The sequence below is a fragment of the Vibrio lentus genome (assembly GCF_030409755.1).
In the GTDB taxonomy this organism is placed as follows: Bacteria; Pseudomonadota; Gammaproteobacteria; order Enterobacterales; family Vibrionaceae; genus Vibrio; species Vibrio lentus.
The window spans coordinates 115344-346029 of record NZ_JAUFQE010000001.1 but is presented as its reverse complement, the minus strand read 5'-3'; the positions used below and the strand labels follow the sequence as shown (position 1 = coordinate 346029).

189 protein-coding genes, 4 pseudogenes and 1 riboswitch (2 of these 194 only partly in view) are annotated in these 230686 nt (G+C 43.8%); of the genes and pseudogenes, 103 read left to right on the top strand and 90 right to left on the bottom strand.

The features are described from left to right. Nucleotides 1-949 carry the 5' end (the start) of a tandem-95 repeat protein gene (locus QWZ07_RS01485; RefSeq protein WP_192852579.1) on the bottom strand. The gene continues 19994 nt to the left of window position 1, outside the view, so the window shows 949 of its 20943 coding nt (coding positions 1-949); it begins with the start codon at nt 947-949; its stop codon lies beyond the left edge, outside the window. 186 nt (nt 950-1135) lie between these two features. On the opposite strand from QWZ07_RS01485, the gene QWZ07_RS01480 reads away from it, so the two are divergent. From QWZ07_RS01480 to ggt, 11 genes are all read left to right on the top strand, one after another. After that, nucleotides 1136-1498, top strand: coding sequence for a hypothetical protein (locus QWZ07_RS01480; protein ID WP_192852578.1), 363 nt, complete (start codon nt 1136-1138; stop codon nt 1496-1498). Between the two features lie 3 nt (nt 1499-1501). Next, nucleotides 1502-2851 carry an HlyD family type I secretion periplasmic adaptor subunit gene (locus tag QWZ07_RS01475; RefSeq protein WP_009844977.1) on the top strand — a complete coding sequence of 450 codons (1350 nt, stop codon included), beginning with the start codon at nt 1502-1504 and terminating at the stop codon, nt 2849-2851. A gap of 3 nt (nt 2852-2854) precedes the next feature. Next, complete coding sequence (locus QWZ07_RS01470) at nt 2855-5086, top strand: ATP-binding response regulator (RefSeq protein WP_192852577.1); 2232 nt, start codon at nt 2855-2857, stop codon at nt 5084-5086. Next, the gene (locus QWZ07_RS01465; protein ID WP_099166688.1) at nt 5061-6485 is read left to right on the top strand and encodes a TolC family protein; all 1425 of its coding nucleotides are present in this window, start codon (nt 5061-5063) and stop codon (nt 6483-6485) included. Before QWZ07_RS01470 ends, QWZ07_RS01465 begins: the two co-directional genes overlap by 26 nt. Further along, nucleotides 6475-8061 carry an ABC transporter transmembrane domain-containing protein gene (locus tag QWZ07_RS01460; RefSeq protein WP_009844974.1) on the top strand — a complete coding sequence of 529 codons (1587 nt, stop codon included), beginning with the start codon at nt 6475-6477 and terminating at the stop codon, nt 8059-8061. Before QWZ07_RS01465 ends, QWZ07_RS01460 begins: the two co-directional genes overlap by 11 nt. Further along, a complete protein-coding gene (locus tag QWZ07_RS01455; protein ID WP_192852576.1) occupies nt 8058-10196 on the top strand; it encodes an ATP-binding cassette domain-containing protein in 2139 nt (712 codons plus the stop codon). Before QWZ07_RS01460 ends, QWZ07_RS01455 begins: the two co-directional genes overlap by 4 nt. A gap of 109 nt (nt 10197-10305) precedes the next feature. Continuing rightward, nucleotides 10306-10680: a hypothetical protein gene (locus QWZ07_RS01450; protein ID WP_102313969.1), complete on the top strand. Its 375-nt coding sequence runs from the start codon at nt 10306-10308 to the stop codon at nt 10678-10680. Between the two features lie 215 nt (nt 10681-10895). Next, nucleotides 10896-14078: a response regulator gene (locus QWZ07_RS01445; protein ID WP_192852575.1), complete on the top strand. Its 3183-nt coding sequence runs from the start codon at nt 10896-10898 to the stop codon at nt 14076-14078. A 9-nt stretch (nt 14079-14087) separates the two neighbouring features. Beyond that, nucleotides 14088-14564, top strand: a complete 477-nt coding sequence (locus tag QWZ07_RS01440; protein WP_192852574.1) for a hypothetical protein — start codon at nt 14088-14090, stop codon at nt 14562-14564. Between the two features lies 1 nt (nt 14565). Continuing rightward, complete coding sequence (locus tag QWZ07_RS01435) at nt 14566-15633, top strand: porin (protein ID WP_192852573.1); 1068 nt, start codon at nt 14566-14568, stop codon at nt 15631-15633. A gap of 253 nt (nt 15634-15886) precedes the next feature. Beyond that, on the top strand, nt 15887-17617 hold the full coding sequence (gene ggt / locus QWZ07_RS01430; RefSeq protein WP_192852572.1) for a gamma-glutamyltransferase: 1731 nt from the start codon (nt 15887-15889) through the stop codon (nt 17615-17617). A 189-nt stretch (nt 17618-17806) separates the two neighbouring features. Here ggt and QWZ07_RS01425 read toward each other — a convergent pair whose 3' ends face one another. Together QWZ07_RS01425 and QWZ07_RS01420 are read right to left on the bottom strand one after the other, a co-directional pair. Beyond that, nucleotides 17807-18865 (bottom strand): tetratricopeptide repeat protein, encoded by a 1059-nt coding sequence (locus QWZ07_RS01425; RefSeq protein ID WP_192852571.1) that lies wholly within the window; start codon nt 18863-18865, stop codon nt 17807-17809. A gap of 88 nt (nt 18866-18953) precedes the next feature. Then, entirely contained in the window at nt 18954-20285 is a 1332-nt protein-coding gene (locus QWZ07_RS01420; RefSeq protein WP_102559497.1) for an anaerobic sulfatase maturase, read from the bottom strand. Between the two features lie 137 nt (nt 20286-20422). Between QWZ07_RS01420 and QWZ07_RS01415 the strand changes: the two genes are divergently transcribed. Both QWZ07_RS01415 and QWZ07_RS01410 read left to right on the top strand, forming a co-directional pair. Then, entirely contained in the window at nt 20423-21211 is a 789-nt protein-coding gene (locus QWZ07_RS01415) for a formylglycine-generating enzyme family protein (protein WP_192852570.1), read from the top strand. Nucleotides 21212-21308: 97 nt separating this feature from the next. After that, nucleotides 21309-22991 carry an alkaline phosphatase family protein gene (locus tag QWZ07_RS01410; protein WP_192852569.1) on the top strand — a complete coding sequence of 561 codons (1683 nt, stop codon included), beginning with the start codon at nt 21309-21311 and terminating at the stop codon, nt 22989-22991. Nucleotides 22992-23127: 136 nt separating this feature from the next. Here the strand turns inward: QWZ07_RS01410 and QWZ07_RS01405 are convergent, their stop codons facing one another. Then, nucleotides 23128-24222 carry a substrate-binding domain-containing protein gene (locus tag QWZ07_RS01405; RefSeq protein WP_192852568.1) on the bottom strand — a complete coding sequence of 365 codons (1095 nt, stop codon included), beginning with the start codon at nt 24220-24222 and terminating at the stop codon, nt 23128-23130. Nucleotides 24223-24303: 81 nt separating this feature from the next. On the opposite strand from QWZ07_RS01405, the gene QWZ07_RS01400 reads away from it, so the two are divergent. After that, nucleotides 24304-25422, top strand: a complete 1119-nt coding sequence (locus QWZ07_RS01400) for a substrate-binding domain-containing protein (protein WP_192852567.1) — start codon at nt 24304-24306, stop codon at nt 25420-25422. After that, nucleotides 25419-27893 carry an EAL domain-containing protein gene (locus QWZ07_RS01395; protein WP_192852566.1) on the top strand — a complete coding sequence of 825 codons (2475 nt, stop codon included), beginning with the start codon at nt 25419-25421 and terminating at the stop codon, nt 27891-27893. Before QWZ07_RS01400 ends, QWZ07_RS01395 begins: the two co-directional genes overlap by 4 nt. Before the next feature lie 463 nt (nt 27894-28356). Here the strand turns inward: QWZ07_RS01395 and QWZ07_RS01390 are convergent, their stop codons facing one another. From QWZ07_RS01390 to QWZ07_RS01325, 15 genes and pseudogenes are all read right to left on the bottom strand, one after another. Beyond that, the gene (locus QWZ07_RS01390; protein ID WP_192852565.1) at nt 28357-30354 is read right to left on the bottom strand and encodes a response regulator; all 1998 of its coding nucleotides are present in this window, start codon (nt 30352-30354) and stop codon (nt 28357-28359) included. Beyond that, nucleotides 30351-31067, bottom strand: a complete 717-nt coding sequence (locus tag QWZ07_RS01385) for a response regulator transcription factor (RefSeq protein WP_192852564.1) — start codon at nt 31065-31067, stop codon at nt 30351-30353. Before QWZ07_RS01385 ends, QWZ07_RS01390 begins: the two co-directional genes overlap by 4 nt. 24 nt (nt 31068-31091) lie before the next feature. Then, entirely contained in the window at nt 31092-31436 is a 345-nt protein-coding gene (locus QWZ07_RS01380; RefSeq protein WP_192852563.1) for a hypothetical protein, read from the bottom strand. A 300-nt stretch (nt 31437-31736) separates the two neighbouring features. Further along, nucleotides 31737-32471: an EAL domain-containing protein gene (locus QWZ07_RS01375; protein WP_192852562.1), complete on the bottom strand. Its 735-nt coding sequence runs from the start codon at nt 32469-32471 to the stop codon at nt 31737-31739. Between the two features lie 244 nt (nt 32472-32715). Beyond that, nucleotides 32716-35151 (bottom strand): Ig-like domain-containing protein, encoded by a 2436-nt coding sequence (locus tag QWZ07_RS01370; RefSeq protein ID WP_192852561.1) that lies wholly within the window; start codon nt 35149-35151, stop codon nt 32716-32718. 574 nt (nt 35152-35725) lie between these two features. Next, nucleotides 35726-35857 (bottom strand): annotated as a pseudogene (locus QWZ07_RS26375) (YegS/Rv2252/BmrU family lipid kinase); the annotation flags it as partial. Between the two features lie 29 nt (nt 35858-35886). Next, the gene (locus tag QWZ07_RS01365) at nt 35887-36798 is read right to left on the bottom strand and encodes a LysR family transcriptional regulator (protein ID WP_065112921.1); all 912 of its coding nucleotides are present in this window, start codon (nt 36796-36798) and stop codon (nt 35887-35889) included. A gap of 208 nt (nt 36799-37006) precedes the next feature. Beyond that, a complete protein-coding gene (locus QWZ07_RS01360) occupies nt 37007-38368 on the bottom strand; it encodes a BatD family protein (RefSeq protein WP_192852560.1) in 1362 nt (453 codons plus the stop codon). After that, entirely contained in the window at nt 38365-40089 is a 1725-nt protein-coding gene (locus QWZ07_RS01355) for a vWA domain-containing protein (protein ID WP_192852559.1), read from the bottom strand. Before QWZ07_RS01355 ends, QWZ07_RS01360 begins: the two co-directional genes overlap by 4 nt. After that, entirely contained in the window at nt 40082-41161 is a 1080-nt protein-coding gene (locus QWZ07_RS01350) for a vWA domain-containing protein (RefSeq protein WP_192852558.1), read from the bottom strand. The genes QWZ07_RS01355 and QWZ07_RS01350 overlap by 8 nt, the downstream gene beginning before the upstream one ends. Continuing rightward, entirely contained in the window at nt 41154-41714 is a 561-nt protein-coding gene (locus tag QWZ07_RS01345) for a DUF4381 domain-containing protein (protein WP_192852557.1), read from the bottom strand. The genes QWZ07_RS01350 and QWZ07_RS01345 overlap by 8 nt, the downstream gene beginning before the upstream one ends. After that, nucleotides 41715-42677, bottom strand: a complete 963-nt coding sequence (locus QWZ07_RS01340; RefSeq protein ID WP_192852556.1) for a DUF58 domain-containing protein — start codon at nt 42675-42677, stop codon at nt 41715-41717. Nucleotides 42678-42689: 12 nt separating this feature from the next. Further along, nucleotides 42690-43673 carry an AAA family ATPase gene (locus tag QWZ07_RS01335; protein ID WP_192852555.1) on the bottom strand — a complete coding sequence of 328 codons (984 nt, stop codon included), beginning with the start codon at nt 43671-43673 and terminating at the stop codon, nt 42690-42692. 176 nt (nt 43674-43849) lie between these two features. Then, nucleotides 43850-46267 (bottom strand): tetratricopeptide repeat protein, encoded by a 2418-nt coding sequence (locus QWZ07_RS01330; protein WP_192852554.1) that lies wholly within the window; start codon nt 46265-46267, stop codon nt 43850-43852. Between the two features lie 208 nt (nt 46268-46475). Beyond that, nucleotides 46476-48023: an arylsulfatase gene (locus QWZ07_RS01325; RefSeq protein WP_192852553.1), complete on the bottom strand. Its 1548-nt coding sequence runs from the start codon at nt 48021-48023 to the stop codon at nt 46476-46478. A gap of 346 nt (nt 48024-48369) precedes the next feature. Between QWZ07_RS01325 and QWZ07_RS01320 the strand changes: the two genes are divergently transcribed. The 4 genes from QWZ07_RS01320 to QWZ07_RS01305 all read left to right on the top strand — a co-directional run bounded on the left by QWZ07_RS01320 (nt 48370) and on the right by QWZ07_RS01305 (nt 54590). Then, nucleotides 48370-49932, top strand: coding sequence for an arylsulfatase (locus QWZ07_RS01320; RefSeq protein WP_065104773.1), 1563 nt, complete (start codon nt 48370-48372; stop codon nt 49930-49932). 307 nt (nt 49933-50239) lie between these two features. After that, nucleotides 50240-51334, top strand: coding sequence for a cytochrome-c peroxidase (locus QWZ07_RS01315; protein WP_192852552.1), 1095 nt, complete (start codon nt 50240-50242; stop codon nt 51332-51334). After that, nucleotides 51327-53747, top strand: coding sequence for an ATP-binding protein (locus QWZ07_RS01310; protein ID WP_192852551.1), 2421 nt, complete (start codon nt 51327-51329; stop codon nt 53745-53747). The genes QWZ07_RS01315 and QWZ07_RS01310 overlap by 8 nt, the downstream gene beginning before the upstream one ends. Nucleotides 53748-53924: 177 nt before the next feature. Further along, nucleotides 53925-54590 (top strand): DUF2057 family protein, encoded by a 666-nt coding sequence (locus QWZ07_RS01305; protein ID WP_102361068.1) that lies wholly within the window; start codon nt 53925-53927, stop codon nt 54588-54590. A gap of 110 nt (nt 54591-54700) precedes the next feature. On the opposite strand, the gene QWZ07_RS01300 is transcribed toward QWZ07_RS01305, so the two are convergent. The 3 genes from QWZ07_RS01300 to QWZ07_RS01290 form a co-directional block, all read right to left on the bottom strand. Further along, nucleotides 54701-54853 carry a hypothetical protein gene (locus QWZ07_RS01300; protein WP_165689592.1) on the bottom strand — a complete coding sequence of 51 codons (153 nt, stop codon included), beginning with the start codon at nt 54851-54853 and terminating at the stop codon, nt 54701-54703. Nucleotides 54854-55026: 173 nt separating this feature from the next. Beyond that, nucleotides 55027-55746: a Crp/Fnr family transcriptional regulator gene (locus QWZ07_RS01295; protein WP_017111941.1), complete on the bottom strand. Its 720-nt coding sequence runs from the start codon at nt 55744-55746 to the stop codon at nt 55027-55029. Nucleotides 55747-56048: 302 nt separating this feature from the next. Beyond that, entirely contained in the window at nt 56049-57068 is a 1020-nt protein-coding gene (locus tag QWZ07_RS01290; protein ID WP_192852550.1) for an adenosine deaminase, read from the bottom strand. Between the two features lie 87 nt (nt 57069-57155). Then, nucleotides 57156-57255: riboswitch (purine riboswitch) on the bottom strand. Between the two features lie 146 nt (nt 57256-57401). Here QWZ07_RS01290 and QWZ07_RS01285 point away from each other — a divergent pair. Continuing rightward, nucleotides 57402-58184 (top strand): response regulator transcription factor, encoded by a 783-nt coding sequence (locus QWZ07_RS01285; protein ID WP_192852549.1) that lies wholly within the window; start codon nt 57402-57404, stop codon nt 58182-58184. A gap of 105 nt (nt 58185-58289) precedes the next feature. On the opposite strand, the gene QWZ07_RS01280 is transcribed toward QWZ07_RS01285, so the two are convergent. Together QWZ07_RS01280 and QWZ07_RS01275 are read right to left on the bottom strand one after the other, a co-directional pair. After that, on the bottom strand, nt 58290-58784 hold the full coding sequence (locus QWZ07_RS01280) for a GNAT family N-acetyltransferase (RefSeq protein WP_192852548.1): 495 nt from the start codon (nt 58782-58784) through the stop codon (nt 58290-58292). A 163-nt stretch (nt 58785-58947) separates the two neighbouring features. Next, nucleotides 58948-59931, bottom strand: a complete 984-nt coding sequence (locus QWZ07_RS01275) for a DUF2860 family protein (RefSeq protein ID WP_192852547.1) — start codon at nt 59929-59931, stop codon at nt 58948-58950. Between the two features lie 204 nt (nt 59932-60135). Here QWZ07_RS01275 and QWZ07_RS01270 point away from each other — a divergent pair, with 204 nt between their 5' ends. Further along, nucleotides 60136-60633, top strand: coding sequence for a fasciclin domain-containing protein (locus QWZ07_RS01270; RefSeq protein WP_192852546.1), 498 nt, complete (start codon nt 60136-60138; stop codon nt 60631-60633). A gap of 125 nt (nt 60634-60758) precedes the next feature. Here QWZ07_RS01270 and QWZ07_RS01265 read toward each other — a convergent pair whose 3' ends face one another. The 7 genes from QWZ07_RS01265 to QWZ07_RS01235 all read right to left on the bottom strand — a co-directional run bounded on the left by QWZ07_RS01265 (nt 60759) and on the right by QWZ07_RS01235 (nt 64924). Further along, on the bottom strand, nt 60759-61055 hold the full coding sequence (locus tag QWZ07_RS01265; RefSeq protein WP_099166723.1) for a hypothetical protein: 297 nt from the start codon (nt 61053-61055) through the stop codon (nt 60759-60761). A gap of 127 nt (nt 61056-61182) precedes the next feature. Next, nucleotides 61183-61440 carry a hypothetical protein gene (locus QWZ07_RS01260; protein WP_065112907.1) on the bottom strand — a complete coding sequence of 86 codons (258 nt, stop codon included), beginning with the start codon at nt 61438-61440 and terminating at the stop codon, nt 61183-61185. A gap of 161 nt (nt 61441-61601) precedes the next feature. Further along, entirely contained in the window at nt 61602-62069 is a 468-nt protein-coding gene (locus QWZ07_RS01255) for a GNAT family N-acetyltransferase (protein ID WP_065104764.1), read from the bottom strand. Between the two features lie 53 nt (nt 62070-62122). Further along, the gene (locus QWZ07_RS01250; RefSeq protein WP_192852545.1) at nt 62123-62437 is read right to left on the bottom strand and encodes a cupin domain-containing protein; all 315 of its coding nucleotides are present in this window, start codon (nt 62435-62437) and stop codon (nt 62123-62125) included. Between the two features lie 99 nt (nt 62438-62536). Beyond that, a complete protein-coding gene (locus tag QWZ07_RS01245; protein ID WP_065112904.1) occupies nt 62537-63040 on the bottom strand; it encodes a YgjV family protein in 504 nt (167 codons plus the stop codon). A 91-nt stretch (nt 63041-63131) separates the two neighbouring features. Continuing rightward, nucleotides 63132-63932, bottom strand: a complete 801-nt coding sequence (locus tag QWZ07_RS01240; RefSeq protein WP_192852544.1) for a PhzF family phenazine biosynthesis protein — start codon at nt 63930-63932, stop codon at nt 63132-63134. A 341-nt stretch (nt 63933-64273) separates the two neighbouring features. Continuing rightward, complete coding sequence (locus QWZ07_RS01235) at nt 64274-64924, bottom strand: LysE family translocator (RefSeq protein WP_102311909.1); 651 nt, start codon at nt 64922-64924, stop codon at nt 64274-64276. Between the two features lie 383 nt (nt 64925-65307). On the opposite strand from QWZ07_RS01235, the gene QWZ07_RS01230 reads away from it, so the two are divergent. After that, the gene (locus tag QWZ07_RS01230) at nt 65308-66339 is read left to right on the top strand and encodes an ABC transporter substrate-binding protein (RefSeq protein WP_192852543.1); all 1032 of its coding nucleotides are present in this window, start codon (nt 65308-65310) and stop codon (nt 66337-66339) included. Between the two features lie 3 nt (nt 66340-66342). Then, nucleotides 66343-68775, top strand: a complete 2433-nt coding sequence (locus QWZ07_RS01225; protein WP_102282246.1) for a putative bifunctional diguanylate cyclase/phosphodiesterase — start codon at nt 66343-66345, stop codon at nt 68773-68775. A gap of 341 nt (nt 68776-69116) precedes the next feature. Here the strand turns inward: QWZ07_RS01225 and QWZ07_RS01220 are convergent, their stop codons facing one another. Together QWZ07_RS01220 and QWZ07_RS01215 are read right to left on the bottom strand one after the other, a co-directional pair. Further along, nucleotides 69117-70142, bottom strand: coding sequence for a diguanylate cyclase domain-containing protein (locus QWZ07_RS01220; protein WP_102282245.1), 1026 nt, complete (start codon nt 70140-70142; stop codon nt 69117-69119). 9 nt (nt 70143-70151) lie between these two features. After that, nucleotides 70152-70607: a putative pterin-binding protein gene (locus QWZ07_RS01215; protein ID WP_032501250.1), complete on the bottom strand. Its 456-nt coding sequence runs from the start codon at nt 70605-70607 to the stop codon at nt 70152-70154. A 356-nt stretch (nt 70608-70963) separates the two neighbouring features. On the opposite strand from QWZ07_RS01215, the gene QWZ07_RS01210 reads away from it, so the two are divergent. The 6 genes from QWZ07_RS01210 (at nt 70964) to QWZ07_RS01185 (ending at nt 76568) form a co-directional block, all read left to right on the top strand. Continuing rightward, the gene (locus QWZ07_RS01210; protein ID WP_065104758.1) at nt 70964-71359 is read left to right on the top strand and encodes a c-type cytochrome; all 396 of its coding nucleotides are present in this window, start codon (nt 70964-70966) and stop codon (nt 71357-71359) included. A gap of 15 nt (nt 71360-71374) precedes the next feature. Further along, nucleotides 71375-72799 (top strand): cytochrome-c oxidase, cbb3-type subunit I, encoded by a 1425-nt coding sequence (gene ccoN / locus QWZ07_RS01205; protein ID WP_099166663.1) that lies wholly within the window; start codon nt 71375-71377, stop codon nt 72797-72799. Next, nucleotides 72800-73414: a cbb3-type cytochrome c oxidase subunit II gene (locus tag QWZ07_RS01200; protein WP_017098968.1), complete on the top strand. Its 615-nt coding sequence runs from the start codon at nt 72800-72802 to the stop codon at nt 73412-73414. Beyond that, complete coding sequence (locus tag QWZ07_RS01195; RefSeq protein ID WP_192852542.1) at nt 73411-75567, top strand: cytochrome c; 2157 nt, start codon at nt 73411-73413, stop codon at nt 75565-75567. The genes QWZ07_RS01200 and QWZ07_RS01195 overlap by 4 nt, the downstream gene beginning before the upstream one ends. A gap of 296 nt (nt 75568-75863) precedes the next feature. After that, entirely contained in the window at nt 75864-76088 is a 225-nt protein-coding gene (locus tag QWZ07_RS01190) for a PAS factor family protein (RefSeq protein WP_192852541.1), read from the top strand. A gap of 297 nt (nt 76089-76385) precedes the next feature. Further along, nucleotides 76386-76568, top strand: a complete 183-nt coding sequence (locus QWZ07_RS01185; RefSeq protein WP_004730424.1) for a hypothetical protein — start codon at nt 76386-76388, stop codon at nt 76566-76568. A gap of 197 nt (nt 76569-76765) precedes the next feature. Here QWZ07_RS01185 and QWZ07_RS01180 read toward each other — a convergent pair whose 3' ends face one another. From QWZ07_RS01180 to QWZ07_RS01150, 7 genes are all read right to left on the bottom strand, one after another. After that, nucleotides 76766-78058, bottom strand: coding sequence for an alpha/beta fold hydrolase (locus tag QWZ07_RS01180; protein ID WP_192852540.1), 1293 nt, complete (start codon nt 78056-78058; stop codon nt 76766-76768). Between the two features lie 387 nt (nt 78059-78445). After that, a complete protein-coding gene (locus tag QWZ07_RS01175; RefSeq protein ID WP_065105497.1) occupies nt 78446-79183 on the bottom strand; it encodes a DUF3726 domain-containing protein in 738 nt (245 codons plus the stop codon). Next, nucleotides 79180-80982, bottom strand: a complete 1803-nt coding sequence (locus QWZ07_RS01170; RefSeq protein ID WP_192852539.1) for a hypothetical protein — start codon at nt 80980-80982, stop codon at nt 79180-79182. Before QWZ07_RS01170 ends, QWZ07_RS01175 begins: the two co-directional genes overlap by 4 nt. A gap of 272 nt (nt 80983-81254) precedes the next feature. Next, the gene (locus tag QWZ07_RS01165; protein ID WP_017111918.1) at nt 81255-82850 is read right to left on the bottom strand and encodes a BCCT family transporter; all 1596 of its coding nucleotides are present in this window, start codon (nt 82848-82850) and stop codon (nt 81255-81257) included. A 231-nt stretch (nt 82851-83081) separates the two neighbouring features. After that, nucleotides 83082-84077, bottom strand: a complete 996-nt coding sequence (locus tag QWZ07_RS01160; RefSeq protein ID WP_029222845.1) for a membrane dipeptidase — start codon at nt 84075-84077, stop codon at nt 83082-83084. Between the two features lie 210 nt (nt 84078-84287). Beyond that, the gene (locus tag QWZ07_RS01155) at nt 84288-85748 is read right to left on the bottom strand and encodes an aldehyde dehydrogenase family protein (RefSeq protein ID WP_004730413.1); all 1461 of its coding nucleotides are present in this window, start codon (nt 85746-85748) and stop codon (nt 84288-84290) included. A gap of 199 nt (nt 85749-85947) precedes the next feature. Next, complete coding sequence (locus QWZ07_RS01150; protein WP_004730412.1) at nt 85948-86346, bottom strand: RidA family protein; 399 nt, start codon at nt 86344-86346, stop codon at nt 85948-85950. A gap of 157 nt (nt 86347-86503) precedes the next feature. On the opposite strand from QWZ07_RS01150, the gene QWZ07_RS01145 reads away from it, so the two are divergent. From QWZ07_RS01145 to QWZ07_RS01100, 10 genes are all read left to right on the top strand, one after another. Continuing rightward, nucleotides 86504-87385 carry a LysR family transcriptional regulator gene (locus QWZ07_RS01145; RefSeq protein WP_017099346.1) on the top strand — a complete coding sequence of 294 codons (882 nt, stop codon included), beginning with the start codon at nt 86504-86506 and terminating at the stop codon, nt 87383-87385. Between the two features lie 811 nt (nt 87386-88196). Continuing rightward, nucleotides 88197-88598 (top strand): hypothetical protein, encoded by a 402-nt coding sequence (locus tag QWZ07_RS01140; RefSeq protein ID WP_004730409.1) that lies wholly within the window; start codon nt 88197-88199, stop codon nt 88596-88598. Between the two features lies 1 nt (nt 88599). Next, a complete protein-coding gene (gene atpB / locus QWZ07_RS01135) occupies nt 88600-89370 on the top strand; it encodes a F0F1 ATP synthase subunit A (RefSeq protein ID WP_017632742.1) in 771 nt (256 codons plus the stop codon). Nucleotides 89371-89415: 45 nt separating this feature from the next. Beyond that, entirely contained in the window at nt 89416-89652 is a 237-nt protein-coding gene (gene atpE, locus QWZ07_RS01130; RefSeq protein ID WP_004730405.1) for a F0F1 ATP synthase subunit C, read from the top strand. Nucleotides 89653-89706: 54 nt separating this feature from the next. Further along, on the top strand, nt 89707-90177 hold the full coding sequence (locus QWZ07_RS01125; RefSeq protein ID WP_192852538.1) for a F0F1 ATP synthase subunit B: 471 nt from the start codon (nt 89707-89709) through the stop codon (nt 90175-90177). 11 nt (nt 90178-90188) lie between these two features. After that, entirely contained in the window at nt 90189-90740 is a 552-nt protein-coding gene (locus QWZ07_RS01120) for a F0F1 ATP synthase subunit delta (RefSeq protein WP_009844933.1), read from the top strand. Between the two features lie 9 nt (nt 90741-90749). After that, nucleotides 90750-92291 carry a F0F1 ATP synthase subunit alpha gene (gene atpA / locus QWZ07_RS01115; protein ID WP_009844932.1) on the top strand — a complete coding sequence of 514 codons (1542 nt, stop codon included), beginning with the start codon at nt 90750-90752 and terminating at the stop codon, nt 92289-92291. Between the two features lie 47 nt (nt 92292-92338). Beyond that, the gene (atpG, locus tag QWZ07_RS01110; protein ID WP_192852537.1) at nt 92339-93208 is read left to right on the top strand and encodes a F0F1 ATP synthase subunit gamma; all 870 of its coding nucleotides are present in this window, start codon (nt 92339-92341) and stop codon (nt 93206-93208) included. A gap of 44 nt (nt 93209-93252) precedes the next feature. Then, entirely contained in the window at nt 93253-94638 is a 1386-nt protein-coding gene (gene atpD / locus QWZ07_RS01105; RefSeq protein ID WP_192852536.1) for a F0F1 ATP synthase subunit beta, read from the top strand. Nucleotides 94639-94652: 14 nt separating this feature from the next. Then, complete coding sequence (locus QWZ07_RS01100) at nt 94653-95096, top strand: F0F1 ATP synthase subunit epsilon (protein WP_004730391.1); 444 nt, start codon at nt 94653-94655, stop codon at nt 95094-95096. A gap of 153 nt (nt 95097-95249) precedes the next feature. On the opposite strand, the gene QWZ07_RS01095 is transcribed toward QWZ07_RS01100, so the two are convergent. After that, a complete protein-coding gene (locus QWZ07_RS01095; protein WP_017111914.1) occupies nt 95250-96212 on the bottom strand; it encodes a nitrilase family protein in 963 nt (320 codons plus the stop codon). Between the two features lie 105 nt (nt 96213-96317). Here QWZ07_RS01095 and QWZ07_RS01090 point away from each other — a divergent pair, with 105 nt between their 5' ends. Continuing rightward, entirely contained in the window at nt 96318-97205 is an 888-nt protein-coding gene (locus QWZ07_RS01090; RefSeq protein ID WP_192852535.1) for a LysR family transcriptional regulator, read from the top strand. Between the two features lie 74 nt (nt 97206-97279). Here the strand turns inward: QWZ07_RS01090 and QWZ07_RS01085 are convergent, their stop codons facing one another. The 4 genes from QWZ07_RS01085 to hisD all read right to left on the bottom strand — a co-directional run bounded on the left by QWZ07_RS01085 (nt 97280) and on the right by hisD (nt 101128). Beyond that, a complete protein-coding gene (locus QWZ07_RS01085) occupies nt 97280-98002 on the bottom strand; it encodes an alpha/beta fold hydrolase (protein WP_390226461.1) in 723 nt (240 codons plus the stop codon). Nucleotides 98003-98013: 11 nt separating this feature from the next. Then, entirely contained in the window at nt 98014-99009 is a 996-nt protein-coding gene (locus QWZ07_RS01080; RefSeq protein ID WP_192852533.1) for a cupin domain-containing protein, read from the bottom strand. A 90-nt stretch (nt 99010-99099) separates the two neighbouring features. Further along, nucleotides 99100-99834, bottom strand: a complete 735-nt coding sequence (locus QWZ07_RS01075) for an SDR family NAD(P)-dependent oxidoreductase (protein WP_102486199.1) — start codon at nt 99832-99834, stop codon at nt 99100-99102. A 1-nt stretch (nt 99835) separates the two neighbouring features. Then, on the bottom strand, nt 99836-101128 hold the full coding sequence (hisD, locus tag QWZ07_RS01070) for a histidinol dehydrogenase (protein WP_017111909.1): 1293 nt from the start codon (nt 101126-101128) through the stop codon (nt 99836-99838). A gap of 324 nt (nt 101129-101452) precedes the next feature. Between hisD and QWZ07_RS01065 the strand changes: the two genes are divergently transcribed. The 12 genes from QWZ07_RS01065 to QWZ07_RS01010 all read left to right on the top strand — a co-directional run bounded on the left by QWZ07_RS01065 (nt 101453) and on the right by QWZ07_RS01010 (nt 113765). Beyond that, nucleotides 101453-102202, top strand: coding sequence for an HpcH/HpaI aldolase family protein (locus QWZ07_RS01065; protein WP_192852532.1), 750 nt, complete (start codon nt 101453-101455; stop codon nt 102200-102202). Nucleotides 102203-102341: 139 nt separating this feature from the next. After that, complete coding sequence (locus QWZ07_RS01060) at nt 102342-103298, top strand: LacI family DNA-binding transcriptional regulator (RefSeq protein ID WP_192852531.1); 957 nt, start codon at nt 102342-102344, stop codon at nt 103296-103298. Nucleotides 103299-103617: 319 nt separating this feature from the next. Beyond that, nucleotides 103618-104613, top strand: coding sequence for a TRAP transporter substrate-binding protein (locus QWZ07_RS01055; RefSeq protein ID WP_065205991.1), 996 nt, complete (start codon nt 103618-103620; stop codon nt 104611-104613). Nucleotides 104614-104784: 171 nt separating this feature from the next. Beyond that, nucleotides 104785-105348, top strand: coding sequence for a TRAP transporter small permease (locus QWZ07_RS01050; RefSeq protein ID WP_102579643.1), 564 nt, complete (start codon nt 104785-104787; stop codon nt 105346-105348). Then, a complete protein-coding gene (locus tag QWZ07_RS01045; protein ID WP_102579623.1) occupies nt 105345-106625 on the top strand; it encodes a TRAP transporter large permease in 1281 nt (426 codons plus the stop codon). The genes QWZ07_RS01050 and QWZ07_RS01045 overlap by 4 nt, the downstream gene beginning before the upstream one ends. A gap of 297 nt (nt 106626-106922) precedes the next feature. Continuing rightward, a complete protein-coding gene (locus QWZ07_RS01040) occupies nt 106923-108008 on the top strand; it encodes an ABC transporter ATP-binding protein (protein ID WP_065112883.1) in 1086 nt (361 codons plus the stop codon). A gap of 147 nt (nt 108009-108155) precedes the next feature. Beyond that, nucleotides 108156-109439, top strand: a complete 1284-nt coding sequence (locus QWZ07_RS01035) for an ABC transporter substrate-binding protein (RefSeq protein WP_065112882.1) — start codon at nt 108156-108158, stop codon at nt 109437-109439. A gap of 9 nt (nt 109440-109448) precedes the next feature. Beyond that, nucleotides 109449-110306, top strand: coding sequence for a carbohydrate ABC transporter permease (locus tag QWZ07_RS01030; protein WP_065112881.1), 858 nt, complete (start codon nt 109449-109451; stop codon nt 110304-110306). After that, nucleotides 110303-111133 (top strand): carbohydrate ABC transporter permease, encoded by an 831-nt coding sequence (locus QWZ07_RS01025; protein WP_065112880.1) that lies wholly within the window; start codon nt 110303-110305, stop codon nt 111131-111133. Before QWZ07_RS01030 ends, QWZ07_RS01025 begins: the two co-directional genes overlap by 4 nt. 13 nt (nt 111134-111146) lie before the next feature. Beyond that, nucleotides 111147-111716 carry an ester cyclase gene (locus tag QWZ07_RS01020; RefSeq protein ID WP_225998381.1) on the top strand — a complete coding sequence of 190 codons (570 nt, stop codon included), beginning with the start codon at nt 111147-111149 and terminating at the stop codon, nt 111714-111716. A 9-nt stretch (nt 111717-111725) separates the two neighbouring features. Next, nucleotides 111726-112739: an ester cyclase gene (locus QWZ07_RS01015; RefSeq protein ID WP_192852530.1), complete on the top strand. Its 1014-nt coding sequence runs from the start codon at nt 111726-111728 to the stop codon at nt 112737-112739. A gap of 72 nt (nt 112740-112811) precedes the next feature. Then, nucleotides 112812-113765, top strand: a complete 954-nt coding sequence (locus tag QWZ07_RS01010; RefSeq protein ID WP_170961309.1) for a nuclear transport factor 2 family protein — start codon at nt 112812-112814, stop codon at nt 113763-113765. Between the two features lie 197 nt (nt 113766-113962). Here QWZ07_RS01010 and QWZ07_RS01005 read toward each other — a convergent pair whose 3' ends face one another. The 4 genes from QWZ07_RS01005 to QWZ07_RS00990 all read right to left on the bottom strand — a co-directional run bounded on the left by QWZ07_RS01005 (nt 113963) and on the right by QWZ07_RS00990 (nt 117453). Further along, nucleotides 113963-114511: an RNA-binding S4 domain-containing protein gene (locus tag QWZ07_RS01005; RefSeq protein ID WP_102315037.1), complete on the bottom strand. Its 549-nt coding sequence runs from the start codon at nt 114509-114511 to the stop codon at nt 113963-113965. A 213-nt stretch (nt 114512-114724) separates the two neighbouring features. Further along, entirely contained in the window at nt 114725-115399 is a 675-nt protein-coding gene (locus QWZ07_RS01000; protein ID WP_192852529.1) for a DUF1868 domain-containing protein, read from the bottom strand. 21 nt (nt 115400-115420) lie between these two features. After that, nucleotides 115421-116545 (bottom strand): ROK family protein, encoded by a 1125-nt coding sequence (locus tag QWZ07_RS00995; RefSeq protein ID WP_192852528.1) that lies wholly within the window; start codon nt 116543-116545, stop codon nt 115421-115423. An 80-nt stretch (nt 116546-116625) separates the two neighbouring features. Then, entirely contained in the window at nt 116626-117453 is an 828-nt protein-coding gene (locus QWZ07_RS00990; protein ID WP_192852527.1) for a glycerophosphodiester phosphodiesterase, read from the bottom strand. Nucleotides 117454-117693: 240 nt separating this feature from the next. On the opposite strand from QWZ07_RS00990, the gene QWZ07_RS00985 reads away from it, so the two are divergent. Genes QWZ07_RS00985 through QWZ07_RS00970 form a run of 4 tightly spaced genes read left to right on the top strand, consistent with a single transcriptional unit; the run spans nt 117694 to nt 121585 of the window. Beyond that, the gene (locus QWZ07_RS00985) at nt 117694-118764 is read left to right on the top strand and encodes an ABC transporter ATP-binding protein (RefSeq protein ID WP_017111898.1); all 1071 of its coding nucleotides are present in this window, start codon (nt 117694-117696) and stop codon (nt 118762-118764) included. Then, the gene (locus QWZ07_RS00980) at nt 118761-119630 is read left to right on the top strand and encodes an ABC transporter permease (protein WP_054546998.1); all 870 of its coding nucleotides are present in this window, start codon (nt 118761-118763) and stop codon (nt 119628-119630) included. The genes QWZ07_RS00985 and QWZ07_RS00980 overlap by 4 nt, the downstream gene beginning before the upstream one ends. Further along, nucleotides 119627-120472 carry an ABC transporter permease gene (locus QWZ07_RS00975; RefSeq protein ID WP_017111896.1) on the top strand — a complete coding sequence of 282 codons (846 nt, stop codon included), beginning with the start codon at nt 119627-119629 and terminating at the stop codon, nt 120470-120472. The genes QWZ07_RS00980 and QWZ07_RS00975 overlap by 4 nt, the downstream gene beginning before the upstream one ends. Nucleotides 120473-120487: 15 nt before the next feature. After that, nucleotides 120488-121585 (top strand): ABC transporter substrate-binding protein, encoded by a 1098-nt coding sequence (locus QWZ07_RS00970; RefSeq protein WP_192852526.1) that lies wholly within the window; start codon nt 120488-120490, stop codon nt 121583-121585. 112 nt (nt 121586-121697) lie between these two features. Here QWZ07_RS00970 and yejF read toward each other — a convergent pair whose 3' ends face one another. From yejF to QWZ07_RS00950, 4 genes are read right to left on the bottom strand one after another with little or no spacing between them, the layout of a single operon-like run. Then, nucleotides 121698-123341: a microcin C ABC transporter ATP-binding protein YejF gene (gene yejF / locus QWZ07_RS00965; RefSeq protein WP_192852525.1), complete on the bottom strand. Its 1644-nt coding sequence runs from the start codon at nt 123339-123341 to the stop codon at nt 121698-121700. A 9-nt stretch (nt 123342-123350) separates the two neighbouring features. Further along, nucleotides 123351-124373 (bottom strand): ABC transporter permease, encoded by a 1023-nt coding sequence (locus QWZ07_RS00960; protein WP_192852524.1) that lies wholly within the window; start codon nt 124371-124373, stop codon nt 123351-123353. 31 nt (nt 124374-124404) lie between these two features. Next, on the bottom strand, nt 124405-125493 hold the full coding sequence (locus QWZ07_RS00955) for a microcin C ABC transporter permease YejB (protein WP_004730359.1): 1089 nt from the start codon (nt 125491-125493) through the stop codon (nt 124405-124407). A 12-nt stretch (nt 125494-125505) separates the two neighbouring features. Continuing rightward, on the bottom strand, nt 125506-127401 hold the full coding sequence (locus QWZ07_RS00950) for an extracellular solute-binding protein (RefSeq protein WP_192852523.1): 1896 nt from the start codon (nt 127399-127401) through the stop codon (nt 125506-125508). A gap of 337 nt (nt 127402-127738) precedes the next feature. Here QWZ07_RS00950 and QWZ07_RS00945 point away from each other — a divergent pair, with 337 nt between their 5' ends. Further along, nucleotides 127739-128782, top strand: a complete 1044-nt coding sequence (locus tag QWZ07_RS00945) for an endonuclease/exonuclease/phosphatase family protein (protein WP_192852522.1) — start codon at nt 127739-127741, stop codon at nt 128780-128782. Nucleotides 128783-128932: 150 nt separating this feature from the next. Here the strand turns inward: QWZ07_RS00945 and QWZ07_RS00940 are convergent, their stop codons facing one another. After that, complete coding sequence (locus QWZ07_RS00940; RefSeq protein ID WP_017111889.1) at nt 128933-129556, bottom strand: porin family protein; 624 nt, start codon at nt 129554-129556, stop codon at nt 128933-128935. A 409-nt stretch (nt 129557-129965) separates the two neighbouring features. Between QWZ07_RS00940 and QWZ07_RS00935 the strand changes: the two genes are divergently transcribed. From QWZ07_RS00935 to QWZ07_RS00905, 7 genes are all read left to right on the top strand, one after another. Beyond that, nucleotides 129966-130280 (top strand): winged helix-turn-helix domain-containing protein, encoded by a 315-nt coding sequence (locus QWZ07_RS00935; RefSeq protein ID WP_017111888.1) that lies wholly within the window; start codon nt 129966-129968, stop codon nt 130278-130280. 315 nt (nt 130281-130595) lie between these two features. After that, a complete protein-coding gene (gene rbsD, locus QWZ07_RS00930) occupies nt 130596-131015 on the top strand; it encodes a D-ribose pyranase (RefSeq protein ID WP_029222043.1) in 420 nt (139 codons plus the stop codon). Nucleotides 131016-131115: 100 nt separating this feature from the next. Next, on the top strand, nt 131116-132621 hold the full coding sequence (gene rbsA / locus QWZ07_RS00925) for a ribose ABC transporter ATP-binding protein RbsA (RefSeq protein WP_192852521.1): 1506 nt from the start codon (nt 131116-131118) through the stop codon (nt 132619-132621). Then, nucleotides 132618-133610 (top strand): ribose ABC transporter permease, encoded by a 993-nt coding sequence (gene rbsC, locus QWZ07_RS00920; RefSeq protein WP_009844905.1) that lies wholly within the window; start codon nt 132618-132620, stop codon nt 133608-133610. Before rbsA ends, rbsC begins: the two co-directional genes overlap by 4 nt. A 127-nt stretch (nt 133611-133737) precedes the next feature. Next, nucleotides 133738-134616, top strand: a complete 879-nt coding sequence (rbsB, locus tag QWZ07_RS00915; RefSeq protein ID WP_017082396.1) for a ribose ABC transporter substrate-binding protein RbsB — start codon at nt 133738-133740, stop codon at nt 134614-134616. A gap of 199 nt (nt 134617-134815) precedes the next feature. Further along, a complete protein-coding gene (rbsK, locus tag QWZ07_RS00910; RefSeq protein WP_192852520.1) occupies nt 134816-135742 on the top strand; it encodes a ribokinase in 927 nt (308 codons plus the stop codon). Nucleotides 135743-135894: 152 nt separating this feature from the next. Continuing rightward, nucleotides 135895-136896 carry a substrate-binding domain-containing protein gene (locus QWZ07_RS00905; RefSeq protein WP_065105474.1) on the top strand — a complete coding sequence of 334 codons (1002 nt, stop codon included), beginning with the start codon at nt 135895-135897 and terminating at the stop codon, nt 136894-136896. Between the two features lie 122 nt (nt 136897-137018). On the opposite strand, the gene QWZ07_RS00900 is transcribed toward QWZ07_RS00905, so the two are convergent. From QWZ07_RS00900 to QWZ07_RS00890, 3 genes are all read right to left on the bottom strand, one after another. Next, entirely contained in the window at nt 137019-137810 is a 792-nt protein-coding gene (locus tag QWZ07_RS00900; protein WP_192852634.1) for a carbon-nitrogen hydrolase family protein, read from the bottom strand. Between the two features lie 131 nt (nt 137811-137941). After that, nucleotides 137942-138364, bottom strand: a complete 423-nt coding sequence (locus tag QWZ07_RS00895; RefSeq protein ID WP_192852519.1) for a lysozyme inhibitor LprI family protein — start codon at nt 138362-138364, stop codon at nt 137942-137944. A 38-nt stretch (nt 138365-138402) separates the two neighbouring features. Continuing rightward, nucleotides 138403-139065, bottom strand: coding sequence for a hypothetical protein (locus tag QWZ07_RS00890; RefSeq protein ID WP_192852518.1), 663 nt, complete (start codon nt 139063-139065; stop codon nt 138403-138405). A gap of 291 nt (nt 139066-139356) precedes the next feature. On the opposite strand from QWZ07_RS00890, the gene QWZ07_RS00885 reads away from it, so the two are divergent. The 3 genes from QWZ07_RS00885 (at nt 139357) to QWZ07_RS00875 (ending at nt 144182) form a co-directional block, all read left to right on the top strand. After that, the gene (locus QWZ07_RS00885; RefSeq protein ID WP_192852517.1) at nt 139357-140934 is read left to right on the top strand and encodes an EAL domain-containing protein; all 1578 of its coding nucleotides are present in this window, start codon (nt 139357-139359) and stop codon (nt 140932-140934) included. 192 nt (nt 140935-141126) lie between these two features. Next, complete coding sequence (locus tag QWZ07_RS00880) at nt 141127-143580, top strand: CHASE3 domain-containing protein (protein WP_192852516.1); 2454 nt, start codon at nt 141127-141129, stop codon at nt 143578-143580. 203 nt (nt 143581-143783) lie between these two features. After that, a complete protein-coding gene (locus QWZ07_RS00875) occupies nt 143784-144182 on the top strand; it encodes a hypothetical protein (RefSeq protein WP_192852515.1) in 399 nt (132 codons plus the stop codon). A 67-nt stretch (nt 144183-144249) separates the two neighbouring features. Here QWZ07_RS00875 and QWZ07_RS00870 read toward each other — a convergent pair whose 3' ends face one another. Next, on the bottom strand, nt 144250-144762 hold the full coding sequence (locus QWZ07_RS00870) for a hypothetical protein (protein WP_192852514.1): 513 nt from the start codon (nt 144760-144762) through the stop codon (nt 144250-144252). Between the two features lie 91 nt (nt 144763-144853). Here QWZ07_RS00870 and QWZ07_RS00865 point away from each other — a divergent pair, with 91 nt between their 5' ends. After that, nucleotides 144854-145879 (top strand): IS110 family RNA-guided transposase, encoded by a 1026-nt coding sequence (locus QWZ07_RS00865; protein ID WP_102353495.1) that lies wholly within the window; start codon nt 144854-144856, stop codon nt 145877-145879. Nucleotides 145880-146467: 588 nt separating this feature from the next. Further along, entirely contained in the window at nt 146468-147424 is a 957-nt protein-coding gene (locus QWZ07_RS00860; RefSeq protein ID WP_192854760.1) for an IS110 family RNA-guided transposase, read from the top strand. A gap of 22 nt (nt 147425-147446) precedes the next feature. Here the strand turns inward: QWZ07_RS00860 and QWZ07_RS00855 are convergent, their stop codons facing one another. From QWZ07_RS00855 to QWZ07_RS00845, 3 genes are all read right to left on the bottom strand, one after another. Next, nucleotides 147447-148904: a hypothetical protein gene (locus QWZ07_RS00855; RefSeq protein ID WP_192853880.1), complete on the bottom strand. Its 1458-nt coding sequence runs from the start codon at nt 148902-148904 to the stop codon at nt 147447-147449. A 127-nt stretch (nt 148905-149031) separates the two neighbouring features. Next, complete coding sequence (locus QWZ07_RS00850) at nt 149032-149523, bottom strand: DUF6530 family protein (RefSeq protein WP_050567771.1); 492 nt, start codon at nt 149521-149523, stop codon at nt 149032-149034. Nucleotides 149524-150102: 579 nt separating this feature from the next. After that, a complete protein-coding gene (locus QWZ07_RS00845; RefSeq protein WP_192853881.1) occupies nt 150103-152685 on the bottom strand; it encodes a molybdopterin oxidoreductase family protein in 2583 nt (860 codons plus the stop codon). Nucleotides 152686-153158: 473 nt separating this feature from the next. On the opposite strand from QWZ07_RS00845, the gene nirB reads away from it, so the two are divergent. From nirB to QWZ07_RS00825, 4 genes are all read left to right on the top strand, one after another. Beyond that, entirely contained in the window at nt 153159-155741 is a 2583-nt protein-coding gene (nirB, locus tag QWZ07_RS00840) for a nitrite reductase large subunit NirB (protein WP_192853884.1), read from the top strand. 139 nt (nt 155742-155880) lie between these two features. Continuing rightward, nucleotides 155881-156225, top strand: coding sequence for a nitrite reductase small subunit NirD (gene nirD, locus QWZ07_RS00835; RefSeq protein WP_192853886.1), 345 nt, complete (start codon nt 155881-155883; stop codon nt 156223-156225). Nucleotides 156226-156367: 142 nt separating this feature from the next. Further along, nucleotides 156368-157837 (top strand): NarK family nitrate/nitrite MFS transporter, encoded by a 1470-nt coding sequence (locus QWZ07_RS00830; protein ID WP_192853888.1) that lies wholly within the window; start codon nt 156368-156370, stop codon nt 157835-157837. Between the two features lie 164 nt (nt 157838-158001). Beyond that, nucleotides 158002-159792, top strand: a complete 1791-nt coding sequence (locus tag QWZ07_RS00825) for a bifunctional protein-serine/threonine kinase/phosphatase (RefSeq protein WP_192853890.1) — start codon at nt 158002-158004, stop codon at nt 159790-159792. 37 nt (nt 159793-159829) lie between these two features. Here QWZ07_RS00825 and cra read toward each other — a convergent pair whose 3' ends face one another. Beyond that, nucleotides 159830-160834 (bottom strand): catabolite repressor/activator, encoded by a 1005-nt coding sequence (gene cra, locus QWZ07_RS00820; RefSeq protein WP_192853891.1) that lies wholly within the window; start codon nt 160832-160834, stop codon nt 159830-159832. Between the two features lie 373 nt (nt 160835-161207). On the opposite strand from cra, the gene fruB reads away from it, so the two are divergent. The 3 genes from fruB to fruA are packed head-to-tail and all read left to right on the top strand — an operon-like array spanning nt 161208 to nt 165104. Further along, nucleotides 161208-162341, top strand: coding sequence for a fused PTS fructose transporter subunit IIA/HPr protein (fruB, locus tag QWZ07_RS00815; RefSeq protein ID WP_004730295.1), 1134 nt, complete (start codon nt 161208-161210; stop codon nt 162339-162341). 9 nt (nt 162342-162350) lie between these two features. Beyond that, entirely contained in the window at nt 162351-163328 is a 978-nt protein-coding gene (gene pfkB, locus QWZ07_RS00810) for a 1-phosphofructokinase (protein ID WP_004730293.1), read from the top strand. 15 nt (nt 163329-163343) lie between these two features. Further along, nucleotides 163344-165104, top strand: a complete 1761-nt coding sequence (fruA, locus tag QWZ07_RS00805) for a PTS fructose transporter subunit IIBC (RefSeq protein WP_192853893.1) — start codon at nt 163344-163346, stop codon at nt 165102-165104. A 153-nt stretch (nt 165105-165257) separates the two neighbouring features. On the opposite strand, the gene QWZ07_RS00800 is transcribed toward fruA, so the two are convergent. The 4 genes from QWZ07_RS00800 to QWZ07_RS00785 are packed head-to-tail and all read right to left on the bottom strand — an operon-like array spanning nt 165258 to nt 171517. Continuing rightward, complete coding sequence (locus tag QWZ07_RS00800) at nt 165258-166289, bottom strand: helix-turn-helix domain-containing protein (RefSeq protein ID WP_192853894.1); 1032 nt, start codon at nt 166287-166289, stop codon at nt 165258-165260. Further along, nucleotides 166286-169465: an efflux RND transporter permease subunit gene (locus QWZ07_RS00795; RefSeq protein ID WP_192853896.1), complete on the bottom strand. Its 3180-nt coding sequence runs from the start codon at nt 169463-169465 to the stop codon at nt 166286-166288. Before QWZ07_RS00795 ends, QWZ07_RS00800 begins: the two co-directional genes overlap by 4 nt. Further along, the gene (locus QWZ07_RS00790; protein WP_192853898.1) at nt 169462-170640 is read right to left on the bottom strand and encodes an efflux RND transporter periplasmic adaptor subunit; all 1179 of its coding nucleotides are present in this window, start codon (nt 170638-170640) and stop codon (nt 169462-169464) included. The genes QWZ07_RS00795 and QWZ07_RS00790 overlap by 4 nt, the downstream gene beginning before the upstream one ends. Then, nucleotides 170630-171517, bottom strand: coding sequence for an ABC transporter six-transmembrane domain-containing protein (locus QWZ07_RS00785; RefSeq protein ID WP_032545844.1), 888 nt, complete (start codon nt 171515-171517; stop codon nt 170630-170632). Before QWZ07_RS00785 ends, QWZ07_RS00790 begins: the two co-directional genes overlap by 11 nt. A 180-nt stretch (nt 171518-171697) precedes the next feature. Between QWZ07_RS00785 and QWZ07_RS00780 the strand changes: the two genes are divergently transcribed. The 5 genes from QWZ07_RS00780 to QWZ07_RS00760 all read left to right on the top strand — a co-directional run bounded on the left by QWZ07_RS00780 (nt 171698) and on the right by QWZ07_RS00760 (nt 175424). After that, nucleotides 171698-172288, top strand: a complete 591-nt coding sequence (locus QWZ07_RS00780) for a hypothetical protein (RefSeq protein ID WP_192853899.1) — start codon at nt 171698-171700, stop codon at nt 172286-172288. Nucleotides 172289-172299: 11 nt separating this feature from the next. After that, nucleotides 172300-173211 carry a sterol desaturase family protein gene (locus QWZ07_RS00775; RefSeq protein WP_192853901.1) on the top strand — a complete coding sequence of 304 codons (912 nt, stop codon included), beginning with the start codon at nt 172300-172302 and terminating at the stop codon, nt 173209-173211. A gap of 8 nt (nt 173212-173219) precedes the next feature. After that, complete coding sequence (locus tag QWZ07_RS00770) at nt 173220-173894, top strand: response regulator transcription factor (RefSeq protein WP_192853902.1); 675 nt, start codon at nt 173220-173222, stop codon at nt 173892-173894. Continuing rightward, on the top strand, nt 173891-175183 hold the full coding sequence (locus tag QWZ07_RS00765; RefSeq protein ID WP_192853903.1) for a sensor histidine kinase: 1293 nt from the start codon (nt 173891-173893) through the stop codon (nt 175181-175183). Before QWZ07_RS00770 ends, QWZ07_RS00765 begins: the two co-directional genes overlap by 4 nt. Nucleotides 175184-175271: 88 nt before the next feature. Continuing rightward, nucleotides 175272-175424, top strand: a complete 153-nt coding sequence (locus QWZ07_RS00760; protein ID WP_192853904.1) for a hypothetical protein — start codon at nt 175272-175274, stop codon at nt 175422-175424. Between the two features lie 110 nt (nt 175425-175534). On the opposite strand, the gene QWZ07_RS00755 is transcribed toward QWZ07_RS00760, so the two are convergent. Further along, a complete protein-coding gene (locus QWZ07_RS00755) occupies nt 175535-175858 on the bottom strand; it encodes a DOPA 4,5-dioxygenase family protein (protein ID WP_065112839.1) in 324 nt (107 codons plus the stop codon). Nucleotides 175859-176040: 182 nt separating this feature from the next. Further along, nucleotides 176041-176898 carry a glutathione-dependent disulfide-bond oxidoreductase gene (gene yghU, locus QWZ07_RS00750; RefSeq protein ID WP_192853905.1) on the bottom strand — a complete coding sequence of 286 codons (858 nt, stop codon included), beginning with the start codon at nt 176896-176898 and terminating at the stop codon, nt 176041-176043. Between the two features lie 275 nt (nt 176899-177173). Between yghU and QWZ07_RS00745 the strand changes: the two genes are divergently transcribed. Then, the gene (locus QWZ07_RS00745; RefSeq protein WP_004730279.1) at nt 177174-177518 is read left to right on the top strand and encodes a YajD family HNH nuclease; all 345 of its coding nucleotides are present in this window, start codon (nt 177174-177176) and stop codon (nt 177516-177518) included. Nucleotides 177519-177691: 173 nt separating this feature from the next. On the opposite strand, the gene QWZ07_RS00740 is transcribed toward QWZ07_RS00745, so the two are convergent. After that, nucleotides 177692-178072 (bottom strand): hypothetical protein, encoded by a 381-nt coding sequence (locus QWZ07_RS00740; RefSeq protein WP_017105054.1) that lies wholly within the window; start codon nt 178070-178072, stop codon nt 177692-177694. Nucleotides 178073-178666: 594 nt separating this feature from the next. Between QWZ07_RS00740 and QWZ07_RS00735 the strand changes: the two genes are divergently transcribed. The 3 genes from QWZ07_RS00735 (at nt 178667) to QWZ07_RS00725 (ending at nt 184125) form a co-directional block, all read left to right on the top strand. After that, nucleotides 178667-179905 carry an L-lactate MFS transporter gene (locus QWZ07_RS00735; RefSeq protein WP_065105442.1) on the top strand — a complete coding sequence of 413 codons (1239 nt, stop codon included), beginning with the start codon at nt 178667-178669 and terminating at the stop codon, nt 179903-179905. Between the two features lie 57 nt (nt 179906-179962). After that, the gene (locus tag QWZ07_RS00730) at nt 179963-181627 is read left to right on the top strand and encodes a VRR-NUC domain-containing protein (RefSeq protein ID WP_102282186.1); all 1665 of its coding nucleotides are present in this window, start codon (nt 179963-179965) and stop codon (nt 181625-181627) included. Nucleotides 181628-181770: 143 nt separating this feature from the next. Further along, the gene (locus QWZ07_RS00725) at nt 181771-184125 is read left to right on the top strand and encodes a fatty acid cis/trans isomerase (protein WP_102282185.1); all 2355 of its coding nucleotides are present in this window, start codon (nt 181771-181773) and stop codon (nt 184123-184125) included. A 176-nt stretch (nt 184126-184301) separates the two neighbouring features. Here the strand turns inward: QWZ07_RS00725 and torS are convergent, their stop codons facing one another. Next, complete coding sequence (torS, locus tag QWZ07_RS00720; RefSeq protein WP_102282184.1) at nt 184302-187307, bottom strand: TMAO reductase system sensor histidine kinase/response regulator TorS; 3006 nt, start codon at nt 187305-187307, stop codon at nt 184302-184304. Between the two features lie 93 nt (nt 187308-187400). Here torS and torT point away from each other — a divergent pair, with 93 nt between their 5' ends. Next, a complete protein-coding gene (torT, locus tag QWZ07_RS00715; protein WP_102282183.1) occupies nt 187401-188429 on the top strand; it encodes a TMAO reductase system periplasmic protein TorT in 1029 nt (342 codons plus the stop codon). A 60-nt stretch (nt 188430-188489) separates the two neighbouring features. Next, nucleotides 188490-188945 carry a methylglyoxal synthase gene (locus QWZ07_RS00710; protein ID WP_017105060.1) on the top strand — a complete coding sequence of 152 codons (456 nt, stop codon included), beginning with the start codon at nt 188490-188492 and terminating at the stop codon, nt 188943-188945. 120 nt (nt 188946-189065) lie between these two features. Here QWZ07_RS00710 and QWZ07_RS00705 read toward each other — a convergent pair whose 3' ends face one another. Together QWZ07_RS00705 and helD are read right to left on the bottom strand one after the other, a co-directional pair. Continuing rightward, entirely contained in the window at nt 189066-189416 is a 351-nt protein-coding gene (locus QWZ07_RS00705; protein WP_102282182.1) for a VOC family protein, read from the bottom strand. A gap of 110 nt (nt 189417-189526) precedes the next feature. Beyond that, nucleotides 189527-191602, bottom strand: coding sequence for a DNA helicase IV (gene helD, locus QWZ07_RS00700; protein WP_017111856.1), 2076 nt, complete (start codon nt 191600-191602; stop codon nt 189527-189529). Between the two features lie 177 nt (nt 191603-191779). On the opposite strand from helD, the gene yccS reads away from it, so the two are divergent. The 5 genes from yccS to QWZ07_RS00675 all read left to right on the top strand — a co-directional run bounded on the left by yccS (nt 191780) and on the right by QWZ07_RS00675 (nt 197333). Further along, complete coding sequence (yccS, locus tag QWZ07_RS00695; protein ID WP_192853906.1) at nt 191780-193984, top strand: YccS family putative transporter; 2205 nt, start codon at nt 191780-191782, stop codon at nt 193982-193984. Nucleotides 193985-194318: 334 nt separating this feature from the next. Then, nucleotides 194319-194480, top strand: coding sequence for a hypothetical protein (locus QWZ07_RS00690; protein WP_017111854.1), 162 nt, complete (start codon nt 194319-194321; stop codon nt 194478-194480). Nucleotides 194481-194601: 121 nt separating this feature from the next. After that, nucleotides 194602-194922: a hypothetical protein gene (locus QWZ07_RS00685; protein WP_065112830.1), complete on the top strand. Its 321-nt coding sequence runs from the start codon at nt 194602-194604 to the stop codon at nt 194920-194922. A gap of 186 nt (nt 194923-195108) precedes the next feature. Further along, entirely contained in the window at nt 195109-196368 is a 1260-nt protein-coding gene (locus QWZ07_RS00680) for a hydroxymethylglutaryl-CoA reductase (protein ID WP_029223667.1), read from the top strand. Between the two features lie 53 nt (nt 196369-196421). Next, nucleotides 196422-197333, top strand: coding sequence for a LysR family transcriptional regulator (locus tag QWZ07_RS00675; protein ID WP_192853907.1), 912 nt, complete (start codon nt 196422-196424; stop codon nt 197331-197333). A gap of 27 nt (nt 197334-197360) precedes the next feature. Here QWZ07_RS00675 and QWZ07_RS00670 read toward each other — a convergent pair whose 3' ends face one another. From QWZ07_RS00670 to QWZ07_RS00660, 3 genes are all read right to left on the bottom strand, one after another. Continuing rightward, the gene (locus tag QWZ07_RS00670; protein ID WP_192853908.1) at nt 197361-198275 is read right to left on the bottom strand and encodes a YjjW family glycine radical enzyme activase; all 915 of its coding nucleotides are present in this window, start codon (nt 198273-198275) and stop codon (nt 197361-197363) included. Between the two features lie 43 nt (nt 198276-198318). After that, nucleotides 198319-199884 (bottom strand): YjjI family glycine radical enzyme, encoded by a 1566-nt coding sequence (locus tag QWZ07_RS00665; RefSeq protein WP_192853909.1) that lies wholly within the window; start codon nt 199882-199884, stop codon nt 198319-198321. Between the two features lie 424 nt (nt 199885-200308). After that, complete coding sequence (locus QWZ07_RS00660) at nt 200309-200908, bottom strand: class I SAM-dependent DNA methyltransferase (protein ID WP_009845582.1); 600 nt, start codon at nt 200906-200908, stop codon at nt 200309-200311. A 161-nt stretch (nt 200909-201069) separates the two neighbouring features. On the opposite strand from QWZ07_RS00660, the gene QWZ07_RS00655 reads away from it, so the two are divergent. Further along, complete coding sequence (locus QWZ07_RS00655; protein ID WP_009845583.1) at nt 201070-201948, top strand: LysR family transcriptional regulator; 879 nt, start codon at nt 201070-201072, stop codon at nt 201946-201948. Nucleotides 201949-202009: 61 nt separating this feature from the next. Here the strand turns inward: QWZ07_RS00655 and QWZ07_RS00650 are convergent, their stop codons facing one another. Further along, nucleotides 202010-202360: a hypothetical protein gene (locus QWZ07_RS00650; protein ID WP_192853910.1), complete on the bottom strand. Its 351-nt coding sequence runs from the start codon at nt 202358-202360 to the stop codon at nt 202010-202012. Between the two features lie 361 nt (nt 202361-202721). Between QWZ07_RS00650 and QWZ07_RS00645 the strand changes: the two genes are divergently transcribed. Next, a complete protein-coding gene (locus QWZ07_RS00645) occupies nt 202722-203618 on the top strand; it encodes a cation diffusion facilitator family transporter (protein WP_065105429.1) in 897 nt (298 codons plus the stop codon). Nucleotides 203619-203643: 25 nt separating this feature from the next. On the opposite strand, the gene yddG is transcribed toward QWZ07_RS00645, so the two are convergent. Together yddG and yjjG are read right to left on the bottom strand one after the other, a co-directional pair. After that, complete coding sequence (gene yddG, locus QWZ07_RS00640) at nt 203644-204570, bottom strand: aromatic amino acid DMT transporter YddG (protein ID WP_192853911.1); 927 nt, start codon at nt 204568-204570, stop codon at nt 203644-203646. Nucleotides 204571-204749: 179 nt separating this feature from the next. Then, entirely contained in the window at nt 204750-205424 is a 675-nt protein-coding gene (yjjG, locus tag QWZ07_RS00635) for a pyrimidine 5'-nucleotidase (RefSeq protein WP_017098476.1), read from the bottom strand. 213 nt (nt 205425-205637) lie between these two features. On the opposite strand from yjjG, the gene QWZ07_RS00630 reads away from it, so the two are divergent. The 3 genes from QWZ07_RS00630 (at nt 205638) to QWZ07_RS00620 (ending at nt 208370) form a co-directional block, all read left to right on the top strand. Next, complete coding sequence (locus tag QWZ07_RS00630) at nt 205638-205823, top strand: hypothetical protein (RefSeq protein WP_192853912.1); 186 nt, start codon at nt 205638-205640, stop codon at nt 205821-205823. Between the two features lie 239 nt (nt 205824-206062). Further along, nucleotides 206063-207211 (top strand): L-threonine dehydrogenase, encoded by a 1149-nt coding sequence (gene yiaY, locus QWZ07_RS00625; protein ID WP_009845589.1) that lies wholly within the window; start codon nt 206063-206065, stop codon nt 207209-207211. Nucleotides 207212-207446: 235 nt separating this feature from the next. After that, nucleotides 207447-208370 carry a hypothetical protein gene (locus QWZ07_RS00620; protein WP_192853913.1) on the top strand — a complete coding sequence of 308 codons (924 nt, stop codon included), beginning with the start codon at nt 207447-207449 and terminating at the stop codon, nt 208368-208370. A gap of 119 nt (nt 208371-208489) precedes the next feature. Here QWZ07_RS00620 and QWZ07_RS00615 read toward each other — a convergent pair whose 3' ends face one another. Then, entirely contained in the window at nt 208490-208924 is a 435-nt protein-coding gene (locus QWZ07_RS00615) for a YccF domain-containing protein (protein WP_017111843.1), read from the bottom strand. A gap of 247 nt (nt 208925-209171) precedes the next feature. Between QWZ07_RS00615 and QWZ07_RS00610 the strand changes: the two genes are divergently transcribed. After that, complete coding sequence (locus tag QWZ07_RS00610) at nt 209172-209297, top strand: hypothetical protein (RefSeq protein WP_017060906.1); 126 nt, start codon at nt 209172-209174, stop codon at nt 209295-209297. A 124-nt stretch (nt 209298-209421) separates the two neighbouring features. On the opposite strand, the gene QWZ07_RS00605 is transcribed toward QWZ07_RS00610, so the two are convergent. After that, nucleotides 209422-210498, bottom strand: coding sequence for a threonine aldolase family protein (locus tag QWZ07_RS00605; RefSeq protein ID WP_192853914.1), 1077 nt, complete (start codon nt 210496-210498; stop codon nt 209422-209424). A gap of 303 nt (nt 210499-210801) precedes the next feature. Between QWZ07_RS00605 and QWZ07_RS00600 the strand changes: the two genes are divergently transcribed. From QWZ07_RS00600 to QWZ07_RS00590, 3 genes are all read left to right on the top strand, one after another. After that, nucleotides 210802-211416, top strand: coding sequence for an NAD(P)H-dependent oxidoreductase (locus QWZ07_RS00600; RefSeq protein ID WP_009845593.1), 615 nt, complete (start codon nt 210802-210804; stop codon nt 211414-211416). Nucleotides 211417-211419: 3 nt separating this feature from the next. Next, entirely contained in the window at nt 211420-213345 is a 1926-nt protein-coding gene (locus QWZ07_RS00595) for a monovalent cation:proton antiporter-2 (CPA2) family protein (RefSeq protein WP_065105423.1), read from the top strand. 526 nt (nt 213346-213871) lie between these two features. After that, the gene (locus tag QWZ07_RS00590; protein ID WP_017111839.1) at nt 213872-215095 is read left to right on the top strand and encodes a DUF819 family protein; all 1224 of its coding nucleotides are present in this window, start codon (nt 213872-213874) and stop codon (nt 215093-215095) included. 81 nt (nt 215096-215176) lie between these two features. Here QWZ07_RS00590 and QWZ07_RS00585 read toward each other — a convergent pair whose 3' ends face one another. After that, nucleotides 215177-216037: a transporter gene (locus QWZ07_RS00585; RefSeq protein ID WP_192853915.1), complete on the bottom strand. Its 861-nt coding sequence runs from the start codon at nt 216035-216037 to the stop codon at nt 215177-215179. 196 nt (nt 216038-216233) lie between these two features. After that, a pseudogene (locus QWZ07_RS00580) lies at nt 216234-216374 on the bottom strand (L-threonine 3-dehydrogenase); the annotation flags it as partial. A gap of 66 nt (nt 216375-216440) precedes the next feature. Here QWZ07_RS00580 and QWZ07_RS00575 point away from each other — a divergent pair. Next, nucleotides 216441-216614 carry a hypothetical protein gene (locus tag QWZ07_RS00575; RefSeq protein ID WP_192853916.1) on the top strand — a complete coding sequence of 58 codons (174 nt, stop codon included), beginning with the start codon at nt 216441-216443 and terminating at the stop codon, nt 216612-216614. Between the two features lie 60 nt (nt 216615-216674). Here QWZ07_RS00575 and QWZ07_RS00570 read toward each other — a convergent pair. The 5 genes and pseudogenes from QWZ07_RS00570 to QWZ07_RS00550 all read right to left on the bottom strand — a co-directional run. After that, nucleotides 216675-216803: pseudogene (locus QWZ07_RS00570) on the bottom strand (IS5/IS1182 family transposase); the annotation flags it as partial. Nucleotides 216804-217127: 324 nt separating this feature from the next. Further along, nucleotides 217128-218162, bottom strand: a complete 1035-nt coding sequence (locus QWZ07_RS00565; RefSeq protein WP_290253212.1) for an IS110 family RNA-guided transposase — start codon at nt 218160-218162, stop codon at nt 217128-217130. Nucleotides 218163-218555: 393 nt separating this feature from the next. After that, nucleotides 218556-219617 (bottom strand): hypothetical protein, encoded by a 1062-nt coding sequence (locus QWZ07_RS00560; RefSeq protein ID WP_192854276.1) that lies wholly within the window; start codon nt 219615-219617, stop codon nt 218556-218558. A gap of 113 nt (nt 219618-219730) precedes the next feature. Further along, a complete protein-coding gene (locus QWZ07_RS00555) occupies nt 219731-220966 on the bottom strand; it encodes an RHS repeat-associated core domain-containing protein (protein WP_192854277.1) in 1236 nt (411 codons plus the stop codon). A gap of 10 nt (nt 220967-220976) precedes the next feature. Continuing rightward, a complete protein-coding gene (locus QWZ07_RS00550; protein WP_192854278.1) occupies nt 220977-224759 on the bottom strand; it encodes an RHS repeat domain-containing protein in 3783 nt (1260 codons plus the stop codon). Nucleotides 224760-225040: 281 nt separating this feature from the next. On the opposite strand from QWZ07_RS00550, the pseudogene QWZ07_RS00545 reads away from it, so the two are divergent. Beyond that, nucleotides 225041-226191: pseudogene (locus QWZ07_RS00545) on the top strand (IS3 family transposase). Between the two features lie 190 nt (nt 226192-226381). Here QWZ07_RS00545 and QWZ07_RS00540 read toward each other — a convergent pair. The 3 genes from QWZ07_RS00540 to QWZ07_RS00530 all read right to left on the bottom strand — a co-directional run. Continuing rightward, nucleotides 226382-227578, bottom strand: coding sequence for an EAL domain-containing response regulator (locus QWZ07_RS00540; protein WP_192854279.1), 1197 nt, complete (start codon nt 227576-227578; stop codon nt 226382-226384). After that, nucleotides 227571-228431, bottom strand: a complete 861-nt coding sequence (locus QWZ07_RS00535) for a helix-turn-helix transcriptional regulator (protein WP_192854280.1) — start codon at nt 228429-228431, stop codon at nt 227571-227573. Before QWZ07_RS00535 ends, QWZ07_RS00540 begins: the two co-directional genes overlap by 8 nt. A gap of 255 nt (nt 228432-228686) precedes the next feature. Beyond that, nucleotides 228687-230686 carry the 3' portion of an ATP-binding protein gene (locus QWZ07_RS00530; RefSeq protein ID WP_192854281.1) on the bottom strand. It continues 319 nt past the right edge of the window, so the window shows 2000 of its 2319 coding nt (coding positions 320-2319); the start codon falls outside the window, past its right edge — the gene reads right to left on this strand; it ends in the stop codon at nt 228687-228689.

Genomic DNA, 230686 nt, shown 5'->3' with positions numbered 1-230686 from the left:
GTGCGTCATTAATAGGACGAACCGTTAAATCAATTGCGCTACTTATGGTTTCTTGGCCGTCACTGATATCGAAAGTTAGGTCTAGCTCGCCATTAAAGTCAGCGGAAGGTACGACTGTGAACGTACCGTCACCATTATCTTGAACCGTTGCATCTGCGCCGACTTGAACGTTTGATGCAACAAGCTCATCACCATCAACATCACTTGCGTATTCGAGTAATTGTTCTTGAGTAAATGTTATGGAGCCATCTTCATCCATGATGTAAGCCAGATCTTGTTCAGCTTCCGGAGCATCATTTTCACTTTCTACTTTGATTTTGAACGTTTCACTTGTTGTCTCAGAGTCAAAGTCGTCTTCTACTTCACTGATGGTCTCTTCGTCAGAAGCTTGAACATCAACGGCGAATGTCTCTTCTACCGTCTGTGAATCTAAATCATCGTCTACTTGTTGGTTATCCGATTCAGAAGACGAAGAATTCGATTCAGCAGCAGTTCTCGCTGCCTCACCTTGTTCGTTATTACCCTCAGCGTTTGAAGAACCGCCCGAACCCGCAGCATTTTCGCCACCGACAGATTGAGCGCCCGCGCCAGAATTACTGGCACCACCGCCAGCACCTTCTCCGCCACCAGAGGCAACACTGTCGACTACATTCGATTGTTCAGCGTCTGAACCTTCACTGCTTTCTGGAGAGTCTTCTTGTACCGCTCCGCCAGAAGCCGAAGCTTCTTCTGTATTACCAGCACCACTTGGATTGTCTTCCAACGCTTGGTTCACTTCGTCTGCCGCGTCGGTATTTTCAGCACCCGTCGCTACCGTCGACGCAATCGTGTTCTGTTGATTTTGTTGATTCTGCTGTTGGGAGGGCGTACCCGCGTCGTTCGTGTCCGTCTGTTCTACCGCGTCATTGAGATCTTCATTTTGGTTGTTTTGGTTATTTTCGCCTGCCATTACAGCCTCCGTTGCTACTAGCTAACTGATCGTATTTAGAGGCATTAAAGGACACCATTTTGGAAAACCAAGTTTTTATACAACTTTTTTCATATTTTTCTTTTTATACATAAAGAAGTAAAAAAAATTTGAAAACTGCCTTTAAAGATCCTTAGTTATTGTGATTAAAGCAATTAAGGCAGTGGAATGATGATAGACATGACGAATTTGTTGCGTTCAATCGACAACAACCACAAAGGGCTGCAATTGCTGCTAGGCGACTTTTATAAGGACTTTTCGGACGCACCGATGAACATAGAGATGCTTCATAAAGGTAATCGTTTTGAGGAACTCAACAACTACTCTAAAAAATTGAAAACCATCTTAACTTTGTTATGCGACCAAGACCTGCCGCCCAAAATGGCCAAGTTGGAACATTTGAGTAAACACGAATTCCCTGCGCCGGAAGCGCTATTAGAAGATGTGAAAACTGAACTACAAAACGTCAATAGACAAATCAATCACTTGCTGGATATTAAGGAAGTTGTAGATGACGAGTCATCGAGGTAGGTCATGAGCAATAACCAAATAGAGCATCACCTCAGAAAAGCGCTCGTTTCTAACAACGAGGCTTCCAAGGTCACAGCAGATGACACCATCGTGCTTGCAAGTGCGATGACCAGCGTTCACAAGACGTTGCTCATCATTTTTCTACTTGCTTTGGTGGCTATCGCCGTGGCGTCACAAGCACGCATCGACATTGTCGTTTCTGTACGTGGCGAGCTGTTACTAGAGTCTGATGTTGAGAAAGTTCAACACCTAGAAGGCGGTATTCTGGAAGAGCTGTTAGTGAGAAAAGGGGAAGTTGTGTATGAAGGCCAGCCTATTGCTCGAATCCGCTCACTCGACCGTAACACCCAACTCGATACAGTGAACACCGAAATCATTCAGCTGGAACTCGATAAAATTCGTTATGAAAGCTTGCGTGACATGGTCGAACCAAACTTTGCTTCTTACATCGAAAAGTACCCAGAACAAGTTCAAGTCAACATGAATACGTGGCAGCAAGAGTTCTCGAAGAACCGCTCCAACGAAGAGCTGATCACTCACGATATTAAACACAAAAACTCTCTGATTGGATCAATGCTAAAGCGTCGCAAAAGCTCAGAGAACCAACTCTCGCTCATTCGCAAACAACTCAACATCAAAAACACGCTTTATAAAGAAGAGATGGCGTCCTATGTCGACGTTCTAAATATGAAAGTACAAGAATCCAATATGGTTCGTGAGATTGAAAACCTTGATGAGTCCGTCATGAACGAACGTTTCCAGCTCGACAAACTCGAAAAACAACATCGAGACTTGGTAGAGAACCGCAACTCTGAGTACCAAGCACAAATCATTCAGGCCAATAAAGACCTCAAACTGAAACGGATCTTACAACCACAACATTCCGATAAGGTAGATCGCTTAATCGTCTACTCACCAGTGGATGGTGTGGTCGACAAATTACACTTCAACTTCCGTTCTGCGGTAATACCACCCGGCGAGAGTATCGCTGATATTGCACCAATCAATAACTCCCTACACGGTGAAGCGAAAATTCCGCGTAAAGACATGGGGTTTGTCGAAATTGGCCAAGCGGTAAAAGTAAAAATGGATACTTACAACTTCGCAAAATATGGATTTGTTGAGGGAACCATCGCCTCAATTAGCCGTTCATCATACGAAGAAGAAGATGCCGAATTCTATTTGGCAGAAATTGAGATTGATCGAAATTTTCTTGAGCGAGGAGGCACTCAATACAAATTATCACCTTATATGGAATTTACCGCCGACGTAAAAACAGGCTCGCGTCGCGTGATCGAATACGCAGCAAAACCGGTGATGTCAGCCATCGAAGATGCATTCGATGAGAGGTAATCAATGAGCGGAAAACCTTCTTATAACATTTCCGTACCAGCTCTACGTCTGAGCATATTGTTCAGCGTCGTACTGGCGGCGCTCGCTTTCTATTTATACTTTTCTTGGTCAAAAGTAGATTCGGTCGCTCAAGTGCAAAGCGCCCCACTTCTAATACAAGCCCAGAAGCTTAATCAGACCATCGAACAAGATATTCAAACTCTACAGCAGTGCTTAAGTACCGACACTTGTGGTATTAACGAATTCAATCTAGTTAACTTGAAGCGTGAAATAGATGAATTTAGATCGCTAGCCTCTTTGAACAAAACTGAGTTCAGCTTGGTTGGCGCGACTGAATACACCCAACTTGAATTAGCTATCAATCGCTTTTCCGACAGCACTAAAACACGCAACGACGTACTCGACTTATACCTGTCACTGACGAACAACTACCTACAAATGGACGACAACTACCGCACCATGTTCAACAACCATGCGAGCGACTTGATGTCAGAGAAAAACGAGTTCTTTATCTGGTTGTTTATGGTGGTCGTGATACTGGCAGTAATCACGGTCCTATCGAATTCAGTTGCTATGTTGAAGCTGAAGAAATCCAGCTCTAATGAACGAGAAATCGACTATGAGTTCGATGCTCTCTATCAAGAGCTGAAACAACTCGACTTGCAAAGACTCGAAGAGCTTCTGAATGAAGTGAGCATCAATCCGAAGCAACGCCAGATCTACTCTCACCTCAAACTGATCTTCAGTAAATTAGAAGACCAAAAGCGTAATAACGACCTCTACAAACAACTGTATGCACTAATCGGCTATGAGATTCGCGGAATCACCAACACCATCAATGGTGGTGTCCAATATCTGGTGCAAGAAACCGATGAAAACGGCGTATTGATGGCGAAGGATATTACCTCAGCATGTAGTACCTTATCTGAGTTAGCAGAAAACTATAACCGTTTGATTTCACAGGGTACGGAAAGCAAGTCGAAGGAATTCTCGCTACTAAGCGTGTTGTCTGAATTGATGATTCATATCAGCGCCAAAGTTCAGAGGAACGAAAGTCAACTCGACTGCTTTATCTCTGATAATTTGCCGAATCGAGTGGAGGGCCAATCCACCAGCTTGTTCTGGATATTGTTCCTGCAGCTCTCTAACGCCATCCAACTTAAATCAAACAAGAAGTTGTTCGTGACAATAGAGTCTGGCGCAGCTTCGGATATGGAAAATACACGTGTCACCATCAACCTTAATTTCCTTTCAACGTTAGATGTCTCTGTTGCCAAGCTCAATAAGCTCCATTGGAGCGATCATAAACACCATACCGCTAACACAGACGACTTAGCGAAAAGCGTATTAAAAGATTACGGGTATTACGAAAGTCACTGGTTCCAATCAGGTACACAGGAACGTTTTCAGATCGAGCTTGATCTCAAGGCGAAGAATTTCCATACAGAGAAAACACGCTTTGACGGCAAGCGTTTACTGCTTTGCGCCAATACACAAGTCCGTATCGATGTAATGAAGAAAATGCTCAGTAACTTGGGGCTTGATATCACTGAAATCCGCACTGCAAATGAGTTATTTTCAGCGGCGAAGACCTTTGGTGAGTACGATGCCATCATGCTGACCGATACATTTGAACCCAACAAGCTGCCATCACTGAGCAAAACGGTGAAATCCCAACTTAAGAATCATCCAAATACCAAGCTGTTGCTGTCTGTAACCAATACTCAGCATGCACAAGAGTGTCACAGCTTCGTCGATAAGATCATCAACTCCCCTGCGATTCCTTATGAGTTTATTCCGAACTTACTCACCATTATGGAAGCAGAAGCATCAGAAGAGCAGATGGAAAACAGTTCATTCCTTATCGTGGAGGATGACCGAGTTCAACAGATCTTACTTAAACGAATTTTGACCAAACAAGAGTATGAACCAGACACGGTTGGTGATGGTGCCGACGCAGTTGAGCACTTCATGAATAAACGTTCTGACATCATCTTCATGGACTGCATTATGCCGGGTATGGGCGGCATTGAAGCGACCAAACGCATTCGCCAGTTTGAACAAGAGAACGAGAAAAACCCTTGTACCATCATAGGGGCAACCGCATTGACCAGCAGTAACGAACACCAGGCTTGTATTGAAGCCGGAATGGATTACGTGATCAGCAAACCTTACAAAAGCGACCAAATCATCAAGGTGATCAACAAGTATGTGGCGGTACAGAAACTTAACTAGCAGCATTATGGCTGCGCTTGCATTCAGCACGATACCTTCTGCATCGGCGACGACCCTGCTTGAGGCGGTAGAACTCGGCCTGCAAAACAGCCTATCCCTTCGCGCCAGTGATAAAGGTGTGGAAGAGAACGAATACAACATTGGGATCAGCCGATCTAAGTTTCTTCCTTCACTCAATGGTGCAGCTGATACTACATGGAATGAGAATGAAACCTTGTTATCGAGCGTGCCCGATGAAACCTCCAGCTATAACTCAAACAGCTACAGCCTTTCCCTTTCCCAGTCGATATTCAATCTTGGTGATATTTTTAAATATGGCACGGCAAAACTCGACTTCAATATTGAAGAAATTAAACACGAGAACAAAATCCAAAGCACCATCTCTGAAATCGGCTCTCAATACTTCGAGTATTTGAAAAACAATGCGCAAATAAAAGCGACAAAGGTCGAGCTTAAATCGTCTGAGACTCGTGAGCATCAGATGCGACGCAATGTGGAGCTCGGCAATACAGCCGCCAGCGAGCTTTATGAAGTTATCGCTCAGAAAGAAGGTGTGTCGAATCGATTAAGAACCTTGCAGAAAGATCGCCGTGTCATTCTCAACGGACTATCCATTCAGATTCAGTACCCTATTACGCCATCACAAGATATATACGAAAGTGTGCCTTTAAAAGAGATAAACGAAAGCGAACAACACTCAATCATGGATCAAGCATTAAAGCTCAACAACGACTTGTTAGTGGCGAAGAAAAACGTCGAGAGAAGCCGTCGAAGCTTAAAAGAGAGCGGTACAAACTTCTTACCTACCGTGTCGCTTTCAGCCAGTTATCGTCACGATGACGCCAATAACTACGATAAAACCGATATCACTGCGACAGGCGAAAGCAACTCAACTAGCGTTGGCTTAAATCTAGCCTTGCCTATTTTGTCGGGTGGCTCTGATTACTACGGATATCAAAAATCATCGACGGCAATTGAACGTACCGAGCTGCTTTATCAAGATTCGCTTTACACCACCCGTAACAGCGTGAACACCTCTGTGCTCAACATTAACGATTTTTCGCAATCTATAAGCAGTTACGAGAACATCATTCGCGCCAACTATGCCTCTTACAAAGGCATTCAAAGGGCATACCAGTTAGGCACCCGTACGATCACCGATTTGCTTGCCGCAGAAAGTAAGCTCTTCAGCGCCTTAAGAGATTATGAAAGCGCACGATACGACTACATCATCGAAACCATCAAGCTTGAGCAAGTTAAGGGCGTGCTCTCGATTCAATCGATAGAAAGCATCATGCAATTGATGAGTGATATCGAAGGGCGAAACAATCAAGAATTAGTGCCTAAACACCTTCTCTCAACGGAGTCGTTGAAAACAGGAGGTCGTAATGCAAACTGAGCAGTTTTCTCAAAAGATCAATATGGCAGATAAGTGTTATCTGACTTTCTCTACGATAATTTCCACTCTATTTGGCTTGGTGCTGCCCTTCTCTATTCTGATCATTTTCGACCGAGTATTGCCCAACCAAGCACAAGATACCTTGTTCTTGCTGTTCGCGATTATCCTGATTTCTATCTTCCTCGACTACCACCTGAAAAATCAGGAAGAGAAGATATCTTCCGTCATCATGAGGCAGTTTGAGACCAACTTAACCAACAAGGTATTCCAATCCATCTGTTTGGCTGAGATCTCTAAATTTCGCCGCTTAGAACCGGGCGAATACCTCGAACGAATCTCAACCATTCCTGAACTGAAAACCTTCTTTGGTGGAGAATCGGTTCGAGCTCTGATAAACCTTGCCGTCAGCGTCATAACCATCCTCATCATCGGTCTCATCAACATATGGGCTGGCGTGACGCTTCTGATTGCCTCTCTGATCTTGGCCATTTTCGCTTGGAGCCTTTCTAAGCAAAAGATTGGCAGCTTACAGAACAAATCCGATATAGAGGGCTTAACGACGTCCAAGATCATTGAAATCATTTCTAGCCCGCTGGATATCAAAGCGCGAAACATGGAATACCGCGTTGAAAGCCTGATGACACAAATGGTCGAGGAACGTGAAGTTGAAAACATCAAATACGAACAGATTGAATCGAATTTTGGCTTGATCTTAGCGCTCATCCAACAACTCTCGATTGCTTGTGTTGTTGTGGTATTGGCGACAGCCGTGATCAATATGGAGTCAAGCCAAGGCATCATGGCCGCAATAATCATGCTGACCAACCGTTACTTTGCGCCCTACCAACAAGTGATGCGTACCGCGAGCCGTTGGGAGCTAAACAAACTCCATATACAGCGCATCGCCGAGCTTCTTGAACTGGCCGCGTCGGTTGAACATCAACATGAGACGACCGAAGTAGAACGTATTTCTGTTAAATATTCTGAAAAGCAGCGTATCGAATTCGAACTCGGACAAACCTATTTACTTACTGGGAAAAGTGGCTCCGGAAAGACCCACCTTGCTAACTGTATTACACGTCAGAACAATGATAACAAACTGGACATCATGATTAATGACACGCCTTTGAGTGACGTAAACTACAATGTTTGGCGTAACAGCGTACTGATGGTCGATAAAACAAGTTCATTCGTTGAAGGGACCATTATTGATAACCTGACGTGTTTCCGTCCAAGCTTGAATAACACGGCTTTCGCCTTATGTGAAACCATGAACATCAAGGCGCAAATTGACGGACTTCCTGCTGGTTTTTATACGGAACTCAAAGGGCACATGCGCAATCCATTCTCTCGCCAAGTTGGATATGCTCTGTTATTAGTCCGAGCCCTGCTCGCCAGTAAACGGGTATTGATATTCGACGATATAGATTGTGTCTTTGATGAGGAATTTGCGCGCGTCGTACTGACCAGTACCGCCTATCGTGCTAATGACAAAATCTTAATCATCGCCAGCAATAAGATGGACAAACTTAACCACCGCCTCAAACGCGTAAAACTTACCGGAGGTGACCAATGAGTATCCTTGTAGACTTCAATAACGTCTCGCAACGTGTTTCGGATTTTGAAGCAAGCGGTTATGACGAGCGTTACAGTCATTCGCCTCTGATTCGCGGCTTAGCTTATACCTTGATTGCTCTTGAATGGGAAGGTACGCCCTCTATACTCAGTGACGCCTTTATTCCCAAGCCAAAAGACAGCGATAGCTTTACTGCAACCATAGAACGTCTTGGATACCGTTGTGATGTGACCAAACTAAAGACACTCGAGAATATCGATAAGTACCCTCACCCGTGCTTTATTGAGATAGAAAATCTTAGCGCCATCTTTTTAGGTACCAAAGATGGAAAGCTGATGTTGTTTGATTACACGAACAACAACACCATTGAGTATCCAATGTGCAAGAAGCCCTGCTTGTTGATTGCAATTAGTGAATATTCTCGCCTGTTCCGTGAACCACCACCGGAATCTCAGGACAGAAGCAATTGGATAAAGTACGCTTTCTATCGTTATAACAATGAACTTAAAAGCCTGATCATTCTCAGCTTCGTGATCAGTATTCTGGGCGCATTACAGCCATTCTTTATTATGAGTGTGTATAACTTCGCGCTTACTTCGAGTTCTCAAGCGACACTCTATTGGTTGACCTTATTTGCCATTATTGTGGGTTTTTCGGAATACTTTTTTAAGAAGATGCGAGTCAACATCATCGCTACCTCCGGTAAAGATCTCGCGGTTCACATATCTCAAGCCGTAATATCGAAACTGCTTTGGCTACCTTACGCAATGACATCAACTGCTGGGGTTTCATCTCAACTGGCGCGATTGAAAGATATCGATACCTTCCGTCGCTTAGTGACCGCTGAATCAACTCTCAGCTACTTTGATATGCCGTTTGTGATTGTTTTTATCATCGCGATTGCCCTAATGTCTGGCACGGCAGCGCTTGTGGTGATGGGCGGCTTAATCTTGATGTTGGTGTTCTGTGTATACTCACGTTATATCTATTCTCAAGCCACATCCAAAAGCTCTCGCGCCAATGCGATGGTCTCTTATCAATGGAATGAAATCCTTCGTGGTATCAAGACCATTCAGGGGTTGCCTTTACTGCGCGTGGTTCAATCTCGTTTTAGTGCCTCCCATATGCAAAGCACCAGTGATGCGGAGAACGTTGCTGTAACCAACAGTAAAATTCAGGCGGCTGGCGGTAGTTTGATTCAGGTGATTGGTACGGCAAGTATCGTGACTGCTGTAATCGGCGTAATGGAAGGCACTTCTGATGCGGGTGCGATGCTTGCGACCGTTATTCTCGTTTGGAAAGCACTAGGCCCGATAATGGGCATCTATAACTCAATTTCTAAGTTTCAATCCATCAAGGCTTCGTCAGCACAGATCAACAACTTGATGTCGATGAATGACGATAAACTGACTTTGGAGAAGAGCCCGCCTATTCGCTTGTTCCAAGGCAGCATTGTGGGCAGTGGTGTGAGTCACCGTTACACAGGAGCAGCAACAGGATTAACCAACCTTGGCTTTAAGATACCGCCCAGTGCAAAAGTCGTCATATGTGGACCGACAGGCAGCGGAAAGACTACGCTCATTTCAATCATGGCTGGCTTAGAAGATCGTTATCAGGGCGCGGTGTCTGTCGATGGCTATAACATTAAACAATTCAACAGTTATCGCTATCGCACGTCGATTAACTACATCCCTTTCAATTTGCACATTTTCGAAGGTTCTTTGGAGACCAATTTCATTTTACACAATGGATTAATTCCGACAGAGAAAATGCAGGAGATGGTGAGCTTCTTCGAGCTAGACGAATGGCTGCCAGAAGGCTTGGCGACTCAATTGAGTGTCGATAAGTGCAAAGGTCTTCCCAATGGCATTCAACAAAAGCTGCGTTTGGCGCTTGGTTTAGGTAACTGTGAACAATCTCTGATAATCATTGATGAACCCTTCAACGGGGCTGAAAATGAAAACGCGCAGTATTTTAACCGCCTGTTCAGCGATAAGCTGCTGAATAAAACCGTCATTTTTTCGACCAATGATCCCGGTTTGATCGCTACTTCCAATATGAGTTTGGTTCTAGAACCTGATGGCAACTTGAAATATTTTGGCTTAACAGACAAATACTTAAACAGTTTAAGTTAAACACGACGATGCTTACTCACAGATTACTCGTTCAATAAATGGATGTAATTGACAAAAACATAAGTGAGAGAGATGATTCGCTCTAAAATCACATGTAGCAAGGAAGCAAATGTACACATTCGTTGCAGACAAGCTTGATGTCGCTTACTTATCCGCAATTCCTGAAAACCATCAACTTCAGGGCTGCGATGTGCCTGAAGAGGAGATCGAACTTCGAGAGATCGTTGAGGTTTGGTATGAGTGTGCCTTTCTACCCGCTTTCAACCTTCAGAAAGTCGATATCGAGAACAAAGCTGAGCTAACCGTCATACAAACACATGTTTTGAACAACGATACGAGTACGCTCGCTTTCCTACTCAAAAACAGAGTGTATCGTGCCGCGCTAAACAGAATGCTAGGGGTTTGGACATTAGAACCCTCTGCAAAAACGGTGTTAGAGCAACTTCTGTTTGAACTAAGTCTCGATAAAAAGCGCCCTCATTAACTCGCTTTATAAGCTATTCATCAATAAGCATAAAAAATTAAACCGACTGACAATCGCTATAAGTTGCTAGTAAGAGAAGATATTTCAAAATAAGCTCTGGAATCACAATAACTTATACCCCTCCCACACTTCCATTAAATTTACCGTTTCAAGGTTTCCATATCCGCATTTTTATTCTACTGTTTTTATATAAAAACAGTTGGATGGATCCTTATATGGCGATTACGGTCTGGAATAACCTTTCAGTCAAACATAAACTCTTTGGCTTAGTTCTACTTCCCATTTCACTACTGCTCTTTCTAGCAGGCAGACAAGCGTATATTTTAACGACTCAGTTAACCGATTTTGAACGAACCAATCAGTTATCTGTGTATCTTCAAGATATTTCGGTCTTATATCGGAGCACTCTGGCTTCTAGCCCTCAAGAATTCGCGACGCAAAGCAGCCAAGTAAAGGCAGAACTAAAAACACTTTCTCCAGCTATATTTTTAAACACTTCTGATGAAATGAACCAACTGGTTGCAGACTTCAGCGAAGCAACCCTATCAACGATGGAAGCGACGGATAGTTACGATAAATTGGATGCACTTGAATGGCAGAGTGATTTGTACAAACAGTTGCTCCTTGAGATAGAAAAAGTCCCTTTCGAAAACACCAAGCGTGAAATTCAACAACACCTCACCGCGTTACAACAGCTTGAATGGCTGATGTTTTGGTCAAATGAAGAATTTAAACTGGGTACCTCATTGATTGAGATATTCCAAAGTAGCCAAGAATACGACCCAGAACTCGCTGAACAGATCGAAACTCTGAGTGAAAGACAACAACTGTTCCTAGAACGCTTTGTGTCATTGAATGCCAACGAACATCAAGTGTCATTGATGGTTGAAGTGTTTAGAAACGACGTGTTTGCTCAAAGCCAAGAGATCCGCAGCGCACTACTCGACCTAAACGCAATCAGCCAACTGACGCCACAAGAGATTTCTGTCGGATTAGAGGCAATGAGCGCTCGCCTCAGCTTATTGCAAAGCCTCGGTAATGTTATCAAGCAAGAGTTCCAGCAGGAAGTTGAGCAAGCCATCTATGAAGCGCAAATCCAGCGAACACTGTTTATCTCGATCGTTGCTTTGCTCGCGACCATTGTGATGGGATTAACCCTAAGCTTGGCACGACAAGTCACCAACAACCTGAATTTGGTGTTAGCTTTCTTGAAAAGCGAAAATGATGAAACTCGACCTTCTTTGGATAAACTGATTCAAGGCAAAGATGAACTCAGCCTATTTGCTCAGCAAGTTGAACGATTGACCATCGAGCGAGAACACGCAAAAGAGAAGCTAACCTTAGCCGTAGAAGACGCAGAGAGAGCCAAAGATCACGCAATACAAGCGAGTAAAGCGAAAAGTAGCTTCTTGGCTAACATGTCACATGAAATTCGCACTCCGTTAAACGGGGTTATCGGTATCTCAGAGATCCTATCGGATACTCCACTTACACCAACACAACGTGATTATGTAGATACAATCGAGACCTCATCTCAATTACTACTAAGCCTGATCAACGACATCTTAGACTTCTCTAAGATTGAATCTGGCATGCTATTAATCAGCCCGCACTCGGCATCGATTAGAGAATCCATTTACGACATCGCTTCGATTGTTGCGCCTAAAGCCAAGGAGCAGAAAATATCAGTCAACGTCGATATCAGCCCCGACACACCTGCACGCGTGATGATCGATGACCACCGACTAAGACAGATTTTGATGAACTTTATGTCGAACGCAGTGAAGTTCACAGCCGAAGGTGGTGTAACACTATCAATCAAGACACTCGAGCAGTCTAACGACAATGTCACCATTCGATTCGCAGTGCGCGACACAGGTATTGGTATCGATAAACAGCAACAGAAACAGATATTCGAACCGTTCGCTCAAGAAGACGATTCAACGACCAGACAATTCGGTGGTACTGGTCTTGGTCTTGCGATCAGTACTCAGCTTGTTGAGCTTATGGGTGGTCAGATCCAACTCGACTCAGTCAAAGGTGAAGGCAGTTGTTTCTACTTCGATTTAGCACTGCCCGTTGATCTGATGCTTCCTAAACAAAGCACAGCATCAGCAAACATCTACATTCTGGGCAATGAAAACATGCTTTCTGAGCGCATAGAAAGAGACCTTAACCTTTATGGTTTAAAGGTCACTCAGCAAACCAATAGCGCAGACACCATCAATGAGCAAATCTCTGTAAAACAGCACAATAAACCAATCACGGTCATTTTTGCTGAAGACGATTCACTCCAAGCGAGTGACTATTCAGACAGCCTAAATAAACTCCATCAAAGTGGCGCGACTATTTGTTTGATTCGTTCATTCCTAAGTGACCCGGCAGATATTGGCAACTGTATTACGGCTCAGGTATCACAACCCCTACTCGGCTTGCGCTTAATAAAAGCCATTGAACTTTGTGACACACAAGGCTTAGCTGAACTATCAGAAGCCAACCAACAAGCCCTGACGATTCAACAAAAAATCCTTATCGTCGAAGACAACAAAATCAACCAGAAGATTGCCGGACTTCACGTAGGAAAAAGTGGCTTCGAGTTCGAGTTTGCGAATAACGGCCAAGAAGCCGTCGACATGTTTACGGCAAACCCTAACTACGCCGTAATACTGATGGATTGTATGATGCCCGTGATGGACGGCTTTGAAGCGACAGGTAATATTCGTCGCGTTGAAAAAGAGACCAATGCGACGCGCCGTATCCCTATCATCGCCCTCACAGCGAGTGTTATTGATGACGATATCCAAAAGTGTTTCAATGTAGGCATGGACGACTACGTGCCAAAACCATTCAAATTCGAGATGTTGAAAGAAAAAGTTCTCGCAGCGGTAGAAGCAATGCCATTGCCTGCCGCCCATAAAACACCTTCAGTATCCACCACCTCAACGGTCACCCCTATTCATAACGCAAAAACAGCCAAGAAAACGCTACCTGAGCAAGCCGAATTGAACGTGATACCGAGCAAATCAGAGAAAATCCTGTTGGTAGAAGACAATCGCGTGAACCAGAAGGTTGCTTCAGTCATGCTAACAAAAGCTGGCTATGCCTTTGAAATTGCAGACAACGGACAAATAGCCGTTGATATGTATCAGAACGACAGTAGCTTCGACATTATTTTAATGGATTGCATGATGCCGGTGATGGACGGCTTCACCGCAACTAAGGAGATTCGTGAACATGAGAAAAACCTAGGCTTAAGCAAAACTCCTATTATCGCGTTAACCGCCAGTGTTATCGATGATGATATTCAAAAGTGCTTTGATTCCGGAATGGATGGGTACGTAGCGAAGCCCGTAAGAAAAGAAAAGCTATTCCACCAAATAGAAAGTGCGACTTGTTAGGAGAAACCAATGGATTGGATTAAAACAATTAAAACGCTCTCGAGCAGAGCGCTGCTATCCGCGGCTATAGGGTTGTTAGGAAGCTTGCTTCTTCTCAATCCGGCTCATGCCGCAGAAGATTATGCAATATTCTCTCTAGACTCAGGGTTTGAAGAGATATCAATAAACAAAGCGAGAAAGCTATACAGAGGAAAAACGAAACGCCTCAACGGCAAACGTGTAGAACTGTCTGACTGGCCTGAAAACAGCACCGAGAGAGAAAAATTTTATCAACTTTTACTGGGGAAAAATGCAGCCCAAATGAATGCACACTGGGCTGGCTTATCTTTTTCAGGAAAAGCTCGTTATCCAAGAGAAATCAAAACGGCTTCGACAGACAGTTTAGTCGACTGGCTAGACGACAAACCAAACCGTATTGGTTACTCCCCACTCTCTTCGGTTCCTCAAAATGCCAACGTTCTCTACGTTATAAGTTCGGAGAAATAATATGAAAAAAATAATTACGTCAGTGCTATGTGCTTCGATTGCCTCTCCGGCTTTTGCGATTATTGAACTTACCGATAATTTTTCGTTAAGCGGATTCGGTTCTACTTCTTGGGCAACCTCAGATAACGACAATCCACTCATCATCAACCGCGGTTTTACTGATGAAAATTGTTACGACTGCGATACCACATTTGGAGTTCAGTTAGACTACTTCTACAACTCATTCAAAGCTTCTGTGCAAGTTGTCAAACCACCTCAGTATGATTGGAGTGATCCTCAATTAGAGTGGGCTTACGTCGGTTACGAGTTTAATGACTTCGATGTAAGTATTGGACGCTTAAGGCTGCCACTGTTCCTTGCCTCTGAATACTACTATGTCGGCCAAGCCTATATGACAGCAAGACCACCAACAGAGGTATACAATTCCGTATTAGGTATTACTGCCTTCAATGGTATCAAAGTGAGCTGGACTCATGATGTAAGCGATGAAGCTACCCTACTACTCTCTCCGTTTTTCGGAATTAAAGATAACAATGAAGTCGACTTCAATTCGACAACTGAGCTTGAATTTGAAACCAATCGAATGTTTGGTGCCAACTTGCAATTAAGTGGAGAGGATTATCGTTGGAACTTATCCTTCTTAGATTCAAATTTCGATCAAACGGTTAAGATTAAAAACGTTGGATCTCTTCCAAAACAAGACAACCAACACATCCAACTTTGGTCGTTAGGTGCCGAGTACGAATTTGGTCAAGCAATACTGGCCAGTGAAGGACAAACCAGTGACTTCTCCTCTTCGATGTACGCAAGTTTGGGTTACAGACTCAATTCGTTCACTCCTTACGTCGTTTATGGCGCCGAGTTTGATTCACACGAACACCTAACAGGAAACAGCTACCTAATTGGTGTGGATTACGATGTGTTACCAAACGTCTCTATCAATGGTGAAGTGCAATATTTTGAAGCTCGTAAAGCAAACGGGGCGTTTGTCGAAGATTTTAACACCCTGACTGGCTTTGATGACAAAGATGCCGTGCTTTACACCATCATGCTGAGTTTTGTTTTCTAACCTAGAATTAAACAATAACCATAAAAAGCCCAAGCTAATCACTCAACCTTGGGCTTTTTTATCGCTGTAACTGTTCAGTCAAACTTGCCGAAACATAAATCATAACTATCGTTTCGACGGCGAATATAGGGATGGTTTTAATCCAATGTCAGAGCCGTCAGCATTGTGTAAAAAGGCTGCAAACTCACGAACTTCATCAACCTTGCTCGGTCAATCTTAGAGTAAATAAACAGATACCTTAAACGGAGAACGCATGCGAATAGCTACTTTATCTTTAAGTTTGGTTTCAGCGGTCGGTTTCGCGGCTGAGCCAAATCCTTTTCCAATTACGCCCGATGAAAGTGGCGAAGAGTTTATGGTAAGTGCAACTAACCCATACGTAAGCAGCACAGGGTATTCGATACTCAAAAAAGGCGGTAACGCAGTCGATGCCATAGTTGCGATGCAGATGACCATGTCGGTGGTAGAACCGGATATGACAGGGATCGGCGGTGGTACTTTTGCGCTGTTTTATCAAAAAGACAAAGACCAATTCCTCGCACTCGATGGACGCGACGAAGCGCCCTCAAGTGCGACTCCAGATATGTTCATGGAAGGTGGTAAGGCACTCAGTCGAAATGAGATTTTAGGGCCAAGATCTGTCGCAGTTCCCGGCACGCTCCGTTTGCTCTATAGCACTCATCAAGAATACGGAAAACTGCCATGGTCAGAGCTTGTTCAGCCTGCCATTGAGCTTGCCAGTAAAGGTTATGCAATGAACAGCTACACCTACGACATCGTGGTTCGTGAGCAAGAACGATTGATTGAAGATCCAGAAATCAAAGCACTCTATTGGAATAACGGCGAGATTAAACCAACAGGCACTTTGATGACCAATTCAGAGCTTGCCAACACACTGACCAATATTGCTCAACAAGGCGATAAGTACCTTTATGGTGGCGAGTTTGGTAAGCACATCGTAGAAACGGTCAACAGCCGTATCGACTCAGACCACGCTAAGCTCTCTATCGAAGATTTTAAACAGTACCAAGTCAAACAACGTGAGGTTATCGAAAGCGACTATCGAGGCAATAAAATTGTCTCGTTTGGCTACCCTGCCTCTGGTGGCGTGATGGTTGCTCAAAGTCTTGAAATGCTAGAGGCCTACGACTTGGCAGACATGTCCAAAACCAATGTGGAACCTTGGCGCTTAATGACGGAAGCAATGCGAATCGCCAAAGCCGATCGAATCGCTTATGCGGGCGATCCTGATTACGTTGAAGCCCCTGTGAATGCCCTGCTCGACAAATCCTACATCGATGAACGACGCAAACTGATCCCTGAAAGTGGCATTGCTCAAAACAACCCTAAAGCGGGGAAAGTCACCGATACCGAATACGCACAGTATCAAGGCTTTGAGAGTCAAGATACCGGACACATTTCCATTATCGACAAAGACGGAAACGCGATTGCAATGACAAGTACTGTCGGCACAGGCATGGGTTCAGGTGTAATGGTCGATGGTGTGATTCTTAATGCCCAAATGGCCAACTTCTCCACCAAGCCCACCATAAACGGTAAACCGACACAAAACGCTATCGAAGCAGGCAAACGTCCTCGCTCAGCGATTACGCCGTTAATGGTGATCGACAAAAAAGACGACCTGCGCTTAGTGGTCGGGTCTCCGGGTAGTTCGCAAATCCCAGGTTACGTGTTGAAAACCGTGGTTGGCGTTCTCGATTGGGATCTCTCCGCACAAGAAGCAATTGACCTGCCGAACATTCAGTACGGCACTAAAATTGATCGAACCAAACCTTATGACCCAACAGGTTTGTTGGTCGAGAAGAAGACTTACGCTGAAATGCTTGTCCCTGAATTTATGCAGCTCGGTTACCCTGTACATGTCATTCCAGTAGTCAGCGGTTTGAACGCCATTGAAATCAAAGATGGCAAGATCCATGGCGCAACAGACAGACGTCGCGCATCTACCTCAATGGGCGAATGATTTAACTAAATGGGTGAGTGAATAAGCTCACCCACTTTAGACGCCTCCAACTTGCTTCTTATTCTAAAACACACTCCAAACAGAACTATATGACCCGTCTTGATATGAGTTGACACTAAATGTAAAAAAGCCAGTCGAACATTTCGACTGGCTTTTCATTAGCGGCTTCTCTAATTACTCATACAAGGATTATGAGCTTGGCGCTACTCGCTTCTCTTTCAGCTGATCAATTACGTAACCCGGTGCCACTTTTGAAAGCTCTGCCAAGCATTCATCCGTTTTTTCATTACCGTAACGTACGTAGATGTCACATACTGCGTATAGCTGCTCTGGTGAACCAGAGATCAAATACGCTTTCTCGAAAGATTTAGTCGACTTATCGATATTCAACTCTTCTTGCAATACTCCATTTAAGTACCAGTAGTAGCTGTTATCTTTCGCAAGTTCTGCTGCTACTTCAATCTCATTTGCCGCAGCACTCTTGTCTTCAAGACGAACCAGTGTCAAAGATTTAGAATAATGCATCGCTGCATTGTCTGGTACGTTCTTCAAACCGCGATCTAGCACTTCAACCGCTTGTTGGTCTTTGCTCTGTGATCGGAAGTTATCAGCATAGCTCAGCCAAACTTGTGGCTCTTTGGGATGAGTTTTGATGAGCTCTAGATAAACCGTTTCCGCCTTATCCCACTCGTTGTGCCAGCGAAGCACATCAGCAAACAACAGTTGAAATTTTTCAGATTCTTGCGTTTCCAAGAAACTAATCAACTCTTGTACTGGCGGTTCAATTTGTGCTTTTTGTTGATCATCTAGAACATTAAAGTCACGAATCAGATTTGACGTTGCCGTGTGACGAACCATGGTATCCGTGTCTTTTAACAGTGGCGACACCAATGCCCAGCGATGCTCAAGTTGGTAAGGTTCAGAACCGATCACTGCCGCTTCACGAACTTCAGGGTTTTGATCTTTTAAGCCCCTAGCAACCGCCACCAGCGCATTCTGGCTTGGGTATTTCGCAAGTTCTTGCAATGCACCAGTACGGTTTTCGATCAATTGATTCTGATCTTGTGCCATGTAAGACAATTGTTGAATACGGGATTGAGTGTCCGTCATTTCAAGCACTTGATTGATATTTTGCACTGGTGCATCAACGGTTTGTTGAACGCTATTGGCTGCCATCGCCGACGTTGAAATCAATGCGGACGTTGAAACCAATAAAGCAACCGCAGTCGCTAAACTCTTCTTCATCATAGTATTACCTTAAACTAGAGAAACTTAGCCTGTCCTTAGACACGTATTTAATTAAAATTCGTTAGGCTCTATAAACCTAGACACTGAGTTAAAACTTGGTCTCGAACGTAGCTTGTTGCGTCCGTTTTGCACGATGCGCCATCAATACTGAGTCACTGAATTTGCCATGAGCCACAGGGTGCCCCATTGCACGTGCAACATAAGCCATCGACTTATCAACGTGGGAAAAGAATTTGTGCCAACCTGCACACAAATAGTTCAGACCCGGCTCACCAGAACGAGTTTTGATAAAGCGGTTCTTAGGACACTCGCCATGACACGCAAACTTGTAGTCACACTGCTGACATTGACTGGTCAGCGTGCGTGATTTAGCGAAACCAAATTTCTGTTGTGGTGCGCTGTATGCAAGGTCATCAAGCTTCTCGTGGTGGATGTTGCCTATTTTATATTCAGGGTAAACGTAGTGGTCACAAGAAAATACGTCGCCGTTTGGCTCCATCGCTAAGCCTTTACCGCAGATTTCATTCAGGGTACAAAGCGGGTTCGGACGACCAATCCACGTTTCTAAACTCGCTTCAAAATACTGAACGAACACTTTACCGATGTCATTCTTTGCCCACTCGTCAAACACAGCAATCAGGAAGTTACCCCAAGCCAAATCAGACACACACCAAGATTCCATGATCGAATCTTTATGGCCAGGGATCAAACGCTTGTCACCTTGCTTAAGTTGCTCACTCACTTGAGACGTTTGTGGCGCAACGGTTCTAAAGGTTTTCTGCTCAACGATAGGAATAAACTGCATTTGTGGAGACTTCACCACATCACGCAAGAAGCGATACACTTCCAATGCATTTTGGCTAGTGAGGTTATTCACGCATGTCAGGGTGGCAAATTTCACTTGGTGTTTGTGCAGCAACTCAACAGCCGCCATTACTTGTTTGAAGGTGCCACGCCCGGCTCTGTTGACACGATACGCATTGTGCAGCATTTCAGGGCCATCAATACTCAAACCAATCAGGAAGTTATTCTTTGCTAAGAAGCGACCCCAATCGTCATTGAGCAGTGTGCCGTTGGTTTGTAGGTCGTTTGAAATCAATACACCCTCAGGTTGATACTTTTTCTGTAGCTCAACCACACGTTCGAAATACGCTAACCCCAGCATGGTCGGTTCACCGCCCTGCCATGAGAAGATGATTTCAGGGGTATTTTGACCTTCGATGTATTGTCGGATGTAAGTCTCTAACGTCTCATCATCCATTCTTGGAGAACTGCCTTTCTTGTACTCCAACAAATCTTGCTTACTTAGGTAATAACAATATTTACAGTCAATGTTACACGCTGCGCCAATCGGTTTAGCCATAACATGCAAGCGCTTAGACGCTTTACCGTTATATTGTGGACCTTGAGTAATGTGCATGATTTACCTACCTATCTTATTATCTTGTTCCCATCATAATTCCTAATAAAGTCAGTGGCATGTTATACCCTTTATAACCAATAGGAATGACCTTAAACGTTAGAATCACAGCCTATTTCGAACATTTGAGGCACGTGATGAAATTTTTCAATTACAAACATTTAGCAGCAGTTAGCAGCGTCACCATGACTATTTTCCTGAGCGGCTGTGCAAGCGTGCCTACACACCCTATTGCCCAACAAATCGACCAAGAGATGGTGTTGGTTGAAGGCGGTACATTCACCATGGGTTCAAACCTCCCTGAAGCAAGCAAAGCCGAGCGACCTGCACGAGATATAACTGTAGATAGTTTCTACATCGCGAAGTTTGAGGTGACTCAAGAATTGTTCGAATCGGTGATGGGTTCATCTCTCAGTTATTTCCAAAACCCGCAAGTTCCGGTCAATAACCTAAGCTGGCAACAAGCGAACTATTTCGTTGAACAGCTGAATGAACTAACAGGCGAAGAATACCGCCTGCCGACTGAAGCTGAATGGGAATTTGCAGCGAAGGGTGGCAACAAAAGCAAAGGCTATACTTACAGTGGTTCCAACAACTTAGATGATGTTGCGTGGTACTCAGCAAATTCAAAAAATAGCGCGCATCCTGTCGGGCTAAAGAAGCCAAATGAACTAGGCTTATATGACGTGACAGGAAACGTTGGTGAGTTTGTCATTGATGCTTTCGATGACACCTTCTACAGATTCGGTCCAACAGACAATCCAAACAATGCTAAACACAGTGACGTTGGTTTATCACACAAATCAGTGCGCGGTGGCAGCTTTGCTTATGACGAAGATGAATCTGAAAGTTACCGTCGTGATTTCGCAAGCCAATCGATCACTATGTCAGACATGGGTCTGCGCCTAGTAAAAGATGCAGACTAACAAAATACCCCATGGTAGCTGAACAACAGACAACCTCTGTTCAGTGGTTAACCCATGACATTTTGAATAACGAAATTACATTGAATAAGGATACTCTATGCAATACACCAAGCTTTCAGGGCTTACACTTGCGTTACTCTGCGCCTTTCCAACCTCAGCCGCAGAGAAGCCAGACCTAGTCTTACAAATCACGGTAGATGGCCTACGAGCAGATCTTATCGAGCGATATAAGCACAACTTCGGTGAAGGTGGTTTTCGCTACTTAATGGATGACGGTACCTACTACACCAATGCGAACTACCAGCACGGCAACACAGAAACCATTGTCGGTCACGTATCGCTTGCAACAGGTGCTCCACCGAGTGTTCATGGCATGGTAGGGAATGTTTGGTATGACCGCAGTGAAGAACGTTTGGTCTATAACGTAGAAGACGGCAACTACAAAATGCTGACTTCAGGCGCGGGTGTCGACAAAGCAACCGAGATCGATCCAACCCAAAAGACAGCACAAGGCGATGGTCGCTCTCCAGAGCCTATACTTGCTACCACCTTTGGTGATGAACTGATGATTTCCAATAGCGGAAAATCCAAAGTCTTCGGTGTCTCAGTAAAAGATCGAGGCGCGATCTCCCTTGCCGGACACAGTGGCAAAGCGTTCTGGTTCTCGAAAGCACAGTCTGAGTTTGTTACCAGCAATTATTACTATGACGAATATCCAGCTTGGGTATCTCGTTGGAATGAAAAAGAAATTGCAGCCCAATACTCTAAGCAAAAGTGGGAGTTATCATTACCACGTGAAAACTACACCCTGCAAGAACACAACACGGACCACAAGGTTAAATTAGGCGATTTCCAACGCACTTTCCCTCACCCATACGGCCCATCAAGCTACAAATACTACAGCACAACATTAACCGTCAGCCCAGCTGGCGATGAGATTACAGAGAACTTTGCAAGCACGCTGTTGATGCAAGAGAAGTTAGGCCAAGGCGAAGTCACCGATTACCTATCAGTAAGTTTCTCATCCAACGACTATGTGGTTCACCTCTACGGGCCTGAAAGCTTAGAGACCGAAGACAACCTAATTCGACTTGATAAGACGATCGCTAAGCTTCTTAAAACCGTCGATAACCAAGTTGGCCTTGAGAACACGTTAATTGTATTGTCTGCCGATCACGGTGTACCTGAATCTTCACCTGCGGCAAATGCTCTGGGTTTCAATCAAGCTCAGTACTTCAATAAAGATACGTTGCTGTCGAGTGGCGTAGAGAAACGATTGAAGGATGAGTTTGGTTTATCCAAAGACGCAATACGCTTGTATGCACAGCCTTATATTTATCTGAATCACGATTTAATCGCGGAGAAGAAACTTGACCTGGCTAAGGTACAAGAAGCGATTGCTGATGAGATTGCAAAAATAAAAGGCGTTGCGTTTGCCGTATCAAGCAGTGATATCGCGGCAAACCGAGTCCCTGATACTCATGTAATGCAGCTTATTAAGAACAACTACCACCCTGCTCGTTCTGGCGATGTGTACGTGGTATTTGCTCCACGTAGCTACATTAACGACATGGAAGGCCTTCAAATTGCCTCGACTCATGGTTCACCTTGGAAATACGATACACATGTACCGGTTATTTTCGCAGGCTATGATGTGGATGCTAAAAAGGTTTCACGTCCAGTCACGCCATACGACATTGCCCCGACACTTTCGAACAAATTGGGGATCACTCAACCAAGTGGTTCAATTGGACAAGTGCTAGAAGAGATCGCTGAATAATCGAAATCACGGAGTTTGTGAGTCAAACTTCCAAAACCCAAACATAGAAAGAGCCGCTAATCTGCTTAAGCTTCAACAAAGCGAGTTTAAACAGATTTTCGGCTCTTTTTGTATTGCTCGATAGAGTCACGCAAACCTAATTCTTACCCGAGTAGCGAAACGCTTCTCTGGTTAGCTGATTCAATTGCTCATCCGTCATTTTATTATGCACAACGTTGATACGGCCCAAATAAACCAACGGAACTTCCGCTTCTCTCTCTTCCAAATGAAACTTAATGGCTTCTGCCGTTGCCACGCCAAGGTCATCACTCATTCTCATTGGTGTCGCATCTAACTCGTCAGAACGAATCTTTTCTATCTCTTTTGCAGTACCGCCCCAACCTGTTACATAAACGTCAGATAACATATCAGCTTTGTTTAAAGCGTCTACGGCACCCATGGTCATCGCCGTATTGGCATTGTGAACCATGGTCACCTCAGGAAAGTTACCTAACACTAAGCGAATTCCATCAGCGCCACCTATCTTTTGATACTGTCCGAAGTGCTCATATACCGTTAACCAGTCACCTTTCTCTTCTACACAATCGATGAAACCCTGTGAACGCTGCGTATCAGTGATTCCCGGAATTCCTCTATTGGCAGAAAACTCGACCTCATTCCCTAACTCTTGCACCACATGGTCACACAAGACTTCCGCACCCATTGCACTTGAGAAATCAAACCAACTGTCTGGTTGATGTTTCCATTGCTCATTGGGTGTGTGAAAAGCCCAAATAAAGGTTTTGAACTCTGTTGATGCAGACAGTTTCTGGATGTTTCCAGCTTGTATGCCCAGTTCTGAAGGACCAAAGATCACGAAGTCATAGGGCATTTCAGAATTTAGCACTTGATCGGTGTATTGAGTCTGCAAAGAGTGCTCAATTTGTCTCGAAGTAAACTCTTTAATTTCGAATGGTAGCTCTAAAGCGATCAATCTTTCCTTCAACGCCGTGTAATTTCGCGTCCAAAAGTCAGAAATATCTGCACTTGGGTAAATTAGGGCAATTCTGACCGGTTTTTCTACCGACATTGGAGTTAGCGAGATCGGCTCGCCACTCACAGTCTCTTGAAATTTTTCAAGTTTCTTTACATCAGCCTCCGACCTTACCCCGTCAGCATTGACGTACAAAGGGAGGCAAAAACACGCTGCCAGTAGGGTTGGTAAAACATTTTTATAAATTTGACCCGGCATAACTGTTACCAAATGTTTGAATGTTTATTAACAATATTATAAGTATAGAGCGATTATAAGTTAAAGCGTTTTATAAGCCATATGAATAAGAGATTAAATTTTGCGAGTTTGTTGCTCGCTACTACTTGCTACTCTCAGAGTTTTGCGGGTAATCATGAAGACGATTTCTTCCAATATGCTGAAGAAAAAGTGATGCGAGCGGTTTCCAACCAGAGAACTTGGGATGGCCCAATGCAAGGTCCTACGGTGCGTCATGAAAAAAACGTTATTTTTGTCGCGTCTGACTTGCGCAATGGTGGCGTGTATGGTGTAGGAAAAGGCATATCTGAAGCCATTTCTAACATTAATTGGCACCTTAGGTTCATCGATGGCTTAGGCTCAGAAGTACGCCAAGGTGCGGCGATCAGAAAAGCGATTGGCTTTGAACCCGATGCCATTGTTCTAGGCGGTATCGACGCAGTTCGACACAAAACCATCTTGAAAAAAGCTGAAGATCTAGGGATCGTTGTTATTGGTTGGCACGCCACTGAACTCGTCGGTGGAAACCCAGATATTGGCTTATACACCAATATCACAACCGACCCTCTTGATGTAGCCGAAATAGCGGCCCTACTCGCTATAGTCAACTCAAATGGCCGTGCCAAAACCGTGGTGTTCACCGACCCTAATTATGAAATAGCGATGATCAAAGCCAACGCTATGGTCAACACGATTAAACGCTGTGACACATGCGATGTTCTTGAACTGAACTACCTGCCGCTAGAAAAAATCGCCGAACAAATGCCTGCAACATTAAAAATGTTAGAGAAGAAATACGACGAAAAAATCACGCATATACTAGCGATTAACGATCTATACATTGATTACGCTATCCCTTCTCTAGAGTCTAATCTCGAGGAGTACAGACTGATTCCACAAAACATTTCCGCAGGTGACGGAAGTAAAGCCGCATACAAACGAATAAACAGCGGCCAGTTCCAATTGGCTACTGTCCCTGAACCTCTTTATTTACAAGGCTGGCAAATTGTCGACGAGCTCAACCGAGCGTTTAACGACATGCCACCGAGTGGCTACTCTGCCCCTGTTCATCTCGTCACGCCTGATAATGTTGAAGAGCTAATAAGCCAAGAAGACAAAGGTATTTACGACCCTAAAAACGGTTACCGTGAAGCGTATCTGAGAATTTGGAAGCCACAATGAAATTACGTCAGATAAACATCACCCAACGACTCATTATTTCGAACCTTTTATCGTTATTGATCGTCAGCCTCGCCGTCATCATGGTGATTCGGTCGCTCTATTACGTAGAATCGACGCTCAAAACCGAAACCTCTACACACGTTTCAGAGTTGATAGTGAACTCCGAGATCAGCCGTCGAGTGTTCACTTTGACGTCTCGAGTGAAACTGCTTGAACAAACCTTCTTGTTCAGCGAAACCACCTTGTCTGAAGAAGCGTTTAACGTGGATTTCCAACTGCAACGCCTAAGAGATTTGTCGACCAATGAAGGGTTCTCACAAAAAATTGATGCCTTTATTAATAACTTCCACCGATTCTTGGGTAGCTCACTGGCACTGAATAGAATCTTTAAGCAAACAAATCAAATCGATGCAGCCTTAGCCGATCAACTGAATCAGCTCGAATTTGCGATAGCTGATAGTAAACTTAGGCACTTGGACCAACCTAACTTTATCCGTTATAACAATAAATTAGACCTTATCAACATGTTGAGAGAGTCTTTTCTAACTTCAGGAAAAATGGTAGGCGACATACACAGTCGTATCACTCCAGAAACCGAGAAAGTACTGCTTATCGAAGTCGAGAAAGAACTCGATATCTTTTTGCTTCACTTAGAAAACGTTGATATAGAAACACCCGCGGTTATCACCGAGAAGAAGCGAATCAGCCGAACGGTTAAACGATACAACGCCGCTTTGAAACGTATTCGCGCTAACCTCGAACAGCGTTGGTTAGTGATGGCGTCACTCTTAGCAGCACAAAGTGACTTGTTAGAGATGGTAGAAAACACCGAGTTACGTGTCCAAACCCAAGCCTTAGAGTTAACCGACCAACTTGAAAAAGAGATCGGTTTATCAAGGTTAAACGCCATTATCATGAGCTTTTTCGCGATTGTATTGTCGATGCTGTTGGTCAACCACGTGGTTAGACACCACATTAGACAACCCCTCAACGCGCTAAGGCATGGCTTCGACCGTTTAGAATCCGGTAGCCTCAAAAACCCAATCAATTTGGGCAGAAATGACGAATGGTCTCACTTAGAAAAAGCCTATAACAACATGGCATCGAGACTGTCTGAAGCCTATTTGGATCTCACGGAGGAAAAGAAGAACTTCGACTTCCTTGCCCATCATGATCCGCTAACCAACTTAGCGAATCGACTATTAGCAACCAAGCAGTTAGACAAAGAAATCGAGCGTTCAAGTGAGAACAACGCACCTTTCTTATTGTTTTATCTCGATATTGACGAATTTAAGACCATCAATGACTCGTTAGGCCACGCGCCAGGCGACAACCTATTGGTTAACGTCTCTGACATTCTGAGTAAGCTGGTCGGAGACAAAGGCTTTGTTGCTCGAATGGGCGGAGATGAATTCTTGGTCATGTATTCAAACGTTGGTTTGGATGAGGGCGAGCCAATCGCTGACCGCTTGAACCAAGCATTGAGAAAACCCTATTACATTGATGACAACTCTATCTTCGTGTCAGCAAGTATCGGCGTGTGTGAGTACCCGACTCACGGTTTGGATCGTGAAACCTTAATTCGAAACGCGGATACCGCCATGTACCACGCCAAACGTAATGGTAGAGACCAATACAGAGTTTATGCTGACGAAATGACCCATGCGGTCAATGACTTAATCGAAACCAATATGGGGCTTCATCAAGCAATCGCCAATGACGAACTGGAAGTCTACTTCCAACCCAAGGTGGATTTAAACTCACAAGATATCATTGGAGCCGAGGCTTTAATTCGATGGAGACATCCCAAGTTAGGGCTACTACCACCGGTTGATTTTCTTGAAGTCGCCGAGAGAAGTGACTTGATCATCGACATTGATAAGTGGGTATTTAAGAAAGTCGCCAACCTGATCACCGAATGGCAGCGTGCGGGCTTAGACCTTCAAGGTGTGATTTTCTCCATCAACTTCTCAGCTAGGATGTTCTACATGACCGACCTCGCTGAACAACTGCAAGTGATACTCGACGAAACCGATTGTCAGCCACATCAGTTGCTACTGGAAATCACTGAAAGAGACATGATGCGAGATTTCGAGACATGCTCAAGGACTATAGAAGTGCTTCATTCGAAGGGGTATAAGATCGCGATTGATGATTTTGGTACGGGTTATTCTTCATTGTCAGTGTTGAAAAATCTGTCTGCTGATTGCGTCAAGTTAGACCGAAGCTTTATTGAAGACATTAACTCGTCGAAGGTCGACTACGAGATCACTTGCGCGGTACTCAAACTCGCGCAAATACTGGATTTTTCAGTTATAGCAGAAGGTTTGGAAACTCAAAACCACGTAGAGACCCTGCGTCAGATAGGTTGTAAATATGCTCAAGGCTATTTCTTCGCAAGACCGTTGCCGATTGATGATTGGGTGTCTTACTTCTTGCTCCACTCAGAACAGACGCCAAAAGAGGCATAACAGATCTTTGCGGCTTAAATGATGCTGAGGGTCTGCCTTCAAGCATCAGTTTAGTTGGAGCGATAAGGTTCATCATCTAGGGTAATCGGCAGCGATTGAAGACAATTACTCTCCAACCAGCAGGTTTGGGGGTGAACAATGTACTTCGGTCGTCAGCTGGATGCTTTGGTTTTTCGATAACTTTTGGCAGTTCAGAGGGAGGATGAGCTTTGACTAGAGTTAGAACCATCAAGAAGGACATTCAGTACAAGTTCTGCCCTATACTAGCTAGCAGGCCATAGCTGAATACACCAACTAACACTTCACCAGTGAAGGGGCCTGTATTCTATGCTTAAAGTGCTTCTGTATGACTCAAAACCTAAGACGATATAAAGAGGTGTACTCCGCACTAAGCCGATTTAACGGCGGTAAAAAACAGATGACTATCTGATAATCCGATTATTATATTTATTACAGTATTAGGCTAGAAATCACGAGACTTATTTTTCGCATATTCAATTTTACGTAACACGTCCGACAATTTATCAATAGCAAAGGGCTTTGTTAAAAAGTAATTCATCCCAGACTCAATACAAGCCTTCTTGATATTGGGATCAATAGAAGCAGTCAATGCTACTACCACAGTATCATCTCCTCGCTCGCGGAGTTTTTGCGTCACTTCAATTCCGTTGACATCAGGCAACTGTAAATCCATAAATATGACATCAAACTTATCTTCACCCAAAATTTTTAAAGCGCTTTGTCCATTTGGAGTAGTTGACACATCGAGTTTAATTAACTTCGCTATACGTAAAAACAAATCTCGGTTCAATGGGAAATCTTCAACAAGTAGCGCTCTTAAAGAAGAAGTCATCGGTTGTTCTTTTTCACTACTAACACCTGTATCTTTCAGCTCAACCGAGTGCAGGATATTAAATACCTGCCCATGACGTTTGCGTTTAACGATATAGTTACCTTTTAAATACAGCTTTCGCAAAGGTGCTTCTAACGAATAAAGTTCACCGAATTTTTCGGCAGTTTTTATCGAAACAAACGGAAATCTCATAACAAACAATGTACCTGTACCACGCCGACTCGAAATACCATAACTGCCCTTCATCGACTTAATCAACATCGTAGTAATATAAGAGCCCAATCCAATACTTCCACTTGAGGTTTTACCTTGCTTAAATGGCAACATCAAAATTGGCAACTCACTCTTCTCTAAACCTACACCAGAATCAAACACAGAAATCACTAACTGGTCGGAACATATCTTAAAGCGAACTTTTACAATATCACCAGTACTACAGGCTTTTATTGCATTATCAATAATGTTGAGCAACAACTGAGTTGAGTTATGGTTAATTAACATAAGCTCTAAAGGCAGGTCTTTACTATAAAAAAATTGCAATGTTACATTTTTGTGCTCTAAATCAGAAGACAATATTGAGGAAAGGGTATCGACAACTAATGGTAATTTAACAGGAACTAACTTGCTACTTGTTGACTGTTGAATGGAACTCAAAAGCATACTGGAGTCAAGAATTCGTTTCAGAGCATTGGCGCTTAAGTAAGAGTCATGTAATCGCATGTCATCGCCCTTAATTAAACGATCCTCTTTAACCAATTCTAAATTCCCAATAATAACACCTAAAGGTGTTCTTAAATCATGACTAACAACATTAAGAAACTTACTTTTAACATCTAAGTTCCTTGTCATAGATCTATACAAAAGATAAAAATCAGTGCTGACTGATGACAGGGACTTAAATATCGAATAAAGCTCTATAAAAATCGTATCTACTTTTTTTATCTTCGACATGTAAAAAGAATCATTTTTCGAAATATACAATTGAACTTTATAAAAAGGGATGACAATATACCTGTAAAATATAAAGATCATAAACAAGCTAATAAAAAGGAATAACACAAGCGAACTCACAATTAGCTTATATAATTTTTGCTGCTTTTCTTGAATATTAAAGACTCTCTTGAAATTCTGGTTATAAATCTCGCTTGCATCAATCTGGATTAACTCAGAACTTCGATTAATCCTTAAAAACAATGAATTTGGCACGTTAGGATAGACATTAATTGCAGTTGCGATCAAATGCCATCGATTCAATACTTCATCGTTCATGCGGTGCAACCTCGCATGGTCGAAAGGTGTTAAATCATTTTTCATGAGATCAGCATAATTACTTAGAACTTTATGTGCATCAGACTTTAATTCGTCATTCAGTTGGCTTAGCACTTTTGGCTTGACGTCTTTAGTACTGTCAAGAAAATGATTCCAAAGTTCATAACCTTTGAACTTCACCGACATGCCAACAACCAGATTTTCCGTAACAGAAACTGCATTCTTGTGACGATTGACATTGATGTTATTTACATATATCAAACTAACAACAACTAAAACTCCAAGCACTGCCAACGACGCCAAAACAACAAACAATCGACGAATTGAAACTCTCTTCATAAATCGTCGATCCTTAATACATGACCACGCCCCGCAATAGTGACAATATTAAAAGGGATTTTCTTATCGGCAAGCTTACGACGCAATCGAGACATTAGTAAATCGAAGCTACGATTCGCACCGTCATATTCAAATCCATAAACAACGTGATAAAATTCATCTTTACTGACTAATGAATTAGCATTCAACATCAAGTAATTAATGATTTTAACCTCTTGATTAGATAACTTTAATACATTACCCATCCAGCTTATTTGGTTGATAGAATAATGTAGCTCAAACGGCCCGACCTTTATACTATTGTTATTCGAACTTACAACGTCCACATTTGAAGTTTGTTTTTCATTCTGTTGTAGAATACGCATTGTACGTTGTAATAGTACTTCCAACCCACGCGATTTAACAACATACTCATCGACTACGCCAAGCGACAAACTTTTTAATTCAACGTCTTCTTTTAAATCTGATGTACTGACCACAATAGGACATCTTATCAACGACTTTATCTTATCCATTACAAGCAAACTCGACCCCGAAGGTAAATGTATGTCAACTATGGCAATATCAAAAGAATCAGGCGTTGACTTAAACAAAGCACTACCAATGTCGAATGATTGCTCTACTATGAACCCTCTCTCCTCAAAATATGTTTTAATCAGCCGAGATGTAAAAACATCGTCTTCAACAAGTAACATCCTTAATTTCTTTTTCATTCTCCGCCCTCTCCAGCTAAAAGGCTAAGACTCATTATTCGAATCAATCAACAACGCCATACTTTTCAGCATCAGTGTCACTTTAGTTTTAATTTCTACACAGCTAACAACGTCAGTAACACTATGTTCGAACTGTGAGAGTTCTTTACTCCAATAAGTAAACCCCATCAAGCCACAACTACCGGCTAAATTATGTAACTCATTTGCGAACCTTTCGTACTCAGTGTTTGGAATAACTAACGTAGCACCAGTTGATTGCACTAAGACCTCAAGAAAACCCAAAGCCACTACTTTATCCCCATTACATATAACATTTGTAAAGAAAAAAAACTCAGCCTCTCGACTAATTGCACCGTCTTGAATTACCAAACCATACCCCAACTAACCAGATCCACACTACAACGCCATTACGGCGACACATTAAAAGTAACATATAATTTGCAATCATCAACCTAACATTCCTAGTACTGTGCACATCCTATAAGAACACTGAGCAGTTCTGAGGCTAAAGTACAATTAACATCTATATTATAAGTTCAACAATATGAACAACCAAAATAAAGCAACAAGACATGAGAAGACTTATAATAAACAAAACAAACGAAACCTCTGACTTATTAAGCATAAATATACCAATTAACAAACATTTTTATTTTCCAATTCTCGAAACTAATATTCCATTTCACAAATATTTATATCAAACGGTTGATTGAGTTCTAACTGTTCAATCGCTAATGGTTTACTAAGGAAAAAACCTTGTAACTCATCTATACCTGCGTTGAGAACAAATTTTAATTTTTCTTGGCTATCAATTCCTTCTGCTACACTACGTAAACCATGCCGATGACAGTACCTAGCCAGTGCACTAACCAACTTTTCAGCTATTGGTCTTTCTTCGTTAGTCAGCATACTCTTATCAATTTTAACTTCTTGATATTCGAATGATAACAACTCTTCAAAAGTTGAATTTTCTATACCGAAATCATCTAATGACACATCTACACCTGCTGAATTTAGAATTGACAACGCTTTTTTCTTATTTTTATTGCTATCCTTTTCTGATAATTCAACGGTAACTTTTCCTTTATGTTCAGAAACAAACATTATAAATTCAGCGATAAACTCCATATCATTTAACTGTTCTTGAAATAAATTTATTGAGAAGTCTACGTTCGAACAACCATTTAATGAAAGTTCATCAATAGTTTTTGACAATAAATGAATAGTAAACTGATTAATTAAACCCTTACATTTCAAGCTATTTATATACTGTTCAACAGGAACAGATAAACCATTACAATCAAAGCAACGTGATAATACTTCCACGCTAGAAATGCACCCCGAAATAGATGAAAACTTTGGTTGGTATTGTATTTCTATTAAATATTCGTGGAAATAAAACATAATATAAAAGCCCTCGTATTAAGTACAAGAACTATTATAAGACATCACGACACCAGGGATGTATCAGGGATGTATCAGGGATGTATCAGGGATGTATCAGGAGCTAAGGATAGAAACAATAAACTTAACATTAAACGCTAGAGAGAAATAATTGTTTAGCAGAATAAAAACTGACGAAATAAATATAAAAATGCCAGATTTCAATCTGGCACTGAGTAATTTAAACGTTACTTAATTTAATATGTTATATAGGGTCTGAAGTGCAGGATACGTATAATTTGTTCCATTTTACTGCCGGCGATACCTTCTGATCTCCATCGGTGGCAATAACAGAATACTGACTCTTTCCGTCACTTGCATCCGCTACAAAAGTTGAAGTCCAATATTGGGACCAAGTCGGCCAAGTGCGGCTGTCATACATGTCACGCTTTACTTCACCGTTCAATAATTCAACTCTTAACTCATCTAAATACGGTAGACGCCAATTCGTTCGCCCTTCTAACGCTATGTCGTTATAGGCAATACAAAGACTAAATGCAGATGTCCAATCAAAAATGTAGTATTCACTATCCTCAGGTCCGTACCAAATTTTATCAGGCTCCCCCCCCCTTGGAACCTCCTTGCCGTCCGCTAAATCGCTTAAGTCAACACTATCTAACCAAGGGACTGACGGGGTGCTTGTATATAGCTTCCCAGTATCATTGACATCTACAACATCGAGACATTCTCCTGCCGTTGTTACGCACACACGAACCGGCAACTCACTACTGTTAACACCATCCTTTTCGACAGTCACTCCGAAATAACCAGCCACACCACTAAAAAAAGTTCCGTTTTGAGTCAAGGAAAACTCAGAGGCGCTACCACCAATCTCGCTCGTTAATGTCCAATGACCATTTATTAAAGGCGATGTAGTACTATCTTCATATACTTCCGTTGCCGATAGCTTCTTACTATCATTAACTAGCAAATATTTTATTGAAGTTGAAAAGCTAATGTCGGTAACTTTTTTTCTAAACGTAATATCGGCAATTTTTTCAACACCTGCATCTTCTACACGTATAACAAACTGCTGAATCCCTACTTCTAAAGAAGTTACAAAAAACTTCACAATGCCGTTTTCGTCTGTAACCTCCTCTGTATCTGGAGTAACAACTCCTTCACCGCTGATACTTGTGACTTGTACCTCAATTCCAGGATATGGTTCCCCTTCTCGATTTATAATACGCGCTTCAATGACACCTGTGTCCTCGCCATCAGCGAGCACCTCTTTAGGATCACTAGTCGAAACTTCAAGAGACCCGACTGAGTTAGCACATGTTACGTAACCTCGAGTTCCAGAGTCTGACAACGGAGTAGCGTGACGAGTAACGACGACGTCTGAACTTAAATTGTACATACCACCATCCTTTGTCCAGTACGCTAAATCTTTCGGCCATTTAGCGACCTCATTCCTTATACTGCTCAGTTTCAACGTATCTAATTCCTCCATAGTAGGAATACTCATTGGAGAATGACAATAAGATTTCGCTTCATCAAACGTCCAACTTGAAATCAATACCGCCGGTGTATTGACTCCATCAAAAAAGCCCGCCGTAGCGCCAGCGCCAAGAGTATCTGATTCAGATTTAGTTAACGGTGCGGTAAAGATCAAGCCGCCGGCTAAATCATCAACCCAAGTAGCTTTTATATCACGTTCTTCAACTATAACCTTGACAATTCCCGTATCAAATAGGCCATTGTTATCACCCACCACGTAGCTTACATAGTGCTCTCCAGACACATTACTCATAAACGTAAATATTGTATTGCTTGAAGATTCAGTTGCTTTTATTTTCACGTCCGCAGAAAGTGCATTTACATCTATTAAATGAAGAGCTTCTCCATCCGGCGATTTTACGAATTCTGCAATATCAATGTCGGTCAGAGTATTGAGTTTAACTTCATCTTTCCATTCACCGTCATTACTTGCAATCGGCGCATTATTATCACTATCAAGCACAGAGATCTCTATCGTTCCATACTTATGAGCAGAACCTTCGCCATCGACAAGCCTGTAAACAATACGATTTGAACCGATTTTAGTAGGAGTGAACGTAATTGTTCGCGTTGTTGCATCGGACGATAAAACACCTTCACCAAATAACGTTACATTATCAGACAACGTATAACCACTTGGCCATGTATCACCAGCGGCTTCTAATGCTTTGTCGATATAAACAGTTTTCTTAGAAGTTGGTTCAGTAAGCTCCAACGCGACAGAGATTGGCTTCAATACTGGATTTTCTGATGTTGTAGCAAAAACATTTATTGACGCTGTTTTCTCGACAACTTCCTTACTCCCTAATGAAGCGCTAACAACTGAGTAACTATATTTACAAAGCGCACTGCCATTGAGTGTTGTTTCAAAACCTAATACCCCTAGCTCAGAAACGACCGGTGAATCACTACAACCTGAATCACTACCACTCACAAGTGAAATATCTGTGAGTTCAAGTTCAGCTGATGCGCCTGCCAATACAAAAGGACGCAAATTGACGAACGAATTTTGCTCAGGGACTACGGTAACAAAGCCGTCGAAAAGAACAAGGGGCGTGGAAACAGCAGTATCACTATCACTGCCACATCCAGATAAACCAACTACCATAGCTATCGCAGATATGAGTTGACGATTAAACATAATAACCTCGATAAATTAAAATTTAACAAGCCACCTACGGTGGCATTAAGAAATATTACTCATATCATTGAGGTCAGGTGTATCAGTGATGTATCAGTAACTAGCGCTTTCCTATATCAAATAGGAAAATCATTCTACATTCATCTTATTTTCACGCAGAGCACAAAAAGCCGTAACGCCTTCGTACTATTAAAGGTCCACTAGATTTAAAGCAACGTTTAAAGCTTTCTACAATACAACCGAAACATTGCGCTAATTTTTATTATACTTATATTTCATCGCTAGATTAGCCCATTTAAACACATCGCTAAGTATCGTAATGTTCACGTATGACACATCCATACAATCTCACCAGATATTTATACATCCAAAACTAATTAACCCATTATTTATTAATAGTGCATCTCTATTTAAAGATTTAACTTATTTTAAATTGGAGTCTTAATGAAGAAATCCAACAAATTAAACAATATAATACGTCAATGATACACACTAAAATCGGCTTCATATTGTTGGGGATTCGTGTTGCGGTAGAAAAATCATCCACGGTGTCATTAGAATAATAACAAACGTTACTTTCATTGACTAAACGAAACATATCCGACGATTCCCAAGTGACTCTCACTTGTAGGTCGATATCCCTATCCCTCGCCGCAAAGACCGCTTGCCTTAATTCTGGGATATTGGTTTTCTTTCTACGTAGAATCGCGCGAGTGCGGTCATCACGGAGTCCTTCTAAGGCTTAGTCGATGTGTCCTTTGCCGCTGCTTTGATCTTAGCGCGTAACCACTTATGGCTTGGTTCGTTAGTGCGGCTTGGGTGCCAAATCATACACATATCGAGGTCTTCCAAATCAAAGGGCAAAGGCAGAGTTCTGACATTGTACTTTTCAGCAAAACATCGCACCGATGACATAGGAAGCATGCCAATAGCATCAGATCCCTCAATCACAGGGAGCATCTCGACAACACCAGCAGCTCGATACACAACTCTTCGCTTTTCCAAATCACTAAAGTGTTCAGAGCTTAATAAGCTTTTACGTGCATGCCAGCGTGACACCACGACGTGATCGAGAGTAAGAAATTGCTCCATATTGATAGTATCGCTAATTACGGGGTGATCTGAACGGCACACCACCACTAGCTCCTCTGTAGAAACCACCTCGTGCTTGAGCGTGGTTCTTCCTCTTGGCGTCATATCAATGATCACATCGTGTCTTTGTAGCCTCAAGTCCGATTCATAATCTTCTGTAAACAGAGGATGGACTTCTAACGCGATGTTCGGCGCCACTTGGCTAATCAACTGCATGACTCTTGGCACCATTTCGTAGCTTGCCGCGGAAACGCAGGCGATAGAGAAAATACGATTTGATGTTTTTGGGTCAAAGTCTCTTGAAGCCGATAAGGTAGAAGTAAAGTTCTTAAGCGCAGCAGCCATTGCAGGGTAAATATCAATAGCAAAAGTGGTCGGCTCTACACCTGATGTGGTTCGGTGAAACAGTGGTTCGTCATAGATATCTCGCAACCGTGCAAGCGCTTTGCTCACAGCAGGTTGGCTTATATCCATGCGATTAGCAGCCCTAGACAAGTTCTGCTCTTCATAGATAGCAACAAATATAGGAATTAAATTGAGTTCGGTGCTTTTCATACAGTTCCATATTAAAGAAGCAGTTTCCCTATAGTAGAGAAACTGCCGATTATGTTCGATGTGAATTGCTTCAGTTTGTGCAGAATGCCCCGATAAACCCAGAATTTTTATCGGTATTTCAATAAAACGCTTCCCATCACTTCGCAGCACTTTATATATCAAACGGCTATATTTCTCATCGAACAACTCGTTTAACCTTCGCATAAAACTAGGTTTTATCTTTTAAGTCTGGCAAAGCTTTAGGGATTCTCAATCGGTCAAAAATCGAACGAGAGTTACTTGAGTTTGATTCGTCGCTGGGTAAGTTACGTAAGCCTTTCCATAAACGAGAAAATACGTTTCTATCTTCACGCCCTTGCTGAAGCGCTTCACTATCTTCTAGCCAACGCTTTTGTCCGCTCGCTTTACCCAATTCTAATTGAGCGTTTTCTCTGCGCAATTGACGATAGATAAAGGTTCTCAATGCAGGCCAATTATTTTGCTTAAGTAAACGACGCAATACCAACCAGCTTGGTGTTGGTCGGTTTTTGTAATAGCGCTTCGCCGCAACGAATAACATGCCACATAACACCACTGCCAAACCAACGCTTATAAAGACCGACCTGTAAGCTTTGATGAAGGATTGGAATGTGTGTTTTGCTTCAAACACTTCGCCTTTTATTACCACGCTCTCAAGACGCTGATTTTTGCTGTCCCACCACTGGAATGTGAACTCCGGTAAGGTAAATTCACCACCTTGCTGAATCACATAAACCGTCTCTTCAATTCTACCGGAACGGTAGTCACCACGTTCTTGTGTGTCATCGAAACGGTTGGGCTGAGGGTAAGCTTGATATTGCTGAGTCGATTCATTGGTCAACACATTGGGAAGTAACACCGACAAACTGTCTTTCGCTTTGATCGTCACGGTTCGAGTAACCGCATCACCCACTTTTAAGTCCTCGCTCGAACGTTGCCATTGCTGCTCAACATCCACGTCTGTCGCAGAAAACCAAGGCGATTCATCACTTAACAAACCAGACGGTAATGAGGCTTCAAACTTAATCGGCTGCGTATAAAGCGTACCACCTACGTTTGAGCCATCAGGTGCTGACACTTGGATACGAACAGGCACAGTAGGAATCACAAATTCACCCGAGGTCATCGGATAAAGCGTCACTTCCCAACGCTGGCGTGACCACGTAGTACCACCGACTCGTTCAGTGTAGTTCGTCGCAAGTTGGTTGCGCTGCTTTGCGATTACATTGGGGATTTCGATGCTGCCAATTCGCGTACCACCCGTTAGCCAGCGAGGGGTCGCCACCTCAATATTCAGAATCACTTGCTCATTAACGCTGACTTTCGTTGGCATTATCTTATCGCCTGACTTCGGTTTTTCTCCAACCCAAGCGATCAGTTCTACATCACCACTCTTCTGCAGATCATAGATATCAGCCGCAGAAACAAGAGTAGGGAAAACGGTGCTAATCAATAGAACCATCGACACAAGCAAGGTTTTGGTAAGTTTAATGGACTCTGAACGCCCTACCTTTGTTTGAACCACTTCAAGAGCTAAATCATATCGACTCATTGTGTTTGCTCCTGTTTTGGCGTCTGTTCTTGTTTTGGCATCTGCTCGATCGAAGGCGCAGGATCTCTTAACTGAATTTGGAATTTGGATTTCAAGAAGAACTTAGGGTCGGCTTCTACGCGCTTCAACCACTTGTCGGCAAGCTCTTGGCTGCCCAAAATCTCATTCGCATTAAGCGTTTCCTTGAGCATCAATTCCGCGACCGTTTCTTCTTCTGCACCATCACCCGTACGCGGCTGGTCGTCTTCGAGTTCTAAAGATTCTTCAGGGCCATCTGTTGTGCCTGATTGGCTTTCACTGGTGCGATTAACCTCTTCGACAATGCCACTAAGCACAGCAAGATTGTTCTCCACATCCGTTCTTAGTTCTGGTGACAGACCCTCTTTCTCGCTTAATGACTTCAAAAGGTCTCGCGCAGCAAGGTATTCTCGTTGTCTGGCTAACGCACTTGCGGCATTGTATAAACCAAGATCAGTTTTGGTTTGCAAGAACGCACTGTGAGCTAACTTAAAATCACGAGCATAGTAGTAAGCCGCACCTTTTCGCATAGGGTCAGTAAAATGTTTTGCTGCTTCAAGGTATTCCTTCTGGTTCAGCAAGCGTTGACCTTGCTGGTCAGGCGTTAACCATAAGTCCCACCACCATTGAGCTGTTTTGTCCCAAGCCGTAACCGACTCCACCACAACTGGTTTCTCAGCGGTTAAGTTGACCGTTTTGGCCAAAGTGTCTGGTGAATAGATGCTGCTTGTGATCATCAAACCAACAACACACCACTGAACCAACCACCCTTTTCTGAACCACAACAACATAATGATAGCCATTGGAATAAGTAGTCCGTATCCCATGTCTTTCCAAGGCATTGAAGACTCACCGTTGAGTTGCATGTTTCTTTCAACCGCTCTGTTCAGTTGTTGGATATCCGAATCATCAACGGTCACTTCGATCAGTCGTCCACCCGTCTTACTCGCTAAGTTACGCAGTGAATCTAGGTCGACAGGATTATCGCTCACCACATTACTGTTCCCTGCGGCTAGAATGAGCAACTGATACGGATTGTCGTTAAAGAAGCTCTCGAACGCTCTGATGGTACTTGGGTTTACACCATCCGATACCAACAACACTGACGAACCTAGCTCACCAGACAATTGCTGATTTATGAGTGGCAGCGCTTCTTCTGCTGACTTACCTGATACAGGCATGATGTCAGGTGTGATAGCCGCAAGAAACGGTTCGAATACCTTGCTGTCTTGAGTCACAGGCATTGCAACGTGGGCACTGCCCGCATACACAACTAAACCTGTGTTACCGCCCTTGCGCGCTGCCAGTAAATCTCTAACTTTCTGCTTAGATCGTTCCAAGCGACTCGGTGGTAAGTCTTTCGCCAGCATGGATTCGCTGTTATCAAGCACAACCAACATCGACGCTTTGTCTTCACCAAAAGGCGAAGCCTCACGCTGCCATGTTGGGCCAGAACAGATAATGATGGCGATAGTTACAATCACCACCAATAACTTCAATGGCAGCTGCTTACGCCAGCCTGTTTCGCCAATCGTCAAGGCATCACGTAAGTGTGCAGGTAGAATATCTTTCCACGTTGGTTTGGTTTCTTCTCTCCAACGAACCCATAACAAGAAGAACATCGGAATAAAAGCCAATAACCACAATGGTCGAATAAAGTGAAACTGAGTAAAGAACTGTTGCAACATGAGAGAATCAGGCATCGTTCTCTCCTTTTAAATTTTTCTTTGAAGAAACCAAAAGCGATCTTCTACGGATTGTCGCCAAGCTAAACGCAGTCAAATACATCACAACAACAATGGCCATCAAGTAATGATGTAACCCCTGTTTAGGACGATAAGTGGTACTCTCATACAGCTGAGGCTCTAGTTCACCGATTTGAGTGTAGGCTTTGGTCAGTTCATCACGGTTGAGCGCTTCAAAGGCTTCACCACCGGATTCTTGCGCTACACGTTTGATGGTTTCCATATCCAACGCCACTTCTCCCACGGTTTGGGGATCGCCCATGGCGATAACGTGAATACGAACGCCTTTCGCCTTGGCGACTTTGGCGGCATCGATAGGCTCAACAAAGCTTCCTGTGTCATTGCCATCAGTTAGCACAATCACAACTTTCTCTTTCACGTTCGCATCAATACTGGAATCTTGAACGGCAGCACTCTGCTTTTCGCTTTGTTCAAACACCTTAATCGCCAAGCCAATTGCATCACCTAAGTGCGTGCTTTGCCCTGCCATCGCGACATCGGTTTGATTAAGCAGTTCAAGCCAGACATCTTGATCAGCAGTAAACGGTGTTTGTACAAACGCCGCATCACCAAACAAGATCAAACCGAGTCGGTCCCCTTTTCTGGTTTTCGCAAAATCGGCTAACACTTCTTTGGTCGCATCTAAGCGAGAGATTTTATCCCCTTGTTTAGAGGTAAAATCTTGTTCAGCCATTGAGCCAGACAAATCAACAACAACCATCACGTCACGACCTAATTGTTCACGAACTTGTGGCTCACCAAGAATGGTAGGTTTCGCTAATGCGCAAATCACTAATACCCAGGTAATGATCAGCGTAGTGCGTTGCCACCAGCTTGGTGTTAACTGGCTTGCACCTTCTGACGGCGCTTCCCCAATCGCCTCAACCAACTCACTGAAAAAAGGCACCTTGATGGCCATTTGTTTAGTGCGATAAGCAGGTACGGCAAAATAAACAAGTAAAGGCAAAGGTAGAGCGATGAACCACAGTGGATGTGCAAATTCAAAGCTGGCAGATAAACTATCAAACATTATCTTGCCCCTCTGGTTTTGCTTGTACATCCGGTTTCGCTTGTAGATCTGGTTTATGAAGTTTTAGCCACATCATCGCGGTTTCAATCACCTCTAAACGCTGTTCAAAGGTCAAACGTACTTTAGGGTCAATTAGGCTCTGCATCCATAATTCCGAGACTTCATCGGCAAAGAAAGCATTACTGTTTTTGCTCGTGTCAGCGCCGACAGGTAGATAAGCATTCAAACGGTTCACATAAGCTTGGCCAAACAACTTTGCATTGCTGCTGTCTAGGTAACGGAGTACCACTTTCAGTACCTTGAAGGTTCGTTCGGTTGAGTTTTTGTCTCTTGCATCCAATACCATGAGCTCTTTAAGCGCTTCTTTACGATAACGGTTATTCCACCATCTCTGCGCCAAGCGATAAGCCAGATAGATAGCGACCAATAACAGAATGACGCCAAGGATCTTCCAGCCAATAGTTTGCGGCATCCAGCTCACGCTCTCGGGAATGGCGACATCGTGCAGATCGCGAAGGATATAAGTACTTGGAGGCGTATGTTCAACAGCCATCTAACGCCCTCCCACCAGCTTTTGAAGCTGAGAAATGTGAGTTCCAGACGTATCTAATTCGATATAAGGGAGGTTTTTCATCGCCATTAATTTAGCAAGGGACTGCTTCTGGAGTGCAGCCTTTTGAGCAAGGCTTTCACTTGCGAGGTTAACCTTAGATTGGCTATCGAGATTAAGTTGAAAACGACCATCACCCACCACCCAATTTGCGCTTGCGAGATCTTGAGGTAATGATTGTTCCAATGGGTCGGTGACCATTATGGCCAAGATATCGTTGTGTTGCTGTAACTGCTTTAGTCGGTCTAGATGTTGTTCTTGGCAGTCGCGCCAATCGCTAATAAAGATTAAGGTCGACTGCTTTAATCTCATTCGTTTTATCAGTTCAATCCATTGACTGAACCCGACGCCTTCGCTGTCACTCACATTCACGTCTAAGCTTTGATTTGCTTTAGTAAGGTGCTTTAACTGAGCCAGTAAATCAGACTGTGAACGCTGTGCTTTGGTGTGGAAGAGTTTTTGATGAGAAGCTAAAACAAAGCCAACACGGTCACCATCTTTCAGGACTCGCCATCCACACAATGCCGCGACTTCGGCCGCAACAACCGATTTCATGGTGTTTTGAGAAGCAAAGAACATCGAACTGCGCTGATCGACACAGATCATTACATTTCGGTCTTTCTCTTCGGTATAGCTACGAACATGAGGCTTGCCCGTTCGCATCGTAACTTTCCAATCGAGGTTACGAATATCATCACCCAGTTGGTAATGACGTAATTCCTCAAAATTCAAACCACGACCACGAAACAGGGAATTATGTCGGCCCGACAATACACTGCCCGCCTTTAGATGAGGCAACAGAGAAAACGACTCAGCTTGAGCCTGAATTCGCACTAACCTTGAATAATCACAGTACAAACGTGGATCAAGGCCTTGCGGTTTGGGAGCTTGTGTTGGCTTCGCCATGACGCCCCCTTGTTATCCGATCTCAACATTATCAAGCAGTTCTTCAACCACTCTTTGATGGTCAACACCATCGGCCAATGCGTCATAAGACAACGAGAATCGGTGACCTAACACGGTAGGTAGCATCGCTCGCACATCGTCTAACGTGACATGGTCACGTCCTTGAAGCCATGCATAAGCGCGAGCACATTTATCCAACGCGATGGAAGCACGTGGGCTGGAACCAATCTCAATCCATTTAGACAAGTTTGATTCTGGGTAACGCTCTGGCTTACGAGTCGCCATAACCAAAGCCACAATGTAGTTTTCGACTAAATCAGAAACCGTAATATCAGGAAGTTGGCGACGCGCTTCAAGTACCAATTCAGGTTCAATATGCTGTGGTGTGACTAATTCTGAACTCGTCTCGCTGCCCAATTCTTCACTGCGCACCAATCGAATGATGTCACGCTCCGCTTCGTCTTCTGGGTAGTCGACCGTCACTTTCATAATGAAACGGTCCATTTGCGCCTCAGGCAGCGGATACGTACCTTCTTGTTCAACCGGGTTTTGAGTCGCTAATACCATGAACAAATCTGGAAGGATGTGAGTTTGGCCACCCACAGTTATCGTCCCTTCCGCCATCGCTTCAAGCAGTGCCGCTTGTACCTTTGCGGGCGCACGGTTTACTTCATCGGCCAGAACGATGCTATTGAAAATAGGACCCGGTTGGAAATGCAGCTGAGGCTTGCCATCAAGCTCTTGATACACTTCAGTGCCCGTCACATCTGATGGCAGAAGATCTGGCGTAAACTGAATTCGACCAAAACTGGTGTTCAGTAAATTCGCCAATGACTTCACCGAGCGAGTTTTTGCTGTACCGGGAAGCCCTTCTAGAAGCACATGGCCATTGGTCAATAACCCAATCACCAGAGCACGAACGACGTGACTCTGACCGATAACACTTTTCTCTGTCTCTTCAATCAGTTGGTTTATTGCTTGTTGCGCATGGTTCATAGGTATTCCCTTTATTCAATCTGGCTGCGTACATCCTACTCACAAGCCCCATAACTATTAGTTATAAACACCATAAATTATAAGCGCCATAGCCACGTCAATTCTGGCGCTCTATTTCAGTTAAGCTTTCTTCTTGCTAAGTGCTTTTTACTGACTAACGGCTTGCTAATTGCTCTCTACTGGACAATTGCTTTCAACTGGTTAACTGCCTCCGGCGGCGCTACTTTGCTCAATGACAAAATACATTGTTCAAACGCTTTGGGTACGCCGGGTTGTTGGTAATTTCGCGCTAAGATTTCACACTGCGCATACAGATGCTGTGGGTTACGGCTAAATTGGTAAGCCTTGTGCAGTGATTTACTTGCCGCAAGCACATCAGACTTCTCCAAAGCCAATCCGTACACATACCAATATTGAGGGTCGGTTTGCGCAGTTTCAGCGGCTTGTTTAAGGTAGTCGGTTGCTTGGTCGTAATCTTTCACACGAAGCAGAGATAATCCTGCGCTGTATGGTAATACACTCGATTTCGGCTGAGCTTGAATGCCTTGCTTCAATGTCGACAGCGCTTTTGCTTCGTTACCTTGCGCTCGATACAAATCAGCTAAGTTGGCATAGCTGTTCTCGAAGTAAGGCTCAATGTCGATAGCGCCTAGATAAAACTCAATCGCTTTGTCGTGCTGACCTAAATCTCGGTAAACGTTGCCTAGGTTAGTACGTCCAAACCCTCTGTCGGCATTAAATTGCTGTATCTCAATGTATTCTTGCAATGCAGGTTTGATTTGATCTTTCTGTAGAGGGTTCATTTCTCCCCAGTTACGCACAAGCGCTCCTGCGGTTTCTGAGCGAATCGACAATACAGGATCTTCCAATAGTGGCTCTAGAATCTGCCAACGATCAGTAAATGGAAAACCTGAGGAACCTTGCACAACGCCTAAACGGATCATCTCATCGTCGTGTTTCACTGCTCTTGCCAATGAAATAAGCGTGTTCTTACCCGTGTTTCCACCCAAGCGTGCTAAGCTCGAAGCTCGAATGATATTGCTTAAGCTTGAATCCTGAGCCGAATACGCCAGTGCATCTTCTGCTCCTCTGTGCCCTATTGAATCCGCGTAAAAGGCGACAGCAAAATGTTGTTGGTTGCGATACTTAGAATCTGGGAACCATTTACCAATTTGTTTATCAGCCCACTGATCAGTTTGATCTTCGTGACAACTGGTACAGACGTTCGGTGTTTTAATATGTTGGCTGATATCAGGGCGTGGGATATGCCAGCTGTGGTCACGCCTTGGGTCAACTTCCATGTACGTCGTTTCTGGCATGTGACAAGTGGTACATTGTGAAGCCTCAGTATTCGCTTCATGGAATGTGTGCTTTTCAGGCGTGTATTCAGAGGCTATGTGACATTGACTACACACAGCTTCTTCTGCAATTTTCAGTTCTGCAGTATGTGGATCGTGACAGTTAGTACAAGTAACGCCTTTCTCTGCCATCACCGATTGCAAGAAAGAGCCGTAGACGTAGTCTTCATCGTAGATTTGACCATCGTTGTGATAAAGCTCAGGGGTTATCAAGCTTAGGCGATATTTATCAAAGAATGACCCGTTAACGTGGTCTCCCGTTTCATTTAACTGAGTGCGTCGACTGTGGCACTGAGCACAAGTCTGTACTTGATTGGTGTGAATGATGTCTTTTGGTTGTAGGGTGGAGTTGCCCTCTTGGTAGATCCACTCTTTTACCGACTTCGACAAATCACGGTCGAAACCATAATGCGCCGAAATTTGAACGTCCTTCCCGCCGCTGGCTTTTGCTGACTGATCTTTGGTCAATTGAGCTTTTGCTAGCTGGGCCTGCTCAACGTGCTCACTCGCAGGGCCATGACACGCCTCACAACCAACATTAATCTCGGACCAAGTGGTGTTGTAAGTATTGCTTGCGCTGTCGTAGTTCTTTTCTAGGTTTGTTGAATGGCAATCGGCACACATGAAGTTCCAGTTCTGGCCACTGTTGGTCCAGTAAAACTCATCGGTGTTGGTGGTATCAGGGTAAAGGTGAAACCAGCGTTGGCCGCCTTCGTCCTCGGTGCGAGAATCCCAAGCGAAAGGAATCAACTGTACGCGTCCGTCTTCAAACTCAACCATGTACTGTTGCAGAGGTTCAAAGGCGAAGGTATAGCTGATTTTGTAATCTTTGAATTGGCCATCCGGCCCTTCGATGTTGACCCAAAACTCTTCTCCCTTGCGAAAAAAACGGTTGGGCTTTCCTTTATGAGTCACGGTTTGATCGTTGAAGTCGCCCAAAATGGACTCATCAGTCGCGTGTTTCATCGCCATATCATGATGAGAGCCTTGCCACGCTTCCACTTCTTCGCTGTGACAGTCAACGCATGCTTCAGAACCGACATACGTAGCCTTGAGAGAGCTGGCACCTGAAGTTTCTGAATCAATAAGTGAAGCTTCAGTCGTCGTCGGAGCTTGTTCATTCGCATACACATTGACACTGAATGTCGACAACATAGGTAAAGACAACATTGCGGATAATACTGCAACTCGCTGGTGTTTCAATCCGTTCACTAGTGAGCACAACCATGCAGACATAACATTCCTTGTTTTTATACATCCTTATGCTTAATAAGGTAGACGTAAAAACAATGAAATTACAATTATTTAGTGGCAGTGAGCTCGATAGTTGTGACTCATATTCACGACTGATAACTACTCATCGATATGCTCATAAAAAAAGAGCTCCTAAGAGCTCTTTCGTGTTACCAGTTTCATCAAACTATCAGTTTCAATAAACCAAAGCTTACTTATTATGGTTCTCTTGAAGTTTCTCCATAACCTGATCCAAGCTAAAGCTCGCTGCTTTTTGACGTGGTGGATATTCAGCAAAGGTTTCTAAGAACTTGCCAACATACGCTTGTGCAGGTACGAACATATAAGCATGGTCTAACAACCAGTCATAGTAAGTATTCGATGTTATATCTGCGTTTTCGTATGGGTCCATACGGAGGTTAAACAGCTTAGGAAGACGTAACGTTACAAACGGTTCTGCCCAGATTTGCATAGTACCCGTTGCACGCTGCTCCATGAACACCGCTTTCCATTGGTTGTAACGAAGTGCCGCAAGGTCACCGTCATCGGTAAAGTAGAAGATCTCCGAACGACGGCCTTTTTCTTCTTCACCGGTTAGGTAAGGAAGGAAATTGTAACCATCTAGGTGAACTTTAAACGTTTTATCACCCGCTGTATGACCTTTCAGTAGTTTCTCTTTGATCTGATCATCACCAGCGGCTGCAACGAAGGTTGGCATCCAGTCCATGTGGTGCATGATTTCATTTGAAACACTGCCCGGTTCAATCTTTCCTGGCCAACGAACCATTGCTGGTACACGGTATGCGCCTTCCCAGTTGGTGTTTTTCTCACCACGGAACGGCGTTGTACCGGCATCAGGCCAAGAGTTCATGTGTGGACCGTTATCCGTTGAGTAGAAAACGATGGTGTTGTCTTTGATTCCCAACTCATCCACTTGCTTCAATAGTTGTCCAACGTGTCGATCGTGCTCAACCATACCATCAGCGTAGTTACTGATGCCGGTTACGCCTTTGCTATCTGGCTGAACGTGCGTTCTAAAGTGCATTCTTGTTGCGTTCCACCAAACGAAGAATGGTTTGTCCGCTTTCACTGCGCGATCCATGAAATCAAGTGCCGCGTCTAGTGTTTCTTCATCGACCGTTTCCATACGCTTACGCGTTAATGGGCCTGTATCTTCAATCTTGCCATCGGCGAATGATTTGATCACACCACGAGGGCCAAATTTCTTACGAAACTCTGGATCAGTTGGGTAATCTTCATTCTCCGGTTCTTCTTCAGCATTCAGGTGGTAAAGGTTGCCAAAAAATTCGTCAAACCCGTGTGCTGTTGGAAGGAATTCATCTTTATCGCCAAGGTGGTTTTTACCAAATTGACCTGTCATGTACCCCATAGGTTTAAGCATTTCTACAATCGTTGCATCCTCCGCTTGCAAACCAATGTCTGCTCCTGGAAGGCCTACTTTACTTAAACCCGTTCTAAGAACACTTTGACCCGTGATGAACGTTGAGCGACCTGCGGTACAAGACTGCTCAGCGTAATAATCGGTAAACATCATGCCTTCTTTGGCGATGCTATCAATATTTGGAGTGCGGTAGCCCATCAAGCCAAATGTGTACGCACTCACATTGGATTGACCAATGTCGTCCCCCCAAATGACCAATATGTTTGGCTTTTCTGCTGCAAAAGTGGCGCTAGACGCGGCCATCATTGCTGTACCCAAAATCGCTAATCGACGTTTAGCGCCATACTTCGCTGTCATAGAAACCTCTTCGTAAGTTATTTGCATCCTGCCCTACAACGTATAGTTCATTTTTTACTCATACGCGAGATTACCTAAGCTATTAATCTTTTTGTCATTTTTATTGAGATATGGATACAGAAGTCATCGGTAAGGTTTACGGCATCAAACATGATAAGGATCACACATACAAACTAAGGGGTTATTCTGGCAACAGACTGGAACTGATATGAATCAATAAGTTAACTAGACATCATAACGATTGGTTATAAGCACTATAAAAGGACGGAACGGAATTTTGGGAATAACATTTGCTCATCGATGTGTTGCTCTAACGCATTAATCTTAAAAGTGAATCGGAGTCCTTATGGGTACTAAAATTAATAAACTAGCATTAGGTGTTGGCTTATTAGCAGCTTCTTCAGCGGCAACAGCAGCAGAAAAACCAAACATTCTTGCTATCTGGGGTGATGACATTGGTGTATTCAACATCAGTGCATACAACAACGGTATGATGGGTTACGAAACACCTAACATCGACCGTATTGCTAACGAAGGCGCACTATTTACTGACCACTACGGTCAACAATCGTGTACTGCTGGCCGTGCTGCATTCCTAACCGGTCAAGAACCTTTCCGTACAGGTCTACTGACTATCGGTATGCCGGGCTCTGACCACGGTATCCCTGATTGGGCTCCAACTATCGCAGACCTTCTTAAAGAACAGGGCTACATGACAGCTCAGTTCGGTAAAAACCACATGGGTGACCAAGATAAGCATCTTCCAACGAACCACGGTTTCGACCAGTTCTTTGGTAACCTTTATCACCTAAATGCGGAAGAAGAGCCGGAAACATACTACTACCCTAAAGACCCAGAGTTCCGTAAGAACTTTGGCCCTCGTGGTGTAATCAAGTCGACTTCTGACGGTAAGATTGAAGATACAGGCCCTATGACGCGTAAGCGTATGGAGCACGCGGATGAAGAGTTCCTAGAAGAATCTCTAGCATTCATGGAAAAAGCAGTGAAAGCTGACAAACCATTCTTCATCTGGCACAACACGACTCGTATGCACGTGTGGACTCGTCTACAAGAGAAGTATCAAGGTAAATCTGGTATCAGCATCTACGCAGACGGCATGCTAGAGCACGATGACCAAGTCGGTATCCTTCTAGATAAGCTTGATGAGCTTAAGATCGCAGACAACACTATCGTAATCTACTCTACCGATAACGGTGCAGAGACAGTATCTTGGCCTGATGGTGGTGCAACTTACTTCCACGGTGAGAAAGGTACAACTTACGAAGGCGGTATGCGCGTTCCTCAGCTAGTTCGCTGGCCTGGCACTATCAAACCGGGAACTAAGATCAACGACATCATGAGCCACCAAGATTGGATTCCAACACTAATGGCTGCTGCTGGTGATGATAAAGTCGTTGAGAAACTGGCTTCTGATAAAGGGGCGACATACAACGGCAAAAATTGGCGTGTGCACCTAGATGGTTACAACTTCCTACCTTACTTCGAAGGTAAAGAAGAAAAAGGCCCTCGTGACAGCATGCTTTACTTCTCTGCAAACGCTGAGTTAAACGCGGTACGTTGGAATGACTTCAAGATCTCATTCGCAGTTATGGACGGTAACATCACAAACGCCGTGCGTTTCCAACCAAACTGGCCTCAAGTTGTACACCTACGTGCTGACCCATTCGAAAAAGCACCACATGAATCTGGCATGTACCTACGTTGGATGGCAGACAATATGTGGCTATTCGTACCAGTAGGCGGCAAAGTACAAGAGTTCATGAACACGCTACCTGACTACCCAATGCAGAACAGCCAAGTACTGAACCCTGGTAACTTCAACCAGAATGCTTACATGCTTCAAGGTAAACTTAAGCAACTAGAAGCAGCCGCTGCACAAGCTAAATAATTATTAGCTAGCGCTGATAAAAGTAAGACAAAGCCGTGATAGCTCAACCGCTACCACGGCTTTTCTGTCTTTTGTCCTTCAAGCAATTGGAGCAGCCAAGTACTTGTAACGATCAACTTACCTAACAACCCTAAGTACCAAGCCTTAGGCTCCTCTTTTAAAACCCTTTCTACCAAACGAAGTTCTATTTCTTGGGCTTGCAACATTCCCATTGTGAAACTAGGTTTATATTAATAACGCGTAATATGAGTAGGCTCAGACGGATTTTGAGTCAATAAATGATCGGAATTGAGATGGAACTTACGTTATGAGAACGCCATATTTTGCAGGAATTAGTATAACTGTCCTTTGCGTTTTAATCGCCATACTGGTCTATAACGCCTCCCCTTCAGACATGCACGCTTCATTTGAACCCATTGAGAATCAACGTCATGAAAGCGACCACGATGACGCACATTCTTCAGCCCACATCTCCACTTCAGATGTACAAGACACCAAACAGGCGGCATTTTCAGACCAAGAAATATTCCCTATTCCTCACTCGCCCGAAATAGATCATGAATTGGCTAAAATAGGTTGGACACTATTTAAAGACCCGAATTTGTCGTCCAACCGCAGTGTCAGCTGTGAAAGCTGTCATAGTTTACAAACTAACGGGGCTGAAGTAATTCCTGTGTCTATTGGCGTTAATGGAGCGGGGATGCGAAATTCACTCACCGTTTTTAACACTGTCTTTAACTATCGATTCTTTTGGGATGGTCGGGTGAACAACCTTGCTGACCAAATCGACGGCCCTGTACACAACGTCGATGAAATGGATTCCAATTGGGAACTCATTACCAATTACGTATCCCAATCGGACGACTACATCCATATGTTCCAAGCGGAACAGCTACCGATTGAAACTGCATCAATAAAGTTAGCGTTGATTGAATTCATGCAGGGGTTAACTACCCCAGATGCGCCATTTGACCAATATTTACGGGGGGATATAAATGCCCTTTCCGACGCCGCACAACGGGGGTGGGAAACCTTCCAAGATGAGGGCTGTATCCGTTGTCATCAAGGCACCAATATTGGCGGGGGTATGGTGATGCGATTTGGATATTTTGGATTATCAAAGACAGGTTCCGAACGAAGTGAAGATCAAGGTCGCTTTATGTTTACCGCTCAACCACAAGACAAGCACTTATTCCGGGTTGCTAGCCTTAGAAACGTCGCAATCACAGCACCCTACTTTCACGATGGACAAACCGCTACGCTAGAAGAGGCGATTAAGATTATGGGAGAGAGCCAGTTAGGAAAAACATTTGAAGACCAAACCATTAGCGATATCAAAACCTTCCTAGAAACCCTCACCGGTGACCGCCCTCAAATGCTAGTGGAGTTTGAAAATGAATAAAATCAGACTCATCTTTTTACTGTTTATCTCGCTATTTGTGGGCTTAGTCAGCTTTATCATGCTGACCTATTTTGAGCATGAGAAAGTCACTAAATATGGTGAATCTGTCCGTGAGCTCGGACATGAAGTACTAGAAATGCGCGATCAGATAACCAATGCGGCTCTCGCGGGGATCTCTAACCCTTATCAAATGACGGCAAATTTAGTCACCCTAGAAAAAGAACTGCAATTGCTCAAAGGTAGCTATCAAGGTACTAATATCCACTCAGTGTTCTTTCGAGGCTTACAAACCCCGGAATTACTTGAGCGTTTCCACACCTCTTCTATAGCGAACGTGGACACGCTAGACAACCTCGTCGGATTGAGTGTTGCCCGTCAATTCATTCTGCAATCCCTAACTCTACAACTCACAGAAACTGGCTCGAGAAATGGCTCACACAATATTGACGCGATCACATCTTCAAACATAAATGTTCAAAGTGAGCTACTCGCTAGCGTGCTGTTTGCAGGCACACAAATTCAACATCAAGGCATAAACTCAGACTTGGCTAACCTGTCTAAAACGTTTACTGAGCTTAATGAGCAACAGAGCCAACTGCTATCACGAGTGCTTTCGGTCCATAGCATGGAATACCTTGAGCAGATTGAACATCAATTTACCGATGTTCAAGACCAGCTTAAAAGCATCATCGTTAAACTCATCATCACATTGGCGCTACTCACCTTTGCCTTCTCATTCACCCTCTTTATCCTGCGCGTCTTTGAATTAAAGCGAAACAACCTCTCCTATCAAGAAGCCGCAGACAAAGCGGAAAAAGCCAACGAAGCCAAGTCATTATTCCTTGCCACCATGAGCCATGAATTACGAACGCCAATGAATGGCGTGTTAGGTATCGCCCAGATCATCAAAGAAGATTCACAAAGCGCCGACACTCGCAAGCAAGCACAAATCATCATCGATTCAGGTCAGCACCTCGTTACCATATTAAATGACATTCTCGATTTTTCTAAGGTTGAACAAGGAAAAATGGAGCTTGAATACAGCCCATTCTCAGTCAAAGACGTGGTTACACACCTTGATAAAACATTGACGCCACTTGCCACTGACAAAGGCCTCGATTTTGTCATCAAGGACAGCATCCCTGCCAATATTAAGTTAGTGGGAGACCCCGCACGTACGCGTCAGATCTTATTTAATTTGGCAGGCAATGCAGTCAAATTTACTGAATCAGGCAAGGTCGAAGTGGAGTTTTTGATTGCACCGACAACCCCGCCAAGCGTGAATATTTTGGTGACTGATACTGGTATTGGCATTGCAGAAGACAAGATCGACCATATATTTACAGCCTTTGAACAAGCCGAGCTTTCAACGACACGTAAATTTGGCGGAACAGGGTTAGGACTGTCGATTGTGAAACAATTAGTCGAACTGATGGGCGGAAGTATTGTAGTCACTAGCCAACTGAATGCCGGTACTCAATTCACTATCTCTTTACCGTTAGAAATGCACGAACTACAAGAGAAAATCGTCGTTCAAACACCAATCCGAACCCATCAGACTCTCGATAACTTCTCAGTATTATTAGTCGAAGACAACAAGATCAACGCGATGGTGATCAGAAAGTTCTGTGAATCTATCAACTTAACGGTTGAGAACGCCTACGATGGTTTACAAGCTTTAGACAAACTAGCCTCAACCCAATATGACTTAATTATCATGGACAACCACATGCCGAACATGAGCGGTATTGAGGCGATTCAAAAAATCCGCAACGAACTCAAGCTAACTACCGTGGTTTTCGCGTGTACAGCCGATGTGTTTAAAGAAGCGCACGATGAATTTATTCTATCAGGGGCTGATTTCGTACTCACCAAACCATTGCAGAAGAACAGCTTACAAAACGCCATTAATGAATTTCATCACCAGTTTGAGCTTAACCGACATAACTCGGCTAATGTACACAACCGTCCAAACAAAGATGAAAGCAACATCACCATATTGACACGTCTTCCGAAGAACAAGTTGCCACTCACAGAAGAAGAGATTTCGCGCAGTCTATTGCTGACTAGCGGTAAGATGGAAACAGGTGAGAAACTCGAATGCTTGACCTCTCTCGTCGAGGAGTTAGAGAACGAAATTGACGAATTGATAGAGTTATTTTCTAGCGCCAGACCGGATGATCTCTGCAGAACCTTAAACGCAGTCAGAGCGATTGCATCAAGGTTTGAGATGACAGAGGTACTTGAGCTTGCAGTTTCCGCAGAACAGGTAACCGAGCATCACACAATGCCTGAGGCCGAATTACTTCAGCAACTGATCAATCGATTGATGGTTAACAGCCACCAAGCCACACGCTTAATACAAAAACTCAATCAGCAAGCTAATACAACGGGAAATGAGGCATCGAAATAATACGGGGGCGATAACGATTAGCGACATTGTATATCGCGTTATTAAGCACGGTTTATGCTTTCAAGTTTTATCCTTACGTTAAGTTTCGGTGAATTTTCCCAAATCGAGACAAGGTAACTTGAAATACTTTTTTATGCATGCGAGTGTAGAACAATTTACTCAAATAACTGTATGACTATGAAAACATTACAATCCATTGCGCTGCTTTCCACAATTATCGCAGCACCACAAGTGTTAGCTGACGTAACAATTGAAGTTCCTTCTAGCGCAGATGCTTTAGTCGAAGTCTTAGCTGTAAATGAGGCTAAACCTGATCTCGACGGTGGTTTCTTCTCTTCGAGCAAAACGATCACCGTTCCAGATGGCGTGAACCAAATCGTTTTCAAATATCAACTTGCTTTTAGCCAAGGCAACGACCGTGAGTTTGTCGACAGCGATACAATTATTGCTACTTTTGACGCGACAGACACCGCATTGACGTTCGACATGCCTAAGTTCCGCAACACCAACGAAGCGAAAAAAGGCTTTCAAAACCTAGATTGGAAACTGGTTGATGAAAACCAGAATGCAATCAGTGTTAAGCAAGACAAACTAATCAAAGATGGCATGCAGATTGGTCGTAAGTACCCGCAAGAAGCGAAAGAATACAACCAAAAAGGCGGCATTGCTGCATTAGCTATGGGTACAGCAGCTGGCGCAACGGCAGCGGTTGTTCAACCTGTAACACTACCAGCAAAGATTGATGCCAACGCTGCTAACACGGCCGAAGAAATGCTCTACTTCTGGTACGACAAAGCAGACGCTGAAACTAAGCAAAAATTCAAAGATTACGTGAACAAGTAACCTTACTTGTGTCACTTAATACTTGTCTCACTTAAAAAGAAAAGAAGCTGGCATATTGCCAGCTTCTTTTTTATCTCAACATTCATTATTAATCTAAAGCAAACGCAAGACTAATCGATTGATATTGCTTCACCATTTACTCTAGCAGGCCAACCCAACTGTTTGTATTCGACAGCCAACAAATACGCACAACGACTTGAGATCGTTGTCTTAATCCAGTCACCTATCCCACACACTTTGTATTCCAATACGGCCATTTTCATAACTACATTACTCACTAAATTTAAATTTTATAAATATCAGGCGTAAGTTATCGATATTAGTGAGCTATGTATGTTCCCAAAAGAACACAGGACCATGATTTACTCATAAAGAGGGACTTAGAACGCCAAAACATCTCGATAACGAAATGTTGTTAATCAAATGAGAATCAACACTATTGTGGCTTCATTTTCGCCATAGGGTCACGAATCATCAAATTCATTGGAGAAATACGCTCATATAAGCCCTCGACATCCGAAATAAACACTTTGCCCCGCTGAATTTTCACCATACCTAATTGTTCAATTCCCTTTAATACTTCGTTTAATCTAGGCCTGGATATACCAGTTATGGTGCTCAGTTGGCTTTGTGAAATGTTGATACTGAGTGTTGCACCTGCAATATTGGTTTGGCGAGCCGCCAATTCTAACAATACATAAATCGTTTTTTGTTCTTTCTCATGAATAGACGATAAGAAAGCTTGAATCCAAATAGATTGGGCTTTAGCGCCACTATGAAGAAGCCATTTAAATACCATGCACTTTTTTTCAGCGAGCTCTAATATCTTGTCTGAAGGGAAAAGTACCATTGTGATGGGCTCAACCTCTTCAGCTATAGCAAAAAGGTTATAGTCAACATGAACCGACAGCGCACCGATCCAATCGCCTTTACCTACGACCCCACCCGACAGACTTTTCAAATTCTCAGTTGAAAAGCAGATACCAGCCGAACCGGTAAGAATATAAAAAACCCCCGGAAGATTTTGAAATTTTTTCGTAATCTCAAGGCTATGTATACCCGTTTTTATAACGGCTATTTCGAGCAGACTGTCTATAAAGTCTTGCGGCAAATCACAAGGCCACTGAATTTGTTCTCCGATTATTGGGTCTAACAACGATTTATACCTCCTTCGAAAATATCTATACAACGTTAACGCTATACCTCTACATCTTCTTTAAATGTAGTACATCATTACGAAGGCAATATGATTTATATCTAAATAAAATCATATATCTTAGTAGCTTAACTCATAGACTTAGTTAGCGAGTGGCGCGCAACCCGAATTAAAAACGACCAACAATGGCTGGTCGTTTGGTGGTTCTAAATGACGGGGTCACTAAAAGCTATAAGCCATAAGCCATAAGCCATAAGCTACCTTTTAGTGATCTACCTGTTAGTAAACGAGTCTATTCAATATTAACAACACAGTTCGCTAGCTTGCTCAAGATACGCTTGAACCGCATCTCGGTACTGCTGCTTCAACGACTCTTCGACAAAGCTTGCTTCAATGGCATTCAAACTAAACTGCGCCAGCTCTTGCTCCGTCATGTCATGAGCTTGGCTCACAGCGTTAAAGTTATCCGACATGTAGCCACCAAAGTACGCTGGATCATCTGAGTTAATTGTAACGGCAACACCTTGTCTCAACAGATCCACAATGTTGTGGTCTTCCATTACAGCGAATACTCGCAGTTTGATGTTAGACAATGGACACACGGTCAGCGGCATTTTCGTCTCAATCAATTCGGCAATCAAAGCGTCATCAGTCATACACTGCACACCATGATCAACACGACTCACACTGAGCATCTCAATCGCATCGACGATGTTTTGAGCTGGCCCTTCTTCCCCTGCATGAGCCACAGTCAAAAAGCCTGCCTGTTTAGCTTGTTGGAATACGCGCTGAAACTTCTCTGGTGGGTGTCCTAACTCTGAAGAATCTAGTCCAACACCAATAATTTTATCTTGGTGCTTTAGCACGTCGGCGAACGTTTGAATCGCGCTCTCTTCAGACAGGTGTCGCAAGAAACAGGCAATAATTTGCGAGGTAATACCCAGCTCTTTTTGCCCCTGTTCAAGCGCACGATGAATACCGTTAATTACCGTGTCGAATGCAATACCACGATCGGTATGTGTCTGAGGATCAAAGAAGATTTCGGTGTGAATAACATTATCGGCTTTACAGCGCTCTAAGTACGCCCATGTTAGGTCATAGAAGTCTTGTTCAGTGCGCAGCGCATCAGCACCTTGATAATAGATATCGAGAAATGACTGCAAATCATCAAATTCGTATGCGCGTCTTAATTGCTCTGGGGATGAATAAGGCAGGTCGATGCCGTTACGTTGAGCGAGTCGGAAAAGCAACTCAGGTTCGAGTGAGCCTTCAATGTGTAAATGCAGCTCTACTTTTGGAAGCCCTTGGATAAATGCGTTCATATTTCACCTACTATGGATTTTAGGTGTGCACTTACTCTGAATAATAGACAGGATGTTTTGAACGCCATTACAAAGAGTAAGAACACAATTGTGATCTAAACCCTTCGTAATCAGCACTTTGCGGGAGCTGGTAGAGACCCCCAAACCATATCATTGGGGTTATACGAAGTAAACGGTTGCTACTATACACAGTTAAATCTTAATTTCACTAACCAATTACTCAATAAATCCGAGGCGCAGGACCTGGTTTATTCAGAACAACATTCGACTCTTTGGTTGACACGCTTTAGCTATTACCGCTATTTTTGTCTTAAACAACCAATGACGGTCAATATGAAAGATACCCAATTCGATAGCTTTGAAGATCTGCTTTCCCACCAAACCAACATTTTGACCGCTTGCCAACCCAAAGATTTCGATAGCACTTTTGCCTTGCTGGCAAGAGAAGCGTTAACTTGGTTTAAACTCGACAGGCTTACCCTCTTTCCAAACTCTATGATTCTTTTGGACACAGGCAAGAGTATCTCTGTATCCAAATCAGATACTCCGCCGCTTGAAATGGAGCGCTTTCTAAAAGGCAATTATCTTGATTATCTTAAGCTTTTGCGTTCAAAAAAGTGTTGGCAGTTATTCTCTGAAGAAACCCTCAAAAGCCACAAGGTCGACCCATTGCGTGTACTTTATGAAGAAGGTGCAAATTGGCATGGGATTGTGAGCCTTTCGTTATTTGGACAACAATGGGGCGCTATCGGTTTCTCACGCTTCAACCGTTACGACACACCTATTGAAACAACGGACATGACACGAATCAAGCTGCTCAGTGACATTTGGCTCTGCTTTTGGCAGCACTCTAAAATGACGCGCAGTGTCACCAGCGATGAAGCCGACAACATCAACGAAAGTGAAAAGCTACTGTTGCTGACCAAAAAGCAATGTACGGTTCTGACACAATTAGCACAGGGGTATACTGCTAAGCAATGTGCGGAGATTCTGTTTCTAAGCCCACGAACAATTGAATCCCACAAATACCGCATGCTAGATATTCTCGAACTCGAGAATCACACTGAACTGATTCAATTTGCGCTGCGTAACGGTTTTGGGATCGACAACAATTAGTGCTCTCATTATAAAAAAGCCCCAAACAACGAACTGTTTAGGGCTTTGTTCAACCGATATTACCGAGATTATTTTGCCTGTTAAATCCAGACGAGTAGCTCACGATCAAAGGCAGTCAGGTCTAATTCGGGACATCAACAACATATCGATGTATTTCCCGTTTTTGAACGTGCTCAGCCTTTTGGTGCCTTCTAGTTCAAAACCTACGCCTTTATACAAAGCAATCGCACCGTTATTATCGGCATGAACCTCTAACTCAAGGCGAACGAGGTTTAGCCAGTTATCGGCTTGATTGATTGCTTCTTGCATTAATGCCTTACCGACCCCTTTGCCATGCATATCTGGATTAATCGCTATCGCAAGTCCAGCGCAATGTCTGTCTCTCACCTTCGTGGTCATGAATAAAGTAATGTGGCCGACGACCTTGCCAGAAACTTCCGCAACTAAAGTGAAATGGTCTGAGTGACCAAACAGTCGCTCCACTTGATCAGAGCTAAGAAAAGGCTTTTGTGAAGTATTCTCTAATACTGACGAGTGTCGATAAATATCAAAAATATCTTGGTTATCGGTGGGTTCAAGATGTCTAATTTGTATTTCCAAAGCGCTTCCTTATTATCTGATCTTAGATGTAAACTTTTTTCATATTACGGATAGCAACGAGCACCTACAACCTTAAAGGCGGTAAGTGCTCGAAATAACTTAACAAATAATAAAGCGAAAGCAGAACCCAAGTTCTAGCGAGTGCTTCGGCTATGTGTAACCGTTAAAATTTATAGTCGACACCAACGCTCGCCAATACTTGTTCAGAATTGTAGAAATCGATGTTGGAATCAATCGTTCTTAGGCCAAGTAAGGTGATAAACGACCAATCTTCATAGCCCATCAAGCCACCAAATTCATAAGCTAGAAAGGCGCCGTATTCGTTCTCTTCACGTGCTTTGCCATAAATTGGGTTTGCTTCGTCGTACTGACGATCACTAGCATCTAACGTGACAACAAAACCATGACGACCGATTCTCTTCGCGTAATTCAGTTCAATACCGTAACTGTCAAAGCTGAGTGCACCGCCTTCTGCATCTGAATTGAAATACACCATAGATGGGACGAACACGCCAGCTTGGTTGGGTAAGATGAAGGGGTACCCTGCTTTGGCGTACACATAGGTTCTTTCCCTATCAAGCAGAGCTATCTTTTCAGGAGGTAAGAATGAAGTCCCTGACAACTCATCATCAACGTCAGATTGACCAATTGCGAAATCCGTTCGGAAGGCGGTTCCGCCGATGTTGGTTAGTTGGAGTCGCCCAACATTACCTTTTACATCCGTTTCATTTCGATTAACGCCCACTGCATAAGGATCCGCCCAGGCCTTACCAGAGATAAGTGTCGGCAACACAGAAACGTCTAATATGGTGCCGCCTGAGAGTTGATGTCGATAACCAATCTCAAAGGCGATGGTACCCGTCGCAATATCCTCTCGCGTCGTACCTGCGTAAACTTGATGAGTCAGGGATTCACCAAAGGTGTATTGAACGGTTCCAAGAAAGCCGAGTAACCCCTGATTTTCACTATCCCCTTCCATGGTAAGGCTTGCTTGATTCGAATCTTGTTCGGTACTCAAATTACTGCTATCCGAGTAGAAACCGGCCAAAACACTGAAGTTACCGCTGAAGCCTTCACTTGGAGCAAGGCCACTATAAGCAGGCATTGAAGCAAATGCCGAAAACATAACTGGTAAAACGAACCTCATATTCACATCCATTATTTGAATAATAACTCGTTAACTATAACTACATAAATAGAATTATAACAAGCATTTAACCATGAGGATGAGTTTCGTCTGGTGACTTCGACAACCGTAGCAAGTGGCTTAAGACTACAATAAGTTGATCTATCGCTTTTAAGCTTTCGTAATACATCTCGAAAATAACAGACAAACTCAAAGGACTACAATATGTTGAATCACTTAAGTAAGACTCTGTCAGTACTAGTTGCAACGTTGTTTTTTACAGCTTTTGCTCACGCTAACCACCATGAAATGAAGAAAGACATCGTTGATGTCGCAGCGGAAAATGGCTCTTTCACCACTTTAGTGGCGGCGGTAAAAGCGGCAGGCTTGGTAGACACGCTGAAAGGCGATGGTCCGTTCACTGTATTTGCGCCCACTGATGAAGCTTTCGCTGCATTGCCAGAGGGAACGGTCGAAATGTTGTTGAAGCCGGAAAACAAAGACAAGCTAGTCGCTATACTCACCTACCATGTGGTTCCAGGGAAAATAATGGCGGCTGAAGTAATGAAGCTGAGTAGTGCAGAAACAGTGCAAGGTGAGGCTGTAATGGTAGCCATTGACGACGGAAATGTAATGATCAATACGGCTAAGGTCGTGATTCCAGACGTTAAAGCGAGCAATGGTGTAATTCACGTCATTGATGCGGTTTTACTGCCTAAGTAATCAAGCTATTTGACAGAAAATCAAAATAAAAATTCTTCAAGGGTGTGACAAGTTCACTCCCTTCTTATATTTCTCTACCTAGTCAATATCAGCATCAAGCGGTACTGTTAGGACTTCATCTGTTGCTACACAAATAAGCGCCCAAACACCAGAAACGCCGCCATAGACACCACCTTGGTGAAAACCACTACCCAGATACAATCACCAATACTGGAATGCGTCGCCTTCCCGAGCAAGAATACAAACAGAATAAGCCCTATAACCCAGCCCACTGTTGGAATCAATGACACCAAAGCAACGATAACGGCAATACTAAGCAGGGATTTAAAGTCAGCCACGACGAAAGACATTTTTGACGCGATATACATGCAACATGCTGTGATTAATGCGTCCATCACAAATGCTAAAGCTTCTATTCCCACTTCATTTCCTCTAACCAAAAAGCGAGGTCAATATTATCGGTCACGCTATGAATTTTCATTGTAGAAAGACAATTACCGAAGCAATAACTGTAACAAAATTGAGACTTTCGTTGTTTTAGATAGAGACCTATTTTTCTTTGCTGTCGAACCCTTTAACTAGCGCACCAGCGCGCGCTTTGTTGGCTTCTTGATAGGTACTAAACGCATCATCGTACTTCCCTCCGAACAAACAAAGAAAAGAATTAATGACGAATGAAAAGAATGAGATGACGACGACAAAGAGAGGAAACAGCCCCGAGACCCCAGCATCTAAGGCGAGAACCCCAACACCAAAGGACAACATCGACACTAATGTATATAGTTTAGACCTACTCACATGACTCATGAACAACACTCCTTGTATTCACTCAATGTTTAGATTAGACAAATTACCTTGCACACAATTTGAACTCATCGACAATATCAATAGATCGGAAAAAGTTATCCTTAAAAAGGTTTATTAATAATTCAAAGTAGGTCTCGATCTTCTAAAGAACGCTAGTCCACTTATTCGACCACCTTCTCCATCACGTAGTTGGTGAGTTTTACGCCACGCATCTCAACTTCCTGCTCATTGACGACCGTAAAGCCAAGGTGCTCATAGAAAGGTCTAGCGGTAATACTCACTTCTGAAAAGTATCGAGAGACACCACGAACGGAACCGATCTGAAATACATGCTCCATCAAAGCTCTCCCAACCCCCTTCCCTTGATATTCATGATGACAGAAAAAGTGATCAATCAAGCCGTTTGGTTGTAGGTCAGTATAACCAACAACGCGGCCGTCCAACTCCGCTACAAAGGGTTGTATGCGATGCAGGCACTTTTGCCACAGCTCAGAGTCAAAATCACTTGGCGCCCAAGCCTCAACTTGTTCTTGAGAATAGTCACGAACGTTAATATTTCGGACGGTATGGAAATAGATCTCCCATAACGCTTTGGCATCACTCGCTTGGTAATTTCGAATTCTAACCACGACACACCCCTTTCATGTCTTGTTCATTGCCCATCCACGACTTGATAGCAATACTAACGATAAAACACAGCCAGCCAAATAGTCACGGTATCTTTGTCCGTACCAAGAACCTTGTGCTTCTCTCGCGCGGCAATATTGATGTAACCCCCTTTAGACAAGGTAACGACACGTCCGTCTTCGAACTCAATAACACCTTGTCCCTCTAGCACCATAACCCATTCGTTTTCATCTTGGTCATACCAACCTTGTTCTGGAGAACTGTGCCCATGAGATAATATTCTTTCAATCCGCACATTCTCAGTAGTAATGATGTCGTTGAAGATTTCGTCGGGTATTGACGAAGGCACATCCGAGTAGATATTTGACATCGCTCTCTCCTAATCCTTGTTAGATGAATATGGTGCAGTGCTTTATCGTTTTATTGTTTTATCTAAAGCCTAGCTTCCTAAGAGCCTACGCTATAAGCCCTAAGCCACAGCACTCTTTCTAAAATAGAATCGGTAGTAGCCCAATAAGTTACTACAGATAAACAACGCCTCCATCAGAACCGCTGTTGGCGAGCCAACTAAATAGTTGTGAACCAACCAAAAGCTAGTCCCTATGATCATCAATTCTCTTAATCGACGGTCATCTTTGTTAAACGCCGCAAACGTTTGAAACATCGAAGCACAACAACTTAATACACTGATCAGCCCTGAGTAAGTAAAGGCTGTTGCAACCAGCGACATGGAACAGAACAAATATTTAAATTTGGGTGACGTAGAAAACACGCTCGTTAAATATCGAATGGTCGCGATGATCATCAAACTTGCCGCCGTCCATTGTTCGAGCAAAATGAAATGACTAGAAATAAGAACGCCTGCAAAAAACAGACAGGTAACTATTTTCTTCCTTTCCTTAAATTGGAATGACAATAAGTCGAAACAAATAGCGATCGCGACGAGTACTTGAGACAGATAAAAGGCTGACACGATTATTCCTTAAGTAGTGACCTAGCAGATTTAAATTATGACGTTTCCGTTCTAAATAACGACGTTGCTGTTTTATGAATGATATTGAAGTTTAGACTTTTAAGGTACCACTGATTACGGTGGTTGCAGACCCTATCAGTTTTATACGACCATTAGACAATCGCTCTGTCGATACATACCCACCGCGGCGCGACGCTTGGTAAGCATTGAAATGCGCTTTGTTTAGTTTCTCTGACCAGTATTGTGTGAGAGCGCAATGCGCTGAACCCGTAACGGGATCTTCGTTAACACCCACCCACGGCGCAAAATAGCGCGAAACAAAATCAAGCTCAGAGTTCGACGATAATGCCGTCACAACGACGCCTCGACCTTTAATACGCTTTAAAGCATCAAAGTTTGGTGCTAAATCTAATAAAACTTGTTCGCTGACAACCTCAATAAACTGCTTGGTATCGAACTCACTGTATGACACGACTTGGTCTTCACACAGCCCTAAATATTCCAGCAAATCTTTATTAGCATCCAATCCAAGATCAAGCACAGTACTTGGGAAGTCGAGCTCGATTGTGGAGTCACAAACCGTGGCAGATAGCTCCCCGGAAAGCGTATCAAACGTCACAACCTCACCCACATTGACTAACCCTCTTTCCTTCATCACATGCGCTGTTGCCAACGTACCGTGACCGCATAATTTAACTTCAACTTCTGGTGTAAACCATTTCAACGTCATCGTATTGAGGGTTAAGAATGCCGTTTCTGATACTGCCATCTCTTCAGCAATCGAATACATCAACGACTCTTCTAAAGGTTCTTGTGAAATACAAACCCCAGCAGGGTTTCCTTTAAAAGCTTGTGTTGTAAACGAGTCCACTTGATATATATCTAAAACCACAACGGCTCCTAATGCTGAAACATATAATCTTGACTGCCACAATAAGTACAAATGCTCAGTGCTACAAGGAGTTAGCAGCAAATTAGCCGAGATCTCACGTAACGTTCAGAAAAAGGGAACTACAGGTGACAAAAACCTTAGGTCCGAATATGTTGAAATTGCCTAAATTGTAATGGTTTAGACACGAGGAAAGGTTCTATCCGTGAAGACTAGTAGATACTGAAAATTAAGAGGAGAAGCGATATGCATAAACATTATCGTTGCGCATACGCTTGGCATCGCGCCACTGGCTTAATCGATAGACCATTACATCTAAATCAGAACTTAGCCTGTTAATAAGGTTACTGACGCACCAACGCCGACTTAACAATCGTTAACCCTAAAAGACCCAACATTACCCCTGTCACCTTATCAATGTAATAGGCAGCGCGCGTAAACTCTCGTCGAACTTTAGGTGCAGATAAAAGGAAGATAATCGCGGCATCCCACACAAACACAACCACTGTCATCCAAATGCCTAACCCTAATTTAAACATGAAACCCACCTCATTATTCAGTACAACCGTGAATAAGCTCAAATAGAACAAAAGGTTTTTAGGATTAAGGATTCCCGATAGAAAACCCGTAACAAATTCTTTAAGAAAAGTGGTTTGAATGGAGGCACCTTCTTCGACAACATCGATATTACTGTAATTACATTTTTTCGCTCTTATCGCTTGAACAGCAAGGTACACCAGAAACAAACCGCCAATAATTTTTAAAGCGATCATCACTGAAACCGAAGCTGCCAAAATAGAGCCGACCCCAATAAGACACAAACCAATATAAACCGCATTGGCACTGGCAATACCAAATGCAACACCTAACGCTTTTTTGCCTTTATTTCGAACCGCACTCTTCACCACGATGACAAAATCTGGACCGGGGCTTAACAACGCTAAAAAATGAGCAATCGCCACGGTAACAAAAATCCCGACTAAACCGGCACCCATAAATCAATGTCCTTATTGTAAAATTTAATGCATTATTATTGCATAAATACAACAAACATGTTCGAGTGGTTAAACGATAATATGCCAAAACAATCAGACCGACTACTCATTTTCATCTATACCAGACTCAGATGAATTCAACCTTAGGGCTTTGAATCATTCGATAAATGTTTATATGTTTCGGTAACGAAAGCTAAGTACTCCGCTGGTTTTTGCTTAGTGATCTTGTGCACAGAACTGATTTGTCGTTCCAATTGGTTTGCAAAAAGTTGGTATTTGCATGCAATGCATGAAGTTGAAGTAAAATTAGAGGCCTAAATTTGAACTATGTCGCAAAATTTAGGCTACGATTTAGTTAGTCACGGTACGAAAGGAATCGGTCAGTGAAGACATTCAATGTTTTAGTTGTTGCGTCATCATCCTTTTTAACTGGCACAGTGTTTAGCCAACAAAACGATATTTATATCTACAATTGGGATGAATTTTTATCCGACAGTGTGATTACCCAATTAAGCGATACCTATGATATTTCGTTGAAACAACAATATTTCTCTGATGAGTCTATTAGGGACGAAGTGTTACTGAGCGAACGTCGAGGCGCATTTGAGCTCGTGATTATAGAAAGTGTAAAGCTCAATGCGTTAGCCAATCAGAACCTATTTCATAATCTAAGTGAAATACAACAATCCATTGCAGGTAACATTGATTCACGATGGGTTGATGGTTGTGGCGAATATGGCATCCCCTACGCATGGGGAACGTCGGGCATTTTGTACCGCAGTGATAAAGTCGACACGCCAACTTCTTGGACAACCATTCTCGAACCTGATTCAAAGAATAGTGGCCGCATAAGTATGTACTACGAGCCAACGGATTTGGTGAGTACCGCATTGCTCGCTAATCAATTTGATCCCTTCACCAACAACGAGCAAGAACTTCGCGTCGCCTACAAAACTCTACAAGCTCAAAAGCCTCATCTTGAAAGCAGTGAATACGTCATCGATTATATTCACCAACCCGAACGTCTCGCTAACATCGACCTCGCCTACGGGTATTCCGGAGACAGTTATGCGTTGAATGATGCCGACCCTGATGCATCTTGGGCTTATATCGTTCCTCAAGAAGGCACTACGTTATGGTTAGAGTGCATTGCTGCTATCAATAATGGAGAGTTATCTCCACAAGCAAAAACCATTCTCTCATTCCTATCGCAACCCGATATCGCCGCTCAAAATGCGATGGACTCATGGTTTGCGACACCAAGCTCAAAAGCAAAAGCGCTGACTTCTCAAGAGTATCAAAATGATCCTGAGCTTTTCCCTAGCAAAGAGGTATTAGAACGCAGTTATCTGTATCAGCAACTCGAACCCAATAGCATTCAAATTCGTAACCGTATTGTCGACAGTTTGAGATAATTAATGCCTGTATTGAAGAAGCTTTATTTTGTACTCATTCCCACGCTATTGTTCGTGTTTACAATTGGTGGGATGGTTACCTATAACTTAGCCTCTAACCACGCTAAACACATGTACTTAGATGAAGTGCAATCCGACGTAAATACAGCGCTAGTCGCGGCTGAGTACGAACAACTTGGTTTATCTTTGTTAGTAAAAGATATTGGTTCGTCACTGCAGTTCTTGCGATATATTCAAAACCCAGGTGACTACACCACCCTATCTCTATTAGAGAAAAGAGTGCTTCGAGTCTTAAACCAAAGTCACGTTAATCAATTTGGTCAACGTAATATCTATGTCGTTGACCCCAAGTTCACTCTCACACTTTCGACACTACGAGCTGACCCTTTCGAGGGCTTAAAGATCCCTGACAACATCTACGAGAAAGTCTTCGACATCTATACTTCGTTGATTAATAAAAACGAGCTATCTCATGAAGGTTTCTCTTATATCTCAGTGAGTGGTGAGCTCAGATACGCTTATGTTGCGGCTATCGATCCTTACTTACTCCCCCAAGACAAACGCGCAAACGAAAGCTTAAACCGATACATATTGATTGCAGATGGTCCGTTGAAACAGCTGTCTAACTTGCTTATAAAATACAACGATGATGACAATATGCAGCTTCTGATTGAACCTTCATCAGATACTGAACACATTGAAAACACTCAGTTCGTTATCAAGTCGTTTGAACAAACCAAAGACAGTATTAAAGTTGAGATGAACAGTCGTCACTTCCTCGCTCAAGTTAATATTCGCGAAAAGAAATTCAATCAGGAAAAATCCATTATCGCTCAGCAGACCTTGCTTGGTGGCTTGACGACACTATTCACTATTATGCTCATCGTACACATGGTCGTACGGTATCAATTAGTGCGTCCACTCAAAGACTTGTTGCACGAAATTTCCATTGGCGGACTCAAACTCAGATATTTTAAACGGTCATCCGGACAAAGTGAGATCGACGGGCTTAAGAACGCCTACATTGACTCACTAACGGAATTGAAATTCGAAGCCGAATTCGATCAATTAACCAAATTAGCCAACCGACGCTCATTTATTCGACACCTCGATGTACGTATAAAAAGCTCAATGAGCCCACACTGTTACTTGGTTTGCTGGGACATTATCGACTTTCGTAAAATCAATGACTTATACGGTGCAAAGGTGGGTGACAATGTACTCGTTAGTCTAGCCAAAACACTAAGAGAAACCTTGCAGAATCAACAATCCTCTTTCGGCTTTAGTTGCAGCGACTATTCAATCGCAAGGCTTGGAGGAAACCAATTTATTGCGATATTGGAAATGGGTGAACACCAATCAATAAACGAAGAAATTGAGAACATTAACAACACCCTAACGGGTACGACTTTCCTAGATTACTATGGGTTCAGGCTTTCAATTGCAACTGGTGTACTACCCGTCGATACCCCTAAGTTCGAGGAGATATGGCACCGATGTATTGATGAGATGTTGATTAATGCTAAGGATCATAGCGACGGAGATAGCCGGATTGTTTACGGCGAAGAACTACTTCATTCACTTGAAAGGCATGATGTTATCGAGAAAAGGCTATTAGAGTGCTGCGCGAGTGATAACTTTGAACTTCGCTTTATGCCTATTTTCAATGCTAAGACACTTCAGATTGACGGAGCAGAATGTCTGATTCGCTGCCCTGCTCTATTTGATATAAAGGCTGGGCCGGATGAGTTCATTCCAGCCGCAGAGAAAAGTAATTTAATATCCAAACTCGACATGTGGGTGATTAGTACCGCAATCAAAAGCTATAAAGAGCTCTCAGAGATTCACCAATACAAAGGCACCTTGTCCATTAACATCTCAGCGATGGAGCTCTACAACCGTAACTTTGCCGATAATATTAGAAAGGTACTCGAACGTTATCAAGTTCCTCCTGGCAACATCATTATAGAAATTACCGAAACCAGTTACGTTAAAAGCAGCAAACTTACCGTGCAGACCATTGAGAGTATCCGAGGCCTAGGTTTAAAAGTGTCTCTCGACGACTTCGGTACGGGTTACACGGCGTTTAACCAACTTCTTCATTACCCCGTCGATGAACTTAAAATTGATAAGAGCTTTATCGATAATATCGTCGACGACAAAGCTGACCGCAAGATGGTCGAGTCTATGGTTAACTTAGGGCACTCTTGTGACACCTTCGTTGTTGGCGAAGGTGTCGAATCTCTCGAACAGTATCATCACCTTCGAAAAGCCAACTGCGACCTAATACAAGGGTATTTCTTTAGCCAACCACTGACTTATATTGAGTTCATTGAATTTGTCCGTGACCATAATCCACAAGCCATCCTAGACCAGCAATCGCTGTTAGAACCAAGCTCTAACGAAAGGATTGTGGCACTTAATCAGAAACAGTAGTCGTATTTCGAAAAGCATGACTACTGAATAACCACAACCAAACTGCCTCTCTTTAATCATCTAAATAAACCTCGGCAATGAGCACAGACTCACCCAGAAAGATTCAAATAACAATACCTACAGACAAACCCAAATAAACAAAGGAAGCCCCCCTCTGATCATAAGGCAACATATTAACGAGGGTAACAAGCTAGTAAGTTAGTTGATAAGCTAGTGGACTTAGCTTGGCCAGTTTTACTTGACCACTACACAGCTTCATTAAAGCGTCTAACGTAGAAATAGGCCAGTAAGATGAGGTATCAGTAAGGAGGGATAGAAACGAGACTAAACCTTATAGAAGCTTAGCCTTGCATCGAAGTCAGTAGCTCCATCATGTCTTTGGAACTGATGTTTTTCTTATGTCTCACTACGGCGTCTATCATCAACTCTAAGTTACCTGCCGAAATGTAATCACTGAGCACATCGTTGAATTTTTCCTGAATTTCATCACTCGCGTACAAATGATCTGGAATGAAGAATAAGAACTGGCTTCCACTGCTGCGGAATGAAATGGTGCTTTCAGGGATCTTGGCGGTGAGGGATTTGGCAGCCGAACTCACCACGAGATCACCATATTCAAGTCCATATTTTTGGTTAATTTCACTCAAGTTTCTGATGCGTACGAAGTAAAGGTCAAAGTTGTTGTCTTTCGGATAGTTGTTTTTGACGAACTTCATCAATGACACTCGATTTCGAAAGCCTGTGATGAAATCAGTTGAGTAGAGCTTTCTTTTAACAGAGAAATCCACATAGAAAATAGCCCCCGTCATCAGCAAAATCACAGCTAGGAATAGACTACTGATTTGATGCACCATGACTAACTTATCAACCATCGAGGTGTTTTCTTCAATTACCGGGCTTTGTAAGCGAAACTTGTCGTTAATGAAGTCTACAAGTGTGTGATAACAAATATCGACCTTTTTTTGCAGCGATTCTTTAGGTAGTACACCTTGGTTAACTAATTTAATGGAGGATTCCAAGCTCTTAAACTTATCAAATTCTGTGGTGAAATAAGGTTTAAAGTTCGCCGATTTAATGAAATTGGAAGACTCAGTGCTATTAATCAATATATCAAAACGACTCCAAGTAATATCGTACGCTAACCATAATTCATCATAATCGATGGTGTCAGAGCGACTGACCATCAAGAAGTTAGCGTATTCTTTTACTAACTGAAAAACGAACCACGTGGCTTCATTTTGTCGATTCGAAAAACTCTTATTGATGTCGTTAATGCGCGTGACGCTGTAGATATTTACGGTAAGCACCACCGCCGCTAAAGATAACACGACAATTTTAATGGCAGCCAATGACAGCAGCTTTTTCATAGTAATCCCTTACAAATGAATATCTCGTATCTGCCAAATCATCTTGGCATGGAAGTCTGTGTTATCAATGTCTGGAGTCGAAGAAAGCGGATAGATCAACCAATATGGACCTTTGTCCCTAACCGACATAAATTGGCCATTTTGTTTAATCGCAATGATCGGTTGGTAATCATAGAAGTCTTCTTTAGGAACAGCGATTTTGTAGTCGTTCAATGCAACAAAAGTGACTTGCGATGAGATAGGCAAGTCCATGGTTTCGAGTATAGTTTGCAAGGTTACGCCGCTATAAACCAACTCTCCATCAACCCACGGTAACGTCGTCGTTATTTCTTTTTGAGGAAGCAATAACAGCTGCTCTCTACTTAATTGATGTTTTTGCCCTAAGTGGTCGAATACGGTGAGTTCTGATGCCGCGAAAATAGAAAATGAACACAATGAAAGTATAAACAGAAGTGCAGTTCTCATTTTAAACTCCATTTTAAAAGGTCACTAATTTGAGTCTAGTTCATATTCGCCATTTAATTGGTGTAAGTCGTTCGCTAATTTCAGTCCACCTTCCACGTTTCTCCTATATTCCATGAAATCCCATAACCCTCGGTTTACCGTGCTATTAGCGCTGCTCGATTTAAATAAAAACAGCTTTTTTGTGGTTAATAAGTAATCCAATTCCCGTGATGAATACGTAGTGACCGATAAAATTGACAATAAAAATGAGTAACTGAGTAGCGAGAACGCTTATGCATGCATAACCTTTACACCAAGGTGAGTGTTTTCTGAGGTTCATCAAGCACTCGCTCTTTTCTTCAATAAGGGAATACGTAATGAGATTAAATAAGCAAAAGTTTAACCCCATAACCGCACTTTCCATTCTGCTAATGACGGCTGTCATGAATCCAGTTTACGCAGAATCTAACGACGAGCAGTTCGAGTTAGGAAAACAAAAAGCCAAGGTGTGTATGACTTGTCATGGCGTTGATGGTATCTCAACTCAAGACCCCTATCCGAACCTTCGTGGCCAAAAAATAGGGTATCTCATTTCCTCACTGAAAGATTATCAGACAAGGGAAAGAACCAGTGGTTTGGCGATTCTCATGCAGCAACAAGCCGACACACTTTCAGATCAGGACATCCGAGATATCTCCTACTTCTATTCAATGCTCGGCAAGGAATCAAGTTCAGTTAGCGACTCAAAAACAGACAGTAATTCAAAACTGTAGGCAAGGAGCCTTGTTATGGAACAAGTGACAACGCAGTACAGCATCAAGGTCGTGAGATACTTTATCATCGCCTCTTTAATCTGGGCGATTGTGGGTATGATCATCGGCGTGATCCTCGCCGCTCAATTGTATTGGCCTGTGCTCAATTTCGATTCTCAATATTTCCAATTTGGTCGTCTTCGCCCTCTGCATACCTCAGGCGTTATCTATGGGTTTGTGGTGAATATTTTAATGGGGACTTCACTCTATATTGCCCAACGAACTGGCCATTGCGAGCTGTTCAATAAAAGCCTGTCGTGGATGGTCTTTTGGGGATGGCAATTTATTCTACTACTCGCGGTCATCTCCTTGCCTGGGGGCCACACCAGTTCAAAAGAGTATGCGGAACTTGAATGGCCAATCGACTTAATGATTGTACTGGTTTGGGTGCTCTATGCAGTGTTGTTCTTTGGCACCCTTGCCAAGCGGAAAGTGAGCCATATCTTCGTGGCTAACTGGTTTTTTGCTGCTTTCATTATCGTTGTTGCCATGATTTTCATTGTGAACAATCTTGCGATGCCGGTCTCGGCTATGAAGTCCTACTCTGTATTCGCAGGTGCTCAAGATGCGATTGTTCAATGGTGGTGGGGACATAATGCCGTTGGTTTCTTACTGACCGCTGGTGTGATTGGTATGAATTACTATTTCATACCTAAAGCAGCGGACCGACCTATCTATTCGTACCGCTTGTCTGTCATCCATTTTTGGGGCTTGGTCGGCTTTTACACGTGGGCCGGAACGCACCACTTAGTCTACTCTTCCGTTCCCATCTGGATTCAGAACATCGGAATCGTGATGTCATTGATCCTGTGGCTCCCTTCCTGGGCGGGTGCTTTCAATAGCGCAATGACCCTTCTACAAAACAAAGAAAAGCTGAAGTCCGACTACATTCTTTTATTCTTTTTCTCAGCGATTCTTTACTACTGCTTAGCAACATTCGAAGGCCCGTTACTTGCTATCCGCTGGTTCAACATGGTGGCACACAACACCGAATGGATAATCGGCCACGTACATTCCGCAGCACTCGGATGGGTGGGAATGTCAGGGATAGCGGTTTTTTACTACTTCATTCCGCGCTTGTGGGGCCAAACCGATCTTTGGTCACGACGACTGATTAAGTGGCACTTCTGGCTTGCCCATGCTGGCGTCGCCATTTATGCGATTGCGCTTTGGGTCGCGGGTATCGGCGAAGGTTATATGTGGCTCGCCCAAAATGAAAATGGCGAACTGATATACAGCTTTGTAGAGGCTATGGACTTTAAAGCACCTTGGTTGTTCTTACGATTCTTTGGTGGTGCACTGTTTGTTCTGGGTTTATTCCTAATGGCATTTAACTTATTTAAAACTGTTCGTATGCCAGTAGTACATAACGCTAAACACGCCGTTAATGAGGGAGCTTAAATGATGAGTAAAGACTTTACACATTCAATCGTCATTTTAATTTTGACCACCGTTGTCGTCGCTTCCTTCTCTCTGTTGGTTTGGGTAGTGCCTAGCATTGTCCGTGGAGACGACATTGCCAAAGGCAGTTTAGCGATGCCACTCACACCTCTTGAGTTAGCAGGACGAGACATCTACATCAGTGAAGGCTGTCATGTGTGCCATACACAAATGGTTCGCCCTCTAGAGCCTGAAGTGAAGCGTAATGGTCGTCCGAACAAAGAAGCAGACGACATCTACGAATTTCCTAACTTGTGGGGTTCTAAGCGCACGGGGCCGGACCTCACTAACCTAGGTAGAAAGTATTCTGACCAGTGGCATGCTATTCATCTAATTGACCCTCGAAAAGTCGTACCGACATCGATCATGCCCGCCTACCCTTGGTTATTTGAACAGACTCTGTCAGGCGACGACATAAGCGACAAAATGGAAACCCTCCGGATACTTGGTGTTCCTTATACTGACCAAGAAATAGGTGACGCCCGATTACAAGTAAGAGGAAAAACCAAAGGTGAAGCTCTGATCCGCTATCTACAAAGCCTTGGTAAAGATACGTCACAGGAGGTATCACAATGAGTGCATTTTGGAATCTATGGGCGGTAATTTTAACCTTAATCTTCTTCGTTCTTATGGTGTCTGTTGTCGTTAAATATTGGCGTAGCAATCACCAAGCCGATCAAGACCACACCCTTGGCACTTTTGATGGGATTGAAGAAAAAGATGCGCCACCGCCAAAACTACTCTTTGTTAGCTATGCTATTGCCTTTCTATTGTCTGCTGGCTATTTGGTGCTCTACCCCGGGCTTGGTGAATGGGAAGGGTTAGTCGATTGGAAGCAAAGTGACGACAAACTCAGCTCACCCAGCACAACGTTAAACGAGCAATTCTCTCAAACAACGGAGACAACCCTCGAAGGATTGTCTGGCATACCCGAAATAGTGAACAGCGGACAAATCTTGTTCCAAACTCACTGCGCGGCTTGTCATCGTGACAACGCTCAAGGTCAGAAACACTTCCCTAACCTTATTGACCAAGAATGGCTATATGGTGGTAGTGATGAAGCGATCATTCATTCGATCGCCAAAGGGCGAAATGGCGCGATGCCGGGTTGGAGCGAGATAATGCGCCCCGATGAAGTGGCTAAGGTTTCTTACTACTTAGCTTCGCTCAACCAACGCCATACTGATGTTCCAGAGGTGAAAGTCAAAGTCGGCAAAGAGCTGTTTGCAAAATACTGTTCGTCTTGTCACGCCGATGGTTCTATCGCGAATCCGGCGATCGGCGTCCCTGATCTTTCAGATGATATCTGGCTGCACGGAGGGAGTATTGAAGAGATACAACACACTATCAACAAAGGCTTGAACAACCTGATGCCTGCGTTTGATAAACAGCTTTCGGAAAACGAGATACTTGCACTGGGTGCTTACATTCGACATGCGGGCTCAGAGCAGCAACAACGACTCGCGAACCTAGAAGCTCAGTCTGTTGAGCGTGGTGAATATCTTGCTTATGCCGGTGACTGTGTCGCTTGTCATAGTGCAGAAGGTGGCGAACCTTTTGCTGGTGGGCTTCCTTTTGTGACCCCTTTCGGCACCGTCTATTCAACCAATATTACGCCGCACACAACGGAAGGTATTGGTACTTATGACTTTGATGATTTCCGAGCCGCGTTAGTTGCAGGTAAAGGTAAGAACGGTTACCTGTACCCTGCAATGCCTTACACTTCTTATCAACACCTCACAGACCAAGACATGGTCGATTTGTGGGAATACATGCAGTCAATCACCGCGGTGCCTCGCCGCAATGACGACAACAGCATGATGTTTCCATCGAATATACGTCTAGGTCTGCTCGGGTGGAACATTGTGTTCATGGATACCGACCCAATTGACTATCAAGTGCCTGAAGAACTTAAATCGGAAGTCGAAAACGTTGAGAAATGGCAACAAGGGAAATATTGGGTTGCTGGTCTTGGACACTGCTCTGAGTGCCATACCCCGCGAAACATTGCTCAAGCTCTGATACCTGAACGTATTTTCCAAGGTAACTTGATTGACGGCTGGAATGCGCCCGATATCACGGCCAACGAGCTGTATGTCGATGGTTGGGATGAAGCGACACTGACCGATTTCTTACACACGGGTCACTCAGACAAAGGGACTGCCTTTGCCGGCATGGCTGACGTAGTGAAAAACAGCCTAAGCTTGATGACACGTGAAGATATCGAGTCGATGTCCTATTACCTACTCAGTGGTGACATCAACAACACCATCAGTAGTGACGCGGTTCCGTTGCAGCCTAAAGGGTTTGATGAAGACTCTTACGCGACTGACATTTACACCACGTATCGCCAGACATGTGGAGCCTGTCATGGAGACGATGGTAAAGGACGTGACCCTATCGCCCCTACTCTGTTGAATAACGGCATCATCATGCACAGTGACCCATTCAACACCATCGCGGTAACCGTGCGTGGCCTACAACCCACCTATCTCGACAAAGACAGAAACTTCATGCCAATGGCAAGCTTTGAAGATGTGCTGTCGGATCAAAGGTTGGCTGAGTTGATCACCTTCGTGCGATTGCACCTTGGAGATAGAGAGGAACCAGTAACCGCAGAGCACGTTCGAGAGGTAAGAGAAACGCTTGAAGCTGCAGGTTACGCTGGAGGGTTACACACCACACCTGAAATGTACGAAAGTCGAGATAAGAACATCAACATACGTTAGTCGACAAACAGACCACGCAGGAGGCCAGATTCAGGCCTCCTGCTTTTTATTAATAGAGCAGTTTTTAATAGAACGGTCTCCAATACAACTGTGTTTGAGTACAGACGAGCTTTGATACAACCGTGTTTTTGATATTCTAACCACACCCAATCTCGACACTTTACCCACCAAACGTTTTAACTAACTGATTACATAATAAAGTCAATTCACACATAATGAGATCGATATCCCAGAACAAAGATGTGACTAAGTGCATAATCTTCATTATTTTATAAAGATGTACTAAGGGACCGTCTATGGATACAACAACTCTCATCTACGATACATTGGAAGGGTTATCGAGCGCAAAGCCTCAACAGCACGCTCAAATTCGCCAAAATCTATACAACCAATTAGATTTATCATTTGAGAAGCAGTTAGCCTTGTATTCAAATGTCCTAGGACCAGCCAGTGCAGGCCGTTTAACCGACCTTGAAAGTGCGGTCACTTCCGCATGTAAGATTGTTGGTTTGAAGAAATAACCAGCCTTGATACTCAGTATCTCTTTCTAAAAAAATAAAACGCTGCGAATCCGCAGCGTTTTTTGTTTTCCCACCGCAAGTACTTCCATACATAGACCTAACTCCCAGCTTCTAATTTTTGCTTCCTAGCAGCCAAACCGTATTGATAACGGTTCTCGATAAGTCCAATTCGCTCTGTTTTTCAAGTTACACGCATTCTCATTTGGTTAATCTTATGTTCCATTTTTAACAGGTGTGTAACCTCAACAATAGCGCTAATGTTAGTAGCACGTTAACCACACACCGGATGGAAGAATCATGAGAGTACTTATTGAATATACACAAACAGGCAAATATCGTGATCATGCGTGGGAAGCACTAACTATTCGTTCGAAAGGCGAAATTCAAGCTGTGACTCCCTCTTATGCGGCTCAACTTATCGAACAGAACCGCGCCAGCTTATCGACTACTGAAAATCAAGATATCGTCATCCAACCATAATGAGTTTAGGAACTATCCCTCCCGGTTCTTAAACTCTCTGTTTTACTCGCTTTAGTAATCAATACGATACTGAGTAAAACTGAGTTTGATGACATAAAAAAAACGCTGCACGGATGCAGCGTTTTCTTGTTTCTAGCGTATCTTATTTCTAATGTAGACAGCTTTAACGTAAACAGCTTCTAACATAAATCGTCTAATTATTTTGGCAGGTTCTCTAACGCTTCAACCATCGTCATTAATTTATCTACAATTCGTTCGCCATCGACTCTCAAGCCATTGTGTTCATACTCGTTAGTGATCCACGCCTTTGAGTTTGGAATGTTCGCCATCGTTTCACGGCTGTAATCCAGCTCTACATACATGTCATCCGCGTAAACTGCGCATGCCATTGGAACCGTATTCTTACTCAACTGCTCTGCGTTGTACAACGTGCCCCAATCCGACTTCTCGGCCAACATGTTTGCCGCTTCACGTAATGGCTTCAGCGTTTCTAGTTGGTCGAACATCCATGGGTACACCATTTCTCCGGTAAACCAGAACTCGCTACCCGATTGGTAGTTAAAGTGTGGGTACTGCTCGCGTACTCGGTGTGCAGACCAGTTAGACGCTGCACCTTGGCAGTAAATCGATTCATGCAAAATAGCGTAGATTGGGTTCGTTAGATAGCCCTGCTCTTGCTGCATTTGATTTAAGAAGCTGTAGCTCAACTGCTTGCTTCCGTTCACTTCAACAAACGCACTCTCCAGTGTGAAATACATTGGAAGGTTTGCTTCGCCGCCACCAAGATTAATACCGATCAACTGGAACTGTTCAACGGTAAACACCTGACCGTTTGGCAATCTCACATCATTGTTAAGCAGGTAATCAGAGATCTCACGACACATAGCTTGTGCTTGTGGGAACTGAGCAAAGAAGGCTCTGTTTTTGTCTTCTACACGCTTGTAAGTCGCACGATAAACATCGTCAGCTTCGCGTTCAATAGAAGGAATGCCGCCCGTCACATAACAACGCTGCAAGCTCTGTGGGAACAGCGACAAATAGCTCAGTGTACAGAAGCCACCAAAGCTTTGACCAATCGTCGACCATTGCTTAATACCAAACTGTTCACGAATCGCTTCAGCGTCACGAACGATGTTATCCGCTCTGAAATGCGTTAAGTACTCAACTTGTTGTTCTGGAGACAGATGGGCCAACGTTTCATGGCTGATCACCGTGCTGTTGCCTGTACCACGTTGGTCAAGAAGCAGAACACGATAGTTTTGTAATGCACGCTTTAGCCAACCTGATTGACCGCTCACTCGTGGAGATGGAAAGCCTGGGCCGCCCTGAAAATAGATCAGCCATGGCAGTTCTTGCGCATCTTTAGCAAGATCAACCAGCTCACGTGCGAAGACTTGGATCTGTTGTCCATCTTTGGCTTGATAGTCGAGTGGCAACTCAAAAGAGTGCTGACGATACAGGGTGGTTCCATCAATAAAGTTAGCTTGCACGCTTCATTCCTTTTTATCTGATTCTAAAGTCATCGGTACGAATAAAAACGGCGCCCTTTGGCACCTTTCAGTTAGCAAGATACGCATAGTAGCTTGTAAATGAAACCGTTTGTTTAACATGAATGTGAAGGTGCTTCGTTTAATTGTTCAATTACCTCTCAACGGGTAACAACGTGTGTCGAAACAGTCAATTTAGAATAGGTAGATCCAGCGAGAGATCAAAAAAATGAGGTAAAGCAAACCCAAAGCGTGAGGCAAATAAAAAGAGCTTAACGAGGTGAGGATTCGTTAAGCTCTTTGGTTTTATCTGTGTTGATAAACTAACCAGATTACTCACTGTTAATCTATCGAACCTGTTAGTTCTAATGAACCTAATAAATCTAGCGACTACGAAGCCGTCAGTTCACCTGCACCTTGAGTCGAGCGTTCGCTGCTCTGAACTAGGATTGCTGTAGCGGTCTCTTTCAGTGCCGCCCACTCCCCATCATCAACCTCAATGCCATCGTTCCACGCTTTCTCTTGGGTTTTAAAAAGCGCTTCTGATTCAATGTGTGTTTGGTAGCCATCTGACAAACGTTCGATATCGAAATCCTGGACGGAAAGTTCGATGGTCATATTGTGGATATGTTCGTACGATGCCAGTGGCAAATCTGATAAAAACAGTTCTGGAGCAACGCAACCACGATTAAGAACATACAAAGTGCTCTTAGGGTTAGAGCCGTTATCCCAACGTGCCATGCACGCAATACCTTTCGCTGCCAGTTTTACAAGCTCGCTGTACGCCAACCAACGGTTGTGGCAGTTGTTTAACTCAATTCTCAGCGTCTTTTTACCGACCATTTTTTCAATGGCGTAATCCATAACCACAGGAAGGTGACACGCTAAACTCGCCTTATGCAGGTCGACTTCAACCGTGTTATCGCTGCGTACTTGAATGTCTACAGGGCAATCGTCTTCTAGCCCCATAAAGTTGCTCGCATTGTTAAAATGACGAACACCATCCAAACCCACCATTTGTAAATCTGCCACCATGTTCGCTATCACATCAGCTTCACCACATGTACGACGCATACCCAAAAAGGCTTTATTAACGGCCGCTACCAGTTCATTGTGAGAAACGATCATAACGATTTACCTCCATGTTGAGCGTTGATATGTGTAGTAGCTTTTTGTGAGTCAGCGAGCTCTGCTTCACTTGGTAATATTGGGAACACCCATTCGTCCTGATGAATTTCATCAAGCAGTGGCGCTCCTTGGAAAAACGTCACTCGTACCCAGCGATCTGAGCGAGGATCAAACTTAGTCGCGCCAAACATGGCAAGCTTACAACGCAGTAGGTGCATTGGCGGCGAATCTTGGTGCAGCACATTCATTTGAATGTCACCCATCGCTTTGTTACCTAGCGTCCAAACACGGCGCGCAATTGCACGGTGTTGCGGCTGTTTAACAAGGAATTCAGCCAATGAAAGCTCAGGCGCGAATTGCAATAAAGCATGGTACAAACGGTAAGCTTGGCGACCGATATCTAAAGGCAATTCACGCTCTTCACCCAACTCTTCGCCTCGAACTCCGAGCCTTGGCTCTTCTTTGTCTTGAGAGCGGTACCAGAACCAGTAGTTGTTTTCTGCTTTAGTAAAGTCGGTCGTGATCGCCCAACGGTACTTTTCTTCTAGTACAACAAGAAGGTCTTGAATCTTTTTGCCGCTAGGAAGCGACAGTGTTTCGCTGCAATTCATTTGCTCTTGATGCGCGTCCACTAATTCTGGGTACAATTCCATCAAACATGAGATAAGGATTTCTTGGGCTTCCATACTCATTTGCTTAGATTGCTCGACTAACTGCGACCATGTATCACACTGGCTGACAGACGTTTCTAGCGATTGCTCTGTTTCTTTCAAATCATCAACAGCAGCTTTGTTTAGCTCTTGCTGTGTTTCATTGATGGTAACGACTTGTTCTAAATGATAAATCGCTTTTTTAACTAATGTACGCAGTGGCTCAATCAACGCCGTATCAGTCTGACTGGACAACACGTCCGCCAATGCATGTTCACGGGTTGTCATCCACTGATCGACAATACTTGGGTGGTTAATCAGGTATGGCGCCATGCCTAAGCCTGTCGCGTTACCAACGCCTAGGTAGCGTTGTAATCCACGATGTAAAGAAATCGCTTGTTCGCCGCCTTGTTGCTCTGCTAGATAATGAACCCAATCTAGGCTGAACTCACGCAGCATATACACCGCACACATTTGAGCGCTAAATGACTGATTGAAATCTTCATTTTTCTCTAAGATTTTAAAGTCAGCAATGCCAAATTTGCCATTACCATAAACGGCAGTGGTTCGCAGGATGTAGCCTACTTCAGCCAGTTCTTTGGGTATTGGTTGAACACCTTTAGCCAAGTGACTAACGATATGTTCAAACACACGTACACTTTTGTTTGCACGCGCTAAAACAAGCACATTGTTAGGATTACGGCCAGCTTCTTGAAGCGGTACATTCGCACGAAGTCTTTCAAGCAGGGTGACATCAACATCACCAAGAACAAGCGCGAACGTTACGTCCCACTTTTCAGCTATTACACGGTCATTTCGTTCGTCATCTGCAATTTCATCGCAAAAAACAACCAAATGATAAACATGGTTTGGCGTCGCTAGCTTATAGATAACGTGACCAAAACCCTGAGCGTCTAATTGCCACTCATGTTTCGTCACTTTCCATTCTTGCTGTGCCATTTTACGAATCAGAGTTCTTACGAAGCTGATGCGTGTTTGGTGCATAGCACCTAGCCTTTCCGGTGCCATGACGACTGTTGCGTCACGTAATGCTGATTCAGTGTAGGTAGAACGATGTGCATCCATTTTGCTCACCACCTTATAGTTATAGGATTTTGCTAGCCATTCAGAACCGATCGTTGCCGTCATTTGAAGCATTCGTTGTTACAGTATGCTGGTTAGCTTTCACGTTATGTGGGGCAAGCGAGCTCACCCCTTATTATTTGTCCTGACTAGATCGATTGACCTAAATACTTTGCCGTCCGGTGTATTTTCACCAGTTCGGGTTTGCTGTTCCTTTCGGAATTTTGCATCAGCCTTCTTTCAAAGGCTGATTTGTTCTTATTTAATCAATTTCTTACAGTCTCTTTTTTACAGAGATCTTGCCTTACAGAGCTCTTTTCTTTAAAAAAAACTGCTCTTTAAAAACCTTGCTCTTTCGCCATCTTGATTGCGATTTGAGGCGCATTCCAGAGCGATGGCAGTAAGATTAAGGACACGGGTACCGCTGTGATAACAATGAACGATTGCAGCGCTGAAATACCGCCAGAACCTAGGGAAATCAGAATCAACGCTGTTACCCCCATCATCACACCCCAGAAGGTACGAATAATTGCATTCGGTTCTGTCTCACCACTGATAACCACACTGATGGTGTAAGTCATCGAGTCACCGGTCGTTACGATGAAGATCGTGGTTAAGATCAAGAACAGAATAGAGATAAGCATTGGCATAGGTAGCTGCTGAGTTACCGCCAGTAGCGCGCCTGGTAAGTTGAAGCCTTCGAACGCTTTACTTACGCTGCCGGGGTCTGCAATTTCGAACGCAAGACCAGAGCCGCCAACAATCGTGAACCAAAAGCAAGTTACAAACGGTGCGATAAGGCTAATGGTTGATACCAATTGGCGAATACTACGACCGCGTGAAATACGAGCGATGAAGATTGCCATCATTGGGCCGTAACCTAGGAACCAACCCCAGAAGAACACTGTCCACCAGCTTAACCAACCTTCGTCACCACGGTATGTTGCCATTGGGATGAAGTTATCTATCATGCTGCCTACACCTTGGATGTAGCCATTGAAGATGAAGTTCGTTGGTCCGAAGATAAGGATGTAGACCATCAATGCCATTGCTAAAATTACGTTGTAACGGCTTAGCATTTGCATTCCGCGGTTTAGACCACTTAATGCCGACAATGTGTAAAGCACGATAGCGAACAAGATGATGATTAGCTGAGTTGTGAAACCATCTGGAATACCAAACAGTTCATTCAGAGCGTAGCTGACTTGCAAGCCCAAGAAGCCGATCGGACCGATAGTACCCGCCGCTACAGCGACAATACAACATGCATCAATCAGTGCGCCGGTATGGCCTTTCAGTGCTCTTTCGCCCAAAACTGGGTAAAGCAAAATACGAGGTTTAAGAGGCAAGCCTTTGTCGTAGTGAAGGTGCATAACCACGATAGACGTTAAGCTGCCCACAATTGCCCATGCGAGGAAACCCCAGTGCATGAATGATTGTGATAACGCATTCACTGCGCCTTGCTGTGCGTTTTCTTGTGCGCCATACAACGGCGGTGGGTTAACGTAGTGTGCGATAGGCTCTGCTGCTGCCCAAAATACACCGCCGCCCGCAAGTAGCGTACAGAAGATGATAGCCATCCAACGGAAGCCATCCATTTCAGGTTTCGCGATGCCGCCTAGGATAACCTTGCCTGTTCGCCCTGCCGCCAGGCCAAGACCAATAAGAAAAGTCAGAAGAAGAAGCATTTGCCAATAAGGGCCGAACACTTTTACAGACCATGCAAAGCCCGTGTTTACTAGGGTAGAGAGTAGCTCCCCATCAAACAAAGCAAGTGTTACAAACAGAGCGATAAAACCGCCGCTGTACCAAAGTGCTGGGTTGGTTAGTCCTAATTTGTCTGAAGTAGATTCAGACTGAGGTTTTTTGCTTGCTGTGTTTGCTTGACCCGCATTTACGTTTGAAGATTTCACGCTATTGGTTAAATCAGACATACTCTGACTCCAGAGGTTTCTTTGCAGCTGTCATTTTAATGATGACTACAAGAGGTGTATTTAACACCTGCCCTATTGTTTTTTGTGTTGGGCAGGCTAATCCATGTTTGGGTTACCGCGTTGCGAAATAGACCGTTGTTCCTTTTGAATAGTTAAATTGGTTACAACAGCACTTCTAAATGAAGGTTAATTAGAAGGCTGCTAATTCGATGATTACTAGTGAGAAAGCACTTAACCCTTGCTTTGAGGCTCGAGGCCATCTTTCAAGAAGTTAAACCAGTTTTCTCCCAAGACTTGCCCAGCTTCAGACTCGCTGAAACCATGGCGCATCAATCCGTTATAAATATTTTCCATACCCGCACTACCACAGAACCAAGGCAACGCATCTGGCCAACCTGAGTTGTTTGCAGAGCCTTCACCGTAGTCCATTGCTTTAGACCAACGACCATTTCTCATCCATTCAAGAACGGCTTGAGGTTGGTTTAAGCATAGGTCACTACCAATACCTAGGTGTTCTACGCCAACCATGTCAGCGGTCGTCGCAACCATTTGGCAGAAATCTTCCAACGTACATTGGCTGCCATTTGGTAGGTGGAATGGGTACAAGCTGAATCCGATTAGGCCACCGCGTGCGGTTAGGGCTTTAATCACATCATTTGATTTGTTTCGTAGTGCATCATGAGCAAACGTTGGGTTCGCATGGCTGATACAAATAGGACGAGAAGATAGGTCAATCGCCTCAAGCGTTGAACGCTCGGCACTGTGAGACATATCGATGATCATGCCCACTCGGTTCATCTCTTCGATCGCTTGCTTACCAAAGCGAGTAATACCCGTATCGTTCTTCTCGTAGCAACCCGTCGCCAGTAAGCTCTGGTTGTTGTACGTCAATTGCATGATCAAAAGACCTTGCTGACGCATTACTTCGATAAGACCAATCTCGTCATCGATTGGAGAACAGTTTTGAGCACCTAGAAAAATGCCGACTTTGCCTGTCGCTTTTGCAGTTTCCACATCAGCCATTGAATGAATCGGCATGATAATGTCTGCGTTCTGCTCGAATCTTAAGTTCCATTCTGCAAAGCGAGATAAGGTTTCACGAGCTGTCTCGTGGTAAACCGCGGTAGCGTGAACTGCTGTAATGCCGCTCGCCTTTAGTGTTTGGAAATATTCTCTGTTCCAATTGCAGTATTGCAATCCATCTATAACAATCCGTTGCTGGTACATAACCACTCCTATTGAAAGCTCAGTGTTCTAGCTCGGTTTTGAAAACACGCTCAAATAACATGTTTTCAAAAATGGGTTAAATCACTTGTCTAATTTCGTTTGCTGCTTTGGTTTGGATGTTGGCCTGACTCAATGAATCAGGCCAATTCGATAGCTGGATAGCTAGAGACTTAATATCTTCAACTATCCAATTCTTATATAGAAAGTGGATTAGTAAGGACGCTGGTAAGCTGTCTTCACTACTGTGTAGAACTCTTTCGCGTACTGACCTTGCTCACGAGGACCGAAGCTAGACTCTTTACGACCACCAAACGGTACGTGGTAATCTGTGCCTGCTGTTGGTAGGTTCACCATCACACAACCTGTTTGCGCTTGTTGCTTGAACATTGCGCTAGTACGTAGGCTTTGAGTAATGATGCCGCCCGTTAGACCAAAGCGAGTATCGTTTGTTGTCGCGATAGCTTCTTCTAGGTCAGCGACACGAATCACGCTTGCCATTGGTGCAAACACTTCTTCTTGGTTCACTTCCCAATCGTTCTTAGTATTCAAGAACAACGTTGGAGACATGTAGAAGCCTTCGTGTTTCATGCTTAGGCGTTCGCCACCAAATGCTAGCTCACCGCCGCTTTGACGTGCTTTCTCAACCCAACCTAGGTTTGCTTCAAGTTGGTTACCATCGACAACAGGGCCCATGAATACGCCGTCTTCTAGTGCGTGACCCACTTTAAGCTCGCTCATACGCTTGATCAGTGCTTCAACGTATTGGTCGTGAATGCCATCCATAACCACTAGACGAGAAGATGCTGTACATTTTTGACCCGCGCCAGAGAACGAACCTGCGATAGTCGCATCAACAGCTGTTTGGATATCAGCATCATCAGCAACCACAAGTGCGTTCTTACTGCCCATTTCTAGTTGGCAACGAACGAAGTTTGGCGCTGTAGCAGCTGCAACCTTACGACCTGTATCAACAGAACCGGTAAAGCTCACACCGTTCACTTCTTTAGAGTTGATCAGTGCATCACCTACTTTCGAACCGCTACCTAGAACAAGGTTGAACGTGCCTGCTGGCATGCCTTGGCGGTGGATAATTTCAGTTAACGCAACCGCACTTGCTGGTGTTAGGTTTGCTGGTTTCCAGATAACGCTGTTACCGAAAGCAAGCGCTGGAGCGATTTTCCAAGCTGCTGTTGCTGTTGGGAAGTTCCAAGGAGAGATGATGCCGATAACACCCACCGCTTCACGAGTCACTTCTACAGAAACGCCTGGGCGTACTGATTCTGCGTTGTCGCCAATTTGACGAAGCACTTCAGCTGCAAAGTACTGGAAGAACTGACCTGCACGATAAATTTCGCCACGACCTTCAGCAAAAGGCTTACCTTCTTCACGAGAAAGCAACGTACCTAGCTCATCACAACGTGCAATCAGCTCATCACCAATCGCTTGAAGTACAGCTTGCTTACGTTCAATCGGCGTTTTTTCCCACTCTGGTTGAGCGTGCTTTGCCGCTGAAATCGCTTGTTGAACTTGGTCAGCACTTGCTTGTGCGAAGTTACCGATATTTTCAGAAATATCTGATGGGTTAATGTTCGCAACGGTGCTTACACCCGCTTGCCATTCGCCGCCAATGTAAAGTGCGTTTTCTGCTTGAACATTCTGTAATTGAGTCATCATTCTGTCCTTGTAACGGTTAGGTTGCGGTTGAGTCTGGCAACCATCTGGTTAATTAATAAACTGTTAATATTCAGGTAATTAATTGCTAAAATAAGATGTATATTTTGTTTCTAAAGTGAACCAAGTCGCTTGTATCAATAAACCACTTCAATTTAAAAGAGTTTTGATCCGCAAATAGCTTTAGTTCACAGTCTGATTATTCAGGTTGAGACGCCGATGCATAAACCACGAACTCGACTAGCATCTCTTCTCTTGCTAACCCTGCAACGACGACCGCAGCACGGTTTGGATAAGGTGCATTGAAGTATTCTCCGTATACGCTGTTTACCGTTTTTAGATATTCACGGTCTGTCACGTAAATCAAAACTTGCAGCACTGAATCCATAGATTCGCCTGCACACTCCAATGTATGAACAAGGTTGTTAAAAGTCTGACGCGTTTGCGCTTCGATACCGCCTTCTACTACTGCGCCAGTTTCATCAATTGGAATCTGCGCTGTGTATAGAGTGCCGTTATTAACGATTGCCCACTCTAGTGGTGCTTTTGAAGCGAAAAGCTCGGTTTTTACTGGGTGTTTTTTAGTTTGTGCGTTCACGATTCCATCCAACTTTGTAACAACTATGTTTCAAGATGGTTAAATACTGCACCTTGACGACTGATAAATCTAACGGTAAATTTTGTGCAATTGATAAATAAAATCTATCACCTTGCAAAAAGTAAGGTATAGCAAGGGCTAGAGAAGGATCAGTGCCATGAGTATTAAGCTACAACAGTTAAAACATTTTGTTTTAGTGGTCGAAGAAGGCGGATTTCGAGCAGCATCTCACCGCGCAAATCGCTCGCAAGCGGCACTTTCTACGTCGATAAAAGAGCTAGAAAAAATACTTGGTCAGCCACTGTTTGAAACAGGCAACAAATCAACCCTGACACCTTTCGGGGAAATATGCCTGCCAAAAATCATTCAATTCCTGAATGTTTACAAAGCATTAGACAATGACCTACGCGCAGCCGCGGCAGGACAACAAGGAAGAGTTCGAATAGCAAGCGTGCCATCAGTAGCGGCAAAATTAATCCCTAGTGTTTTAGGGGCTTTTTGTGAACAGTACCCGAATGTTGAAGTAAGCTTAATTGATGATAATGCGGCGGGTGTAGAAGCAAGATTACTGTCTGGAGAGGTGGACGTTGCCCTCGGAAATAGCTCCCATTTAGAAGAAGAAAGCATCGACTTCACGCCTTTACTTTCCGATCCTATCGGTGTGGTCTGCCTCAAAGACAACCCTATCGCCTCTCAACGAGAGGGAATAGAATGGCAAACTTTGTTAAAACAACCCTTCATTCGTAACGGGACTTGTACCCTACTTGACCCAACACCTGCACGAATGCTCAGCGAACAAGCTTTGTATTCAGTCGAGAACATTACTTCCCTGTTTTCGGTGTTAGAGCTTGGGATAGGCGTGACCACGCTGCCTAAACTGGCTTTCCCAACCAATGAAACCCGCTTGGTGTGGATTCCGTTGATTGACCCACCTTTACAGCGTCAAATCGGTATTTTCAGATTGTCTGATCGTACGATCTCGCCACAAGCGCAGGCTTTCCATGATTTATGCATTCAATATCTAAGTTATGAAGACTAATAGAGGGACATGATTGAGTTTGTTTGCTTAAAAGCGGTTGTTAGAGCAACACATCAAGAAATTCCAGCTCGAATCTCCAGACTTTTGACCTTTCTATCTTGGGCTTAGTGCCCTAACCTTCAGATTTTTGCCCTATCTTCAGCTCCTTACATCCATGTGAGGAGCTGAATTTCATCCATCGTATTCATCTTAAACGCCGATTTATCCATTTCGAATCGCTTGAAAGACGTTAAGAATGAAGTCGTGACAAACTATTTTGAAAAATAATCACTTCCAGATAGAGAACGCCGTATAGATAAATCACTCAATGCACGAAGGCTTCCATCGCTGACTAAAACTGGCTTTATCTCCTTATAAAATGGTACTCAAGAATCAACTTGTAAATGACGCTAAGTGTTTGAATATACTTAATTGATAAGATCGTAACTTGCCAAATTGGCGTCTAAAATTTTCACATGAAAACGCCCCTTTCCGCTGAAAATAAAGCATTTAAAATTTTCATGAATAAAGTTATTCAACTATTACTTTCATAAATGAAAAACACTCATTTCAAAAATGGAATTATTGATGTCGATTTTTGTCGTTTTGATCACATAATTTTAGGCGTAGTTTATATTTTGTCGGAACGATAGCGAATTAGTTTTTATCGTTTAATTTCGTCAGGAGATATAAAGCCAGAAAGATTATTTCTTTGTTAACAAGTAAAGGTTTATTAACAAGTCAAATTGCTATTAACAAGTAAGTGCTAGTAACAAAACATATTCAAACTGTGTTTTATATTAACTTACACTGTTAAATATAGGGTTTTATTATGAGGCTTAATGGGATAAGTAGCGACATCCTTGTTGCTGCTAAAAGAGTTGTTCTCTGCCAAATAGTATTAGCCGTCGGTGTAGTTTTATATGAAGTGTTTTTTGGTAATAAAGTAGATATGGAGTCTTCAGCTTTGGGTGTCGTAATCGCGATGTTACCTCCGCTGTTTGGTTTTATATATGCAAGCCTAAAGGTGCACAAGAATCCTAATTATAGTTTACGTGACTTAATGCAAATGAGTCGTGTCGTGAAAATTACTTATACGTTCTTAATGTTTATCTTGGCATTCCAGTTTTTTAAATTGGATAACCCAGTAATATTATACGCGTACATTTTCACAATGATTGGGTACTTCTTAACACCATTTATTACTGCCTCTACAAGATCGGAGTACGTGTAGTATGGATCAAGTCACTACCGCTCACGAATACATAGAGCATCACTTAACCTTCTTAACTACAGGTGATGGTTTCTGGGCGTTCAACATTGACTCAATGTTGGTATCTTGGATTACGGGTTTATTGTTTATTGGAGCTTTTCGATATGTAGTGACCAAGGGCACTAGCGGTGTTCCAGGTCGTTTTCAATGTTTTATCGAGCTTATCTTTGATTTCGTTAACAACCTAGTCAAAGAGATTTTTCAAGCGGAGGATAAATTAATAGGGCCATTGGCATTAACCACTTTTGTTTGGGTGTTGTTAATGAATGCAGTCGACCTATTACCAATTGATTTAATACCAGGGTTAACTCGTGTAATAGGTTTAGAACACTTTAGAGACCTACCGACAGCGGATGTAAATATCCCAATGTCGATGGCACTCGGTGTGTTTATTCTACTATTAACTTATACGTTGAAAAATAAAGGTTTGAAAGGCTTTATCAAAGAGCTCACTACTCAGCCATTTGATAACCCTCTTTTATATCCTGTTAACTTCGTTCTTGAATTAATAACATTAATTTCAAAGCCAATATCACTAGGCTTACGATTATTCGGAAATATGTATGCAGGCGAGATGATATTCATCCTTATCGCACTAATGCCTTGGTGGATGCAATGGGCACTAAGTGTTCCATGGGCCTTATTCCACATATTAATCGTATTCTTGCAAGCATTTATATTTATGGTACTGACCGTTGTTTATTTAGCGATGGCAACAGAAGAACACCATTAATTAATAACTAAAAATTAACTAACAAATTATTTATCGGAGATACAAATGGATATCGTAAGCGCAGTTTTATATGTAGCAGGTGCATTACTGATCGGTTTAGGTGCAGCGGGTGCAGCATCTGGTATTGGTAACTTAGCAGGTAAATACCTTGAAGGTGTTGCTCGTCAACCAGACCTTACTCCAATGCTTCGTACTCAATTCTTCATCATGATGGGCCTTGTGGATGCTGTACCGATGATCGGTGTTGGTATCGGTCTATACATCATCTTTGCCGTTGCTTAATTAAAAGCTTTGAAAAGATCGATTTGTAAATAATCAAGATTTAGTGAGGAAGGTATGAATTTAAATGCCAGCATGTTTGGTCAAGCAATCTCATTCGTGATTTTTGTTTGGCTATGCATGAAATATGTATGGCCCCCTCTCACCGCGATGTTAGACGAGCGCCAAAAAGAAATCGCTGATGGTTTACGCCACTCAGAGAATGCATCGAAAGAGCTAGAACTAGCAAAATCAAATGGCGCACAACTCGTCGCAGATGCGAAAAAAAATGTGACCGAACTGATTGAGCAAGGCAAAAAACGCCGCAACGAAATCATCACCTTAGCTCACCAAGAAGGTGAGCAAGAAAAAGCGCGCATCTTAGAGCAAGGTAGAGCTGAGCTAGAAGGCGAACGTCAAAAGTTACGCCGTGAACTTCAGGCGGATATGGCAGACGCTGTTATTCAAAGTGCACAGAAATTGATCAGCAAAAACCTAGATTCTGAAACGAACCGAGCGTTAGTTGATCAAATGATAAGCGAACTCTAAACGGAGGCAATATGTCAGATTACACCAATATTGCTCATCCCTACGCTAAAGCATCGTTCGACTTTGCTTTAGGTGAAAACAAGTTACAAGAGTGGCACTCAATGCTGTCCATTCTTGTGACGGTAGCGGAAGAAGAAACGATCGCTAAGCAGATTTCATCAGCAGAAGGTGTTCACACACAGCAATCTGAAGAACTGGTCAATCTCATCATTCACGTTTGCCAAGGACTTGTTGATGACCACGTCATTAATCTCATTAAAGTCTTGGCTGAGAATGGCCGTCTTGCAGTGATCAGAGACTTGTTTAACTTGTTCAGCGACCTAAAGGACGAACATGAACGTGTAATCCCTGTCACTGTCACCAGTTCAGAATTGCTTACACAAGATCAAGTTACATCACTCACTGCTGCACTTGAGAAGAAATTAGAGCGTCAGGTTGAAATGGAACAGGTTATTGATGACTCGCTGGTTGGCGGGATCGTAATCAAGGCGGGTGAAACCGTCATCGATGGTTCTTTGAACACATCAATTAACCGATTAGCTCATCAACTTCACGCGAGATAGGTAACAATTATGCAATTAAATTCAAATGAAATCAGCGACCTGATTAAAGATCGCATCTCGAAATTTAATGTGAGCACCGAAGCTCGCAACGAAGGCACCATAGTCTCGGTTCGTGACGGCATCATTACCATTAACGGCCTTGCGGATGTCATGCAGGGTGAGATGATCGAGCTTCCTGGTGGCAAATACGCTCTTGCTCTTAACCTTGACACGCACTCAGTCGGTGCAGTGGTTATGGGTCCCTACACTGACCTATCTGAAGGTATGAAAGTGAAAGGTACTGGCCGTATCTTGGAAGTACCTGTAGGTAATGGACTGCTTGGCCGTGTAGTAAACACATTAGGCGAGCCAATCGACGGCAAAGGCCCAGTAAGTTGTGACCGTCTTGACCCAGTAGAAGTGATTGCACCGGGTGTAATCGAGCGTAAGTCCGTCGATCAGCCAATTCAAACTGGCTATAAAGCGGTTGATACCATGGTGCCTATCGGTCGCGGTCAACGTGAACTGATCATCGGTGACCGTCAGACGGGTAAAACCGCGTTAGCTATCGATGCGATCATCAATCAGAAAGATTCTGGCATCAAATGTGTGTATGTGGCTATTGGCCAGAAAGCCTCCACTATCGCCAACGTTGTTCGTAAACTGGAAGACCACGATGCACTTAAAAATACCATCGTTGTTGTAGCATCAGCATCAGAATCAGCAGCACTTCAATACCTAGCACCTTATGCGGGTTGTACCATGGGCGAATACTTCCGTGACCGCGGTGAAGATGCACTGATCATCTATGATGACCTATCAAAACAAGCCGTCGCTTACCGTCAAATCTCATTGCTACTTAAACGCCCACCGGGTCGTGAAGCCTTCCCTGGCGACGTATTCTACCTCCACTCACGCCTACTAGAACGTGCGGCACGAGTAAATGCGGAATACGTTGAGAAGTTCACAAATGGTGAAGTGAAAGGCCAAACAGGTTCACTGACAGCACTTCCTATCATTGAAACTCAAGCGGGTGACGTATCTGCGTTTGTACCAACCAACGTAATCTCAATTACTGATGGTCAGGTTTTCCTACAAACCCAACTATTCAACTCAGGTCTACGTCCTGCTGTTGACCCAGGTATCTCGGTATCTCGTGTGGGTGGTGCAGCTCAGTGCAAGATCATCAAGAAACTGTCTGGTGGTATTCGTACATCGTTAGCTCAATACCGTGAGTTAGCCGCATTTGCTCAGTTCTCTTCTGACTTAGACGACATGACGCGCAAGCAGCTTGATCATGGTGAGCGTGTAACCGAACTGATGAAACAAAAGCAATACTCTCCGATGTCTGTCGCTGAACAAGCAACGGTTATCTACGCAGCAGAAAAAGGCTATTTGGCTGACGTAGAGTTGAACAAGATTGCGCGTTTTGAAGAAGAATTGATTGCTTACGCGAAAGGTCAAAACCCAGAGTTGTTCGACACCATCAACGCTAATGGTGACTACAACGATGAAATTGATGGCGCTCTTGCAAAGCTTCTCGGTGACTTTGTAGCGTTGAAAGCTTGGTAAACGCTCCGGTTTGTTGGCTGGAAATCAAAACAAATTAGGAGCAGATAATGGCAAATACTAAAGAAATTCGCACCAAGATAGGCAGTGTTAGTAACACTCAGAAAATCACCAGTGCAATGGAGATGGTTGCGGCAAGTAAGATGCGTAAGGTTCAAGACAATATGACGCTAACACGTCCATATGCAGAGAACATGCGCAAAGTTATCTCTCATGTCGCATCAGGGTCGCTGGAATACCAGCATCCCTACCTTCAACAGCGTGAACCAAAACGCGTTGCTTACATCATTATTTCGTCCGACCGGGGCTTATGTGGTGGCTTGAACTCGAACTTGTTCAAGAAAGTGTTAGAAGAAATGGAGATGTGGCGTACCAAAGGCGTTGAGGTAGAAACCACCTTAATTGGTTCGAAAGCTATCTCATTTTTCCAACGCAGCGGCAATGTTATCGCGCAAACGTCAGGCCTTGGTGACGCGCCTAAACTAGAAGACATTTTAGGTACGGTTAACGCGATGCTAGGACATTACGACGACGAAAAAATCGACAGTTTGTATCTCGTGTATAACCAGTTCATCAACACCATGGTTCAAGAACCAACGACCTTGCAGTTGCTGCCCCACCCTTCAGATTCTGAGGCCGATGGAGGCACGAAAAAAGCACGTCGTTGGGACTACATCTACGAACAAGCACCAAGAGACATCCTCTCTGAGCTGTTACATCGATACATTGAATCACAAGTGTATCAAGGCATCGTAGAGAGCATTGCCTGTGAGCAAGCAGCCCGAATGGTGGCCATGAAAGCGGCGACCGATAACGCAGGCCAACTCATCGATGATTTGCAGTTGGTATACAACAAAGCGCGACAGGCTGCCATTACCCAAGAACTGAGTGAAATAGTCTCAGGTGCTCAAGCTGTCTAAGGGCAGAAAAGAGTGGGTTAAGAATAGAATTTGAGGATTTAGAGATGAGTGTTGGAAAAATAGTTAAAGTTATCGGCGCGGTGGTAGACGTCGAGTTCAGCGGCGGCAACAGCCCACGCGTTTATGATGCATTGAAAGTGACTAGCGAGGAAGCAAGCTCTCTCGTATTGGAAGTTCAGCAACAACTGGGTGGCAGCATCGTTCGTTGTATTGCAATGGGTACGTCAGACGGCTTGCGCCGCGGCCTAACTGTTGAAAACACAGGTTCTCCAATCACCGTTCCTGTGGGCGAAGAAACCTTAGGCCGTATCATGAACGTGCTTGGTCAGCCTATCGATGAATGTGGTGAAATCGGTCAAAAAGAAAGCTACGAAATTCACCGTGAAGCACCCTCTTATGAAGAACAAGCAAACAGCACTGAACTTCTTGAGACCGGCGTTAAGGTTATCGACCTTATTTGTCCGTTCGCAAAGGGCGGTAAAATCGGTCTGTTCGGTGGTGCTGGCGTAGGTAAAACCGTCAACATGATGGAGCTTATCAACAACATCGCAAAAGCCCACTCAGGTCTCTCTGTATTTACCGGTGTTGGTGAGCGTACTCGTGAAGGTAACGACTTCTACTACGAGATGAAAGAAGCGGGTGTACTAGACAAAGTAGCCATGGTTTACGGCCAAATGAACGAGCCACCGGGAAACCGTCTACGTGTTGCACTTACAGGCCTGACTATGGCTGAGCGCTTCCGTGATGAAGGTCGTGACGTACTGTTGTTCATTGATAACATTTACCGTTACACGCTTGCGGGGACTGAGGTGTCAGCACTGTTAGGTCGTATGCCTTCAGCAGTAGGTTACCAACCAACACTCGCTGAAGAGATGGGTGTGCTTCAAGAGCGTATCACTTCGACTAGACAGGGCTCTATCACGTCTATCCAAGCGGTATACGTGCCTGCGGATGACTTGACTGACCCATCGCCAGCAACAACCTTTGCTCACTTAGATGCGACCGTTGTACTGTCTCGTAATATCGCGGCATTGGGCCTCTACCCTGCAATCGACCCATTGGATTCAACCTCTCGCCAATTGGACCCGCTTGTGGTTGGTCAAGAGCACTACGACATTGCACAAAAAGTCCAAACAACGCTGCAACGCTACAAAGAGCTAAAAGACATCATCGCGATTCTTGGTATGGATGAGCTGTCTACTGAAGACAAACAGACCGTATCTCGCGCTCGTAAGATTGAACGTTTCTTAACTCAGCCTTACCACGTAGCCGAAGTGTTTACTGGTCAGAAAGGTGTATTTGTACCGCTAAGCAAAACACTAAGAGGCTTTAAAGGCCTGTTAGGCGGCGAATATGACGATATCCCAGAGCAAGCATTCTTGTACTGTGGTTCTATCGACGAAGTGCTTAACAAAGCAAAATCACTCTAAGAGGCAGGTGCACCATGGCTATCGGAATTACAGATAATACATTTCAACTTAATATTGTAAGTGCGGAAGGTACGCTGTTTTCAGGTCCAGCGTATGCCTTAGCCGTTTCTGGCGCTGATGGTGAGCTGGGGATCCGCCCCGGTCACTCCCCGCTTCTCAGTAAAATAAAGCCAGGCGTGACAGTGTTTGTCACAGACCCTAAATCAGAGGGGCAAGTGCTTTATGTCTCTGGCGGGATGCTGGAAGTTCAGCCGGATGTGGTAACGGTGTTAGCCGATACTGCCCTGCACGGCCAAGATATTGACCGCGCTCGCGCAGAAGAAGCGAAATATGCAGCTCTAGAAAATATCAATAAGGGCAATGTAGACATCAACTTTGCACAAGCTCAGCTTGAACTCGCAAAAGCCGTTGCTCAGCTTCGCGCATCAGAACTGACGTCTTCTCGCACTCGACACTGAGAATAGAACTTAGACTTTTGGTGCTTGATGCTTGATGTGTAAATAGTCTACCCACTTAAAAACAGTTTAAGTGGGTAGACTACATCAGGAACCCTTCTCTCCCCTCCCTTTCAACCGTCCCTAATACATCCTTTTTCACCAGCGTTTACACCATTACTTCTCTGAAAAACGCGCTTGATGCGGATCAAGTTCATGACCAAGAGGTTGTGTGAGTGAATGATATAACTCTGGCTTACGGCCACGAATCCAGCGTCTGCCAGTACACATGTCTAACTCTTCTGCTTTTAGCTCTGCAATCACCATATCGTTATCAACACTATCAGTCTCAGTAATGATTTCACCATAAGGGCTGAGGATCATCGCATTGCCTGTTCTTACTTCATCCATATCAACGCCGACACCATTACTAAACACCACAAACATACCGTTGTCGTGCGCTCTAGCAGGCAACCAACGCATTAACCACTCGCGGCCATTCTTGCCCTGCATTTCAGCACGAATCGCCTCTGGGTTTTCATCTCGGTTAAACCATAACTCTGGGTCAATTCGCTTCATCGCGTTCGGGCTTCGTGAATGACAACCGCCCGTTTGGTGTGGCGCAATCAATATATCTGCCCCTTTCAAAGCAGTGATCCTGACATTTTCGACCAAGTTATTATCCCAACAAATCAAGATACCAACTTTGCAACCATGCGGCGTATCGAACACCGTGTATTGGTCGCCACTGCTCATATGAGAACTAACAAAGGTGTGCAGTTTTCGATGTTTCTGCACCTCGCCATTAGGCATGGCGAACACGTAGGTGTTGTATAGCTCGCCATCAGTACCCTGCTCTATCAAGCCCGCGCCAACACTCATGCCAAATTGCGTTGCCAGCGAAATGAGTTTTTGAGTTGATTCACCGCTCGGTACAGGTTCCGCTAACACTTCAATTTCATCTCGTGACAAAGCAGACACATGCCAGTAGCCAGTGATGCACATCTCAGGAAAACTGATGATCTCCACGCCACTGTCCGCAGCTTGTTGAACGTATTGCTCTATAACCGATAAGTTATACGCCTTATCACCTGCGTGGTGGTTAAATTGAACCGACGCTACTTTGATGTCTTTCTTCATGATTCGTCCTCAAGCTTTGCTTTATCTGATTGGTATGAACCTAGTATAAAAAATCAATTCAATTCCATACAATGAAACATATTCTCAATTCAATGAGCATTTGGAATGGAATTTGATCTACTGAAGGCATTTTGTCAGCTGGCTAAGTCGGGCAATTACCGTTTGGCGTCAGAGCAGCTCTACATCACTCAATCGGCACTCACTAAAAAGATTCAAAGACTTGAATCCAACATTGGGGCATCTTTGTTTTCTCGTGGCAGGAATGGCGCAGAGCTCACGCACGCAGGAAGAACATTACTGGCAGAAGCCCAACGTTTGGTTCATTCAATGCAGGCGTTTGAGCAGCTGTCAGGCTCTGTGGTGAACGGGACTCAGGGACATTTGAACATTGCCTTTGGCGTGTCTACTTATCATGAAGCACCCAAGCTTATTGCAGCTTATAAACAACGATACTCAGACGTTCATATCACGTTAAATGACACACCTTCCAAGCAACAAACAGATGAACTGTTAAACCATGAGCTCGATATCAGCTTCAATCGGATACCAGAATCATTGGATTTAGAAAGCCTTACACTGTTCAATGATTCGCTTGTGGTCGCGATACACAAAGATCTTCTCAAGCAAGCGCCAAGCAAAAACCTCGTCGTCTCTGAGTTATCGAAATGGCCTTATCTAAAGCTGGCCCAACATCGCGGCCCTGGGTTAGACAGACAGATTCAACAATATTGCCTTGCCAATAAAATCGACTTATCAAAGACGCAAGAAGCCGATGATATCCTAACCCTGCTTGCCTTGGTTTCTGCCAATATCGGTTTCACCATTGTACCTAGCAGTGCGCAGTTCATTAGTAACACCGATGTGGAATTCATTGCGTTAGAAGGTGAATACGCCACTTGGCCAGTGGGGTTGATATGGAATAGGAAGAGTGAAAATCCACTCAAAGATAGGTTTGTGGAGTTTGTGGCCCGACAGATGGGAAACGAATCATGAGTCAGCAAAGGGTTTTCATGTTCAAGTAGAGTGACAAGACACTCTACTCATAAAAAACCGGCTTCTGCCGTTAACTATAAAGATTCAGGCAGACTTGCTTTAAACCAGCTACAAATATGATGCGCGACCACCTTAGGCTGTTCCATTGTCGATAGATGACCACAATCAGGAATTACATGAAGTGATACCTGCTTTATGTGTTTTGCCATTAACAGGTGATTATCGATTGGGCATAACAGGTCATCTTTCCCAGTAATGATCAACGTCGGAACCTGAATATCGGCCAATAGTGGTCTCGCATCAGGACGAGTCGCCAACGCCTGAGCGTGAGCCTCAAACCTTTCCATGCCGATGTTAGTCGCCATTTGAGTAATTCGTTGAGTCAGTTCTTGATTCACTAACTGGTTAGGATGGATAAGAAGTGGCATCAAAATATCAGGTGTTATCGACTCAAACTCCCCAGCTTTTGCTTTATCTACCAGAGAATTTCTTTTTTCAGATACCTCAGGCTTTTCATCAGCGGCATTGGTATCCATTAAGATCAAGCCTTTCACCCGCTCAGGTGCTTGTCTAAACACTTCAAACGCGAGGATTCCCCCCATAGATAATCCACCGAGAACAAAGCTTTCAGGGGCATTTTCTAAGACCTTCCTTGCCAAAGCTTGCATGGATGTTTGCGTTCCTAAGTCACAAGTAAAAGGAGCCACCCAGTCGGGCAGCTCTTTATTGACGTCTTGGAACAACGTTTCATCACACAACAAACCAGGTAGCCATAACAGTGGTACTTCTGGTTTCATCATTCGTTATCCTACAAAGCTTGTGGTTGGTCAGAACCAAGAACGACATAAGTAAAGCTAGTCCCACGTAGGTTTTCAAGGCTGTATGACGCGCCATCTGGAACGCTGAACACATCACCGGTGGTCAGGACGACTTGTGCTTGCTCGCCGTCTTGAACGATGTTTAACAAAGTGTCACCTTCAAAGTTAATCAGCACCTGCTTCTCACTGCGTTTATGTACTGGGATGCTCGCACCTTCAGTCAGTTCATAAGCCATTATACTCACGTCATCTACGCTTTTAACTTGGAAGTCATAGCCAGATGATGGGTGTCCTGTTAACGCAAACTGCTTAACGCCAGGCTTGTCAAAATCACCCGACACTTCTCGGTAATCCTTTTTCAGCGCAACAAATGGCATCATCTGTTCAGCCGTGTAGGTATCAAATTGACCAAGCTCATCTGCCGTTAACAGTGGCATCAGATCGGAGTCATTTGGAACGGTATCACCGTCAATGGTATCAACCAGTGTGCCGTCTGCTTTCAGGTATAAACCGTAACCTTGGCTATCGGTAATCACACTCGGGTGCCAAACCACGCCACCACCGGAATTATCACCACCTAACACAGAATACATAAAGCCGTAATCGCGCCCTACCACCTCAAAACCTCTGAAAAGGTTAGTAGGAATAGAGATAACATCACCATGTGACAACACAGCTTCATTTTCACCCTCATTGCCCCAATAAAATCTGAATTGACCTTTGAAGACAACGAACAGTTCTGCGGTATGGTGTGAATGCAGAGAGTTCTTGATACCCGGAGGCTGACCAGCAGCACCGATGTTAAAACCAGCCGTTTCACGAATATGAACATGCTGACGGCTGCTTTCCGCGACTCCTGCTCCAATAATGCAGAAGTTATCTTTTAGATCGCTGCCTGGAGTGCGCGCATCGATGAATGCACTCGTACCAGGAATCAGTTCCATGTAGCGGACTAAATTGTTATTAATTTTATATTGTAGGGTCATTCTAAATTCCTTCCTACCTAACCTACGCTCTAGTTATTTCCCCCCAAAGCGCTGATGTTAGGTGCATAAGCCGCGAACCGCAGCTTTACATTAATTACCTAAAGGCCTGCCACCATCGACTGCAATGGTATTGCCGGTTGAAAATGTCAGTAGTTCTGCTGCTGCATAAACGGCATTCGCAACCTCGAGATCACTCGCCAATCGTTTTAGCGGTGTTGATTGCTCTTGCGCGTTACGCCACTCATCATCGAGACCTTTGACAAATTCGGTGTCCACTAGGCCTGGAGCCACAGCAAGTACTCGAATATCAGGAGACAAGGCACGCGCTAAAGATCGCGTCATATTCTCAACTGCAGACTTACTCGCGCAGTAAGCCACGTTACTGCCCATTGCCGTTTGTGCCGCAATTGAAGTGATGTTCACCACGCAACCTTTAGCGCTACGAAGTAAAGGTTCGAATGCACGTACCATTGCGAATGGAGCTCGCACATTTACACGGAAGATTTTATCTATCAGCTCATCATTGAGTGACTCTAAATCACTGTGCGCGACAAACTTGGTCATGCCAGCACAGTTCACTAACAAGTCTAAAGAAGTTGACGACTCTTTCACTTGTTCGGCTAACGCACCAATTGCGGAACTGTCTTCAACATTCAGTTGATACATAGCGTGGCCAGAGCCTTCCAAGGTATCTAAGATCGTTTGAGCTGCGCTTTCGTTGCTGTTGTAGGTAAACACAACACGGTAGCCAGATTGCGCGAGCTTGTGACATATGGCGGCACCAATGCCGCCACTGCCGCCTGTAACTAAGGCGAGTTTCGTCATGTTATGCCTCTACCAATTTTTCTTTGTAACGACGAACACGGATATCGGCTTGCTCTTTATGACCAGCGAAACCTTCTAGTGCACATAAGCGAGAGCAGTATTCACCGACTTTCAACGACGCTGATTCCGTTACACGCTGGTAAGTACACGTTTTAATGAATTTACCGACCCAAAGACCGCCCGTGTAACGCGCTGCTTTATTCGTTGGCAAAGTGTGGTTAGTGCCGATGCATTTATCTCCGTAAGAAACATTAGTCTCACGACCTAAGAACAACGCACCGTAGTTCGTCATGTTGTCTAAGAAGTACTTAGGATCTTTTGTCATAACTTGTACGTGCTCAGAAGCAAGGTCATCGGCCACTTCAACCATCTCTTCATAGCTGTCACACAGGATAACTTGTCCGTAATTTTCCCAAGCCTTACCTGCAATTTCAGCAGTAGGAAGAATAGTCAGCTGACGCTCAACTTCTTTTACTGTCTCTTTTGCAAATGTTTCACTGTTCGTCAAAAGAACAGCTGGAGAGTTATAACCATGCTCAGCCTGACCCAATAGATCCGCTGCTGCTAATTCAGGGTCACAACCTTCTTCATCAGCAATAACCAATGTTTCTGTTGGACCAGCAAACAAATCGATACCAACACGACCGAACAGTTGGCGTTTTGCTTCTGCAACAAAAGCATTACCTGGACCAACAATCATGTCGACTGGGGCAATCGTCTCGGTACCAAGAGCCATCGCCCCAACCGCTTGAACGCCACCGAAGCAGTAAATTTCGTCTGCACCCGCCATCGCCATCGCGGCAACAATCGCTACATTTGGTTGACCATTAAAAGGAGGAGCGCAAGCAATAACGCGTTTCACACCAGCGACTTTGGCAGTAAGAACACTCATGTGTGCAGAGGCTACCAATGGGTATTTACCACCTGGGATATAACAACCAACACTGTTTACCGGAACATTTTTGTGTCCTAGTACCACACCTGGCATCGTTTCAACTTCAACATCGTGCATTGAGTCACGTTGGATCTGTGCAAAATTACGTACTTGTGTTTGTGCGAATTCAATATCGTGCTTAGTTGATTCATCCAATGCGTCCACACATGCCTGAATTTGCTCATCGGTTAAACGAAACTGCTCAGGAGACCAGTTATCAAATTTCTCTGAAAGTTCACGAACTGCACTATCACCTTTCTTTTCGATGTCAGAAAGAATGTTCTCAACCGTTTGACGTACTTGCGCGTTGTTTGATGCCGATGCTTCTTCAGTGATGCCGTGTTTTAGAATGCGAGCCATGCGTAATTCTCCTTGTGGCGTATGCCGAGTTTTTGTTAATTGCTATTAATTTCAGAGGTTATTTTTTGTTTTTGTATACTTTTGGATACGAATGCAAAATAAACATAAACATTTTTTTAACACTTGGCAAATCACTATTTAACATGAGTAAATAATTACTAAGTGCCTGTTTTAATAAATTAAAACCATAAAAACAGACTAAATCACGACATGGTATGTTTGAAAAACAATCAATTAATGCCATATTGATCACATTGTTTTTACTCTTTTTTTACAACAACACATGTTAAGTTTTGCATACCTTTGCAATGGAGATTAAAACAAATGGATAGCTTCAAAGACATTCTGAAAAACACAGACCGACTCGGAACGTTCGTCAAAACACCCCACCCACACATCATTGAGGTGCTTGCATTAGCTGAGCTGCCTTTCGTTGTTTTGGATGCTGAGCACGCACCGTTTGATCGTTCATCATTGGATAGCTGTATTCTTGCCGCTCGAGCCAATCAACTGCCCTGCATAGTTCGAGTTCAAGATAGCCAGCCATCAACCTTATTGAACGCTTTAGATTGTGGTGCGACGGGCATTCAAATCCCTCACGTGTGCAGTGCTGAACAAGCTGAGAAGTTAGTAAAGATGTCTCATTACGGTGAAGGAGGACGCGGCTATGCTGGTTCGAGTCGCGCTGCGAAATACGCAACGAAACCAATGGCTAACCACCTAAAAGACAGTAAGAACAACACAGTGGTGATCGCCCAAATTGAAGACCCAGAAGGCGTAATCAATGCCGATACCATTGCAGCTGTTGACGGTATCGATGCCCTGTTCATCGGCCAAGTAGACTTAACCGTATCTTATGGCGCTGAGAGTGTAAATGACGAATGTGTTCGAGAAGCGAGCATAAAAATAATCAAAGCAGGTCAACAAGTTAACAAACCTGTAGGTATGTTTGTTGCGAATGCTCGAGCGGCTCGCAACTGGAAAGAGCTTGGAGTCAGTTTCTTTTGTGTGGGCTCTGAACACAAAATGATCATTGATGGCTTTCGAAATGAGCAAAGCGTCATGAATTCATAAATTTTCGTTGTGATTTCAAATGTTACACGTATTGTAATTATCAAACCGAGCTCATTTAGTATCGTGTTGCGCTTGGATTTATCGCGATATAAGGAGATTCCCCATAAAAGCGAAAGTTACCTCTATTGATGTCGCCAAAATGCTCGGCGTTTCTCAATCTACCGTTTCTAGGGCATTTAGCCCAACCGCAAGTATTAGCGAAAAGAAACGTAAAATGGTTATGGATGCTGCAACCAAACTTGGTTACACGCCGAATGCCATCGCTCGTGGGCTCATTTCCAATCGCTCAGGATTAGTCGCAATCGCACTTGATAGCGAGTCGAACCCAATGTACGACTTGCAATCGCGTGCACTTGCGATGGAAATCCAAAAGCGTGGCGGTCAAGTTGTTCTTTGCCCTATCGACAAAGATGACTTAGATCTCGCCATCTCACGAGCGATTGAGTACCAAGTTGATGGTTTGATCATCGCCACCAGCCGACTGACTTCACGTGCGTTTGCACAATGTGAGAAGTTTGGCGTTCACTTGAGCCTAATTAACCGATATACCGAAGGCATCAACGCGAATAGCGCAGGCTTAGATAACCAAAAAGCAGGCATGCAAGCTGCAGACTACTTACTTGATAAAGGCTATAAACAATTAGCTTACGTGAGTGGCGATGCCGGATCGATGACCAGTGACAAGCGTTGGTTAGGCTTTGCTGAAACCGTGAAAGCACGTGAGGCAGCGTCACCTATCTTCATCAATTCCAAGTACAGTTTTGAAGCAGGATTAGAAGCGGCCAAAGAGTTGATAGAACACACGTCAAAACCTGACGCAGTCTTCTGTGCCAATGATATCCTCGCGATGGGCGTCATGGATGGCCTAAGACAATTGGGCTTTAGTATTCCTGGGGACTTTGCTGTTATGGGTGTCGATGATATTCCAATGGCATCATGGCCTAGCTATGATCTCACCACCATCGCGCAGCCAATCGGTAAAATTGTTCAAAGTGCAGTAGAAGACTTAATGCAACGTATCAATGAAAATACGGACGCGGAAGGTACATACCTATTAGAACCCGGCATCATTATCGAACGCGGTAGTACATCATAACGTTCGTAAGGGTTTAGCTGATATTGCCTAAGCCCTACCTCCTTAAATTCGATATTCTCCTCATCACTAAAGCCAAATAAATTAAAGCAAAAGCCCTAATCTCATATCGGGGCTTCTTTCTGTGATCTCGCCTAAAATTTCATCGATTCGAATTAACTTCTTTATCACTTTTACGGATTTGTTATTGACTTGTTAGCTGCGTGTTTATATTTTGGATTCGTATGCAAAATAAGGATATGAAGTGCGGAATAAAAACCCACTGACCAACATGACTCTAATGAATGCACATAAAAAGTCATGTGATGAACAAGGAAGAACAATGAAACGCGCAATCTTTACCTCGATTACTGCCCTCGGCTTAACCCTATCTAGTATGAATACGTTTGCAAGCAACGTTATTCGTCTTGCTCACGATAGCCAAGAAACATCACCAGTGCACAAGGCTATGCTGCACTTTGAAAAAGAGCTTGAAGCTCGCTCGAATGGCGAACTTGAAGTGGAGATCTACCCTGCTCGACAACTCGGCGACGTTCGTGAAACCACAGAGCTCGTACAACAAGGCAATTTACAGATGACTTTTGGGGCATCAGTACTGCTTTCACCTTACGTACCTGAATTTAACGTGCTTGATGTGTTCTACCTGTTTGAAGATGAAGCACAAGCACACAAAGCATTAGACAGTGACAAGATCGGCAAACCACTGCTCACTTCAATGGAGTCAAAAGGATTCCACGGTTTAGGCTTCATGGAAGTCGGCTTTCGTAGCATCACAAACAACAAGCAACCTATCGAAAGTATTGAAGATCTTAACAGCTTAAAGATTCGCTCAGCATCAAACCCAACCCAAATCAGTGCATGGAAATCTGTGGGCACAGCGCCTACACCACTCTCTTGGGGCGAGATATTTACTTCACTGCAACAGGGCTTAATCAATTCGCAAGAGAGTGCGGTTTACTCTATCTATGCTGAACGTTTTTACGAAGCGCAAGAGTACCTGTCGCTCACCAATCATATCTACACCAACTACGTGTTATTCATGAATAAAGAGTTCTGGGACTCTCTACCGAGTGACCAACAAGCGCTAATCAACGAAGTCAGCCAAGAAACAATTGCTAAGCAACGTGAATTGGCCGCTAAGCAAAATCAGGAAGTCATTAAAGAGCTGGAAGCCAAAGGCATGACAGTGAATGTGGTACCAACTGACGTTCGTGCTCAGATGAAAGAAAAAATGAATGCCGCTGTGTATCAAGAACTGCGCAGCAAAACGGGTGAAGAGTTGTTCGACAGCGTGATTACCGAGATAGAACATCTATAAATCACGCGCGTCTCGCATCATCTATTACCTGTCACCGACAATTAACTTTTAACGATCTGCGAATCGTTAGCTCAGGCCTTAAGGACATTCTATAAACGAATGACCTTTGGCCTGAAAGTCGTGTATTCATTGGCATCAAATGCCCTTTTCAACATCTCTCAGGAGTAACGTATGAAATGGTTTCGACTGTTCGACCGATATTTCGAACCGACACTTATCGTGTTCTCTATTTCGTTAATGACCGCTTTATTATGCTTACAAATTACATTGCGCCTATTCGATGCCTCAATTGCATGGGCAGAAGAACTCGCTCGTTATCTTTTTGTTTGGGCAATGTATTTGAGCATCAGCTACTGCATTCGCGATGACCGACATATCCGTATTCGTCTATTCATCGACAAACTACCGGGTAATTTAACCCACTACAGCCTGATCCTTTCTGACCTTATTTACCTAGCTTTCAGCTGTACGATCGCTTGGTTTGGTTTCAAGGTTATCGGCCGTAGCTTAAAGTTGGGCCAGATCGCCCCAGCAATGGAAATCCCAATTGCATGCTTATACGCTTCGGTTCTTGTGTGTGCCATGTTAAGTTCCATTCGATTGGTAGTCAGCATTAACAAGCGCATTTCAATCATTGCTTACTCACCAAAACCCGTTCGACTCACTCAACATCGTTACCGTCACTTGAAAGCAAAACATCGCACTTCTAACCGTTTGTTGGAGCTAAGCTTATGACCTCTGCTTTATTATTTGGCAGTTTCGGATTACTGCTTCTAATTGGCGTACCCGTTGGTATCGCACTCGCTGGTGCCAGCATGCTCGCGATATTGAGCCTCCCATTTTTAAACGTTGAGTTCTTAGTTCAAGGCTTGGTTACAGGGTTAGATTCCTTCCCTCTTCTTGCTGTCGTGTTATTCACGCTTGCTGGCAACTTAATGAGCCAAGGCGGAATTTCTAAACGCCTCCTTCACGTTGCAGAAGTCTTCTTTGGTCACTTCACTGGTGGTTTGGGTATTGTCGCGATCGTAGCATGTATGTTCTTCGCTTCGATTTCTGGTACAGGGTCAGCAACCGTTGCCGCCATTGGCTTAACCATGATCCCGTCTATGGTCAAAAAGGGCTACGACCGCAGTTTTGCTGGCGCACTTATTGCCTCTTCAGGTGGTATTGGGGTGATTATCCCTCCATCTGTCGTGATGATCGTATACGCAATCACCGCCGAAGTGTCCGTCACCAAAATGTTCATGGCCGGCATCGTGCCCGGGGTTGTGGTTGGTTTAGTGCTGATCGGTTACTGTTTGATCGTATCTAAAATTCGTGGCTACAAAGGCAATGATAGAAAAGCGACATGGCCAGAACGCCTCACTGCATTAAAAGAAGCGATATGGGCGATGTTATTGCCTGTCATCATTCTTGGTGGTATCTATTCGGGTATCTTCACCCCGACAGAGTCCGCTGCGATTGGTGTGTTGTATGGTTTGTTCTTCGGCATGTTCGTCTACAAAGAACTCGATTATAAAAAGGTCGTTAAGATCATTTTAGAATCTTCCTTGTTGGTTGGTGCTGTACTCGTGATTGTGGGTGCTTCGGTCACCTTTGGTCGAATCCTGACGCTTGAACGCCTACCAACGGAAATCGCACAGTTCATTCTCTCTATTACGGAAAACAAACTGCTCATCTTGCTATGTATCACTGCGCTTCTGCTCATCGTCGGTACATTCATGGAGACATTAGCGGCGATTGTTATCTTGACTCCAATCCTGCTACCTATCGTCACAGCATTAGGAATGGACCCAATTCACTTTGGTATCGTGATGATAGTGAACCTAGCCATCGGCTTTGTGACTCCGCCACTCGGAGCCAACCTCTTCATGGCGAGTCAAGTCGGCAATGTCCCCATTGAATCCTTGTCTCGAGCTATCATAGGTTGGATTGGTGCCCTACTCGTCGCTTTGATGCTCATCACCTTTATTCCGGCACTATCTCTCACCTTACCGAATATCTTGGGGTGACACAGAGCAAAGTTAACAATCTGTATAAACATAAAGTGGGCCAATCGGCTCACTTTTCATTTCCACCTATAGAATGCATACCTATCCAAATCATCCACCAACCCCTTACCCGGTCAAGCTTTGAGCAATGTCAACCGGTTATTATCTAATCAAGATGACCAAATAGTCTTAATATGACTCCTCACACAGTATTGATACGAAGATGTATTAATTGTTAATTATATGTTGCTGTTTATCTCTCTTTTGCCAAAATGGATTCGTATGCAAAAACCAATTCAAACATGGATGGAGTAAATCATGGCATCAGTTTCACTCAAGAACATTAAGAAGTACTGGGACAATTTCACCGCCATTAATGACTTGTCATTGGAAATCAAAGACAAAGAGTTTCTGGTTTTACTAGGCCCATCAGGCTGCGGTAAAACAACGACGATGCGAATGATCGCTGGTCTTGATACACCAAGCGAAGGTGAGGTTTACATTGATGGTGAATACGTCAACGACACTCATCCTAGAGATCGTGATATTGCGATGGTGTTTCAAAGCTACGGCCTATACCCGCAAAAGACCGTGTACGGAAACATAGCCTTCCCTCTTGAGATGCAACGCGTACCAAAAGACGAGCTGCATGATCGTGTTATGCGCGCAGCCAAGCGTGTTGAGCTAGAACATCTACTTGACCGAAAGCCTGCGACCCTTTCTGGTGGTCAACGTCAACGTGTTGCGTTGGCTCGCGCAATCGTTCGTGAGCCTCGTATGTTCTTGATGGACGAACCCCTATCCAACCTAGATGCGAAGCTACGCGTTTCCATGCGTGCCCTTCTTAAAAACCTACACCACGAATTTCAGCGTACGACGGTTTACGTAACTCATGACCAAATTGAGGCAATGACGCTTGCGGACCGTGTTGCGGTGCTTTACCAAGGCAAAATTCAACAATTGGACACACCAAAAGAGATCTACAACAACCCAGCAAGTTTGTTTGTAGCGAGTTTTATTGGCTCTCCGGGTATGAACTTCATTAAAGGCAGCCTGTCTGCGGGTACATTCTCGGGCGTTAGCTGTTCAGTTGAAGGATTTAACACCTCAGACAATGCAGCTGTGACATTAGGAGTGCGCCCTGAAGACGTGGCTTTGTGTCCCGTTGAAGAAAGTAATCTTTATGGCGACGTTTATTCCGTTGAGATGACCGGAGAATGCACACTGATTACCGTTCAGGTTGATGAGCATTACGTTATTTGTCGCACAGACAAGCATTGTACGGTTGGAATGGGCGATCGCGTGGGCTTTAAGTTCAACCTTGATCATACCTACCTTTTCGATACTGAATCTGAACAACGCATTTATCGCGAACAAGCAACCAGCTGTATCCAAGCAGCTTAATCACTTAGATCAGCAATACCGTCGTTGACATGCAATACCGTCGTCAACATGCAATGACAGTCGTGAACATGCAAAACCTGACCGCGTTGACACAGCCCTCACGATGGTTATGACCTACATAAATTACGTAGTAAAGGATTACCAAAGATGAAAAGAACATTATCGTTACTCGCCATATGTACTGGCGCTATCTTATCGGCACCAAGCTATGCCGCTTGTGACCTTGGCGACCTAGAAGCAGAAGGCAAAATTTCCCTGCTATCGAACAGTTACCCAGTTCTAAAACACTTCTCAGATAAGATGAAAGAGTGCGAGACATCAAAGCTAGAAATCAAAAACAAGCTGGTTGGTGGCAGTGCAGTTCAAGAGCAAGCACGAATCGTACTTTCAAGCCGTCGTGGTAATTCCCCTTACGATGTTATCCAAGTATCGGCTCAGAGCTACCACGAATTCTTACTAAAAGAACAGATCCAGCCAATCACGGATCTCGTTGAAAAATATTGGGATGAATACAACCTCGCAGACATTCCACCAAGCATATGGGATCTGGCAAGACACGACGGTGAAATCTACGCGCTGCCAATCCAGTTAAACATGCAAGAGTTCTTTTATCGCCAAGATCTATTCGACCAACATAACCTAGAAGTACCGCATACCTATCAAGAAGTCGTCACAACGGGACAAGCACTTCAAAAAGCTGGCATCGACTACCCTCTTTCTCAAGCAATGGGTAAAGGTTGGAACCTAGCGACTGAATTCACCAACATCTATTTGTCTTTAGGCGGTCAATATTTTGATGAAGACGGCAAGCCTCTATTTGATGGCGAAAAAGGCGTAGAAGCAGCAAACATTCTTAAGTCATTGCTGCCATTAATGTCTCCGAATGCTCTGTCTCTATCGAATGATTTAGTGATGGTGAACTTCCAACAAGACAAAGCCGCTATGGGTAACGTATGGGCAACGCGTGCTTCAGAGATGGACAACGATCAAGTATCTAAAGTGGTTGGTAAAGTGAACTACTCAATGGCACCAACGGCGAATAAGAACACCACCATACCGGCTACAAGTATATTCTGGGATGGGTACGTATTCCCGCATCGCCTGAATTCAGACCGCGAACTGGTGTTCAAGATCATGATGGAATCAATGAGCAAAGAAAACATGAAAGAAGGGGCTGAACTGGCTTTCTTGTCTCGTCAATCAGCAAACCAAGTAGAAGGTGAGCAATATCGTTATTTGGGTGCGCTTGCAGAGATGATTGAGCGTGGCGCGAAACCTTTCCCTAGTGAGGGTTACTACGGTTTAGCGCACACAGAGATCGGCAACAAGCTACCTGACGCATTACGAGGAAGAACTAGCATCGAAGTCGCACTGAACGAAGCAGCGGAAGGCTATTACAAAGAAGCGCGAGCACAAGGTTACATTGACTAAGGAGCAGTCATGAATTTACGTAATTTCCTCGGTTTCTCAGGCCCGTCTATCGCCTCAATGTTGCTGCTCATGGCGGCACCATTAGTGATGACTTTGTACCTGTCTTTGAACCGATTCAACTTTAAAGGCGAACTTCGCTACGTAGGTTTCGAAAACTACTTCGATATCCTTCAAGACGACGCGTTTTGGTCGGCCTTTGAGTTTACATTCATCTACACAGTCTGCGTCGTCATCAGTGTGCTGGTTCTAGGCTTTATTGTCGCCCTAGCGCTGAACAAACTCAGTCAGAAGGTCCGCGGATTCTTTATGGCTGCGACGCTTTTGCCATTCGTGGTAACCCCTGTGGTAGGTACTTTGATCTTCTCATGGTTGTTCCAAGACTTTGGTTACATCACTTACCTATTAAACCTAGTTGGAATCCAAGTGTACTGGTTCAGCGATGTGTTTGAGTCTCGCGCCTTAATCATCCTCTACGGTATTTGGCAAGTAACGCCGTTCGCTGCGATCGTGTTCTTTGCTGGCTTACAGGCGATACCACAAGACACGTTGGAATCGTCTGTTCTGGATGGCGCACATCAGTGGGATCAGATTAAACATGTTGTGATACCGGCTTTGCAGCCTCTCATTTTGTTTATTTCGATGATTTGTATCATGGATGCTTACCGCTTGTTTGACTCCGTTGCGGTAATGACGGGGGGCCTAAATGCGACAGAGACTCTTATGTACTACAACTACCGCGTTGGCATTGTGCAAGACGCTGTGGCAAAAGGCAGCGCCGTTTCAGTATTAACCATGCTAGGCATATTCGTACTACTGATCCCTTTCTTATACCTGACTTATAAAGAGCAAAAAGGAATTCGCACATGAACCCAAGTAACCTAAATATTCAAAAGATAATGGTGTATGGAATCATGGGCTTGTGGGTTCTGTTTTGCGCCTTTCCATTTTTCTGGACCATTATGACGTCCATTAAAACACCGGTTGATGCGTTTTCTAATCCACCAGTTTGGGTGTTCGAACCCACCGCAATGAACTATGCCAACTTATGGCTAGAGTTCGGATTCAGTGAATTCTTGATTAACTCCGTTATCGTTACGCTGGGTGTGGTGGTGATTTCACTGAGCATCGGTTGTTTTGCGGGTTACGCGTTAGCTCGCTACCCAGGTAAATTGGGCTTCTGGTTACTGATGCTGGCGTTGGTGTTCCGTTCACTGCCCCATACCGTGTTCTTAATTCCCTACTACGAGTTCACCCGTATGGTTGGGCTTTACGATACGCACATCGTGTTAATCCTAGTGCTGGTCGCAATTAACCAACCTTTCACTATCTGGATGATGCGTTCGTTCTTCATGAACATTCCTAAAGAGCTAGAAGAGTCGGCGATGATGGATGGGTGTAATCAATTCCAAGCCTTTGCTAAAGCGATCGTCCCTGTAATGTGGCCGGGTATTATCACGACAGGCTTGTTCACTTTCCTATTGGCTTACAACGAATTCTTAATTCCACTGACGTTAACCGCAACAAATGCAGCAACGATGCCAGTTGCGATATCGCAGTTTGGTGCCGATGACATTAAATACTGGTCTATGACCGCTGCAGGTGCAGTTTCAATCACATTACCGATCGTCGCGCTGATCATTTTCTTCCAGAAAAAGATCGTATCAGGCTTGGTTGCCGGCGCTGTTAAAGGATAAAAGGAGATTACTAATGACACACACATGTGAACACCCAACAACGCCAGATACTGCACCCATGTCACCTCGCCCTGAGCAAGGAGCGCTAACTAATAATAACGACCTGACCAAAACCGATGAAACTCTGCATGTGATCGATTCAATGGTCGATGGACTCAACGACCACGATATCGACAACATGGGACGCTTTTTTGCTGAAAGCTTCCGTTGGATGGGTAACGCAGGTTGCGGCTTCAAAGACAACCTACAGGAGTTCCAAGAAAACTGGCAGCGCCCTTTCCAAGCCGCGTTTTCAGACAAGGTTTGTATTGATGAGGCTCGCCTAACCCAAGGTGAATGGTGTGCAGCGTTTGGCCGCCAAGAGGCGATTCATTCTGGTCCATTTATGGGAATTGAAGCAACCGGTAAGAAAGTGATTATCCGCTACATGGATTTCTGGAAAGTAGTCGACGGCAAGATAGTCGACAACTATGTAATGGTCGATTTCCCTGCCGTTATGGCTCAATTAGGTGTCGATGCTTTCTCTGGTCATGGTTGGGAAAACAAAGACTCCAAAAACAACCCTCTTTACCAAGAACGTTAGAGGTGGTTGATGTCCAATTCTGACAATAAAGAGCGCATTCGTGCGCTCAATAATGTTATGTATGACTTTGAGCTCTCAGCCGTTGAAAGCGAACTGGATGAGTTAATCAGTGATACAGCAACGCTCCAATATGGCTATCCATTCGAACAACTTGCCAATAAACAATCGCTGATATCTGATCTTTATCAACCCTTGCTGCACGCGATACCTGATCTAGAAAAGCGCACCTACATATCCATGGGTGGCGAGGCAAACGGGCAACAATGGGTAGGTTGTGCTGGCTATTACACGGGTCGCTTTCTGGAACCTTGGCTTGATATCCCGCCAACCGGACATCAAGTCTCTATGCGCTTTCATGAGTTCTATCGATTTGAATCCGGCAAGGTAGTCGAAGTTCAAGCACTCTGGGATATTCCTGAACTAATGATGCAGGCAAATGCGTGGCCGATGACACCAAGCCTTGGTAGAGAATGGCACCCACCGGCTCCTGCAACATTGGACGGCATCGTAGGACGAACAAATGCAACACAGGCTGATACAAGCTTAACCATAGTGGCAGAAATGCTGAACGGTTTATCAAAGCACGCTCAAGGCGGTGTGGAAGCCATGAACCTCGACGCTTTCTGGCACCCTAAAATGAGTTGGTACGGACCTTCTGGTATCGGAACCGGTCGGGGAATCTCTGGGTTTAGAAATTGGCATCAAATACCATTTTTAAATGCCCTGCCCGATCGCCGAACCAAAGAAGGTAATGGATACTTGTTTGCTGACAACAACTACGTTGCCTTTACCGCGTGGCCAGGAATGGAGATGACAGTATCAGGCAGTGGTTGGCTTGGTATCGCGCCATCCAATCAAAACATCACGATGCGAAGCCTCGACTTCTGGCGAGTTGAAGGGGACAAAATTCGAGAAAACTGGGTGTTGGTCGATCTGCTCGACGTCTACCACCAGCTCGGCGTGGATGTTTTTGCGAGAATGAAAGAAATCAACAAAGCGCGCTATCGTCAGTTTGAGCGTTAAACACATAATTAAACGAGTGAGTCAGGCTTTAGCTTAGGCTCGCCACGAGAAAGTAACATCAAGGATAGAACAATGACTATGACTGGATTTGCCCCAAAGTGGCAAAATTTCCCCGATTACATATTAGGCATTACCAAAGAGATCTGGGAAGATCGTGGCTTACACACCCTACATGACTATTACTCTGAAGATATCGTAGTAAGAACCCCTCAAGGCATCGCTGTCGGCAACAAAGACGTGATAAACGCGACTTTGGCAGTGCTTGCTCAATATCCAGACCGAACCCTGTTTGGCGAAGATGTGATTTGGAGCGGTTCGCCAGAACAAGGCATGCTGTCGTCACACCGTATTATTTCGACAGCAACCGACAAAGAAACCGGCACCAAGCTTAAATTTAGAATCATTGCGGACTGTCACGCCATTAATAACCAAATCAACGATGAATGGCTCATCCGAGATCAAGGTTCAATCGCAAGACAACTCGGTTATACACCAAAGGCTTACACGCAACATTTGATCGACCAAAGCGGTGGAATCGACAAGTGCCAACCGGTATTCACCCCTGCATGCGACCAACAAGGTCCGTACTTAGGTGTTGGTAATGACAACCAATGGGGGCGCAAGTACGAAGAAATCTTACGCGCCATAATGAACGCTCAGCTGAGTGTGATTCCCCAAGAATACGATCGTGCTTGTATTGGAGAATATGCAGGCGGCCAATCTGCCCTGTCACATTCTGAGATCGACCACTTTTGGGTTCAATTACGTTCTTCTTTCCCAAATGCAGAGTTTAAGATTCACCACCGTATTGGTCTTGAAGACGACATGATGTCTCCACGTGCAGCCATCCGATGGTCGCTGCAAGGTAAACACGAAGGTTATGGTGCGTTTGGTCAGCCGACTGGAGCCGAGGTTTACATCATGGGAGCGTGTCATGCAGAGTTCGGCCCTTGGGGGCTGCGCCGTGAATATGTGCTTTACGACGAACTGGCTATTTGGAAACAAATTATCCAACACACTGGGTAGAATGGAATAACAACGCTTTTGGTAAGATAACGGCTTAACTATAACGCTTGCCCCATAAGTCTCAGCGACAAAAAAGGCTCACTAGATAGTGAGCCTTTTGATATCTGCTTAACGTAAAACCGAGGTTTAACGTTGCTTGGTTTTCAAATGAATAGTTCTAAGCGAATAGTCTTAGAGCAGCAGTTTAGCGCTGTAGTTTAGAAAAACTCGATAGAGTTACGGCCGCTTTTGTCGTCACGTTGTGGCTTAGGCGTATCCGCTTTCTTTTTCGGTTTGTTTTCTTTCTTCTTCTCTTTTTTCTCTTTCTTCGGTTCAGCCGTTGCGCTTAGCATTTCTGCTTTGCTTTTCTTAGATTCTTTCTTCTTAGAATCCTTTTTAGACTGACCTTTCTTCGCCTTGTTATCTTTTTTAGGCGCTTCTTTCTTTTTCGGCTTGTCTGATTCTTCTTGTACTGGCTGATCGCACACCACTACATAGTACTCTTGGTTGAATTCAAAGAAGTCGCCATCGTACATTTTACGACGCTTACGCGTTTCCAGCTCACCATTTACCGCTACGTAGCCTTCAGAGATGATGTGTTTAGCTTCACCGCCACCACTCACTAAGTTAGCAATTTTAAACACTTTGTAGAGTTCGATTGGCTGTGATGAAACATCAATACCAATTGCTTCAATCTCAATCTCTTCGCCTTCTTCGCCAAGCTCTTGGCCTTCGTAATCAGCGTCTTCGTAATGTTCTTGGTCCATGGTGACCTCTACCTAAGTATGTACTTCTGAAATATTGGGCGCAGTGTAATCTTAAAACAAGTAAATGACCATGCCCGATTAATGTATACAGTCTTATATTGTAAGTGCTTTCAGCCCACCAATTACACTCAAAAACAAAAAAGCTCATGTGCAGTATTAACGGCGCATGAGCTCGAATCAGATAAAGATCTTAGTGATTATTTATACCTAAAACTACGATAGTTTGATAACAGGAGTAAATTTGAACATGTCTTGGAAAGTACAAAACTCTACAGGACCATGAATCAAAGAGCCAAACGATTGAGCTAGACGCTCACCAACGCGCTTCGCTGTCTGCTGTAGTTCAATCTTATCTTGCTCTTCCAACTCTATCACGCGGTAGCTCAACGTTATATGGAAGTGATAGTCATCGAAATCAGGCATATTGATACCGGTGGCGGCTTTTAGCGCTTCACGACACTGCTTAAGAGCTTGAGTAGACTGCTCGTTCGCGGGTTTAATACGAATCGCAGTACCGCCAATCGGGCAGTTGTAAACGTAGTCATACATCATTTCAAAACCGCCTTGCGCACCGACTTGGCTTGCTTCAGTCGCGAACAAGTCGGTTGTTTCCGAAAGATCAGCAGCTAGGTCTAGTTTCGATGTCCACTTATGCGCTTCGCGAATTTGATCGCAAACCCCTTCAAATACCGTCATGTGCATACTTGAAATAGGCAAGAAAGAAAATTTGTCACCACAATTCATCGATTTAAGTTGGTCTTGCGCCCAACGTAATTCGTCAATCAAAGGCAACGATTGATCAAGGTGACAAATAAAAGTATTGCCAGGGAATGTTCTTACGCTTCCATCTTCATGGAACTTCACACCCACACTTGGTGCATATTTCATAACAATTATCCGATGTTTTTATTAAATACCTAGCGTGCGAAATACTGGGAACATGCATGCCCCATAAGTATTTAGCGACGATCCAATTTTTGAAGGAGAGAATTGAGCCATTGCATATGAGCGTTCAGCTTCTTCCCAAACCTTATCTAATGCGACTTCATCAATAATGGCTTGGCTGATATGTTGAGGGCAAGAACCACCAATCACTATACAATCTGGGTCGAACCAACCTAAAGTGACAACTAACATGGGCTTAAGCTGTGCTGCGGCAAAACGCACCCATTTTGATACCACAGGGTTATCTAACCCCGGAATATCTTCAGGGCCATCCACTTCCAGTCCTGATGCCGCCAGTTGATCCAATAAGCCACGAATAGTAGGCTTATTTTCTTCGCCAAGCAGGTTGAAGTATGTGCCGATTTCACCCGCATTATGCCGACTGCCTCGGTAAAGTTTGCGGTTGATGATCGCACCGCCCCCCACACCATGACCTAACTCAAACAGCACCATGTTTTTTACTTCTGGCCACTGACCAGAATAAAACTCACCTACAACAGCAACATTACAGTCATTATCGATCCAGACTGGCCATTCAAATACGTCACCAAAGATGCTTGCTAAATCGACCCCTCGCCAATGTCCCATCTGAATAATAGTACGAATCGACTTACCATCACCTTCAGAAGGCCCAGGCATAGAAACACCAATCCCCAATATGCGTGCATTTTGGATTTTATGTTTATCAACCAATACGTCTATTTGAGCCTTAATGTTCTTAAGTACATCTATAATTGGCGCATCTTCGGCGTAATCGATGGTTTCAGTATCAATCACTTCACCGCAGAAGTTTGCCAAAGCGACTTCAATTCGGTGAATATGGAAAGCGATACCAAATGAAAATGCTGCGTATGGGTTCAACTGCAACGGAATGATGGGCTGGCCACGACCGACTTTTTCTCTTGGTCCTTCTTTAATCATGTTCATTGCCAGTAACTCTTTAGAAATACTGGTCACAGAGCCACTACGCAAACCTGTTTTTTCAACAATTTTTGCGCGCGGTACCGAGCTATGCTGTCGACAAACCGCCAGTAATTTCTTCTGTCCTGGAGTCAATTCTAGTTGTAATGGTTTTACCGGAGTTAACATGTTCAGTTGTTCTCTATTTATGGTTCAATCAATTTATTAGGCGGTGTCGCATGATGGGTTCATCAATAACAAAGTCGGATTTAAATCGCTTCCATACCGGCTTCATGTACTAGCTCTTTCAACATATCAATATCGTCGTGGCTAATCATATCAATGAGGCCTTCGCTCAACCATTGAATAATTTCACTATGTACGTCGTAGCCATAATATTGATTAAACCATTGAGTTGGTTTCATATTTTTGTCTTTGTTTGGCAAATACAGACGTGTGGTTAAACCTGAGCTTTTATAACCTTCGAGTACACTTCGCGTTGTATAAGGGTATTCCACACACACAGCAGAAGCATTCGATTCCAATACGGCATTTAATTGATTTTGGTAGCGAGCAAGCGTCACCACTTGTAGCTGAATACTTGGTACACACTCTTTCACAAGGTTAACTAACGTATGATCAAATCCCAACAATTGGATGTGATCTAGTGCATTCGGAGTTTGTTCAATTAATACCGTAAGCTTTTCTGCAAAGCGATGGTGATTGCGCCTTTGTTTCGCTTCAACAATCAGCCCAACACCATGTTCAATTGCCCACTCAAGTACTTCACTAAACTTAGGAATTGAAGTCTTTTCAAATGATGAATGGAACCAACCACCGAAATCCAACGCTTCTAATTCTGCTAACGTCATTTGCTCAACATAACCGCTCCCATCAGAAGTACGGTTAACGCTTGGATCATGAATCACCACCAGCTCTTCATCGGCTGTCATCGCGATATCAATTTCAATACAGCTGGTATTTCTCTCAACAGCGCTAATAAAAGCAGGCATGGTATTTTCAGGGCAATGAATGCAATCGCCTCGATGGCTATTTACTAGAACCTGTCCTTTTTTTGCCACATCAAAACTGAACATAAAACACCATCAATTAAACTACCCAAAAAAGTTTAATCTAGAATAGCGAAATATTACGCTTACTGTCAATGAAGAAGCGCCCACAAAACCCGAAAATAAAAAACCCTTTAAAACAATTACTTATTAAACTTTCCGTGATCGATGAATGATTTTTACGCGAAAAAACTCGATCGATAATAAAACTGAAATAAACTACAAATAATCTATCTGGAAATTTAAACTTTTTAAAAAAGGTTAATCATGGCAATTTTGGAACTTCGTTCTGTCACGAAAACTTATGGTGATTTTTACGCATCAAAAGAGATCTCATTCTCTGTAGAACAAGGCGAGTTTGTCACGCTACTTGGCCCAAGTGGTTGTGGTAAAACAACATTGCTGAAAATGATTGGAGGATTTCAAACACCAACATCCGGTGAAATTTTGATGAACGACCGCGTTGTTAATCAAATCCCTCCAGAGAAACGTGAAACAGCAATGTGTTTTCAATCTTATGCTTTGTTCCCACATTTAAGTGTTTCTCACAATATCTGCTTCGGTATGGTTCAGCAGAAGATCGACAAGAACGAGCAAAAACGCCGCTTAGCTGAGATTTTATCTCAGGTTGGTTTGGTTGAGCACAAAGACAAATTGCCAGCACAGTTATCAGGAGGTCAACAACAGCGTGTCGCATTGGCTCGTGCCATGGTAACTCGCCCTGACATCATTCTTTTTGATGAACCTTTATCTAACCTTGATGCAAAAATGCGTGAAGGTGTACGTTTCGAAATTAAAGAACTGCAACGCCAACACAGCCTAACATCTATCTATGTCACACACGATCAAGCTGAAGCGCTAGCGATGAGTGACCGGATTGTAGTGCTTAATGGTGGCAACATAGAACAAATAGGTACACCTGAAGATATCTATTACCGCCCAGCTAACCGCTTTGTTGCCGACTTCATCGGTGCTGCAAATATCCACCAAGCCTATGTAGAACAAACTTCGGAAGACAACCAATACCGCGTGAGTTGTAACATGGGTGAATTTGTCGTTGAATCATCAGAAAAACCACAAGCCAATGAAGTTTTTGTTTGCTGGCGCCCTGAAGATGCAGGAATTTGTAAAAAGGGTGAAGCCAACAGCTTTGACGTTACTGTTGAATCGTCAGCTTTCCAAGGAAATAATTTAGATGTATTTGGTTTTGTTGGAACAGATACAAAGCAAAGAATTCGCCTTCAACTAGGCGGAAGAGTATCAGCAGAACCAGGTGAAATCATTCATGTAAAACTGCCTGAATTTGGCATGCGCTTCTTAGAGGGAGTGAATGGATGAACATAAAGCCCTATTTACTGCTCATTCCCGGGGTCGGCACTATCGCCTTACTCATGGGAAGTGCATTGTACGTAGTAATCGCGCAGAGCTTTGGACTCTTTAGTGTCATGGGAGAAACCAACGGGACACTAGAATACTGGCAAACAACTGTTAGCGACCCAATTTTATGGCGCTCAGTGGCTTACTCACTAAGAACTTCAGTGCTCGGTACATTAGGTGCAGTGATGCTTGCCTACCCTATTGCGCTTTGGCTACACAAACCAATGCCTGGTAAGCCTGCCATTATTGGTGTACTTCGTGCCCCTATGTTTGTTCCAGGATTGGTCGCGGCGTTTCTACTTATGAACGTGATTGCTTACCACGGTATTTTCAACGAGTCATTACTAGCTCTCGGCATTATTGATAAGCCGATGCGTCTATCCAACGACAAGTTCGGTTGGAGTATTGTGGTGCTGCAGGTTTGGAAAAACTTACCCTTTGCCCTAATCCTGATCAGCGGCTCAATTGCCAGTATCCGTGGCGATCTTATGGATGCAGCTCTAGACCTTGGCGCAACTCGCTGGGCAAGATTCTGTCAGGTGATTTTTCCGTTAACAATTCCAGCACTACAAGCTGCATCTATTCTGATTTTCATTGGCGCACTTGGTGATTTCTCCTTTGCTTCCGTAGCTGGTTCACGTAGTAGCTACTCACTGGCTATGTTAATGAACATTACTGCAACCCAATACTACGAATGGGAAAACTCCGCAGTCATTGCCATGGTGATAATGATACTTGCCGGTTTGTCTGCCGTTGTCCTGACTTTACTTACTCAACCATTTGCTACACGTAAAAGCGTTGTTGTGGATATGGAGAAAGCATCATGAGTCGCCTGCGCAACTTAACGAACACCCAATGGGTCATGTTGATCTCGATTAGCTTCTTTGTGCTAGTGAATTTACTTTGGCTCGGTGTGCCATTTGCTATGGCTATCATTTGGTCTCTAGTAGATCCAAACCACCCATGGAGCTACCCAGACCTACTTCCGCAAGTTTTATCGTTTGGACGTTGGATAGAAGTATGGGAGACCACCTCTCTACCAGAAGCCCTACGTAACAGTTACTCTGTTGCTCCTGCCGTTGCTATCTTAACCATAACTCTAGCGATGCCGACCGCGTACGCATTTGGACGTATGGAGTTTCGCGGTAAAAAGTTGGCCGAGATGGTGTCACTACTACCTATGGTTATGCCTTCTATGATTTTGGCGGTCTTTTTTAGTGCGATGCTCCTTGAGCTGGGTCTAACCGATCCATACGTAAACATTGTCATTGCGCATACAGTACTGGCTCTGCCTTACGCAATTCGTATTTTGTCAGCAGGCTTTAAAGCCATTCCGCAAGATTTGATTGATGCCTGTTCAGACATGGGAGCTGGTAAAATTGGTACTTTCAAACACGCATTCTTGCCGATGCTAAAACCAAGCTTACTTGCATCATCAATCTTCTGCTTGGTAATCAGTATTGAGGAGTTCAACATGTCTTACGTACTGGGTGCCCCTGACTTTATTACCGTTCCAACAATCTTATATTCGTTTTTGGGTTACTCATTTATCAGACCTGATGCTGCCGTTGTATCACTGATTCTAGTCATTCCAAATGTACTACTAATGTTACTAATTGAACGTTTATTGAAAGGAAATTACTTGTCTCAATCGACGGGTAAAGCTTAATTTCGTGAGGATACAATGAAAAAAACTCTACTAGCAGCACTACTTAGCACCACAGCATTTTCTAGTTTTGCATACGATGTGAATACAATGACGTGGAATGAAATTGAATCTAAGGCAAAAGAAGAAGGCTCGGTGACTTTCTCTGTATGGTACCTACAACCAGGTTGGAGAAAGTTCGTCAAAAGCTTTGAAGAAGAGACTGGCATTAAAGTTCGTATCCCAGAAGGTACTCACGATGGTAACCGTAACAAGCTTCAAGCTGAAAGCCGTCGTGATAAAGGCTCAATGGATGTCGTGGCACTTGGCCCAACAGCGTTGAACACATTCAAACTAGAAAACACTCTGTTAAGCTTAAATAAGCTTCCAGAAATTCAAAAGCTGAACCAGTCGGCAGAAGGGATTAACTCTAAAGGCTATGGCGTCACGTTCTGGGGTAACCAAACCGGTCTAGCTTACGATCCTAGCCGTATCAAAGAGTCTGATTTACCACAGACCTTTGAAGAGATGGAAAGCTACATCAAAAGCAACCCAATGGCATTTGGTGTCAACGATCCAAACGGTGGTGGTGCAGGTCAGCGCTTTATCGAATCCAGCATCCGTCACGTATCGGGTGATTTTGACATGACGAACAAACTAGATAAAAAAGTCGTGAAATCTTGGGCTCAAACTTGGGATTGGTTTGAAGCTAACGAAGAAGACATGCTTATCACAGCATCCAACGCAGATAGCCTAACTCGTATTAATGACGGCGAAATTACATTAGCACCGGCATGGGAAGACCACTTAGCTGGTTTACAAAAACGAGGCGCAATCACAGATCGCCTTAAGTTCTATATCCCTGAATTTGGCATGTCTGGCGGTGGTAACTTTGTCACTGTAGCGAAAAACAGCCAGCATCAAGCCGCATCACTCGTCTTTATCAATTGGTTGACGTCAGCAGACACACAAACAGCATTGAACGCGGAGTTTGGCACTGCGCCACAACACCCAGATGCAGACTCTTCTAAGGCGCTGATCTCACAAGATATGCGCAACAACTCAACCGAACCGTTTAACTCTGAGTACAGTGCTTATCTGAAGAAGCAATTCACTCGTAATGTACTAATGCGTTAAATTTAGATATTTCGATGCAATGGCTTAGCCTTTACCAGTAATTAAAACTAAAAAAGAACGATACGCTAAGTATCGTTCTTTTTTATTACGTATTGTACAAACATGAATAAAGTCAGTTTATGTTAGATAGCGAAACTAACTGCTGCGTATATTCATGCTTGGGGTCACTAAACAGTATCTCTGTATCCCCTTTCTCAATCACCTCCCCTGCTTTCATCACAATGGTGTAGTGACACAAGGATTTCACGACATTCAGATCATGGCTGATAAAGAGATAAGTTAGACCATACTTTTCTTGAAGTGATTTCAACAGATCCAGCACCTGCGCTTGAACCGTTCTGTCGAGTGACGAGGTCGGTTCATCGAGCAAAATAAACTCTGGCTTAAGGATCAGAGCACGAGCAATCGCAATACGCTGCCTTTGGCCTCCAGAAAACTCATTCGGGTAACGATGGCGAGTCTCAGGATCGAGGTCAACCTCTCTCATTACGTCACAGATGCGTTGGTCGAGTTCGTGCTCATCCAATTGTTGATGCACTAACAAACCTTCGCCAATCACCTGAGCGACCGACATTCGAGGGTTCAATGCCGAGAATGGGTCTTGAAAAACCACTTGCATACGGCTTCGAAACGGTAGCATCTGTTGGCGGTTTAAGCCTTGAATTTGTTCATCTGCGTAAGTTATTGAACCTTCACTCTCCACCAACTTCAATATCGCCATACCGGTTGTTGATTTGCCAGAGCCACTCTCTCCAACTAAACCGATTGAGTGCCCCTTTTTCAAGCTGAACTCCATGTCGGTGACCGCTTTAACATACGAAATCGTGCGCTTGAATAGACCGCCAGTAATCGGAAACCAAACACGCAGTTGGTCGACGTTGAGCAGGGGTTTACTTTCCGGAGATACAGGAACAGGCAAACCTTTTGGATCAGAATTGATGAGCTTTTGAGTGTAAGGATGAGATGGTGCATTAAAGAGTGTTTTACAGTCATTGCTTTCAACTAAGCGGCCGTCTTTCATTACCGCCACTCTGTCGGCAATTTTACGAACGATACTCAAATCATGGGTAATGAAAAGCATCGCCATACCCAGCTCTTGTTGTAGGTCTTTCAACAAATCCAAAATCTGCGCTTGTACCGATACATCCAATGCTGTTGTCGGCTCATCAGCAATAAGTAGCTCTGGCTCATTGATCAGCGCCATCGCGATCATCACGCGTTGGCGCTCTCCACCAGACAACTCATGCGGGTAAGCTGAAATCTTTTGCTCTGGGTAGCGAATGCCAACCTTGGATAACCATTCTATCGCCAAGGTTTGAGCTTTATTGGTTCGCATTCCTCGGTGAATAGAAAGAGTTTCAACCAGCTGCTTACCGACTCGATGAAGCGGATTAAGCGAAACCATAGGCTCTTGGAAGATCATGCCGATGCGGCCACCACGAATCCCGCGCAATTGTCTTTCAGAACAACTCAGAATATCGGTGCCAGAGAAGTTAATCTTACCGTTTAAGTAGTGCGACGAACCTTTAGGTAACAACTTTAAAATCGAGTTAGCCGTGACCGATTTACCGGAGCCACTCTCACCCACCAGCGCGAGTGTCTCACCTTTGTATATCTCCAACGAAACGTCTTGCGTCACTTGTTCTATCGAGTCTTTACGCCCGAAACCGACAGACAATTCATCTATGGTCAGAACTGGAGATACATTAGAAGCCTCTGCTGTTGACCCTGAAGTAGGAGCTGTATTTGAAGTCATAACTTATCCTTACTTCTGTTTATGTGGGTCGAAGGCATCACGCACCGCTTCACCAACGAAGACAAGTAACGTAAGCATCAGTGAAAGTACGACGAAAGCAGAGATACCGAGCCAAGGCGCTTGTAAGTTCGCTTTACCTTGCGCCAATAGCTCACCTAATGATGGCGAGCCCGCTGGAAGACCAAAGCCCAAGAAATCTAATGAGGTCAATGTGGTGACTGAGCCTGAAAGGATAAATGGCATCATGGTTAACGAAGCCACCATCGCGTTGGGTAGCATGTGACGAAGCATAATGCGTTTGTCGTCAACGCCCATCGCTTGCGCGGCTCTTACGTAATCAAAGTTTCGACAGCGTAGGAATTCAGCTCGCACGATGCCAACTAAACTCATCCAACTGAAGAGCACCATAATTCCTAGCAACCACCAGAAGTTTGGTTCGATAAAACTGGAAAGAATGATCAGCAAGAACAGAGTCGGCATACCAGACCAGACTTCAATAAATCGTTGGCCAAACAAGTCGACCCAACCACCGTAGTAACCTTGTGTCGCTCCGACTACGACGCCGACCACGCTCGATACAAGCGTCAAAATAAAACCAAACAGAACGGAGATACGGAAACCATAAATGATACGAGCCAATACATCTCGCCCTTTATCATCGGTTCCGAGCCAGTTCACTGAATCAGGCTCCGAAGGTACAGCGCCTGAAATATCAAAGTTTATTGTGTCGTAACTAAACGGAATGATTGGCCACACGATGTAACCGCTGTCTTCAATGAGTTCGATAACATAAGGGTCTTTGTAATCCGCTTCGGTTTCAAACTCGCCACCAAATTCTGTTTCGGCATACTCATTAATGACAGGCACAAACCACTGATTATCATAAGAAACCAATAATGGCTTATCGTTGGCAATGATCTCAGCAAACAGGCTCAATCCAAACAAGATGGTAAATATCCAAAGGGAGATAAAACCACGCTTGTTTGCTTTAAAACGTAACCAACGAGCTTCAGCTAAAGGGTTGTTAAACATTTATTATCAATACCTTGTTATTCGTTCGCTATTAACGCGCTTCAAAATCAATTCGAGGATCAACCCAGGTATAAGTCAGGTCGGAGATAATGCTCAGCACCAAGCCAAGCAAGGTCATGATATAGAGAGAGCTGAACACCACGGGATAATCTCGTTGAATGGTCGATTCAAAGCCAAGCAAGCCGATGCCTTCGAGTGAAAACATCACTTCAATCAACATAGAACCCGTGAAGAAAATACTAATAAACGCGCTTGGGAAACCGGCAATAATGATCAACATAGCGTTACGGAAAACATGCTTGTAGAGAATACTGCTCTCGTCCAAGCCTTTCGCTCGTGCCGTCACCACATATTGCTTATTGATTTCATCAAGGAAGGAGTTTTTGGTCAGCATGCTAAGTGTGGCGAAACCACCGATAACCATCGCAAAAATAGGCAACGCTAAATGCCAGAAATAATCGCCTATTTGCTGATACCAATTGAGCTGGTCGAAGTTACTCGACACTAGCCCGCGCAATGGGAACCAACTGAAGTAGTTACCACTCGCGAACAAAATAATCAGGATGATCGCAAATAAAAAGCCCGGAACGGCGTAGCCGACAATCACGACCGCACTCGACCAAATATCGAAGCGAGAACCGTGATGTATCGCCTTCATGATGCCTAAAGGTATCGAAATCACATAGATGATTAACGTACTCCACAACCCTAAAGAAATGGAGACGGGCAGCCGCTCGATGATTAAATCAATCACGTTACCGCCCTTAAACAGGCTTTCACCAAAGTTAAAGGTCGCGTAATTTTTCAACATATCGAAGTAGCGAACATGAATCGGCTTATCAAAGCCAAACTGCTTTTTGATCTCTTCAACCACTTCAGGATCAAGTCCGCGAGAGCCTTTATAGCCACTGGCAGAAGCTTGGTCACTTTCGCTTAAATCAACTTCTTGTCCACCACCAGAAAAGCGCTCCATGATTCCAGAGTTATGCCCTTCTAACTGAGCAACGGCTTGTTCTACCGGACCTCCTGGGGCAATCTGGATTATGAAAAAGTTGATGGTGATGATCGCCCACAACGTAGGGATCACCAACAATAAACGCCGAAATATATACGCGGCCATGCTAACTAACTCCTAGCGACGTTTTTCAGGAAGCAAAGCCGCCTTCTCTTCTGAAATCCACCATGTATCGATACCTAAATCGTATTTAGGCAATACATCTGGACGCTCAAACTTGTCCCACATTGCAACGCGATATTCACCAACGTGCCATTGCGGGATGTTGTAGAAATTCCACTGCAATACACGGTCAAGTGAACGACCTAGTGTAAGAAGCTTTTCAGGGTGCTGTTGGTTACGCGCAATTTCTTCTGTTAACGCGTCAACCACCGGATCCATTACACCTGCAGTATTGTAAGTAGAATCAATGTAGTTAGAGTTCCAAACAATCATTAAGTTCGGGCTAGGATAAGGGTTTGCGGAAAATGAAGACGACACCATGTCGAAATCGCGGTCACGCAAGCGCTTGATGTACTGAGTGGTATCGATGGTACGGATCTTCATTTCGATACCCATGCGTTTCAGGTTCTTTTGAACAGGTGTTGCGATACGTTCTGTGGTTGGGCTGTAAATCAACAACTCAAATGACATCGGCTTGCCAGTCTTTTCGTTGGTCATCACTTTGTCTTTCAATACCCAACCCGCTTCTTTCAGCAGTTTGAAAGCGGTACGCATTTGGCTACGAATACGGCCACTGCCATCGGTTACTGAAGGTTGGAATTCTTCGGTAAACACTCTCGGTGGAATTTGATCTTTGTACTGAGACAGCAATTCAACTTCAGCTGCGCTTGGTAAGCCTTTCGCTTCATAGTCGGTGTTTTGGAAGTAACTACGAGTACGTTTGTACTGACCGTAGAACATATTCTTGTTCATCCACTCAAAGTCCATCGCATAAGTTAACGCTTCACGCACTTTAGGATCAGAGAACACAGGAGATTGAATATTGAAGACAAAACCTTGAGTCGTCTCTGGCTTCTCATGGTTGATCTCTTCTTTAATGATGTAGCCTTTGTCAAAGTTTGCGCCCGTGTATGAATTGGCCCAGAACTTAGCCGAGTTCTCGGTTCGAAGATCGAACTCCCCGGCTTTGAACGCTTCCAGCATTACCGTGTCATCGCGATAGTAATCGTACTGCACTTGCTTGAAGTTATTGCGACCAACGTTAACGGGTAGATCCGCAGCCCAGTAATTTTCATCTAAACCGTATGTGACGCTTTGACCAGATTTGTAGCTGATGATCTTATAAGGACCACTACCGACTGGCGGCTCACTTAGAGGTTCCGACAGCTTTCTGTCTTTCCAGAAATGTTTCGGTAGTACACGAGTGCTTTGCGCAAAGCTAAACAGCTTCTCGCGGTTTGGCTTGTTCATCTCAATACGAACAACCGAATCAGAGACAGCCGTTACTGACTCTATTTCTTTGTAATACACACGATATTGAGGCACACCTTCTTTCGAAAACTTATCAAAAGTGAATGCAACATCGTGAGCAGTGATTGGTTTACCATCTTGGAATTTAGCATTTGGGTTGATGTCGATTTCCATCCAAGTGAAATCACTGGCGTAGCGAACCTTTGAGGCGATCAATGGATAATACGCATCAATCTCGTCGCTCGGAGAAAACATCAAGGTATCGTAAATCTCACCCGTATAGCTAGCTGCAACGCCACGGGAGCCGAATCGATTAAAGCTATCGTACGTACCTATGCTGCCATAAGTCACTTTGCCTACTTTTGGCGCATCAGGGTTAACGTAATCGAAGTGAGTGAAATCGGCTGGATATTTCGCTTCACCAAAACCGACCAGTTGCGTGGTTTCAATAACGGTGACAGCGGGAGTTGATTCGGTATCAGAGGCGTAAGTAACGGAGGGATATAGAGCAATAAGCGGCAGCATGACTGCATATGACTTCAAATTAGACCTGAAAAACTGAGTGCGCTGCGAGGCTTTGCTTCGGAAATCTGTTCCCATTTGACTCTCCCTTCAAATGTTATGAATTCGATATTCAACTTGATTAACCGGCTTTGAATGCACACCGTTAAAACAAGTATAGGTTCAAATCTAACATCATGTAATAACTAATAAAACCATCAGCACTCCATCTCTGACGGTTTATTTACAATTAACTCGTCACCGCTCGAAGTTATTGGATGCAGTTAGCTTTGATTGCTCTAGCCTGAATGGCACAAGCCTCCACGGCTTAGATTCCTTTGGTTGGCTTCTAAAGTGAAATTTAGGCTCTAAATAATCAACAAACTATACTTTTACTGGAGTATCCTTGCAGCCTAGGTCTAAATGGAATGACACTTTGAACAAACCAAACCAAATAACATTCTCAACGTTCAACCTTTTGAACTACCTCGAACCACCGAATGCTTATTATGATTTTGAGAACATCTACAGCTTCGAGGAATGGCAGAAGAAGCAACATTGGATGGCTGAAGCGATTAAATCATTAGATTGCGATGTGATTGGCTTCCAAGAGATATTTAGCCCGCAGTCTTTAGAGCAACTGATGAGCGAGCTAGGTTACCCATACTTTGCAGTCGTCGATAACGCGCACGTTGAAGACGATTACTTGTACACCTCGCCTGTCGTTGGTATCGCATCCCGCTACCCAATTGAAAATGTACAGCCGGTTAAACCAGATTCTGAACTACTCTCAGCTTTCAACCTGAACGATAATTTTTCGTTCAACCGAACGCCTGTCCGCGCGACCATTACATTACCTCACTTAGGCTCGACCGATTGTTATGTTGTGCACTTTAAATCGCAACGTCCAACCGAACCCAAAACTGAACAACTAAAATCCTGTAGCCGCTCAGCAGATAAAAAGCCGCAAAGTGACACACTGGTTAAGCTTAATCAAGAACAACTTGGTTCTTGGCTATCGAGTGTGCAGCGCGGTCTAGAAGCTCAGATGCTTCATCAATACATCACCAATCAGCGCTATCAAACCGATCAGCCAGTTGTGTTAATGGGTGACTTTAACAAACCACTGTTTCACGATGAGTTCAAAGGACTGTTGAGCTATTCGTTGAACCGAGATGAAGCGAGTAGACATTGGTTATCGCACTTCCGCTTAAAAGACAGCTGGGATCTCTATCATCAATTGCATGAAGAAGATTTGCTCGAACAACGCAAACCAACGCACTACTACGGTGCGTCTGGATCTGTACTGGACTACATTTTGATGTCCAATGAGTTCGATTGTCAGAACTCATCGAGCTTGATGGAGATCTCTCGCTACACAGTACTCGACCATCACCTCATCAATCCCAGCTTTGAACACGACCAATTCAGTACTGACCATGCCATCGTTGCTGTCACCGCTCATATCCGCGAAGCCTAACTATTCGATTGCATTCTCAATCGAGATTCACCTGAGTTGAACATGAAAAAAGCCGCAGTTAAAAACTGCGGCTTTCCACTTTAGCTAAACGGGTTGAGCCAAACGACGCCCCATTTAGAAACCGATTTGCCGTTTAGCAAAGTGTGACACTTAAAAGTTGTAAGTTGCGCCAAAGTAAAACGAATCTAATACAACGTCTGTCTCAACTTTTCTGTAACCCTCGTTAGTTTCTACCGTAAATGCATCCGCCTCATAACCAAGCCTTAAGCTTAAAGCTGATAACCTTGGTGGGGTAAATTCAACACCGACACCATAACGTACACCAGTACCTGTATCATCAAAGTCTGAACTAGAAGGGCGAGAACCGTCTGCAAATTTCATATCTAAGTCGACAGAAGATAAACCGATAATACCAAATGGACGTACGCCATTATTAAATGTGTATCCAAGATTCGCAGCTACCGATGCCATTTTAGGTGTCCAGGTGAAACCATCGTTTTTATCAGCTTTATTTTTTGCTACTACGTCACCGTAGTCTGTGTATTGAAGCTCAATTGATACGATGCGATTGAACTTATAGCCAGCAATAACTCGGTAAGAGTTATCTTCCGCTTCAAAAGTCACAGGCGCTATAGTTGATGAAACTAAGCCACCATCATCAATACCAGATGTACCGATTGCACCACCTAGGTAGAAGCCTTTGTCTGATGCCATTACGTTGTTTGCTGCAAATGCTGACATCATCGCGATGCTTAGAATAAATTTGTTGTTCATTACTGCTTAACCTTAATTAGTGCAAATCAAAATTGTTGCAACTTCCCTGCTACACAATCTTGTTAGAGTTATCCGACACCCCGTCGAATTCGCCAGCAGGTTAAGCTCACCGAAAACAAAAAAATAAATAAAAATATAATCACTTTGTAATTTCAAACAACAGAATCAGTAAAAACAAAATAAGCACCTGATTAATAAGTAAATAAAAACCATACATTTCGAGAAGAAATCCTCTCGCCGATTTTCAAACCATCCCATTTTTAGATTTTATTCGCGCGGACTTACGCATGCTTACTTTCAACAGTGACGTTTTTTTGCATAATCCGCGCGCTTTGATCATTCGCACACTTAGATAGCAGCAAAACCATATTCAATCTCGACCATTCAAAATAAGACGAACAACAGCACAATGAACCAGACCATAGACCTCAACGGCTTAATCATTGATACCGACTCTCGAACCATTACTAATCAGCAGGGAAACAAAATCACTTTGCGCCCTCACCTTTTAGCAGTGCTCTGTTTATTGCTAGAAAATGCGGGAAGACCCATTTCGAGAGAACACATCGTTGATATCTGCTGGGGCGGTCAACTCTCCTCTCCCCACATTCTGGCCAACGTCGTTTATAACCTACGTAACGTCTTTGCACGTTTGAGAGTTCCACACATCCAGATAATTACCATCAACAAGTTTGGTTACGCGTTATCGGTTGAACCCACCTAAGAGAATTGGACGGGTATCAATTAAGGCAAGCGACATGAAGAGAACGCCCTTAACGCTACCCTTGTAACCTTACTTCTGTGGACGATTGAAACACGCACTATGAGCTCGTTTTATTCGTGTTTATGCAACTAATTGAGGTGACTAAGATCACCAAAAAACAGCCCATCGAAACGTTTCGATGATCGTTATCACACTCTAAAACAATCAAACGTGCAAATGATAAATCAAACACTATTATCACTATCGAAACGTTTCGATGGCTTTTTCTTGAGTTGTTCTCAACCCATTAAGCGTTATTTTTCGATAGGTCGTGATATGAAAAAAAGTACTCTAATTAATTCTGAACTCTCTTACTTAGTGGCGACTCTTGGCCACACAGATGAAATCACGATTTGTGACGCAGGCTTGCCGATTCCAGATCACGTAACTCGCATTGATCTTGCCTTAACTCATGGTGTTCCGAGCTTTCAGCAAACGGTAAAAACCATGCTGGATGAATCTCAAATTGAAGGCGTTGTGATTGCAGAAGAGTTTGCGAAAGTAAGCCCAGAACACCACGCTGCGCTGATTGATTTAATAAAAACTGAAGAAGCGCGTTGCGGCAAACCGCTTTCGATTACCTACATCACTCATGAAGAATTCAAAGAGCGCACGCATGAAAGCCGCGCGGTTATCCGCACAGGTGAATGCACGCCTTACGCTAATGTCATTTTCCAAGCTGGCGTAACCTTTTAACTTAAGCAAAACGCAACGACAGCTCAGTGTCATCACTGAACCAAAAACAATGCATATACAGAACAATCAAATACAACTGGCCCCGAGTAAAGGAACCGACATGACTCAAGCCATTTTAGAACTTAGCTCAATTGAGAAAGCCTTCCCTGGTGTGAAAGCACTGGACAAGGCAAGCCTCAACGTTTACCCAGGACGCGTAATGGCGTTAATGGGCGAAAACGGTGCAGGTAAATCAACGCTCATGAAAGTGCTCACCGGCATTTACCACTTGGATGGCGGCACTATCGCCTACCAAGGTAAACCCGCGGCATTTAAAGGACCGCGTGATTCACAACAAGCCGGCATTAGTATTATTCACCAAGAATTGAACCTAATTCCAGAACTAACCATCGCCGAGAACATCTTCTTAGGTCGTGAAATCACAGGGACTATGGGTCGTATTCTTTGGAACGAAATGTACCAAGAAGCGGACAAGCTACTTAAACGTCTTAATGTAAAACACAGCTCGAAAACACTTTTAGGTCAGTTAAGCCTTGGTGAGCAACAAATGGTAGAGATAGCGAAAGCCCTATCGTTTGAATCTAAGGTCATCATCATGGATGAGCCAACGGATGCACTAACCGATACCGAAACTGAGTCGCTATTTAAGGTGATCAACGAGCTGCGTTCCGAAGGCTGCGGCATTGTTTACATCTCTCACCGCTTGAAAGAGATCTTCGAGATTTGTGATGACATCACCGTGCTTCGTGACGGTAAGTTCATTGGCCAATGTGAAGTAAAAGACACCGATGAAGATGGCCTAATCGAAATGATGGTTGGCCGTAAGCTGGACGAGCAATATCCACGTATCGGCCAAAGCCACGGTGAAACCTGCCTTGAAGTGATTGGCCTGACGGGTTCTGGCGTTCACGATGTGAGCTTTACGCTAAAGCGCGGCGAAATCCTTGGTGTATCTGGGCTGATGGGCGCAGGTCGTACCGAACTGATGAAAGTGATTTACGGTGCCCTTCCGAGTGAACGCGGCGTCATCAACTTAGAAAACAAAACCATCAACCCTGTAAGCCCGAAAGATGGCTTGGCGAATGGCATTGCTTACATCTCTGAAGACCGTAAAGGCGATGGCTTAGTTCTAGGGCTTTCGGTGAAAGAAAACATGTCTTTATGTTCACTGGATCTGCTTACAAAAAGCGGTCAAATCCAAGACAAAGACGAAGTAATGGCGGTTGATGACTTCATCAAACTATTCAACATCAAGACCCCGACTCGCGAGCAAATCATTGGTAACCTTTCTGGTGGTAACCAACAGAAAGTGGCTATCGCTAAAGGCTTGATGACAAAACCAAAAGTACTGATTCTCGACGAACCCACTCGTGGTGTCGATGTCGGTGCTAAGAAAGAGATTTACCAACTCATTAATAAATTCAAAGCCGACGGCATGAGCATTATTTTGGTCTCATCTGAAATGCCAGAAGTGTTAGGAATGAGTGACCGCATCATGGTGATGCATGAAGGCCGTGTAAGCGGTGAATTTGATGCTAAAGAAGCAAACCAAGAATTATTACTGGCGTGTGCGGTCGGTAAAAAGATCAACGAGGACGCAGCATGAGTACTAAAACCATGAGCAAAACAACTGAAACTGAAGCGCCAAAGAAGAAACCATTAATCAGCAAAGAATGGCTGATTGATCAAAAGTCATTGATTGCTTTGATTTTCCTGATTGTCGTCGTTTCTTTCTTAAACCCGAACTTCTTTACTGTCGACAACATCCTGAACATTCTGCGCCAAACCTCGGTTAACGCAATTATCGCTGTAGGTATGACGCTGGTTATCTTAACCGCGGGAATCGACTTGAGTGTTGGTTCGGTACTGGCACTTTGTGGTGCATTCGCTGCCAGCATGATTGGCATGGAAATCCCAGTGATGATCGCAGTGCCAACCGCTCTAGTAGCAGGTGCAGCATTGGGTGCAATCAGTGGCGTGATTATCGCCAAGGGTAAGGTTCAAGCCTTCATCGCAACGCTTGTAACCATGACTCTACTTCGCGGCGTAACCATGGTTTACACCGATGGTCGTCCTATCTCGACTGGCTTTACTGACACAGCAGACGCATTCGCTTGGTTCGGTACAGGCTACGCAATGGGCATCCCAGTTCCAGTATGGATCATGGTCGTGGTGTTCGCAGCGGTATGGTACCTACTTAACCACACTCGCTTTGGTCGCTATGTTTACGCTCTGGGTGGCAACGAATCAGCAACTCGCCTATCAGGCATCGATGTAGACAAAGTGAAAATCGGCGTTTACGCAATCTGTGGTCTGTTAGCAGCGGTGGCTGGCATCATCGTGGCATCTCGTTTGTCATCAGCTCAACCTACCGCAGGTATGGGTTATGAGCTAGACGCCATTGCAGCCGTTGTTCTTGGCGGAACAAGCTTGGCCGGCGGTCGTGGCCGTATCATGGGCACATTGATTGGTGCTCTGATCATCGGTTTCCTAAACAACGCCCTAAACCTATTAGACGTATCTTCTTACTACCAGATGATTGCAAAAGCAGTGGTTATTCTTCTGGCGGTATTGGTCGACAACAAAAACAAATAAAACCTATTCACACTCTAGGTTAATACAAGTAACACCCTGTTTTACCTTAAAATATTAGAATCTATAAATAATGTAACTACGAGCTAGGACTCACCTCCTAGCTCACCCTACACAAAGGACTTACACCATGAAAAAATTAGCGACTCTTATTTCTGCTGCTCTTCTTTCTACAACGGTATCTGTGTCTGCACAGGCGCAAGATACAATGGCAATCGTTCTGTCTACATTGAACAACCCATTCTTCGTAACCATGAAAGATGGCGCAGAAGCGAAAGCGGAAGAGCTAGGCTACAAGCTTATCGTTCTTGATTCTCAAAACGACCCAAGCAAAGAGCTTTCGAACATTGAAGATCTAACCATTCGTGGTGTTAAAGCAATCCTGATTAACCCAACGGATTCAGACGCTGTGTCTAACGCTATTCGTATTGCTAACCGCTCAGACATTCCAGTACTAACGCTAGACCGTGGCGCAAGCCGTGGTGACGTCGTGAGCCACATTGCTTCTGATAACGTAATCGGCGGTGAAATGGCGGGTCACTACATCATGGAAAAAGTGGGCGAGAAAGCGAAAGTAATCCAACTTGAAGGTATCGCAGGTACTTCAGCAGCTCGTGAACGTGGTGAAGGCTTCATGAACGCAGTAAACGGCAGCGACCTTGAACTTCTTGCAAGCCAACCAGCTGATTTCGACCGAACTAAAGGTCTGAACGTAATGGAAAACTTGCTTGCTGCAAACCCAGACGTACAAGCTGTATTCGCTCAAAACGATGAAATGGCACTGGGTGCACTTCGCGCAGTTCAAGCTTCAGGTAAAGACGTAATGATCGTTGGCTTTGATGGTACAGAAGATGGCATCGCTGCAGTTAACCGTGGCCTACTAGGCGCAACGGTTGCACAACAGCCTGACCTAATCGGTTCTCTAGGTATCGAAATGGCAGACAAAGTACTGAAGGGCGAAACAGTAGAAGAGTACGTACCAGTACCTCTAAAAATCATCGCTAAGTAATAGTTACTAGATAACGCGATATAAAGCAGGGGTCCCCTATCCCCTGCTTTGCTTAACTCATTAGCTCACTGACTCAAGACAAAAAGCAAAAAACCGACAGTGCATCGCTGTTTCTCATCCGCCGCTAACAAAGCGAGCAATCAACGCAATGAGAAAGACCCATGCATTTTCAAATACGATATATCATAAGGCTCGTATCATGACTCAACTGATTGTTTTAGGTAGCGTTAACGCTGACCACGTACTGCAAGTTCCTTCGTTCCCTCGTCCGGGTGAAACCTTGATTGGCGGTAACTATCAGGTCATCCCTGGCGGCAAAGGCGCAAACCAAGCGGTAGCCGCTGCGCGATTAAACGCAGACATTGGCTTTATCGCCTGTGTTGGTGACGACCCATTTGGCATCAATATTCGTCAAGATTTTGCTAAAGATGGCATCAACATCGACAGTGTTATCGTTGCAGACAACACACCGACAGGCATCGCGATGATCCAAGTATCCGCAACAGGTGAAAACAGTATTTGCCTTTCTGCTGAAGCCAACAACAAGCTGACTTGCGATCAAATCGAACCGCACCTAGAGAAGATTCGCAGTGCTAAGTACCTACTGACTCAGCTTGAAACACCGATTGAAGGCATTGAATATGCTGCAAAAGTAGCAAAAGAGAGCGGCACTCAAGTGATTCTAAATCCGGCTCCTGCTCGTCCATTATCAGATTCATTGCTTGCTTGTGTTGATGTGATTACACCTAACGAAACCGAAGCTGAAGTACTAACAGGCATTACCGTGACGGATAGTGCATCCGCTCATCAGGCAGCTTTGGCTCTGCACGCGAAAGGCATCGAGACGGTGATGATCACACTTGGCGCAAAAGGCGTTTGGGTAAGTAAAAACGACAAGGGTGAGCTCATTGCAGGGTTCCGCGTTGAAGCAACAGACACAACCGCTGCGGGTGATACCTTCAACGGCGCATTGGTAACAGGCTTGCTTGAAGACATGCCACTTGAGCGAGCGATTAAGTTTGCTCATGCCGCGGCTGCTATTTCAGTGACTCGCTTTGGTGCACAAACCTCCATTCCAAGCCGTTCTGAAACCGATACATTTTTGTCAGAGCAATTATCTGCCTAACTTGATACCCATTTGAAGGCTTAACTCCTGAGCGAAACCGCAGTTAACGGATGTTAACCTTCAATTTCGGTAACAACAAATAACAAGCATAAGCCCCTGTTTTCGGGCAGAATATCGCGCAACGTGGCAAGTTACTCCCACAAGGATTTTTTATGGCAACAATGAAAGACGTCGCTCGGCTAGCAAAGGTTTCAACTTCAACCGTCAGCCATGTGATCAACAAGTCACGTTTTGTCAGTGAAGAGATTGCTGAGCGTGTTAACAGTGCGGCTAAAGAACTCAACTACGCACCGTCTGCATTGGCTCGTAGCTTGAAAATGAAGCAAACCAAAACCTTAGGCATGCTAGTTACTACCTCTACTAATCCATTCTTTGGTGAGGTAGTAAAAGGTGTTGAACGTCGTTGTTATGAGAAAGGCTACAACCTCATCTTGTGTAATACAGAAGGCGACAGCGAACGCATGAAATCATCTATCGATACCTTGCTGCAGAAGCGTGTCGATGGCCTAATGCTGATGTGTTCAACCCTTGAGGGCGAGCACATTGATGTATTTGAACGCTACCCAGAATTACCTATCGTTGTGATGGACTGGGGCCCAATGTTGTTCGCGAGCGACAAGATCCAAGATAACTCGCACCAAGGTGGTTACATGGCAACCAAGCACTTGATCGATAACGGTCATGCTCAGATTGGTTGTATCACCGGCCCACTTCACCGCAATCAAGCCTCTTCTCGTTATCAAGGCTTCAAACAAGCGATGGAAGAAGCGAATCTAGAGATCAATCCTAAGTGGATTGTTGAATCAAACTTCGAATGCGATGGCGGTTTTGACTCTTACCAAACTTTAAAAGCGCGTGGTGAAATGCCATCAGCACTGTTTGTTAGCAATGACATGATGGCAATGGGTGTGATTCACGCTGCGGCTCAAGATGGCACATCGATTCCAAACGATCTTTCGATCATTGGCTACGATGACATCCACTTATCTAAATACATGACCCCAGCTTTGAGCACTATCCACCAGCCAAAACACCGTTTAGGTAAAGCGGCAGTAGATACTCTATTGAACCGACTCAAAACTCCTGATGCGTATCCGCAGGTTGTTGAGTTAGAGCCAACGCTAGTTGAACGAAGCAGCGTAAAAGCCATTTAAAGCGCCTTTTTACAAATCTAAGCAACTGTTCTAAACAACAGATTGAAGAAACAGACCCAAACAACAAAGGGCAAGGTTATCTAACCTTGCCCTTTCGATTCTATTGCGTTTCACTTGTCTTGTTAACGATTCAACGCAGACGCTATCTGCTGTATTTCGTCTAACACATCAACACCATTGTATTGAGGCGCGATAGACAAGTCTTGAATATTGATCGTTTCAACAGACTGATGCTCTCTGAGTTGAAGCATTAAATCTCCCTTCGGTGAATAGGCTCTACTGCCGCCACAATATGTTGCGGTAAAAGCATCAACCACATCTTGTCCAACGCGATTACAGGTCACGATATGGCACCCTTCCTCCAAGGCTCTCGCTTGAGCAATGGCAAAACTATGATGTCCGCCAAAATTCGCAGGATGAAGAATAACGTCTACCGACTGATACGCTCTCATGATCTCTGGGAACCAAATATCAAAGCAAATAGCGACACCGAACTTCAAGCCTTTGTATTCAAAAGTAAGAAGTTCACTTCCTCTAGAAAAGTACTCTTTGTCGAATTTCGTTTGACTGACTTTTCTGTATTTATGAAGCAAACCTGAACCATCAACCACCACAACGCTGTTGTAATACTGGCCATCGTCTTTCTCAGCGACACCCGCTACGATTAACGTCCGATGTTTCGCGGCAAGAACAGTTAACGAATCAATGCTCGGGCTGTTATTGAAGTCTTCACACAGTTCATGAATTTCTGCAGCCTCGTTAAATATATACCCAGTGGAAAAGAGTTCAGGCAACAACGTGATATCACCCACTGCCGTCTCGGCTTCTAAAAGCTCAGAGAGTCGCGAGATGTTCATTTGTTTGTTTTTGTATTCAACTTCAAGCTGAACAAGGGTGACGTTGACATTATCCAAAATCGAATCCTTACTGGGTAACACTTCAAACTTGATACTAAGAACGACAGGGTAAGATAATCCCCTATCGCTTGCTGACTCGAGCGCCAATGGTTGAAGCAAGCGCACACTCCCATAAGCACTCAGTTCATCTACTTCATCAGCTTGGGCTCTGGCAAAACTGGTGGTGTGCTGTCCATGTAGGTTAAGAAGTTTTCCCACACCTCATGCGTTCTTTGTTTAGTCAGCTTAGTTTTGCAAGAAAGCGCCATAAGACCTCGAATTGAACCATCACGCCATTGGGTATACACCGAGTCACAATGTGCCGTCATGTAAGCTTGCCAACTGTCTTGAGCCATCTTGATTGAGCTAACCAACTCCGCATCATAAGCATTGTGTTCAAAGCTCGCTTCAAGATATTGTTCAAGTTCCACTTGTGCAGTTTCCAACTCAACCGATGCACAGTGATTGATCTCTATGGTATTCATTGCATTCTTGCAATCGACAACATCATCGGATGCTGATGCAAGCAAAGGTAAACACGTTAATAACACGACCGTTAAAGCCTTTTTCATTATTTATCCCTAATTCAAAAGCACATATATGCGCCCTATTAATACCAAGCGTTACGAATCTTAACGACATAAGACGCCAATTGCTGGTAACTATGTTTAGGATTATGTCCAAAAACCACAAGAGCATACAACCACAGAACAAGAAGCATGGAAAACAAACCTGACTGGAAACCATCTAGATACAACTCAGGTAGCAAGTCGACTACCTTTTGATAGTTCACAATTGAAATTGTTGTTTTACTGCTAATCAACTCATACGTTACATTTATTGGGCTGACTATGGCCCAAACTAAAAACCACGACACGCCTGCGACAGGCACTAAACTCAGTAGCGGCTTAAGTTGCTTAATTGGAAAAATGAAATACAAAAGCATAATCAAATATAGAACGGCTAAAAATAAGCTCCATGCGTTAACGCTGACTTCAAAAATCCGATAACGCTCATCGAGATACATGACTAACACTACCGCCCCCAATACACCAAGCGATAATAATTTTCCCACATACCTCGTTTTAGAAAACCTAATCAGTACATAACCAATCACAAGAAGGAAGCACGAAAGCCAAGCTAACACTTCTGGTTTGGTCTCAAAAATACGAGGTGTTGCGGAATTAGACAAAATAAGGATCGCGTAAGTAGGAGCAATCAACAAATAGGCGATGAACACACGCAGCAACATCCAAATCATATTTTTTATCATTATGCTCAAATCTATCCACTCGCATTACTTCAAAAATTACAGTTCTCTATTTGATGATAAAAAACCGACAACAATCCGCTTCATCAAAAAACGCAAAAGTACTGAACAAAAAAACGACACACTCAACCTTGGAAGCATATCTAACGTTCTGATTTTTATAGTAAGACGATAAAACACTCTATTTCAATAAATAACACGTGCGCACATTCACACTATTTATGCATTGCATCGCTATCGTTAAATTTATAAATTAACTTGAATGCTCACCCAATCGGTAACGCTTCTCCAACTATGGATATCAAGTACCAACATTTTGCCAAGACTTCGTTCTACTTTGCCATCTCTTTCTTTTTTTCTATGGCATTGCTTATCCCTTTTACACCGTCTCACTACCAGAATTTAACCGAAGACACATCGAGACTTGTCGAAACAAGGCTTGAGAGCATCCAATCAAGATTCGACCTTTTTTTATCAGGCATCACACCGAGCCATACTTGCGACTCGATGGTTAGACAGCTTCGCCAAACTGTATTTGATGCCGATTGGGTAAAAGAAGCCGCGGTATTCAATAAAGACGACCGTTTTTACTGCTCAACTACCGATGGCGAAGTCTCGTTTCGCCTCTACAGCACCATCAGACAAAGACTCAATGACGACCCTAACTTAACAACCTTGTCGTATTCAAATTCAGCGATCACTCAAGTGCAATCCATCATGCTTATGTTCTCGAATAAGGACGATGCAGGAGTGAGCCTAATGATTCCGCCACATTTCATCTATGACACTGTAGATACGAACCTTAACAACCATGGCATTCAGGCCAAAGTTGAGGTGATCAAGAGAGATATCCACCCATCTGATATCGATCCGTCCATCGCCAAAGTACGGATACAATCGAACATCTACCCACTTACCATCACGTCATACATTGGGTATCAATATTATTGGAACTTCATGTTGAGCTATTTGTGGTTTGGCTTTTTGATGGCAGGAATTACGACCATTATTCTCCTTTCTATCAAACATAAAAAACAGAGCCAACGTAGCTTAGAGTACTCGCTGTCTAGCGCGCTCAAAAACAAACACCTACATGTTCACATGCAACCTATCGTCAACCGAAACACAACAGAAATTGTAGGCTGTGAATCGCTGCTCAGGTGGAACGACCCAATTGAAGGTAATGTATCCCCTGCTATCTTCATTCCTCTGGCAGAAAGTTTAGGGTTGATTGAAGACCTAACCTACTTTGTGTTGCGTGAAGTGTTAGACACATTGAAAAATCATCGCGAACTGTTTGAGTCAAAATATATCAGCGTCAATATCAGCCGAAACGTTGTCTCCAACAGTAACTTCGCCAACAAAGTCATTAGTATCTATAAGAAGAACCCAGACATTCTTAAGCAAGTCGTTTTTGAAGTGACAGAAGATGGCGAGTGCTCTGATGCTGATATGGTCAAAATCAAAAACAACTTAACCAAGCTTGCAGATTTAGGCGTGAGAGTCGCGATTGATGATTTTGGTACTGGGTATGCGGGCTTGGATTTTGTGAGACAGTTTCCGTTCAGTATTCTCAAAATCGATCGCGTGTTTGTGAAAAACATTTCGGACGAATCGAGCCTTGGTATCCCTTTACTCGAATCAATGCTTCAGTTGTCACGCACTCTAGGCATGCTGGTAATCGTTGAAGGGGTTGAGTACGAATCCCAAGTGAACATCTTGTCTAAACTGGGCGTCGACTATATCCAAGGCTTCTATTTCTACAAGCCAATGCCAATCAACCTGACGATAAGCTTGCTCAGACAGCAATATGTAGATTCTAGCCAACATCAAGAGTCATCGCCGTCTAAAACAGCATTAGAACAACCCTAAATCGAGTCTATTCCCTCAGTTACTCTTGATGTTTTCCAAACTCCTCAAGCAAATAGAGCTAGAGCATTGTTTTTAGTGCCCTAGCTCTACTTTTAGTTATCTGCCTTACCCAACCGCACTCTATGCATTTGTACACCTAATAATCTAACCTACAATAACAATAGGCCCTTAGTGTATGGAATACGTGTCTCTATGTTTGCGAGTTGGTTTGATGATATATCCCTACAACGAAAGCTATTAGTCAGTTTTTTCACCCCTATTGCGCTAATGGTTCTAGTTTCGTTCTCTGTCCATCAAAACACCCAATCAATGGTCGAAGATAACCACTGGGTAGTTCATACGCACAAAGCCATTGCACGAGCTCAAGAGCTTCTTAACCTAGCGATTGATATGGAAACAGGCCAACGTGGATACCTGATTACTGGTGATCCTGTGTTTTTGGAGCCTTACCACCTTGCGCTTGATGTTTGGAATCAGAAAGTGAATACACTGAGCAGTCAAATCAGTGATAACCCGAGCCAAGTTGAACGGCTCAATCGCATCGATGCTCTTCACGAAGCGTGGTTAACAGAAGCCGGAGAAAAAGAAATCGCTCAACGCAGTCTCGTTGGTAATAGCAACACCACAATGCAGAATGTTATAGAGCTGACGCAGAAACAAACCGGAAAGAAAATCATCGATGAGATTCGTAGCGAGATAGCCGAATTCATAGAAATTGAACAGACACTCATTCAGGTTCGAGTTGAAAAATCTGACAAATCCGCCAATCAAACCACTTATGTGCTGCTTCTAGGGACACTTTTTTCAACGTTTATTTCACTGAGCGTAGCCGTATGGTCATCAAACCGAATCAATAAACGTATTCTCCTCCTTCTCAATGCAGCAAACCAAGTGTCGGCAGGACATTTAAAACAAGTCGCTTCAACGCTAAAACGTAATCCTTCAATGAATGGTAAAGACGAAGTTGCTCAGCTAACCCAGAGTTTCCATAAGATGGCGACCAACCTGGTTAAAAGTGACAATCAGATGCAAGCGTCGAATCAAGCGCTGATCGCTGAACGTAAAAAAGCCGAAGCGGCAGCCAAAGCTAAAAGCGAATTCCTTTCAACCATGAGCCACGAAATACGCACGCCAATGAATGGCGTGCTGGGCATATCTCAAATCATCGCAGCGCAAACTAAAGAGCCATCAACCAAAGAGAACATCGATATTATCCTTGATTCTGGTCAGCATCTCATGACCATACTCAATGACATTCTCGACTTCTCTAAAGTCGAAGAGAATAAGCTCGAACTAGAAATCGCTCCGTTCAATTTTAATCAAGTCATTCATCCAGTTAGAGGTGCAATCAAACCTTTGGCCGATGAAAAAAGTATCCGTTTGATCGTCGAAAACGAAATCCCTGAAAACATAGAGCTCATTGGTGATTGCGCGAGACTTCGCCAAATCTTGTTCAATCTAGGCGGAAACGCGACCAAATTCACCAACGATGGGCACGTTCTGATTCAATCGGCACTCAACAAACAAGAAAGCCGACTGCTTCTCACTGTTACCGATACCGGGATCGGCATTCCGAAAGATAAGCACCAACACGTCTTTAATTCTTTTGAACAGGCAGACACATCAACGACGAGGAAGTTTGGCGGAACAGGGCTCGGGCTCGCTATCGTAAAGAACTTGGTGGAGTTGATGGACGGTCAAATCACCTTGAACAGCGCTGTAGGGCTTGGCACTAAATTCCAAGTATCATTACCTATCAAGTGGCAGGAAAGCCAAGCAGCACACACTGCCCCGAACTTAATCAGCACAACAGAACCTTCCAAGAACCCACTGAATGTTCTACTTGTCGAAGACAACCGCATTAACGCCATTGTTGCCAAAGGATTCTGTGAAAACCTTGGATACAATGTCGAGTTGGCTGAAAATGGAAGAATCGCCACCGAATACCTAAAAACCGCTGAATATGACCTGATTTTGATGGATAACCACATGCCCGAAATGAATGGCGTTGAGGCAACTCAATATATCAGGCAACAGCTTGGTTTAGAGACTCTGATCTTTGCTTACACTGCCGATGTTTTCCGTGAAGCGCATGACAGTTTCATTGAAGCGGGTGCAGACCATATTTTAACTAAGCCCTTGCAACAAGAGAGCTTCTTCGATGCGTTGCAACAGTTTTCGACGCGCTTACCTCAACACCCCAAAAGCGACCAAACGGCTTGCCAAACAAGTAACGTCATAGAGCTACACCGAGAACCCATTGAAAAGCTTCGACTGACAGAAGAAGAGATAAGCCATTCTGATGTCATTCAGTCGTTCAAGGAGAGTCACGACCGTTTAATCATACTCTTAGAGTCAACAACCGTAGAGTTTGAACAATCCATCGACCAACTTATCAAATTCTATATGACCAAAGATCTAGCCCTGTTGAGCCAAACTCTACACTCGATTAAAGGGATGGCACTCAACCTAGGGCTTAGCATCTTATCTAATCAAGCCCTGACTCTAGAGACACAAACAAAGAACCAACAACTGCCCGATATCGAGCAACTACAGAAGCTGATCAACCGCATCTTGGTCAACGAGCATCAAGCGCAGAGAATGATCATTGCCTACGCTCCGCAATTACCTAATCGAACAGGCTGAGTGCGGACGAGTAATCAACATCACTCCTTTATTAGCGGGAAGTCCTACTCAGTCACCATTACCGCTATCCAATTGGCAACCAATCACCAGACATTCCTTGTTACATAAGGCACTCAAAAACAACGAAAGAAAACGCGAAGACGATGGGTCTCCTTGGAGGAACATTTAATTCATCGCAACGTTGAGTGCATAAAAGGAATATCATGGAAAAGACACTTCAAACCAAACTGGCGACCAGCCTACTGCTATTGCGAGTCGGCATTTTTATCGTCTTCTTGTTCTGGGGCTTGGATAAGATTCTAGTGCCAGAGCACGCTACAAAGGTGCTGTCTGGCTTTTACGGCATAGACATTTCGGACAACGCAATAATGGCTATGGGTGTCGCTCAGCTCGGCTTTTTAGGCGCATTCGTTGTAGGCATGTGGAAGAAGTATACCTATGGTGCCATTTTAGTCCTGCATGCAGGTTCAACTTTCGCCTCTTTTGGAAAATACATGGACCCGTTCAATAACCTACTGTTCTTCGCTTCTTGGCCAATGCTCGCAGCCTGTATCGCACTGTTCTTACTTCGCGACTACGACACTTACAGCGTTGCCAACTAACACAAAGGGCGCCGTTATTGGCGCCCTGTTTGGTTTGTTTGATTATTAAACGTTTGTTATAAGCCGACTAGAACTGCATAACTGAGTTCTTTAATACGCAACCATTTTCAAAATAGGTAAATTGAAACTCTCTTTTTTGGTAATCGACAAAGATAAAAACACCCAATTTATAGCCACAAACATGTTTCTCGTTGTACTGCCCGTTTTCATATGTAGGCCGAGTCAGCACCGTCAATCGTTCGCAGTCATCGACAGTTTCTTGTTGTTTTCGTCCTGATTTTTTCATTTCAATAGCAATAAGGTTATCTTGTTCTTTAACTCCCCGGCTATGTAATAGAAGATCACAACAAATAGTGATTTCTTTATAGTCATCATTAACCAAGGTTTTCTTTGCACCCTTATTTCGATTGTATTCTACGTCCGCAAAATAGCCGTCAAGACCACTGTTATTTGCAACTTGCTCTAGCTGAAACGCTAACCTAGAGCATAAGCATCTTTCTGAAACTTCTGATTCAACTAATGACAAATCATGATGTAGAAATGCTTCAAAGCCAGCATTAAATAGTTGTTGGTACTTCATAATTTCCTCGTAGGCTTATAACGAATGACATGGATTCCCCCTACCGAGAATCTGCCACACTTATGTGGTACTTAAATGCATCGGAGGCACCATGTCTGATTATTCTTATTTCTGCGGTATCGACCTAGCTAAAAACCACTTTAGTCTTCATGCCGTAGACCAAAATGGTAAGGTCATACTTCATAAGTCGGTAACTCGCTCTAAACTACTGACTACAATAGCAAATATGCCACTCATGCGTATAGGCGTTGAAGCGTGTGGTGGTGCACATTATTGGGCAAGAACACTCAATAAACTCGGTCACGACGCCCGTATTATGGCCGTTAAATACGTAGTTCCTTATCGAACTAAAGGGAAGAACGACCTTAATGATGCTGTTGCTATCTGCGAAGCTGTTCAGCGTCCATCTACTCGCTTTGTGCCCATAAAATCCCCCGATCAACAAGCCATCCTATCGGTACATAGAATGAGAGAGCATTGGGTTCGTGAACGCACCGCGCTTATGAATCGCATGCGTGCCCTACTCTCTGAATTCGGGTTGATCATTCCTGTTGGCCGCTCTTCGTTAATGAAACACGTTCCCTTAATGCTCGAAGATGCAGAAAATGAACTGCCACACCTCGCAAGAACAGTCATTGCCGATGCTTATCACCACCTTGGTGAATTGAATCAACGTATCGCCGATACAGAGCAAGTCTTTGACTCTTTTGCTAAGGTCAGCGCTAATGTTCAACGAGTGATGAAAGTTCGAGGTATTGGGCCGCAAACCGCTACTGCTATACTTGCTTCGATAGGCAATGGTTCTCAATTTGATAAAAGCCGTGATTTCTCTGCTTGGCTAGGACTAGTACCAAAGCAATATTCCACAGGAGGAAAACCTCGGTTAGGTCGGATAACCAAACACGGCGACAAATACTTACGAACACTATTAGTTCACGGCGCAAGGACCGTGATTGCCAACCTTGGCGACAAACAAGATAAGTTAAGTCAGTGGTGCAGAGGCGTTCTGGAACGAAGAGGAATGAACCGAGCAATAGTGGCACTTGCCGCGAAGAACGCACGAATTATATGGTCGCTTTTACACAATCAAACAGAATATGAAAACTATGCTGCTTAAGTAAAACCTTAAGCAGCATAAAGAGTTAAACCCACCGGGTCATTGCAGACGCTAATGATGGAGATAGGTTAAGACCACTTGCGGAGAGCCTGTTAATGCGGCGGACACACTAGATGTCATCTAACGAATAAGGCACCGCAGTCGCGCAAGTCATCAGGGCCACGACGTATGCGAATCGTCGATAAGTAGGCCGAATGTAGAGCGGCAGACCAAAACCCATCAACATAAGTTTAGCGGGTGTTTGACAACCTGGGGGGAATCCATGTAGCCGCATTAAGGTGTGAACAACGCGACCACGAAATTCAACCTTACCACCGTAAATACTGAACTCAACGATGAAATGAAAAATGCCAAGCGTTGAGAATCACTCTTAAATGCTTTGTATGGATAATAAGCACTCCAATCGGGTAATGTGAGACCCAGGCTTTAGCTGCAACTAAAGCTTTCTATGTAGCAGTTCGTTTAAATGCTGGCTCCTCTATCGAGAGACCGATAACAAACATGAACGCTACATAGGACTTCAAGCATAAACCTCGAATAGTCGACTGGGTCTCGAACCCGCATTACGCAAGCATGAGTTAGCTTATTATGAATACCAAAATCAATCAAAGCATCAACGTTGGAGTTGATACTGGCAAAACACAATTAGACATCCACATCAGGCCACTAGATCTATTTTTCTCAGTAGAGAACAATGATAAAGGCATCAAAAAAGCACTCAAAACGATTAAAAGTCACAGTCCTGAACGAATCGTTATTGAAGCTACAGGCCGATTAGAAATGCCTTTTGTTCTTGCATGTGCAGAGGCTCAATTACCAATTGTCAGAGCAAACCCTGTCCACATAAAACGATTCGCTGGTGCTATTGGCCGCAGAGCCAAAAATGATCGTTTAGATGCAGAGTTGATCGCTCACTATGGAGAAGCAATCAAACCAGCTCTTACTGTCATAAAGCCAAGAAACATACGCCTAATGAGTGACTTAGTCATTCGCCGAAACCAGTTGTTATCCATGCAAACAATGGAAAAGAACCGAATCCAGATACTTCCCGCCTCTCTCCATCCGACTATCAAACCAATGCTAACCACGATAAAAAATCAAATCACCAAGTTAGAAGAAAAGCTCGTTAAACTCATTGAAGATAGTCCTGAATACCAGGCTAAAAACACAATATTGCAAAGCGTCCCAGGAATAGGAAACATTGCCGCCGCATCAATAATTAGCAACGTACCTGAACTTGGTTACATCACGAATAAACAAGCGGCATCACTGATTGGTGTCGCTCCAATAACACGCGAAAGTGGGCGCTACAAAGGTAAGCGCGTGATCCAAGGAGGTCGAGCGCAAGTACGCACTGTGTTATATATGGCAATGATGTCAGCCATGCAATGTAATCCTGTTTTTAAAGCGACATATCAGCGACTTTTAGGCGCTGGTAAACCAAAGAAAGTCGCTATTATTGCATGCGTGCGCAAGATGGTTGTGATCTTAAATTCAATGCTCAGAGATGGTGTTCTATGGGATGAAAACAGCGCCAAAAATTAACTATTGACGCCATAGTCGTTTGTTAGGCTTGTTTTCCAGTAAGGCGGACCCAGCCCTTATTTGGCATCCCGAGGTGTGCTTCGGGGACTGAAGCCACACTGAATGATATCTCTGTGCGATATTTCATTTCTGGTAAAGCTGACCCCATATAAAACTCTATAAATCTAAGCAGCATTTCCTGAGTTACACGTTTCAAAATTGCAAAATCTGAATTGTATTCGTACTGCTTTGAAGTCGGTTTGCTTTCTGTTGGCAATGCTTTCGGTAAACCAGCGAAATTTTTACCATCCAAATTCTGCGAATAGGCTTCAAATCGAATGTTAGCACCATGAACATAACTCGAGCGATGATCATTATAAATCCGCTTAGACCATTTTTCGATAGTGCTGACTTCACCCATGTTAGGTATCTCTTGTTCAATTAAATAAACTAACGCTTTTCTCGAACCATGCTCATCTCGATACTGTGAAAAACGCTCTTTCGCTATTGCATCAAGGCAAGCAACATAACTTACAAGACCTACTGTTTGGTTAACTAACTCTGTCTCTAGCGCTGAGTAGAAAGAAAAGAGAATATTCACCATTTTTCTGCGAATTTTCCCAGTAAACTGATTGCTAAATAGTTCATATAACTGCTCAATAATACAAAGATCATCATTTGAAAGCGCATTATTATTTAATTGTGGTAACTGTGAGTTCGGGTAAAACTTCTCTATAAGTTCATCCGTTACCTCGAACTCCACTTGGATTGGCTCAATGAACTCAGGTAAGTTATCTATAGCAGCAATGCTTGCTTTGTGAAATGATAATGAAAAAAGCGCACATAGTAAGTTAACTTTCTCATCTGAGAGACGTTTTGCTGATAGATATGAATACCCTGTCTGCCGAATCAAAACAGCCGAGACTAACTGCCCATGGACAAAACGTGATGGTAATAGCGTTATTCCATTGTTTAAATTAACAACACAAGAAACTGGGTTACTAAGCTTTACATAGTAAAGCACATTGAAAATCGATTCTGGTGATGATCGTGTTCGTGTAATTGCTTTATTAATTCGCTCGTTTACAGATTCAATCATATCTTGATATGCCAAATCTTCGATTTCATATGAGTTATTATTGTTATCTAAGTCTTCATAGTACTCATGTGGAATGATGTAATACCCAACATCTGAAAACACTCCGTTTTCAACTTTGAAAGACAAGCCTACCCGAATTTCATAAGGGTTATTATTGTATTCAAAATGCCATTCAAACCTACATAAGTTAATCCCTGCTTCTAAGTTTGGATAGAAATAAGAAAACCCATTATTCTCCATCGTTATAAAGTATAGGTTTTCAATGAACGAGTTAACTTCTGACTTTTGGACACGAGGAAATGACTCGATTGGTGTGAGAGGAGGCATAAAATTATTTTGGGTATAAATAACCGTATTGTCATCATTTACACTTAACGGGTTTCCCCCAAGCATTATATTCATCTTCAAATCCTAATATTTCCACAGAAAGCCTAACGCTCTATTAACGGGCTAAAAACGCAGCGTGCTATACTTCCCGCGAAACAGGGACGGCACGCGTTTTTAGTCCCTGTTTAACAGTTTGTTATGCTTAAAACTTACCTTTTTTCTCCAATCCATCGAGTAAGAGGTATAAAGATTTAAGGCGACTTTTAAGCATCGGCATATTGTCAGACAAATAGTTCTCATAGCTTGAAGCATCAGATTCGGAACACTTTTCTTTGGCAATTTGAATGCCTGAATGCTGATCTAAAAACAAATCACGCTCAATTTCGATAACATCATCACTTTCATCTAGAAGCACTTTTGTGAGAAAAATTGTTGAGTCAATTACACGATGAAGAGGCAACTCCTCTGCTTGACGAGTCCATTTATCTCCTGTGTGGCGCATTATTTTTAACGAAACGTCGCTAGAGTCCCATTGAGAGATACCTACAGAAAGATAACGAGCATCTGTATCTCCCTTGTAGATGCCATCAAACTTTTCATAAGGCATCGCAAATAAAGGCTTATGCTCTAGATGATGAGGTAGCTCAGGAGCAGTAACATACTCCTTTCTATCTCCGAATTCTTTTATTGGCATATTTGACTCCAAATTTTCGATTTAAGCATAACAGCTATATTAGACCGAATAATTCTGTATTTTGTCCCTGAAACAATTCTGTCTAGTAATCTAAACTGTTCAAGATCTGCCTAACAACTCATTTAATAACAGAACCTTACCTGGTCACTTCTTTGTCAAACATGACGAAAAGCAGAAAAATCCCATATAGTCTCTGCAAAATATAGAAAGTGGCTCAATGTGTGAGTTAGTCGTCATCTTGTTCGTTGATTTCTTCGCCGCAGCCTAAGCATTTGGGTTCAATATCTGTAGGCAGCATGATGATTAAACCGCAGTGTGGACAGAGGTCGCCTTGGTTATACATGGTCACTCCTAAACAGCGCTGAATTCGCCAGCGTATGATACAAGCCCGGTTTTCTTGCGTTGGCTAACTTAGACATCAACTTACCCCCACCTAAAAATTACAGAACGACATACCAGCTCGTAAGATGATATGTGAAACCTGTCGTTCAATCAATCAGTATCGCATACTAAAAAACAAAAACGCCGACGTAATTGTCGGCGCTTAGCTTAAGGTATTAATAGGTTAGAGGTAGTCAGCTACTTCGCCATGGTACTCAAAAACTCGGCTTCAAACTCTTCATCGGCTTCTCGGGTTAGGCACTCCACCAGCCAGTCTATGCTTTGATGGTCGAGCTTACTGTTCACTACGAATGCTTGCTTTACACCAAATTGATCTAACTTGGCAGAGCCGTAGTTCTTGAACGATTTATTGCCATGATAATGGAGTGACTTAAGCGCCTCTGCGTTGGGCTCTGGTAAGGCATCGAGTGTGTTGGCGAGTTGAATCACCAGCTCCATTGGGTTCTTAGAGGAAGATATTCGATACAGAAAACCGCCCTCCACTCTTTGACGAACCCAATAATCAAAACCGCTGCAATCCGTCACCTTGTCACTGACCAGTGCGGCTTCACTGCGATAGCCGCACGGCTCGACCACCACTGGGGTATGTTTGAATTCTGGTTGACCTGATGCGGCATCGGTATGAGGCAAGATCAAGTCACACGGTTTGCTGTCTTTGGCGGTCGGTGCATTCCAGTGAATAGGCATGAAGACTTGTTCTCGGCGCATCTCTTTGGTCACCACTAGGCGGGCTTGGCACTCCCCTTGTGCACTGCGTACTTTCACCACAGGATTAATAGTGGCATGGTTGAAGGCATCTAGCCCAAACTCATCTAAACCAAGCTCTGCAACCGTATCTGGGTGCATGGCGACAAAGGGTTCTGGTGTGTGTTCGCCTAAACCTGCGGCCAAGCCCGTGCGGCTCATGGTGTGCCATTGGTCTCGGATTCGGCCTGTGTTCATGATAAGTGGAAATTCGACACTGGTATCGGCAATCGGCTTGTCGTGCTCAACTGCAATAAACTGCGCTTTGCCAGATTCAGTAAAGAACTCGCCATCGGTGAACATGCGCTGCTCAATGATCTCTGGTTGGTACTCTAGCACTGGCCATTGCTGTGGAGTAAGTTCGCCATAACCTTTTTCATCCAGTTGGGTGAGTCCAATTAAGCATAAGTCACGCGCTTTACCTGTTTCGTTGCCGAGCGCTGTCATCTCGCAATACTCTTTAAAGATCTCACCTTCGTGACGGTAATCAAACTGCTCTTTGAATCCCATTTTCTGTGCCACTTCTTTTAATATCCACCAATCGGGTTTGGCTTCCCCTGGGCTTGGTAATATACGGCGTTGGCGTGAGATTCGACGCTCAGAGTTAGTCACGGTGCCCGACTTCTCACTCCACCCTTGCGCGGGCAGCACCACATCGGCCAAGCGAGTGGTTTCAGTATCGGCAATACAATCAGACACCACCACAAATGGGCACATCTCTAATGCCGCTTTGATCTTTTCACTGTCAGGCAGGCTCACAACTGGGTTCGTTGCAATGATCCACACCGCTTTGATTTTTCCCTCATTCATCGCATCAAACAGGTCGATCGCTTTTAATCCCGCATGAGTGGCTAAGCTGTCGGTTTGCCAAAATTCACTCACCGTTTGGTGTGATCGCGGATCACCAAATTCAAAGTGCGCCGCTAAGGTATTGGCTAGCCCGCCCACTTCTCGGCCGCCCATTGCGTTTGGCTGGCCTGTTACAGAGAATGGCCCCATGCCCGGCTTACCGATTTTCCCGGTGGCTAAATGGCAGTTAATAATCGCATTCACCTTGTCACATCCTTGTGTAGATTGGTTCACGCCTTGGGAGTAAATGGTCAGCACCTTCTCATTCGATGCAAACAAGCTATAGAACTGTTTTAGCTGCTGCTCTGTTAAACCGGTGAGCTCAGGAACGCTTTTGTCGCCCCAGCCTGATTCGGTATAACGATATTGAGTCGCAGATCGAATTGATTCAGTAAAGCCTTGAGTGTGGTTTTCTATGTAGTCTGAATCTAGCTTGTCGTTATCGTCGAGGTAACCCAATAAACCATTGAACAGCGCCACATCTGAGCCAGATTCCAATGCCAAGTGAATATCTGCAATTTCACAGGTATCGGTATAACGCGGGTCGATGACGATAACTTTCAATGCAGGGTTGGCTTGTTTCGCGGCTCTTAATCTTTGGAAAAGTACTGGGTGACACCATGCTAGGTTGGAGCCTGTAATCACGACTAGATCGGCTTGCTCGAGATCTTCGTAGCAAACCGGCACTGTGTCTGCGCCAAATGCACGCTTATGCCCAACCACGGTTGAAGCCATACACAGCCTAGAATTACTGTCGATGTTGCCACTACCAATGAAGCCTTTCATCAGTTTATTGGCAACGTAGTAGTCTTCGGTAAGCAGCTGACCAGAAACATAGAACGCAACCGAATCGGCCCCAAATTCTTCAATCGTTTGATTGAATTTGTCTGCGACCAACTGAGTAGCACTGTTCCAATCCAGCTCTTGTTTTTGCTCATTCTGAATATGAGCAGGCTGTGTTAGGCGTCCTAAAGGCGTGACGGTATCACCAAGCGCAATCCCTTTAGTACATAGCTTTCCATAGTTTGATGGATGATCTTTATCACCACGTACTTCTAGTTTTCCTAACGATGTCGGTCTCGCTTCTATTCCACACCCTACACCACAATAAGCACAGGTTGATTTTATCCAGCCGCTGTTTGAATCGGTCATCCGTTTCTCGCTCAATTATCCATAATTGTAATAATTCAAACCAAGCAAATAGCACGCCACTTAATACCAGCCGACAAAAATGAAATATTTCACATTAAAAACAATCACTTAATAGAAAATAAAATATCAATGCTGAATAAATTTCAACTTAACCAAGATAGAAACTTAAGTTTTGCACCATCTTGCAGAAAGTTGCACCACAAACGCTCATTTATATAAATCTAACAAAAAATTCACATACCACTTTAGGGGTAATTACGTGTCACTACCAAATATTAAATCACTGAAAAATATAAATTAAATTTTATTTAAATGAACAATCTGCAATCTGGCACCCTCCTTGCTCCACTAGAAACCAAGACTTAGAAAAAACATTTTTTGTTTTTCTTGATGATTATGAATTGAGTGGAATCTCAACCCGGTATTCATCTGCTAACGACTAGAAATTAGATGCTAGTGATGGTGACGCCGAGAATAAGGAATGGATTATGAGCAAGAAGAAAATCGTCGTTGTTGGTAACGGCATGGTTGGACACAAATTTATCGACAACATCCTGCAATCAGACAGTGATGAGTTTGATGTGATTACTTTTAGTGAAGAACCAAGGTTAGCCTATGACCGAGTTCAGCTAACGGCTTACTTCAAGCGCGGAAATGCTGATGACTTGGCATTAACCAGCGAAGAGTATTACCAAAGCAATGGCGTCAATTACCTTCTCAACGCGAGAGTCGCTCAACTAGATACTGAAAATAAGTGCGTTGTGACTGAATCGGGACATACCGAGAGTTATGACACATTGATTCTGGCGACCGGTTCATTCCCTTTTGTTCCCCCTATTCCCGGTAACGACCAAGAACACTGCCACGTTTATCGCACCATCGAAGATCTAGACGCCATTGAACTATCTAGTAAAGGCAGCAAATCTGGCGTGGTGATCGGTGGTGGCCTGCTTGGCTTAGAAGCCGCAAACGCAGTCAAAAACCTTGGCTTGGAAACCCATGTTGTTGAATTTGCACCTCGCCTAATGGCTGTTCAATTAGATGACGGTGGCGGTGCCCTACTGCGCAGAAAGATTGAAGACCTTGGCGTGCAAGTTCACACCGAGAAGGCAACCTCTGAGATAGTCGCGGGTGAGAACGCTCGCTACCGTATGAACTTCGCCGACGGTACCCATCTTGAAACCGATATGATCGTATTCTCTGCGGGTATTCGCCCTCAAGATGCCCTAGCTCGTAGCTCTGATATTGCCATTGGCGAGCGTGGAGGCATTGTGATTGACGATCACTGCCAAACCAACATCGACAACGTGTATGCGATTGGTGAATGTGCGCTTTGGGACAATAAAATCTTCGGCTTAGTCGCCCCTGGTTATTCCATGGCGAAAATCGCGGCTTCGCATATCTTATCGGACGGAACGAGCGACGCTGCGTTTACTGGTGCCGACATGAGTACCAAGCTCAAACTGCTGGGTGTTGATGTGGCCAGTATTGGCGAAGTACACGGCCAAACCGAAGGCGCTCAATCGTATACCTATAACGATGAAATCGAACAGGTTTACAAACGCCTGATCATATCGGCTGATGGCAAGAAGATTGTCGGTGCGGTATTGGTGGGTGATGCAGAGGCTTACGGTTCGCTACTGCAAATCAAACAAAATGACATGCCTCTTCCTGAAAACCCATCAGTACTGATTCTACCTAATGTCGCGGATGATTCAGGCTCTGCAATGGGTGTTGAAGCTCTGCCTGATAGCGCTGTGATTTGTTCATGTTTCGATGTGACAAAAGGCGACATTAAAGACGCGGTATCTGCTGGCTGCACCACTATGGCGGCACTGAAAGAAACCACCAACGCTTCGACTGGTTGTGGCGGTTGTTCTGCCCTTGCTAAACAGGTTCTTGATAGCGAACTGAGTAACTTGGGTGTCGAGGTTTCTAACGATATCTGTGAGCACTTTGCCTATTCTCGCCAAGAGCTGACTGACATCATTCGAGTCAACAAGATTAAGACCTTTGATGAGTTGCTAGATTCTCACGGAAACGGATTAGGTTGTACCGTGTGTAAGCCAGCAGTCGGTTCAATTTTGGCTTCTTACTGGAACGATTACATCCTCGAAGATCAACATATCGAACTGCAAGACACCAATGACATCTACCTTGGCAACATGCAGAAAGACGGCACCTACTCTGTGGTTCCGCGTATTGCTGGCGGTGAAATCACACCCGATAGACTGATTGTGCTTGGTGAAGTCGCTAAAGAGTTCGACCTTTATACCAAGATCACCGGTGGTCAACGTGTCGACTTGTTTGGCGCGCAACTTAACGAACTGCCAATCATCTGGAAAAAGCTGATTGATGCAGGTTTTGAAACGGGCCATGCCTACGGTAAATCGGTACGTACCGTGAAATCGTGTGTGGGTAGCACTTGGTGTCGATACGGCGTCGACGACAGTGTTGGCTTAGCGATTCGACTAGAAAACCGCTACAAAGGCTTACGCTCACCACACAAGATCAAGTTTGCGGTTTCTGGCTGTACACGCGAATGTGCAGAAGCCCAATCAAAAGACTTTGGCATTATCGCCACCGACAAAGGTTGGAACCTCTACATCTGTGGTAACGGCGGTATGCGTCCTCGCCACGGTGACCTTTTTGCTACCGACCTTGATGAAACAACTCTTCTGCAATACATCGACCGCATTCTGATGTTCTACACACGTACCGCAGACCGCCTACAACGCACATCAGTATGGATGGAGAACCTTGAAGGTGGCATCGAATACCTCAAGCAAGTCGTGATTGAAGACAAGCTCAATGTTGCTGAAGAACTTGAAGCTGACATCGCCCTCAACATCGAAAAATACCAATGTGAATGGAAAACCACCATCGAAAACCCTGAAAAGATGAAACGCTTCCAGCACTACATTAACAGCGAAGAGATGGACACTAGCCTGTCATTCATTAAAGAACGAGAGCAGCGTTTTCCTAAGCCGAGCTTGAGCTCTTCTTCAGATTCACAACGAGATCAAATGCTAACCAACGCAGACCAAATAGAAGTCACGGAAGTTTCGTAAGCCGAATTGCTGGTGAGTGAATCAGTGACAACTCAACCCAATATCGATAGTCGACAGCGGCGCAGCCCAAGAAAACTGCTGTCGGCTATCACCCTAATTGAATTGATTATTAGTTTTATGTTTTGACTAGGAGAAAGTCATGAAAAATTGGACAACCGTATGCAGCACCCGCGACCTAACCCCAAACGGTGGTATTTGCGCCAAAGTAGACGATAACCAAGTGGCTATTTTTTACTGTAAGCGCAGTGACACGCTTTATGGACTCTCTAATTACGATCCTGTTGGCAAGGCGAATGTAATGTCACGTGGTATCATTGGTTCATTAAGCGGTGAGCCTTACGTCGCCTCACCCTTATACAAGCAGCATTACCACTTAGAAACTGGCACGTGCCTTGAACAACCAGAACTCAAGCTCGTGAAATTTGAAGTTCGCAAGCAAGGAGAACAGGTTCAGGTTCTCGCACCGCTTGCTATCGCCAGTTAACTAAACGCCGACATCATCATGTAAACGCTTTATCAGCGTGAGCAATTTCGGCACAGGGTTTAGCCACATGAATGCGTTCGAATTTCGGAAGTAACGCACAAGCTAAAGCCCGGTAATCTTCCAGATTTAAAGGATTTAAACCATGGATAATACAAAATTTTCGCTGCTTTCATTTACGGGTAAGATGAAAACCTTACACCTAAGTTGGATGGCCTTTTTTATCACCTTTGTCGTGTGGTTCAACTTTGCCCCACTACTGCAAATGGTGAAAACCTCACTTGGCCTTTCAACTGAGGAAATCAAAACACTCCTTATTCTCAACGTTGCATTGACCATTCCGGCACGTGTCGCGATTGGTATGTTAACCGACCGATACGGCCCAAGGTTAGTCTACTCTTCGCTACTCGCGGTCTGTTCAATCCCTTGTTTTATGTTTGCTATGGCAGACTCTTTCATTCAAGCGGCGATTGCTCGTTTCCTATTAGGCTTCATCGGTGCAGGCTTCGTTGTCGGCATTCGCCTTGTGTCTGAATGGTTCCCACACAATGAACTGGGTACGGCTGAAGGTATTTACGGCGGCTGGGGTAACTTCGGTTCAGCAGCAGCAGCGTTCACACTTCCAACTCTCGCTCTAGCGTTTGGTGGTGAAGACGGCTGGCGTTATGCGGTTGGTATTACTGGCCTTATGAGCTTAGCGTTCTCGTTTGTCTTCTACAAAAACGTATCGGATACACCAAAAGGTTCGACTTACTTCAAGCCAGCTCAAGTAACGGCAATGGAAGTGACATCAAAGGGTGACTTTTTCTTCCTACTCATTATGAAGATCCCGATGTATGCCGCTTTAGCGCTACTGACATGGAAGCTATCACCGAGCAACATCAACATGTTGTCTGACATGGCGGTGTATTCAGTGTATGCAGGTTTAGCCGCACTTTACGTGTACGAAGTGTCGCAAGTTTGGAAGGTAAATAAGAACGTATTCAAAGAAGAAGTACCAGAAATTCACAGATACAAATTCAAGCAAGTTGCTGTGTTGAACGTGTTGTATTTCGCGACATTTGGTTCTGAACTGGCTGTTGTTTCTATGCTGCCACTGTTCTTCTCTGAAACCTTTGAATTAACGCCGGTTCTTGCGGGTATGGTTGCATCGGCTTATGCCTTTATGAACCTAATGTCTCGCCCAGGTGGCGGTTGGATTTCCGACAAATTCGGTCGTAAACCAACACTGCTTATTCTAACGATTGGTCTTGCCGTAGGTTACTTTGCAATGGGTCAAGTAGATAGCACATGGCCAGTATGGCTAGCGGTTGTTGCTGCAATGGCGTGTTCTTTCTTCGTACAGGCCGGTGAAGGTGCGGTGTTTGCAACAGTACCTCTGATTAAACGTCGTATGACAGGTCAAATTGCAGGTATGACGGGTGCTTACGGTAACGTGGGTGCGGTGGTTTACCTCACGGTGCTTTCATTCGTAAGTTACCAAACCTTCTTCTTAGTGATTGCAGGAACAGCGGTACTAGGCTTCGTTACTCTGATGTTCATGGAAGAGCCTAACGGCCAAATTGCTGAAGTGAATGACGACGGCAGTGTCACGCTGATTAATGTTTCAAATTAGTCTCAGTGCTATGAAGCATTGATATTATTGAATCGGGAGTGGTACCAAGGTGTGTTTCACCACTTTGGGACTACGTTCAAAGGCTCTAGGTTCACTAGGGCTTTTGTTCTTCCTCAGATGTGCTCTCAAGCAAATGAGAAGACAGCCAGTTAAGAAGACCAGTTATGACAATTTCATTCAGCCAAGGGCAAGTCGTCACGCCGGAATCAAGCAACCAGCTCGCACTCAAGTTTGGTGGTTATTCGAATAAAGGCATACGTGATGAAAACCAAGACGCCATCATTGTAAAACACCCGAAGACTCGTGCTGAGCAAGAGTTGAAAGGCAGTGTCGCCTGCATAGCAGACGGCGCGAGTTGCAGTGAACACGGCCAGAAAGCCAGTCACACCAGCGTGATGCAGTTTATCGACGACTATTACGCCACGCCAAATAGCTGGAGCATTCAGCGTTCAGCGCAAAAAGTCCTAACCTCGCTCAACTCTTGGCTCTTCAACACGTCTGTTTCTAATATTCATCCCGCACAGCAAGTTAACCATAATGCGCTCGTTTCTACCTTTAGCAGCGTGATATTGAAATCGAACACTGCGCATATATTCCATGTCGGTGACAGTCGAGTTTACCTATTAAGAGATGGAGAATTACGCCAACTGACACGCGACCACACACGTAAAACTATGGGGCAGAAGCATTATCTAACACGCGCCTTAGGTATGGATAACCAACTCAACGTTGACTATCAAACCCTGCCTATCAAGAAAGACGACTGCTTTATCCTGACCTCTGACGGCGTGCATGAATTTGTTGCTCCCAATACTTTCAAAGAACACATCGATAGACCTGAAGTGGATTTCGAATACGCCGCACAAACGATCTGTAACACCGCTTTAAGCCACAACAGTTCAGACAACGTGAGCTGCTTGATTGTGCAAGTGAGCCACCTACCTAAGCCGTCGCTGATTGAGTTCCATGAAAAACTGGCTAAACGCGCGATTCCACCAGCGCTAAAACTTGGCCAAAGCATCGACAACTTTATGGTGCTTGAGGTGTTGTATGCGGGTTCAAGAAGCCATGTGTATCGTGTGATGCAAAAAGAGACACAAACCGAGTTCGTGCTAAAAGTCCCTTCCGTTCAATATCACGATAGCCCGTCGCAACTCCGAGCTTTCTTTAATGAACAATGGGCGGGCATCTTGCTGAACAATAAGAAGGTAATGAAGGTTTACCCGACGCCAGAACATTCGCAATTTTTATATCAAATCTGCGAGTGGGTTGAAGGCATCACGCTAAGACAATGGATGTACGACAATCCAAAACCGTCACTCAATGAAGTGCGCGAAATATTAGAAAAGATCACGCAAGGCATTCGCGTATTACAACGTGCCGACATGGTGCACCGAGATTTAAAGCCCGAGAACATCATGCTTCAACGTGATGGTGAGATAAAAATCATCGACCTCGGCGCTGTATTAGTGAGAGGACTTGAAGAAGGAGAGCTCGCAGACAAAGACGACACTCCATTAGGCGCGGTCAATTACATTGCGCCAGAGACCATCAAACATAACACGGCGACCACAAGCTCTGATCTGTTCTCTATCGCTGTGATCGGCTATGAGATGCTAACCGGTGAATTGCCCTACTCTGAAATGACCGCACAATCGCTTAAGCAATCTCGTCATCATCAGTGGGAATACCAACCCATCACTCAGAAACGAACTGACTTACCAAACTGGGTGGATTTGGTGTTACAAAAAGCCTGCGCGGAATCACCAAGCGAACGCCACCAAGTGTTAGGGGATTTTGTCGCTGACCTTTATACGCCAAACAAAAGCTTGGTCAAAAGCAAAGCCAAGCAACCTTTGATAAACCGAAACCCAATCCAGTTTTGGAAGGTGTTGGCTTTGTTGCTCGGCATTGTCGCCATTGTAGAATTGGGCTTATTGCTTAGCTCGAGTTAATTCCAAGTCTAACCTAGCTTGTGTAAATTAACTGGAATTAGCCTCGTTTCACTAAGCTTCTTGGCACGAGTTCAATGCCAGCTTGGTAACGCTTAGCGGATGCATTTAACGCCAAAGCAAAAGCACTATCAGCAATCACTTCGAATTGCTGTGGCAGTGAATGGACTTTAAAAGGCAAGAAGTCGAGCAGTCGATTATCACCAAAGGTCGCCAGTTTTACTTGATTGATCAGCTCTGGCTTTTCAACCATCACATCCAACACACCCTCTAACAAGGTGTAAGACATAGTGACGATCGCATCTGGAACGGTGCCTTTTGCAATCCAGTCCTCAAAAATCTCGCGTCCAGATTCTCGGTCAAAGTGCTCACCATAACCCACAACCATCGGCTTATTTTCTGTTAGCCCTGTTTGTTGAGTATGTGCTTTATTCGCCGCTTCAAAACCCAACTGACGTTCACGCGAAATGTTCAGGTCAGGTAACGCGCCGATTAAACCAACACTGTGAATGCTGTCATCTAGAATCGAGTGCGTCAGTTCAAACGCGGCTTCGAAATCTTCACTGATCACACAAGCAAAATGCTCATCGTCTAACGGACGGTCAATTGCAATCACAGGCGTTCCTGAGTTTTGCAGCTTTAAGTAGAACTCGTTGGCGTCTGGCATTGAGCTAGCCACCAACAAGGCATCAATACGACGACTTACCAAAGCTTCGGCTACTTTACGTTCAGTTTCAGCGTCATCATCTGAACAGCCAATCAAGATTTGGTAGCCGACTTTACGTGAGTTCTGCTCTATCAATTTTGCTAAACGCGCGTAACTGCTGTTTTCCAGATCAGGAATAATCAAACCAAATGAACGGCTATTACCAGCACGCAGCGACGAAGCAGCGTGGTCTGGTCGGTAGTTATACTCTTCCACAACCGCCATCACTTTCTGCTGAGTCTTTTCACTGATTCTGTATTTCTGCGCCTTGCCGTTGATGACATAACTGGCCGTGGTTTTCGATACTCCAGCCAATTTAGCAATTTCATCAAGTGTCATATGGGTGACCTGTATTTTGTGCGTAGGATCATATAACCAATGATCTGATCCTCGGATTAGTTGAATTATATGCTGAATCGATTCAGTATAAAAGCTGAAAGGATTCAGCAAAATCTGAAAAGTGACTTCAATCATCCTTTTGTATGGATTGAGCGTCATTTGTTGTGATTCAACTTCTCGTTATTAACGAAACTGAAATTACGACGCGCAGCAAAACTATTTTGAAAACCAAAATCGGCTTTGCTGAATTTTTTTACACTGAATGCTGAACCGATTCAGCAAGCATAAGGCAAAGAGTTAAGCTCCATGAATCTTGCTCTAGACTGAATCGTAGCGATACACAAATTCTCAAGCGATACGCTAAAGAGGCACCATGCTTAAATTATCAAAATCTGACATCACTCTTGGTCAAACGGCCGATGACAAATTCAAAGCAATCCAAAACATTGCTGGCGACCTTACCGCGAAAGGCTTAGTTGACTCTGGCTACGTTGAAGGAATGCTGAACCGTGAAAACCAGAACTCTACGTTCCTAGGTAACGGCATCGCGATTCCTCACGGAACCACTGACACTCGTGGCCTAGTAAAAGAGACAGGCGTTGCGGTACACCACTTCCCTGAAGGTATTGATTGGGCAGACGGCAACCGTGTTTACGTAGCAATTGGTATTGCAGCGAAATCTGACGAGCACTTAGGCATTCTAAAGCAACTAACGAAAGTGCTAGCAGCAGACGGTGTTGAAGAGAAATTAAAGCAAGCGAAATCAGAAGACGAAATCATCGCCCTACTTAACGGCGAAGTTCAACTAGAAGCAGACCTAGACGCTTCTTTAGTTCAGCTACTGTTCCCTGCGAGCGACATGGTTCAAATGTCTGCTGTTGCGGGCGGCCTACTTAAGAACACAGGTTGTACTGACAACGCGTTCGTTGCTGACCTAGTAACAAAAACACCGACTCACCTAGGCCAAGGCCTGTGGTTGTTGGGCAGCGATAAAGGCGTAACTCGCACTGGCGTATCGTTTGTTTCAACAGCAAACCACTGTGAGTACGAAGGCACACCAGTGAAAGCATTGGTCGCATTCGCCGCTTGTAACAGCGCACACCAATCTATTCTGGCAAACCTAAGCAAGATGGTTTTCGAAGGTAAACAGCAACAACTGTTAACCGCTGACATTGCACAAGTAATTGGTCTTCTAAAAGGTGAAGCGGTTTCTACAGCCTCTCAAGACGATGACAACTGCGCTGTATTCAAAATCAAAAACGCGCACGGCCTACACGCTCGCCCAGGAGCAATGCTAGTCGCTGAAGCGAAGAAGTTTGAATCAACTATCCGCGTTTCAAACCTAGATGGCGACGGAAAAGAAGTGAACGCGAAGAGCTTGATGAAAGTAATCGCACTTGGCGTTAAACACGGCCACCAGCTTCAGTTTGTAGCTGAAGGTGAAGATGCAGCACAAGCACTTGAATCGATTGGTAAAGCTATCGCTTCAGGCCTTGGTGAAGGTTAAGGAATAGATATGTCTGATAAACAAATCAAAGCCGTTACCGTTACGCTAAACCCTGCTCTCGACCTAACTGGCGCTATCGACGCACTTAACGTGGGTTCAGTGAGCCTAGTGAACAAAGGCTCTCTACATGCGGCAGGCAAAGGCGTAAACGTAGCAAAAGTACTTTCAGAGCTTGGCGCGAAAGTGACCGTAACAGGTTTCCTTGGTCGCAATAACGAAGAAGCCTTCTGCCAACTGTTCGAACAGATGGGCGCAACTGACCGCTTCATCCGTGTCGACGGTGCAACTCGCATCAACGTAAAACTGGTAGAGAATTCAGGCCAAGTAAGCGACATCAACTTCCCAGGTGTTCCTGTTAATGCTGACGCGATTAAAGCGTTTGAAGAAACCTTGTTAGAACTGGCTGAAACACACGATTACTTCGTGATTGCAGGCAGCTTGCCACAAGGTGTATCGCCAGAGCTTTGCGCTTCTTGGGTACAACGCTTGCGTGACCTAGGTAAAAAGGTGCTGTTCGACAGCAGCCGTGACGCACTTAAAGCCGGTATCAATGCACAACCTTGGTTAATTAAGCCAAACGATGAAGAGCTGTCTCAGCTATTCAATGCCGAACTGACAACACGTGACCAATGCCAACATGCAGGCCAAGTTCTGAGTGAAAAAGGCATCGATAACATCGTGGTATCACTTGGCGCAGAAGGCGTGATGTGGCTAAACCAAGGTGAATGGCTACATGCTCAGCCACCGCGTATGCAAGTGGTAAGCACAGTAGGCGCAGGTGACACCTTAGTTGCTGGCCTGTGTTGGGGTCACATGCAACAGATGCCAAAACCAGAACTTATTAAATTCGCCACTGCCCTATCTGCTCTAGCAGTTTCACAGGTAGGCGTGGGCATCACCAGCCAACAAGAGCTGGATTCAGTACTACAAAATATCCAATTACAGTCGCTTAGTGCTCCAACTAGCCAGTTAGACACAAGCAAATAGGACAAAAGGTTTATTATGAATATTACCATTATCACAGCTTGCCCTAGTGGCGTAGCAAACAGCATCATCGCCGCAGGCTTGTTAGAGCAAGCGACAAAAGCACTGGGTTGGAACGCCGCTATTGAATGCCAATCAAGCGTGCTACCAGACTCAACCGTATCGCAAGACACTATCGACAGCAGCGACGTTGTGGTTATCGCAGCTAACACCAACGTTGATAAAGCGCGCTTTGTCGGTAAGAAAGTGTACCAAGCGGCTATCTCTGAATGCACTGCGGATGCAAAAGCATTTCTAGAGAAAGCGGCAGCAGAAGCAACAGTACTAGACGCTTCTCAAGTTGAGACTACAGTGGAAGTGACTGGCACTTCTCCAAACTCTTCTACAACAGCAAGCACAGGCAGCAAAAAAATCGTAGCGATTACGGCTTGCCCAACTGGCGTTGCACATACCTTTATGGCAGCTGAAGCGCTTGAAGCAGAAGGCAAACGCCTAGGTCACCAAATCAAAGTGGAAACTCGCGGCTCTGTAGGTGCGAAAAACCAACTGACAGACCAAGAAATCGCAGACGCTGATCTGGTTATCATCGCAGCCGACATCGACGTTCCTCTGGATCGTTTTAACGGCAAAGCGCTATACAAAACAACAACAAGTCCTGCTTTGAAGAAAACAAAGCAAGAGATGGAAAAAGCATTCGCAGAAGCTAAACCATACCAACACACAGCGTCTTCTAATTCAGCGCCTGCTGACGAGAAGAAAGGCGTGTACAAGCACCTAATGACAGGTGTATCGCACATGCTTCCTGTGGTTGTTGCGGGTGGTTTGATCATCGCACTCTCTTTCGTATTCGGTATCGAAGCGTTTAAAGAAGAAGGCACACTGGCAGCAGCATTGATGACTATCGGTGGTGGTTCTGCGTTCGCACTGATGATTCCTGTTCTTGCTGGTTTCATTGCATTCTCAATTGCTGACCGTCCGGGTCTGGCTCCAGGTCTAATTGGCGGTATGTTGGCTAGCTCAACAGGCGCAGGTTTCCTTGGTGGTATCGCAGCGGGTTTCATTGCCGGTTACGCAGCGAAATTCATTGCCGACAAAGTTCAACTTCCACAGTCCATGGAAGCCCTCAAGCCAATCCTGATCATTCCGTTTATCGCGAGTTTGTTCACTGGTCTTGTGATGGTTTACATCGTGGGTGGCCCTGTTTCTGGCGTGATGAGCGCAATGACGACTTTCCTAAACAACATGGGAACGTCTAACGCGATTCTTCTGGGTGTGATTCTAGGCGCAATGATGTGTTTCGACCTTGGTGGTCCAGTAAACAAAGCAGCTTACACGTTCGGTGTTGGTCTACTGGCTTCGCAAACTTACGCACCAATGGCTGCAATCATGGCAGCAGGTATGGTTCCAGCTCTCGGTATGGGCCTTGCGACTTTCCTAGTGAAAGACAAGTTTGAAGCAGGCGAGCGTGAAGCAGGTAAAGCATCATTCGTTCTTGGTCTATGTTTCATCTCTGAAGGTGCAATTCCATTCGCAGCGAAAGATCCAATGCGTGTTATCCCAGCTTGTATGGCCGGTGGTGCACTAACTGGTGCTCTATCAATGATGTTTGGTGCTCAGCTTATGGCTCCACACGGCGGCTTGTTTGTACTACTGATTCCTGGTGCTATCTCTCCAGTGCTTATGTACCTAGTGGCGATTGCAGCTGGTACAGCAGTAACAGGCTTTGGTTACGCAGCTCTTAAAAAGATGAGCAGCGATAAAGTGACGGCAGAGGCTTAATCCCCCTACTCTGTTTAACGGCTAAACCCGTCGAACAGAGGCTCTGATAACCAGCTCCTTGGTAAAACAGCTCCTTGAAACAGAATAAAGGCTCCTCATTTGAGGAGCCTTTTTATTGGAATTAGCTAACAAACTGAAACGCTCGGTCTGGTGTTACTTTTCTAATGTCGCTAAAACGGGTAACTGGAATGAAAACGTCACGCCTTCGACATCATCCGTGTCGATCTGACGAATCATCTCCACCAAATAACCTTGCACATCTAACTTCAAACCTTGTTGATCAACCGCCTTAAACAGAGCTTCTAACGCTGTGCTATACGCCACATCCGAAACCAGATAAACGTCGCTGCATAAGTAGTACCCTTCAGGAATGGTCATATCGTAACGGTCTTTCGCGACTTGCCAATTTCCGATTTCAGCGTCGATGTCGTCCCACTTATTATTCATTTGCTTGATCGGCGTGGTGCCCATCAAATGTGTCGATTTCTGACCATAGATTTCAAATACCGTGTCCCAATCAGGATCTTCCAACTTAAGCTTTTGCATACCGCGTTCTGGATACCAAACCAACTCGATCGGCATAGACTTAACTAGCTCTTTTTCCATCGAAGACTGCACGCCTGGATGTGCCAATTTCTGGATGAAGTCTGCCGTTTCCTTAGGTGTCGCGTTGTAGCCCATTTCTCGAATATGTTTTGCAGTAACACCAAGCTCGCGCTTAAGCGCCTTACCTAATGACTGTGACGATGAGTAGCCACAGTACTGAGCAATTTCAATCACGCTCCACGGCTCGTCGTTGATCAACAAACCGACCGCGATTTGTAATCGAACACGACTCAGGTACTGACCCGGAGTTTCGTTAAACAGCTCGGTAAACTGACGATGAAAATGGTATGGCGAAATCGCGCTCTCCGTTGCGATTTCTTCCCACGTACGACGCTCACCCCACTCTTCATGCATCAAGGTCAATGCATGCGTAAAGCGTTTTTGAAGGTGCTCTGGCAAAGATTCAATCAATGTAATCTCAGGAACCAGTTTAAAAGCTGGTTCTAAATGCAAAGCAGGTTTGTTCTCTTGCGTCATACAATCTTGGGTCTCAGGTACATTGGGTTTACTTTCGATTAGCTTCATTGTTCTGGACAGCTTGGCTTCACTATCGTCTTTGTCCTTTATAAAATCAATCACGAGCGCTCCAAAGTGAGTTCTTCTAATGAATCCTTTGCGCGTAACTCTTGCTCGACTAAATCTTTGTCATCTAGTTCTTTTTCAACCAACGGAGGCTTGCGACAAAACAAACCAAGCAGCACCGGAATCAAAATCAGAGTCACCGCAGTAGCAAACAGTTCACCAAACACCAAAGATACTGCCGCTGGTTTCAAGTATTGCGCCTGTTCTGCGGTTTCGCTTAGCAATGGCAACAATCCACACACCGTTGTAATGGTGGTCAAGAAAATCGCTCTCAAGCGGCTAGTACCCGCAATGACTAACGCTTGCTGTAACGGCACGCCTTGGCGATATTCAGCATTAAAACGTGTGATCAGCACCAACGAATCGTTAATCACGATGCCTGTCATGGCCATCATACCGAACATAGAAAGAATGCTGATGGGTAAGTCCATCAAGTAGTGACCAAAAATCGCACCTGCAAAGCCAAACGGTATCACTGCCATGATAATCATCGGCTGCCAATAGGACTTCAAAGGCACTGCCAACAAAATGTAGATCATGATGAGCGTTAGTATCATCGCTGATTTGAAGCCGTTCGACACCTCACCGATCTCTTCAAATTCGCCGCCCGCTTTTATCGTTACACTTGGAAACTGTAAGTGCAGAGATTCAATCGTATCTTCAAGTTGCTCACGTGTTTTCTCCGGTGATTGCAGGTCTCGGTTCTGCTTCCAATACAGGTTGATCACTTGTTCTCGGTCGCGGCGGTAAACCACTTGCGGTTCTTGCTCATGACGAAACTCGGCAATATCCCCCATCATCACACTTCCGCCATTAGGTAACATGATAAGAGCCTGTTGTAGCTGAGCTATGGTTCTGCGTTCATCTCTCGGGTATTGCAAAAGTACTTTGGTCTCTTGCCCGTTTTCTAACAGGCGATGGACTTCTCTTTCGCCAAACGCTTCGCCTGCTAGCTGAGCCAGTTTCGCTTGCGTTAACCCTAGCTGCTGACCATATTGATTCAATACCAATCGAACTTGCGGCAAACCGTCCTGACCATCGTCGTAGACATCCGATACACCTTTCAACGAGGCCAAGGTATCAGCTAACTCCTCGCTAACGAGAGAAGCAAGCTCACGATCATTGGAAGAGATCGTTAAGAATGTTCCACCAGCAGGCTCCTCTGCCGCACTGAACTTAACCGAATAAGCGCCTTCGATTTTCCCTGTATTTTCTCTCCATCGCTTCAACAATAAATTACCTGGCAATGAGCTTAAGGATTCGTTGGTCAGCTCGGCTGTGACTTCAATTTCGCCATAGCCATCAGACCAAGCAAGCAGGTTCACAACAGGCTTTTCTTGTAATGGGTAATCGTCCATCAAGCCTTTTTCTACTTGTGTTATTGCTTGCTCTACTTGCAACAAGGCTTGGCGCTGTAAAGGCAACGGCGCACCATCTTCCAGTTCAATAACCGCGGTGATGTAACGCCCCGGGATTTCAGGAAACAATGCACTGCGAATCGCACCGTTAGACCACATGCCATAAGCCAGTGAGATAACCGCCACAAACCCAAGTAGGGACGCGACTTTGTAGCCAAGTGCAAACTCCAATACTGGCTTGTAGATGTTGAGATTAAACCACTGTAACCCGCCTTGAGCAGCATTCTGAACCTTGGCGAAGATACCCGTTGATGGCTTTTTCAGAGAAAGCTGAGCCAAGTGTGACGGCAAAATAAATTTACTTTCGATAAGCGAGAATATCAGCGCAAAGATCACCACGGCTGAAAACCCAGCCAATACTTTGGCTAGCTCGTTATTAATCCATAACATTGGAGAAAACGCTGCGATGGTTGTCAGGACACCAAACACGGTTGCTACTGACACAGAGTGAACACCCTGCCAAGCGGCTGTCTTTCCGTTTATATTTGAGAAACCATTGGTATTAGGAGAATAGCCAACATTACCCGTCCGTTTTTCATGTATCGCTTCACCCACGACAACCGCATCGTCCACCAGCACACCGAGTACCAAGATAAAACCAAACAAGGTGATGTCGTTGATGCTGTAGTTGAACAACTGCATTGCTGCTAAGGTTCCAGTCAGCGCAATTGGAATGCCCATCGCGACCCAAAAGGCGAGCCTAATCTCAAGAAAGATCCCAAGTAGAACTACGACGATCAATAATCCTTGCCATGCGTTTTTACTCAAACGAAATAGCTGGCCTTCAATGTAAGGCGCCATGTCGGCCATGGTATTCAACTCAATATCCGACGGCAAAATCGCGCGTTGGGCATCAAGCGTTTCACTGATAGCTTCACTAACTTTAAGCAGGTTGTCGGTTTGGCTCGTACTGACCAATAATGCGATGGCGTTAGAGCCGTTGTTACGCACGATAGAACCACTGTATTGGTAGCCACGACTTAACTTGGCGATATCACCCAGCAGTATTTTTCCGTTGCTCCCAGAAATCACAACAAGCTGATTCAACTTCTGTAAATCATCGGCGTATCCGTCACCACGAATCACCATTCGACCTTTATCACTAATCAGCTCACCGCTACGAGTCTCAAGCGAACGCTGCTCAACGAGCTCTGCGAGATCTTCTAAGCTCAACCCTAACGCTTTCAGTTGGTCAGGATCTGGCTCGATAACCAATTGAGATGTGCGAGTTCCCCAATTTGATACCTTCGAGATACGCGGATTCTTCTTCAGTGCTTGTTCAAGTTGCTTGGCGATAGGTTGCAGTTCGTCATCGGTTCTTGGCCCCGACACCACCACAAACGCCGCTAAATTGGTAAATTCGTTTCGCACAACTTGTGGCCTGTCCGCTTGCACGGGGAAACCATTGATCGCGTTGACTTGATTGCGAATGTCATCCAGAAGCTTGTCTAAATCTGTGCTGCTGGTTTTACGAACCATGACCTCAGAAACCCCAGCACTCGACTGACTGGTGATCTGTTTGATGCCTGCAATGCCACTGATTGACTCTTCGATTCGCTGCGTAACACTCTCATCGATCTGTTGCGCCGTACCGCCAGGGTAAGTAACGCTGATACTGATGGAAGACGGTGCGATTTGTGGGAACGACTCGACACGTAATTGTCCGAACGCAAGCACACCACTGATAACAATCGCCATCATCAATAAATTGGCAGCAACAGAGTTATTGATAAACCATTTGGTCATCCAACTCATTGGTTTGCCTCCTCAATCAGCTCATCATCAAATTGGCTCGCGATCATGGATTCTGAACTATCATCTTGATAAAAGTTAGGTTCGACTTGCTTACCAATTAACATTGAAGAAAGCGGATATTGCACCACTCTGCGAACCTGTTCACTTTGCTGATTAAACCTAATATCAAGCATCTGATTACCTTGCCCAATCAAGGATACCGACTCTTTACGTAGACGATCATTGCTGTCTAACGTCCACACATATCCGTCTCGTGTCACCGCACTTAAAGGCACGCTGACTACGTTATCCTTCAGCCCTAGGTTAACCACAGCTTGAACCTGTTGATTTGGAAACAATCTTGGCTTGCTTTGATAAGGTTCCTCAACCGAGAGCACGACTTGTCTTTGGCGAGTGACCGAGTCAACTTGCGGAGACACATAGCGCACTTTGGCAGGCCACTGATTCCCAGAACGGCTCACTACTGTGATACTCGGCTCAGTCAGAGCAGCTTGGACTTGTTGCCAATGCATTTCAGAGATAGGCAACTCGATATCAATCGAATCACTGGCAGCCAACTCAAAGGTCACTTGCCCCGCCTCTATCCACTCTCTCGGGCTGATATGGCGCTTCATGATCACTGCATCAAAGGGGGCGGTAATCTCTGATTCCTCCAACAACTTCTGTGCGCTCAAGTAAGCCTGTTTCGCTTGTTTCAGATTAGCTTTCGCTGCAAGTAATTGAGGCTCTCTGCGAGCAAAAGACGAACTCGTTTTCGGGTTCAGCATTTTTAACGCGACCGTTTGCTCATGCTTAGCCTGCTTCAATTCCAATTCTGCTTGTTTCAATGAGCTCAACGCCTGAGCCAAGTTCGCATCAACTGCGCTAGTATCTAACCTTGCTAACACATCGCCTTTGTTAACCAAATTCCCCGGTTCAATGCTTTCATCTAGCCATTTCAACTGCGCGCTACTCGACGCTTTCAATTGCACAGGCCAACGCGCAGCGGTTACACCTAATACCGTTAGCGTCGATTGATGCTGTGATGGTGTCACCTCTAACACTGAAACGGGGGCAAGGACGGCTTCTTTCTTCACTGGTTGGGTAGCTTCAGGTTCCAATTCATCAACGACAACCAACGCGATAAAGATGGCTGTGCAGCCGACTAATACAGAAAGTGGCTTTTTAAATTTCATGAGGTATCTCCTTGGTAACCTGTTGAATGGAGGTGTGATTAAGGCGCTGACTGATTTCAGTGAGACGAGAAAGGGTTTGTAGCGTGATTGGTAGCATCACTGCGGTTTCAACAAACTCAAGTGAATAGGTAACGATGGAGAACACTTGCCCCGCAGTCGGTTCGATAAGCTGACTCACCATCCATAAATTGCCGATGACCGCGCCAAACAACACGATAAAAATCAGCCCATAGACAACAGCTTCGGTATCAGACAGCTTGATTTCACACTGTTTTAGGCGCTCAAAGTGCCAGCGGAGTGCAGATAAACGAACACCGCTCAGCAATTTCACCTGCTGTTCAACTTGATCGTTAAATTGGCCATTGAGTCGTGTAAATGTTCGGTGGAATACGCCGTAGATAACCAACATCGACAACCCTGCAAACAACATGCAAAGCGCCAACGAGAAGTGAAAGGTTGAGAGGATCACCACCGTCGCGACAAGCTGAACCACTGCTGTCATTAAAGTAGGCAAATCATCTTCGAGAAAATCAACTAGCTCACGAGACATGGTGAGTCGGGCGTCTTTGGTCGAAATAGATAAACCGCGCAGGTTGCGCTCAACAAGGTTTGCCAGTTTTACGCGAATAGCACCATACACACGGGTATCGTAAAAACGACGAACGACACTGATGATCACCAGTACAAAAAGAATCAGTGCCAACATCATCAAAGGCTGAAAGCTTTGGTTTAGCACTCCGTCGATGGCGTAACCAATAAACAGCGGCAGCAAAATAAGCATCACGTTTTCAGCCAATACCATTAACCAAGTCGCGGCGACCTTTAATGGATTAAGCCGAATAATCGTCAGCAGTGAGATGGGATATTTGAATAGCATTATTGAGCCCATAAATGAATATGGCGCCAGTATTACCAATCCGACATGGAAAAAAGTGTCCCAAATTGCTGTATTAACAAATTAGACGACAGACTCGCTTAGTAACTAGATCGGTTACCTTTTGTTTACCTCACCTCATTTACTGTCCTTGATAAGAAAAACGAACAACAAGGAAAGAGCATGAAATTATTCGCTTCATTACTCACTACAGTCGGTATTACTGGCGTTGTCTGGGGGCTATTACATATTCAGCCTGCGATTGCGGATGCATCGACGGAGCAGCCAATAACTGAGTCATCAACGAACAACGCCTCAAAGAAACAGTCATCAGAGCTAAAACAACAGGCGACAGCAAACACAACTTACCTGCAAGGTTTGAGTAAGACTATCCCTTTAGAGGATGTGCCAGAGCTATGGGTCGACTTCTACCAAAACCTAGAAGCAAATGATGAGGAGATCGCACTGCAACAGAAAGTGGTCGTGATCTATCAGGACATCAGTTCCGACTTCAGTAAAGCGACAGTCACGATTGGCTTCCCGACTCAGCAATCAACATTAAATAAAAACAGCACCTTAATTAAGGTTCCAAGTAAATCTGAAGGTACTTTGTTATTGAACCAAGGTGAGCATACTGAGCAGGAGCTAGCACTGGCTTGGGAAGGTATTGCAGTCTTAAAACAGGTAGATATGGTTATCGAACACCACCAATTGAATCAGCATGGGTTGCCAGATTCCAGCGAGTTATACGTCTATTATAAGAATGGTCAGTAAAGGGTTTAGTTATGGATTTCACTATGGATAGCATTGGGAACTTTCTCTCTCAAACATTCACAGAAACAAGCGTCATCCTTACCGAGACTTGGGTTGATGATAATTTTGTATTGCTTGCTCTCGCTCTGTTTATCTTTGAGCTTATCCGTTATGCCTTTAAGAAAAAGCTAAGCTGGAACATGTTGGGAGACAGCGCGACTAACTTAGTCACCTTGTTCTTCTTATTAGTTACCGTTTTCTTTGTCGGATTAGCTTATGTCAGCGCGTTTGTTTATGCCTACGAGAATTTCAGCCTAACTCAACTGCCGATATCTGGTTGGACAATTCTTGGTTGCTTGATCTTGGCCGATCTCGCGTATTACTGGGAACACAGATTCTTGCACAGCAACGGCTTAGCTTGGGGAACACACTCGGTTCACCATAGTTCGCCTTACTTTAATATCTCGGTTGCTTACAGGTTTGGGCCTTTGGATTGGTTCTTCCCGTTCTTCTTTCACTTGCCGTTGATTCTGCTCGGCTTTAACCCGTTCGTTGTGCTGATGTGTGAAACCTTTGTGCAGCTATACCAAACGTTATTGCACACAGAAACGGTTAAGCGATTACCTCGTCCTGTTGAAGCCGTGTTCAATACGCCCTCACACCACAGAGTGCATCACGCGACCAACAAACAGTACCTGGATAAGAACTACGCTGGGATTTTTATCATTTGGGATCGTATGTTCGGTACGTTCGCCAAAAAAGAGGAAGAGGTCAGATACGGAGTGTTCCCGAGAATCAACTCTGTGAACCCATTTAAGGTATATTTCCACGGCTACGTTAAACTGTGCCAGCAGTTATGGCACGCGCCAAATTGGAACTACCGACTACAACTTCTTATTCAGCCGCCTATCTGGGCTTGGAAAAGAGAACGAGACACAAAGTAAGGACACTTATGAGCATTAACGCCCTGTTGATTGAAGACGACAGTGACTTGGCAGAAGCCATTGCAGACTATATGGAACTCGACGGTTTCGAATTCGATTTTGCTTACAATGGCAGCGCTGGGCTCAATCTAGCGTTAGAGGGGCGTTATGACATCATCTTAACGGACATCAACATGCCTAAAATGGACGGGCTTGATGTCTGCCAATCTCTTCGACAGCAAGGCGTGACCACTCCGATTCTCATGCTGACGGCAAGAGACACATTACAAGACAAGATCGCAGGGTTCGAGGTCGGTTCGGATGATTATCTAGTGAAGCCTTTTGCGATGGAAGAACTCAAAGTACGACTGATGGCGCTGATACGTCGCTCTCAAGGTTCCGTAACGTCGCTGTCTGTGGCAGACCTCAAACTGGACTTAGACAAGCACCAAGCCCTTAGAGACGGCAAGCTATTGAAGCTGCCCCCAGTCTGTTGGCGAATGCTTGTGATGTTAGTGCGAAACAGCCCTAACGTGGTGAGCAAAGCCAAGCTTGAAGAAGCATGGGAAAACGAAATGCCAAGCTCTGACAGCGTGAAAGCACACCTGTTTAAGCTTCGACAAGTGGTTGATGCGCCCTTTGACTCAAAACTAATTCACACGGTTCATGGTATTGGTGTGGTCTTGCATGAGGAGCCATCATGAAACACGCGAACATGAATCGAGTCAGTATTAAGCGCGACATCTATCTCTATTTATTTGGCATCGTCGTGCTACTGACTGCCATCTACAGTTTGATGGTTTCACAGAGCTACCATATTGGCCTTAATGAATCGGCAAAATATGGATTCTTGTATGAATTAGAAGTCGCAGAGCAGCAATACATCGAAACAGGGCAACTGCCAGACTACCAAAACCCGACATTCCAAGCCTTTCTAAGCTATTCAGACCTACCTGTTAAGTTTCAACAAACCTTTGATTGGAAAGCGTTTGATAACGATGCAATTTATGAACACTACGAGCAACCACCTAACAATGATTCAGGCCAATACCTCTATGCCGCTAAACATCAAATTTCCGGTAAAGACGAAGCTTTGTATATTATTTCTGAGTACGATGAAGCCATCTATTTGAATCTATTCGAGCTGAACCCACCTGATTCCGTCAACCAAATTAACAATGCCTTCATTGCCATCGGCGCCCTATTACTCTTGGTGTTCTTGATCATTCGCCTTCTGATACATCGAGTTACTAAACCGATCATTACCTTATCTAAATGGTCTGAATCTCTGGATGTGGGCAACAATGAAGGGCTGACTCAGTTTCGATACAAAGAAATCGACCAGTTGGCTACGCAGCTTGTAAAGAGCGTACAAGGTGAGCGTCAGGCCAATGAGCGTGAGAGCTTTTTCTTAAGAGCAGCGAGCCACGAGTTAAGAACACCGATTGCCACTATTTCAGCCAGTGGCGATATGCTGGTTCGGTTGTCTGAATGCATTCCCAACAGCGGTCAACGAGCGGTAGCACGAATCCAACGCTCAGCCACCAACATGAAAGCATTGGTAACAACGCTACTGTGGATGAGTCGCAATAACGAGATAGAAACCAACTATGAGCAAATCAAGCTTACTCCTCTGCTCAATAATATTATCGAAAGCCAACGTTATCTTTTAAAAAACAAAGAAGTGGACATTCAGACCAAGGTTGAGCAAGAAGAGCATACCCTGCCCCGCGAATTAACTGAGGTTGTGATCACCAACTTAGTCCGAAATGCATTCCAACATGGTGGCAACGGAGATATATGTATCACACTGACAGAACATCAGTTTGAGGTGACCAACCGTTTGGAAGATGAAAACCTAACAAACGACTCAGAACAACAAACCTCTTTTGGTATCGGCCTAGAGCTCATTGATCGCGTTTGTCAGAACCAAGGTTGGCAGTTTACTCATGAAACCAACAACAATGACTTCATCGTCAAAGTCATGCTGTAGCCATTTGCCCAAATGGTTATTTGATGGTGACCAAAAGTTTACCCTTGCTTAGTTATGCTAATCGCACAATCTAGTTAGGAGTAATGTTATGGGCACTTGGATTTTAGAAACACTGTTGTGGGCTGTGGTAACCGTGACGGTTTGTGTCGCGATTTGGGGTCTGTACTTACCTAATATATTAATCGCATTAGGCGTGTCGGTAGCGGTATCGCTGTTACTTGGGAATAGCTGGAGAAGCTAGAATTTCGGCAAGAAGACGATGAGCAAAACGAGCTGTGCGCTGACACACCCGACAGCACCTAAGTTACTAAGTTCGATGATTAGGTACTCACTGTCGGGTGCAGAGTTGAATTAGCTAGTCAGCGTATCTTCGAATACACCTAGCTCACGACCAAGCCAAATCGCACGTACTGTATGGTCTAGCGTTTCTTCACCGCCCGTTACTGGGTGAATCAACACCGACATATCACCGCGCTCTTGCTCCAACCACTCAACAATGCCCGACTCTTTGTTCGAAAAGTGAATCTCAAACATCGGCATCTTATGTGGGCCAACCAAACGCTGTATTAATGGGAAAGTCTCTAACACATCTTTGCGCTCTGATAGAATTTTCTGACGCAGTGTTTCTGCCTGCTCTGCAAAGCGCAGAGGAAAATAGATATGACCGTGGTACATGGCACCATCCTTTAGAATTATGATGTCGCAAGTTTATACCTAAACCGCCTTTAATAGCTAAATCTAAATAGGTGAACTTACTTTCGGAAGGATCAATTTGAAATGGGAAAACTAGAGTTTGTTACTCGAACGAATCGAAAACAAACTCTAGTGATATTGATGTCAACTATCGCTTTAAATCACTACGGGCGTAGTTTTAAAACACGGTCGATATCTTCTGCGGAATGGCGCTCGGGTACTTGCTCCCACTCTTCACCGAATGATCGGTTCACTACTCGGCCACGCTGAAAACCTTCACGCGCTTCTAATAGCTTCGCCCAGCGCACAACGTTGGTGTAAGACTCAACCTGTAGGAACTCAGCTGCATCGTAAATTTTGCCTAATACAAGATTGCCATACCAAGGCCAAATCGCGATATCTGCAATGCTTAGCTCTTCGCCCGCCACAAAAGTACTATTTGCAAGTTGCTTGTCTAGCACGTCTAGTTGACGCTTCGCTTCCATCGCAAAGCGGTTAATTGGGTACTCTTGCTTTTCATCAGCGTAAGAGTAAAAGTGGCCAAAACCACCACCCAAGAATGGTGCTGAACCTTGAGCCCAGAACAACCAGTTAATGTTTTGTGTTCTCGCTGCCCCTTCTTTTGGTAAGAAGTGACCAAATTTTTCAGCTAAGTACATCAAGATAGATGCCGATTCGAAAACATTCACGTCTTCAGCACCAGACTTGTCAACGAGTGCCGGTATTTTGGAATTTGGATTCACTCCAACAAAACCAGAAGAGAACTGTTCAGCTTCACCAATGTTAATCAAATACGCATCATATTCCGCTTCTTTAACACCTGCCGCTAGCAACTCTTCCAGCAAGATAGTGACTTTTTGACCGTTAGGTGTACCAAGAGAATACAATTGAAAAGCATGGTCACCAACAGGAAGCTCTTTATCAAAGCGAGCGCCAGATTCAGGACTATTGATATTTGCCCACTTGTTACCACCATCAGTATCGTTAACCCAAACTTTTGGCGGTGTGTATTGTTCTGACATGATATTTCCTTATTAATATAGGGTAGCTTTAACTGATATTAGGTCACGCTCCCTTGGTTAAAACCCCTAAATACAATTTCTTTTCAAACTGTTAAGCATGGCTTATTCCAGAAAGACATATCCTGCTTCATGAGATAGCACACGTAAAAGATAAGTGCCCAATCAAACCTAAGCCACATAACGGTTAGTACGAAACATGATTTAGTCACGACATGCCTACAGGTTAAAGAAAGCTGTGATAAGATCGGGAGATTACAATTGATAAGGATTTGGCAATGTCTTCTGATTACACTGGCTCGAGTGCAGCGTACGCTCGCCAAGAGAAAGGCTACCGTGAAAAAGCACTAAAACTGTACCCATGGGTTTGTGGTAAGTGCGCGCGTGAATTTGTTTACTCAAACCTAAGAGAGCTGACCGTTCACCACGTGGATCACGACCATACAAACAACCCTGAAGATGGCAGTAACTGGGAACTGTTGTGCCTGTACTGTCACGATCATGAACACTCAAAATACACAGACCACGACCGTTACGGTGTTGATGCCAAGGCTCGTTTAGACGACCACCAATCAGCGACCCACAACCCTTTCGCCGATCTAGCGAAGTTGATGAAGAAGTAAATGATTCCTTCTTTTTTAAAAGCGAGTCGTTCGAATAACAAGAAACCCCAGTATGTCGCCATACTGGGGTTTCTTTTATCTGCCGTCATAACCCAAAATAGAGTTCCGTTAGGCAGGATCAAAAAGAGCCTTCCGAAGAAAGCTCTTTTTAGAATTCTGTATTAGGTCTGCAATTAAGCTGCTGCTTCCTTGCGAGACTCTTCTACCTGCTTAGCGCGTTTTTTTAAAATCAACTTATCGCGGTATGTAAACCAAACGTAAGACACTACCACTAAGAAGAACAGGTATGACAATGAGAAAATGAACGGCGATTGAATAATATCGTTCGAGATACCCCAAGAAACACCGACAACCGTCACTGCAATTTTCGCGAAAAAGCCACACATCAATAGCATTAAAGCCAACTGTGGGAAACGCGTACTGCGGAAAGCTAACCAATAGCAACTACCTACTGCCAATGCAGCAATATAGAAGCCAAACAAGAAAGAGTGGATATGGTCAGCTGCCGCTAAACCACCAGAAATTGACATCAATAGAATTAAAAACAGTTTCATAATACTCGCCTCGCCATAAGTTGGAAACGCATCCTTTCAAATTTGGAATCTCAGTTTGCGTACTATTTTCCCACTTTTTCTCAACAACACAACCCCTCCAATCGAACAAAATGTAAGCAAAAGTACTACCAAAAACCAACCGTAACAACTGGTTAACATTTTGTTTTTAATAAAACTCCGTTACTCCTTGTCTCATATGGACAAAGCGGTATTTTGATTTATTTTGTTACACAAAATTAACCTTAGAAAATATTTAAAATAATTCGTAACTCTGTGATATCCGCACGGAATACGTGGCCATTCAGAAATACTTATCGAAGAGCCCCTTAAAAAATAAGCCCGTCATGCGAAAAAGAACAAAATAGAAAGGTATTAAGCACAATTGCAAAACCAATAAAAAACAACCCATTAACAAGTTTGAGTTTATTTACCAAAAATGGAAAAAGAGATTCCAATCACATTTTTATTGGTTATAATCCGCGCTCTTTTGCGCTGTCTGTTGATAAACGCAAACTAATTTTGAAGAAACAATCACAATAACCCGTCTTTAGTTAAGTGGCTCACCACTGACCAACGACAAAACTGAGAATAAAAATGAGCAAGATTGATAAAGCATCACGTATCCTGCTAGCAGGCTTCTGTATCAACCTTTGTCTTGGCATCCTGTATGCTTGGAGTGTATTTAACAAGGCGCTAGTGACTGAAGCTGGTTGGAGTGCTGCTGAAGCATCTTCACCTTACGCTATTGCAACTATCACATTCTCTGTTTGTCTTCTTGTTGCAGGCATCCTTCAAGACCGTATGGGCCCACGTAAGATCCTTATTCTTGGTACAGCGCTTACTGGCCTAGGTATGATTGCTTCTGGTTTCGCTACGACTCCTATGATGCTAAACCTAACGTTTGGCGTGATGACAGGTGCTGGTATCGGCTTCGGTTACGCATGTCTTTCTCCATCAGCAATGAAATGGTTCCATTCTTCTAAGAAAGGTATGGTTAACGGTCTAATCGCTGCAGGCTTCGGTCTTGCTGCTATTTACCTAGCACCACTAACTTCTGCGCTAATCGATAGCATGGGTATCCAAACAAGCTTTATGATTCTTGGTGTTGGTGTACTTGCAATCGCAGTACCTCTAGCGGCAACGATCAACAACCCACCAGCGGATTACACGCCAGCTGAGCCTAAAGTAAAAGAAGGCCAAGCTCCTAAAGCGGTTAAGAAGACTGAAGACCTAACGTGGAAAGTAATGCTGAAGACTCCTCAGTTCTACTCTCTATGGATCATGTACGCATTTGCTGCTTCTGTTGGTCTTATGATCATCGGTAACATCACTACGATTGCTAGCGTTCAAGCGAACCTACCAAACGCGGTTTACCTAGCGTCTATCCTTGCTGTATTCAACTCAGGCGGCCGTGTTGCTGCGGGTATGCTTGCAGATAAAATCGGCGGCGTACGTACTCTACTTCTAGCGTTCATCCTTCAAGGCGCGAACATGGCTCTATTCGCTACGTTCAACTCTGAATTCACGCTAATCATTGGTACGGCTATCGCAGCTGTTGGTTACGGTACGCTTCTAGCAGTATTCCCAACACTAACTGCTGAATTCTACGGCCTGAAAAACTACGGTACTAACTACGGCGTGCTTTACACGGCATGGGGTATCGGTGGTGCTATCGGCGCAGCGGTTGTTGGTTACTCAATGACGAATGGCGAAGGCTACAGCCTAGCTTACACAATCTCTGCAGCTATGATGGCCGTGTGTATTGTTCTAGCAATCATCACGAAGCCTATCTCAGAAGCTAAAGTTTCTGAACTAAAAGCATCTCAAGCTTAATCGTCAGAAAAGATTGAATTTGTTACTGAAGAGCTTAACCTTAGGGTTAGGCTCTTTTTGTATCAAGCGACTAACCCATTGACGATAGAAACCACTCCTCAGCTCTCCCCTACTTATTATCTCGACAACTTTAATCGACTAATTGAACACGCTCAAACACTCTATCCCGATCTTCTGAGTGACGATGAATGCCGTTGGTTGTCGGAATACAAACGTCTTTCGGTTACAAGCCAGTGTCTAATGGTTCGTTTGCTTTCTCGCAAGGGCTGCTGGTTTCGAAGTGATAAGCTCGACTATGCTGAGATTCCAGATCTGAAAAACGCCCTGCAAGAGCTAAACGCATCGAACTTCATTACGTTAAGTCACCCAACTGAACAACATAACCTCGTCATTAGTGATCTCGAATTAGGATTGCACCTACTGACTAAACCAGAGCTGTTCAGCGCATTCCCGCCTCTTAAGAGCAATAAGACAGCGAAGAAAGACGAACTCTTGGCTTTGCTCGATCACCAAGCTTTTGATCAGTTCCCAAACTTGTCGTTCGATTGTATTTACGTTGTCGAATCTGAAGTTATTGATATCTTGCTGCTACTGTTCTTTGCCAATACTTATCAAGATCTAAGCCAATTCGTTCTGAGCGATCTTGGACTCAACACCTTCGAAAACTACCCGTTAAGCAAACAGCGTCGTTTCTTCACCTCCAGAGAACAGCTCAATCAACTGCTCCAGATACGTGATATTCAACGTCAATATTCTGAGGGTGATCGTAAAGACCCTGAGTATCTTGAACATCTTTTACAATCGATACCCGCTGAATCGGAACACAAAGGCATAGCCAGAAAACGATCACGTTTGATCAACGTTATTGCACGCGATCTAGAAAGGCTCAACCAAAACAACCAAGCTGTCTTTTGGTTCAAACAATCCGAACTTCCTCCGAGCAGAGAACGACTTGCACGCATCTATGACAAGCAAGACGAGCTAAACTTAATGTGTGACATTGTCACGCAAATGAAAGCTACTCCATCGGATGTGTCAGAGTTGGAAGTCGCGATTAAGCTTGAAGATAGGCTACTACGGAAACAAGGGGACAAAGTTTCACGGACCATAAAGCCGATCTGCAAAGAAATGAGACTGGAATTGGACCTAAGCCAAGTGCGAGTTGAACTTGCAGTGAAGCAACATTTCGAAAACCAAGGTTGGGAAGTCTACTTTTCAGAGAACAGTTTTTTATGTGGGTTGTTTGGCCTAGCCTTTTGGGAAGTGATTTTCGCAGACGTTGAGGGCGCATTTATCAATCGCTACCAACATCGCCCCCTGGATCTGTACCATTCAGATTTCGTAGATAAGCGAGTTGAACAGATCCAGGCTGTGTTTCAAACCATATCCGAGCAAGGGCTAAACCAATTGCTTGGTATCTACGACCAAAAATACGGTACTGCTAACCCTTTCGTTCATTGGAATCACTTTCCTAAAACGCTCATAGAACACAGCATCGATTCCATTCCCAACGCCTTAATCGTCGAACTATTCAAAATTATATTGAGTGACCTAAAGCTATTTAGAACTGGGATGCCGGATTTGATTGCGTTCAAGGACGATGAATTTCATTGGATTGAAGTCAAAGGGCCCGGCGATAAATTGCAAGATAACCAGTGGCGATGGATCAAAGAGTTTGAGCGATTGTCTGTTCCATTCTCGGTTTGCTACGTTAATCAGTAACGCTTTACTCGCCAGTATGGCAAGCGCTTCGAAAGGTTACGTTATTCAATCCTATTAATATGTTGTCTATAAAAACGTTAGAACATGAGCATTTTCAATCATTTTCGATATAATTAGAGAAAATGCCTAATCTTTAAATACGTATGAATCTGAAAAAACTCTTCATTTTAGCTTTTGTTAGCATCTTCTCAGGTTGTGCCGTTTACGCTGGTCTTAACTTCGATGAGCTATTCGGTAAACAAGAAGTGCGTGATCGTCAGGCTCCTATTCTCTCAGCCCAAGCACAGCATTTCATCGACGAAGTAAAGCCCATTATTGATAACCGCTGCGTAGTTTGTCACGCTTGCTACGACGCGCCCTGCCAGTTGAAGATGTCTTCAGTGGAAGGCATAGACCGAGGTGCAAGCAAAGCACTCGTCTATCAAGGCACACGTTTAACGGCCTCTGCGCCTACCCGTTTGTTTGAAGATGCGATCACGACGCAAGAGTGGCGTGACGCAGATTTCCACCCGGTATTGAATGAACGTATGCAGAATTCAACCGCAAACCTCGATGCTGGATTGGTTTCTAGGCTACTAATCCAGAAAGAGAACCACCCTCTTCCCGATCAGGCGCAACTTGAAGGTTTCGACTTTTCAACCGACCGTGACCAGCAGTGCCCAACCATTGAAGAATATGCTCAATACGAAAGTGATTACCCAACTTGGGGAATGCCTTATGGCATGCCGAACTTGGATAAAACGGAATACGCAACCTTAATGAGCTGGCTAGAAAACGGTGCGCTCATGAACGACCATATCCCTCTCAACGATGCCGAACAGGCACTGGTTGATGTTTATGAAAGCTTCCTAAATAAAAGTGACAACCGAAGCCAGCTATCTGCTCGCTACATCTATGAGCACCTGTTTTTGTCACACCTGTATTTCTCTGACTTAGCTCAGCCAACGCGCTTCTTCACCCTTGTTCGTTCAGCAACGCCTCCTGGTGAAGCAGTTCAGCGAATCAGCACACGACGCCCTTACGACGATCCAAACGTTGATCGAGTGTATTACCGTTTGATTCCAGAACAAGGCTCAACTGTCGATAAGACACACATGCCATTTGCCTTAAATGATGAGCGCCTGCAAAAGTGGAACACTTGGTTTGTAGATGCGAATTATGAGGTTCAAGCTTTGCCTAGCTACGACATTGATGTCGCCGCAAATCCAATGACGTCATTTGATTCACTGCCTGTGAATTCCCGTTTTAACTTCATGTTGGATAACGCGCAGAACACCATCATGGCTTTCATCAAAGGCCCTGTATGTAGAGGGCAACTGGCACTTAATGTAATCAACGATCGCTTCTGGATTGTCTTCATTGATCCGGACAAAGCAAACGTACCAGAGATCAACGCGTTTTATGCAAGCCAGAAAAAGAACTTAAAACTGCCTAGTGAGCTTAAAAGTAATACGGTTCCAGTGACGCATTGGGTGGGATACGCAAAACAGCAAGCACGGTACCTGAATGCGAAATCCGACTTTACCAATAAATGGTTTGAGAGTGGCGTAAACCTAGATACAGGCATCATCTGGGATGGCAACGGCACTAATGCTAACGCTGCGCTCACCATTTTCAGGCACTTTGACAGCGCCTCAGTTGTTCAAGGTTTAGTTGGATCTCAGCCTAAAACCGCATGGATCTTAGACTACGCATTATTAGAACGTATTCACTATTTGCTTGTGGCAGGTTTTGACGTTTACGGCAATTTTGGCCACCAGCTGATGACTCGTATGTTTATGGATTTCTTGCGTCTTGAAGGCGAAAGTAATTTCTTAACCTTGCTGCCAAAAGACATCAGACACGTTGAACATTCTAGCTGGTACAAAAATCAAAGTGTTCAGCTGAGCGACTTCTTGCAACGCAACATTGCACCTTTCGCGCAACCGACCAACGTGGTTTACAAAACGGCGGATCCTAAGCGTGAACTGCTGAATATGATCAAAGATAAGCTCGAGCCTGTCCTTAATGACCGTTTCGAGATAGTCGACACGGGTTTTAGTCAGAAAAATGAAGCACTGCTTCGACAAGTTAGCCTAGTGCGAGGCGAAGGTTTACGTCACTTCCCACCACTGATAATGATGATGATTGAAGGTAAAAACGGTCAAGACCAGCTGTTCACTGTTATCCACAACAACGCGCACACCAACATCTCAAGCCTGTTTGATGAAGAAGCGAACCGCGATTACGTCAATGATGACTTAACGATAGTGAGAGGCGTTGTCGGAAGCTATCCAGCGGCTTATTTGTCTTTAACTGAAGAACAAATACCGACTTTAGTATCAACACTGCAAGGACTTAAGTCTGAAGAAGATTACGTCGCAATGCTCGACAAGTTTGCAGTACGACGCAGCTCAAGTGAGTTCTGGCCTTTCAGTGATCGCGTACACCGCTGGTATAAGCAAGATCAGCCGATAGAATACGGCTTGTTAGATTACAACCGTTTCGAAAATAGATAGTCGTCTTATACAGAACAACAGCAACGAACATGTCATTGCTTGCTCAAATAAAACGCCTCTGAACGGATAACCCGTCAGAGGCGTTTTTTTGAAGTCGGAAAAAGCTCGATAGCATTAACCGATGCTTTTTAAATAAGTGACTACTCGCTCATATCTAGTTACTTGTTAAAGGTCATTCAAACATGCTGCTTGAGTGCAATTAGTGAATCTTTCGCGAGTTCAGCTAAAGAATCTGCATTCTCTCTGTACTGCTGCAATGGTTCTGAGCTTGCCTCTATGACTTGGCAAGCCGTGTAAAGTTGCAACAAACCTAAACTGCCCGCTGACCCTTTCAATTTATGGGCGAGAGACTTCACTTCACGTCCATTATCCGAATCACTCGCCTTGACCATTTCACGCAAAGTAACGTGGCTACTCTCTTCAAATAACCCCACAATCTGCTTCATTTTTTCTAAGCCGAGAATGGACAAGTCACCTTTGATGACATTGGAATCAATCAATTTCACAGGAATCTCTCCTTGCTCTTCTGTTTGCGAAACCTGGGTAGCTAGCTCAGAAACGACGCTCGCCATCTGAGATGAATACAACTCATTACCTTTGTTCTTACGAGCATTGTTGTTTTTACTGCATATAGAATCGTCGGGATCGGGTTGTGGCAGTAGCAAAGCCTTGCCATCAAGCTGGTTCACAATAAGTTGAGCAAGCGCCTCTTTTTCCAACGGTTTAGGTAGAAACCCATCAAAGCCAGACGCTAAATAGCTTTCAACTTCCTCGTTAAAGACATGAGCGGATACGGCAACCATAGGCGGTGCATACTGTTCTGGAACATCTGCTGAAATCACAACAATCTCTTTCAGTTGTTGGATTAATTCAACGCCATCACAGTCAGGAAGATTAATATCGACTAAGGCAATATCGAAAGTTTGTTCGCTAAAAATAGTCCGAGCTTCTTGGCCCGTTGTTGCGATAACAACCTCATGTCCTAGGTTATGTAAAAACCCTTCGGCAACAATGCAGTTAACCGGGTTATCCTCAATTAACAGTACCTTGGCGCGAATACAGGTTTCAACCGCCACAACTTTGGTTTCTATTTTTTCACCCACTTGCAATGGTAGAGAGAACCAAAATTGACTACCCTCACCTTCTTCGGAGTGAACACCAATATCACCATTCATAGCCAACATTACGCTTTTGCTGATCGCGAGACCTAACCCAGTACCACCCGTTTTATTACGACCACTATCGGTTTGGCTAAATGCATCAAACAGGCACTTCTGTTCACTTTCATGGATACCGACACCAGTGTCAGATACCTCAAACATAACTCGATTTTCGTCTTCGACATCCAAACTTATGAAGATATCAACGGCACCATTGTCTGTAAATTTGATGGCATTGCCGACAAGATTGTTCAAAATTTGACTAATTCGTGTCACGTCGCCACGCCAATAACGGTGAACATCGCTTTCGATATGGAAGTTAAAGTCTAGCTTCTTCTCACTTGCTCGACCTTCCATTAATTGGTAGGTATCTTGAACCATCTGATGCAAATCGAATGAAGCGACGCGAATCTCAAGGTGCCCAGCCTCAATTTTTGAGTAATCAAGAACATCATTCAAGATTGCCAGTAAGTTCTTACCACTGCGGTTAATGATATCGGCATAACCCGACTGCAGAGGGTCTAGTCCCGTGTCTTTTAGCAGTCGCGCGGTACCCAGAACACCGTTCATCGGCGTTCTAATTTCATGACTCATGGTAGCCAAGAAAGCAGATTTAGCGCGGCTTGCTTGCTCGGCAGCACTGCGAGCTTTAGCGTGGTTCCCGACTTCAACATTCAACTTTTCGTTGGTTTCTTGTAGTTGATAAGTGCGCTCGGTGATCAATTCCTCAAGGTGTTCTTTATGCTCTTCGAGTTCTCGTTTTGCTTTCGCTTCACCGACCGCGACCACTTGCAAGGCTTGCGCGGTATTTCTCGCGGTAATAATGGCTTCACCCATGTGAGCGAGTTCATCGTTACCCTTAACAGAAATGTCGATATTAAGGCGCCCTTGAGCAATCGACATCAGGGCTATCGAATATTCACCTAAGCGTTTCACCACGGAAATATAAACCACTCGCCACACAATAAACGCGACGATGATAAGACCCACAAGAGAGATAACCGACAACGACCATTGAGCCAGATTCAAGGTCGACGTTAGCTCATCAACCGCTTTTTTCGTACTCAAGTTGGAGTCATCAACGAGCTGGTTGACGGTAGTGTTGAGTTCGGAGAACAACTGCAAAGTATTCTGCATTAAGAACTCAGACTTTTGCGTGTTTTCGTACTGTTCTAAAGAGATATCAAACACGACCTGACGTCGTTGTAACTCTTCAAGAAGCTGAGACATTTGAGCAGAGCGAGTTGGGTCTTCGACCGCTTTAACACGGCGTGCCATGATTCTGAGGTTCGCTTCGAATTCCGTTTTAATCTGGTGAATACGCTCAACATTAGTAACGGTCTGAGTTTCTTCGATTTGATTGAGCATTTTGAAAGCCAACAGATGCAATTCGTGCAAGCGCTCAGATAAGTCGAGGTCGACTTCAACCAGCGCATCTAGTGCTTGATAAGCCTTGTCGGTTTCTTTGGTTTCTAACAGGTCATAGATATGCGTGACATTAGCAACGGCAATGGTGGCCGTATTCAGAACTTGTGTGCGAGTTAACTGTTCAAGTTCTTCAGCGAGCAAACGCATTTCTTCTACGCGTGACGAAAGCTCCTTGGTCAGCCATAGCTTTCGCTCGACGGAAACCCCTAACTCAGCCAGTGTATTAATGACGCTCTGAACGTTGTTTTCAAGTTTCTGCAGAAGTTTGGAGTCGAAGCTATCGACACCCAACTCTTTGATGTGCTGAAGAAGTGACTCTAGCTGGTCAAACAGTATCGTGCCCGCTTTTTTTCTTTCGGCTTCGCTTCTCGCACTAGAGAGTGTTTGCACAGACGATATAATACGATTACTCAATTCAGAAACCTGACGAGCTTCAATCATCGCGGGTAACGCTGAATCAACAACGTTTCTCTCTGTTTTTGCAACGAAACTGAACCCAGAAACACCAATCAATGCAGACAAAAGAACCAGTAATGCCATCACTAAAAATGAGGCGAGTAGCTTGCGTCCAATACTTGCTGTGGCTAACAACATATACCCTAAACCTTAAAAACGTTCTTCTTTACCCATGCAGAATACGCTATATTTTGCAGTGTTTCTTATCTAAAACCAATAAAACGGCAATTCATGCTATCTAAACCCTTTGCTTCTAAATGTCTTCTTTCGTTACTGGCTATCATGGCTTCTTCAGCACATGCCGATGACCCAATGAACTCAGAAAAAACGTCAGGATCTAAACCTAACAAAGAGAAAATCTGCGCCATTTATCCACACCTAAAAGATTCATATTGGCTATCGGTCAATTACGGCATGGTCTCTGAGGCGGAAAAGCAGCAGGTTGAATTAAGAGTATTAGAAGCAGGCGGATACCCAAACATTGGTAAGCAAGCCTCTCAGCTTGTGCTTTGTACTAAATGGGGTGCTGACGCCATTATATTAGGCACTGTATCTCCTGATGCTTATCACGATAATCTCTCTGATTGGGTTGGGAATACACCCGTCTTCGCCACTGTCAATGAACTAACAGTCAGTAAAGAACAGCAAAAAGTTCTAAAAGGTACTGTCGGTGTTGATTGGTATGAGATGGGATTTCAAGTCGGTGAGTTTCTAGCTAAACGGCATCCAAAAGGTTCTGGGAAAACACCCATCGCCCTGCTTCTCGGCCCTCAGTCTAGTGGAGGCACAAAGCCTGTCGCATTAGGGTTCTATGACGCAATAAAGTCGAGCGACGTGGAAATTGAGGTCAGTTACTGGGCAGATAACGATAAAGAACTGCAAAGAAACCTTGTGCAACAAGTGATTGATGAGCCTGATATTCAATATATTGTTGGCAGTGCTGTCGCAATCGAAGCGGCGATTAGTGAATTGAGAGCGGCAGGAAAAACCGAAGAAATAGGTTTGATCTCAAGTTACTTGAGTCATGGAACTTATCGAGGGTTACTACGTAACAAGGTGTTGTTTGCACCAACAGACAAAATGGTTGAACAAGGTCGATTATCCGTTAAACAAGCCGTCAGTTACTTACGCGATCAACCATATGAGATACACAGTGCACCCACTATCGAAGCACTGACACCTGCAACGCTCAAAGATCAAATTATCGCCGACTCATTGTCACCTTCTGAGTTTCGTCCGGTATTCAGTGTGAATCCTTAGTGCTATATTGGCTGAAGAACTCAAAACAATAAAAACGAAACAATCATTTAGGGAACATTCATGCAAAAAACAACGCGTACTATGCCAACGCATAAGAATATCGCTTTGGTCGCTCATGACCATTTCAAACCTGAGCTACTAAGATGGGTCAAAGAGAACAAAGAAAAACTACAAAAGCACTTCCTTTATGCAACGGGCACGACGGGTTCTCTACTCAGTAAAGAAACAGGCTTAGCGATTAAGAGCATGATTAGCGGCCCTATGGGCGGTGACCAACAACTGGGTGCGCTTATCTCTGAAGGCAAAATCGATATGATGATTTTCTTCTGGGATCCATTGAATGCCGTACCACACGACCCGGACGTAAAAGCATTGCTTCGTATCGCAAGTGTTTGGAACATCCCAGTGGCAACCAACCGCGCTACCGCTAACTTCTTATTTAACTCTTCACTGCTTGAAGAAGAAGTGGTCATCGAGATCCCAGACTACGAAGCATATCTAGCTGAGCGCACGTAATCGCACGTTAAATGTGCTCTCTACTGAACAGACTAAAAAGCCTGCATTTTATCGCAGGCTTTTTATGTCTCGTTTTTCAGACATTAAACAATTCAATCATAGACAGTGCAGTGGGTTCCTCTACTTGTCACTCCACACAGCCATCTCATTGCCACTCGGTTCAAGGAAATGGAAACGTCGTCCACCGGGAAAGCTAAATATCTCACGGTTAATCTTGCCACCAGCAGCAATAACATCACGCTCAGTTTGCTCAAGATCTTCGCTATAAAAAACCATCAGCGCTGCACCACTTTCAGCATTAGACGCAAGATCCGCTAAATAGAAACCGCCCATTAAGCCTTTAGCTTCAAAAGCTGAATACTCGGGGCCATAATCTTCGAAGACCCAACCAAACACTTGGCTGAAAAACGCCTTAGTTGCAGCGATGTCTTTCGCAGCAAATTCAATGTAGTTAATAGAGCCGTGTTCCATAGCAAATTCCTTCTGCTGTATAGCTTTTTCCTAATGATAATAGCTTACGCCCTAATTAGAATAGGTAGCGGGCTGGAAGCTCTAATCTTAGACAGTTACGTCAATTGACATCACTTTTTACGAACGACGGGGTAATCAGAACCATGCAGCTCCTGCACAAAGCCAGAACCGTCACCGCTGTGCGTGATCCATACTTTCTCTTTTGCTCGCGTCATTGCCACGTAAAACAAACGTCGCTCTTCCGCATAAGGGAAGACATCTGACGATTCCGTCAAAGCACCATCAATATGGAGTTGCTTCTTCTTCGCTGGGAATTGACCTTCGTCTACACAAAGTATAATCACAAAATCCGCTTCTTTACCCTTACTCGCATGACAAGTCATGAATTTCAGGTCAATGGATGTGAAGATCTTTTTCCAGTCTTCCAGTAGCTCTGGCTTGTGATAGTGATTGCGCCCAAGCAGCATGACAGACTTGTTGGCTTTGCCTTTTGCTTGTCGGTTCAGCTGATCGAGGATCTTCTCAATATCTTTGCTTGAGGTACTGTAAACCGCCTTCTGTTTTTGTTGCTTGAAGCTGTTCAGTTCTTTTGGCAATTGAATCGGGTTTTCTTGCACAAAGCGATTCGCAACCGCACCTAACTGATTGTTAAATCGATAAGTGGTATCGAGGTGGTGGATCGTCGAACTTTCAAACCTGTCTTTAAAGCCGGTCGTTAAATCAACATCCGCTCCAGCAAATTGATAAATAGACTGCCAGTCATCACCCACGGCAAAAATAGAAGCTTGATGCTCGGCTTTAGATTGATTACACAAGGCTTCAACCAAGGCTAAACGGTCTGGCGAGATATCTTGATATTCATCGATCATGATGAACTTCCAAGGAGAGACAAACTTGCCCTTCTCGACATATTGAGTCGCACGGCTGATCATGGTCGAGAAGTCGATATGATTCTCTTCTTTTAACGCTTTTTGCCACGCGGTAACACAAGGCCAACACAGTGATAATTCACTATTAAGACGCGTGTAGTCTCTATGATCGATAAGCTGCTGTTGCACTTCTTTCTTCGATAAACCTGATGCATTCAACTGCTCAAGCTGTTTCTCTAGCCAACCTATAAGCTTCAGGTTTGAAACGTGGCTTCCGAGTTCATCATCACCTGTTAAATAGGCGATTGGCCATTTAGATAAGTGTTTTTGCCAACGCTTGAAGTTGGTTGGCGTCATCCAATGTTTTTTCAGCCAATCAATGCACCACGCTTGGCGTTGATTATCATCCAAGGCTAAAGGAGAGATAACAACACGTTCGGTTTCAACCTGATTTAGGATCTTCAAACCTAACTGATGGAAAGTATTAACTTGCACCTTCTCTGCTGACAAACCAATTTTACTGTCGAGGCGTTGTTTCATTTCTTGAGCCGCTTCGCGACCAAAGGCAAGCAACAATAACTCTTCAGCTTGCGCTTGATGGCTTTGCAATAAGTACGCGACACGCGCTGTCAGAACACTGGTTTTTCCCGAGCCAGCACCCGCAAGAATCAAGTTATGGTCATCGTTCATCAAAACCGCATATTGCTGTGACAAGTTCAATGGAGACGACTCACATTGAGCAAACAACACTTCCCAGTTCTTTCTTTCAGTCTCTAGCCATTGCTGGTTTCGGTCAGCTTGCTTAATCTCGGTTTCAGATAGCCATGGCTGCATTCTCGCAACGCGTTTGGGCATGCGCTGAGCGGCTTCTTCCAAAGTCATATTCATGTTTTCTAAACCAGAATTGACCATATCGACCCAGACATTCACTTTAGAGTGAGGAAGAAAGGCAGGAAGTTGCTCAAGACGTGTCAATTCAGCTTCCCATTGAGGAACGTGCTCAGCCAACTGTTCACATTGTGTGTCGTGCCATTTTTGATACGCGGCAACCGATGCTCGCGCAAATTGACGGCATTGCTCCCAAGGTAGACCTTGTACTAACCAGCTACGCTGTTTGCCATCTTGTTGATTGGCAAAAAACTGCAACGATCCCCAAAACAAGCCGCGCTTTATTGCGATCTTGCCACTCCAAATAGTAAACGGGATACGTTCTTCACTGCCAACTGAAGACAACAGTAGACGTGGACCATCAAGTTCTACCTGATGATATTCATTTTGGATAAAAAACTGTGCAGTCTTGTTAGCGCTTAGCTGCATTGGAGCGTGCTCTCTTATTGGGAATATTGAATTTATATCATGATGTTGTGAGAATTAATAATGTCTCTCATCTTATCGACGCTTTCATGACCACCTAAGGGCAATTATGGATAAGTATCAAATTCTTGTGCTTGATTTCTGTTAGGATTATGGTTTTAGTGTGTCAAGCGAGTGACTGTGGACTTTTCAGCCAGATTACGCCTCTATTGGGCGAATAAAACCATAAATTACAGTGTATTAATTCTCATCACTCTACTCGGTGTTGTGGTTCCTGCTTGGTATTATGGACAAAACACGCTGATCACACCGTTGATCTTAGGGGTTATTGCTGCCGCACTGGCTGAAAGTGACGACAGTTTTACAGGCCGCTTAAAAGCACTCACACTCACCTTCATCTGTTTTGCAATCGCCGCCTTTTCTATTGAGTTGTTGTTCGACACACCTTGGCTATTTGCATTAGGTCTTTTTGCCTCAACATTCTCGTTCATCATGCTTGGTGCGATTGGTCCTAAATACGCGAGTATCGCGTTTGGCTCATTACTTGTCGCCATTTATACCATGTTGGGTGCGCACGAAAGCACTAACCTTTGGTTTCAACCGCTTCTACTGTTAACTGGCGCTGCTTGGTACTATTTCATGTCGATGATTTGGCAGATAGTGTGGCCAATGCAACCTGTACAGCAAAACCTTGCAACCGTGTTTGACCAAATCGGCACCTACATGGGTTCTAAGGCTGAATTATTCTATCCGGTGTCTGACCTTGTTCCTCAGCCTCACCGCATCATTGAAGCGAAATTGAATGCCAGCACGGTTAATGCACTTAACATGTGTAAAGCGACTCTGCTTAACCGCTCTAAACGCGGGCACATCGACGGCCCGAGTGACCGATTCCTAAACACCTATTTCATCGCGCAAGATATTCATGAACGCGTGAGCTCTAGCCACTATCGCTACCAAGAACTGGCAAAACACTTTGAACGTTCTGATGTGCTGTTCCGTTTTAAATATCTACTAGAAGCACAAGCAACGGCGTGTAAAGAAGTCGCAAGTTCACTTAAAGTCGGCGCTGAATATCAACATGGTGATAAATCTGTACTCGCGCTGGATGAGTTAATGTCTTCACTTAACCATCTTCAGGAACAGAATAAGCCGGAATGGAAACCACTGCTAAACCAATTGAATTATCTGTTCAATAACCTCGCCACCGTTGAAAAACAGCTATCGAATATCAGTAACCCTGATGCAGAGAAATTAGAAGAAGGTGTCTTAGACGATACCAACCCACATACTTTGACAGCGATGTGGCAAAAAATCAGAGCCAACCTTCATACCGATTCAATGCTATTTAGGCACGCGATTCGTATGGCTATCACTCTTACGCTCGGTTACGGCATCATCCAAGGCTTTAACATTGAACGCGGTTATTGGATTTTGCTGACCACGCTATTTGTGTGTCAGCCGAACTACAGTGCCACTCGTCAAAAGCTTACTGCTCGTGTAATAGGCACTGTGGCAGGCTTATTGATTGGGGTTCCATTGCTTACTTTCTTCCCCTCGCAAGAGAGCCAGCTAGTCTTCATCGTGATCAGTGGCGTGATGTTCTTTGCGTTCCGCATTAATAACTACGGCTTCGCAACCGGCTTTATCACCTTGTTGGTGCTGTTCTGCTTTAACCAACTCGGCGAAGGTTATGCCGTCGTCTTGCCAAGGCTCGCTGATACCTTTATTGGGTGTGCTCTCGCAGTACTTGCCGTGATCTACGTATTACCAGATTGGCAATCAAAACGATTGCACAAAGTCATGGCGGATGCACTCGATTCCAATAAGAACTATCTGGCTCAGATCATTGGCCAATATCGTGTGGGCAAAAAAGACAACCTCAACTACCGTATTGCTCGTCGAAGCGCACATAATAACGACGCCAATCTAACTGTCGCGATCAGTAGTATGCTAGTTGAACCCGGTAAGTATCGAACGTCTGAAGACGAAAGTTTCCGCTTTCTTACTCTAAACCACGCCTTGCTTAGCTATATCTCTGCACTTGGCGCTCACAGAACGCGTATTGATGATGAAGCGACACACAAACTGGTGTTGGACGCCCATAGAGTGATACACGAGCACTTGGATGCGCTCAACGACCAGCTGTATTCTCATTGTGAGCAATGCGAAGTCAAAAATGCTTACGATCCTGAGCTTGATAAACGTTTAAGTGAGTGGAGAGAGGAAGACGAGAACTCTGTAAGGATGGTCCTACAACAATTGCACTTGATCTATCGAATGCTTCCAGAACTACACACTTTGGCCACCAAATTTGCCGTTAAAGTGAACATAGAAAAGCCTCTCGACAAGTCAAATTTAACACCAAAAGATAAAGTACTGTAAAAACAAAAAGATACATAAGTTGAATGCATAATGATCAATAGCTATATGTATAGTTTATTATACCAATACCTATAAGTAGGTATAGTAAACCAACTGCACGCCCCGACTGGTAAGGGATCAGAGAGTTTTTACTTTGTAGGAATTTTCTGACTTTGATTAACCAAGCGTTAACTTTGCCTGACAATTCTCGGACAAAAAACAACCAGAGCAATTTATAGTTGTCTTAGTTTCAAGAACCTTCAAACATCTTTTAATATTCATTTAATGTTGGTTGATTTCTTGTACCGGTAGTCTATGCTCAATAGAGCATATGGATTTGAACTAAGGTCACACTATGAATACACAACAATTTGAAGCATTTAAGCAACAGATACAGCTTCTTAGCCCTCAGCAATTGAAAGCACTACAGGGTGAAATCGATGGTAATATCGACACAGAACAGCCTTCTCTACTTACTGACGAAGAGTTAAACGCTCTAAACGATCTGTTTAATTAGTAGACAGAGATCACTATTTTAGCTTAAGTACACAGTTTCACCGTAAATTACGCCACTTCACCATTGCGCTCAAAATATCGTCAACCTAGACTCATTCCATACGTCAATCAAAGGTTCTGACATGTCGATTTCGGGGATTCAATCAGGTTATGCCATTATTCAGCAGTCAACCAATATGGCTGAAGAAGCGGCAATTGAACTGAACCAAGCCGCTCAGCACACTGCCGAATCAAATGACTTCTCCCAATCTAGCGATCTTAGCTTTAACCAAATCGAACCTGAAAAATCTCTTTCTTTAAAAGACAAAGAACCCGAACCTGTTTCATCTTCAACCGATTCACTAATAAAACTGACCCAAAGTGCCAGTTACAACCGTGTTGGCGCGAGTGTCGTTGATCGTCAAAACGAAGCCATCGGTAGCCTTCTCGATATCCATATCTGATCTATACTCACACTTAGTGTTTTTTTCCTATGCCCTGAATCCGTTTGATTCGATCACTTTTGATGCTTTTTGAATCTATAAGCACACAAACTGTAACTCATTATATCTGACGCTTGTTTCTGGTTTATTACTCGGTAGAATCAGCGCAAACTATTCTTGCAGCACAAACTTTACTTCGTACTACTTATGCCAAAACTAAATCTGCATCGCCGTGACTATGTTTCTATTTTAGGAGGCGACATCTCCGCAGACGAATTAGAAAAGAAGCTCGAACCTCATTTTGAGAAGCCAGTGAATAAACTGACTCCGAGCCCTTATCTGACTGAAAAAAACCTTACACGTCGTTGGACTGCTCTCGATAATGCAGACTCGCAGCAAGAACTGCTCGACCCTCATACTCAAAGCCAGATTCAAGCTTATGAGAAAAACATCGAGCACTTTATTGGCACCGTTAAAGTCCCTGTTGGTATATCTGGCCCTTTAAGAGTCAATGGCCTGTTTGCTAAAGGCGATTACCTAGTACCTCTTGCAACCACTGAAGCGGCGCTTGTGGCGTCTTACAACCGTGGTTCCAAGTTGATCACGGCTTGTGGTGGTGCAAGTGCAATGTTGCTCAATGAAGGCGTAACACGAACGCCCGGTTTCGCATTCCAAGGGTTAGTTGAAGCAGGACAGTTTGTGGCATGGGCAGTGACCCAATATGACCAATTCAAAGCTTTAGCGGAATCAACAACGTCGCACGGCAAACTTACCGACATTAATATCAACATCGAAGGTAACCATGTTTACTTGGTGTTTGAATTTCTAACCGGAGACGCTTCTGGTCAGAATATGGTAACTATCGCGACCAACGCGGTATTTGAGTACATCATTGAACATACACCAGTGAAACCCGATCACGCCTTCCTTGATGGCAACTTATCGGGCGACAAAAAAGCCAACACCCAGACCTTGCGAAGTGTCCGTGGTAAAAAGGTTACAGCCGAGGTCAACATCTCTGCTGAGCTTGTCGCTAAGTACCTCCACACCACACCAGAGAAGATGGTGCAGTTCGGACAAATGACCACAGTCGGTGGCGCTCTAAGCGGTACGATTGGTATCAATGCTCATTATGCCAATGCACTTGCTGCACTCTACATTGCTTGCGGCCAAGACGCGGCGTGTGTTGCTGAGTCTGCGATTGGTATGACTCGTATGGAGCTCAACAAAGAAGGTGGTTTGTACGCGAGCGTAACGCTTCCTAACTTGATGTTAGGAACCGTCGGTGGCGGTACAGGCCTACCAAGCCAAAAAGCGTGTCTCGATTTACTCGGGCTGCACGGCAATGGTAAATCACAAGCCTTAGCTGAGGTTTGTGCTGCTTTATGTTTGGCGGGTGAACTATCGATTGTGGGTGCATTCTGTGCGGGTCACTTTTCGCGAGCTCATCACAAGTTAGCGCGCTAGTTTCTGTTATAAAACCTTAAACCGACCGTTGTCACATATTGAGTGAGTTGTGTATGGATTACTTACATTTATCGCGAGTGAGCCTAAAACACCTCACTGCGCTTCATATTATGCTGAACACCCACAGCGTCACTCAAACGTCAGAGCAACTCTTTGTCAGCCCTTCGAGTGTCAGTAAAACTCTGTCTCAGCTACGTGACATCCTTAACGACGAGCTTTTCTATCGGGACGGCACCAAACTGATCCCGACTCCCTTTGCCCTGAAAGTAGCGCCCACTGTTCACGCGATTCTTTCCAGCATGAACGGGTTACTTCACCAAAAGAGTTTTACTCCTCAGGAGTATCAAGGCAGCTTTTCACTTTCGATGCGTGAAAGTACCTTCGAAGTGTTTGCCTCGAAGATCAGCAAAATCACCACTGAACTTGCACCAAAAGCCAAACTTAATATCTATTCGAAACAGGAACTTGGATTCGATGCTTTGCTCAGTGGTAAGGTCAACTTGATCCTGTTGCCACACGATATCTCTCAACCCCCAACGGATAATAAAGAGCTGGTGTGGGAAACGATTCTTCCTGATGAAATGATTTGTTTGATGGGCGCACACCACCCTCTCGCTCAGCAAGAACTAACGGTTGAAGGCTATTTAGATTACAAGCACATTGGAATCTTAGATAACGAACTGTCTAAGCCTTACTTTGAGCAAAACTTAGTGCAATGTCATAAACCTAGAGATATGGCGATATCGGTAGCGGACTTTGGCGCAGCAGCGGTGTTATGTCACCACACACCTTTCTTGTTCACTTGCTCAAAACAATGGGCTGAGCATGCCAAACAAGCACAAGGCTTGGTAAGTAAGCCGCTTCCTTTTGATTACGGAAAAGTGGCGTATAGCTTGGTGTGGAACAAGCCAAACATGAATGACCAAGCGATCAAATGGTTGTGTGACTTGTTTTTAGAAGCCTAACTCTTTTAGCATTGATGACCGAAAATATTAGGTATAAACCTCAGGCGTTTGCATTGGCCTTTGAACAATTGAGTAGAGCTTATCGTGAAAGCTCTGCATTTGTTGTTCTGTACATTTAGGCCATTCTAAGGCTTCACCAATTACCCCGTGATGTTGAAACGCATTCAGCCGAATCCGGACATCACTTGGCAATCCTTTCAAGTAATAACCAACTTGCTCTACCTCGTACTCAAGATCACTTTTGTTCGGAATGTGCAGCAAACGAACTTCATGTAACTTACCTTTATCAGCTAAGTAGTTGATGGTTTCAAATACTCGATGGTTTCCTCTACCCACCAACCATTGGTGCGTTTCAGTCTGCCATGATTTTAGGTCGATCATCGCACCATCAAGGTAAGGTAACACTTTGTCCCATCCTTGCTGCGACAACGAACCGTTACTATCAATAAAACACGTTAAGTGTGCCAATTGCGGATCGCTTTTGATCGCTTGAAATAGCTCGATGATAAACGGCAATTGCATGGTCGCCTCGCCACCCGAAATGGTAATACCACTCAAGAAGAATTGGTTGTGCCTAACCAGTTCAAGCACATCTGATACCGTCATCGTGGTGATTTTAGGGCTCGACTTATGATCACAGATATCGATGCACTGATCGCAGTTGGTACACACTACTGGATGCCACTTCACTTTGCCTTCAATAAGACTCAGAGCACTGCTCGGGCAGCCACTCACGCAATCTCCACAATGGTTGCAGTGGTTGATGGTGTGGGGATTATGACAAGTGATGCAATCGAAATTACACCCCTGTAGGAACAGCACCAAGCGATTTCCTGGTCCATCAACACAAGAAAAGGTCAGCACACGGCTGACCTTCGCTTGTTTTTCTGTCTTATTATTTTTAACCCTAGCCATTTGAGTTGTTAGATCAGAAATTTTCATAATTCACATTGTTCGTATTCGAAATACACAACACACGTTAAAGCTATTCGTATGTCGGCGACATCTCTAAGCTTGCCACACGAGGCTTACGCTCTAGTATGCCCGTATTTTTTGCAGCTTCAGCACCAAGGAAAGTGGTATTGGTGCGTGAACCTTGCTCGTCATATTTGGCAATGTCAGACAGCTTAATCATATAACCTGTCACACGAACCAAATCGTTCGATGCTACGTTAGCGGTGAACTCACGGTAGCCCGCTTGAATCGCCCCTTTACACAGGTTGAACATCGCTTCAGGGTTGGACTTCACCGTTTCGTCAATCGTCAAAATGTCACTGATGCCCGACGTGTAGAACTTATGGTGACCAGCCGTCGCACGTACGTAAGACACTGGATCCGGTTCTGTTCCGTAAGGGATGCGAACACCCGGCGTCACATCTTCATCTAGGCTGATACCACCTTGAGCGTGTAACAGAGCCTTACCTTCCAGCCCATATTTCACTTGCGAGTTTTCAACAATCTCAGCAAGCTTTTCAGAAATACGATGGCCTAACTGATTTGCTTGTTCATCGTAACCATAGCGCCCTGCTTTGCCTTCTTTTTCCATTAAGATGTTAACCGCCTCAGCCATGCCATAAATACCAAACATTGGCGCAAAGCGATCTTCTTCAATTAAGCCTTCTTTGGTTAAGAAGCCTTCGAAGAAATTAGACTCTTCATGTAAGAAGCGACTACGTGCATTCATCAATTCGATCATGATGCTGCTGTAGTTAGGTAGTACTTGCTGTAAGAAGTCTACGCTGTCTTCAGATTTCAGAGCTACTTGCTTCAGGTTCATACGTACTAGCGTGTTTGAACCGCCCGCCAGAGGCAAAGAGTTGTAGCAACTCACGATGCCAAAACGCTTATCTCCGTAGGCAGCGGCGTGTGCAGGATAATTGGCAATGTGCGGCTTGCTGCATTCACAGATATTGCTCGCAGCGTGACGAAGCAGATCATCTGGTGTGACTGCAGGGTCGTACATAAAGGTTAAGTTAGGTGCGATCTGCTTGAGTTCAGCATCCACACGTAAAATAGTGCGACATACAATGTTGTCACTAGGGCCAATATTAACGTGCATGAAGGCATCTGGCAGCGTGCGATCCAGCATGATCCAGAACAGCTTCAGCTTTTGGTATACCTGCTCATCCGTCAAACCGCCAACAAAAGGCATCAACACATCGTCCAACTGGCCTAAGTAAACCGGAATTGAAGTCACTGACGGAACGTGATGATAAAGGATGGTGAGCATGTTCAATGCTTCGTCGAAATTAGTTGCCGCGCTAAGCTCTAAATACTTGGAGCCTTGATGTAAGTATTTAGAATAATCAGGAAGCACATAGCGCGGCTTAAATGGGGCGTGACCTTCAAACATGTCACACAGCACACCTTGTTGTAAGGCTTGCTCTACTTCATTGCTTACCGGCATATACGGCAGGCTGGCTTCAGCTTCTAAGGCAAGATAGCTCGACTTCTGTTTTGGGGACAGGTTGGCATCTGAAATGATATTACTAAAGCGTTGTTGTTGATCTGAAAGTGATGAAGAAGTAGATGACGCAGATTGGTGGCTCATGATTAAACCCTTAATATTCTTATGGGCTTATTTTATATCTCACACTTATATTTCCACTAATGAAATGTATGCAAGTCTACATTTCCAAAATGGAAAACACTATTTGTAACTTGGTAATTTGTGAATAGATAGCTTGTAAATTGGCCATTTGAAAGTTAACGATGGTTGTTTATCGATGATTGTCGTTGGGAAAACTATAAATTAACGGTAGAGCAAAATTTATGGTGGGAAGGGAAAGAGTGAGCAGAAGAGGTTAGGCCCTTTGATTGAACCGTTTAGTTTAAAACGCAGCATGTATAAATAGAAAACCCACATAACGGATCCAAAGATCGTTGATGTGGGTTTAGTCAATTAAGCGTGAGTGCGGTTATCTGATCAGCTATCTATACGTCAACTGCAGATACGTCAACTAAAGACAAGTGAACTATAGATGAGGAACCACTTGTTTACGGCCTACACCCATCAGTACCTTCAAAGTACCTTGTGGGGTGTCGATTGAAAACGGTGTTGAGACTTCAACAATCGAAAAACCTGCTGCGCTCAATACATTCTGGGAGCGTTGTTCGCTGACCCCAAAATCTTCGCTGTCGTTTTCTAAGTACCAATCCCAGTGTACAAAAACCCCATCGTTTTCTAACAGAGTATAAATTAGGCTGACCGTATCTTGTAGGTTCGGAATAAAACCACATACCGAAGAAGCTACCACTAAGTCAAACTGATTTCTGAATGCTGGGTGTTGGGCTGCAAGTCCGCGCGATAAGATATCAACGACAGGCTCTACATTAGACAGCTCTTTTTTATCTAACTCTTCAATCATCCCTTCTGAGATATCGAGAGCGATGATCTCTTTTGCAAAAGGAGATATTTTCTGGCTGAGTAATCCTGTACCACAACCAAAATCAAGGACACGGGTTCCGTTCAAATCAACGAGCTGTGTTAACTGGTCAAATGCGGACTGTGCGAATACAGCAGTAGCGGGATCGTTATCCCAATCAGGTGCGTACTCGTCCCATTGTTTCGCCATCATGGCCTCCATCTTTACTTCTTGTAGGTTCGGAACGCCCCCAGAATAAACCAAATTAGTCAATTCGTCATAGAGTTATCATGCAAAGATGGACTATTTCTAAGATAGTCAGCACAATATTCAGATAATATGCACCGCCACCCGCTCAATATGGAAATGAAATGAACCTTTCTCAAGTCCAAGCCTTTTGTTCTGTTGCTGATTTAGGATCCGTCTCTGAAGCTGCTCGACAGCTTGAATGCAACCGAACCAAACTGAGCATGTCGATCAAAGCCTTGGAAAAAGAGTTAGATGTCGAATTGTTTGTTCGAAGCGGTAACCATGTCGAGCTGTCTGAAGCAGGCAAAGCTATCTACAAAGATTGCGAAGGCATGTTGGTAACGGCAGCACGCATTAAGCAAACCTGCTTACATGTTTCGGGAGAATTCAACGCAGAGATTTGGATCGCACGCGACGATTCCCTACCCGATGAAATGTGGCAAAGTTTATCGCACGCCCTAAACAACAAATACCCTTCCACTTCTTTCAACTTCGTTCTCGCGTCTAGTGGCGACTTGGCTAATCTTGTCGAAACTCAGCAAGTTGATTTTGCGTTTGGTGTCGATTACGAGCGTGTCGACGACCCAAGAATTATCTACAACCCACTCGGCAAGATCCGAATGATGTCAGTATGTAAGAAAGGGCATGATTTGAGTGCGATGCGAAGAGTGTCGGATGAAGTACTAAGAAATTCGATGCAAGCGACCATGGTTTATCTTAATGAAAAAGATAACCCTGAGCTTGAGCCCTTCTCTCGCCGATACATTGGTTTTTCTAGTTTCGATTTTATGTTGGATACGATTCTACGAGAAGATGCATGGGGCGTAATGCCTGAGCCATTGATACGCCATTTATTGCGTGAACAAGAACTGGCTGTGATCAAGCACACTTATGGCCTGACTCAAGAAGACTACTGTATGTTTACCGCGGCAGGTATGGCGGAACACCCAGGTATGAATTGGTTAGCGGATCAGATCAGCGATTACTTGTTTGATTTCTAAAGTGTCAGATAATGTTCTATCTCGACACTTAAATTCATCTAACAAATAAAAAGCCCTCTCTTTAGAAGACCATCACGTGATCCACTAAATAACGTCCGTCTTCTTCAACCAGCACCATTTCTGCCACAAACTCGCCTTTCGCAATGGAATACGCTTGTTTCCAAACAAAGGCGATGGAATCGGAGCGTCTGAATAGCGCAACTGGCTCACGTTCAGCAAAAAAGCCATTACTGTGCTGATAATGATGACAAACCTTTTCCAGATACTCAGGTGTCACAATATCCTTCATGCGCTGAGTAAAGTCTCGGCAGTGCTGAGCATGGTCAACCTTGGTTGAACCGTCCATCAAATTGTCCATGATCGGGTTAGCAATCGCCCACAACTCACTATCGTTGAGATCATCAAATTTCATCTTCATCCATTCCTTTTCAAGTTCAACTCAGCTCTACGCCCAAGGTTCAAACCGAAGTTTAAGGTATAAGGTTTCAGTGCGATTTCTGTAACCTTAACAGCCTAATCCTTTACACAGCTAGGCTATGAGACCTTCACAACCTATGTGTTTTACTAATCATAAACCATTTAACACCAGTTTCACATTTCCTGAAAAACAGTCATCGTCAACTTTACTGACACCTGAATTTGTCGTTAAGCCATTGAATTGTAACAACTTGAATATAAAACGAGTTACCGACATATAAACGTCATCAGATAAAGTTTGTAAAGCTAGCTCAATATTAGAACAATGAAGTTATCAAAAACATCTGGAAAATATTATGTGTGACAGGAAAAGCCAAAACGAAAACCGAGTACTATTGTTCTCAGCCCTTTTAGCATCAGGCTTCGCAATTGGCGGATTGGTGTTGGGTCTTCTCGTTGGCTCTCTAGTCATAGTATTTGACGGTGTCTATTCTCTTATCAGTTTACTGTTAACTTTATTGTCACTAGCTGCTTCGAAATACATTAATCGCCCATCAGACAGAGAGTTCCCGTTCGGTCGAGCCATCATTGAGCCAATCGTAATCGCGATTAAAGCGATTGTGATTCTGCTTGTGGTCGGTTATTCGCTTTACTCTGCGATTGGTGCTCTGATGACAGGGGGTCGTGAAGTCGATGCTTCTATCGCAACTCTGTTTGGTATTTTCAACGTATTGGGTTGTGGTTACGCTTGGTGGTACATCGCTAACAAGAGCAAACGTATTTCTTCAGGTTTGATTCAAGCTGAGTCAAAACAGTGGCAAATGGATACGCTTTTGAGTGTGGCAGTTACGGCCGGTTTCGTTGTTGCTTGGTTGGTGGCTTACTCTCCGTTTGCTGAATACGCGGTATATGCCGACCCAATGATGATGTTGCTGATGTCTTTCTACTTCATCAAAGTGCCGTTCGACATGTTGCGTGAAGCAATGCGTGAACTACTAATGATGTCGGCAACCAAAGATATTTGTGACGCGGTAGATAAGAATGTTGTCGCTGTGGACAAAGATGCGGATCAAGATTTGGAGCTAATGGGTGTGACTAAGGTTGGTCCTGAATTAAGAATCAATGTTGATATTCATACCAACGACCAACAAGCGATTGCGGTCGATGACATTGAACGCACGCGCCGCCAACTTAAGCGACGCCTATCTAAGATGCCTTATGAGCTTCAATTGAACCTCAATATCGCGAGCTAAGAGCATTATCTCTTAAGTTGAACACTCAAGACTGAACCTCTTCAGAAGCCGACGCCTTAACCGTCGGCTTTTTGTCTCTGGTTACCCACCAGCAAGCCAGTGAACCAATCGTCACCATACAAACGCCCTGCCAAAAACTCATGCTCAATGACAAACCTAGAATCATAGAAGACAGTAAGGTCGCGAAGATTGGCGTAAAGTAAGACATGGTTGCAAGAAACACCATATTCCCCCCCAGAATCGCCGTGTTCCAAAGCGCGTAACCAGCCCCCATACAAGCCCCAGCAAGCACTAAGTCAATCGCAGCACTTGAAGTCATCACCATGCCGGTTTCATCACTCAATGCGTATTTGATCCACAGAGTGACCGCAGTAGCGATAAAGAAAAGCACAATCGCATTCTGCCCTTTAGCAACGCGTTGGGTGTAATTGCAATATACCGCCCAAATAATCGCGCCGAAGAATGCCATCGAATAAGTTTTAGGGTTGGTCGCAATATTAGCCGCGATTTGATCAACAGAAAGCCCCTGATCGCCGCTGATACTCCAAGCCACGCCAAAGAACGCCAAGACGATACTTGGATAAACCAACCAGTTGATCTTTTTGTCACTCAACAGTACCGCAAACAACACCGTTAGTGCAGGCCATAGATAGTTGACAACGGCCATCTCTAAGGCTTGATGTCGGCTATTTGCCATTCCTAAAGCCAGAGCTAGGAAGATTTCGTAGCAAACGAATAAGGCACCACCGATCATCAAATACGATTTAGAGAAGCGCGACAGTTTAGGTAGACCCATAACACAGACTAACAACAGTGAGCTCACTGTATAAAGACTTGCAGCACCACCAATTGGGCCCAGTTGTTCTGACACACTACGAGACAATGCAATTAAGCAGCTCCATAGTAAAATGGCAGCAATGCCGTAGCAGCTATGGCGATGAGATTTCAGCACGCCTCTTCCTTCTTTTTATTGTAATTAGGTAATCAAAGCGAGCTTAAGCAAAGGTAGGCTTAAACACCACTATCGATAAGTTGCAGTAAGTAAAAATAAGTAGCCGAGCACATAACTGTACTCGGCTATCAATCATTTACTCAAAAATCTAAAAGCAGTTAGTAATTAGCAATTAGCTGTTATGCCAACAAAAGTGCTTGTAGATCAGCCAGAGACTTAACCTGATAATGAGGGTTAATTCCTGCTGGCGTCGCTTTCTCTTGGCTATTCAACCAACAAGTCTCAATACCAAAATCCAAGCCACCTAAAATATCAGAGTGTGGGTTGTCCCCGACCATCAATACTCTTTGCTTTGATGGCAATCCAATTAGCTTGTGTGCATGTTCAAAAATTTCCGCGTCTGGTTTAGCGACACCGACTTCCTCAGAAATGATCACATGGTCAAAGTAGTCTGTCATTCCTGTTCGTTCCAAACGGATTGACTGCAGCTCTGTGAAACCATTGGTGATAATGCCCATGTTCACTTTGCCTTTTAACGACTCCATCAACTCTTTTGCACCAGGAAGCAGAGAACAGATGTCTGCCATTGCGGCTAAAAAGGCACTGTTTAGTGCTGCCGTTGTTGTCTCTAACTTTGTTGCCCAGCTTTCAAAACGCGCGTGCTTCAGTTGTGCCGCTGTAATACGGCCATCTTGGTAATCGACCCATAACGGCAAATTAACCTCTTGATAAACTGAATAATCCTGTTCGCTAAAGTCCACGCCAAAACGGGAGAACATCAGCTTCATTCCTTGAAAAGCATCAAAGTGGAACAAGGTTTCATCTGCATCAAAGAATATCCAATCGTACTTCATTTTATGTCCTATTATTCGCGCGGTTGAGCAGTGCTTGTATTTATTTTCTCATTGCCTCAAAGGCCAGATGTGCATTCTACTATCATTTTTGTGAGCCTGAATATAGTTCTAAGAATTTATAGAAAACAAGCAACAAGTCATGATGTATCGCAAATTTTGTCACATATTAAACCAATACCATACAAGAAATACACTTAAGTACCGGGAGGTACCATGAAGCACTTCTTACCGTCATCCGTCATGCTCACCCCATTCCTTGTTAAGTATTATGATGAAGAACCAGAAGACACCTCTGACGCCTTAGATACCGATGAGTCTCAACAACCACAAATTGGAGCTAACGATGACTCACGCAAACCATCGACACAAACTGAACTTGAACCGACGTTGAGTGAATAGCCTTTACTTTTCATGACTATGGAACGCCATTCTGTTCTTAAATCAATCAATCGTTCGCTTTCCATTACTGACAATAAACACATAAGAAAACCATAAAAACGATTGCTATATGAGCCCTATCACAACGCATAATCACAAAGTGGTAGTTCGGAATCAAAGTTGTTCCAGATCAATGGTCGACCAGTTGATTGCCGACAACATGTAGGAAATTAAAAAATCATAATTAACGGAGTTTTCCAATGTCTACTGCATTTTACATCCCTACAATCAACTTCATGGGTACTGGCTGTTTGAAAGATGCTGCTGATAGCATTCAGTCTCAAGGCTTCAAAAAAGGTCTGATCGTAACGGATAAGATCCTTAACCAAATTGGTGTGGTTAAACAGGTACAAGACCTACTTAGCCAACGCGGCGTGGACGCAGTTGTATTCGACGGCACTCAACCAAACCCAACCATCACGAACGTGAACGATGGTCTTGAATTACTGACTGACAATGATTGTGATTTCGTTGTTTCACTGGGTGGCGGTTCTCCACACGACTGTGCAAAAGGTATCGCGTTAGTTGCTTCTAACGGCGGCAAGATTGCTGATTACGAAGGCGTTGACCAGTCTGAAAAGCCAATGATGCCTCTAATTGCTATCAACACCACGGCTGGTACAGCTTCTGAAATGACGCGTTTCTGCATCATTACTGACGAAGCTCGTCACATTAAAATGGCTATCGTTGATAAGCACACAACACCACTTATCTCAGTAAACGATCCTGAGTTGATGCTTGCTAAACCTGCATCATTAACGGCTGCAACTGGCATGGATGCGTTGACACACGCAATCGAAGCTTACGTTTCTATCGCAGCAACGCCAATCACAGACGCAGTAGCGATTAAAGCAATTGAACTTGTGCAAGCACACCTTAGAACAGCCGTAGCACACGGTGAAGACATTGAAGCTCGTGAGCAAATGGCTTACGCACAGTTCATGGCTGGCATGGCATTCAACAACGCTTCTCTTGGCTATGTTCATGCAATGGCGCACCAATTGGGTGGGTTCTACGACCTTCCACACGGTGTATGTAACGCTATCTTGCTACCACACGTTCAACGCTACAACGCGCAAGTTTGTCCAGAGCGTCTACGTGATGTTGCAAAAGCAATGGGTGTGAATGTTGAAGGCATGACTGCAGAGCAAGGCGCAGAAGCCGCTATCAATGCGATTGTTCAACTAGCAAATGACGTGAACATCCCAACGGGTATCGCGCAACTGGGTGCTAAACTAGAAGACATCCCGACTTTGTCTGACAACGCACTAAAAGACGCTTGTGGTTTCACTAACCCTAAACAAGCGACTCACGAAGAAATCTCAGCGATCTTCGAAGCGGCAATGTAATCTAGCGACAAGTTATTCGAGCTAGAAACATGCGGCTCTTGCTAAAAATAAACAGCTAACACAAACGGGCTCACCTTCTGAGCCCGTTTTTTATCTGTCCAATCCCTTTCAAATATTTCTCTTCCCTACTCCCAAGAGCCGCTAATCAATAGCGACTCACCACTAAAAAGTCGCATTGTTGCGATCGCTTGGTTATAGTCAAACTATTGATATATAGAATGACAAACAGGTTCCATTGAGTCGTTGGATAGTTAGCACTTCATTATTAGCTTCACTCGTTGCCCACTCCGCTCAAGCAGAGGAACAAAATGAGTGTCACAGTCAACCGTTAGAAGACGCCCCAGTCGAAAAGGCCTACCACTACCTGAACAGTAAATTTTGCCAACCCGCATTATGGTTTGACAGTTTCTTTGTCGATGACCGCATTACCGAAGATGCTCGAGCGGGCACTTCTGTCCGTTGGTACAACGATTTTATCTATTCAGAAGGTGGCGATGTAGATTACTCAACCAAGCTCAACGCACGCTTGCACTTGCCCTTTGTCAGTAAGCGCTTGAAGTTAATCTATGAATCGGTTGGCGATGAAGAGTTCTTGGATTTCTTTCCACAAGATTCAGAGGAATTAGAGAGCGCACTCGGCCTACGTTACGATGCTTATGCCAAGGGTTACAGTAGCTTCAACATTAAAGCGACACTGCGCCCACGTATTGAAGCTCGTTATCGCTTTACCTACCCTCTCACCACCGATGCCGTATTCAGGTTGACCCAACGTGTGTATCAAGAAAAGCAAGAAACCGGAGAGATCACCGATATCGATTTTGATCTTTCTTTGAGTGATGACTTTTTAGCACGATGGTCGAACTTTGCAGGTTATAACGACAATCTTAAAGGCTGGGAGTACGGTACGGGGCTAACTTTGTATCACTACCTTTCTCAAGACCAAGCTCTGCAATACAGCGCCACTATCACAGCAACCAGCGAACCATATAACCACTACGAATATTCACAAGTGTCGATAACCTACCGAGAAAACGTTTGGAAAGAGTGGTTGTTCTACGAATTGATTCCGCACTATCAATGGGAACGAGAGCCCTATGAAAAACATACCGAAGAAGCCAACATCACCCTTAGGCTTGAAGTCTTGTTCAACAATGTCTAGTGGAACAGTATCTAGTGAGTGTTTGTGAGATTTGGGCATCGTTAGATAGGAAACGAGACACAAAAAAGCACATCATGTGATGTGCTTTTTCAGTTCTATATAAAGCTTAATCTGTAATATTAACCTTTGTAGTTTCTTACTCGTGCCGCTTCTGCTTCACGCTTGTCGACGACCGTTTTACCGATTGGCGCCAATGAGATAACCGCGAGCTTAAGGTGCTGAATCGCAAACGGAATACCGATGATAGTAATGAAACACGCTACTGCTGACATGATGTGACCAATCGCCAACCAGATTCCAGCAAATAAGAACCAAATGATGTTACCAATCAGACCAAGCGGGCTGGTACCGATGTCAGTTTCATTGGTCAATTCATCACGTGAAATCGCTTCTTGACCAAATGGGAAGAATGAGAAGTTACCCATTACAAAACACGCTCTACCCCATGGAATCCCAACGATGGTGAGGAATGCGAGCAGTCCGAAGAACCACCATGCCAATCCCATAAATACGCCACCAAATAGAAACCAAATGATGTTTCCTATTGTTCTCATGTTGTCTTCTCCAAATCTTTGAATGCTGTTTATTTCATATGCCGAATAAGGCAATACTTGTTCTAATTGGTTCATTATTATTGAGTCTTTATGAACCGCTTATGAATCGCCTACATTTTCTGTGATTGATACACACCACGAAACGCCAAATCCGCATAGGGATCATCGATTTTATTTGATACCATGTTCGTAGATTTTTAGTATCACAAAGCTAAACAGCTACAACAACTAATTTAAGGCCGAATTTATGAACAACACTGAGCAACCTAAAAAGAAAATGAAAAACTGGGTGCCAATCGTCTTCTTCGGACTTCTCAGCACAGTGCCTGTATTCATGTTTTTAGTCGACGTGTACATCAACCAATACATGTAACGAGCCCCCGCCATCCTATCGGCGTAAAAATGAATACAGAAAACAATTCCTGTATTCATTTCAGTTAACTCACTTCTGCTGTAATCAATTCAACTCTTCTACGATCAAATCAACTCTTAGTTAATTAAATCAGCTCTTCGTTAATAAAGTCTAGAATGTCGATCAGCTCATGATCTGGCAAGTTTAGTAAGTTATCACCCACATACCATTCAATCTTACATTGGGTTGGCAGTTCGCTGATCGCTGGGTTTCCTATCCAAACCTTGTGCTTCTTAGCTATATTGTCGCGCAGGATAATGCCATCCTCAAAACTCACCGGTAAATAGAGGTGAAGCATGTTTACTTGGGGTTGCTGCGGGTTCACTTTGAACTGCGGGTAATCTTGTAAGATTTGATAGATTTGCTTGGTACGCTCATACAATGCTGGCATCAACTCAATCCGTTGATCAAACTGCATTGCTGCCGAAACCACGTAAGGCGTGCGATGATAAACATTTCCGCCCTGACGCTTCATCCATGCCGAAGCTTTTGCTACGAAAGCCTTATCACCTAGTAGGAGTGACCCCCCAAGACCGTTTAACCCTTTGTAGAGCGAAACATAAGCTGTATCGAACCCCTTAGCAATCTCGCTATATGGCTTTTGATAATACGCGCCGCACTCCCACAAACGAGCACCATCCATATGCAGATGAATCGATTGTTCTTTGCAGTACTGCTTTATTGCTTCAAGCTCTTCCCACTCAGGCAGCTGACCACCAATCTCTCGCATCGGTAGTTCATACAATGCCGCGGCAATCTCATCAGGCCAAGCCTTTAAGTCATCGACATTCCAAGTGCGAAATACATTACCAACCGGAAGTACATTGAAACGGTTCTGGAGCTGATACCCTTGGCGTTCATGGCGCATAATATGGCTGGATTCATGCATCGCTACTACTGGGTTTCTTTTCTCTTGGCAGGCAATTTCTAATGCTGTGGGTTGGTTCATGGTGCCGGTAATCACAAACACGGCGGCTTCATAACCAAGCAGCTCTGCGACCTTATTTTCAAAGCTCTCGATAAACTCGCCATCACCGTAGGTGTCGTGCGCCACATCATGTGTTTCGCACCATTCAGCCATTTGTGCGAAGGTTTGGGCTGGTGTTGGATCGAAGTGACCAGAAAGCAGCAAATTACATTGTTGACGCAAGTTCGTGCTCATACCTTTTCCTTTATTCATTGTCGTTCTATGTAGGGTGATTGAATTATTTACGTTAGCCTTCAACGGTGACATAAAGTACACCTATTCGCTTTTATTATTAGCGAATAATTAGTTTTACTCAGTCATCGGCTGCGTGTGCCGGAAATACTCAAATTGACGGGTGTTTTATATAATTAAGTCCTTAAAAACACGCGCTTCTAACTAGATAAGTATGGGCTAATTCGTTGTTGTTCAACCATTCTTCTATTATTGTATATCTATAATTCCAATAAATATTATTCGTTAATGGACAAAGAGGGCTATATGTCGAAAAATCGAGTCTTGGTGCTATTCGCCCACCCTTCTCAGCATCGCTCTGAAGCGAACAAACCCTTATTTGAGCAAGCCAAGCGTATTGAAGGCGTCACTTGTGTCGATCTTTATGCTGAATACCCGACCTTCAAGATAAATATCGATCGTGAACAGAAACGCCTGTTGGACCATGACATCATCATTTTTCAATTCCCACTATATTGGTACTCAACACCCGCGATTCTTAAAGAGTGGCAAGACCTCGTCCTAGAATACGGATTTGCTTACGGCACCGACGGTAATGAACTGCAAGGCAAAAGCTTGTTATGCAGTATCACCGCTGGCGGCAAAAAAGAGGCTTATCAAACTGACGGTTATAACCACTTCACCATCCGTGAACTGCTTCACCCGATCGAACAAACGGCGTCTTTGTGCGGCATGAACTACTTGGCCCCATTGGCTTTGTTTGGTTCACGGACTGCGTTAGAAGAAGGCCGAATTCAAGATCACGTAAATAGCTACAAATCGCTTTTAGAGGCTTTTGTTGCGGGCGAAGTCGACCTTAAAAAGGCAAGCAAGGCTGAAAAGCTAAACCATTACGTCGATGAAATGATGAGCAGAGGTTAGATCATGACAGGATATTTTCTACAAGCATTTATCTATTTGCTCGCGGCAGTCATCGCCGTCCCTATCGCCAAGAGGCTTGGCCTCGGCTCTGTGCTTGGTTACCTGATTGCCGGTGTGGTGATTGGCCCAATCATCGGCTTAGTGGGTGAAGAGACCACGACCATTCAACACTTTGCCGAATTCGGTGTGGTGATGATGCTGTTCTTGGTCGGGCTTGAGCTTGAGCCGAAGATGCTTTGGGCAATGAGAAACCGCCTTATGGGGCTCGGCGGCCTACAAGTTGGTGGTACTACCGCGATTGTAATGGGGATTGCCCTGTTCTTTGGACAACCTTGGACGATCGCGCTGACTATCGGTTTGATCTTCGCACTGTCATCTACCGCGATTGTTCTCCAAACCTTTAATGAGAAAGGGCTCTCCAAGACAGAAGGCGGCAAGAATGCTTTCTCGGTCTTACTGTTTCAAGATATTGCCGTCATCCCTATGTTGGCGTTTATCCCTCTATTGGCGTTGCCAGAATTAATCGAAGCTGCACAAAGCGCAGTAGCTTCGGCTTCTGATCACCATGAAGAGTTGAGTCTGGTTGCTGGCCTACCCGGCTGGGCTTATGGCCTAGTGATCACTGCATCGATTGCGATTGTTGTGGTCGGCGGACACTTCTTGAGTCGTCCACTGTTCCGCTTTGTTGCGAGCTCAGGCCTACGTGAAATCTTTACTGCAACCGCACTGATGTTGGTGATTGGTATTGCGGCACTGATGAGCCTAGTCGGCCTGTCACCCGCTTTAGGTACCTTCCTTGCGGGTGTGGTTTTAGCGAACAGTGAATTCCGCCACGAACTTGAGTCTAATATCGACCCGTTTAAAGGGCTTCTGCTTGGCTTGTTTTTCATTACTGTCGGTGCGGGCATCAACTTTGATGTTCTATTCAACGACTTTGGTTTGATAATTGGCCTCACTCTTGGCGTTATGCTACTTAAAGCCTTGGTGTTATTTACATTGGCGCTGATCTTTAAAATCAAAAATAGTGACCGATGGTTGTTTACGTTGAGCTTGGCGCAAGCCGGTGAATTCGGTTTTGTACTACTTAGCTTCTCGGCTCAAAACCACGTATTGCCTGCTGATATAGTCCAAACTCTGTCGCTGGTTGTTGCTCTTTCAATGTTCCTGACACCAGGCTTATTCATTCTATTTGATAAAGTGATACTTCCTCGTTACGAGCAAAAGTCTAACGACCGAGAAGCCGATACTATCGAAGAGAAGGGTACGGTGATCATTGCTGGTATTGGCCGATTCGGTCAGATTGTTAACCGCTTATTGGTGTCGAATGATGTCAATACTGTGGTTCTGGATCACCAAGCTAACCAAGTCGATTTATTGCGCTCCATCAATATCAAATCTTACTTTGGTGATGCAACTCGTCATGACTTATTGCATACCGCAGGAATCGAAGAAGCGGCAATGCTTGTCGTCGCTATCGATAACCAAGACTCAAGCGTTGAATTGGTGAAGTATGTTAAACACACCTACCCTAATGTGAAAATCTTAGCGCGTGCATTCGACCGTGGTCACAGTTACCGCCTACGAGAAGCTGGTGCAGATTCTGTAGTCTCAGAAACGTACCACTCGGCACTCGAAATGGGCGCAGAAGCCTTACGTTCTTTAGGGCACCACCCATTCTTCGTTGAACAGCAAAAATCAACGTATCAACGTGTTGAGAGCCGTAAGTCTGAAAAACTCTACCAAGCTTGGTCTGACGCTGAAGAGAACCCACGCTACGACAACAACTACCGACAAATCTTCATTCACCTTGAAGAAGCAATGAAAGAAGACATGAAGAAGGACCGTTCAGACAAGCACTCACGTTCAGAACGAGGTTGGACACCACCGCCAAAAGGTTATGCCGACGGCTTTGAGGAAGAACAATCCTAACCAAGTCTAAATACAAGGTTAAGCAACCATTCAAAAAGCGGCTTATAAGCCGCTTTTTCTTCGCCTAACCCACGCGAAGTGCCCTATCTGTACGAAGAACGGATGCTGGAATCGGTAATCCACAACATTTATGTGATCTACCTATAATTTTTAATTTCTACTCACATAGCAAAAATGAATTCATTTTTTACATTATTGAAACATTCCACCCTTGCATAAACCACACTATAAAAATGGCTATATATGCACTCCATCTAACCATTCGAACATCGAGTCGATTTATAGCGACCACTCTCTAAGGCTTGAATTACATTGCATATATCTAAACTCGCCTCACAAGCTGCCATCAAAACATTCACAGAACCAATAGTTAACGCTCAGCATTCACAAATTCAAACCGTAAAAATTAACACAAACGTTTCAAAGTATGTCTATCGTTACAATTTGTAACGTATGCCAGTTGTCGGTATAGTCCTGCACTTCAAAAAGTGAGGCGGTTGCGCTCACCTTAAAGGAGATAATAATAATGATTACTAATGATGCTGTAATAATGGGCATGTTAGCTGTTATTCTTGGCGGTGTTTTTATCACGGAAAGTAGCCAAAATAGCGCACTGAAAAAATTCTACTCGTTCGTTCCGGGTCTATTGCTCTGTTACTTTGTTCCCTCATTGCTGAACAGCTTCGGTATCATCGATGCGTCAAACTCAAAGCTATACTTCGTTGCAAGTCGCTACCTATTACCGAGTGCACTCGTTCTTCTGATCATCTCAGCAGATCTTCGTAAAATATTTGGCCTTGGTTCTAAAGCCGTCATCATGTTCCTAACTGGTACTGTTGGCATTATCATTGGCGGGCCTTTAGCGATTCTAATCATCGACCAAGTTAATCCTGATCTTGTATCTGGCGATGTATGGCGTGGCCTTACAACTGTGGCAGGTTCTTGGATTGGCGGCGGTGCAAACCAAGCAGCAATGAAAGAAGTGTTCGAGGTTGATGACCAATTATTCTCTGCAATGATTACGGTTGATGTTATCTGTGCGAACATTTGGATGGCCGTGTTACTTATCATGGCAGGTCGTCAGAAGAAGATTGATGCATGGTTGAAAGCAGATACTTCATCTATTGAAGAGCTAAAAGAGACGGTTTCTAAATACCAAGAAGAGAACGCTCGCCCAACGACCACAACTGATCTCATGAAGATCACGGGTATTGCGTTTGGTCTTACCGGCCTAGCTCACTTATTCAGTGACCTAATCGCACCTTGGATCTCGACCAACGCTCCAGAACTTGCGAAATACAGCCTTACATCAGGCTTCTTCTGGTTAATCGTAATGGTGACAACGTTCGCGCTCATCGCTTCATGCTTCAAATCAACACGCAGTCTTGAGCACAGTGGCGCATCAAAGGTAGGTTCAGCGTTTATCTACATTCTAGTTGCAACCATCGGTATGCAAATGGATGTGACGGCTATCTTAGACAACCCAGGCTACTTCTTCATTGGTATCACATGGCTAACTATCCATGCCATTCTAATGATTGTGATGGCGAAGCTTATCCGTGCACCACTGTTCTTCATGGCTGTCGGTAGCCAAGCTAACGTTGGCGGTGCAGCATCGGCTCCTATCGTAGCTGCAGCATTCCACCCAGCATTAGCTCCGGTAGGTATCCTAATGGCGGTACTTGGTTACGCTCTAGGCACATACGGCGCCTACATCTGTGGTCTCATCATGCAGGCTGCTGCGGGTTAATAAAAGCGCTTCAATGCAGTAACACAAAAGGCTGAACGATCATCGTTCAGCCTTTTTCATTTCTACTCTTCCACTCTTAGATTAATCAAACAAAGACGCCAGCTTATTTTCCACCACAGGGCTGATATTAAAACTCAACATAAAATCCGGACGTGTCTTTTCATCTTTCTCAATATAATAGTTCGCTTCAATGCCGAACTTCCAAGGACGTCCATTCAACACCGTTGTTTTAGTGACACTTATATTTAGTGGAACTTCTGCCTGATCCTTATTCCAGTCATATGAGAATGTCGGCGCAGAGCCAATCGTCCAACCTCCTCCTAAGATCTCAACCCAAAAAACTTGTGTCGATGTCTTGTTGATTCGAGTATCAGAATGGTCGGCTCCGTCTCCAGAAACACCATATAAGTGGTTTGGGAACATACCTACAACTCGCTCACTACTCGCCTTCCCGACCATAAACTCTGGCCCGACAGCAAATTGATCAGCCGTTAAGTCATTACTTCCCGTTGGCAAAGAAGCAAAGAGACCGAAAGCGACAATAGTCCCACCTTCCATTTTAGGCGCATAAGCTAAATCAAATGAGATGTCAGTAACGCCTGACTGATCCATATGTTGGGAACTTGTTGACATATCCATATTGAAATCATTCTGAACATAAGAGATAGCGGGGCGGAAGATGACTTTGTCGCCATTATCCATTGGAAACGGCAATGTCGGCTGTAATACAGTCGCGAAAGCATCCCCTCCACCATCGTAACCACCTGAATACTGGAGCTTTAAATTAAGGCTAGCGTAAGCTGTGTTTGGGTTTGCAAGTTCCTTTGCGGCCTGTTCTGCCGCTTGATCGCTTTCAGATTTCGAAATGTCGACCTTAGCGCTAGCAAAATTCGGCGTTAATAATAGTCCAGTTATTATCAGTGCAAGTGGTTTACAAGCCATGAGCCCTCTCTTCAATAGTAAAACAATAAGGTGTAACTGCTTATTGAGTATTTTAGAGATTACCGAAAGGGAAAATAGCCATTAAGTGACAGAGGTAATTTAGTTGAGAAGAGAGAGCTTAAATACAAAAATGCCCCAAATCTCTTTGGGGCATTTTCAAATAATCAGGAAGCGAGGGAGTGTTTACTCCTTTAGCTTATTCCCAATCAAGGATTACTTTACCAGACATACCAGAGCGCATCATGTCGAAGCCTTTCTGGAAGTCATCCACTTTGTAGTGGTGAGTAATGATTGGTGTTAGATCTAGGCCAGACTGAATCAAAGAAGCCACTATATACAATTGAAAATTAAATCATTTAAGAACATAGTCTTACAAAAAATAAAAATTGACAATGGCGACAAAATGGCGACATATTTTGAGCTATCAGATAAAAATCAGGCCAACAATAAGCATCTTTTTAGCCTTAATTTCCAATCTAGATTTTTTGACCAAGCAAAAATTGCAAGAAGAGATGCCGTAGAACTGGAAAAAAATATCCGCCTTCTTAGAAGGCGGTTTTGCTTTATAACCCCCTAAAATGGGGCGTCCACGCTATCAGTTCTTCAATAACTGCAGTTGTTGTTCATACTCTATGTCCTGTTTATTTTGGTGTCGGACATATCGTCGAATGACTTCTTCATCAATCCAAAAAGTCAGAGAGCCACGGTTAATGAGTGATTGGTTGTATTGCTTCCAGTTGGTTGTTTTGTAGAGAGGTTTAGGCATAGGGCTACGAGAGAGAGTGGACGTAGCTGATCAGATCGTAGGTTCTTGCTTTAGTTCCATTAAATTACGCAACATATATGGACGCACCTCAGGATGCAATGGCTAATTGAAGGGTACGGTCGCTAACATATATCCGACGTCTTTTTAGATCGATAATAGACCTGCGCCATGATGTAATCCGCCCCTTACTGTCTTTTCAAAGCCACGGTTTCAATAACCCTGTTGCGTCTCAGAGTGTAGTAAGGATGGTTCACCGTTTATTCATCAGCTATTGCAAACTCAGTTGCTTCTTAAGGGAATTCCCCTTGAACTTACTATTTTTAATCAAACAGGCTTAAAGGCCTGATTAATATCGTATTCACTATTTTTCGCCAAGATGTGCCTTGCTACCCGCCCTAGTTTGTTTGCAAGAGCGACAATCGCTTTTGCTTTGCCTCGGCGTGCAATGAGTCCTCTTAACCATGCTCCCATAGCATCCGATTTTTTAGCTCCGCACCGAACCACTGCGCGAGCACCGTGAATAAGTAATGTTCTTAATTCACGATTGCCATTTTTCGATAGAGAGCCAAGAGTACTTTTTCCGCCTGTACTATTTTGTTTAGGAACCAGCCCACACCATGCAGAGAACTGACGACCATTTTGGAATTGGTTTCCAGCTCCTACTTCACTAATCAGTGCTGCTGTCAAAATCGGTCCAAAACCAGGAATATTCCGAATAGCCTCATACCTTGGATTTTGCTGACTCAATATGGTGACACTTTGAGTCATATCATCTATCTCTTCGCTCAGGCTGATAAAGTCATAGTATAAAGTTTGCAGTAAGTTCCTAATTACTGGAGAAAGCTCATTCTCTGCATCTTCAAGAGCTAGCGGTAAATGACACCGTAAAGCTTTAATGGAAATAGGAAATACAACACCGTACTCAGCAGCCAATCCCCTGATCTGGTTCGCCAAGGCAGTTCTGTTCTCCACCAAACGTTTACGGACACTGCGTATCGCTTTGAGGTCTTGTTGCTCAACAGATTTAACAGGAACGAAATAAATGTCAGGTCTAGAAAAGGCTTCGCAAATAGCTCTTGCATCATTGGCGTCGTTCTTTTGCCGACCAACAAATGGTTTTACGTGCTGAGCTGGAATAAGCGCTACTTTATATCCCAGCTCTTGAAATATTCTGCCCCAATGATGAGAAGTTGCACATGATTCCATTGCAAGAGCAGTTTGCTCTGGTAGTTGGCGGATAGTATCAAGAAGCCTATCTCGCTTTATCTTTCTGTTTGACAAAATTTGTCCATCAGTACTCAACACACATACTTGGAAGAGATTTTTTGCTATATCGATACCGACAACTTTAATAGACATACTTGTTACTCCTGTTCTCACTGGTTGTACTATTAGTTTGGTACAACGACGCTAGAAGGGAGGTGCGTCCATCACATCAAAGCCGCTTTTATCATCGCGTAAGCACAGGATAGATTGCCTTCATTAATCCACAACTAAAATTGAGGTTATTTCCAGAGGCAATAAACCAATGGTTGACTCACTTACTAACTCAGTAACCTTCAAATTCCTTACCTTAAAAAAACCGTTCACTCTTAAGTGAACGGTATTAATCGTTATTAAATACTAATTACAAAAACAGCTTTACCATATAACACTTAGTTAAAATATTTATCCTTTATTACATTAGGCGTAATCAATAATAAACTCATAACTAGTCGGGCAACAAATCTATAGTGAAAATATCCAACTAACCTACATATCAGCAATACAAATCTTACCGATGAAAGAACTACCATCATCATCACAATCAAAGAATTTTATAGTACTTTCATTACCATACTCATCAAAAAATGTAACAGAATTAGTGATTAATTCGCCACCGAGTCCATAAGTAGGATAGTTTATACCAAGGGTCGCGAGTTGGCGATAAATATGAATTCCGGCCCCTTCAGCATCAATATATTTAAACTTATAGCCTTTATCAACTAAATTATGGGCAAGATAATGTACTTTGGGCTCCCCCGCAATAAGATAACTATTAGAAATATAAGTAAAACTCCCAACTCGATCTTTTTCCTTTCCTTTATTATAGTTAACTATCTTTGGTAACTCATGTTTTAATTCTAAAGTTGCTGTAGATTTACCTTCAAATGACAAATCACCATCATCATCTAAAACCATAAAGTTACCAACTTTAGTATCTTCCGTACTCCACTTTATATCCTTAAAATCATCGGCTTTCCATACTAACGGCCTGTAAGTCTTTACATTAATTGAATAATCGTCCGTCTGTTCAGAACAAGTATCGTCAGTCTCACCTGACGTCAAAGTTATTTCAACACAAATATCTATATCCAAGCCGGGTTCATCATTACTAACTCGAATATATCGTTCAATAAACCTCTCTTTACTGTTTTTAACCAAACTCAACAAATCAATATTATCTTTTCTTTCTATTGATTGGGAATATAAACCAGGTTTATAGCCATTCTTCTCTCTATCAACAGTAATACCAAAACTACTCAAAGGGAGACGAGTTCTCGACTCAAGCAGACGAAAAGATTCAACTTCATTTCCTTCCGCTATATCATAAAAAATAATCGCTCGAACCTGAGCTCGATTATTAGCATAAACTTTTCCTTCTTGAGTGATAATAGACAAACTATTTATAGCAATATCTGGAGGCACTGGCGGACCAGAGTTAGTTCCCGTTTCCCAGTGCCAATCACCGTTTGATGGTAAAGAAATAGCAAAAGCATTCGGTAACACGAATGTTGACAACAAAAAAGCAGATATTAATCTTATATTTTTCATAGGTAACCCTTATTTATTAATCACGACTTATTTAAATTATTTCACTTTATAAAACTAATTAATTAGTAGTCATCGTAAACCTCCCCACTATCTAAACATGCCCTTTATCACGTTTAGTCTGAACCTATAAGAAGCCCATCACCAATAGTCTTACCAACAAAGCGGGAGTAAAAACCTTGTCTTTGATTAATACCTTGTTGTAATGCATTAATTACTTGAGGTGAATGGGCTGCAGAATTCGACACAAAAACGGATGAAGATTGGGTAACCTCTGAAGTACTTGAGGTACTGTTCACCTGTGTTTGAGCAATAATTTGATCGGTAATTGACCAAGGGTCTTTAGAAACAGACAAGCCTCGTTTTGCCCAATCCACTCTCATATCAAATTTTTTGTCCGACTTAATCCAACTCTGTTTTGTTTTACCAAACGATTTTCCGGTGAATGACGTCACTAACTTAGGGTTCCAATTATCCACCGTTTTAATGATCCCTTTAGAAACTCCACCACCAAATTTAATGATTGAACCCCATAATTTCAGCTTTTTATCATCTTGTACCGTCGCGGCCATTACCATTGAGGCGCCTACGACGCCAACCATGTCGGCTGATAGACCCGCAAATTTGATGGCTGGAGCTTGGGATATTTGACCCAATATATTTTTATTAGAAAAGCCTGTAATTTTAATAAACGTCTTTGATCCCCATGCTTTATGCGCAAAGGACATTCCGCTCCCTGCTTTGATCGTTGAGGCAACGCCTTTCAGTCCTCCAGCAACGGCTCCCGCTAAACCAAAAGCCGCCGACGCAATTTTTAGCCCCTTCGTTGCTGGGTTTGAACTATCATCAATACCAGCGACCGTCATATCAAGGACGCCACTTACGGCACCTGCAACACCTCCTATTACGCCTAACGCAATGGCAAGGGTTGCTCCTCCTGTGACCACTGCGGAAACCGCAACGGCAACCCCTACAATAAAACTGAATAACCCAAAGAAAAAACCTCTAAAATTAAATTCTCCCGTAGGATCAAATTGATTAATTGGATCATTAACACAATAACTATATCCATTAATCCCCCCCTTCCCATGAGGCGACTCTAAATTATCAAATTGCAAAAAACTCTGTGAGAGTGGATCATATACACGATAGCCATTGCCTGTATGGTAAAGTCCTATATGAGTCTCCAAACGGTGTCCATGATAGCCAAATTGTCCTAAATCAATAGATAAAGGGAGCACTTTGTCAAACACCATAGCATTCACAGGAAACGCTTTGTATGACCACAATGTCACCCCACTAACACAAGCTGTTTGTTTTAAAAAATCACGTCGAGATAAATTATTCAACATTGAATTATCCTCATCCAAAAGGTAGATATGATGAGCTAGTATCAGTTACCTGCTCGCTAGTAGACCCTAAGTTACTGTTCGTTCCGTCAAGGTAGCTATAACTTGCTTTAGTACCTTTCAAATCAGTACTAATGGTCAGTGCGTTACCACTGTGCGCCCCTGAGAAAGCCATTGATTCATTGGCCCTCATGATTGCAACTAGCTCATCATGGTGATAATAAAGTTGGGCAATATTCCCTAATGCATCAACGGAAACACTTTGCATTCCAATCGCATCGTAGTGGTACGTGCGTATTACTTTTTCTTGAGCATCTCGTATCTCAGACAACTGGCCATAATTGTTATAGCCGAGTTGATAGTCTCTCTGCGATAAATTCACTCGATTACCAAGTGCATCGTATTCAAAAGATTGGTTGGAAAAATCCCTATGAGTATTGTAAATATTGAGTAATCGAGTCGGCATGTCAGTATCGAATATTCGGCTTTCAGTGTTCACAATCCCATTTTGATATTGTGTGACCAAATCCGTAATATTGTCGAAATGGTCATAATAAAACTGCTGCTTTACGATCTCTCTTCCCATGACATCTTTCGGCGGGTTCACTCCTGCGCTGACAAACTCAGTAATTCGACCAAGTTGATCATAATCAAACGTTTCTGTTTGAACAGCTCCATTAATTGTGGTTTTTCGCTCGATAATCCGCATAGACTGGTCATAGGAAAGATCCATTTTTAACGTCTCTTTTCCATTACGAACCCAACGACGACGACTTTCCATATCATTGACACCGTAATCCAAATACATCTCTACTTGGTCATTTCCATCCTCATAATGTTGCGAGACAAGCCGATCAAATTGGTCATAACTGAGATCAACGACGGCGGTTGCATCACGACTTCCAAAGACAAGTTGTTGAACACGGCCAAAGCCATCATAAGTGAGTGCTTTTGTGTTGCCGGTAAAATCACGCATAGACAACAAAAGTCCTTTTGCTGAATATGAAAACGTGGCGTTTTCTGTTGTCGCGCCTAAGCTCGTCACCGTTTTTTTACTTGGATTTCCAAATGCATCGTACTCATATTGACTGCTTGTCATCGATGCCGAATCACTCACAACTAACCCACGTTTGTTATAGCTAAAGCGTCGAGTTGAGGATGTATCATTACTGACTTCTTGCTTTGTAACCAGCCCAAGCACTGGGTGATAGGTGTACGTCGCTGAATGGCCATTTGGCAGAACAACGCTTTGATAACGATTTGAATCATCATAATCCTTGTACTGGTAACGTAAGCCATTGACGTGCCTTTCCGTCAGGCGCCCAAAGTCATCGTATTGATTACTAATAATGGTCGCGTGGGTATTTTCATTATCACCTAATAACCCCTCTCGAGTATGAAGCGTTAGGCTTTCTTCTTTGGTTCTTTTGTCATAGCTCATTCTATCGACAAATGACTCTGAAGCGTTCTTACCCGCAAAACGAGTTGCTTTTTCTATCACGCGATCAAACGCATCGTATTTGAATTCAATCACTGAACCACGACTTGTTTCTGTACGAATTAAACGGTTTGTTAGGTCATACTGATAAGGGATTTGATAGAGAAGTTGGTCTGCTCGGTCAAAATATTGCTCTAAAATCGTATTACCCCACTCGTCTTGATGAGAAATAACGTACCCTTTCCCTTCGATGCCTTTAGTGTGAGTTCGAGATGCATAGTCAAATTGGTTTATTTCTACCGCTCCTGACGGGTAGATAGTACGATTAATATCGCCATATAAGTCGTATTCATAACGCGTTGTTAATTCGAGTGTTCTCGTATCAAGATTGTCGTATTGCGTTGTCGAGATTTTCTGGCCAAACGCATCATACTGATTGGTGTAAGCCATTGTGTTATTACTGCCAATTTTTGTCGCCATTGAAAGGACATGACCATTAGCACTGTAGGTCTGAACGGTTATTTCACCCTCAGAATCTTCGATACTTAAAACATAGTTGTCACTATCAATATGACTCTGGTACGTTTTTTCAGAATAAAGGCTGTTATCTTTTAATAAGCGTTCTTTATTTATTTGATTCAACTCATCGTAATTAACTTCGAGTTCTACGCCTTCTGGTTCTTTTTTATAAATAAGTTGGCTATCTAAAAAATCATAATGCTCGGTATTGGAATAATGTAATGATCCATTTTCCGTGAGCACTTGGTAAACAAGGTGATCCTGATTAAAATCATACGTGTAAGAATAACGCATCGGAGTCGCGCCAGACACCACTGAAGATTCTTCTCGTTTCTTTCCGTAAACTTCAATATTTTGGCGATTTTCATAAAACTGATAATTCGTTTTTTGCCCATTTATTTCTTCCATCTCAAGAACGTAAAAAGAATGATCATCTAATAAAGAAGGTAATGTCTTGTAGGTAAATTCTTTTTTATGTACTACATTTCTTCCTCTATCTAAAATACTTTGTGATAAGGGAATGTTTTTAAATTTATTCTGTGAACTTAGCTCATATTCACTAATTGTCGTTATTCCACGCTCATCAGTGTGTTCTATATTATTTCCCCATTGATCAAACTGATAAAATTCCAAACTTTTACTCGTTGAAGATGCATTAAAAAATGAAACGTCTTTCTTTTTTAAAAAAGTATATTGAGGAAGCTGATATTCAATACCAACAGCATTATTTGCATAATACTCATAATTTACTTCTTGGTATAACACCCCTTTTGAAAGATAACGTTCTTGTTCAACTAAGTGGTATTTGGTATATATTTTTTGGATTTCAATCTCATTATCGATAGTTTCTATTGCAGAGTATTTATAATCTTGGGCTGCTTTAAAAAGCGTATCTTCCCCTGCTATATAAGCTCTATCACTAGCAAATCCAAGATAATTTTTATCTGAATAAGTATAAGTATGTGTTCGAATAGGTAATGCACTTCCTTGAGATACAATCATCTTCGTAACTTGTGGCACATACTTAGTTGGTGCGCCATCAGGCATTAAAAAACCGCGTTCATAATACGTAACCTCTTCTGAATATCCTGCTGGATAGGTTGTTTTTAGCAATAAATCCATCCCTACTTCATTGAACCATGAATATTCAAATTGAAAATACAGTTCTTCTCTGTTGGGTAATGTCGCATACGCTAAACGTTTAAATTCACCACCGCTTTTTTTTCTAATTGTCGATGACTTAAGCAAAGAACTTTTGTTATATAAGGAAATTTTTGTCAGCCATTCATCTGACCATGTATCAATATTTATGCTTAATCCAAAACTATCTTCAACCTTATACAAGGTTCTTTGAAAATTATAATTTGTGTATAAAAACCGAAGCTGATGGCCTTTTGCACTGTATAATCGACTCAGAGTACCTTCCTTCCAGTCGATAAATTCGATCTCTCCAGAAGAATTAATAACCTTTATTTCACCTTGCTCTGTCCCTGGCGTAGAGACGTAGTAAATACGGACATCTTTTAATTTTCGGTATGGCGCTACATACTCATTCTCTGTTGAATCCCATTCAATTTTAAATGATTGACCATTTCTCAAACTCAATACTGAATTTACATTATCAAAAGAACTAAGTGGTAATGACCACCCTCGTCCAAAGCCAACATCCGTAAAATTATTTATATTATAACCAACAGTCAAATCAAAATAAGGACCATTAAGGCGGTTACCAATTATCGATAACAGTTTTATTTGAGCAGAATAACTTCCCGTTCTATTATCAACACCTGAGTTAATGAAGTCTGAAAAATTATAGGCATTGCTTGTCAAGTTTGTCATAAAATACCAACCTAGATTACATTTTTAAATCAGTTCACCTCAACATTTTCACTGTTAATCTTATTGCTATTCAACAAACTCTAACTGCGCAATGCGGTGTACTGCATACAGTCGCATTACAACCACTCACTTAACATGGCAATTAATTAAAACTTTTATCACAAGAGCCTATGATTGCTAATAATAATCCACTGCTAAGTACAGTGGTAGTAGCAAAATTGATCCGCACCAGAAGTTTTGGACACTGAGTTAAGTGAGTACAGTCACTAACGAGGTGAACAATGACAACTAAGAAAACACGAATCAAACACACTCCTGAATTTAAAGCTGAAGCGCTTAAGTTAGCAGAGAAAGTCGGTGTCGCTGCTGCTGCACGTCAGCTATCGTTATATGAATCTCAAATCTATGGATGGCGTAAAGCCGTCAAAAAGGACGCGAAAATCAGCGATCGAGAAAAAGAGCTCGCCACTGAAAATGCCAAACTCAAACGATTATTGGCTGAGCAAGCTGAAGAGCTAGATATCGTAAAAAAGGCCGCCACCTACTTCGCGAAGAATCTAAAGTAGATTGCTATGAGTTTATGATCGAACACCTGATGCAATATAGGATTGTCCGCATGGCTAAGGTGTTTAGGGTTTCTCGAAGTGGGTTTTATTATTGGATTGATAATCGCCATAAAGTCGCTCAACGCAACGAGCACCGCAAGCAGCTTGACAGCAAAGTTCGAGAAGCTTTTGATAATAACAAGGAACGCGATGGTGCAAGGCGTATTCAAAAAGAACTTGAAGAAAATGGAAATAAACATGATGTTAAACCATTGCCGCAAGCATGAAGCGCCAGAGCTTAGTTGCGAAAGCCGCCCGTAAGTTCAAATGTACGGCAGACAGTAAGCATAGACTTCCTGTTGCCCCGAATTTGCTTGAGCAAGACTTTAATGCGACAGCACCGAACCAAAAGTGGGCTGGAGATATTACCTATCTAGCGACAATCGAAGGTTGGATGTATTTAGCTGTTGTTATCGACTTGTACTCACGGCAAGTAGTTGGTTGGTCAATGAACACCAGAATGACCGCGACTTTGGTCTGTGATGCGCTATCAATGGCATTCTTCCGTAGAGGCATGCCCGAAGGGGTGATTATCCATAGTGATAGAGACAGTCAATATTGTTCAAAAGACTACAGAGACTTAATCTCAGCCCATAACCTAAAACAAAGTATGAGTAGGAAGGGAAATTGCTGGGATAACGCCTGTGTTGAAAGCTTTTTCAACTCAATGAAAGTAGAAGCCATCCAATACGAGCCGATAATGACGCGAGAAGAGATGCGCCAAGCGCTTTTTGAATATATCGAAGTTGATATATAATCGAACAAGAAGGCACAGTGCTCTTGGGTATCTAAGCCCAGTTAACTTTGAAAAACAATATGTCGCTTAATGCCGTGTCCAGTCTAACTGGAGCAGATCAGAAAAGGTTCAACTAATTTAGGTAACAACACCTTAAGTTACCCACATTGCAAATAAGGTGTATGAAAAAAGCCAGCAACTTGCATTACTGGCTTACTAAAAATTGTCAACATATTTTAGGATGAGATACTCTCGTGTTTCCTAGTCGAGGGTTATCAAGTTTATTTTAGAAAATCGTGCCCGACATGGGCTAACTCTTTTTGCTCTGAAAAAATCTCAACCACAATTTCTGGTAGTAATGGAGCCCCATGAAGAAAACCTTGCTGGTTAAAGCCGCCTAGAGCTTCCAGAAAAGCACAGGTGTCTTTGTTTTCAACACCCTCATAGATAATACGCGCGTTTTTAACCGAAATGAGCTTCTTAACTTCGTCGATCTTCTGCATATAATCAATGTTGTGGCAAAGTCCCCATGTAATAGTTTTATCTATCTTTATCTCACTAATAGGCAATTTGACAATACGTTCAATATTCGATGCTTCCATCCCAAAGTCATCTATAGAGATCTCAAAACCTTTCAACCTAAGTCGTAAAATATTTGCCAACAATTCCTTTTCAATATTGCCTGAAAGGGCCTTTTCAGTCAGCTCTAAAACGATGGTATGCTCAATACCCTGCTGATAGATATCAAGTAGGGTATCGACCACAGATTCGTCAATCAACAAATTAGGATCGATATTAATCGAGAACCTCAACGATTGATCCAGTTCACTGAAATGAAGGTGATAATCCTGAATGAATTTATTTATCACGATATTGGTAAAAATCTTTTGCTTTCCTAGCTCTTCAATTACTGGCAAAAAATAGCTCGGTGGAAGTAAGGTCCCTTTTTTATCAGACCATCGAGACAACACTTCAAACCCCGAAATAACATTTATATCCGAAACAACTTGCGGCTGATAAACTAGGTTTATGGGAAAGTCGTCATCGACGATTGTCGCACGATGACCAAAGCCATGACCGCCTTTAGTTATGGTTTCAACTTCAAGTGTTTTATCAACCAACTCACTTATTTGGTTAGCCCAAATAGGCTTTTCTAGTGAAGCGACAACGTTTAACTCATAGAGTTTTCCAAGCATACTCACTGAGCTAACAATGGACTTATCCAAACCGGAAGTAATGATTATTTTAGACTCAATATTTTGTTGAGACATCATACTCAAGAGTTCAAATCCATCGCCATTGGGCATCATGATGTCCATAATAACCAAATCAAATGATGCGTTTTGCATTTTTCTCATTGCATCGAACGCATTTTCCGCAAACTGTATGGATGTTTGTTTATTAGATAAAGAGATCGCATTTTTAATAACTTCTCTTGATAGTTCAACATCGTCAACAATCAAAACTGTGTTATTCATCCGCTTCACCTCTATAGTTGGCAATAATATTCATCCAAGAGCGTTGTGATTTCATTGTCTTTGAATCCAAGTTCATGACCTTCATTGATCTATCGTTACTTCTTACACTTCGATACTCACTGCCCAATGAAAAGAACAGATCGAAAATCCTCTTGTTTTTCAGTAGTATATAAAGCTCTTTGTCGGGGTTTAAACTTTGAAGATACTTGTACGCCTCTCTGCCCATTGTATCTGTAAATGACGAATAATGAGTACAGTTAAAAGTAACAACTAAATGTACTCTATCTTCTTTAGATAGTAAGACTTGCTCAAAAAAATCTGCTGCAAGTTTATAGTTAGCACTTAATAAGTGTCCGATCAATTGCCCATTAACCGTGACGAGCGTTAACTCTCCAGAATATTGATTTATTATTTTTTCAATAATTGCCTTTCGACTCAGACCTAAATCTTCTAAGTTACTGAGTAGAACGTTATCTTCATATTCAAAGATTACATCAATTAATTTTGTTATTTTCCCAAGAAAAAATGAATTATTTGAGTTGATCGTCGTAATTTGCGTTTGAACGTGCATGTTCATGTCAATATAACCGTTGATATTAAATTTATTCGTTAACCCTGTGAGAACTGTTTGTGAGTCGTTTGCTTCCCAAACATCAAATATGTTGACTCCCACGAGATCCAGTAATTCGTTTTGACGCTTCAAGTGGGGAGTTGTTACTCCCCTTTCCCAGCGGCTTAGAGTCACAACATCTAGATTATTAAAGTTAGAGTTACTTTTTTGAATCGCATCAACAAAACCAGTTTGTGACAAACCATTGTTAACACGAAACGTGCGGATAATACTTCCAAACATAGTTTTTCTTTCTTATTCGTTATTGTGATTTAGCTTATTTTTGATTAAATATGACCAAAAGCTAAGGGCAAGTTGTGATTGAATGATTTAGAAATGCTAGCTACATTCAGCGCTTATTGGGATATATGATTCATAACAGTTTAAGAATTACCTTTGATGACAATGCCCTTAACTCTCAGAAAAATAAATGAAAGTAACAAGTTAAGATCTGAAGATGGCTAACCCTCAAAATATAGGTAAGAGTCTTTAACTAAGTTAGCAAGTACTACCTGATAACGCGAACTGAAGCTTTAGTTTTAAATCGCACGGATTGAGTGGTTTGGTTAGATAACACGAAAAATATTGGTTCATTCGAGACTCTTCTTGCATGGTGGCTCGTGCCGTAACGGCAATTATAGGTAACGATGGCTTACGCTTTTCCAACTCGGAAGCAAGCTCAATACCATCCATAACCGGCATAGAAATGTCCGTAAGTACAACATCAAAGTCATGTTCAGATGCGAGCGCTACCCCATCCAAACCATCATTCGCGGTCATGCATTCAAAACCCAGCGCGTTTAAATGAAACTCTAGAATTTCTCGGTTAAACTCAACATCATCAACGATCAGAGCTTTTTTATTTATGTAGTCTAGTCCCTGCCCAACATTATGTATTTGCTCTACAACTACGTTAGAACATTCAAAAACATTCATAACTTCTAGCGCTGGAAGTGCAATAACAAAAGTACTGCTTACGCCAAGCTTACTCTCAACCCGCAACGTGCCGTTCATTAACTCGACAATCGTTTTAGTGATAGCCAACCCCAAACCAAAACCAAACTGTTGGTCTTCTCTATTGACTTGTTCAAAACCGTTAAACACCGTATCCAATTTATCTGTGGGAATACCGCACCCTGTATCAGTTACTGAGATATTGAACGCTTTACCGTCGGTCGAAACTTCTATTGTCACGCCCCCCTTGTTTGTAAACTTCAATGCATTCGAAACCAAATTACTAATCGCTTGTTTTATACGAAGCTCATCAATCAGCAATGTTGTCGAAGCATCGACATTGCTGATAATATCAAGCGATAATTGCTTAGACTCGCTAATGGGCACAAACGTATTTTCAATTTCGCGAAGTAAACTCATTACCGACAGGCACTTAGGGTTTAATGAATAACTTGCTGCTTTTACTCTTTCAAAATCCAATAGGTCATTCACAATACCTAAAATGGTATTGCTCGCACTCGAAATACCGTTCAACTGATGGCTATGGGCTTCAACATGCTTACTGTCAGCCAACATATGCGTATAACCAATAATCGCGTTCAGTGGAGTGCGAACCTCATGGGACACATTTGAAAGCAGCACTGATTTCTGTTTATTCGCCTCACTGGCTTCTCGCGCAGCTAGCTCATATTGTTTCGTTCGCTCTTCGACTTCATATTCAAGCCCTTCAATTAAGTTTTTAATCTGGCCCCCAGCCTCAGAATAAGCTTTAGAAAGCTGCTCAATTTCGTCTCCATTACTACGAACCACATGTGTGGCTTTATTAAAATCACGCTGCTTTAAATATTGAGCTTGTGCGATCAATTTAGAAACCGGCATGAGCATCTTATTAACCGAAATTGAATTAATAACTAAGAATAGCCCAAGCAAAATGATATAGGAGAACAGCAAACTTTCTAATAACGAGTTATCTCCAGACAAAACTAGCTCTTTGGTGGTCACATAACTAGAACGAATCACATGTTCTGGAGTGACTAAAATCACCTTCCATTTTGTCAAGTTATTTTTCACGAAGGTAACATTATAAATACCGCTTAAGCTAGTAATAGCAAACCCCCCCATATCATGGGACATAATATAATTAACGGCACTTTTCCTAACCTCCTGGTCAAAAACGTTCGTTGACATCAACAGCTCAGTGCTTTGTTTTAAATTAGTAGCAACGAGCTTGCCACTGTCATCAACTAAAAAGTATCGATATTGGAAATCATCGATCATATTCTCAAACATTAACGAACGAGAGAAGTACTCTAAGTCAATGTCAAACCTTAACAAAGACTCATTCCGATCTTTTGGTTTGATATAAATAGAAAAATTGCTGACAATTCCACCTTCTACTTCTTTATCAATATATAAACCTTTATATTGATACATTTGACTAAGATCAACAAAAACTGAACGGATTACAATACCATTTTCGATGATAGAGACTTCTTGATTGCGGTTAGTATCAATAAACCGCATCTCTTTTATAAAGGGCTTAA

Excerpts from the sequence above, each read along its gene's own strand:
- QWZ07_RS01045 (WP_102579623.1), top strand. The coding sequence starts at position 105,345 with ATGACCTCTGCTTTATTATTTGGCAGTTTCGGATTACTGCTTCTAATT.
- rbsC (WP_009844905.1), top strand. The coding sequence starts at position 132,618 with ATGAGTACTAAAACCATGAGCAAAACAACTGAAACTGAAGCGCCAAAG.
- QWZ07_RS01025 (WP_065112880.1), top strand. The coding sequence starts at position 110,303 with ATGAACCCAAGTAACCTAAATATTCAAAAGATAATGGTGTATGGAATC.
- QWZ07_RS00875 (WP_192852515.1), top strand. The coding sequence starts at position 143,784 with ATGGAAAAGACACTTCAAACCAAACTGGCGACCAGCCTACTGCTATTG.
- rbsB (WP_017082396.1), top strand. The coding sequence starts at position 133,738 with ATGAAAAAATTAGCGACTCTTATTTCTGCTGCTCTTCTTTCTACAACG.
- QWZ07_RS00765 (WP_192853903.1), top strand. The coding sequence starts at position 173,891 with ATGAAACACGCGAACATGAATCGAGTCAGTATTAAGCGCGACATCTAT.
- QWZ07_RS00935 (WP_017111888.1), top strand. The coding sequence starts at position 129,966 with ATGAACCAGACCATAGACCTCAACGGCTTAATCATTGATACCGACTCT.
- yiaY (WP_009845589.1), top strand. The coding sequence starts at position 206,063 with ATGTCTACTGCATTTTACATCCCTACAATCAACTTCATGGGTACTGGC.
- QWZ07_RS01365 (WP_065112921.1), bottom strand. The coding sequence starts at position 36,798 with ATGAAAAGCACCGAACTCAATTTAATTCCTATATTTGTTGCTATCTAT.
- QWZ07_RS01015 (WP_192852530.1), top strand. The coding sequence starts at position 111,726 with ATGTCCAATTCTGACAATAAAGAGCGCATTCGTGCGCTCAATAATGTT.
- QWZ07_RS00615 (WP_017111843.1), bottom strand. The coding sequence starts at position 208,924 with ATGAGAACAATAGGAAACATCATTTGGTTTCTATTTGGTGGCGTATTT.
- QWZ07_RS01340 (WP_192852556.1), bottom strand. The coding sequence starts at position 42,677 with ATGGCGAAGCCAACACAAGCTCCCAAACCGCAAGGCCTTGATCCACGT.
- yjjG (WP_017098476.1), bottom strand. The coding sequence starts at position 205,424 with ATGAAGTACGATTGGATATTCTTTGATGCAGATGAAACCTTGTTCCAC.
- QWZ07_RS01300 (WP_165689592.1), bottom strand. The coding sequence starts at position 54,853 with ATGAAAATGGCCGTATTGGAATACAAAGTGTGTGGGATAGGTGACTGG.
- QWZ07_RS01195 (WP_192852542.1), top strand. The coding sequence starts at position 73,411 with ATGAGTGCATTTTGGAATCTATGGGCGGTAATTTTAACCTTAATCTTC.
- QWZ07_RS00680 (WP_029223667.1), top strand. The coding sequence starts at position 195,109 with ATGCCAAAACTAAATCTGCATCGCCGTGACTATGTTTCTATTTTAGGA.
- QWZ07_RS01190 (WP_192852541.1), top strand. The coding sequence starts at position 75,864 with ATGGATACAACAACTCTCATCTACGATACATTGGAAGGGTTATCGAGC.
- QWZ07_RS01405 (WP_192852568.1), bottom strand. The coding sequence starts at position 24,222 with ATGCCGGGTCAAATTTATAAAAATGTTTTACCAACCCTACTGGCAGCG.
- QWZ07_RS00825 (WP_192853890.1), top strand. The coding sequence starts at position 158,002 with ATGACAATTTCATTCAGCCAAGGGCAAGTCGTCACGCCGGAATCAAGC.
- fruA (WP_192853893.1), top strand. The coding sequence starts at position 163,344 with ATGAATATTACCATTATCACAGCTTGCCCTAGTGGCGTAGCAAACAGC.
- QWZ07_RS01415 (WP_192852570.1), top strand. The coding sequence starts at position 20,423 with ATGAAATTTTTCAATTACAAACATTTAGCAGCAGTTAGCAGCGTCACC.
- rbsA (WP_192852521.1), top strand. The coding sequence starts at position 131,116 with ATGACTCAAGCCATTTTAGAACTTAGCTCAATTGAGAAAGCCTTCCCT.
- QWZ07_RS00565 (WP_290253212.1), bottom strand. The coding sequence starts at position 218,162 with ATGTCTATTAAAGTTGTCGGTATCGATATAGCAAAAAATCTCTTCCAA.
- QWZ07_RS01080 (WP_192852533.1), bottom strand. The coding sequence starts at position 99,009 with ATGACCCTACAATATAAAATTAATAACAATTTAGTCCGCTACATGGAA.
- QWZ07_RS00585 (WP_192853915.1), bottom strand. The coding sequence starts at position 216,037 with ATGGCTTGTAAACCACTTGCACTGATAATAACTGGACTATTATTAACG.
- QWZ07_RS01360 (WP_192852560.1), bottom strand. The coding sequence starts at position 38,368 with ATGAGTCGATATGATTTAGCTCTTGAAGTGGTTCAAACAAAGGTAGGG.
- QWZ07_RS00540 (WP_192854279.1), bottom strand. The coding sequence starts at position 227,578 with ATGAATAACACAGTTTTGATTGTTGACGATGTTGAACTATCAAGAGAA.
- yghU (WP_192853905.1), bottom strand. The coding sequence starts at position 176,898 with ATGTCAGAACAATACACACCGCCAAAAGTTTGGGTTAACGATACTGAT.
- QWZ07_RS01475 (WP_009844977.1), top strand. The coding sequence starts at position 1,502 with ATGAGCAATAACCAAATAGAGCATCACCTCAGAAAAGCGCTCGTTTCT.
- QWZ07_RS01235 (WP_102311909.1), bottom strand. The coding sequence starts at position 64,924 with ATGGGTGCCGGTTTAGTCGGGATTTTTGTTACCGTGGCGATTGCTCAT.
- QWZ07_RS00755 (WP_065112839.1), bottom strand. The coding sequence starts at position 175,858 with ATGTACCACGGTCATATCTATTTTCCTCTGCGCTTTGCAGAGCAGGCA.
- atpB (WP_017632742.1), top strand. The coding sequence starts at position 88,600 with ATGGATCAAGTCACTACCGCTCACGAATACATAGAGCATCACTTAACC.
- QWZ07_RS01120 (WP_009844933.1), top strand. The coding sequence starts at position 90,189 with ATGTCAGATTACACCAATATTGCTCATCCCTACGCTAAAGCATCGTTC.
- QWZ07_RS01270 (WP_192852546.1), top strand. The coding sequence starts at position 60,136 with ATGTTGAATCACTTAAGTAAGACTCTGTCAGTACTAGTTGCAACGTTG.
- QWZ07_RS01435 (WP_192852573.1), top strand. The coding sequence starts at position 14,566 with ATGAAAAAAATAATTACGTCAGTGCTATGTGCTTCGATTGCCTCTCCG.
- QWZ07_RS01100 (WP_004730391.1), top strand. The coding sequence starts at position 94,653 with ATGGCTATCGGAATTACAGATAATACATTTCAACTTAATATTGTAAGT.
- QWZ07_RS01215 (WP_032501250.1), bottom strand. The coding sequence starts at position 70,607 with ATGAGAACTGCACTTCTGTTTATACTTTCATTGTGTTCATTTTCTATT.
- QWZ07_RS00745 (WP_004730279.1), top strand. The coding sequence starts at position 177,174 with ATGTCTTCTGATTACACTGGCTCGAGTGCAGCGTACGCTCGCCAAGAG.
- QWZ07_RS00960 (WP_192852524.1), bottom strand. The coding sequence starts at position 124,373 with ATGTTTAACAACCCTTTAGCTGAAGCTCGTTGGTTACGTTTTAAAGCA.
- QWZ07_RS01350 (WP_192852558.1), bottom strand. The coding sequence starts at position 41,161 with ATGTTTGATAGTTTATCTGCCAGCTTTGAATTTGCACATCCACTGTGG.
- QWZ07_RS01010 (WP_170961309.1), top strand. The coding sequence starts at position 112,812 with ATGACTATGACTGGATTTGCCCCAAAGTGGCAAAATTTCCCCGATTAC.
- QWZ07_RS00650 (WP_192853910.1), bottom strand. The coding sequence starts at position 202,360 with ATGAAATTTGATGATCTCAACGATAGTGAGTTGTGGGCGATTGCTAAC.
- QWZ07_RS00630 (WP_192853912.1), top strand. The coding sequence starts at position 205,638 with ATGAAGCACTTCTTACCGTCATCCGTCATGCTCACCCCATTCCTTGTT.
- QWZ07_RS00740 (WP_017105054.1), bottom strand. The coding sequence starts at position 178,072 with ATGAAACTGTTTTTAATTCTATTGATGTCAATTTCTGGTGGTTTAGCG.
- QWZ07_RS01320 (WP_065104773.1), top strand. The coding sequence starts at position 48,370 with ATGGGTACTAAAATTAATAAACTAGCATTAGGTGTTGGCTTATTAGCA.
- ggt (WP_192852572.1), top strand. The coding sequence starts at position 15,887 with ATGCGAATAGCTACTTTATCTTTAAGTTTGGTTTCAGCGGTCGGTTTC.
- QWZ07_RS01160 (WP_029222845.1), bottom strand. The coding sequence starts at position 84,077 with ATGTACCAGCAACGGATTGTTATAGATGGATTGCAATACTGCAATTGG.
- QWZ07_RS00645 (WP_065105429.1), top strand. The coding sequence starts at position 202,722 with ATGTGTGACAGGAAAAGCCAAAACGAAAACCGAGTACTATTGTTCTCA.
- QWZ07_RS00940 (WP_017111889.1), bottom strand. The coding sequence starts at position 129,556 with ATGAACAACAAATTTATTCTAAGCATCGCGATGATGTCAGCATTTGCA.
- QWZ07_RS00770 (WP_192853902.1), top strand. The coding sequence starts at position 173,220 with ATGAGCATTAACGCCCTGTTGATTGAAGACGACAGTGACTTGGCAGAA.
- QWZ07_RS01400 (WP_192852567.1), top strand. The coding sequence starts at position 24,304 with ATGAATAAGAGATTAAATTTTGCGAGTTTGTTGCTCGCTACTACTTGC.
- QWZ07_RS01385 (WP_192852564.1), bottom strand. The coding sequence starts at position 31,067 with ATGAAAAAGAAATTAAGGATGTTACTTGTTGAAGACGATGTTTTTACA.
- QWZ07_RS01370 (WP_192852561.1), bottom strand. The coding sequence starts at position 35,151 with ATGTTTAATCGTCAACTCATATCTGCGATAGCTATGGTAGTTGGTTTA.
- pfkB (WP_004730293.1), top strand. The coding sequence starts at position 162,351 with ATGTCTGATAAACAAATCAAAGCCGTTACCGTTACGCTAAACCCTGCT.
- QWZ07_RS01060 (WP_192852531.1), top strand. The coding sequence starts at position 102,342 with ATGCTCGGCGTTTCTCAATCTACCGTTTCTAGGGCATTTAGCCCAACC.
- QWZ07_RS01315 (WP_192852552.1), top strand. The coding sequence starts at position 50,240 with ATGAGAACGCCATATTTTGCAGGAATTAGTATAACTGTCCTTTGCGTT.
- QWZ07_RS00890 (WP_192852518.1), bottom strand. The coding sequence starts at position 139,065 with ATGATAAAAAATATGATTTGGATGTTGCTGCGTGTGTTCATCGCCTAT.
- helD (WP_017111856.1), bottom strand. The coding sequence starts at position 191,602 with ATGCAGCTAAGCGCTAACAAGACTGCACAGTTTTTTATCCAAAATGAA.
- QWZ07_RS01290 (WP_192852550.1), bottom strand. The coding sequence starts at position 57,068 with ATGAACGCATTTATCCAAGGGCTTCCAAAAGTAGAGCTGCATTTACAC.
- QWZ07_RS00850 (WP_050567771.1), bottom strand. The coding sequence starts at position 149,523 with ATGCCAATAAAAGAATTCGGAGATAGAAAGGAGTATGTTACTGCTCCT.
- QWZ07_RS00870 (WP_192852514.1), bottom strand. The coding sequence starts at position 144,762 with ATGAAGTACCAACAACTATTTAATGCTGGCTTTGAAGCATTTCTACAT.
- QWZ07_RS00710 (WP_017105060.1), top strand. The coding sequence starts at position 188,490 with ATGCAAAAAACAACGCGTACTATGCCAACGCATAAGAATATCGCTTTG.
- rbsD (WP_029222043.1), top strand. The coding sequence starts at position 130,596 with ATGAAAAAAAGTACTCTAATTAATTCTGAACTCTCTTACTTAGTGGCG.
- QWZ07_RS00880 (WP_192852516.1), top strand. The coding sequence starts at position 141,127 with ATGTTTGCGAGTTGGTTTGATGATATATCCCTACAACGAAAGCTATTA.
- QWZ07_RS00595 (WP_065105423.1), top strand. The coding sequence starts at position 211,420 with ATGACAGGATATTTTCTACAAGCATTTATCTATTTGCTCGCGGCAGTC.
- QWZ07_RS01030 (WP_065112881.1), top strand. The coding sequence starts at position 109,449 with ATGAATTTACGTAATTTCCTCGGTTTCTCAGGCCCGTCTATCGCCTCA.
- QWZ07_RS01165 (WP_017111918.1), bottom strand. The coding sequence starts at position 82,850 with ATGTCTGATTTAACCAATAGCGTGAAATCTTCAAACGTAAATGCGGGT.
- QWZ07_RS01040 (WP_065112883.1), top strand. The coding sequence starts at position 106,923 with ATGGCATCAGTTTCACTCAAGAACATTAAGAAGTACTGGGACAATTTC.
- QWZ07_RS00665 (WP_192853909.1), bottom strand. The coding sequence starts at position 199,884 with ATGAGCCACCAATCTGCGTCATCTACTTCTTCATCACTTTCAGATCAA.
- QWZ07_RS00560 (WP_192854276.1), bottom strand. The coding sequence starts at position 219,617 with ATGAAAAATATAAGATTAATATCTGCTTTTTTGTTGTCAACATTCGTG.
- QWZ07_RS00830 (WP_192853888.1), top strand. The coding sequence starts at position 156,368 with ATGGATAATACAAAATTTTCGCTGCTTTCATTTACGGGTAAGATGAAA.
- QWZ07_RS01050 (WP_102579643.1), top strand. The coding sequence starts at position 104,785 with ATGAAATGGTTTCGACTGTTCGACCGATATTTCGAACCGACACTTATC.
- QWZ07_RS01260 (WP_065112907.1), bottom strand. The coding sequence starts at position 61,440 with ATGAGTCATGTGAGTAGGTCTAAACTATATACATTAGTGTCGATGTTG.
- QWZ07_RS01170 (WP_192852539.1), bottom strand. The coding sequence starts at position 80,982 with ATGACGGCAACGATCGGTTCTGAATGGCTAGCAAAATCCTATAACTAT.
- QWZ07_RS01420 (WP_102559497.1), bottom strand. The coding sequence starts at position 20,285 with ATGCACATTACTCAAGGTCCACAATATAACGGTAAAGCGTCTAAGCGC.
- QWZ07_RS00670 (WP_192853908.1), bottom strand. The coding sequence starts at position 198,275 with ATGAAAATTTCTGATCTAACAACTCAAATGGCTAGGGTTAAAAATAAT.
- QWZ07_RS00855 (WP_192853880.1), bottom strand. The coding sequence starts at position 148,904 with ATGAATATAATGCTTGGGGGAAACCCGTTAAGTGTAAATGATGACAAT.
- hisD (WP_017111909.1), bottom strand. The coding sequence starts at position 101,128 with ATGGCTCGCATTCTAAAACACGGCATCACTGAAGAAGCATCGGCATCA.
- QWZ07_RS00575 (WP_192853916.1), top strand. The coding sequence starts at position 216,441 with ATGGCGACATATTTTGAGCTATCAGATAAAAATCAGGCCAACAATAAG.
- QWZ07_RS01220 (WP_102282245.1), bottom strand. The coding sequence starts at position 70,142 with ATGAAAAAGCTGCTGTCATTGGCTGCCATTAAAATTGTCGTGTTATCT.
- QWZ07_RS01425 (WP_192852571.1), bottom strand. The coding sequence starts at position 18,865 with ATGATGAAGAAGAGTTTAGCGACTGCGGTTGCTTTATTGGTTTCAACG.
- QWZ07_RS01310 (WP_192852551.1), top strand. The coding sequence starts at position 51,327 with ATGAATAAAATCAGACTCATCTTTTTACTGTTTATCTCGCTATTTGTG.
- QWZ07_RS01470 (WP_192852577.1), top strand. The coding sequence starts at position 2,855 with ATGAGCGGAAAACCTTCTTATAACATTTCCGTACCAGCTCTACGTCTG.
- ccoN (WP_099166663.1), top strand. The coding sequence starts at position 71,375 with ATGGAACAAGTGACAACGCAGTACAGCATCAAGGTCGTGAGATACTTT.
- QWZ07_RS00690 (WP_017111854.1), top strand. The coding sequence starts at position 194,319 with ATGAATACACAACAATTTGAAGCATTTAAGCAACAGATACAGCTTCTT.
- QWZ07_RS00865 (WP_102353495.1), top strand. The coding sequence starts at position 144,854 with ATGTCTGATTATTCTTATTTCTGCGGTATCGACCTAGCTAAAAACCAC.
- QWZ07_RS00675 (WP_192853907.1), top strand. The coding sequence starts at position 196,422 with ATGGATTACTTACATTTATCGCGAGTGAGCCTAAAACACCTCACTGCG.
- QWZ07_RS01335 (WP_192852555.1), bottom strand. The coding sequence starts at position 43,673 with ATGAACCATGCGCAACAAGCAATAAACCAACTGATTGAAGAGACAGAG.
- QWZ07_RS01440 (WP_192852574.1), top strand. The coding sequence starts at position 14,088 with ATGGATTGGATTAAAACAATTAAAACGCTCTCGAGCAGAGCGCTGCTA.
- fruB (WP_004730295.1), top strand. The coding sequence starts at position 161,208 with ATGCTTAAATTATCAAAATCTGACATCACTCTTGGTCAAACGGCCGAT.
- QWZ07_RS01445 (WP_192852575.1), top strand. The coding sequence starts at position 10,896 with ATGGCGATTACGGTCTGGAATAACCTTTCAGTCAAACATAAACTCTTT.
- torS (WP_102282184.1), bottom strand. The coding sequence starts at position 187,307 with ATGTTGTTAGCCACAGCAAGTATTGGACGCAAGCTACTCGCCTCATTT.
- QWZ07_RS01200 (WP_017098968.1), top strand. The coding sequence starts at position 72,800 with ATGATGAGTAAAGACTTTACACATTCAATCGTCATTTTAATTTTGACC.
- QWZ07_RS01145 (WP_017099346.1), top strand. The coding sequence starts at position 86,504 with ATGAGTATTAAGCTACAACAGTTAAAACATTTTGTTTTAGTGGTCGAA.
- atpG (WP_192852537.1), top strand. The coding sequence starts at position 92,339 with ATGGCAAATACTAAAGAAATTCGCACCAAGATAGGCAGTGTTAGTAAC.
- QWZ07_RS01035 (WP_065112882.1), top strand. The coding sequence starts at position 108,156 with ATGAAAAGAACATTATCGTTACTCGCCATATGTACTGGCGCTATCTTA.
- QWZ07_RS01125 (WP_192852538.1), top strand. The coding sequence starts at position 89,707 with ATGAATTTAAATGCCAGCATGTTTGGTCAAGCAATCTCATTCGTGATT.
- QWZ07_RS00995 (WP_192852528.1), bottom strand. The coding sequence starts at position 116,545 with ATGTTAACTCCGGTAAAACCATTACAACTAGAATTGACTCCAGGACAG.
- rbsK (WP_192852520.1), top strand. The coding sequence starts at position 134,816 with ATGACTCAACTGATTGTTTTAGGTAGCGTTAACGCTGACCACGTACTG.
- atpE (WP_004730405.1), top strand. The coding sequence starts at position 89,416 with ATGGATATCGTAAGCGCAGTTTTATATGTAGCAGGTGCATTACTGATC.
- QWZ07_RS00660 (WP_009845582.1), bottom strand. The coding sequence starts at position 200,908 with ATGGCGAAACAATGGGACGAGTACGCACCTGATTGGGATAACGATCCC.
- QWZ07_RS00685 (WP_065112830.1), top strand. The coding sequence starts at position 194,602 with ATGTCGATTTCGGGGATTCAATCAGGTTATGCCATTATTCAGCAGTCA.
- QWZ07_RS01345 (WP_192852557.1), bottom strand. The coding sequence starts at position 41,714 with ATGGCTGTTGAACATACGCCTCCAAGTACTTATATCCTTCGCGATCTG.
- QWZ07_RS01285 (WP_192852549.1), top strand. The coding sequence starts at position 57,402 with ATGAAAGATACCCAATTCGATAGCTTTGAAGATCTGCTTTCCCACCAA.
- QWZ07_RS00790 (WP_192853898.1), bottom strand. The coding sequence starts at position 170,640 with ATGAAATTTAAAAAGCCACTTTCTGTATTAGTCGGCTGCACAGCCATC.
- QWZ07_RS01020 (WP_225998381.1), top strand. The coding sequence starts at position 111,147 with ATGACACACACATGTGAACACCCAACAACGCCAGATACTGCACCCATG.
- QWZ07_RS00985 (WP_017111898.1), top strand. The coding sequence starts at position 117,694 with ATGGCAATTTTGGAACTTCGTTCTGTCACGAAAACTTATGGTGATTTT.
- QWZ07_RS00605 (WP_192853914.1), bottom strand. The coding sequence starts at position 210,498 with ATGAGCACGAACTTGCGTCAACAATGTAATTTGCTGCTTTCTGGTCAC.
- QWZ07_RS00760 (WP_192853904.1), top strand. The coding sequence starts at position 175,272 with ATGGGCACTTGGATTTTAGAAACACTGTTGTGGGCTGTGGTAACCGTG.
- QWZ07_RS00655 (WP_009845583.1), top strand. The coding sequence starts at position 201,070 with ATGAACCTTTCTCAAGTCCAAGCCTTTTGTTCTGTTGCTGATTTAGGA.
- QWZ07_RS01355 (WP_192852559.1), bottom strand. The coding sequence starts at position 40,089 with ATGCCTGATTCTCTCATGTTGCAACAGTTCTTTACTCAGTTTCACTTT.
- QWZ07_RS01095 (WP_017111914.1), bottom strand. The coding sequence starts at position 96,212 with ATGAAGAAAGACATCAAAGTAGCGTCGGTTCAATTTAACCACCACGCA.
- QWZ07_RS00725 (WP_102282185.1), top strand. The coding sequence starts at position 181,771 with ATGAATCTGAAAAAACTCTTCATTTTAGCTTTTGTTAGCATCTTCTCA.
- QWZ07_RS01155 (WP_004730413.1), bottom strand. The coding sequence starts at position 85,748 with ATGACTCAATTACAGAATGTTCAAGCAGAAAACGCACTTTACATTGGC.
- QWZ07_RS01210 (WP_065104758.1), top strand. The coding sequence starts at position 70,964 with ATGAGATTAAATAAGCAAAAGTTTAACCCCATAACCGCACTTTCCATT.
- QWZ07_RS01480 (WP_192852578.1), top strand. The coding sequence starts at position 1,136 with ATGATGATAGACATGACGAATTTGTTGCGTTCAATCGACAACAACCAC.
- QWZ07_RS00955 (WP_004730359.1), bottom strand. The coding sequence starts at position 125,493 with ATGGCCGCGTATATATTTCGGCGTTTATTGTTGGTGATCCCTACGTTG.
- QWZ07_RS00780 (WP_192853899.1), top strand. The coding sequence starts at position 171,698 with ATGAAATTATTCGCTTCATTACTCACTACAGTCGGTATTACTGGCGTT.
- QWZ07_RS01005 (WP_102315037.1), bottom strand. The coding sequence starts at position 114,511 with ATGGACCAAGAACATTACGAAGACGCTGATTACGAAGGCCAAGAGCTT.
- QWZ07_RS01410 (WP_192852569.1), top strand. The coding sequence starts at position 21,309 with ATGCAATACACCAAGCTTTCAGGGCTTACACTTGCGTTACTCTGCGCC.
- nirB (WP_192853884.1), top strand. The coding sequence starts at position 153,159 with ATGAGCAAGAAGAAAATCGTCGTTGTTGGTAACGGCATGGTTGGACAC.
- QWZ07_RS00970 (WP_192852526.1), top strand. The coding sequence starts at position 120,488 with ATGAAAAAAACTCTACTAGCAGCACTACTTAGCACCACAGCATTTTCT.
- QWZ07_RS01225 (WP_102282246.1), top strand. The coding sequence starts at position 66,343 with ATGCCTGTATTGAAGAAGCTTTATTTTGTACTCATTCCCACGCTATTG.
- QWZ07_RS00705 (WP_102282182.1), bottom strand. The coding sequence starts at position 189,416 with ATGGAACACGGCTCTATTAACTACATTGAATTTGCTGCGAAAGACATC.
- QWZ07_RS00775 (WP_192853901.1), top strand. The coding sequence starts at position 172,300 with ATGGATTTCACTATGGATAGCATTGGGAACTTTCTCTCTCAAACATTC.
- QWZ07_RS00895 (WP_192852519.1), bottom strand. The coding sequence starts at position 138,364 with ATGAAAAAGGCTTTAACGGTCGTGTTATTAACGTGTTTACCTTTGCTT.
- QWZ07_RS01305 (WP_102361068.1), top strand. The coding sequence starts at position 53,925 with ATGAAAACATTACAATCCATTGCGCTGCTTTCCACAATTATCGCAGCA.
- QWZ07_RS01075 (WP_102486199.1), bottom strand. The coding sequence starts at position 99,834 with ATGACGAAACTCGCCTTAGTTACAGGCGGCAGTGGCGGCATTGGTGCC.
- QWZ07_RS00600 (WP_009845593.1), top strand. The coding sequence starts at position 210,802 with ATGTCGAAAAATCGAGTCTTGGTGCTATTCGCCCACCCTTCTCAGCAT.
- QWZ07_RS00590 (WP_017111839.1), top strand. The coding sequence starts at position 213,872 with ATGATTACTAATGATGCTGTAATAATGGGCATGTTAGCTGTTATTCTT.
- atpA (WP_009844932.1), top strand. The coding sequence starts at position 90,750 with ATGCAATTAAATTCAAATGAAATCAGCGACCTGATTAAAGATCGCATC.
- QWZ07_RS01325 (WP_192852553.1), bottom strand. The coding sequence starts at position 48,023 with ATGACAGCGAAGTATGGCGCTAAACGTCGATTAGCGATTTTGGGTACA.
- QWZ07_RS01330 (WP_192852554.1), bottom strand. The coding sequence starts at position 46,267 with ATGTCTGCATGGTTGTGCTCACTAGTGAACGGATTGAAACACCAGCGA.
- QWZ07_RS01450 (WP_102313969.1), top strand. The coding sequence starts at position 10,306 with ATGTACACATTCGTTGCAGACAAGCTTGATGTCGCTTACTTATCCGCA.
- QWZ07_RS00610 (WP_017060906.1), top strand. The coding sequence starts at position 209,172 with ATGAACAACACTGAGCAACCTAAAAAGAAAATGAAAAACTGGGTGCCA.
- QWZ07_RS00975 (WP_017111896.1), top strand. The coding sequence starts at position 119,627 with ATGAGTCGCCTGCGCAACTTAACGAACACCCAATGGGTCATGTTGATC.
- QWZ07_RS01055 (WP_065205991.1), top strand. The coding sequence starts at position 103,618 with ATGAAACGCGCAATCTTTACCTCGATTACTGCCCTCGGCTTAACCCTA.
- QWZ07_RS00785 (WP_032545844.1), bottom strand. The coding sequence starts at position 171,517 with ATGCTATTCAAATATCCCATCTCACTGCTGACGATTATTCGGCTTAAT.
- QWZ07_RS01455 (WP_192852576.1), top strand. The coding sequence starts at position 8,058 with ATGAGTATCCTTGTAGACTTCAATAACGTCTCGCAACGTGTTTCGGAT.
- QWZ07_RS01065 (WP_192852532.1), top strand. The coding sequence starts at position 101,453 with ATGGATAGCTTCAAAGACATTCTGAAAAACACAGACCGACTCGGAACG.
- QWZ07_RS00980 (WP_054546998.1), top strand. The coding sequence starts at position 118,761 with ATGAACATAAAGCCCTATTTACTGCTCATTCCCGGGGTCGGCACTATC.
- QWZ07_RS00535 (WP_192854280.1), bottom strand. The coding sequence starts at position 228,431 with ATGTTTGGAAGTATTATCCGCACGTTTCGTGTTAACAATGGTTTGTCA.
- QWZ07_RS01085 (WP_390226461.1), bottom strand. The coding sequence starts at position 98,002 with ATGAAACCAGAAGTACCACTGTTATGGCTACCTGGTTTGTTGTGTGAT.
- QWZ07_RS01140 (WP_004730409.1), top strand. The coding sequence starts at position 88,197 with ATGAGGCTTAATGGGATAAGTAGCGACATCCTTGTTGCTGCTAAAAGA.
- QWZ07_RS00950 (WP_192852523.1), bottom strand. The coding sequence starts at position 127,401 with ATGGGAACAGATTTCCGAAGCAAAGCCTCGCAGCGCACTCAGTTTTTC.
- QWZ07_RS00735 (WP_065105442.1), top strand. The coding sequence starts at position 178,667 with ATGAGCAAGATTGATAAAGCATCACGTATCCTGCTAGCAGGCTTCTGT.
- torT (WP_102282183.1), top strand. The coding sequence starts at position 187,401 with ATGCTATCTAAACCCTTTGCTTCTAAATGTCTTCTTTCGTTACTGGCT.
- QWZ07_RS01175 (WP_065105497.1), bottom strand. The coding sequence starts at position 79,183 with ATGATCGTTTCTCACAATGAACTGGTAGCGGCCGTTAATAAAGCCTTT.
- QWZ07_RS01250 (WP_192852545.1), bottom strand. The coding sequence starts at position 62,437 with ATGTCAAATATCTACTCGGATGTGCCTTCGTCAATACCCGACGAAATC.
- QWZ07_RS01465 (WP_099166688.1), top strand. The coding sequence starts at position 5,061 with ATGTGGCGGTACAGAAACTTAACTAGCAGCATTATGGCTGCGCTTGCA.
- QWZ07_RS00990 (WP_192852527.1), bottom strand. The coding sequence starts at position 117,453 with ATGTTCAGTTTTGATGTGGCAAAAAAAGGACAGGTTCTAGTAAATAGC.
- QWZ07_RS00885 (WP_192852517.1), top strand. The coding sequence starts at position 139,357 with ATGGATATCAAGTACCAACATTTTGCCAAGACTTCGTTCTACTTTGCC.
- cra (WP_192853891.1), bottom strand. The coding sequence starts at position 160,834 with ATGACACTTGATGAAATTGCTAAATTGGCTGGAGTATCGAAAACCACG.
- atpD (WP_192852536.1), top strand. The coding sequence starts at position 93,253 with ATGAGTGTTGGAAAAATAGTTAAAGTTATCGGCGCGGTGGTAGACGTC.
- QWZ07_RS01090 (WP_192852535.1), top strand. The coding sequence starts at position 96,318 with ATGGAATTTGATCTACTGAAGGCATTTTGTCAGCTGGCTAAGTCGGGC.
- QWZ07_RS00550 (WP_192854278.1), bottom strand. The coding sequence starts at position 224,759 with ATGACAAACTTGACAAGCAATGCCTATAATTTTTCAGACTTCATTAAC.
- yejF (WP_192852525.1), bottom strand. The coding sequence starts at position 123,341 with ATGACTTCAAATACAGCTCCTACTTCAGGGTCAACAGCAGAGGCTTCT.
- QWZ07_RS01375 (WP_192852562.1), bottom strand. The coding sequence starts at position 32,471 with ATGTTTTATTTCCACGAATATTTAATAGAAATACAATACCAACCAAAG.
- QWZ07_RS00905 (WP_065105474.1), top strand. The coding sequence starts at position 135,895 with ATGGCAACAATGAAAGACGTCGCTCGGCTAGCAAAGGTTTCAACTTCA.
- QWZ07_RS01000 (WP_192852529.1), bottom strand. The coding sequence starts at position 115,399 with ATGAAATATGCACCAAGTGTGGGTGTGAAGTTCCATGAAGATGGAAGC.
- QWZ07_RS01395 (WP_192852566.1), top strand. The coding sequence starts at position 25,419 with ATGAAATTACGTCAGATAAACATCACCCAACGACTCATTATTTCGAAC.
- nirD (WP_192853886.1), top strand. The coding sequence starts at position 155,881 with ATGAAAAATTGGACAACCGTATGCAGCACCCGCGACCTAACCCCAAAC.
- QWZ07_RS00860 (WP_192854760.1), top strand. The coding sequence starts at position 146,468 with ATGAATACCAAAATCAATCAAAGCATCAACGTTGGAGTTGATACTGGC.
- QWZ07_RS01460 (WP_009844974.1), top strand. The coding sequence starts at position 6,475 with ATGCAAACTGAGCAGTTTTCTCAAAAGATCAATATGGCAGATAAGTGT.
- QWZ07_RS01185 (WP_004730424.1), top strand. The coding sequence starts at position 76,386 with ATGAGAGTACTTATTGAATATACACAAACAGGCAAATATCGTGATCAT.
- QWZ07_RS01390 (WP_192852565.1), bottom strand. The coding sequence starts at position 30,354 with ATGAAGAGAGTTTCAATTCGTCGATTGTTTGTTGTTTTGGCGTCGTTG.
- QWZ07_RS00795 (WP_192853896.1), bottom strand. The coding sequence starts at position 169,465 with ATGAGTTGGATGACCAAATGGTTTATCAATAACTCTGTTGCTGCCAAT.
- QWZ07_RS01275 (WP_192852547.1), bottom strand. The coding sequence starts at position 59,931 with ATGAGGTTCGTTTTACCAGTTATGTTTTCGGCATTTGCTTCAATGCCT.
- QWZ07_RS00555 (WP_192854277.1), bottom strand. The coding sequence starts at position 220,966 with ATGTTGAATAATTTATCTCGACGTGATTTTTTAAAACAAACAGCTTGT.